The 230,686-nt window shown below is 35.7% G+C and carries 203 protein-coding genes, 3 tRNA genes, 2 pseudogenes and 1 riboswitch (2 of these 209 cut by a window edge); of the genes and pseudogenes, 110 read left to right on the top strand and 98 right to left on the bottom strand.

Going from position 1 to position 230,686, the window contains the following annotated elements; translation table 11 throughout:
- Positions 1 to 1,060, bottom strand: partial view of a TonB-dependent receptor gene (locus CHSO_RS19695; RefSeq protein ID WP_045499882.1) — the beginning only. Its footprint begins 1,730 nt before the window's first position; the window shows 1,060 of its 2,790 coding nt (coding positions 1-1,060); the start codon lies at positions 1,058 to 1,060; the stop codon falls past the left edge of the window.
- Positions 1,061 to 1,385: 325 nt separating this feature from the next.
- Here CHSO_RS19695 and CHSO_RS19690 point away from each other — a divergent pair, with 325 nt between their 5' ends.
- The 13 genes from CHSO_RS19690 to CHSO_RS19630 all read left to right on the top strand — a co-directional run bounded on the left by CHSO_RS19690 (position 1,386) and on the right by CHSO_RS19630 (position 18,916).
- The gene (locus CHSO_RS19690) at positions 1,386 to 2,060 is read left to right on the top strand and encodes a response regulator (protein WP_045499879.1); all 675 of its coding nucleotides are present in this window, start codon (positions 1,386 to 1,388) and stop codon (positions 2,058 to 2,060) included.
- Positions 2,061 to 2,108: 48 nt separating this feature from the next.
- Positions 2,109 to 3,140 carry a sensor histidine kinase gene (locus tag CHSO_RS19685; protein ID WP_045499876.1) on the top strand — a complete coding sequence of 344 codons (1,032 nt, stop codon included), beginning with the start codon at positions 2,109 to 2,111 and terminating at the stop codon, positions 3,138 to 3,140.
- Between the two features lie 134 nt (positions 3,141 to 3,274).
- The gene (locus CHSO_RS19680) at positions 3,275 to 3,871 is read left to right on the top strand and encodes an IS1096 element passenger TnpR family protein (protein ID WP_045499872.1); all 597 of its coding nucleotides are present in this window, start codon (positions 3,275 to 3,277) and stop codon (positions 3,869 to 3,871) included.
- Positions 3,872 to 4,219: 348 nt separating this feature from the next.
- Complete coding sequence (locus tag CHSO_RS19675) at positions 4,220 to 5,569, top strand: alpha-amylase family glycosyl hydrolase (RefSeq protein ID WP_045499869.1); 1,350 nt, start codon at positions 4,220 to 4,222, stop codon at positions 5,567 to 5,569.
- A 142-nt stretch (positions 5,570 to 5,711) separates the two neighbouring features.
- Entirely contained in the window at positions 5,712 to 6,152 is a 441-nt protein-coding gene (locus CHSO_RS19670; protein ID WP_045499866.1) for a hypothetical protein, read from the top strand.
- Between the two features lie 16 nt (positions 6,153 to 6,168).
- Positions 6,169 to 6,819, top strand: a complete 651-nt coding sequence (locus tag CHSO_RS19665; RefSeq protein ID WP_045499863.1) for a hypothetical protein — start codon at positions 6,169 to 6,171, stop codon at positions 6,817 to 6,819.
- Between the two features lie 136 nt (positions 6,820 to 6,955).
- On the top strand, positions 6,956 to 7,750 hold the full coding sequence (locus CHSO_RS19660; RefSeq protein ID WP_045499860.1) for a thymidylate synthase: 795 nt from the start codon (positions 6,956 to 6,958) through the stop codon (positions 7,748 to 7,750).
- 101 nt (positions 7,751 to 7,851) lie between these two features.
- Positions 7,852 to 9,291 carry a hypothetical protein gene (locus CHSO_RS19655; RefSeq protein WP_045499857.1) on the top strand — a complete coding sequence of 480 codons (1,440 nt, stop codon included), beginning with the start codon at positions 7,852 to 7,854 and terminating at the stop codon, positions 9,289 to 9,291.
- 340 nt (positions 9,292 to 9,631) lie between these two features.
- Positions 9,632 to 9,850 carry a hypothetical protein gene (locus tag CHSO_RS19650; protein WP_045503006.1) on the top strand — a complete coding sequence of 73 codons (219 nt, stop codon included), beginning with the start codon at positions 9,632 to 9,634 and terminating at the stop codon, positions 9,848 to 9,850.
- A 23-nt stretch (positions 9,851 to 9,873) separates the two neighbouring features.
- Positions 9,874 to 12,384 (top strand): M1 family metallopeptidase, encoded by a 2,511-nt coding sequence (locus CHSO_RS19645; protein WP_045499855.1) that lies wholly within the window; start codon positions 9,874 to 9,876, stop codon positions 12,382 to 12,384.
- A gap of 223 nt (positions 12,385 to 12,607) precedes the next feature.
- Entirely contained in the window at positions 12,608 to 13,936 is a 1,329-nt protein-coding gene (locus tag CHSO_RS19640; protein ID WP_045499854.1) for a hydroxymethylglutaryl-CoA synthase family protein, read from the top strand.
- Between the two features lie 697 nt (positions 13,937 to 14,633).
- Positions 14,634 to 17,435: a SusC/RagA family TonB-linked outer membrane protein gene (locus CHSO_RS19635; RefSeq protein WP_045499853.1), complete on the top strand. Its 2,802-nt coding sequence runs from the start codon at positions 14,634 to 14,636 to the stop codon at positions 17,433 to 17,435.
- Between the two features lie 14 nt (positions 17,436 to 17,449).
- On the top strand, positions 17,450 to 18,916 hold the full coding sequence (locus CHSO_RS19630) for a RagB/SusD family nutrient uptake outer membrane protein (protein WP_045499851.1): 1,467 nt from the start codon (positions 17,450 to 17,452) through the stop codon (positions 18,914 to 18,916).
- A gap of 138 nt (positions 18,917 to 19,054) precedes the next feature.
- Here the strand turns inward: CHSO_RS19630 and CHSO_RS19625 are convergent, their stop codons facing one another.
- Positions 19,055 to 19,981, bottom strand: a complete 927-nt coding sequence (locus CHSO_RS19625) for an AraC family transcriptional regulator (protein ID WP_045499848.1) — start codon at positions 19,979 to 19,981, stop codon at positions 19,055 to 19,057.
- Positions 19,982 to 20,160: 179 nt separating this feature from the next.
- On the opposite strand from CHSO_RS19625, the gene CHSO_RS19620 reads away from it, so the two are divergent.
- From CHSO_RS19620 to CHSO_RS19610, 3 genes are all read left to right on the top strand, one after another.
- Entirely contained in the window at positions 20,161 to 21,690 is a 1,530-nt protein-coding gene (locus tag CHSO_RS19620) for an aldehyde dehydrogenase family protein (protein WP_045499845.1), read from the top strand.
- A gap of 255 nt (positions 21,691 to 21,945) precedes the next feature.
- The gene (adhP, locus tag CHSO_RS19615) at positions 21,946 to 22,980 is read left to right on the top strand and encodes an alcohol dehydrogenase AdhP (RefSeq protein ID WP_045499843.1); all 1,035 of its coding nucleotides are present in this window, start codon (positions 21,946 to 21,948) and stop codon (positions 22,978 to 22,980) included.
- 86 nt (positions 22,981 to 23,066) lie between these two features.
- Positions 23,067 to 23,450 (top strand): DUF779 domain-containing protein, encoded by a 384-nt coding sequence (locus tag CHSO_RS19610; protein ID WP_045499841.1) that lies wholly within the window; start codon positions 23,067 to 23,069, stop codon positions 23,448 to 23,450.
- 12 nt (positions 23,451 to 23,462) lie between these two features.
- On the opposite strand, the gene CHSO_RS19605 is transcribed toward CHSO_RS19610, so the two are convergent.
- Positions 23,463 to 23,975: a hypothetical protein gene (locus CHSO_RS19605; protein ID WP_144428991.1), complete on the bottom strand. Its 513-nt coding sequence runs from the start codon at positions 23,973 to 23,975 to the stop codon at positions 23,463 to 23,465.
- Positions 23,976 to 24,004: 29 nt separating this feature from the next.
- Complete coding sequence (locus tag CHSO_RS19600; protein WP_045499837.1) at positions 24,005 to 25,204, bottom strand: dicarboxylate/amino acid:cation symporter; 1,200 nt, start codon at positions 25,202 to 25,204, stop codon at positions 24,005 to 24,007.
- Between the two features lie 93 nt (positions 25,205 to 25,297).
- Between CHSO_RS19600 and CHSO_RS19595 the strand changes: the two genes are divergently transcribed.
- From CHSO_RS19595 to CHSO_RS19585, 3 genes are read left to right on the top strand one after another with little or no spacing between them, the layout of a single operon-like run.
- Positions 25,298 to 26,212, top strand: coding sequence for a DnaJ C-terminal domain-containing protein (locus tag CHSO_RS19595; protein ID WP_045499835.1), 915 nt, complete (start codon positions 25,298 to 25,300; stop codon positions 26,210 to 26,212).
- A 3-nt stretch (positions 26,213 to 26,215) separates the two neighbouring features.
- Entirely contained in the window at positions 26,216 to 26,518 is a 303-nt protein-coding gene (locus CHSO_RS19590) for a chaperone modulator CbpM (protein ID WP_045499833.1), read from the top strand.
- Between the two features lie 35 nt (positions 26,519 to 26,553).
- Entirely contained in the window at positions 26,554 to 27,081 is a 528-nt protein-coding gene (locus CHSO_RS19585; protein ID WP_045499831.1) for a hypothetical protein, read from the top strand.
- Between the two features lie 53 nt (positions 27,082 to 27,134).
- Here the strand turns inward: CHSO_RS19585 and CHSO_RS19580 are convergent, their stop codons facing one another.
- Together CHSO_RS19580 and CHSO_RS19575 are read right to left on the bottom strand one after the other, a co-directional pair.
- The gene (locus tag CHSO_RS19580; RefSeq protein WP_045499829.1) at positions 27,135 to 28,118 is read right to left on the bottom strand and encodes a PLP-dependent cysteine synthase family protein; all 984 of its coding nucleotides are present in this window, start codon (positions 28,116 to 28,118) and stop codon (positions 27,135 to 27,137) included.
- Positions 28,119 to 28,236: 118 nt separating this feature from the next.
- Positions 28,237 to 29,466: an ABC transporter permease gene (locus tag CHSO_RS19575; RefSeq protein ID WP_045499827.1), complete on the bottom strand. Its 1,230-nt coding sequence runs from the start codon at positions 29,464 to 29,466 to the stop codon at positions 28,237 to 28,239.
- Positions 29,467 to 29,470: 4 nt separating this feature from the next.
- On the opposite strand from CHSO_RS19575, the gene CHSO_RS19570 reads away from it, so the two are divergent.
- Positions 29,471 to 30,667, top strand: coding sequence for an exo-beta-N-acetylmuramidase NamZ domain-containing protein (locus tag CHSO_RS19570; RefSeq protein WP_045503003.1), 1,197 nt, complete (start codon positions 29,471 to 29,473; stop codon positions 30,665 to 30,667).
- Positions 30,668 to 30,822: 155 nt separating this feature from the next.
- Here CHSO_RS19570 and CHSO_RS19565 read toward each other — a convergent pair whose 3' ends face one another.
- The 4 genes and pseudogenes from CHSO_RS19565 to CHSO_RS19550 all read right to left on the bottom strand — a co-directional run bounded on the left by CHSO_RS19565 (position 30,823) and on the right by CHSO_RS19550 (position 33,324).
- Positions 30,823 to 31,029 carry a hypothetical protein gene (locus tag CHSO_RS19565; protein WP_045499825.1) on the bottom strand — a complete coding sequence of 69 codons (207 nt, stop codon included), beginning with the start codon at positions 31,027 to 31,029 and terminating at the stop codon, positions 30,823 to 30,825.
- 4 nt (positions 31,030 to 31,033) lie between these two features.
- On the bottom strand, positions 31,034 to 31,660 hold the full coding sequence (locus CHSO_RS19560; RefSeq protein ID WP_045499823.1) for a DUF3575 domain-containing protein: 627 nt from the start codon (positions 31,658 to 31,660) through the stop codon (positions 31,034 to 31,036).
- A 7-nt stretch (positions 31,661 to 31,667) separates the two neighbouring features.
- Positions 31,668 to 32,843 (bottom strand): thioredoxin family protein, encoded by a 1,176-nt coding sequence (locus CHSO_RS19555; protein WP_045499821.1) that lies wholly within the window; start codon positions 32,841 to 32,843, stop codon positions 31,668 to 31,670.
- A gap of 152 nt (positions 32,844 to 32,995) precedes the next feature.
- Positions 32,996 to 33,324, bottom strand: a pseudogene (locus CHSO_RS19550) (winged helix-turn-helix transcriptional regulator).
- A gap of 209 nt (positions 33,325 to 33,533) precedes the next feature.
- On the opposite strand from CHSO_RS19550, the gene CHSO_RS19545 reads away from it, so the two are divergent.
- The 11 genes from CHSO_RS19545 to CHSO_RS19495 all read left to right on the top strand — a co-directional run bounded on the left by CHSO_RS19545 (position 33,534) and on the right by CHSO_RS19495 (position 46,450).
- Complete coding sequence (locus tag CHSO_RS19545) at positions 33,534 to 35,129, top strand: histidine kinase (RefSeq protein WP_045499819.1); 1,596 nt, start codon at positions 33,534 to 33,536, stop codon at positions 35,127 to 35,129.
- Between the two features lie 113 nt (positions 35,130 to 35,242).
- Entirely contained in the window at positions 35,243 to 37,828 is a 2,586-nt protein-coding gene (locus CHSO_RS19540) for a zinc-dependent metalloprotease (protein ID WP_045499817.1), read from the top strand.
- 6 nt (positions 37,829 to 37,834) lie between these two features.
- Positions 37,835 to 41,164, top strand: coding sequence for a SusC/RagA family TonB-linked outer membrane protein (locus CHSO_RS19535; RefSeq protein WP_045499815.1), 3,330 nt, complete (start codon positions 37,835 to 37,837; stop codon positions 41,162 to 41,164).
- A gap of 12 nt (positions 41,165 to 41,176) precedes the next feature.
- On the top strand, positions 41,177 to 42,499 hold the full coding sequence (locus CHSO_RS19530) for a RagB/SusD family nutrient uptake outer membrane protein (protein WP_045499813.1): 1,323 nt from the start codon (positions 41,177 to 41,179) through the stop codon (positions 42,497 to 42,499).
- A gap of 74 nt (positions 42,500 to 42,573) precedes the next feature.
- Positions 42,574 to 43,338 (top strand): LytR/AlgR family response regulator transcription factor, encoded by a 765-nt coding sequence (locus tag CHSO_RS19525; protein WP_045499811.1) that lies wholly within the window; start codon positions 42,574 to 42,576, stop codon positions 43,336 to 43,338.
- Between the two features lie 259 nt (positions 43,339 to 43,597).
- On the top strand, positions 43,598 to 43,804 hold the full coding sequence (locus tag CHSO_RS19520) for a hypothetical protein (protein WP_045499808.1): 207 nt from the start codon (positions 43,598 to 43,600) through the stop codon (positions 43,802 to 43,804).
- Positions 43,805 to 43,922: 118 nt separating this feature from the next.
- On the top strand, positions 43,923 to 44,324 hold the full coding sequence (locus tag CHSO_RS19515) for a hypothetical protein (protein WP_045499805.1): 402 nt from the start codon (positions 43,923 to 43,925) through the stop codon (positions 44,322 to 44,324).
- A gap of 85 nt (positions 44,325 to 44,409) precedes the next feature.
- The gene (locus CHSO_RS19510; protein WP_045499803.1) at positions 44,410 to 44,775 is read left to right on the top strand and encodes a hypothetical protein; all 366 of its coding nucleotides are present in this window, start codon (positions 44,410 to 44,412) and stop codon (positions 44,773 to 44,775) included.
- Positions 44,776 to 44,845: 70 nt separating this feature from the next.
- Positions 44,846 to 45,505 (top strand): hypothetical protein, encoded by a 660-nt coding sequence (locus CHSO_RS19505; protein ID WP_045499800.1) that lies wholly within the window; start codon positions 44,846 to 44,848, stop codon positions 45,503 to 45,505.
- A 129-nt stretch (positions 45,506 to 45,634) separates the two neighbouring features.
- Positions 45,635 to 46,111: a hypothetical protein gene (locus CHSO_RS19500; RefSeq protein ID WP_045499797.1), complete on the top strand. Its 477-nt coding sequence runs from the start codon at positions 45,635 to 45,637 to the stop codon at positions 46,109 to 46,111.
- Between the two features lie 27 nt (positions 46,112 to 46,138).
- The gene (locus CHSO_RS19495; RefSeq protein WP_045499794.1) at positions 46,139 to 46,450 is read left to right on the top strand and encodes a hypothetical protein; all 312 of its coding nucleotides are present in this window, start codon (positions 46,139 to 46,141) and stop codon (positions 46,448 to 46,450) included.
- 512 nt (positions 46,451 to 46,962) lie between these two features.
- Here the strand turns inward: CHSO_RS19495 and CHSO_RS19490 are convergent.
- The 3 genes from CHSO_RS19490 to CHSO_RS19480 all read right to left on the bottom strand — a co-directional run bounded on the left by CHSO_RS19490 (position 46,963) and on the right by CHSO_RS19480 (position 48,029).
- A tRNA-Phe gene (locus tag CHSO_RS19490) sits at positions 46,963 to 47,035 on the bottom strand.
- 210 nt (positions 47,036 to 47,245) lie between these two features.
- Entirely contained in the window at positions 47,246 to 47,716 is a 471-nt protein-coding gene (locus CHSO_RS19485) for a hypothetical protein (RefSeq protein WP_144428990.1), read from the bottom strand.
- A 240-nt stretch (positions 47,717 to 47,956) separates the two neighbouring features.
- Positions 47,957 to 48,029: transfer RNA gene (locus CHSO_RS19480), tRNA-Phe, on the bottom strand.
- Between the two features lie 345 nt (positions 48,030 to 48,374).
- On the opposite strand from CHSO_RS19480, the gene CHSO_RS19475 reads away from it, so the two are divergent.
- The 3 genes from CHSO_RS19475 (at position 48,375) to CHSO_RS19465 (ending at position 50,860) form a co-directional block, all read left to right on the top strand.
- On the top strand, positions 48,375 to 49,388 hold the full coding sequence (locus tag CHSO_RS19475) for a terpene synthase family protein (protein WP_045499788.1): 1,014 nt from the start codon (positions 48,375 to 48,377) through the stop codon (positions 49,386 to 49,388).
- 57 nt (positions 49,389 to 49,445) lie between these two features.
- A complete protein-coding gene (locus tag CHSO_RS19470) occupies positions 49,446 to 50,438 on the top strand; it encodes a terpene synthase family protein (protein ID WP_045499785.1) in 993 nt (330 codons plus the stop codon).
- A 209-nt stretch (positions 50,439 to 50,647) separates the two neighbouring features.
- The gene (locus tag CHSO_RS19465; RefSeq protein ID WP_144428989.1) at positions 50,648 to 50,860 is read left to right on the top strand and encodes a hypothetical protein; all 213 of its coding nucleotides are present in this window, start codon (positions 50,648 to 50,650) and stop codon (positions 50,858 to 50,860) included.
- A gap of 465 nt (positions 50,861 to 51,325) precedes the next feature.
- Here CHSO_RS19465 and CHSO_RS19460 read toward each other — a convergent pair.
- From CHSO_RS19460 to CHSO_RS19450, 3 genes are all read right to left on the bottom strand, one after another.
- Positions 51,326 to 51,398: transfer RNA gene (locus CHSO_RS19460), tRNA-Phe, on the bottom strand.
- A gap of 109 nt (positions 51,399 to 51,507) precedes the next feature.
- A complete protein-coding gene (locus tag CHSO_RS19455) occupies positions 51,508 to 53,349 on the bottom strand; it encodes a lysophospholipid acyltransferase family protein (RefSeq protein WP_045499778.1) in 1,842 nt (613 codons plus the stop codon).
- Between the two features lie 22 nt (positions 53,350 to 53,371).
- Positions 53,372 to 54,610 (bottom strand): aspartate kinase, encoded by a 1,239-nt coding sequence (locus CHSO_RS19450; RefSeq protein WP_045499775.1) that lies wholly within the window; start codon positions 54,608 to 54,610, stop codon positions 53,372 to 53,374.
- A gap of 698 nt (positions 54,611 to 55,308) precedes the next feature.
- Here CHSO_RS19450 and fbp point away from each other — a divergent pair.
- Both fbp and CHSO_RS19440 read left to right on the top strand, forming a co-directional pair.
- Positions 55,309 to 56,325 (top strand): class 1 fructose-bisphosphatase, encoded by a 1,017-nt coding sequence (gene fbp / locus CHSO_RS19445; protein WP_045499772.1) that lies wholly within the window; start codon positions 55,309 to 55,311, stop codon positions 56,323 to 56,325.
- A complete protein-coding gene (locus CHSO_RS19440) occupies positions 56,325 to 57,341 on the top strand; it encodes an o-succinylbenzoate synthase (RefSeq protein WP_045499769.1) in 1,017 nt (338 codons plus the stop codon). The genes fbp and CHSO_RS19440 overlap by 1 nt, the downstream gene beginning before the upstream one ends.
- Positions 57,342 to 57,878: 537 nt before the next feature.
- On the opposite strand, the gene CHSO_RS26675 is transcribed toward CHSO_RS19440, so the two are convergent.
- The gene (locus CHSO_RS26675) at positions 57,879 to 58,046 is read right to left on the bottom strand and encodes a bacteriocin-like protein (RefSeq protein ID WP_410493363.1); all 168 of its coding nucleotides are present in this window, start codon (positions 58,044 to 58,046) and stop codon (positions 57,879 to 57,881) included.
- Between the two features lie 502 nt (positions 58,047 to 58,548).
- Entirely contained in the window at positions 58,549 to 59,679 is a 1,131-nt protein-coding gene (locus CHSO_RS19435; RefSeq protein ID WP_045499766.1) for an alpha/beta hydrolase, read from the bottom strand.
- A gap of 154 nt (positions 59,680 to 59,833) precedes the next feature.
- Here CHSO_RS19435 and CHSO_RS19430 point away from each other — a divergent pair, with 154 nt between their 5' ends.
- Positions 59,834 to 61,504, top strand: a complete 1,671-nt coding sequence (locus CHSO_RS19430; protein ID WP_045503000.1) for a glutamine--tRNA ligase/YqeY domain fusion protein — start codon at positions 59,834 to 59,836, stop codon at positions 61,502 to 61,504.
- Positions 61,505 to 61,840: 336 nt separating this feature from the next.
- Here the strand turns inward: CHSO_RS19430 and CHSO_RS19425 are convergent, their stop codons facing one another.
- Positions 61,841 to 63,781, bottom strand: coding sequence for an oleate hydratase (locus tag CHSO_RS19425; protein ID WP_045499763.1), 1,941 nt, complete (start codon positions 63,779 to 63,781; stop codon positions 61,841 to 61,843).
- Between the two features lie 89 nt (positions 63,782 to 63,870).
- Positions 63,871 to 64,749: an AraC family transcriptional regulator gene (locus tag CHSO_RS19420; protein WP_045499759.1), complete on the bottom strand. Its 879-nt coding sequence runs from the start codon at positions 64,747 to 64,749 to the stop codon at positions 63,871 to 63,873.
- Between the two features lie 302 nt (positions 64,750 to 65,051).
- Here CHSO_RS19420 and CHSO_RS19415 point away from each other — a divergent pair, with 302 nt between their 5' ends.
- Complete coding sequence (locus CHSO_RS19415; protein WP_084221034.1) at positions 65,052 to 66,233, top strand: MFS transporter; 1,182 nt, start codon at positions 65,052 to 65,054, stop codon at positions 66,231 to 66,233.
- Positions 66,234 to 66,320: 87 nt separating this feature from the next.
- On the opposite strand, the gene CHSO_RS19410 is transcribed toward CHSO_RS19415, so the two are convergent.
- From CHSO_RS19410 to CHSO_RS19380, 6 genes are all read right to left on the bottom strand, one after another.
- Positions 66,321 to 69,110, bottom strand: coding sequence for a reprolysin-like metallopeptidase (locus tag CHSO_RS19410; protein WP_045499753.1), 2,790 nt, complete (start codon positions 69,108 to 69,110; stop codon positions 66,321 to 66,323).
- 342 nt (positions 69,111 to 69,452) lie between these two features.
- Positions 69,453 to 69,971, bottom strand: coding sequence for a hypothetical protein (locus CHSO_RS19405; protein ID WP_045499750.1), 519 nt, complete (start codon positions 69,969 to 69,971; stop codon positions 69,453 to 69,455).
- Between the two features lie 43 nt (positions 69,972 to 70,014).
- Positions 70,015 to 70,731: a hypothetical protein gene (locus tag CHSO_RS19400; RefSeq protein ID WP_045499747.1), complete on the bottom strand. Its 717-nt coding sequence runs from the start codon at positions 70,729 to 70,731 to the stop codon at positions 70,015 to 70,017.
- 21 nt (positions 70,732 to 70,752) lie between these two features.
- Positions 70,753 to 71,040: a hypothetical protein gene (locus CHSO_RS19395; protein ID WP_045499744.1), complete on the bottom strand. Its 288-nt coding sequence runs from the start codon at positions 71,038 to 71,040 to the stop codon at positions 70,753 to 70,755.
- Positions 71,041 to 71,043: 3 nt separating this feature from the next.
- On the bottom strand, positions 71,044 to 71,991 hold the full coding sequence (locus tag CHSO_RS19390; protein WP_144428988.1) for a hypothetical protein: 948 nt from the start codon (positions 71,989 to 71,991) through the stop codon (positions 71,044 to 71,046).
- 83 nt (positions 71,992 to 72,074) lie between these two features.
- Positions 72,075 to 73,055 carry a YpdA family putative bacillithiol disulfide reductase gene (locus CHSO_RS19380; protein ID WP_045499734.1) on the bottom strand — a complete coding sequence of 327 codons (981 nt, stop codon included), beginning with the start codon at positions 73,053 to 73,055 and terminating at the stop codon, positions 72,075 to 72,077.
- Positions 73,056 to 73,277: 222 nt separating this feature from the next.
- Between CHSO_RS19380 and CHSO_RS19375 the strand changes: the two genes are divergently transcribed.
- Complete coding sequence (locus CHSO_RS19375) at positions 73,278 to 73,922, top strand: hypothetical protein (RefSeq protein ID WP_045499730.1); 645 nt, start codon at positions 73,278 to 73,280, stop codon at positions 73,920 to 73,922.
- Between the two features lie 125 nt (positions 73,923 to 74,047).
- On the opposite strand, the gene CHSO_RS19370 is transcribed toward CHSO_RS19375, so the two are convergent.
- The 8 genes and pseudogenes from CHSO_RS19370 to CHSO_RS19335 form a co-directional block, all read right to left on the bottom strand.
- A complete protein-coding gene (locus CHSO_RS19370) occupies positions 74,048 to 75,340 on the bottom strand; it encodes a glycosyl transferase family 1 (RefSeq protein WP_045499727.1) in 1,293 nt (430 codons plus the stop codon).
- A gap of 62 nt (positions 75,341 to 75,402) precedes the next feature.
- Positions 75,403 to 75,711 (bottom strand): GIY-YIG nuclease family protein, encoded by a 309-nt coding sequence (locus CHSO_RS19365; RefSeq protein ID WP_045499724.1) that lies wholly within the window; start codon positions 75,709 to 75,711, stop codon positions 75,403 to 75,405.
- 63 nt (positions 75,712 to 75,774) lie between these two features.
- Positions 75,775 to 78,315, bottom strand: coding sequence for a YfhO family protein (locus tag CHSO_RS19360; protein ID WP_045499722.1), 2,541 nt, complete (start codon positions 78,313 to 78,315; stop codon positions 75,775 to 75,777).
- Between the two features lie 31 nt (positions 78,316 to 78,346).
- Entirely contained in the window at positions 78,347 to 78,577 is a 231-nt protein-coding gene (locus CHSO_RS19355) for a hypothetical protein (RefSeq protein WP_045499720.1), read from the bottom strand.
- A 108-nt stretch (positions 78,578 to 78,685) separates the two neighbouring features.
- Positions 78,686 to 79,735, bottom strand: coding sequence for a DUF6263 family protein (locus tag CHSO_RS19350; RefSeq protein WP_045499717.1), 1,050 nt, complete (start codon positions 79,733 to 79,735; stop codon positions 78,686 to 78,688).
- A 33-nt stretch (positions 79,736 to 79,768) separates the two neighbouring features.
- Entirely contained in the window at positions 79,769 to 80,512 is a 744-nt protein-coding gene (gene rlmB / locus CHSO_RS19345) for a 23S rRNA (guanosine(2251)-2'-O)-methyltransferase RlmB (protein ID WP_045499714.1), read from the bottom strand.
- 105 nt (positions 80,513 to 80,617) lie between these two features.
- A pseudogene (locus CHSO_RS19340) lies at positions 80,618 to 81,089 on the bottom strand (DinB family protein).
- 334 nt (positions 81,090 to 81,423) lie between these two features.
- On the bottom strand, positions 81,424 to 82,761 hold the full coding sequence (locus CHSO_RS19335; protein ID WP_052480665.1) for a peptide-N-glycosidase F-related protein: 1,338 nt from the start codon (positions 82,759 to 82,761) through the stop codon (positions 81,424 to 81,426).
- Between the two features lie 239 nt (positions 82,762 to 83,000).
- Between CHSO_RS19335 and CHSO_RS25180 the strand changes: the two genes are divergently transcribed.
- The 11 genes from CHSO_RS25180 to CHSO_RS19280 all read left to right on the top strand — a co-directional run bounded on the left by CHSO_RS25180 (position 83,001) and on the right by CHSO_RS19280 (position 93,379).
- Complete coding sequence (locus CHSO_RS25180) at positions 83,001 to 84,302, top strand: hypothetical protein (protein WP_052480664.1); 1,302 nt, start codon at positions 83,001 to 83,003, stop codon at positions 84,300 to 84,302.
- Between the two features lie 270 nt (positions 84,303 to 84,572).
- Entirely contained in the window at positions 84,573 to 85,577 is a 1,005-nt protein-coding gene (locus CHSO_RS19325; protein WP_045502990.1) for an AAA family ATPase, read from the top strand.
- Positions 85,577 to 86,032, top strand: a complete 456-nt coding sequence (locus CHSO_RS19320) for a GNAT family N-acetyltransferase (protein WP_045499708.1) — start codon at positions 85,577 to 85,579, stop codon at positions 86,030 to 86,032. Before CHSO_RS19325 ends, CHSO_RS19320 begins: the two co-directional genes overlap by 1 nt.
- A 102-nt stretch (positions 86,033 to 86,134) precedes the next feature.
- Entirely contained in the window at positions 86,135 to 86,998 is an 864-nt protein-coding gene (locus CHSO_RS19315) for a DUF58 domain-containing protein (protein ID WP_045499705.1), read from the top strand.
- A 57-nt stretch (positions 86,999 to 87,055) separates the two neighbouring features.
- Positions 87,056 to 87,952, top strand: a complete 897-nt coding sequence (locus tag CHSO_RS19310; RefSeq protein ID WP_045502988.1) for a BatD family protein — start codon at positions 87,056 to 87,058, stop codon at positions 87,950 to 87,952.
- The gene (locus CHSO_RS19305) at positions 87,945 to 88,937 is read left to right on the top strand and encodes a VWA domain-containing protein (RefSeq protein ID WP_045499702.1); all 993 of its coding nucleotides are present in this window, start codon (positions 87,945 to 87,947) and stop codon (positions 88,935 to 88,937) included. Before CHSO_RS19310 ends, CHSO_RS19305 begins: the two co-directional genes overlap by 8 nt.
- Positions 88,937 to 89,944: a VWA domain-containing protein gene (locus tag CHSO_RS19300; protein ID WP_045499700.1), complete on the top strand. Its 1,008-nt coding sequence runs from the start codon at positions 88,937 to 88,939 to the stop codon at positions 89,942 to 89,944. Before CHSO_RS19305 ends, CHSO_RS19300 begins: the two co-directional genes overlap by 1 nt.
- Before the next feature lie 99 nt (positions 89,945 to 90,043).
- Positions 90,044 to 90,790 carry a tetratricopeptide repeat protein gene (locus CHSO_RS19295; RefSeq protein ID WP_052480663.1) on the top strand — a complete coding sequence of 249 codons (747 nt, stop codon included), beginning with the start codon at positions 90,044 to 90,046 and terminating at the stop codon, positions 90,788 to 90,790.
- Positions 90,790 to 92,529, top strand: a complete 1,740-nt coding sequence (locus CHSO_RS19290; RefSeq protein WP_045499697.1) for a BatD family protein — start codon at positions 90,790 to 90,792, stop codon at positions 92,527 to 92,529. Before CHSO_RS19295 ends, CHSO_RS19290 begins: the two co-directional genes overlap by 1 nt.
- A gap of 44 nt (positions 92,530 to 92,573) precedes the next feature.
- Positions 92,574 to 93,176, top strand: a complete 603-nt coding sequence (locus tag CHSO_RS19285) for a MarC family protein (protein WP_045499694.1) — start codon at positions 92,574 to 92,576, stop codon at positions 93,174 to 93,176.
- 5 nt (positions 93,177 to 93,181) lie between these two features.
- Positions 93,182 to 93,379, top strand: coding sequence for a hypothetical protein (locus CHSO_RS19280; RefSeq protein WP_045499691.1), 198 nt, complete (start codon positions 93,182 to 93,184; stop codon positions 93,377 to 93,379).
- 429 nt (positions 93,380 to 93,808) lie between these two features.
- Here CHSO_RS19280 and CHSO_RS19275 read toward each other — a convergent pair whose 3' ends face one another.
- The 6 genes from CHSO_RS19275 to CHSO_RS19250 form a co-directional block, all read right to left on the bottom strand.
- Positions 93,809 to 94,777: a chorismate-binding protein gene (locus CHSO_RS19275; RefSeq protein ID WP_045499688.1), complete on the bottom strand. Its 969-nt coding sequence runs from the start codon at positions 94,775 to 94,777 to the stop codon at positions 93,809 to 93,811.
- Between the two features lie 223 nt (positions 94,778 to 95,000).
- Positions 95,001 to 95,429: a PaaI family thioesterase gene (locus CHSO_RS19270; protein WP_045499685.1), complete on the bottom strand. Its 429-nt coding sequence runs from the start codon at positions 95,427 to 95,429 to the stop codon at positions 95,001 to 95,003.
- A 55-nt stretch (positions 95,430 to 95,484) separates the two neighbouring features.
- Positions 95,485 to 96,069, bottom strand: a complete 585-nt coding sequence (locus CHSO_RS19265; RefSeq protein WP_045499682.1) for a 1-acyl-sn-glycerol-3-phosphate acyltransferase — start codon at positions 96,067 to 96,069, stop codon at positions 95,485 to 95,487.
- Positions 96,070 to 96,384: 315 nt separating this feature from the next.
- Positions 96,385 to 98,103 carry a PspC domain-containing protein gene (locus tag CHSO_RS19260; protein ID WP_045499680.1) on the bottom strand — a complete coding sequence of 573 codons (1,719 nt, stop codon included), beginning with the start codon at positions 98,101 to 98,103 and terminating at the stop codon, positions 96,385 to 96,387.
- A gap of 11 nt (positions 98,104 to 98,114) precedes the next feature.
- Entirely contained in the window at positions 98,115 to 98,444 is a 330-nt protein-coding gene (locus tag CHSO_RS19255) for a PadR family transcriptional regulator (RefSeq protein WP_045499677.1), read from the bottom strand.
- Positions 98,445 to 98,807: 363 nt separating this feature from the next.
- Positions 98,808 to 99,725: an IS982 family transposase gene (locus CHSO_RS19250; RefSeq protein ID WP_045492434.1), complete on the bottom strand. Its 918-nt coding sequence runs from the start codon at positions 99,723 to 99,725 to the stop codon at positions 98,808 to 98,810.
- Between the two features lie 345 nt (positions 99,726 to 100,070).
- On the opposite strand from CHSO_RS19250, the gene CHSO_RS19245 reads away from it, so the two are divergent.
- Positions 100,071 to 100,763: an XAC2610-related protein gene (locus tag CHSO_RS19245; RefSeq protein ID WP_171817670.1), complete on the top strand. Its 693-nt coding sequence runs from the start codon at positions 100,071 to 100,073 to the stop codon at positions 100,761 to 100,763.
- A gap of 7 nt (positions 100,764 to 100,770) precedes the next feature.
- Positions 100,771 to 101,361: an HD domain-containing protein gene (locus tag CHSO_RS19240; RefSeq protein ID WP_045499674.1), complete on the top strand. Its 591-nt coding sequence runs from the start codon at positions 100,771 to 100,773 to the stop codon at positions 101,359 to 101,361.
- Positions 101,362 to 101,410: 49 nt separating this feature from the next.
- On the opposite strand, the gene CHSO_RS19235 is transcribed toward CHSO_RS19240, so the two are convergent.
- The 5 genes from CHSO_RS19235 to CHSO_RS19215 all read right to left on the bottom strand — a co-directional run bounded on the left by CHSO_RS19235 (position 101,411) and on the right by CHSO_RS19215 (position 107,062).
- Positions 101,411 to 101,794, bottom strand: a complete 384-nt coding sequence (locus CHSO_RS19235) for an acyl-CoA thioesterase (RefSeq protein ID WP_045499671.1) — start codon at positions 101,792 to 101,794, stop codon at positions 101,411 to 101,413.
- Between the two features lie 115 nt (positions 101,795 to 101,909).
- Positions 101,910 to 102,091: riboswitch (cobalamin riboswitch) on the bottom strand.
- A gap of 32 nt (positions 102,092 to 102,123) precedes the next feature.
- Positions 102,124 to 102,921: a hypothetical protein gene (locus CHSO_RS19230; RefSeq protein ID WP_045499668.1), complete on the bottom strand. Its 798-nt coding sequence runs from the start codon at positions 102,919 to 102,921 to the stop codon at positions 102,124 to 102,126.
- Between the two features lie 58 nt (positions 102,922 to 102,979).
- The gene (locus CHSO_RS19225; protein WP_045499665.1) at positions 102,980 to 103,999 is read right to left on the bottom strand and encodes a hypothetical protein; all 1,020 of its coding nucleotides are present in this window, start codon (positions 103,997 to 103,999) and stop codon (positions 102,980 to 102,982) included.
- A 117-nt stretch (positions 104,000 to 104,116) separates the two neighbouring features.
- Positions 104,117 to 104,779 carry a hypothetical protein gene (locus tag CHSO_RS19220; RefSeq protein WP_045499662.1) on the bottom strand — a complete coding sequence of 221 codons (663 nt, stop codon included), beginning with the start codon at positions 104,777 to 104,779 and terminating at the stop codon, positions 104,117 to 104,119.
- Between the two features lie 135 nt (positions 104,780 to 104,914).
- Positions 104,915 to 107,062, bottom strand: a complete 2,148-nt coding sequence (locus CHSO_RS19215; protein ID WP_045499659.1) for an endonuclease MutS2 — start codon at positions 107,060 to 107,062, stop codon at positions 104,915 to 104,917.
- 127 nt (positions 107,063 to 107,189) lie between these two features.
- On the opposite strand from CHSO_RS19215, the gene CHSO_RS19210 reads away from it, so the two are divergent.
- The 3 genes from CHSO_RS19210 to CHSO_RS19200 are packed head-to-tail and all read left to right on the top strand — an operon-like array spanning position 107,190 to position 109,438.
- Positions 107,190 to 107,702 carry a GNAT family N-acetyltransferase gene (locus tag CHSO_RS19210; protein ID WP_045502971.1) on the top strand — a complete coding sequence of 171 codons (513 nt, stop codon included), beginning with the start codon at positions 107,190 to 107,192 and terminating at the stop codon, positions 107,700 to 107,702.
- A gap of 55 nt (positions 107,703 to 107,757) precedes the next feature.
- On the top strand, positions 107,758 to 108,759 hold the full coding sequence (locus CHSO_RS19205) for an acyltransferase family protein (RefSeq protein WP_045499656.1): 1,002 nt from the start codon (positions 107,758 to 107,760) through the stop codon (positions 108,757 to 108,759).
- 37 nt (positions 108,760 to 108,796) lie between these two features.
- The gene (locus CHSO_RS19200; protein WP_045499653.1) at positions 108,797 to 109,438 is read left to right on the top strand and encodes a uracil-DNA glycosylase; all 642 of its coding nucleotides are present in this window, start codon (positions 108,797 to 108,799) and stop codon (positions 109,436 to 109,438) included.
- Here the strand turns inward: CHSO_RS19200 and CHSO_RS19195 are convergent.
- Positions 109,404 to 109,922, bottom strand: coding sequence for a hypothetical protein (locus tag CHSO_RS19195; RefSeq protein ID WP_045499650.1), 519 nt, complete (start codon positions 109,920 to 109,922; stop codon positions 109,404 to 109,406). The two genes, CHSO_RS19200 and CHSO_RS19195, sit on opposite strands and share 35 nt — an antisense overlap.
- A gap of 18 nt (positions 109,923 to 109,940) precedes the next feature.
- Positions 109,941 to 110,432 carry a DUF456 domain-containing protein gene (locus tag CHSO_RS19190; RefSeq protein WP_045499647.1) on the bottom strand — a complete coding sequence of 164 codons (492 nt, stop codon included), beginning with the start codon at positions 110,430 to 110,432 and terminating at the stop codon, positions 109,941 to 109,943.
- 177 nt (positions 110,433 to 110,609) lie between these two features.
- On the opposite strand from CHSO_RS19190, the gene CHSO_RS19185 reads away from it, so the two are divergent.
- The 11 genes from CHSO_RS19185 to CHSO_RS19135 all read left to right on the top strand — a co-directional run bounded on the left by CHSO_RS19185 (position 110,610) and on the right by CHSO_RS19135 (position 121,585).
- Complete coding sequence (locus tag CHSO_RS19185) at positions 110,610 to 111,872, top strand: mechanosensitive ion channel family protein (protein WP_045499644.1); 1,263 nt, start codon at positions 110,610 to 110,612, stop codon at positions 111,870 to 111,872.
- A gap of 144 nt (positions 111,873 to 112,016) precedes the next feature.
- Complete coding sequence (locus tag CHSO_RS19180) at positions 112,017 to 112,736, top strand: pyridoxine 5'-phosphate synthase (RefSeq protein ID WP_045499641.1); 720 nt, start codon at positions 112,017 to 112,019, stop codon at positions 112,734 to 112,736.
- A gap of 91 nt (positions 112,737 to 112,827) precedes the next feature.
- Positions 112,828 to 113,607: an alpha/beta fold hydrolase gene (locus CHSO_RS19175; protein WP_045499638.1), complete on the top strand. Its 780-nt coding sequence runs from the start codon at positions 112,828 to 112,830 to the stop codon at positions 113,605 to 113,607.
- Positions 113,608 to 113,721: 114 nt separating this feature from the next.
- Entirely contained in the window at positions 113,722 to 113,940 is a 219-nt protein-coding gene (locus CHSO_RS19170) for a microviridin/marinostatin family tricyclic proteinase inhibitor (protein WP_045499636.1), read from the top strand.
- Between the two features lie 90 nt (positions 113,941 to 114,030).
- Positions 114,031 to 114,987: an MvdC/MvdD family ATP grasp protein gene (locus CHSO_RS19165; RefSeq protein WP_045499633.1), complete on the top strand. Its 957-nt coding sequence runs from the start codon at positions 114,031 to 114,033 to the stop codon at positions 114,985 to 114,987.
- Positions 114,980 to 115,984, top strand: a complete 1,005-nt coding sequence (locus CHSO_RS19160; RefSeq protein WP_045499630.1) for an MvdD family ATP-grasp ribosomal peptide maturase — start codon at positions 114,980 to 114,982, stop codon at positions 115,982 to 115,984. Before CHSO_RS19165 ends, CHSO_RS19160 begins: the two co-directional genes overlap by 8 nt.
- Positions 115,985 to 116,446: 462 nt before the next feature.
- Complete coding sequence (locus CHSO_RS19155) at positions 116,447 to 117,460, top strand: NAD-dependent epimerase/dehydratase family protein (RefSeq protein WP_045499626.1); 1,014 nt, start codon at positions 116,447 to 116,449, stop codon at positions 117,458 to 117,460.
- A complete protein-coding gene (locus tag CHSO_RS19150) occupies positions 117,457 to 119,226 on the top strand; it encodes an AMP-dependent synthetase/ligase (RefSeq protein ID WP_045499623.1) in 1,770 nt (589 codons plus the stop codon). The genes CHSO_RS19155 and CHSO_RS19150 overlap by 4 nt, the downstream gene beginning before the upstream one ends.
- Before the next feature lie 206 nt (positions 119,227 to 119,432).
- The gene (locus tag CHSO_RS19145; protein WP_045499620.1) at positions 119,433 to 120,488 is read left to right on the top strand and encodes a diphosphomevalonate/mevalonate 3,5-bisphosphate decarboxylase family protein; all 1,056 of its coding nucleotides are present in this window, start codon (positions 119,433 to 119,435) and stop codon (positions 120,486 to 120,488) included.
- Positions 120,489 to 120,746: 258 nt separating this feature from the next.
- Positions 120,747 to 121,187: a nuclear transport factor 2 family protein gene (locus CHSO_RS19140; protein WP_045499608.1), complete on the top strand. Its 441-nt coding sequence runs from the start codon at positions 120,747 to 120,749 to the stop codon at positions 121,185 to 121,187.
- A gap of 20 nt (positions 121,188 to 121,207) precedes the next feature.
- A complete protein-coding gene (locus tag CHSO_RS19135; RefSeq protein ID WP_045499605.1) occupies positions 121,208 to 121,585 on the top strand; it encodes a VOC family protein in 378 nt (125 codons plus the stop codon).
- On the opposite strand, the gene CHSO_RS19130 is transcribed toward CHSO_RS19135, so the two are convergent.
- On the bottom strand, positions 121,586 to 121,969 hold the full coding sequence (locus CHSO_RS19130) for a DUF1634 domain-containing protein (RefSeq protein WP_045499602.1): 384 nt from the start codon (positions 121,967 to 121,969) through the stop codon (positions 121,586 to 121,588).
- Positions 121,969 to 122,799, bottom strand: a complete 831-nt coding sequence (locus tag CHSO_RS19125; protein WP_045499599.1) for a sulfite exporter TauE/SafE family protein — start codon at positions 122,797 to 122,799, stop codon at positions 121,969 to 121,971. The genes CHSO_RS19130 and CHSO_RS19125 overlap by 1 nt, the downstream gene beginning before the upstream one ends.
- 97 nt (positions 122,800 to 122,896) lie before the next feature.
- On the opposite strand from CHSO_RS19125, the gene CHSO_RS19120 reads away from it, so the two are divergent.
- Complete coding sequence (locus CHSO_RS19120; protein WP_045502968.1) at positions 122,897 to 123,448, top strand: DUF1543 domain-containing protein; 552 nt, start codon at positions 122,897 to 122,899, stop codon at positions 123,446 to 123,448.
- Positions 123,449 to 123,472: 24 nt separating this feature from the next.
- Positions 123,473 to 124,585 carry a 5-(carboxyamino)imidazole ribonucleotide synthase gene (locus CHSO_RS19115; protein ID WP_045499596.1) on the top strand — a complete coding sequence of 371 codons (1,113 nt, stop codon included), beginning with the start codon at positions 123,473 to 123,475 and terminating at the stop codon, positions 124,583 to 124,585.
- 120 nt (positions 124,586 to 124,705) lie between these two features.
- Here CHSO_RS19115 and CHSO_RS19110 read toward each other — a convergent pair whose 3' ends face one another.
- From CHSO_RS19110 to CHSO_RS19095, 4 genes are all read right to left on the bottom strand, one after another.
- Positions 124,706 to 125,377, bottom strand: coding sequence for an SH3 domain-containing protein (locus CHSO_RS19110; RefSeq protein ID WP_045499593.1), 672 nt, complete (start codon positions 125,375 to 125,377; stop codon positions 124,706 to 124,708).
- 192 nt (positions 125,378 to 125,569) lie between these two features.
- Positions 125,570 to 127,693 carry a cation:proton antiporter gene (locus CHSO_RS19105; protein WP_045499590.1) on the bottom strand — a complete coding sequence of 708 codons (2,124 nt, stop codon included), beginning with the start codon at positions 127,691 to 127,693 and terminating at the stop codon, positions 125,570 to 125,572.
- Between the two features lie 6 nt (positions 127,694 to 127,699).
- A complete protein-coding gene (locus tag CHSO_RS19100; RefSeq protein WP_045499587.1) occupies positions 127,700 to 128,272 on the bottom strand; it encodes a hypothetical protein in 573 nt (190 codons plus the stop codon).
- Positions 128,273 to 128,549: 277 nt separating this feature from the next.
- Positions 128,550 to 129,455, bottom strand: coding sequence for a DMT family transporter (locus CHSO_RS19095; protein ID WP_045499584.1), 906 nt, complete (start codon positions 129,453 to 129,455; stop codon positions 128,550 to 128,552).
- 256 nt (positions 129,456 to 129,711) lie between these two features.
- Between CHSO_RS19095 and purE the strand changes: the two genes are divergently transcribed.
- Entirely contained in the window at positions 129,712 to 130,215 is a 504-nt protein-coding gene (gene purE / locus CHSO_RS19090; RefSeq protein WP_045499582.1) for a 5-(carboxyamino)imidazole ribonucleotide mutase, read from the top strand.
- 153 nt (positions 130,216 to 130,368) lie between these two features.
- Here purE and yiaA read toward each other — a convergent pair whose 3' ends face one another.
- The 3 genes from yiaA to ahcY all read right to left on the bottom strand — a co-directional run bounded on the left by yiaA (position 130,369) and on the right by ahcY (position 133,488).
- A complete protein-coding gene (gene yiaA / locus CHSO_RS19085) occupies positions 130,369 to 130,761 on the bottom strand; it encodes an inner membrane protein YiaA (protein ID WP_045499579.1) in 393 nt (130 codons plus the stop codon).
- A 175-nt stretch (positions 130,762 to 130,936) separates the two neighbouring features.
- Complete coding sequence (locus tag CHSO_RS19080) at positions 130,937 to 132,091, bottom strand: acyltransferase family protein (protein WP_045499577.1); 1,155 nt, start codon at positions 132,089 to 132,091, stop codon at positions 130,937 to 130,939.
- Between the two features lie 83 nt (positions 132,092 to 132,174).
- The gene (ahcY, locus tag CHSO_RS19075) at positions 132,175 to 133,488 is read right to left on the bottom strand and encodes an adenosylhomocysteinase (protein WP_045499574.1); all 1,314 of its coding nucleotides are present in this window, start codon (positions 133,486 to 133,488) and stop codon (positions 132,175 to 132,177) included.
- A gap of 165 nt (positions 133,489 to 133,653) precedes the next feature.
- On the opposite strand from ahcY, the gene CHSO_RS19070 reads away from it, so the two are divergent.
- Positions 133,654 to 134,172, top strand: coding sequence for a pyridoxamine 5'-phosphate oxidase family protein (locus CHSO_RS19070; RefSeq protein WP_045499572.1), 519 nt, complete (start codon positions 133,654 to 133,656; stop codon positions 134,170 to 134,172).
- A gap of 308 nt (positions 134,173 to 134,480) precedes the next feature.
- Positions 134,481 to 135,095, top strand: coding sequence for a 4'-phosphopantetheinyl transferase family protein (locus tag CHSO_RS19065; protein WP_045499570.1), 615 nt, complete (start codon positions 134,481 to 134,483; stop codon positions 135,093 to 135,095).
- Here the strand turns inward: CHSO_RS19065 and CHSO_RS19060 are convergent.
- The 3 genes from CHSO_RS19060 to porU all read right to left on the bottom strand — a co-directional run bounded on the left by CHSO_RS19060 (position 135,076) and on the right by porU (position 142,704).
- Entirely contained in the window at positions 135,076 to 137,346 is a 2,271-nt protein-coding gene (locus tag CHSO_RS19060) for an FUSC family membrane protein (RefSeq protein ID WP_045499566.1), read from the bottom strand. The two genes, CHSO_RS19065 and CHSO_RS19060, sit on opposite strands and share 20 nt — an antisense overlap.
- A 253-nt stretch (positions 137,347 to 137,599) precedes the next feature.
- Entirely contained in the window at positions 137,600 to 138,748 is a 1,149-nt protein-coding gene (porV, locus tag CHSO_RS19055) for a type IX secretion system outer membrane channel protein PorV (RefSeq protein WP_045499563.1), read from the bottom strand.
- 59 nt (positions 138,749 to 138,807) lie between these two features.
- Positions 138,808 to 142,704 carry a type IX secretion system sortase PorU gene (porU, locus tag CHSO_RS19050; RefSeq protein ID WP_045499561.1) on the bottom strand — a complete coding sequence of 1,299 codons (3,897 nt, stop codon included), beginning with the start codon at positions 142,702 to 142,704 and terminating at the stop codon, positions 138,808 to 138,810.
- Positions 142,705 to 142,869: 165 nt separating this feature from the next.
- Between porU and gldJ the strand changes: the two genes are divergently transcribed.
- Together gldJ and CHSO_RS19040 are read left to right on the top strand one after the other, a co-directional pair.
- The gene (gldJ, locus tag CHSO_RS19045) at positions 142,870 to 144,471 is read left to right on the top strand and encodes a gliding motility lipoprotein GldJ (RefSeq protein ID WP_045499559.1); all 1,602 of its coding nucleotides are present in this window, start codon (positions 142,870 to 142,872) and stop codon (positions 144,469 to 144,471) included.
- 142 nt (positions 144,472 to 144,613) lie between these two features.
- Complete coding sequence (locus CHSO_RS19040) at positions 144,614 to 145,885, top strand: UDP-N-acetylmuramoyl-tripeptide--D-alanyl-D-alanine ligase (RefSeq protein WP_045499556.1); 1,272 nt, start codon at positions 144,614 to 144,616, stop codon at positions 145,883 to 145,885.
- Here the strand turns inward: CHSO_RS19040 and CHSO_RS19035 are convergent.
- Positions 145,878 to 146,489, bottom strand: a complete 612-nt coding sequence (locus CHSO_RS19035) for an NUDIX hydrolase (protein ID WP_045499553.1) — start codon at positions 146,487 to 146,489, stop codon at positions 145,878 to 145,880. The genes CHSO_RS19040 and CHSO_RS19035 overlap by 8 nt on opposite strands.
- 453 nt (positions 146,490 to 146,942) lie before the next feature.
- Between CHSO_RS19035 and CHSO_RS19030 the strand changes: the two genes are divergently transcribed.
- Positions 146,943 to 147,332, top strand: a complete 390-nt coding sequence (locus CHSO_RS19030) for a hypothetical protein (protein ID WP_045499550.1) — start codon at positions 146,943 to 146,945, stop codon at positions 147,330 to 147,332.
- Between the two features lie 41 nt (positions 147,333 to 147,373).
- On the opposite strand, the gene CHSO_RS19025 is transcribed toward CHSO_RS19030, so the two are convergent.
- The 5 genes from CHSO_RS19025 to CHSO_RS19005 all read right to left on the bottom strand — a co-directional run bounded on the left by CHSO_RS19025 (position 147,374) and on the right by CHSO_RS19005 (position 152,439).
- Positions 147,374 to 148,429 (bottom strand): hypothetical protein, encoded by a 1,056-nt coding sequence (locus CHSO_RS19025; protein ID WP_045499547.1) that lies wholly within the window; start codon positions 148,427 to 148,429, stop codon positions 147,374 to 147,376.
- A gap of 70 nt (positions 148,430 to 148,499) precedes the next feature.
- Positions 148,500 to 149,366 carry an AraC family transcriptional regulator gene (locus tag CHSO_RS19020; RefSeq protein WP_045499545.1) on the bottom strand — a complete coding sequence of 289 codons (867 nt, stop codon included), beginning with the start codon at positions 149,364 to 149,366 and terminating at the stop codon, positions 148,500 to 148,502.
- Between the two features lie 145 nt (positions 149,367 to 149,511).
- On the bottom strand, positions 149,512 to 150,555 hold the full coding sequence (locus CHSO_RS19015) for an anhydro-N-acetylmuramic acid kinase (RefSeq protein WP_045499543.1): 1,044 nt from the start codon (positions 150,553 to 150,555) through the stop codon (positions 149,512 to 149,514).
- 11 nt (positions 150,556 to 150,566) lie between these two features.
- A complete protein-coding gene (lptC, locus tag CHSO_RS19010) occupies positions 150,567 to 151,157 on the bottom strand; it encodes an LPS export ABC transporter periplasmic protein LptC (protein ID WP_045499541.1) in 591 nt (196 codons plus the stop codon).
- 1 nt (position 151,158) lies between these two features.
- Positions 151,159 to 152,439 (bottom strand): hypothetical protein, encoded by a 1,281-nt coding sequence (locus CHSO_RS19005; protein WP_045499539.1) that lies wholly within the window; start codon positions 152,437 to 152,439, stop codon positions 151,159 to 151,161.
- A gap of 433 nt (positions 152,440 to 152,872) precedes the next feature.
- Here CHSO_RS19005 and CHSO_RS19000 point away from each other — a divergent pair, with 433 nt between their 5' ends.
- Positions 152,873 to 153,991, top strand: a complete 1,119-nt coding sequence (locus tag CHSO_RS19000) for an ATP-binding protein (RefSeq protein ID WP_045499536.1) — start codon at positions 152,873 to 152,875, stop codon at positions 153,989 to 153,991.
- 52 nt (positions 153,992 to 154,043) lie between these two features.
- On the opposite strand, the gene CHSO_RS18995 is transcribed toward CHSO_RS19000, so the two are convergent.
- Both CHSO_RS18995 and CHSO_RS18990 read right to left on the bottom strand, forming a co-directional pair.
- Entirely contained in the window at positions 154,044 to 154,271 is a 228-nt protein-coding gene (locus tag CHSO_RS18995) for a hypothetical protein (RefSeq protein WP_045499532.1), read from the bottom strand.
- A 45-nt stretch (positions 154,272 to 154,316) separates the two neighbouring features.
- Positions 154,317 to 155,426, bottom strand: coding sequence for a hypothetical protein (locus CHSO_RS18990; protein ID WP_045499529.1), 1,110 nt, complete (start codon positions 155,424 to 155,426; stop codon positions 154,317 to 154,319).
- Positions 155,427 to 155,535: 109 nt separating this feature from the next.
- Between CHSO_RS18990 and CHSO_RS18985 the strand changes: the two genes are divergently transcribed.
- From CHSO_RS18985 to CHSO_RS18965, 5 genes are all read left to right on the top strand, one after another.
- Positions 155,536 to 156,162, top strand: a complete 627-nt coding sequence (locus CHSO_RS18985) for a TetR/AcrR family transcriptional regulator (RefSeq protein ID WP_045499526.1) — start codon at positions 155,536 to 155,538, stop codon at positions 156,160 to 156,162.
- Positions 156,146 to 157,462, top strand: coding sequence for a TolC family protein (locus tag CHSO_RS18980; RefSeq protein WP_045499523.1), 1,317 nt, complete (start codon positions 156,146 to 156,148; stop codon positions 157,460 to 157,462). Before CHSO_RS18985 ends, CHSO_RS18980 begins: the two co-directional genes overlap by 17 nt.
- Positions 157,463 to 157,478: 16 nt before the next feature.
- On the top strand, positions 157,479 to 158,582 hold the full coding sequence (locus CHSO_RS18975; RefSeq protein WP_045499520.1) for an HlyD family secretion protein: 1,104 nt from the start codon (positions 157,479 to 157,481) through the stop codon (positions 158,580 to 158,582).
- A gap of 143 nt (positions 158,583 to 158,725) precedes the next feature.
- Complete coding sequence (locus CHSO_RS18970) at positions 158,726 to 160,303, top strand: DHA2 family efflux MFS transporter permease subunit (RefSeq protein WP_045499516.1); 1,578 nt, start codon at positions 158,726 to 158,728, stop codon at positions 160,301 to 160,303.
- A 465-nt stretch (positions 160,304 to 160,768) separates the two neighbouring features.
- Positions 160,769 to 161,365, top strand: coding sequence for a hypothetical protein (locus CHSO_RS18965; protein ID WP_144428987.1), 597 nt, complete (start codon positions 160,769 to 160,771; stop codon positions 161,363 to 161,365).
- A 240-nt stretch (positions 161,366 to 161,605) separates the two neighbouring features.
- On the opposite strand, the gene CHSO_RS18960 is transcribed toward CHSO_RS18965, so the two are convergent.
- The 3 genes from CHSO_RS18960 to CHSO_RS18950 are packed head-to-tail and all read right to left on the bottom strand — an operon-like array spanning position 161,606 to position 163,971.
- On the bottom strand, positions 161,606 to 162,619 hold the full coding sequence (locus CHSO_RS18960; RefSeq protein WP_045499510.1) for a TQO small subunit DoxD: 1,014 nt from the start codon (positions 162,617 to 162,619) through the stop codon (positions 161,606 to 161,608).
- 51 nt (positions 162,620 to 162,670) lie between these two features.
- Positions 162,671 to 163,048, bottom strand: coding sequence for a hypothetical protein (locus CHSO_RS18955; protein ID WP_045499507.1), 378 nt, complete (start codon positions 163,046 to 163,048; stop codon positions 162,671 to 162,673).
- A 17-nt stretch (positions 163,049 to 163,065) separates the two neighbouring features.
- Positions 163,066 to 163,971 carry an alpha/beta hydrolase gene (locus CHSO_RS18950; RefSeq protein ID WP_045499504.1) on the bottom strand — a complete coding sequence of 302 codons (906 nt, stop codon included), beginning with the start codon at positions 163,969 to 163,971 and terminating at the stop codon, positions 163,066 to 163,068.
- 329 nt (positions 163,972 to 164,300) lie between these two features.
- Here CHSO_RS18950 and CHSO_RS18945 point away from each other — a divergent pair, with 329 nt between their 5' ends.
- Positions 164,301 to 164,861, top strand: a complete 561-nt coding sequence (locus CHSO_RS18945; RefSeq protein WP_045499501.1) for a DNA-3-methyladenine glycosylase I — start codon at positions 164,301 to 164,303, stop codon at positions 164,859 to 164,861.
- 84 nt (positions 164,862 to 164,945) lie between these two features.
- Here the strand turns inward: CHSO_RS18945 and CHSO_RS18940 are convergent, their stop codons facing one another.
- Positions 164,946 to 165,326, bottom strand: a complete 381-nt coding sequence (locus CHSO_RS18940) for a winged helix-turn-helix transcriptional regulator (protein WP_045499498.1) — start codon at positions 165,324 to 165,326, stop codon at positions 164,946 to 164,948.
- A gap of 91 nt (positions 165,327 to 165,417) precedes the next feature.
- On the opposite strand from CHSO_RS18940, the gene CHSO_RS18935 reads away from it, so the two are divergent.
- On the top strand, positions 165,418 to 165,948 hold the full coding sequence (locus tag CHSO_RS18935) for an NAD(P)H-dependent oxidoreductase (RefSeq protein WP_045499495.1): 531 nt from the start codon (positions 165,418 to 165,420) through the stop codon (positions 165,946 to 165,948).
- Positions 165,949 to 166,030: 82 nt separating this feature from the next.
- On the opposite strand, the gene CHSO_RS18930 is transcribed toward CHSO_RS18935, so the two are convergent.
- From CHSO_RS18930 to CHSO_RS18915, 4 genes are all read right to left on the bottom strand, one after another.
- A complete protein-coding gene (locus CHSO_RS18930; RefSeq protein ID WP_045499492.1) occupies positions 166,031 to 166,504 on the bottom strand; it encodes a hypothetical protein in 474 nt (157 codons plus the stop codon).
- 1 nt (position 166,505) lies between these two features.
- Positions 166,506 to 167,006 carry a DUF2199 domain-containing protein gene (locus CHSO_RS18925; protein WP_045499489.1) on the bottom strand — a complete coding sequence of 167 codons (501 nt, stop codon included), beginning with the start codon at positions 167,004 to 167,006 and terminating at the stop codon, positions 166,506 to 166,508.
- Between the two features lie 38 nt (positions 167,007 to 167,044).
- Positions 167,045 to 168,631, bottom strand: a complete 1,587-nt coding sequence (locus CHSO_RS18920; RefSeq protein WP_045499486.1) for a patatin-like phospholipase family protein — start codon at positions 168,629 to 168,631, stop codon at positions 167,045 to 167,047.
- A 265-nt stretch (positions 168,632 to 168,896) separates the two neighbouring features.
- Positions 168,897 to 169,796 (bottom strand): CorA family divalent cation transporter, encoded by a 900-nt coding sequence (locus CHSO_RS18915; protein WP_045499483.1) that lies wholly within the window; start codon positions 169,794 to 169,796, stop codon positions 168,897 to 168,899.
- A 72-nt stretch (positions 169,797 to 169,868) separates the two neighbouring features.
- Here CHSO_RS18915 and CHSO_RS18910 point away from each other — a divergent pair, with 72 nt between their 5' ends.
- Together CHSO_RS18910 and CHSO_RS25175 are read left to right on the top strand one after the other, a co-directional pair.
- Positions 169,869 to 170,891, top strand: a complete 1,023-nt coding sequence (locus CHSO_RS18910) for a 3-oxoacyl-ACP synthase III family protein (RefSeq protein ID WP_045499480.1) — start codon at positions 169,869 to 169,871, stop codon at positions 170,889 to 170,891.
- Between the two features lie 160 nt (positions 170,892 to 171,051).
- A complete protein-coding gene (locus CHSO_RS25175; protein ID WP_052480661.1) occupies positions 171,052 to 172,335 on the top strand; it encodes a hypothetical protein in 1,284 nt (427 codons plus the stop codon).
- A 71-nt stretch (positions 172,336 to 172,406) separates the two neighbouring features.
- On the opposite strand, the gene CHSO_RS18900 is transcribed toward CHSO_RS25175, so the two are convergent.
- A complete protein-coding gene (locus CHSO_RS18900) occupies positions 172,407 to 173,567 on the bottom strand; it encodes a thioredoxin family protein (RefSeq protein ID WP_045499477.1) in 1,161 nt (386 codons plus the stop codon).
- Positions 173,568 to 173,860: 293 nt separating this feature from the next.
- On the opposite strand from CHSO_RS18900, the gene CHSO_RS18895 reads away from it, so the two are divergent.
- A complete protein-coding gene (locus CHSO_RS18895) occupies positions 173,861 to 175,486 on the top strand; it encodes a tetratricopeptide repeat protein (RefSeq protein WP_171817669.1) in 1,626 nt (541 codons plus the stop codon).
- A gap of 391 nt (positions 175,487 to 175,877) precedes the next feature.
- Here the strand turns inward: CHSO_RS18895 and CHSO_RS18890 are convergent, their stop codons facing one another.
- The 3 genes from CHSO_RS18890 to pruA all read right to left on the bottom strand — a co-directional run bounded on the left by CHSO_RS18890 (position 175,878) and on the right by pruA (position 178,542).
- Positions 175,878 to 176,087, bottom strand: coding sequence for a hypothetical protein (locus CHSO_RS18890; RefSeq protein WP_045499471.1), 210 nt, complete (start codon positions 176,085 to 176,087; stop codon positions 175,878 to 175,880).
- A gap of 297 nt (positions 176,088 to 176,384) precedes the next feature.
- Positions 176,385 to 176,594, bottom strand: coding sequence for a hypothetical protein (locus tag CHSO_RS18885; protein ID WP_045499467.1), 210 nt, complete (start codon positions 176,592 to 176,594; stop codon positions 176,385 to 176,387).
- A 322-nt stretch (positions 176,595 to 176,916) separates the two neighbouring features.
- Positions 176,917 to 178,542, bottom strand: a complete 1,626-nt coding sequence (gene pruA / locus CHSO_RS18880; protein ID WP_045499464.1) for an L-glutamate gamma-semialdehyde dehydrogenase — start codon at positions 178,540 to 178,542, stop codon at positions 176,917 to 176,919.
- A gap of 410 nt (positions 178,543 to 178,952) precedes the next feature.
- On the opposite strand from pruA, the gene CHSO_RS18875 reads away from it, so the two are divergent.
- The 13 genes from CHSO_RS18875 (at position 178,953) to CHSO_RS18815 (ending at position 191,008) form a co-directional block, all read left to right on the top strand.
- On the top strand, positions 178,953 to 179,318 hold the full coding sequence (locus CHSO_RS18875; protein WP_045499461.1) for a hypothetical protein: 366 nt from the start codon (positions 178,953 to 178,955) through the stop codon (positions 179,316 to 179,318).
- Between the two features lie 160 nt (positions 179,319 to 179,478).
- Positions 179,479 to 179,781, top strand: coding sequence for an urease subunit gamma (gene ureA, locus CHSO_RS18870; RefSeq protein WP_045499458.1), 303 nt, complete (start codon positions 179,479 to 179,481; stop codon positions 179,779 to 179,781).
- Between the two features lie 13 nt (positions 179,782 to 179,794).
- Entirely contained in the window at positions 179,795 to 180,163 is a 369-nt protein-coding gene (ureB, locus tag CHSO_RS18865; protein WP_045499445.1) for an urease subunit beta, read from the top strand.
- A 1-nt stretch (position 180,164) separates the two neighbouring features.
- Positions 180,165 to 181,886, top strand: coding sequence for an urease subunit alpha (gene ureC, locus CHSO_RS18860; protein WP_045499442.1), 1,722 nt, complete (start codon positions 180,165 to 180,167; stop codon positions 181,884 to 181,886).
- Between the two features lie 220 nt (positions 181,887 to 182,106).
- Positions 182,107 to 182,757: a hypothetical protein gene (locus CHSO_RS18855; protein WP_045499439.1), complete on the top strand. Its 651-nt coding sequence runs from the start codon at positions 182,107 to 182,109 to the stop codon at positions 182,755 to 182,757.
- Complete coding sequence (ureE, locus tag CHSO_RS18850; protein WP_045499436.1) at positions 182,747 to 183,256, top strand: urease accessory protein UreE; 510 nt, start codon at positions 182,747 to 182,749, stop codon at positions 183,254 to 183,256. Before CHSO_RS18855 ends, ureE begins: the two co-directional genes overlap by 11 nt.
- A gap of 4 nt (positions 183,257 to 183,260) precedes the next feature.
- Positions 183,261 to 183,950, top strand: coding sequence for an urease accessory protein UreF (locus CHSO_RS18845; RefSeq protein ID WP_045502962.1), 690 nt, complete (start codon positions 183,261 to 183,263; stop codon positions 183,948 to 183,950).
- A 150-nt stretch (positions 183,951 to 184,100) separates the two neighbouring features.
- On the top strand, positions 184,101 to 184,739 hold the full coding sequence (ureG, locus tag CHSO_RS18840) for an urease accessory protein UreG (RefSeq protein ID WP_045499433.1): 639 nt from the start codon (positions 184,101 to 184,103) through the stop codon (positions 184,737 to 184,739).
- The gene (locus tag CHSO_RS18835; RefSeq protein WP_045499430.1) at positions 184,740 to 185,528 is read left to right on the top strand and encodes an urease accessory protein UreD; all 789 of its coding nucleotides are present in this window, start codon (positions 184,740 to 184,742) and stop codon (positions 185,526 to 185,528) included.
- A gap of 245 nt (positions 185,529 to 185,773) precedes the next feature.
- Complete coding sequence (locus CHSO_RS18830) at positions 185,774 to 186,475, top strand: membrane protein (protein ID WP_045499427.1); 702 nt, start codon at positions 185,774 to 185,776, stop codon at positions 186,473 to 186,475.
- Between the two features lie 170 nt (positions 186,476 to 186,645).
- Positions 186,646 to 187,533, top strand: coding sequence for an urea transporter (locus CHSO_RS18825; protein WP_045499424.1), 888 nt, complete (start codon positions 186,646 to 186,648; stop codon positions 187,531 to 187,533).
- 196 nt (positions 187,534 to 187,729) lie between these two features.
- Positions 187,730 to 189,973, top strand: coding sequence for a TonB-dependent receptor (locus CHSO_RS18820; protein WP_045499422.1), 2,244 nt, complete (start codon positions 187,730 to 187,732; stop codon positions 189,971 to 189,973).
- Positions 189,974 to 190,120: 147 nt separating this feature from the next.
- The gene (locus CHSO_RS18815; protein ID WP_045499419.1) at positions 190,121 to 191,008 is read left to right on the top strand and encodes a helix-turn-helix domain-containing protein; all 888 of its coding nucleotides are present in this window, start codon (positions 190,121 to 190,123) and stop codon (positions 191,006 to 191,008) included.
- A gap of 417 nt (positions 191,009 to 191,425) precedes the next feature.
- Here CHSO_RS18815 and CHSO_RS25710 read toward each other — a convergent pair whose 3' ends face one another.
- Together CHSO_RS25710 and CHSO_RS18810 are read right to left on the bottom strand one after the other, a co-directional pair.
- Entirely contained in the window at positions 191,426 to 191,578 is a 153-nt protein-coding gene (locus CHSO_RS25710; protein ID WP_185114273.1) for a hypothetical protein, read from the bottom strand.
- 200 nt (positions 191,579 to 191,778) lie between these two features.
- The gene (locus tag CHSO_RS18810; RefSeq protein ID WP_045499416.1) at positions 191,779 to 192,216 is read right to left on the bottom strand and encodes a DUF6526 family protein; all 438 of its coding nucleotides are present in this window, start codon (positions 192,214 to 192,216) and stop codon (positions 191,779 to 191,781) included.
- A 522-nt stretch (positions 192,217 to 192,738) separates the two neighbouring features.
- On the opposite strand from CHSO_RS18810, the gene CHSO_RS18805 reads away from it, so the two are divergent.
- From CHSO_RS18805 to CHSO_RS18790, 4 genes are all read left to right on the top strand, one after another.
- A complete protein-coding gene (locus CHSO_RS18805; protein ID WP_045502959.1) occupies positions 192,739 to 194,508 on the top strand; it encodes an aminopeptidase P family protein in 1,770 nt (589 codons plus the stop codon).
- Positions 194,509 to 195,034: 526 nt separating this feature from the next.
- The gene (locus CHSO_RS18800; RefSeq protein WP_045499414.1) at positions 195,035 to 195,601 is read left to right on the top strand and encodes a Crp/Fnr family transcriptional regulator; all 567 of its coding nucleotides are present in this window, start codon (positions 195,035 to 195,037) and stop codon (positions 195,599 to 195,601) included.
- Positions 195,602 to 195,654: 53 nt separating this feature from the next.
- Positions 195,655 to 196,680 (top strand): saccharopine dehydrogenase, encoded by a 1,026-nt coding sequence (locus tag CHSO_RS18795; RefSeq protein ID WP_045499412.1) that lies wholly within the window; start codon positions 195,655 to 195,657, stop codon positions 196,678 to 196,680.
- A complete protein-coding gene (locus tag CHSO_RS18790; protein WP_045499409.1) occupies positions 196,677 to 197,255 on the top strand; it encodes an NAD(P)H-dependent oxidoreductase in 579 nt (192 codons plus the stop codon). The genes CHSO_RS18795 and CHSO_RS18790 overlap by 4 nt, the downstream gene beginning before the upstream one ends.
- 62 nt (positions 197,256 to 197,317) lie before the next feature.
- Here CHSO_RS18790 and CHSO_RS18785 read toward each other — a convergent pair whose 3' ends face one another.
- The 4 genes from CHSO_RS18785 to CHSO_RS18770 all read right to left on the bottom strand — a co-directional run bounded on the left by CHSO_RS18785 (position 197,318) and on the right by CHSO_RS18770 (position 200,825).
- Positions 197,318 to 198,040: a siderophore-interacting protein gene (locus CHSO_RS18785; protein WP_045499406.1), complete on the bottom strand. Its 723-nt coding sequence runs from the start codon at positions 198,038 to 198,040 to the stop codon at positions 197,318 to 197,320.
- A gap of 144 nt (positions 198,041 to 198,184) precedes the next feature.
- Complete coding sequence (locus CHSO_RS18780; RefSeq protein ID WP_045499403.1) at positions 198,185 to 199,048, bottom strand: helix-turn-helix domain-containing protein; 864 nt, start codon at positions 199,046 to 199,048, stop codon at positions 198,185 to 198,187.
- A gap of 137 nt (positions 199,049 to 199,185) precedes the next feature.
- Complete coding sequence (locus CHSO_RS18775; RefSeq protein ID WP_045499400.1) at positions 199,186 to 199,821, bottom strand: LysE family translocator; 636 nt, start codon at positions 199,819 to 199,821, stop codon at positions 199,186 to 199,188.
- A gap of 128 nt (positions 199,822 to 199,949) precedes the next feature.
- Positions 199,950 to 200,825: a type II CAAX endopeptidase family protein gene (locus CHSO_RS18770; protein WP_045499397.1), complete on the bottom strand. Its 876-nt coding sequence runs from the start codon at positions 200,823 to 200,825 to the stop codon at positions 199,950 to 199,952.
- Between the two features lie 299 nt (positions 200,826 to 201,124).
- On the opposite strand from CHSO_RS18770, the gene CHSO_RS18760 reads away from it, so the two are divergent.
- Both CHSO_RS18760 and CHSO_RS18755 read left to right on the top strand, forming a co-directional pair.
- Positions 201,125 to 201,709 (top strand): helix-turn-helix domain-containing protein, encoded by a 585-nt coding sequence (locus CHSO_RS18760; RefSeq protein WP_045499392.1) that lies wholly within the window; start codon positions 201,125 to 201,127, stop codon positions 201,707 to 201,709.
- Between the two features lie 88 nt (positions 201,710 to 201,797).
- Positions 201,798 to 203,282: a serine hydrolase gene (locus CHSO_RS18755; RefSeq protein WP_045499390.1), complete on the top strand. Its 1,485-nt coding sequence runs from the start codon at positions 201,798 to 201,800 to the stop codon at positions 203,280 to 203,282.
- A 269-nt stretch (positions 203,283 to 203,551) separates the two neighbouring features.
- On the opposite strand, the gene CHSO_RS18750 is transcribed toward CHSO_RS18755, so the two are convergent.
- A complete protein-coding gene (locus CHSO_RS18750; protein ID WP_045499388.1) occupies positions 203,552 to 204,097 on the bottom strand; it encodes a hypothetical protein in 546 nt (181 codons plus the stop codon).
- Between the two features lie 38 nt (positions 204,098 to 204,135).
- On the opposite strand from CHSO_RS18750, the gene CHSO_RS26455 reads away from it, so the two are divergent.
- Entirely contained in the window at positions 204,136 to 204,258 is a 123-nt protein-coding gene (locus CHSO_RS26455; RefSeq protein WP_262483756.1) for a hypothetical protein, read from the top strand.
- Between the two features lie 40 nt (positions 204,259 to 204,298).
- Positions 204,299 to 204,586 carry a hypothetical protein gene (locus tag CHSO_RS18745; RefSeq protein WP_144428986.1) on the top strand — a complete coding sequence of 96 codons (288 nt, stop codon included), beginning with the start codon at positions 204,299 to 204,301 and terminating at the stop codon, positions 204,584 to 204,586.
- 7 nt (positions 204,587 to 204,593) lie between these two features.
- Here CHSO_RS18745 and CHSO_RS18740 read toward each other — a convergent pair whose 3' ends face one another.
- From CHSO_RS18740 to CHSO_RS18730, 3 genes are read right to left on the bottom strand one after another with little or no spacing between them, the layout of a single operon-like run.
- The gene (locus CHSO_RS18740) at positions 204,594 to 205,328 is read right to left on the bottom strand and encodes a hypothetical protein (RefSeq protein ID WP_144428985.1); all 735 of its coding nucleotides are present in this window, start codon (positions 205,326 to 205,328) and stop codon (positions 204,594 to 204,596) included.
- 21 nt (positions 205,329 to 205,349) lie between these two features.
- A complete protein-coding gene (locus tag CHSO_RS18735; RefSeq protein WP_045499382.1) occupies positions 205,350 to 205,781 on the bottom strand; it encodes a hypothetical protein in 432 nt (143 codons plus the stop codon).
- A 9-nt stretch (positions 205,782 to 205,790) separates the two neighbouring features.
- The gene (locus CHSO_RS18730; protein ID WP_198408390.1) at positions 205,791 to 206,660 is read right to left on the bottom strand and encodes a WG repeat-containing protein; all 870 of its coding nucleotides are present in this window, start codon (positions 206,658 to 206,660) and stop codon (positions 205,791 to 205,793) included.
- A gap of 91 nt (positions 206,661 to 206,751) precedes the next feature.
- On the opposite strand from CHSO_RS18730, the gene CHSO_RS18725 reads away from it, so the two are divergent.
- The 4 genes from CHSO_RS18725 to CHSO_RS18710 all read left to right on the top strand — a co-directional run bounded on the left by CHSO_RS18725 (position 206,752) and on the right by CHSO_RS18710 (position 216,548).
- Positions 206,752 to 208,011: a hypothetical protein gene (locus tag CHSO_RS18725; protein WP_144428984.1), complete on the top strand. Its 1,260-nt coding sequence runs from the start codon at positions 206,752 to 206,754 to the stop codon at positions 208,009 to 208,011.
- 46 nt (positions 208,012 to 208,057) lie between these two features.
- A complete protein-coding gene (locus CHSO_RS18720; RefSeq protein ID WP_144428983.1) occupies positions 208,058 to 209,389 on the top strand; it encodes a hypothetical protein in 1,332 nt (443 codons plus the stop codon).
- A gap of 25 nt (positions 209,390 to 209,414) precedes the next feature.
- Positions 209,415 to 215,540 (top strand): alpha-2-macroglobulin family protein, encoded by a 6,126-nt coding sequence (locus CHSO_RS18715; protein WP_045499373.1) that lies wholly within the window; start codon positions 209,415 to 209,417, stop codon positions 215,538 to 215,540.
- A 138-nt stretch (positions 215,541 to 215,678) separates the two neighbouring features.
- Positions 215,679 to 216,548 carry a hypothetical protein gene (locus CHSO_RS18710; RefSeq protein WP_144428982.1) on the top strand — a complete coding sequence of 290 codons (870 nt, stop codon included), beginning with the start codon at positions 215,679 to 215,681 and terminating at the stop codon, positions 216,546 to 216,548.
- Positions 216,549 to 216,632: 84 nt separating this feature from the next.
- Here the strand turns inward: CHSO_RS18710 and CHSO_RS18705 are convergent, their stop codons facing one another.
- The 9 genes from CHSO_RS18705 to CHSO_RS18665 all read right to left on the bottom strand — a co-directional run.
- Complete coding sequence (locus CHSO_RS18705; RefSeq protein WP_045499366.1) at positions 216,633 to 217,868, bottom strand: hypothetical protein; 1,236 nt, start codon at positions 217,866 to 217,868, stop codon at positions 216,633 to 216,635.
- Positions 217,868 to 218,794, bottom strand: coding sequence for a hypothetical protein (locus tag CHSO_RS18700; RefSeq protein ID WP_045499363.1), 927 nt, complete (start codon positions 218,792 to 218,794; stop codon positions 217,868 to 217,870). The genes CHSO_RS18705 and CHSO_RS18700 overlap by 1 nt, the downstream gene beginning before the upstream one ends.
- 3 nt (positions 218,795 to 218,797) lie before the next feature.
- Entirely contained in the window at positions 218,798 to 219,826 is a 1,029-nt protein-coding gene (locus CHSO_RS18695) for a hypothetical protein (RefSeq protein WP_045499360.1), read from the bottom strand.
- Positions 219,827 to 220,068: 242 nt separating this feature from the next.
- Positions 220,069 to 222,276: a peptidase domain-containing ABC transporter gene (locus CHSO_RS18690; RefSeq protein WP_045499357.1), complete on the bottom strand. Its 2,208-nt coding sequence runs from the start codon at positions 222,274 to 222,276 to the stop codon at positions 220,069 to 220,071.
- 3 nt (positions 222,277 to 222,279) lie between these two features.
- Positions 222,280 to 223,506: a lanthionine synthetase LanC family protein gene (locus CHSO_RS18685; protein ID WP_045499354.1), complete on the bottom strand. Its 1,227-nt coding sequence runs from the start codon at positions 223,504 to 223,506 to the stop codon at positions 222,280 to 222,282.
- A complete protein-coding gene (locus CHSO_RS18680) occupies positions 223,493 to 226,552 on the bottom strand; it encodes a lantibiotic dehydratase (protein ID WP_144428981.1) in 3,060 nt (1,019 codons plus the stop codon). Before CHSO_RS18680 ends, CHSO_RS18685 begins: the two co-directional genes overlap by 14 nt.
- 178 nt (positions 226,553 to 226,730) lie before the next feature.
- Positions 226,731 to 226,916 (bottom strand): class I lanthipeptide, encoded by a 186-nt coding sequence (locus CHSO_RS18675; protein WP_045499348.1) that lies wholly within the window; start codon positions 226,914 to 226,916, stop codon positions 226,731 to 226,733.
- Positions 226,917 to 226,996: 80 nt separating this feature from the next.
- Entirely contained in the window at positions 226,997 to 229,375 is a 2,379-nt protein-coding gene (locus CHSO_RS18670; protein WP_045499345.1) for an outer membrane beta-barrel family protein, read from the bottom strand.
- Positions 229,376 to 230,313: 938 nt separating this feature from the next.
- Positions 230,314 to 230,686 carry the 3' portion of a 1-acyl-sn-glycerol-3-phosphate acyltransferase gene (locus tag CHSO_RS18665; protein ID WP_045499342.1) on the bottom strand. The gene runs 761 nt beyond the window's last position, so 373 of the gene's 1,134 nt are visible here — the last part of the coding sequence; the start codon falls outside the window, past its right edge — the gene reads right to left on this strand; its stop codon occupies positions 230,314 to 230,316.

The following is a 230,686-nucleotide window of genomic DNA, read 5'->3' as shown; positions in this document are numbered from 1 at the left end:
TTTTGTTGTTGCTATAATTTAAAACAGCAATAACTCCCAAATCTTTTCCGAAAACCTTTGTGTTGAAGCCTCCGTCTAACTGTAAGCTTACGTTTTCGGGATAACCAATTGTATTGTAACCCAGATTTTTAGTAAATCCTTTACCAATATCTGTTTTTTGAGCCTCATTCAAAATACTAAAGGCATTCTTTGCAGGCATATTGGTTGGTAATTTTCTATAACCATCATCAATTCCTAAGAAATCCCAGTTTCCTCCTTTCTGCATAAAGAATTGATGGTTCATGGTGATATTATTACCTCCTACACCTACCTGTACATTGAAAAAGTCTTTATTAGGAATATCTTTGGTATTCACCTGGATCAAACCACCTCCCCATTCACCAGTATACTCAGGAATAAAAGTTTTATTGATAACAAGCGTTTCGATAACGTTGGCAGGGAAAAGGTCAAAAGAGAAAGTCTTTCTGTCCGGTTCTGTACTGGAGAGCTGAATGCCGTTTAGCATTGCCTGATTGTAACGGTCAGATAATCCTCTTACTACAATATATTTTCCATCAAATAAACTTACTCCGGAAACTCTTTTCAGAACTTCACCAGTGTTTCTATCCGGGCTTTTTTTAATCGCTTCAATACCAATAACCTGAGAAACTACACCTGAATTTTTTTGCAATCCAATAGTAGAGGCTATGGTTTCTTTTCTTGCATTAGATTTAATGACAACTCCCTCAATTTCTTTTTCTTTGGTAGTTGGTTTTTCCAGCACAATATCCAGGTGAGTGTTACCATCATTTTTTACAATAACTTCACTGATCTCCTTTTTGTTATATCCGTTAGAACTTACCGTTATTATATAATTAGTACCAGGCGAAAGATTGATAGAGTAGTATCCGGAAAGGTCTGTGACTACTTCCTTGTCATTTACCTTTACTTTTACCCCCTCTATAGGAGTGTTATCTTTCTCGTCCAATACCCTACCTTCAAGAATTTGGCTTTGTGCAAAAGCATAGCCAGCAGAAAACAAGGCAAGTAGCACAATGCTCTTGTGGAGTTGTTTTTTCATTATTACTTCTTTTACTTCTTTTTCAAGGGCAAAATAAGGGCTAAGTTTTTAAGAAAACTTTAGGAGAATTTTAATTAATTATGAAGTTTATATGAATAAACAAAGGAGCTTTTAAGTTATTGATCTTTGTTTTTTTTATCAAATTATTTTGTTTGTTTATTAGAAAATGTTTCGTATATTTGATTTAAATGTATTTATTTATTCTTTTTATTGTTGATTATTTAATTTCAATAAACGAAATGACTTTTTAATAATTAGTTAACATTGGGGAGATAGATGAAATCAATGAAAATAGTTACTTTTGTGGGAATTCTTAAACTAGAAGATGAGCAAAAAAATTCTTTTAATAGACGACGAACTGGACATTTTAGAGATTCTATCTTATAACTTAGAAAAGGAAGGATATGAGATCTATACTGCAACCAATGGTAATGAAGGAATAGAAAAAGCAAAGGAAATAATTCCTGATCTTATTCTACTGGATGTAATGATGCCTGAAAAAGATGGTATTGAAACTTGTCAGGAACTTCGTAAAGTGAAAGAACTCCAAAAGACACTTATTGTTTTTCTTTCCGCAAGAAGCGAAGAATTCTCTCAGTTGGCAGGATTCCAGGCAGGAGCTAACGACTATGTTGTAAAGCTGATTAAACCGAAAATTCTGATCTCTAAAGTAAATGCACTATTACAATTAACCTCTCAGGTTTCAGATAATGCTAAATTAATCGAAATTGGTGATCTTATCATTGATAAAGATAACTTCAGAGTTTCCAAGAGCGGACAGCAGTTTCTTCTTCCTAAAAAAGAATTTGATTTATTGTATCTTTTGGCTTCCAATACTGAAAAAGTTTTCAAAAGAGAAGAAATTCTTGAGAAAGTTTGGGGTAATGATGTCATCGTAGGAGAAAGAACTATTGATGTTCACATCAGAAGATTAAGAGAAAAATTAGGAATTAATACAATTCAGACTTTAAAAGGGATTGGGTATAAACTTATCGTTTAACTCTTTAAGTACCTTGTTTTTACGTACAATTATTAAAACTTTGTAAAATTGAAATTTTACAGGCTTACGCTTGTCGCCTCTTGTCTGTTGACATTGGTGATGCTGTTTCTGGTGGTCGTTTTCGATTCACTTAAAGATATCTATTATGAGACCCCTTTATTCAAGACGGGTCTTTTAATCTGTATTGTTCTTATCTTTATTATCAATTGTGTAGTATTGGAACTTCTCTTCAATTACTATGGAAGAAAGCAGGTGAAGGGACTTTCCGGGATTCTACCTCAGGAAATGGTTCATGATAATGATGAGAATATAACCATTAAAGAACTGGGAGAAAGATTTTCGGACCTTAATCAGCAGAGAGCTACCGAAATTGATATGATGAAGGAAATGGAAAGTTATCGTAAAGAATACATCGGTAACGTTTCTCATGAGCTCAAAACACCATTGTTTTCTATTCAGGGCTATGTAGAAACCTTAAGAGACGGAGGGGTGGATAATCTTACCATTCGTGATAAATACCTTGAAAGAATTGATAAATCTGTAGAAAGGCTTATTGCCATTGTTACAGATCTTGATATGATTAACAGGCTAGAAGCAGGAGAAATTAACCTTACCGTTTCCAAATTTGATGTCAATCTTCTGATCAAGGAAATTTTTGACCTTCTTGAATTTGAAGCTGAAAAGCATAATACCACATTACAGATCCAGACTTTACATCCACAAATTTTTGTAGAGGCTGATAAGCAAAAAATTTCCCAGGTTTTTATTAATCTTATTTCCAATGCCATTCACTATGCCAACAGACAGGAAGCAAAAGTGATTGTTAAGACCAGTATTTTAAGGAATAAAGTATTGATTGAAGTTATTGATAACGGAATGGGAATAAAATCTGAAATTCTTCCAAGAATCTTCGAACGTTTTTACCGTGTAGAAACCAGCAGAAGCAGAAGAGAAGGAGGTTCAGGATTAGGATTGGCCATCGTAAAGCATATCCTTGAGGCTCACAACGAAAACATTACCGTAGAAAGTGTCTATCTTGAAGGAACGAAGTTCAGTTTTATGCTCGAAAAAAGTAAATAACTTCGGCAAAATGTAAGAAAAAAAAATATTTTAAAAAATCCTGAAATATTTTTTTGTCACATGTCATTTATTATATATTTGCACCAGAGATTTATCATAATTATAAAGGCAAAAAAGTAATTTAAGAAACTGATATGGTTTACAAAATCCGCGTAATATTAGATGCGAAAGAGGATATTTTCCGTGATATTGAAGTTAAGGGAAAACAAACGTTATGGAACTTACATTTAGGAATTAAAAGTGCATTCAGTCTGCAGGGAGAGGAACTTTCTACTTTTAATCTGTTAGAAGAAGACGGAACAATCGTAAAAAGTGTCCCATTGGAAGATATGAGCGATGATGGTGATGGTGAGATTATGTCAGACGTATACATTGATGAAGCTTTCGAAAACAAAGGAGACAAGGCACAATTCCAGTATGGACTTCTTGACCTTTGGGAATTTTTCTGTGAGCTTATAGAAATCATTGATGAAACAAAAGGAGTGAATTATCCGATTACTGTGTACAGATTTGGAAACGTTCCATTAAAAGCGCCTAGCAAAAACGGAAGCGGAGGATCTAAAAAGAAATCAGCAATGCCTTTGGCAGATGACGAGTTTGGGTTCGATGATGATTTTGGTGCAGGCGGAAACTTTTCCGATGAAGATGATGACAGCTTCGATGATGACGAAGAAGAAGACTACAACGACGATGTCTTTGATGATGAAGAAGACAACGATGACGAAAGATAAGATGTAGATACATAAAAAATACAGCCCCGGATTTTTAGTCCGGGGCTTTTTTATTGAAAACTAAAGCAGTTTGAATGAAACCAGCCATATCAAGATATACAGTTACACATCTGCTTAGAAAGAATCAATGAAATTGATTCCACTCTTTGCTTCGTAAAAATAGAACAGGAAGTTATTAAAAACTTTGCGTTAAATTAAAATAGCGTGTTTTCTATTTCTTTAAATCACTTTAATCCATTATTCACAAAGTATTTTATGATTTGTATTATTTCAAAAAGAGCACCCGTAATTTTCCATTTCTGCCCTTTTCCCTGAAAAACAATCCTTACTTTTGTTAAAAATAGATTAATGAAGAAATTAATTTTATTAGCTGTAATTGGTCTGGGAATTGTTTCCTGTACCACTCAAAAAAATACAAAGAGGATGACAGAACTGCCAAAAGACTGGAAACACAACACGAATATCTACGAAGTAAATATCAGACAATATACTCAGGAAGGAACTTTCAAAGCATTTGCAAAAGAAATGCCCCGACTGAAAGCTATGGGAGTAAGAACACTTTGGTTCATGCCTATAACTCCAATTGCCCAGCAAAATAAAAAAGGAAGTCTAGGGAGTCCTTATGCTGCCTCAGACTATACTTCCATTAATCCGGAATTTGGGACGATGGAGGATTTTAAAGCGATGGTGAATGAAGCACACAGATTGGGTTTCAAAGTAATTATCGATTGGGTAGCCAATCATACCGGTTGGGATCATGTCTGGACCAAAACTCATCCTGAATTTTATCTGAAAGATCCGGATGGAAAATTCCACATTGCTTCCGGAATGGATGATATTATTGAACTGGATTACAAAAACCCGGAAATGCGTCAGGCCATGATTGACGCGATGAAATTCTGGATAACGGAAACTGATATTGATGGTTTCAGATGCGATTTAGCATCATGGGTAGAAGTCGATTTCTGGGAACAGGCACGCCCGGAAGTGGAAAAAATAAAACCACTTTTCTGGTTAGGAGAATTTGATGAGTTGGAAAGTCCGGAATACGGAAAAGTTTTCGATGCCAGTTACTCTTGGAAATGGATGCATAAATCTGCAGATTATTATAAAAAGAATGAACCGCTTCAGGAGTTGAAGGACTTATTGGTGAAATATTCCAATATCGGAGACCAGTCAATGAGAGCCTGGTTTACGGCTAATCATGATGAAAATTCATGGAACGGCACAGAATATGAAAAATATGCAGTTATTACCAAACCAATGGCTGTATTCTCTGCTACATGGAATGGTGTTCCGTTATTGTACTCAGGTCAGGAACTTCCCAATATGAAGAGACTTGAGTTTTTCGAAAAAGATCCGATTAAATGGACCAAAACTTATCAGGTGGCCGATTTCTATAAAACATTATTAGAGCTCAAAGCTTTCAATCCTGCTTTGAGGGGAGGAGATTCAAATGTGACCACTTATTTATTGAATACAACTGCTAATGACAAAATCCTAGCGTACATAAGAAAAAATGGAAAAGATGAAGTACTGGTTGTTTTAAACATGTCAAAAGAGCCTGTGAATTTTAGTATTGAAGACGGAAATCTATCAGGAACTTTCAGAAATGTATTCGAAAAATCAAAAAGAAACTTCGATGAAGGGAAAGATTTTAATTTCAAAGTTTCAGACTACGCCGTATTTGAAAAATAAAAATAATTTGGATAGGAAATTATAAAACCTCAATCACCAGTTATTAAATAGTACTACATTCCCCTCCGCTGGAGGGGTGTCAAAATCATCGATTTTGACGGGGTGGTTTTCTCCATCCACAATAAAATATTCCGGCATTACAATGAACAAACAAGAAATAATAGACATAGTTAAAGCTAAGTTAGCAGACAAAATTCAGTATTTCGAAAATCTGATCGCAGAAACCCGTGCTTCCAATAATGACACCAAAAGCTCAATGGGAGATAAGTATGAAACTGGCAGAGAAATGCTTCAGCAGGAAATCAATAATCTGCAGCGACAGCTTAATGAGGTATTGAACCAACAGGGAATTTTACAAAAAATAACTTCTGATCCTTCCGAGAAAGTTCAGACTGGGGCTTTGGTGAAAACCAATAAGGGAGTATTCTATGTTTCAGCTTCTATGGGAGAAATTATTTTTGAAAATCAGAAGATTATGACCGTTTCTGCAGAATCTCCTTTAGTAAAGGCAATGTTTGGCAAGAAAATGGGAGAGACATTTACCATCAACAATGTCAATCAGGATATTGAACATATTTGGTAAATCAATCTTTAAGAGTATGAAATTTAAAAATTTACTTCTCCTAGTTTTTTTACTAGGCAGTTTGGCTATCAATGCACAGGTTCGTGCCACAGTTTCCTCACGAACATATGATCTTGAAACGGTAAAACTTACGGTAGACGGCTTTGTTGTTACCCTTAATGCGGATGGGTCAATTTCTGATTTTAATGCTCCTGACCTGAATGGTAAACTTGAATATTACGATAATCAAATTTTTGATAAAATTAAATATGGAAAGCTTAAAAGCATAGGAAATGTTAAAATAGATTATTGGGATGATTCTGCATTTACTAGCGAGAAAGCAGGTAAGCTGAAAAGTATAGGGAATATTTCTGTAGACTATTGGGAAGATTCTGCCTTTACCAGAGAGAAAGCTGGTAAGGTAAAGAAAATTGGAAATCTTACCATAGATTACTGGCCAAATGATGTTATTGATAACAGCAGATTAGGAAAACTAAAAACGATAGGTGATATTTCTATAGATTATGGAACAAAAGATATTATTGATGAAAGTAAATTTCAAAAACTTACCAAATTTGGCCCGGTGAGACTGGAATATTCAAATGATAAATTCATGGATAAAAACAGATATGGGCAACTAAAATCAATCAGCGGTAACAGTGAAAAAATTAGTGTCTCCGTATTATAGTCCCTCTGTTGTCTTAATAGCTTGAAGATGTTGGATATACACCTGTTTAATAGAAAAGAGATATACATCTTATAAAAAGCATCCATAGGCTGGGTGTTTTTTTTTACTAAATTTGACCCATAAATTCCTTTTCAAAATGCAAAACTATCTGGATCTTTTACAACATATTTTAGACAACGGAACTGATAAAACCGATAGAACTGGAACCGGAACCAGAAGTGTGTTCGGGTATCAGTTAAGATATGATCTGTCAAAAGGTTTTCCATTGGTAACCACCAAAAAAGTACATTTAAAATCCATTATCTATGAATTGCTTTGGTTTCTGAAAGGAGATACCAATATCCAATACCTTAAAGATAACGGAGTAAGTATCTGGGATGAATGGGCGAATGAAAACGGAGATTTAGGACCTGTTTACGGAGCGCAGTGGAGAAGCTGGAACGGAGCAGACGGAAAAATTGTAGATCAGATCACAGAAGTAATAGATCAGATCAAAAAAAATCCGGATTCCAGAAGGCTGATCGTTTCTGCATGGAATGTTGCTGAGATCCCCAATATGGCTTTGGCACCTTGTCATGCATTATTCCAGTTTTATGTAGCAGATGGGAAATTATCATTGCAGCTGTATCAGAGAAGTGCGGATGTCTTCCTAGGTGTTCCTTTCAATATTGCAAGTTATGCATTGTTATTGATGATGGTAGCACAGGTTTGTGATCTTGAAGTGGGAGATTATGTGCATAGTTTTGGAGATGTTCACATTTACAATAACCACTTTGAACAGGTGAACAGACAGCTTTCAAGAGAAACAAGGGCGCTTCCTACCATGAAACTGAATCCTGATGTTAAAAATATCTTCGATTTCGATTTTGGAGATTTTGCATTGGAAAACTATGATCCACATCCGGGAATTAAGGCGCCCGTAGCAATTTAATATCATACATACTTTTTTATTACCTTTTGTAATTGACAGATTTCTATTATTTTTGAAGTTTGTGAGAATTTAATTTTCACCACAAATTTTGAAAAAATAATATGGGAAAAAAAATAAACAATACGTATCTGATATTTTTGAATATACTGATCGTTGTTTACAACCTTTATATATGGCTGTCTGTTTTCACGGAAAAGGTCATTGTAACAGATGATTTAAAAGAAGCTTATAACGCCAGGCATATTTCTAAATCTTATTTCAGTTATATTGGTTCCTATCTGGATTCTTCCAATATGGCAGCAAGACCGGTATCTGGATTTATCACAGGAACTTTGGTTTTTCTTTCAAAGTATAACGAATCCATTTATCTTTTAGGAATACTCTTTTTCCCACTTTCGCTGTTTGCTATTTATTGGGTGGCACAAAAAGTTCTGTCAAAAGAATTGGCCAGTTTGATCACTTTGCTGTATTCATGCTCTTTAATCGGTACAAGTATTCAGTTTTCTCCAATCATGCTGAATTCAAACCTGGCAACGATATTTTTTAGTCTGAGCATTTATTATGTTTATGTTCGTAAAAACATTCTGTTCAGTGCTTTGTTTTTTATACTTTCAATATTAAGCTATGAGATTTTTCTGCCATTGATTCTGCTAAATCTTTATTTAATCAAGGAAAATAAAAAAAGAATCGTTTTTCTGTTGCTAACTATTGGATCAGTTGTTCTTTTCAGAAAAGTCATTCAGCCGGCAATATTTGCTCATTCTTACCAAAGAGATGAAGTCGGGAAAATTTTCGAATTGAAAAGAGTAGTACAGGTGACCATTTTAACAGCAAAATTATTTTTCAAAGATATTTTTGTAGGAATATATAAAGGATTAATAAATCTTAAAAATCTTCATATTGTAGAAATACTTTTGGCTTTAATCATATCTTCTGTTGTCTATAAGGTATTTATTGGCTACGATTTTAAAAGCAGATTAAAAGCCATTAAAAATGTAGGATTAATTTCTTTGGTCTCAATAATTCTTGCTATAAGCGTTTTCTATGTTTCTGCTTATATTCCTACTCTTTTTGGCTTTGATAACCGAAGCCTCGGAGCCATCAGGCTTTTTTATACACTCTTTCTCGTTTCAGGAATCATTTATTTGTCCTTTAAGCTGAAGTTGGGAAATAAAACAATCAGTTCTCTTTTTGCAGGATTTGCTTTCCTTTTACTTGCCACCAATATGAGTGTGAAAAATGCATGGATCTATGCCAGTCAGTTTAATTATAAAATGTTTCACGAATTGAGTAAAACATTAAAAGCTGAAAATATTGAAAGTGGAGTGGTTTGTTTAGGATATGACATGTTCACTGAATTGAAGACTAATCCACACTTTATTCTGAGAGAACCTATTTTTTATAACAACTGGGAATGCCGTAGGCTGTCTGAAATGAATGGTATTGATCCTGAAAAAGTATTTATTTTTAATGTGGACAGACAGACGAAATGTGAATTGATATTTCTGTATAAAAACGGAAAGATTGTTAGAGAGAAATAGTAAATAAGGCTGGAAGTCAGAAGCTCGGAGCGGGAAGTACTCTCAGCCCGCCAATAACTGATATTTTATTATTGGATTTTCCTTTGCTATAATCAAAACAAGATTACTCATCCTTTTTCCATAAATATAATTTTTTTAGGATAATTTAAATTTCATATTTCGTCCGATAGTAACTTTCAACCTCCTGCTTCCAGCCTCTAACCTCTTCATTCTTCCCATAAAAATCTCCTTTAAAAAAACACTAACAGACCCATTGTTTCTAAAATAAGTTTTAAATTTGAAAGAACTTGATTCTGACCCTTTAACAAAAGGGATTATTATAAATCCAATCACAAAAATTATGAAGTATTTAAAGATAAATATTGAAGAGAATGCCAACCCTGAAGTACTGAAAAATATTGTTCTTCAGTTAAAAGGGGTTGCTTCAGCAGAAATTGTTGACGATGAAAACCCGCAAAGTGAACTGAAAAAAGCTTTTGCCAAAACAAAAGAACAGTTGAAAACCGGTGACTATGAAACTTTAGTCAATGATATTTTCGATATCATAATAAAAAAATAACTCTAAAATTATAAAGTAGACAGATGAGAAAGGCCATTTTATCGATTGCGATATTAGGAATTTTATTTTCCGCCAATGTATCAGCACAAACTGAAACTTCAGGAAGAGAAAAAGTGTACAGAGCTACCCATACTAAGGTAACAGAACTGAAACACACCAAGCTGAAGGTAAACTTCGATTATCAGAAAGAACAGATGAATGGGGAAGAATGGTTAACGGCTTCACCGTATTTCTATCCTGCCAATGAGTTGATTCTTGACGCAAAAGCAATGCTGATTCATGAAGTAGCTCTTGATAACAATGGTAAAAAATCTCCTTTAAAATACGAATACAAAGATGATATCCTGAAAATTACACTGGATAAAACCTATCAGAAAAATCAGGATTATACAGTCTATATCAAATATACATCCCGTCCGAACGAAGTGAAACAACAGGGAAGTATGGCCATCAATGATGCCAAAGGACTTTATTTCATTAATGCTCAGGGAACAGATCCGGAACTTCCGACGCAAATCTGGACTCAAGGAGAAACAGAAGCCTCTTCTGCGTGGTTTCCAACCATTGATAAACCCAATCAGAAAACAACTCAGGAAATCTATATGACAGTTCCTGATAAATATGTTACTCTATCAAATGGTATCCTGAAAGACTCTCAAAAAGAATCTAGCGGATTAAGAACCGATCATTGGGTAATGGATAAAAGACATTCTACTTACCTTTTCTTCATGGGAGTAGGAGAGTATGCTATTGTAAAAGATAAATGGAAGAATATTCCTGTTGATTACTATATCGAAAAAGAATATGAGCCTTACGCTAAACAGATCTATGGAAATACTCCGGAAATGATCGATTTTTTCTCTAAAAGAATGAATTACGATTATCCATGGGCTAAATATGCACAAATTTCCGGTAGAAACTATGTGAGTGGTGCTATGGAAAATACAACAGCAACGCTTCATGGAAGTGATATTCTTCAAAAACCGGGACAGCTCATCGATGAAAATACATGGGAAGATACCATTGCTCACGAACTATTTCATCATTGGTTTGGAGATCTGGTAACCGCAGAAAGCTGGAGTAACCTTACAGTGAACGAATCCTTCGCTAATTATTCTGAATACCTTTGGAATGAACATAAATATGGAAAAGATCAGGCCGATTATCACCTGATGACTGATGTGAACAGATACATCCATAATCCATCTGATTTTAATAAAAACTTGGTAAGATTCAATTATGCATCCCGTGAAGATGTATTTGATCTGGTAACCTATCAGAAAGGAGGGGGAATTCTCAATATGTTAAGAAACTATTTAGGAGATGATGCTTTTTTTGCTGGGATGAATGACTACCTGAAAACAAATGAATATCAGAATGCAGAAGCACATCAGTTGAGACTTTCCTTTGAAAAAGTTTCAGGAAAAGACCTGAACTGGTTCTTTAATCAATGGTATTTCGGAAACGGAAACCCGAAGGTCAACTATTCATTTACATTTGAACCTGTGAAAAAACAAGTAGCTGTTACGATTAATCAGACTCAGGATCAGATGTTTGAATTTCCTTTAGCAATTGATGTGTATGACAATGGAAAACCAAAAAGATATAATGTTTGGGTAAACGCTGATGCGAAGAATACATTTAATTTTGATGTTTCCAAAGCTCCGGATTTAGTGAATATTAATGCAGATGGTGTTCTATTGGCAGATATTACTGATACAAAAACTCCGGAACAGAATCTTTTACAGTTTACAAATTCTAAAGAATTTAAAAACAGATATAATGCTTTAGCAGGAATAAAAGATCAGGTAGGTAAAAACCCTGCAGCAACCAAATTATTGGCAGCAGCGTTAAAAGATCCTTTTTTCAGAGTAAGAATTCAGGCGTTGGAATTGGTAGACCTTAGCAACCCTGAACAAATGAAAGCATTAGGAGTTGAAGTTGAAAAACTGGCTTCCAATGATCCTAAAACATTAACACAGGCTGCAGCAATTACTGCCTTGGCTAAAACAAAAGATAAAAAATACCTTCCTCTTTTTGAAAAAGGAATGAGCGCCATTTCGAATGCTGTAAAAGGAAGTTCGTTAGGAGCTATTCTTGCTATTGATCCGTCAAAGGCTAATTCACTAGCTGATAAAATTAATTTGGATGGCGCTTCAGATGAGTTACAGGCCCAATTACTTCCAATTATTGTAAAAAATAAAGTAGTTTCTCAAATGCCTAAAATTGCTTCGTTGGCAGCATTTTACCCGTTTATCAAATTTCAGAATCCGGAATTAGGGAAATCTGCAGAAGAAGGATATAACTGGATCATGTCATCTGATAATTTAAAAGCTACGGAAAGTGTGACTAAGATTTTAGGGTACGCTAAAAACCAGATAGGGGATAATCCACAAGCTAAAATGATGGTGGTACAAATGCTGAAGGATGGGTTAGGTAAAAAAATGGAATTACTGAAACAGAATCCACAGAATGCAGCAAGCATTAATAAACAGATTGATGTTATTAATAAAACCATTGAAAATTATAAGTAAGATATAAAGCCGGCAAATTTGCTGGCTTTCTTTTTATAGATGAATAATTTGGATAGCTTACCTATATTGATAGGGGGCTATATTCAGAAATTAAAGTGTAGAAAAGGTCTTTAATGATATCTGTTTCTACTTTATTAATTTTTAATAATATTACAAAAATCAGTAATTTTTACTGCTGTTTTTTGCATTATCTTTCATAAATTAGTTTAAAATTTTAAAAAATATGAGTTTTGGAATTGAAGCGGCAAGCTATTATGTGCCTTCTTTATATTTGGAAATTAAAGATTTAGCAGAAAAAAGAGGTATAGAACCTGCGAAATTGGAGAAGGGACTAGGGCTTCATAAAATGGGATTGCCTGATGTGCATGAAGATGCGGCAACCTTTGCAGCAGAAGCATTACTAAGGTTAATTCAGGATTATCAGATCAATCCTAAAGAGATTTCAAGAATTTATCTGGGGACTGAAAGTGCTTTGGATGCTGCAAAACCAACCGCTTCTTATGCCATGCAGATGGTTGAAAAGGTATTGGAAGGAAAATTTGGAGAAAGAGCTTTTAAAAACTGTGATGTTGTAGATATGACTTTTGCCTGTGTAGGTGGAGTTGATGCTTTGCATAATGCCTTAGATTTTGTAAGAGTAAATCCTGAAAAAAAAGCGGTAGTTATTGCCAGTGACTATGCAAAATATGAATTGGCTTCTTCAGGAGAATATACACAAGGGGGTGGAGCTGTTGCGCTATTGATCTCTGCAAAACCTGATCTTCTTGAAATTGAAAATAATTGGGGAATAGCTACAGAAAGTGTTTTTGATTTCTTCAAGCCAAGAAGACAATATCAAAAAGAAGATCTGAACGGAGCACCTGAAATGTATCCTGACAAGATCGAGATCTTTACAGATGAACCGGTTTTTGATGGGCAGTATTCCAATCAGTGCTACCAGGATAGGATCAGAGAAGCTTACCAGCATTATAAAGAGATTGCGGGAAAAGAAAAGCCTTATGAAGCCTGGAGGTATATTATTTTCCATTTACCTTATGCTTTTCATGGAAAAAGAGTCTTTACAGAAATCTATAGCCTGGAAAATGGAATTTCCTATGAAACTCCTGAGGATCAGAAAGCCGTTGCTAAATCTGAAAATTATATACAGCTAATTAATGATGCTATTGAAAAGACCCAAAGAGCTTCTTCAGAAATAGGGAATATGTATACTGCCTCTATTTTTATGGCATTCCTTTCTGGTTTACAGACTTCTTTTAATGAAAACGAAGATCTATCCGGAAAAGAAATCGGATTCGTTGGATATGGTAGTGGTTCCAAGTCAAAGGTGTTTGCCGGCAAGGTATCTGCTAATTGGAAAACTGTGGTAGAGAAGTGGAATTTATTCGAAAATCTGAATCATCGAAAATCTATTGATTTTGAAACCTATGAAAAGCTTCACAGAAAGCAATTGAGCCAATCTGTGAACCCAGATTATAAAGGATTTGGTCTTGTTTCCATAGAAACTGAAAGTCCTGTTTTAGCTGGGGCTAGATATTATGGTTATCAAAAATAGTTTTAAAATTAAAACATATGAAAAGCATTCCAATTTTTGGAATGCTTTTTTTGTTCCAGTTAAATATTGTTGTCAAAAAGATAGTAACAGCAGTAGGTAATGTGATATCTGCTTATTCATATTATAGCTTTTGAAAAGATAAATTATTAAGTTTTAGTAATAAAACAGTTTAATTTATTTTGTGAAAAATGGAATATAAATGTCAAAAATAAAGTCAGGAAATATTCTCAAAAATATACTGATTTATACTGATTTTTAGAGATCATATATTAACAGATTTTTAATTTTATTTTTATGGAGACTATCTTTTTAGGTGGTATTCCTGACTTTTATCAGGTTGTTTTTTATGTTTTTCCGCTAAAAAGTATTCCTTTTTTAGCTCGTTTTGGATGAAAAACGGGGTGGACTTGTTTTATTTTTTTCGTTGATATAATTATTTGTTGTTAATTTTTTTCACTTTATTTTTTTTATTGATGTACATTAATTTTTATTTCACTTTTAGTTAAAATTCTTTTAATATTTGAAATACTTCTGTATTCTTTAAAATTTCAAATATAATTGAAGTTTTTTTTTATCATTTTTTAGAGTTAAGTAAATATAATCCTTTTTTGGAGGGCTGTTTTAAGGTTTTAATAAATTGATGGTGTTAATATTTATTAACATATTTGTCCCCTTGAATATATTAAAATCTGTTAATATGAATGTGAAGTTACATGTATTAAGTGCTGGAGCTTTGTTTTTTTTAGGACAAGCTGCCTATGCGCAAAAATCTAAGAATGATTCTATTCTGAAGGAGAATAAGATCGATGAGGTAATCGTTACTGGATATCAGAAGAAAAAAGCAGATGAAATTACCCAGGCTCAAGCCGTTGTAAGTGGAGATGCTATCAGAAGAAACTCTCCTACAACATCTATCGGAAACTCTTTACAGGGTAGAGCTTCAGGGGTATATGTACAAAGTGCTACTGGCCAGCCAGGTTCTACCGCTACCATTATGGTAAGAGGAGTTGCCGGTGTTGGTGGTTCTTCTGAGCCTACTTATGTTGTAAATGGTATGTATATGTCTGCTAGACAGTTCAGTGCAATTAACCCTGCAGACGTAGAATCAATTTCCGTTCTTAAAGATGCTGCAGCTACGGCTCAGTATGGTGCGAGAGGAGCAAACGGGGTAGTTGTAGTAACAACTAAAGCCGGAAAAGTAGGAAAAACTAACTATTCATTTGAAAGTAAGTTTGGTTTCAGCGAAAAGCTGAAGGACAAGAACTTCACGATGATGAATTCCAGAGAGTTAATGAACTACCAGAATGAGTTAGGTTACTTAGGTGTAACGCCAAGAACTCAGGATGAAATTAATGCACTTGCTGTTTACGATCACAACTGGCAAAAAGACCTGTTGAGACCTTCAAGCATTCAGTCTTATTTGTTCAGTGCACAGGGAGGGTCTAGAGAAAGCACATTCTACTATTCATTAGGATATGATGCTGATAATGGTATTCTTAAAGATGTAGACGGACTTAAGAGATATACAGGTAACTTCGGATTTACTAACAAATTGAGCGAAAAGTTAAACGTTGGAGTTAACTTAGGAGTTCAGTATCAGGTTACGCAGAACTTTAGAGACAGAAATAATACACAGAACCCATTCGCTGCAATGTATAAATATGCTCCTTACGAGCCGATTTATAACCCAGACGGAAGCTACAATCAGAAAATGAGAGCAGGGTCCAATACTGTAGAGCAGATCCGTAATAACAGAGCAGAAGACCAGAGATTAAGAATTCCGGTAACTTTATTCGGAGAATATAAAATCATGGACGGATTGAAATTTAAAACTAATTTCAACGGACTTTACGACTGGTACATGAATACCACTTGGATGAAAAAGGGATCTAACCTGGATTTAACTACCAACAAAATTCCTACAGGTTCATTAGCAAAAAACTCATTCTATGCATTTAACTACACATGGAATAACTCATTAAATTATAAGAAATCATTCGGAAAACACAATTTCGATTTCTTAGGATTTATTGAATATAACGATAACTACACTGAAACAGTGAATGCAAGTGCTTATGGATTAAAATCTACTACACTTAGTGTTCCATCTATCACAACTCCTTCTGACAGAAATACATTTACCGGAACTAAAGTTAGAAATACTCTTTTCAGTTTAGCGGGTATGGTAAACTATGATTATGAAGGTAAATATTTAGCAACAGGATCATTAAGAAGAGATGCTTCTTCAAGATTTGGAGCTAATAACAAGAGCGGGATCTTCTGGTCTGCAAGTGCTGCTTGGAACATTGCGAAGGAAGACTTCATGAAAGGTGGTTTCATCAACGACTTGAAACTTAGAGCTTCTTACGGTACAACCGGAAATGACGGTTCATTATCTGACTATTACAACGTAGCGAATGTTGGTTTCGATTTATACGGAAATAACGCCGCTTTATTTCCTGGAACTTATAACAGTACCGAAAAAGTTTACATCATTGGTAACACGAATCTGAAATGGGAAGCTAATGCGGTAACTAACGCAGGGGTTGACTTTACAATGTGGAAGAGAAGAATCCGTGGATCTGTAGAAGTTTATCAAAATAAGAGAAAAGATTTCGTACAGTTAGTACCATTAGATAAGCAGGAAGGTTCATATTACCAATATATCAATGCTGGTGATATGACTCAGAAAGGTCTTGAAGCTGAATTAAGCGTAGACGTTATGAGAAAGAAAGATTTCCAATGGACGGTACGTGCTAACATCTCTTTCCAGAAATCAACGCTTGATAAACTAGCAGATGGACAAACTGAAAGAAACCTTGGATATACTTACCTTAAAGTAGGTGAATCTCCATATGCATTCTATAGTGTTAGATTTGCAGGAGTAAACCCAGATAATGGAAATGCTCAATATTACGATAAAGCAGGAAACATTACAGAAAAATACAGTGCTTCTGATGCTGTTCCACTTACAGACAAATCTCCTTTCCCAACAAGTTTTGGTGGTTTCGGAACTACACTTCAATATAAAGGATTCGACTTCAGTGCAGACTTTACATTCAAGTTAGGAGGTTATACATATAACAACATGTATTTATTGGCTAATGATCCAACTCAGGCTAAAGCAGGAAGAAACATGGCGCAGTCAGCGGCTAACATGTGGAGAAAACCAGGTGATACAGATGTATTCCAAAGAGTAGACTCTAATGGTATGCGTGATTCTGATCAGTGGATTGAGAAATCAGACTACTTAAGATTAAGATCCCTTACATTAGGATATACATTTGATAAAAAAATCCTTGGAGAGGATTCTCCAATTAATAAACTGAGAATGTTTGTACAGGGGCAGAACTTATTTACAGTAACAAGTTTCCACGGAGAACCTGAAATTTCTGTAGGATCTGCTGAATCTACATCATTATTCGTTCCAGGATCATATAACCTTTATACTTATCCTGCTGTAAGAACGATCATGGTAGGAATGCAATTAGAATTTTAATATTGAATAGCTTTATGAAAAAGAATATAATAAAAATAAGTTTAGCTGCGTTGACTGTTTTTGTATCGTTAACGTCTTGTGAAAGAAATTTAGATCAGATTTCATCAGTGAATGAAGCAGAGGAGCAGGCAATGACCAGACCTGAATCATTCAGACAGGCTTTAGATGGAGCTTATACTGCATTTAAAGGAGGAGGTTATTACACTAGTGATGCCGGTAATCAGCTTATTATGGGTGATCTTACTACAGATAACCTTATTATTTCAGAGTCAGGAAGAAACTCTAACATTGCAGCTTCAAACTTTGAATTCTCTTCAGATAATTCACAGACTACAGGCTTGTTCAGTGCTGCATATGCTGTAGTAAGCAGAGCTAACTTCGTTCTTTCTTATTTAGAGAATGGAGTGTTAACAGGTACTCAGAAAGATAATGTTGAAGCAGAAGCAAGAGCGATCAGAGCAGCAGCTCATTTCGATATCTTAAGAGCCTACTCTGTAATCCCAACACAAAAATCATCAGCAAAGAACCAATACGGTATTTATTATTCTGAATCTTACAGACCATTGAATAGTGATTCTTCCAGAAGTTTATCAGTAGATGAGTCATATAAAAAAGTAATTAATGACCTGTTAATTGCCGCTGATAAAATTACTCAAAATGACGCTGATAAAGGAAGATTCAGCAAAGCTGCTGTATACGGATTATTATCAAGAGTATATCTTTATCAGGGAGACAATGCTAATACTGTAAAATATGGTCAGTTAGCATTAGGACTTTCCCCAAGTGTTACAACATTGGCTAACTTTAATAGTATCTGGAAAGAAAATGAAGGATTGGCTAAAATTACGGATGGAGTTTTATTCCAGATCTCTAACTCAGCACCTGAGCGTAATACAGTAGGGGTTGCTTATAACCAGTTAATTGACGGTCAATACAGATCAGAATTTGTTGCAGATTATGCTTTCTTCAACACTTTTGCTGCTAATGACGTAAGAAAAACTGCCTACTTCACTACTGCTGCATACAACAAAAAAATATACAACCACATTACAAAATACGCAGGTAATGGTGGACCGGTGAACATTGTTCCGATTAAGTATCTGAGAACAGCTGAAGTATTATTGAACGTAGCAGAAGCATCTTACAACTTAGGAAATCAGGGGACAGCTCTTGCTTTGTTAAACCAGTTGAGAAAAGAAAGATATACTTCATTCACTCCTGGAACAGAAGCTGGACAAGCTCTTATGGATGCTATCCTGAAAGAAAGAAGATTAGAGCTGGCTTTTGAAAATGACAGATGGTATACACTGAAAAGACTAGGTCTTTCTATTCAAAGATCAGGTAAAGGAGACATTGCTGACGGTAGCGGATCAAAAGCTGCTGCTCAGACTCTAGCTGTAGATAGTTATTTATGGCAATGGCCAATTCCAATTAATGCTATTCAGGCTAATCCTAACATTAAGCAGAATGACGGTTATTAAGAAATAACATTTTTAATATATATAAGAAGAGTCCCATGGAAATGGGGCTCTTTTTTATTTGAGTTTGGAAGTAATTATATGTTTCCGGAACACGAATCCCGTAGCTCGCGTATAATAATTTAAATTCTTTACTCAGATTTACTCCCGCACAATCATCCTGTTCTGATAGCTCTTTGGTGTGATACCTTCCAGTTGTTTAAAAACCCGGGTAAAATAATTAGTATCCGAAAATCCGGTCTGGTATGCTGTTTCTTTAATGCTGTTTTGGGTAGCCAGTAATTCTTTAGCCTTATTGATTCTTTCCTGTAAAATAAAATCATTAGGGGAAGTTCCCAATTCATCTTTAAACATCTTAAAGAAATTTGATTTACTCACATAGGCAAGTTTTGCAATACTTTCTATCGATAGTTTCTGATGCAGGTTCCTTTTAATGTAATCTACCGCAAAACCAATTCTTGATTTATTTTTTACCATATTTCTTTCTACCATACTTCTGGCCTGTGTCTGCATAAGCCGTATCAAAAGTTCCTTCAGAGCAAAATCAGCCATAATATCCTTTTGGCAATTATCATCCATAGCTATTCTCATAATATTATTGGTTGCAGAAGCCAGCGCTTGATTGTTAAAGAGAAAATATTCATCCAGCTGAATATTCCATTGGGATGCCTCATCTACTTTTGGGAGATGGTAATTTAAATAATTAAGAGAATTCTCTATAAAATCAGGGTTTAAACTTAAAGAAATGCATTGCGTAGGAGTTTTATCGGCCTCAGGAAAATCAATTACCATGGTTTCACCGGGTGCTACCAGAATGCTTTCTCCCGGGAAATAATCAAAATAATTAGTTTTGTTATCCAGTTTCATGTGTTTTTTACCTCTCAGCATGGCTGTAAATGCAATATTTTCAAAATGAAGTTTCACTCCGAAAGCGGCTTTATGCGTTTCGTAGATACTGAATTCACAATTGTTTAGATTGAACTTGGTCTGATTTTCAACAAGGCTCAATAGCTGATTTTCCTTGCGTAATTCAGGAGTATTTAATAAAATATTACTATTGTTATTCATTTCTAAATATTTTTATAAAACTGGTAACTCAAATATAGAAAATTTGACTCAACGTTGCTGTTAATAAAATACTAAAATTAGACTTCTGTACTATTCTGCACTTTTTTTATACGATTGTGCTATAGGTTTTTTACACATCCGTGTAATTTGGCTGTATCGAAAAATTAAAACATACTAATATGAGCACTCTTACAGAACCAAAATCAACTACGCTTTTACAGCGTCCCGAGTTCAAAAGCAGATATGATAATTATATTGACGGAAAATTTACTCCCCCCGTTAAAGGACAGTATTTTGATGTAGTATCACCCGTTGACGGTAAGAATTTTACCCAGGTGGCTCATTCATCCAAAGAAGATCTGGAACTGGCCGTAGATGCTGCAGATAAAGCATTCCAGACCTGGAAAAATACCTCAGCTACAGAAAGAAGTATTATTCTTAATAAAATTGCAGACAGAATAGAGCAGAATTTAGAATACCTGGCTACTGTAGAAACCATTGATAACGGTAAAGCAGTCAGAGAAACATTAGCTGCAGATCTTCCGCTGGCTATTGATCATTTCAGGTATTTTGCATCCGTGATCCGTGCAGAAGAAGGATCACACAATGAACTGGATAAAGATACCGTTTCCTTGATCGTTCATGAACCTTTGGGAGTAATAGCACAGATCATTCCGTGGAACTTCCCAATTCTTATGGCAACCTGGAAGCTTGCTCCGGCAATAGCTGCCGGAAACTGTGTTGTTTTAAAACCTGCGGAAAGCACTCCCGTTTCTATCATGATCTTAATGGAGTTAATTGGTGACTTACTACCTGCAGGGGTAGTGAATATAGTGAATGGTTTTGGAGCAGAATTGGGAAGAGCTCTGGTAACTAATCCTAAAGTATCTAAGGCAGCTTTCACAGGATCTACAGCTACAGGACGTATGGTAATGCAGTATGCTACCGAAAATATTATCCCTGTAACGTTGGAGTTAGGTGGAAAATCACCTAATGTTTTTTTCAACTCCGTGATGGATGCTGATGATGAATTCTTGGATAAAGCCATTGAAGGTGCTGTTCTTTTTGCACTAAATCAGGGAGAGATTTGCACGTGTCCCTCAAGACTATTGGTTCAGGAAGGAATAGCAGATGCTTTCATCGAAAGAGTAATTGAAAGGGTAAAAGCAATCAAAGTAGGAAATCCGCTGGATAAAACTGTTATGATGGGAGCACAGGCTTCAAAAATTCAAAAAGAAAAGATACTTTCCTATATCCAACTTGGGGTAGATGAAGGTGCTGAAGTATTGGTAGGAGGAGATGTGAACCATCTTGGAGAAGATCTGGAAGATGGATTCTATATTCAGCCTACGATCTTCAAAGGAAATAATAAAATGAGAATTTTTCAGGAGGAAATCTTCGGTCCTGTATTGGCTTTCACTACCTTTAAGGATGAAGAAGAGGCCGTAAAAATTGCCAATGATACTATTTATGGCCTTGGAGCAGGAGTATGGACAAGAGATGCCCATCAATTGTACAATATCCCGCGTCAGATTGAAGCAGGAAGAATTTGGGTGAACCAATATCATTCATATCCTGCAGGAGCTCCTTTTGGAGGATATAAACAATCCGGGATAGGAAGAGAGAATCATAAAATGATGCTGGACCATTATCGCCAGACCAAAAATATGCTGATCTCCTATAATAAAAATAAGTTAGGTTTCTTTTAATATTATGTAGGACGTGCCCGATTTGCCTTGGCTTTTTCCAAGGCAAACGGTCGGGCTATGCAGGGCTTCACTTCGTTTCGGTGCTTCATTGCATTCCGCACCGGCTCGTGCCTCGCCGCCCTTACTATCCCTCACGCAGGAGGTATATTGTCTTTGCATACTCATCTTTTACACTAAAAAATATAAATTTCTTTAAAAGGCAATTGGATAATAACTCAAAATAACCCTGATAAAAACTCATTCAAAAAATAAAATATGATCCCAAAAACAATGAAAGCTGCAGTAGTTCAAGGCTACGGACAGCCCCTAAAAATAGAAGAAGTTCCTGTAAGAGAACCCGGAAGATATGAAGTGCTTGTAAAGGTAATTGCCTGTGGTGTTTGCCACACAGATTTACATGCTGTAGATGGAGATTGGCCTGTAAAACCCAAAATGCCGCTTATTCCGGGGCATGAAGGGGTGGGTATTGTAGTCGCTTGCGGACCTGAAGCTTTCGTAAAAGAAGGAGATGCAGTAGGAGTTCCATGGCTTTACAGCGCCTGTGGTTGTTGCGATTACTGTATTACAGGATGGGAAACACTTTGTGAAGCTCAAAAGAATGGAGGATATAGCGTAGACGGTGGATTTGCAGAATATGTAATAGCGGATTCTAGATATGTAGGGCATCTAAAATCAAATGTGAATTTTCTTGAAATTGCTCCTATATTGTGTGCCGGAGTAACAGTGTATAAAGGACTAAAAGAAACTGAAACCAAGCCCGGAGAATGGGTTGCTATTTCAGGGATAGGAGGCCTGGGCCACGTAGCAGTTCAATATGCTAAAGCAATGGGCATGCATGTTGCTGCCATTGATGTTGCGGATGATAAGCTTGATTTGGCAAAAAAATTAGGTGCAGACCTGGTCGTTAATGCAAAAAATACAGATCCAGGTGAATATCTGCATAAAGAAGTAGGAGGAATGCATGGTGCGTTAATTACTGCTGTCTCACCCATAGCTTTTAAGCAGGGAATAGATGTTTTAAGAAGAAAAGGGACAATTGCTCTTAACGGACTGCCTCCCGGATCATTTGAACTTCCAATTTTTGAAACCGTTTTAAAACGAATTACGGTAAGAGGATCTATCGTAGGAACCAGAAAAGATTTGCAGGAAGCATTGGATTTTGCTAATGAAGGTCTTGTAAAAGCTACAGTAACTTCTGCGAAATTAGAAGATATTAATGACGTTTTCGATAAGATGAAAAAAGGCCAGATTGATGGCAGAATAGTATTGGATATTGCAGGTTCAAATTAAATAATGATGTTATTGATCCCGGTTAAAAAATATTTTACCGGGATCTTTTATAAAAAGATAGGTTTTATGAGGCTAAAATAATAGAGATGAAAACAAAAACAGCAAGACTTTCCGCAACAGAAAAAGCCCTTGAAGTCATCCGTGAGCTTGAAGAAAAATATGGTGCACTGATGTTTTATCAGGCAGGGGGCTGCTGCGAAGGGACACAACCACAATGCTTCGAAAAAGGAGGCTTTTTTCCAAGAATGAATGATGCCATGATCGGAACCATTAACGGACATGAATTCTGGATAGATCGTGACCTTTTTGAATACTGGAAATACTCCCATTTTACCCTGGATGTAACTGACGGTTTCGGCCCGGGAGGCTTCTCATTGGAAACTCCTCTAGGAAAGACATTCAAAGTGCTGTACAGACTTTTTACCCCCAAAGAATATGAAAACCTGGAGCCGGTACAACGAAGTGAATGAATTAAAAGAGCTTTAAGATTTCTGTGCGAGATAAATAAGCTCTCTTTCAAATTCATATTTACCTTTTGAAATTCCTCTTCTCAAACCAAAGTATTGAGTAATAGATATTACTGAAACTATGGCTAAGAACATCAAATCCTGTTGATTGTCTCTTATATTAACAAAGATCGCTATAAGGAAAAAACAAAGAATGACAATACAATTAAAAAATTGAAATACTGATGGAAAAAGGTTTATTGAGACAGATAATTGATTATTCTCATTTGAAATAGTTCCATGAAGTACAGGACTATTAATATTGAAATCAAAGAAATGTCTTCTTCTTTTAATGATGAAACTGTTCTCTTTGATTATTCCTCTGTACTCAAATCTTTTGGGAATTGTAGAATCTTTTTCCAATGATATAAAAGATCTATTCGTTTTATAAGTAATTTTCCCTAATCTATGGATCAATTCTGATGTACTGATATTAACTTTCACTTTAAAGCCATCATAAAGCCCAATATTTTTCAGAAACGAGTTCATTTTTAATAGAATATAGCTGGAAATTATCATCAATCCTTCACAAACCGGTTAACAAACATCGCAGCAACAATATCTCCCACAGAATTAAGAACCGTAGCCAAAGGATCTACCAATGTTCCGATAATCATCACTGCCGGAATAGCTTCCTGAGGTAATTTGTATACCGAGATCATCAGCATTTCCCCAATATATCCACCATTAGGAATTCCACCTGCTACAATACTTACAAATACGGTAATTCCTAAGGCTAGAAGTAAATTGGCAGGATCAAAAAAGTCTTTTCCAATGATTAAAAAAGCCACATAAATTTTGATAATTGAAGACATTGAAGACCCATTCTTATGCAGGGTTGTCCCAATAGGAATTACCAAATTGGCAATGGAATTTGGGATTCCGATCTTAGAAGCGGCCTGTAAATTAGCAGGCATAGTTGCAAAACTGCTGCAGGTACTTATAGCAGTAAGAGTAGGATAGATGGCATTGGTCCAAAAACTTTTAACACCCTTCCGGCCGCTTGCCATAAAGGCATAAATGGAAAAGAAAACAAGAAAATAAATAATTCCGGCAATATAATACAACCCTAAAGGTTTCGCATAAAAACCAAAAAGTTGTGGTCCTAATGTCGCAACCTGATAGGCGAAATAAGCTCCCAAACCAATAGGTGCCAGCTTCATTACTAATAGAAGAAGTTCCTTCATCACTTCATATCCTGAGGCTATAAAAATCCTGAAAGGCTTTCCAACTTCGCCTGTTTTTCTGGCTGCAAATCCGGTCATGAAAGCAAAAATAAGAAGTGCCAACATATTCTGTCTGGAAAACAAAGCGGTGAATTCTCCCACGGTAAAGAAGCTTACAATTCTATTTCCCCAGCTGTCTTCATTTGCAGCTTCTGTAATCATATCGGAACTTCCGGAAACCCCGGAAACCGGAAACAGGTAAACTGCACAGATGGTGAAAATAGCAGCGGTAAGAATAAAAAACAGAAAGGTAAGCGCCATAATAAGAATAATCTTTCCGAATTTAGATTGCTGTTCCAGAGAAGAAATAGAATTGGATACTGCAAAGAATACCAGAGGTACAACACTTACAAAAAGAAGATTTAGGAAAATATCTCCCAAAGGTTTAATGTATTCTACAAAACCAGGAGCAACAATTCCTATAATGCTTCCAATAGTAATTCCCAGAAGTAGAAATAGGATTCCGGAGTAGTTTTTAAGTACCTCTTTCATGCAGTAGTTTTTATCAAAGATAGGTTTATTTTTAACACTTTGTTATGCAATTTTCAGACCTAAAATTCATAAATTTGAGTAAATATCGTTTCTATGGCTTATATAGATTACTATAAAATTTTAGGCGTAGATAAAAGCGCAACCCAGGATGATATCAAAAAGGCTTACCGGAAATTGGCCAGAAAGCTGCATCCGGACCTTAATCCTGATGATAAAGAATCAGAAAGAAAATTCAAAGAGCTAAACGAAGCCAATGAAGTTCTCAGTAATCCTGAAAACCGTACAAAGTACGATAAGTATGGAGAAAACTGGAAGCATGGTGAGGAATATGAAAAAGCTCAACAGCAGCAAAGACAGTATCAACAACAGAATTACAATGGTGGTTACTCCGGTGCAGACTTTGGTGAAGGCGAAGACTTTTCAGATTTCTTCCAAAATATGTTTGGTGGAGCAGGAGCAGGTGGCTTTGGCAAAAGCTCACGAGGAAGAGCTTCCGGAAAGTTTAAAGGGCAGGATGTACAAGCAGAACTAACCCTGAATCTGAGAGATGCTGCGGTAACTCATCCGCAAACTTTTGAAATCAATGGCAAAAAAGTAAGAATTACCATTCCTGCCGGAGTGTATGATGGACAGAAAATAAAATTAAAAGGTCATGGAAATCCGGGAGTGAATGGCGGTCCAAACGGGGATCTCTACATCATGTTCAATATTCCTGTAGATCCTGATTTTGAAAGAGTGGGGGATGATCTTAAATCCAAGGTTACTATTGATTTGTATACCGCAGTTTTAGGAGGTGACGTAAAGGTAAATACTCTGGATGGAAGTGTTAACCTTAAAGTAAAGCCGGAAACCCAAAGCGGAATGACTGTAAGACTGAAAGGAAAAGGTTTTCCTGTCTATAAGAAAGAAGGCGAGCGTGGCGATCTTTTTGTAACCTACGAAGTGAAGCTGCCTACCAACCTTACCGATAAGCAGAAAGAGCTTTTTGAACAACTTAAAAATTCCTAGGCGATGAGTGAAAGAATATCACGAGAAGAACTCGTAAGAATATACAATATAGAAATCACCTTTTTTGATGAGCTTGTAGACTATGGTCTGCTAACTATTCATGTTGAAGATGATACTCATTATCTGATGTATGAAGACCTGCCGGATCTGGAAAAATTTGCCAATTGGCATTATGACCTCGAAATCAATCTTCCGGGCCTGGAAGTTATTCATAATATGCTGAAAAAACTGGAGGCTTTAAAACGAAGAAACAGAGATCTTATGAACAAACTTTCAGCAATCAATGACCAATATGAAGATATTTAGCTTAGTTTTGTAGCTTTTTAAAGCAACCATGTATTATGAGCGAGGAAAAAGTGATTACATTAAAACCTGAGAGAAAGATTTTTGAAGATATTTATTTTAGCGGAAATCAGGGCAGTCTGCTTTTTTCTCCTACTACAAAAAGCAAAACCATAACAACTATTGCTGCAGCGGTTATTTTATTGATTGCATTTCTGTTAAAAGGCAGTTTGAGTAAAGAAAGCCAGGGAATTTTATATTTTTTGAGTTTTATACTTTTACTTTGTGCTGTTTTCTTATCTGTAAGTGTCAATAAAGTTTCAAGATGGAAAAAACAGGTTAATTATTACCTGAACACGTTGGAAAAATGTAAGATCTACGAAATCAGAATTGAACAGAATTTTTTTACAGTCAATATTGATGGTGAAAAAGAAACCAGCGAATGGAAAGACTTTGAGTCTTTTGACAGCAATCATGATTTCATTTCTCTTGAAGGAAAATACAGCTATATATTTCCCAGAAAATCAATGAACGAAAGAGATTATTCTTTGCTGAAGACCATTTTGAAAGATAAAATTCAATCATAAAAAAATCAGAGCATTTGCTCTGATTTTTTATTTTTATAATGTTGTGTTCTCGCTTAGTCCAGCCAGCCCATTTCCTTCATCCATTCGTCATTGTAGATTTTTCCTACATATCTTGAACCATGATCGTGAAGTAATACTACGATAACATCATCTTTAGTGAACTGATCTTTCATCTGAATCAATGATGCTATAGCGCTTCCGGCAGAATATCCGCAGAAAATACCTTCTTCTTTAGCCAGTTTTCTTGCATAGATTGCTCCGTCTTTATCCGTTACTTTTTCAAAGTGATCGATAACAGACATATCATAGTTTTCAGGAATGATGTCTTCACCAATTCCTTCAGTGATATAAGTATAAGCGTGATCGTAATGTAATTCTCCGGTTTCATGGAATTCTTTAAGAATAGAACCGTATGTATCAACCCCAATTACTTTAATATCTTTATTTTTTTCCTTGAAGAATGTTCCACATCCTGTAACGGTACCTCCTGTTCCGGCTCCTGCTACAAAGTGAGTCAGTTTCCCTTCTGTCTGTTCCCAGATCTCAGGGGCTGTAGACTCATAGTGAGCTGTTCTGTTAGATAAGTTGTCATATTGGTTTACATACCATCCATTTTCTGTTTCTTTAGCCAGCCTTTTAGATACTGAATAATATGAACGTGGATCCGTAGGTTTTACATCAGTAGGGCAAACAATTACTTCAGCACCTACAGCGCGAAGAATGTCACACTTTTCTTTAGATTGCTTGGAGTTGGTAACAAAGATACATTTGTAACCTTTGATGATAGCAGCTAATGCCAATCCCATTCCTGTATTTCCGGAAGTCCCTTCAATGATAGTTCCTCCAGGTTTTAGTCTGCCGTCTTTTTCGGCATCTTCGATCATTTTAAGAGCCATTCTGTCCTTTACAGAATTCCCAGGGTTGAATGTCTCAACTTTTGCTAAAACTAATGCTGGAAAATCTTCACCCAATACATTGTTAAGTTTTACCAATGGTGTGTTTCCTATAGTTTCAAGGATATTTTTTGCGTATTTCATAAATGTTTTATATGCGGTGCAAAGATAATGCTTTTAAAATTATCCGTATTGAGATCAGGTGTGATTGCAGTTCAAAACAAATGATTAAAAGCTTAATTTTTTAAATCCAATAATAAGGTTAATTGTATTTAATAGCTTTCACCGGAGAAATCTTACTGATTAGATAACTCGGAATAATTAAGGCAAGAGCAGATATGGCCAAAATTCCTAATGAAATGGAAACAATGGCGATAGGGTTAAGATCTACCGGAACAGTACTTACGTAGTAATTTTCCGGATTAAGTTTAATAACCCCAAAGAATTTCTGAATAAGAATTAATCCCAAACCGATGGCATTACCATATAAAAGCCCCGGAATCATAATGATAAGGGTATAATTGATAAAAGTAGCCCTGATCTGTGCGTTACTTGCTCCTAAAGTTTTAAGCAAACCGATGGAATTGGTTCTTTCAATAATCAGGATAAGAAGAACCATAATAATATTGATAACCACTACAATCAGCATAATGATGATGATCAGAGCGATATTGGTATCGAAAATGCTGATCCAGTCCGTAATTTGTGGGAACTTTTCAGTAGCTTTTTCAGCATAGTTTTTATAACCGATTAGCTTTTCAATGTCAGGGAAATCCTTGTCAATATCATTAACGTTTTTCAGGAAAATATCAATGCCCCCGATCTCATCAGGTTTCATATCCTGAATCTTTCTTGCATGGTTAATTCCACCAATCACAAATTGTTCATCAATAAGTTTAATATCCGTTCTATAAATTCCGATAATTTTAAACTTACGGTAAAGAGGTTTCTGATCGGCTTTTAAAAATACCGTAACAATACTGTCATTAACTTTAAGGTGAAGATCGTTGGCTATTTTTTGTGAAACTGCCACATCACTATTAAAGCCTACTTCTGTTACCTTGGGAGTAGTTCCGGCAATAAGGAATTTCTTAAACCTTAAACTATCAAAATCCTTTCCGATTCCTTTAAATATAATGCCTGCAAAATTATGCTCATTACGCATAATCCCGGTAACGGTTACATATTTTTGAGTGGTTTCTACATCCGGAAGTTCCTTGATCTTGGCAATATTCAATCCCTGATTATCTAAAACCGAGGTGTTATAAGAAGAATTGGATCGGGTAGATCGTACTGTAATATGTCCGCTGAAATCTGCGAGTCTCTCTTTAATAGCTTTTTTGGAACCGAATCCGGTGGCTACGGTAATCAGAGAAACAATGATTCCCAGTGCTACAGAAAGCCTGCCAATGAAGATGATAACCCGAGAAAGGTTATTTTTGTTATCTTTGGAAAATGCTATTTTTCTAGAGAAATATAAAGGAAACTTCAAGCTTATGAATTTAGATTTCAAAATTAAAAATTTACTTCTGATTTGCCTAATTTTTTTAGGAGTATTCAACCAATATTATTCTCAAACTCAAGTTCAACCGGATTTTAAAACCGGCGCAGATCAACCTGAACTTTATTTACCTTTATTGAAGGGAAAAACCATTGGAGTGGTGACGAACCAAACGGGTTTGATGAGGGATAGAACTCATTTGGTCGATTTTTTAGTGAAAAACGGAGTAAAGATTAAAGCTATTTTTGCACCTGAACATGGTTTCAGAGGTGATGCAGATGCAGGAGCTAAAGTAAAAAACGGAGTAGATGTGAAGACCGGAATTCCAATTGTTTCCCTGTATGCGAGTAATAAAAAACCGAAACCCGAACAATTGGCAGGAATAGATCTTGTGGTTTTTGATATTCAGGATGTAGGGGTGAGATTCTATACTTATATTTCTACTTTGACTTATCTTATGGAAGCGGGTGCTGAAAATAATGTTGAAGTAATGGTTTTAGATCGTCCTAACCCACATGATGGCTATACTGACGGCCCTGTTTTGAAAAAGAAATGGACAAGTTTCGTGGGAATGCACGAAGTTCCGGTAGTATATGGGCTTACTATTGGGGAATATGGAAAAATGGTGAATGGAGAGAAGTGGCTGAAAAATGGAGTTCAGGCGAAATATACTTTGGTCCAGATGAAGAACTATCACAAAAAACAGAGATATCCGATATTGGATAAGCCATCTCCGAATTTGCCGAATGATAAAGCAATTAATTTATATCCAAGTTTATGCTTCTTTGAAGGAACTCAGGTTTCCGTGGGAAGAGGTACAGATCAGCCTTTCCAGATCTATGGTTCACCATGGACTGAGAATCTTCCCTATAAGTTTACTCCAAAACCAAGTTATGGGGCTAAAGATCCATTTTTGAATGGGAAACTGTGTTATGGTGAAGATCTTTCCAACTATCCTAAGGATTTAAGAGAACTGAATCTTGAATGGGTTATTAAAGCATACCAAAACTATAAAAACCCTCAGTTGGATTTCTTTTTGAAAAATCTTTGGTTTGACACTCTTTCCGGAACTGATGAATTCAGAAAACAGATTATTGCCGGGAAATCAATTCCGGAAATTAAAGCTTCATGGAAAAAGGATCTGGAGGATTTTGAAAAGATAAGAACCCGATATGTGGTATACGAAGATTAATGAATACTAGCCCAGAATAAGAAATATTGATTTATAAAATTGAAAGCTGGAAGTTATGATGGTCATAAAAAACACTTTTTCCTTTTTTAAAGGACTATTTAGTAATTATATGACTAAAAATAACTTCCAGCTTCCGTCTTCCAACTTCCAGCCTTTTAATCAAAATTTTGGGGCGGAGTTTTATCGTTCTTACCCTTATTTAATATAAAGAGTCCAATCGTTAAACCTACAACTCCTGCGAAAGCAGTTAGTAAGGCTCTTTGATCTTTGTCGGGGAGATCATTTCCAAGATAATTCATTAAAAAAAGGATCACAAAAGTAATCACTGAAATGATAATATGATTTTTTCCGAATAGCTTCATTGTATTATTTAAATTTGTAAGAGATCATCACACCTCCTCTGTAGGGGATAATTTCCCCGCTTTTGTTAAATTTCTCTGCATCATCATAGCGTCTTCCGGTGGTTCTGTCATACCCTTTATAAAAGCTTTGTGAAGTTCCTATAGTTGCATAAAGGTCAAGGTTCCAACGCTCAGACAATTGAAACTGATATCCGCCGGTAACCCCTAGCATAACAGAGTAGCCTTTTTGATAAAGATTAGAATTCACAATATATTCTCCGTCTGCTTTTTGGCTTACATTATCATTCCAATAGTTCCATTTTGCAGCTCTGTAGGCAGCAACTGAGATGTTGGCTCCTATATACCAATGCTTGAAAGCTTCTTTGAAATAATATCTTCCTTCAGCAGAAACAGAATAAAATTGCAGTTCGTGTCCTGCAAAAGATTTCCATGGTGAGATAAAAACATCTCCCTGAAGGGTATATTTAGGACTGATCTGTTTTTCTATTCCCAGATTGACAATTCCTATTGGTAAAAAAAGAGCATTCCCTTTTACATATAAACTTTTCTCTTCGCTTTGTTCCTGCTCTTGAGCCTTTAGTGAACCTATGCTTAGGAATGCCAAAGTTCCCATTAATACTCTGTATTTCATCAAGTGTTTATTTTATTTGTTTTAATAATTCCTCCGCTAATTTCGAATCTCTGTTAGCTTGAACTGCCATATTTCTAGACATTTCAGCGTAATTTTTTGCCATATCTTTATTTCCTGTTAAGAAATAAAGTTTAGCTAAGATATAGGTGTTTTCTGAAGTTTCTCCTCTCATTACGGACTTTTCAGCCCATTCAGTAGCCTTCTTTAAAGAGGACTGTGTTTGTATATGATCTACAAATACCCATGCAGCTCTTAAAAGCTCATCAGGATTGAAGGTATCTGGATTTTTATAGTACTCCAAAGCTGCTTTTTCATATTCCGGGAAATTGGCATTTTGTTCGTAATAGTTAAGCTTTGTTTGGTTGAGCTTAGTTGTAGCAGCTTGTTTTCCTACCAATGGTTCAGCCATTTTCATGAAGTACTCATCATTCACCTTTTTGTTTTTATCATCAATGGACTGTTCTACAATTTTTGATAGCTTTATTTGGCCATCAAATTCATTATATGTCTCTTCAGGAAGGTATTTGATGATCTCAGCTTTTCTGGAGATAAAAGGTTTATAATTGGTATCTTCTGCTGATTTCAGAAAAAATAGCATGTAACCTATTTCTTCTTTTGAAAGAGGATCAGAAGCTTTTTTATTTTCAAAATATCTTTCAGAAGCTTTTTTTGCAAACTCATAATCTGTATCAGAGTTAAGCTTCATAATATTGATCAGGAATTCCGGATCTTTTTCTCCACTGGCAAATCTTTCTTTAAGAGAACCTTTTTTATTCCCTTGTGAATTGATGTCCTGAGCCATGGCTACAAACATGCTTTCTTCCATATAACCAGTGTTTCTGGAAACAAGCTCACCTTCACCGTTCAGGAAAAGATAAGTGGGGTAAGATCGAACACCAAATTTGGCAGCGAGATCTCTTCCTTCTCCTTTTTCCATGTCGAATCTTGCATTAATGAAGTTGGTATTGAAATATTCTCTCACGGATTTCTGTGGAAAAACATTTTTTTCCATCATTTTGCATGGCCCACACCAGGAAGCATACGCATCAATAAAAACCAATTTCTTTTCTTTTTTGGCTTTTGCTATAATTTCTTTAAAAGGTAGTTCCTGAAACTGTATAGTCTCTTGAGCAGAGATGATGATAGAACAAACAATAGATATCCCGGAGATGATCTTCTTCATTTTCAAATAAGATTTGAAGCGAAGATAAATAATTTTCAAAATATAAAGGATGGAATTCGGGAGTTGAATAGTTATATTAACTAATTTTAAGACTTAGGTCTTTATATGCTGATTCTTTAAAGCCGGATAAGATTACTCTGTTTTCTTTTCTATCATAATAAAATGACTATTTTTTTCTTGGATTCTTTATGTTCCTTACCCCAAATCTCCGGCTGGTTAAGCACCGGGAGTAATTTTTTTCCTATTTCGGATAATTCGTATTCCACTCTGGCTGGAACTTCCGCGTATACTGTTTTATCACCAGATTTTTCTGTTCCATTTTTTTTAGCTGCAGCGTAAGCATTCTCTCGGAAATATTAGGAATTCTGTTTTTCAGTTCAAAAAATCTCAACCTCTCCTGTTTGAGTTGGTAACAGATGGAAAGAATCCACCGTTCACTAATCAGGTTAACAGCATATATTTCGGAACAACAGGATTCCATTGTTTTTTAGAAAGAAAATAATTTTATTCTGAATTTTTGATCAGAAAAAAGTTATACTCAGTGTAAATTTTAAGATAATTTTAATTCACTCAATGGTCCTCAGATCTTTGTTATATCTTTGCAAACGAATAATTTATCTACAGAGGTGATCTTAAAAAAATATAGGCTTTACTCCAGCATTGTTAAGATTTTCTGTGTAAGAAAATAGAATGCAGAAGAAATTGAATATTAATTTTAAACACGCCTTATCCCAAAAATCTATTTACGTTGCCGCTTTATCCACCTGTCTGATTGCAGTAGTGGCCTTTGCTATTTTAAGTCATTTAATTGCTGAAGATAACCGTAAAAATAATGAAGACTTTGCGAAAAAAACGTTCTTCAGGAAATATGAATCGGTGGAAAGCGAATTCAGAAATATTGAAGACTATCAGTATCTGCTTCGTGAACTGATTCAAAAAGACGGATTGAAGAACTATAGAGATTATTCTCTGGTTTTGAATGATTTAAATAAAAAAAGAAACCTGTTAACCTACAGCTGGTATTATTTTGATAACAGTAAAACGGGAAAGTATGAAAGTAATAATCCGTTATCAGGCATTTTCAAGGAGAGAAATAAGGAAGAAGGATCTATTGCTATAAAAAATAGAGGTTCCGGTCACTTCAAAGATCTTTTAATAAGCCGTAAAGACAGTATGTTCTGGGTAAGTTATGATTCTCTCATATTGCCGCAGAAAAATGTTCTGTATTATGGTTCTACTGTAAGTTTAGATGATCTTCATCAATATTTTACCAATGTAGATAAAAGTTCAAATACCTATGCTTATGTTTTTACCAAGGAAGGAATCTGCATTACCCATCCCGAAAAAAAGTACATCGGGAAGAATGTTTTCAATTTCACAGATATTAAAGCAAAAGACACTTTATGCAGTAAGATAAAATCAGGATATACGGAAGGTCTTGCCAACTCAGAATATTTGGGAATGGAAGTTACGCGTTTTATAAAACCTTTGAAAACTGACAATTTTGATGGATATGCAGTGATTAATTATGTCAACTTTATTACAGATGAAAATATCAATAAAGTAAAAGCTTATACAATTTATATATTTCTGGCGGCTTTATTTATGATTGTCACTGTTTTTATTTTATTCCAGCGGGCTACCAGTATTGCTTACAAAGAAAAAGGAAAAATACAGTCCGAGAAAAATCTCTTGCTGATAGAGAATGAAAAAATGCATAAAGCAGAAGTCATTAACCAGCTGCAGCAGCTTAAGAATAATATCAACCCGCATTTTCTGTTCAATTCCCTGAACTCTTTATATATGTTGATTGGAATTAATAAGGAGAATGCCCAGAAGTTTACAATGAATCTTTCGAAGATCTACAGGTATCTGATTGTGCCCCCAAAGGAAAATATAGTACCTGTTTCCAAAGAAATTGATTTTATCCAGAAATATATGGAGCTTTTGAAAAGCAGGTTTGATGAAGAACTGAATTTTCAGCTTATCATAAAAGACCCTGAAAGTTTAAAGAAACGGATTCCTTATTTATCTCTTCAGATTGTAACGGAAAATGCTATAAAACATAATGTTGCAACGATAGATCAGCCCTTGGAAATTACGATAGAAGTAGAAGAAAAAGGAATCACGGTAAAGAATACTTATCAACCCAAAACCGAAGGAGTGCAGGGAGAAAAATTCGGAATTGATTATTTGAATCAGGTTTATGAGTATTTTAGAGAAAATCCTCTTCATATTTCTGTAGATGGTGAAAACTTTATATGTTTTTTGCCATTAATGAAATAAAATGAAAAAATCCATTCACTCCCGAATTATCACCTTTCACTCCCTAATACACACTATGTAATTCACTATACCTATAGCTTTGCCAGCTGAAACTAAGATATTTACTATTTGGAATGAATCGGACTATTTTAATGAAGAATTACAGGCTTGCACTGTATCTTGGACTAGCAATGGCATCGCCGGCAGTTCTGGCACAGAAAAAAGATACTGTAAAAACAACCAAGGACAAAACCGAAAAAGCAGATGTTTCATCATCAAAGAAAACAAAAAAGATTGACGAGCTGATTAAGAAAGGAACTTATAAAAAAGGACTTTTCAATACCATTCAGGTAAAAACAGATCTTTATTTTGAAATTCCTGATAGTTTGATGGAACGTCAGTTTTTGGTAGTGAACAAGCTATCTCAGGTGCCATTGCAGGTAAATGAAGCTGGTCTGAACAAAGGAATGAACTATGAAAATAAGATTATTTCTTTTCACAGAGACAGAGTGGCTAAAAAGGTATGGGTAAGAACTTCTGAAGCGAAAGTATCTTCTCCTAAAAATGATGCCATTACAAAATCTGTTAAAGATAACTTTTCAGGATCTGTCATTGAAGTTTTTGATATTGAAGCTCAGAACAATGATTCTACTTCGGTAGCTATTAAAGTGAATAAGGTTTTTGACGGAAATCAGAAAAGCTTTAATGATGTGTTGGCTAATGTAGGTCTTGGTGGCTCAGTAAAATCAAGTCTTTCCTTTATTGAAGGAGTAAAAACATTCCCGGAAAACCTTGTGGTGAAATCTCAGCTGAGCACTTCTGTGAATGAAGGTGGAGTAGATTTACCGGTAACACTTGGAGTAACCAGCAACTTGGTATTGCTTCCTAAAGTGCCTATGAAACCAAGAATTGCAGATGCAAGAGTAGGATTCTTTAGTGAAAAGCATTGGTCCTTTAACGACCAGCAGCAGAAAATGGATGAGAAGTTTTTCATCACTCGTTGGAACCTGGAGCCTAAAGATGAAGACAGAGAAAAATATCTGAGAGGTGAGTTGGTAGAGCCTAAAAAGCAGATTGTTTATTATATAGATCCTTCAACACCTAAACAGTGGCGTGAAAAGATCATTGCAGGAGTTCATGACTGGCAGGTTGCTTTTGAGCAGGCAGGTTTCAAGAATGCGGTGATTGCTAAGATGCCGGATGAAAAGGATGAAGATTTCGATATTGATGATGTAAGATATTCCGTGATTACCTATGCGGCTTCTCCTAAGTCTAACGCGATGGGGCCATCCGTAGTAGACCCTAGAAGTGGTGAGATCATTGAAGCCGATATCATCTGGTGGCATAATGTAATGACTTCTCTTCAGGAATGGATGAGAATTCAAATAGGACCTATCGATCCGAAGGCAAGAGCCAATAAATTCAGTGATGAATATATGGGAGAAGCCATTCGTTTTGTATCCTCTCACGAAGTGGGACATACTTTCGGACTGAAGCACAATATGGGATCTTCTTTTGCATTCCCTGTAGAATCGCTTCGTTCCAAAGAATTTACAGATAAAATGGGTGGAACTGCTCCATCTATCATGGATTATGCGCGTTACAACTACGTAGCTCAGCCGGAAGATGGTGTTACAGCCATCACTCCAAAAATCGGAATCTATGATAAGTATGCTATTGAATGGGGTTACCGTTGGTATCCGGATGAATTTGCTGAGAAAAGAGCATTAAAAAATCTGATTGATAAGCATGAAGATGACCCGTTGTATTTCTATGGTGAACAGCAAAGCTACCTTGAAACCATAGATCCACGTTCACAGTCGGAAGACTTGGGTGATGATGCCATGAAAGCCAGCGAATACGGAATGAAAAACCTGAAAGTTGTAGCCAATAATCTTTTAAAATGGACCTATGAAGATGGTAAAGATTATACGGATGCAGGTAAATTATACATGGGAGTGATTGGACAATGGGATCTGTATACAGGGCATGTAATGGCAAACGTAGGTGGTATTTACCTGAACAATACAGTTTTCGGAAACAAGAAAAAAGCCTATGAAGCAGTTCCTGCTGAAACCCAGAGAAGAGCGGTTGATTACCTGGTTAAAAACTCAATCCACCTTCCGGAATGGTTATTCTTTAATCCGATTACTGAGAAAACATATTCGGTGAAAAATTCACCAATGGGGCCGTTTGAGCAGACGCCATATACCCTGGCAAGAGGAATGCAGTATGCCAATATCTATTCCCTGTTTATGGATGACCGATTACTTAGACTCCTTGAGAACGAGTTGAAGCATGAAGTTTCAGGTTCTAAAGATAAGATCTACACTGTAGAAAACTTATTTGAACAGGTGAGAACAGCCATTTTTAATAAGAAAGGAAGCCTCACAATGCTTGAAAAAATGGCTCAGAAAAACTACGTGGATGCACTGATTGTTTCGGTGAACAAATTATTCGAAAAAACAGCCGTAAAAACATTGAAGACAGATCAGACGTTGAATATGCCAATGATCTGCAACTATCATGAAGAAGGTAAAAACCTTAGAAACATCAATTATTCATCCATGAAGAGAGTATCTGAAGTTACAACGTACAAGAGAGCAGAGCTGCAAAAAGTTCTGAATATACTGAATAACACCAGATACAGAGGTGATGACGCTTCAAGAGCGCATTACACAGACTTAATCATTCGTATTGAAGAGGCTTTAAACAAATAAACAGCAATGAAAAAAACTCTAATCCTTTTACCTCTTTTAGCGGCCCAGGTAGCGTTGGCTCAGGAAAAGAAGACCATTACAGGAAAGATAGAAGACGGTAACACTTCCAGCGTAATTGCAGGAGCATCTATAAAAATAGAAACCCAGTCAGTTTCTACAAAAACCGATCTGGACGGTATCATCGAAAGTGTATCCGTAGGTACAGTAGCCGATAAAGACGGGAAATTTATACTGGAAATTCCGATAGATACGAAATCTATTCTGGTAAGCTTTCCAGGGTACGAATCACGTATCATCCAGATCAATGAAGATAAAACCAATTATACGGTAAGACTGGTTCCTGAAGTTTCAGATAAAAATAAAATTCAGGAAGTTATTATTACCGGATATCAGAAGATTGAAAAACGTAAGCAAACCTCAGCAGTTGCTACGGTAAAAATGGATAATATCAATCAGGCTGGGGTTGCGAGTGTAGACCAGATGCTATCCGGGCAGATTGCCGGGGTAGTGGTGACTCCGGAAACAGGATCTCCGGGAGGACCTGCAAAAATCAGAATCCGTGGAACAGCATCTTTGTCTGGTCCACAGGATCCGCTATGGGTAATTGATGGACTTCCGTTAGAAGGAAATGATGTCCCTAACTTCAGTGATAAAGATAATATCGATCAGCTTCAGAACTTCTCTATTGCAGGACTGAACCCAAACGATATTGAAGATATTACGATTCTTAAAGATGCTGCAGCAACGGCAATTTATGGAGCAAGAGCGGCCAACGGGGTAATTTCCATTACTACGAAAAAAGGAAAGAAAGGAAGCATGAGAATCAATTTCTCTGCCGATACTTTCGTAACAGCCCGTCCTGATTTTGATAAACTAAACCTGATGAATGCATCAGAGAAAGTAGATCTTGAATTAATGCTTGCCAAGCGTTCAGATCTTACTTACCGCTCAGATAGAGGAGAAGTGATGAGGATTTTAGCTCAAAATAACCAGCTAAATGATTTTAGAAGTGGTGGTCTTGATGCTTTAACTCCATTCACACGTAATCAAATCAACGCGTTAAGAAACAATAGTACAGATTGGGGAAAACTGTTGTACAGAAATGCAATCAATAGGCAATATGGAGTAAGTGTTTCCGGAGGTGGAGAACATGCAGATTACTATTTCTCTTTAGGATATTTTGATGAACAGGGAACCACTATTGGTACGGGATTCAAACGTTATAATCTTACTTTAAAGAACAATTATAGGTTAAGCGATAAGTTAACGGCTGGGATCTCTGTTTTTGGTACTGCGAGTGAGAAAGAATCATTCATGACGGATGCAGATGCTTCTGCAAGCCCGGTTAATTATTCAAGAAATGCCAATCCTTATCTGTCTCCTTATAATGCTGATGGAAGTTACAGATATGATAAAGATATAGATGGTTTTAAAGATGTATATGTTCCGTTCAACTTCCTGGAGGAAAGAGAGAATACAGATTATACACTGAAAAATCACTCTCTGAAAGCGATATTGGATTTAGAGTATAAAGTTTCAAAAAGCCTGAAATTTACTTCTCAGTTGGGTATTCAATATGATACCAATAAAACGGAAAAGTATGCTACTGAAAACACTTATTTTACAAGAAAGTTCAGAGAAGGAACGCGTTATTATAAGGATGGACAATACCGTTATTATTTACCCGTAGGAGGAATAAAACAAAACTGGGACAATGACTATTTCCAATACAACTGGAAATTACAGGGAACATACAGTACCAAAATCAATTCCGTACATGAAATTGATTTGATGGCTGGTACCGAAATTCGTAAAACAGACGATAATACAACGCTTACCAGAGCATTTGGTTATAATGCTTCTACAAAAACCGGAACACCAATTGTTTTCCCAAGCTCCAACGATGCTGCCGAAAAGAAATATGAAACTTACCGTGAAATGCCTCGTGTAGAAAATGCCTATGCTTCAATGTTTGCTACAGCTTCTTATACTTACGATCAGAAGTATACATTTTTCGGAAGTGTGAGATATGATGGTACCAATTTGTTTGGGGTTAATAAAAAGTATAGATATTTACCAATATGGGCAGTTTCAGGATCATGGCTGGTAACGAAGGAGAATTTCATGCAGAATATCACTCCTGTTTCCAATCTTAGACTGAGAGCGTCTTATGGTCTTCAGGGAAATATTGACCGTAACACTTCACCGTTCTTCATTGGTGAATACAATTATGCTAATATTCTTCCGGGAATGAGAGAAGATGTGATTAATGTAATCAGCCCGCCAAATGATAAACTTCGTTGGGAAAAAACTACCAACGTGAACTTTGGTCTTGACTTGGGATTGCTCAAGAACCGTATCAACCTTACCGCGGATGTTTACAGCAGAAAAGGTACGGATATGATCAGCATGAGAGAAACTCCGCTTGAATCAGGATTCGAATATACAATGGCAAACTGGGGAAGTCTTACCAATAAAGGTTTTGAATTGGCAATTTCTACCAGAAATATCAATAAAGAAAACTTCAAATGGTCAACTACGATCAACTTTGCACATAACAAAAGTAATGTAGTAAGTGAACAGCCTCGTGATAATGCCCGTCTTCCTACAAGAGAAGGTCTTCCGGTAAATGCTGTTTTTGCATTGAAAACTGCAGGAATAGATGAAAACGGAAACCCAATGTTCTGGAAAGGGAACGAAAAAGTGAAAATTGAAGATTTCTTCGGATTATATGATCCATATGTAGACTTCTTGCCTGGCTACTTCGCACAGTCAAAGCTTTCCAATGAAGAAATGAGAAATCTGTTTACCTATGTAGGAGATAGAGATCCGAAATTTACAGGAGGTATTATTAATACCTTTAAAGTACATGATTTCGACTTAACGATATCTGCAACATTCAACTTTAAACAGACGGTGATGAAAACACCATCATATAAAGGAATGGAACTGGATAGGGGAAGAAATTATACACGAGATATCTATGAGGCAGGAACTTCACTTCCGGGTATTACAAGTCCTGAGATGGATAGCAATCCCGGATGGATGGGAAATAAATGGCTTACAGATAACAATTATAATATTTACAATTTGTTAGATATCTGGGCTAAGGAGATCAGCTATGTAAGAATCAGCAGTATCCGTTTAGGGTATACACTTCCTAAACAATTTACAGCCCCTATGGGAATCAGCAGTCTTAGGCTGAGTGTAGAAGGACGTAACCTTTTTGTATTCAGTAACGGATATAAAGGATATTTTGATCCGGAAACGTATGGAAATATTTATGCACAACCTATTACCCGTTCAGTTACACTTGGATTTAATGTTTCTTTTTAAAACTTGAAAAAAATGAGAAAAATAACAACATTTATCGCGTTAGCAGCTCTTAGTTTTACCAGCATAGGATGTGATAGATTTTTAGATATACAGCCGGAAGGTAAAGTAGTTCCTGTAAATACAGAAGATTACAGAAAGGTGCTTACCTCTGCTTATTCAAAATATCCGGAACACAGATCTTTATTGGCGTTGCGTACAGATGAACTTAGTTTGGATGAAAATGCCAGTGGCTTTGCTTATAATCGTGAACTTGCCATGTGGAAAGATACCGGTTATGATTCCAATACTGGGGAATACCCTTGGGTAAGATTCTATTCCGTGATCTTTTACCTGAACCAGATCATCAATGAAGGGAGTAAGACCATGAATGATTCTCCTGAGAAACAACAAATATTGGGTGAAGCATATGCATTGCGTGCCTATTCATATTTTGATCTTGTTAATTTATATGGTAAGCAATATAACCCTGCTACGGCATCTTCAGACAAAGGAGTGTCAATCAGTTTAGAAATTGATGTGGAGGCGGTATTGAAGCCTTCTACCGTACAGCAGGTGTATGATCAGATCCATTCTGATATTGCAAAAGCAGAAGGAATGATGCAGGAACAGCAGCAGCCAACAGGAAGTAATTACAGGTTTTCCAAAATTTCTTTAAAAGCTTTACAGGCAAGAATGGCATTGTATCAGGGAGATTGGAATAAAGCTTTGGATTATTCACAGCAGGTGCTTGCTATCAAGGATGGTTTAAGTAATTTAAATACAACCAATGTGGCTCCTCACCACTATGCTTCAGTAGAATCAATCATGGCTTTGGATAATGCATTCAATGGTTCTGTGAAGAATAATCTATCCTTTGCTGCTCCAGAGCTGATTTCATCTTATAATAAAACAACAGATAAGAGATTCGGACTTTATTTTGAAAAAGCTCCTGATCGTTATAATGTGATTAAAAAAGGAGATTCTGACTTTAGAGTAACCTTCAGAACAGCAGAAATGTATTTTATCAAATCTGAAGCATTACTGAAACTGAACAGACTTGATGAAGCTAAAGAAATTCTATTGAAAGTTTTAAAAAACAGATATACTCCGGAAGGATACACGTCTGTTCAAAACGCCGTTGCTCCAATGAATACCTCAGATTTCATGAATTTTATTCTGGAGGAAAGGTTCAGAGAATTCGCTGTAGAAGGCCACAGATGGTTTGATTTGAGAAGAGCAAATCAGAAGAAGATCGTTCATACAGTTGGTGGAAAAGAATATATTCTTGAACAAAATGATCCAAGATATACAATCGCATATCCACAAAGTGCAAGAAAGAATAATCCTAATTTATAGAACACTTCATATTAACAACCCCTGAAACCGCTGGAATTTAACCGTTCTAGCGGTTTTTTTGTACTTTTGTATTTATGAAAATTGCCATTATAGAAGATGAGCTGCTGGCTGTTAATTATCTGAAAGATCTTTTAGATAAACAAAACATCATTCCTGTTACGGAAATAGTAGTTCTTCGTTCCAAAAAAAAGGCAATAGAATTCTTTGAAAATAACGCTGCTGATCTTATTTTTATGGATATTCATCTTGGTGATGGGATGAGCCTTGAAATTTTTGAGCAGGTAGAACTTTTTACTCCTATCATTTTTATTACAGCTTTTGATGAGTATGCAATGCGTGTTTTCAAGCATTTCACCATAGATTATGTCCTGAAACCTTTTGAGGAAGAAGATCTTCATCAAGCATTACAGAAATTTGTTTCTATCAGAAATAATTTTGATCCCGAACCTTTATTGAAATCCATTTCTACCTTACGTCAGGGAGAAAATACGGAGGTGATGAAACGTTTCATGGTAAGAGAAGGCAATAAACTGAAATCTGTAGACGAGCAGAATACAGCCTACTTCTTTGCTTCCGGAAAATACCTTTTCCTTACTACAATGGATAACCAGACTTATATTTATGATGATACCATCAAAGATATTATTCAAAAACTGAATCCGCAGGTTTTCTTTAAAGTGAACCGAAAGTTTATCATCAATAAAGAAGCGATCACAGAGATCATCAAACATTCAAGCCAAAAAGTAGAATTAAAACTGTCTCCCAAACCTGAGGTAAGCGATGAGGTGTTTATCAGCAAAATGCAGATTGCCGAGTGTCTGAACTGGTTGAAGAATTAGGTGAGCACGAAGCTTGATGCTGGGAGAGGGAAGTACTTGTATGAGAAGTACATCATTAAGTCTTTTTTGAATTTCCGGACACTGCCATTCCGGCGAAGGAGGAATCTCAATGTAATAATTGAAAGTCAGTACAGAAAAATACACAATCAAATACTTCATTTTTAGATTTCTTCCATCAAACAACAAATAAGAGTTCACCGTATAACAATAATTTTCAGCCTTTCTCTTCCTGCACTAACCTTTTCAATATTGATTTTTTTTGTATTTTCCTGCTGAAAACCACTATAAAGATGAAACCTCAGCATACGTTTTTGAATATGATCAATTTGGTCATTGTTTTATGATCCATAATGAAGCAGACGGAAAGGAAGATATTTTTGGATGGGAAATTGGAAGTGAACAATGTTCTTTTACCTGGAAAAGGTTTGAATATTATCAAAACTCAGAACCTTTACTTCCGGAATGATTGGATGAACTATTTATTAAATCTATAGAAATAGTCTTCTGAATATTATAATTGAAGGAGCAAAAATTTTAAAAAAAATTAACAGAGTGGTTTAAAAATATTAATATCAATAACCAGAATGAATCAGAATATAGCAGATCAATACAACCTTACTTTTGAAGATAGAGTTCATGAGTGGAAGGGGTTTCGTAAAACAGTAAGTAAAATAGTTATTACTAATAATCAATATTTAACCACTTTTTTAAACAGCTGGAATTGCGCTGAGCAGATCAATGCATCATTATTACCAGATATTAATGATGCACTGAGCAATCCGGATGAAGAAATTGATAGTGATGCTGCAACAGTAGATATTATTATGCATAAGAATGAAGTGGATTTTTATGATGATGCAAAAGGATATGTAAGCAGTATTCCGTTGCAGGATTTTAAAGAAATTGTAAAAGCATGGAGAAATTTCTTAAAGACAGTTCCGGAAAGTGAATCAAAGATCCGCCGAATTTTTTCTGATTTTTTTTGAAAAAATAATACGGAATAGGTGCTGCTTTAACCTTTATAACGATTGGGATTTTTAGCAAGTTGAAAAGGATTAAAAAAATAATATAATGAGTATTCTGACAGATTATCAGATTAGTTTCGGAATTCAAAAAATACATGGTAGAGATTATAAGTTCATGAAATCTAATGAGTTTATTTTGAGTAATTTAATTAGTGAATTTAGTACTATGAGAAAAAGTGATGAGCTTGTAGAAGGAATCAAGTATGCTCAGGACCATCCACAAGAAGGAAGTATAAGATGTACTACAGATGGATTACAGTTTATAGAAATATTTCCATTAGTTACAAAAATTTATACTGATATAGATGATTATCATGATCAGAATTCAATACCTAATTTAACTTTACCAACAAATGACTTTAAAGAGATCGCATTGGCTTGGAAAAATTTTGTTAATAATGGAAATACATGAAACTAACTTAAACTTTCAAAATTTATAGGAATAATAATCCTCTGATTATAACGAATAAAAAACTAATGAAATGAGTGCAAAAATGTTTTTTTTTACAACTGATGATGGCCAATTTCTTACTGAAGATGAAGCACTGGAACAAGGAAACTATCAAAAGCATATATGGATCAACAATGCTTTAAAGAAAGAAGAAATCTACAGAGAACATCAGCTTTGGGGCGGAGTTTATTATCTATTACCAGAGGAGAATCTTACAGATATCCTTTTAGCATTGGATACCAATCTGAATTGGACTATTAAAGATAATAAGCAGCTGGTCAATGGTTACACAATTTGGGACTGTAAGAGCTATGATCGTCTCGAACAGGCATCTACCTATTCAAAAATTGTTTTGGATGCTGATGATAATGAAATAGCTATAATCACTTATGATAGTATCACTCACCAGGTAAAAAGAGGATTGAAGATTTATAAAATTGGAAATAAGCCTATTCCGTGGGGAGATCCTGAAGCTGTATTTGATGAAGACACTGATATTGTATTTATATTTGGTGAAGATGGTGAAGTAGATACTGTGCACGTAAGTGATGTTCTTTTTAGTAATGACTTCAGTTATACTGCCTCTCAATTCTTTCGGGCTGCGGGTAATTTCTTTGAAGAAATGGGGCTTTCTGATAATGAAATATACTATTATACCCATATAGAACCTATTGTTCCTAATTTTAAATGAAAAATAAGAACAATATATTTTGAACTTAATGATTCGAAGGTGAAAATCACATTGGGAACCTTATGTTGATGATGCATTACGATGCACTTATTAATTCTGAGCATGAAATAGAACCTGATTTTATAAATAATGGAAATTGAAATTTTAACCTATTTAAGAGACAATCCGGCACGATATCCAGGAAATACAGAATATGAAGGAAGGATAGAACCTATGTCTTTTTCCGAAATTCAAAACCATGAAGTGATCTATAATAACGGAAAACCATTTCCTAAAGCATTAAGAGAGCTTTTGTTTCTCGCTGGGAAAAGCTGTTATGTGTTGGAACATAATATTCTTGAAATTGATGAACTTCAGGAAGATCCCAGAGAATGGATGGGAGAGAATAATAAGGCAATTAATCACCCGTTTTATGTGATTGAAATCTGTGATTTTGCAGAATCTTTCTTGTTTGTTCATCTTGATGAAGGTGATGATCCTATAGTTCGGCATGCTGAATTGTATTGCCAAGAATATAGTGTTCCCTTTATTTCATGCCTGTGTAGATTATCAGCTTTTATAAACCATAGGATTGATATGAAGAAGGAGCATTATAATCCATTTTAATAAATTTTCAACACAATATAAATCATCATGAAACTAAAAGAACCGGGCAAAAGAAGAGTAGATTTTGAGGATATTGAATGGGGCGATTATGACCACGATGGGAGTAATCTTGTTTTGTATAATGGACGTTTGTATACGGGATATGTAATATTGGATAAATTTCCGAATGGAAATATTGACGCAGAAATGGAATATAATACAGGAAGCCATATTGGATGGAAAAATGAGTATAATGAAGCCGGAATCCTGATTTATTCCTGCTATTCAGTAGGCCCAACTACTAAAGAGGTTTATATATATGATGATGAGGGAAATCTCATCGATTTTTATGAACTTTAAATAAATACAATAACTCAAGAGTTGATTGAGTTGTTAAGCCTATATATCCTAAAAACTATATGTAGATGAACTTAAACGATTTTACTAATCCATACTATACCAATTTGGAAAACTTATTAAATAACGATTTTAAAACCATACCAGCTGTAAATCAGTTTTTAAAGGAACTGGGTCTATCTGAATGAACATTGGGGGGATATAACTATTAGAGAGGCGTTTATAGAAAAAGAAGGGGGTATTGGGATTGGAAATCGCTCAGTGAATTTAATGTAATAGGAAATTGGTTTACTTTTATCTTATTTGAAGATCTTGCGGTTATATTAATATTGATACCAAAACTTTTTATCTGGAAAATGCTCTACTTCCCAATGAAGCTGTTATTGATATGCCATTTGATGAGTTTATAGATATTTTACAGCAATGGAAAATAACATTGCTGACATTGTAAGGAAAGATAAAATACAGAAATTCAAAAAAATAAAAAAACCTCTGAAAAATCAGAGGTTTTAAAGTGGTTTCTCCAGGAATCGAACCAGGGACACATGGATTTTCAATCCATTGCTCTACCAACTGAGCTAAGAAACCATTTTTTGTTTATTACTTCGTTGTTTTAAAGTGTTGCAAAAGTATAACATTTTGTGATACTGTGCAAGTTTTGATCAGTGTTTTTTGAAAAAATATATTGTTGAGTCCTTTGTTATGGAGCAATGGTTTATCTGTCAATGATTTGCATGATGGGAAGGACTTGTGAGGTTTTTTGAATTTTTAAGAATCCTGTTGATGATTGTTTTATATTTAGTTGTTTGAGGAAATATCTTTTCTGTAAAAAGTAATGTTGTGAGATTTTTCAGTGCTTCCGGGAAATTGTACTTCACAAAGCTTGATAAAATATTCTTTTGACTGATAAGAAGAACAGGAATCTCTGTCACTTGAAGTAGAATCTATCAGATTAAACCCTGTTTTATTGATTTCATTCTGTATATTTTCAAAATTATTTTGGTCTTCAGGGACATAAGATATAACAACGCTTAAGTTATTTAATATTCGCATGACAACCATTGTTCTGCTTAGCTTTCCTTTTTCATAGTAAACTTGTTTTGTACCATCTCCTGTGGTTTTTTCTTGTCTGAAAACATAGCCTTTGTGTTTGATATATTCAATATTTTTATCAATTTTATTATTGGCCAAAAAAGTAAGATCCTTATAGTTTAATTGTGCCATGCAGACCAATGGAAATAATAAAAAAAGGAGGATTGAATTTTTCATAAAATTTAGGATGTAAAAGATGTAGTGACTCTTTTGTTTTTTCCAAATGTAAAAAAGTTTTTAAATAAAAAGTTCACAAAAACATATAATTATTCAAAGATAGAAAAGTAAAAAATGGTACAGGATATTTTCATTATGAAAGATAGCTTATCCAATAGAAGGAGACAATATGGTAATGGGTATTCAGGTAACGATTATTATAAAAAACAAAAAACCTCTGACTAATCAGAGGTTTTAAAGTGGTTTCTCCAGGAATCGAACCAGGGACACATGGATTTTCAATCCATTGCTCTACCAACTGAGCTAAGAAACCATTGTATTATTGATTTACTTTGTAATTTTTAAAGTGGTGCAAAAGTATACTATTTTATAATATGAAGCAAGCTTTTGTTTAAGTTTTTGGATAAAATAAATTTATTGTCATTTTTTAATGAGTTTCAAATAAGCTGTTTTGACACCAAAATTTTAAAAATATCAATCATTTTAGCATTTAGTGTATTTTTATTTTTTGACGTATTAATGCGTATTTTACTATGTTTAATTATGAAAATGCGATAAAATTTAATATTAAATATCAATATTTTGTGAAATAAATTAAGTTTGTATTTAGATTATTTTTATATTAGTAGTCAGTTAGTTAACGCTAAAAACCATAATCATGAATATAGAAAATTTTAGTACACTTGAACTTCTGTACAAGGAGTTTAGGTACCCGTTCCCAACGTTAAAAAATCCCTATGCTGAACAATTGCAAGAGATTACCGAGAATCAATGGATTGATGGTGAATACCTTTGGCTTTATGAGCAAAACCCTGATCTTCGTAAAAAATACAAGAAAACTAAAACAGCACATATTGCTGCCCAATGGTTTCCTACGGCAACCCCTGAAAGATTCAAACCTATTTGTAGATTAATGCTTTGGACACTTTATAATGATGATCTTTATGAAGAAAGTGAGCTTGAAGATATTGGATATGTACATGAACAGTCAGTAGCTGTATTAAAAGGTGAGATAAGCGGTGAAGACTCAGGAATCCCTTTAGGAAAGATGCTGGCTTCACTAAGAATGGAATTGCTGCAGTTTATTCCAGAAGAATCAATTTCCCGTTTCACACAAATGATAAGTAAATATTTTCTAGGGCTAGAAACCGAGTTGAAGTATAAGAAAAATAAAACCTATCCCAGTGTATCAGAGTGTATTGCTCTGCGTGAAAACTCAATATGTTTATACCCTTTTCTTCAGCTTACGGAAGTGGAAACAGGTATTATTCTCCCTCCGGAAATTCATGCCCATCCGGTGATTCAACGTTTGCAGGCACTAGCATGTCATTTGGTAACTTTTTTTAATGAAGTACAATCAGTAATAAAGGATGAAGCAACAGATAGTATTTATTATAACATTGTAAAAGTGATTCAGAACGAATACCAAATGTCCTTGAAAGAAGCATGTCTTGAAGATTTGCGTCTACATAATAAAGACCTGAAAGAATTTTTAGAATTACAAGCTTCCCTTCCTGATTTTGGAATCTGGCAGGAAGCAGTAGTCAATTGGGTGCATTATATGAGTATGGTACTTAGCGGATGGAAAAATATTTCTACCAAACTAGATCGATATAATATGATGGAATTTCCCAACGCCGCTGAGCTTCGGGAAAAGCTGAATAAAATATAAAGAAATAGTAAAGAAAAATAAACTTCTAATCAATATAATACAAGAACTAAAAATAGTATGAAACCTGAAGAATATAATTCAAAAGATTATTTGCCACGTGGTCATTACCCTTGGCCCGATCTTATTAATCCACATGCCGAACAAATGGGAAAAGATATGGATGGATGGATTGATAACGACTACACTTTCCTGACAGAAAAACAACGTGAGATATATAAGAAAATGAGGCTATATATGTGTACTGCACGAATGTGGCCCGACCTAACTTATGAACAGACTATTCCATGTAATAGGTTTATGCTTCAGTATGTTGCTCTTGATGATCAGGTGGAGAACTCATCGCTGGAGGAAATCCAACAATTACGGATTCGGTGTGTAGACATTCTTAGAGGTGACCAGCCAAAACCGGAGGAGAATGCACTTTATCAACATATGGCATTAATAAGAGATGAGTTTCGTGCTTTTATGCCGGATATCTGGGTGGAGCGTTTTATTTATTATTTCTATCAATCCTTCAGATATGGAATTGAATTGGAGTACCCTTATAAAATAGCGCAGCGCCCACCATCTTTTACACTTTTTAAAACAATTCGTGAGTATTCTGTTTTAATGCGTCCGTATCTGATCTTGGGTGAAATTGAATCAGGTCTTATTTTGCCAGAACATATTTTTGAACATATTGTTGTTCAGAAAATGATATCTCATATGACCTTGGTTGTTGCATGGCAAAATGATATTCACTCCCTGCCAAAAGAAATGGCAAAAGGAACAGAAGTTTTTAACTTGGTTTTTGTTTTGCAGCAAGAATTTAATCTTTCACTAAAAGAGGCCTGTGAGCAAGCATTTCGTATACATAATGAAGAATTAACAAAACTACTTGCCTTACACGCTGAGTATCGTGAGTTTGGAGAGTATCAAGAACATGTTGATAAATTTGTTTATTATGCTGGAGTTGGGCTTCAGGGAGTAAATTCTTTTTATCTGGAAACTGAAAGATATCAACATGGAGGAGTAGGGTTTGCATGGCCGGAAATTAGTGAATCACAATAGAATTATTAATCGGTTGATTTTTATAAATATTTACCCCTTAAAATTTCAATTTTGAGGGTTTTTTTGTTTAAAAAAGGTATTAATCCGAGAGGAAGAGATGAGCTATAAGCACTTTAAGAAACTGTTATTTATCTTTCCTCTTAGATAGTAAGAAAATAGGATAAACACTTCTGTATTTAAGGATCTCTATCAATTCAAAAATGAATAAGATGAAAAAAATACAGCACCTTTTGTTAACCAGCCTAATAAGTGTCATTTATTTCTGTAAAAAAGAATCTAAAGAGAATAAAGCCATTAACAATGATAACCGCATTGTTGTAATTGATAGCAGAGCTGTTAAAAGATTAACAAAAGAAGAAAACGATAAAACATATACGGAGATTAAAAATACGAAGACATCGCGAATCCATGCAGCGTTTTAATTTGGGTTTTAAAGACTATTTTATGGGATCAGATATATTGAGGAGCGATCTTATATCTAATATAATCTGAGTTCGGGATAAGACATTTCTGTTTTTAGTAAGTAAGGAAGCCTGAAGCTGGGAGAGGGAAGTGAGTTGAGGTTAAAAAAAACACTTACAATCCTGTAATGTATTATTCCTTTAAAGACTGACTGAGGGATATACGAGTTACTTTGTATATGAGTTGAACAGCAATAAACTTCAATAAGTAAAGGATGTTACTCTGAATAAGAACCTTTCAGAAGATTTTTGGGTACATTCGCATAAGTTTAGGGCAGTTCGGTAGAATAATCAACTTCACATCAGTCTTTTTGATAAAGATGGAAAAGATCCTATTCTGTTAAATAATACAGTAAAGTAATATTGATAGTTCGAGCGTTCGTGGTTGGAAACAAAAAAACCTCTGATCAATCAGAGGTTTTAAAGTGGTTTCTCCAGGAATCGAACCAGGGACACATGGATTTTCAATCCATTGCTCTACCAACTGAGCTAAGAAACCATTATATTTTTGTTTGACTTACTTCGTTGTTTTAAAGTGATGCAAAAGTAGTAAGTTTTGGTATACAAAGCAAGTATCCATCGTACTTTTTTTGATTGAAACTAAAAACCTATTGATTATCAGTTGTATTATTTTCCTGCTCTTTTCTGATCTGCTCACTCATCTCTTCCAATACCGGTTTGATCGTACTCTCAGGAAGATCACTGATTCTGATATACATTAATCCGTCAATCGCATCATTAAAGTTTGGATCAACATTGAAAGCAATGACTTTAGCATTTTGTTTGATGTATTTTTTTATCAGAACAGGAAGTCTCAGTTCTGGCTCAAGATCATCAATGATCTTGTCCAGTTTATTAAGGTCAGACTCCATTTCCTCAAAGAAAAGACTTTTATCTCGGTCACGAAGTTTTACCTTATACTCATTTCTCGGAGTGATATACTGAGCTACAGCGGAATCAAAATAATTGGAACGCATAAACTCGATCATCAGAGATTTGGAGAACTCAGAGAACTTATTGGAGATACTTACTCCTCCCATCAGGAACTTATGATCAGGATTTCTAAGACATACATGCACAATACCTCTCCATAAAAGGAAAAGTGGAAGTGGTTTCTGTTGATATTCCTGGCAAATGTAAGCACGTCCCATTTCGATCACCTTTTTAAAGAAAGGGTGTATGTCCTGTTCAAACTCAAATAAAGAGCTCGTATAAAAGCCTTTGATGCCATATTTTTTCATTACTTCTCTACCCAATGCCATTCTATAGGCTCCGGCCAGTTTTTTCTCACCATTATCCCAAAGGAACAGGTGGTGGTAATGCTTGTCATATTCATCAAGGTCAAACGGAAGATTACTTCCTTCTCCAACCGCACGGAAAGTTAACTCTCGCTGACGTCCGATTTCCCTCATAATGGAAGGGATTTCCTCGTAAGTCGTAAAGTAGATCTCATAATTTCCGTTGCTGAACAACATTTTGTCAGTTCCTCTAAGTTTGTCAACATCTTTCGTAATGTCTTCAACTGGAGTTTCATCAATGATGTTCTGAACAATATTTTCCTCTTTCAACAAAGGGAATTTTACATATAGATTCTGAAGATTAATGCTTTGGGCAAGAGATTTTCTTTTTTCATAGTAAGATTTCATCATATAAACCTTACGTTTCAGAAATTCTCCCAGCTCCTCAATGGTTTCCATTTCATCCATCGCCTTTACAGAGATTGGTTTTCCAATCCTGATTCTGATAGGTTTTTCTCTATCATTCATCATTTCTGCAGGAAGCATCAACGTTTGTAAGCTTGGATGAAGTTTAGCTACCTGATAAAAAAGGCGGCTGTTCTTTGCATGGAAATACATAGGAACAACGGGCACTTTAGCCATTCTGATAAGCTTAAGTGCCGTTTTTTCCCATTCTTTATCTAAAATTTCTCCATAAGGATTGTTCTTGTTAGAAACTTCTCCCGCCGGAAAAATACCTACACAGCCTCCATCCTGTAAATGCTTGAGTGTTTCCCGCATTCCTGAAGAGCTGCTATAAGCTTCTTTTCTGTTCTCAAAAGGATTTACAGCGATTACATACGGTTCCATAGGTTTGATCTTTTCCAAAAGAAAATTTCCCATTACCTTAAAATCCGGACGAACCTCTGATAAGATCTTGCACATTAAAATTCCGTCAATAGCACCTAGTGGATGATTGGAAACCAGAACAAACGGTCCTGTCTTCGGAATTTTTGCCAGATCCTCTTCAAAAGCTACATAGCTTAGGTTTCTTTCTCTTACAAATGAGTCGAAAAAGTCTTTACCTTCCTTATCTTTTAATTTGTCGTATAATTTATTTACTTCATTTATTTTAGCAATGCTCATCACAGCAGATGCTACCGGGTTCTTTAGAAACCCAATTTTACTTAAGCCGGAAGCTTTGATCAGATCGTTTTTCGAAATTAAACTCATGTGTGTTTAGTCGCAATTAATATTATTGTGTTACCATTTGAAGAGTATTTTTGGAAATTTGTTCCAATAATACATTTTTTTCATGGTAAAATCTATCAATGTGATCCATCTTCGCATTTCTTACTGTGAATAAAGATACATTTTTAATTGCTTCGGTTTTAAAAATTTTTTGAAGCTCTTCGTTAAGCTCTTCAAGGTGATTAAATTTATCTTCCAGACATAAAGCCAATGAAATGGCAGAATTCTGCATCAGAGAAACTTTGATCTTATACTTGGATAAATATCCGAATATCAGACTCATATGATCTTCTGCAATGAAAGAGAAGTCTCTTGTAGAGATCTTTAAAAGATCCTGGTTTTCTTTAAGAATATAAGATTCCTCTTGCTGGTTCTTGTCTGAAGCTCCTACTTTGGTTCCTGCTTTGGTAGGATCTACAAAGGATTTTACATAAAAAGGAATGTTTTTTTGCTGCAGCGGTTGTAACGTCTTTGGGTGAATTACGCTTGCCCCGTAATAAGCCATTTCAATAGCCTCTTCATAAGAGATATTGGAAAGCAGAGATACATCTTTGAATTTTCTAGGATCCCCAGTCATTACACCTGGTACGTCCTTCCAGATCGTCATGGCTTCAGCGTTTAAACAGTAAGCAAAAATTGCAGCAGAATAGTCAGAACCTTCTCTTCCTAATGTTACGGTAAAGTTATTGTCATCAGAACCAAGGAAACCTTGTGTTACATAGCAGATTTCAGGATTTAAATTGGAAATAAACTCCTCAGTTTTTACCCAATCTACAGTACCTTCTCTATAGGAATTATCAGTTTTGATATAATCTCTGGCATCCAGCCACTGATTAGTAAATTGGATCTCATTCAGATATTCACTTAGAATTTTGGTAGAAATCATTTCTCCGCAGCTTACCACCTGGTCATACACGAAGTTGTAATTAGGAGACTTATTTCTTCTTAAGAAAGAATCAATATCGTCAAAAAAAAGATTGATTTCAGCAAAAACCGCATGATTTTCAGGAAAAAGACCCTCCGCAATCTCAATGTGTTTTCGTTTTATCTTTTCAATCTCAGTTTGATAGTTCTCCTTCTTGAAATAAAGTTCTACAACTTTTTCCAACTCATTGGTCGTCTTGCCCATTGCTGAAATTACCAGCAAACACTTGGCAAATCCCTGGCTTTTTAGAACCATGGATACATTTTTTACACTGTCGGCGTCTTTCACAGACGCGCCACCAAACTTGAAAATTTTCATTAAATTGTTAAAAATAAAATTGTTAGATAAAAATTACATGAGTTTTTTACGGACGTCAAAATTATAAATTTACAACGAGATATGAAATAGGCCGATGAAACCAGGGAATTAAGATTTCTTTAAAATGCTCTTGAATAAAATATATGACAACGGTTGAATGCAGGAATAGAGGGAATTAGGATATACAGGGAGTCTTATTTATCCCATACTTTTATTTGATAATTATTTTTTAATATAGGAGGGAGAAGTGGTAACCGGTAGTATTGAGAATTTAATAGACATGCCTGTCTCAAAAATCAAAAAAATGGGATTTGTCATTCCGAGAGAAACGAAGAATCTCTAAAATCAAACGATTAAGATTCTTCACTACATTACTGAACTACGTTCGCAGACTTGTATGTCTGTGTTCAGAATAACACTTTGAAGCAGTCAAAAAACTAAAGATCAGATTAGGAATAAGGACAATATAATAGGTTCCTTTTTTCATTTTCCATTTTTGCTTTCCACTAAAATAAAAAATCTGAATTTTTCATTGGTCTGGGATAACGAAATGGGAAGGATCATCATAGGCTGATATCTAATATTATGTTTTGTTTAATGTGTATCGTGCTGATATACAGATTGTAATCTCTTTTGTAATTAAATTTTCTTAATGCAATAAATTTTCCGAAATTTGGGGAAAACGTAAAAAGAAAAATATGTCAAATCAACCATTACAGACTTTAGGAGAATTTCTTATCGATAAGCAGGACGATTTTCAGTATTCAACAGGTGAATTTTCTCGTCTTCTAAGTGCAATAAGATTGGCTTCGAAAGTGGTTAACAGAGAAGTAAATAAAGCCGGAATTGTAGATATTACAGGAGCTGCAGGAAACCAGAACGTTCAAGGTGAAGAACAGCAGAAATTAGATGTAATTGCAAATGAGATTTTTATTACGGCTCTATCTCAAAGAGAGGTTGTTTGTGGTATTGCTTCTGAGGAAAATGATGATTTCATTGATATCAAATGTGGAGAAAATGGTCATTTAAGTAAATATGTAGTGTTGATTGATCCTTTGGATGGATCTTCAAACATTGATGTAAATGTTTCTGTAGGAACCATTTTCTCAATTTACAGAAGAGTGACAGAACCTGGAACCCCGGTACAGCTGGAAGACTTCTTACAAAAAGGAGTGAATCAAATTGCAGCGGGATATGTAATTTATGGCTCTTCTACCATGATTGTTTATACAACAGGAAACGGAGTGAACGGATTTACTTTAGACCCATCTTTGGGAACCTATTATCTTTCTCATCCTAATATGACTTTCCCAAAAACAGGGAAAATCTATTCCATCAACGAAGGAAACTATATCAAGTTCCCTCAGGGAGTAAAAAATTATCTTAAATATTGTCAGATGGAAGAAGGAGATCGTCCTTATACTTCCAGATATATCGGTTCTCTGGTAGCGGATTTCCATAGAAATATGCTGAAAGGTGGTATTTATATTTACCCATCTTATTCCCAGGCTCCTAATGGTAAATTAAGATTATTATACGAATGTAATCCAATGGCTTTCCTTGCCGAGCAGGCAGGTGGAAAAGCTACGGATGGTTTCAGAAGAATTCTGGAAGTAGAACCTACAGAACTTCACCAGAGAATTCCATTTTTCTGCGGAAGCATCGATATGGTGGAGAAAGCAGAAGAATTTATGCGTATTGACAGCGTAAAATAATGAAAGCATCCTATTTTAAATATTTATTAGAATTCAAACGCCCGAGTGGAACATCTCGCGGCGTTTTGCTTGATAAGGAAACCTTTATTCTTGAAATTTCAGAAAATGGGAAGAAAGGAATAGGGGAGTGTGCCATCTTCAGAGGGTTGAGCTTTGATGACAGACCGGATTATGAAGAGAAGTTAAAATGGCTTTGTAAAAATATTGACCAAAATCCGGATTTCCTGAAAAAAGAATTAAAAGATTTCCCATCCCTATGGTTTGGATATGAACAGGCTGTTCGGAACTTAAAATTTGGAGGGAATCTTTATTTTCCAAGTGAGTTTACGGAAGGAAAATCTGCCATTACCATCAACGGATTGATCTGGATGGGCAATGTTGGGTTTATGGAAGAACAGATTCAGGATAAACTTGAAAAAGGATTTCATTGTATCAAATTAAAAATCGGAGTTGATTGGAAATCGGAACACGTTATTCTTCAAAAATTAAGAGAAAAATTCTCAAAAGATCAACTGGAGCTTCGGGTAGATGCCAATGGCGGATTCAGTAAGGAAGAAGCCGGAACAGTTCTTCAGCAGTTGGCTGATTTACACATTCATTCCATTGAGCAGCCTATTAAAGCTGGTAACTGGACTGATATGGCAGAATTGTGTGCTCAGACACCTACACCTATTGCTCTGGATGAAGAATTGATCGGAATTACAGATGCTGAAGAGAAGAAAAAGCTTTTAGAAACGATAAAGCCACAGTATATTATTTTGAAACCAGCTTTGGTAGGTGGTTTTGCCGGTTCTGATGAGTGGATCTCTATGGCAGAATCACAGAATATTGAGTGGTGGATAACTTCGGCACTGGAAAGCAATATCGGCTTAAATGCCATTGCTCAATATACCTTCACAAAAAAAAATCCAATGCCACAAGGTTTAGGCACTGGAGCTTTATTTGTAAATAATTTTGAATCCAGTTTAGATCTCAGAAATGAGCTGTTGTGGTTTAATACTATAGAATTGAATTAGCAAGTTGGATTATTTGAATATTCCCAATCCCATTGTTTACAACATCTGGCTCTTGAGTCCCATATATTGCAGCCTATGGGTACTACTGGGATATTTCCTCCATTCATAGTCTTTAATTCTCTTTTTTCTAGTTTTCTTAGATTTCTCATGATTGATATTTTCAGCAATTAGATTTAAATTTGAATATAATACAAAGCCCAATGCCACAAATTTTAGGCATTGGAGCTTTATTTGTAAATAATTCTGAATGTTGTTTAGATTTCAGAAATGAGATGATTCAGTGAAGAATATTAAATAACCTGAGTTCGGGATAAGACATTTCTGTTTTTAGTAAGGAAGGAAGCCTAGAGCTGGGAGAGGGAAGTGAGTTGAGGTTAAAAAAACACTTACAACCCTGTAATGTATTATTCCTTTAAAGACTGCTTCATCAAATTTTACGGCAACGTCATAAATTGTAGTTCCGATAGTAACTTCCAGCCTCACCCTTCCAGCTTCCAATCTATTATCCTTAATTTTATGATCCTGAACTCGGGTTAATTAGCAATATGGAGGTGGTGAATTGGGGCAGGTTTTCCCACCACTGTATCCTTCGGCCCACGATCTGCAGCATGCGGCTTCAGGATCCCAGTTGTTGCACCCAAGAGGAGGTCTTCCTCCATTAATCTTTTTTAGCTCTCCTTTGTTTAATTTTCTAAGGTTTTTCATTGTAAATATTTTAATTTGATTGATAAGTAAATATCTAAAATCATTTTAAATTATACAATATATGGTGAATTATTTTATTAATTTTTAACAAAATGATAGAATTTTTATATCAATATGTCAAAAATGAAAGTTGAAATGTATCACATACCAGACATCATTTATTCAGTATCATTCATAGTCATAAATCATGAAAAAAAATTCCTGCAAAAAGTAGATGTAGGAATTATATAAGGGGAGTCCGGAGGTATTTAAAGAATAAAGTAATTGTAGGATCGGATAATTAATCGATTTTTTTTAGGTTTATTATTAATTTAAATCACATCTTTTATGAAAATAGCTTTCTTTATATAAGTTAAAATATAAGAAAACCTTTTTTTAATCTTTTTCATGATAAAAAAATTGTAATTCTCTATTATTTGAATTGGCAATCATTATGCCATTTGTCAGGTCTGTGGTAACTTTAACATAGTACTGATTTTTATAGTATTTTTTTAATTAATTATTAAGAAATAATTGTGAAAATATTTTCGTTTTCTTTAATTCGGTTATTGATAAGGTTTCTATCTATACCATATAAATTTTGGAAGATATCACTCTGTACTTGTGAGCTGGAAAGGTATCCCCAATGATTTCCAACTTCAAATTTGAAACTACTTAATACATCATCTTTTACAAAAGTACAATCGATGATAGAAACAATATCTTTATAAGGAGTGATATCACTTGGCCCGTTTTTGCCCAGCCGTGGAGTAAGAATATTCTTAGTAAATTGTGAGATTCCCAGAATCAGGTCCTGCCTGTTCAGATAAATAGAAATCCGGTTGGAAAGCAACGGTAGTTTATTGAATGAATCTTCAGAGTCTTCAAATACTTTATAGGAAACGTCAGCATTAAGCAGAATGACCTGGTCAATCACTCTGAGAATATTTTCCCTTTTAAGGCTGTATAACATACTTTGAAGAACCCTGTTTCCCATAGAATGAGCCACGATATGAATTCTCTGGTTGCAAGGAACCAGATTGCGGTTGGAAAAAATATCCTTTAAAAATTGGGTATAAAAATAAAACAGTCTCAGTAATGATGTTCCGGAATTGATACTGGATGCCTTATCATCAAAATATGTCAGTGGCACAATGCTGCTGGAGGCAGGCCAACTCACAAATAAAATATGTTCAACAGGAGAGGCCGGATTATCAATGAAAAGCTTTTTAAGATCAATCATAGCTTTTAATTCATCATCAAAATCATAAGCATAACCATGGATGAATATCAATACATCACTTCTTTCCTTGGTGGCAGACATATTTTTATACAGTTCATAAAATAACCGTTGGGTTCCGCCAAGATTATTGGCTGTAAGAGGGGACTCTTTGATTCCTTTTTCACGTAACAGAACTTCCAAAACCTCTTCATAGCCTTGCTTTTCAGGTTCAGAGAATAGTGTATAATTCAGGATATTCCGGTTGGTGTAGTCTTTTTTCTTTCTGGCTGCAACAGTAGGTTCCTTATAGTTATCAAAATCACATTTTGCAATTCTGAAATTAGGAATTGAATATTCGTCATTGGAAAAAGAATCTACTTTTTCGCCTGTATGGCGAACGATTTTCCGATTGCTTAAGATATAAACAGCCATGGGCAATAATTTGGTACGATGGTTTTAGCTTTTTCTAAATTAGTGAAAAATAATGAATTACAATGCTGGTGGCTTTAAAATTATCATTTTCAAAAACGCTTATTTTTCCGTAACTTTGTGCCACTTTTTTTGCTATAAAATAAAAGCTAATTTAATGGAAGAAGAAAAAAAATCACTCAATTTTATTGAGCAAATTATTGAAGATGATCTGGCAAACGGTTTGAATAAGGATCAGATCCGTTTCCGTTTTCCCCCTGAACCAAACGGGTACCTGCATGTAGGGCATACAAAAGCCATCTGCATCAACTTCGGTTTGGGTGAAAAATACAACGCTCCCGTAAACCTTCGCTTCGACGATACAAACCCTGAAAAAGAAGAGCAGGAATTCGTAGATTCTATCAAGAAAGATGTTGAATGGTTAGGTTTCAAATGGGATAAAGAATTGTATGCCTCAGATTACTTCCAGCAGCTTTACGAATGGGCAGTACAATTAATTAAAGAAGGAAAAGCTTATGTAGATGAGCAGCCATCTGAAGTAATTACCGAGCAGAGAAAGAATCCTACAGAACCTGGAGTGGAATCACCATACAGAAACCGTCCGGTAGAGGAGTCATTAAATCTGTTTGAAAAAATGAAGGACGGAGAATTTGAGGAAGGGACAATGTCACTTCGTGCAAAAATCGATATGGTTTCTCCTAATATGAATATGCGTGATCCTGTGATGTACAGAATTCTGAAAAGACCTCACCACAGAACCGGAACAGCTTGGAAAATCTATCCAATGTATGACTGGGCACATGGTGAATCTGATTATCTGGAGCAGGTATCTCACTCATTATGTTCATTAGAGTTTGAAAATCACAGACCTCTTTATAACTGGTACCTGGAGCAGGTATATGATGAAACGAAAGTAGCTCCTAAGCAGAGAGAATTTGCAAGAATGAACGTTTCTTATATGATTACTTCTAAGAGAAAGCTGCAAAGATTGGTGGCGGAAGGAGTAGTAACAGGATGGGATGATCCACGAATGCCTACCATTTCAGGAATGAGACGAAAAGGTTTCACGCCAACTTCTATCAGAAACTTTATTGATAAAGTAGGAGTGGCAAAAAGAGAAAATCTGATCGAGATTCAGTTACTTGATTTCTGCGTACGTGAAGACCTGAATAAGGTGGCTAAACGTGTGATGGCAGTAGTAGATCCTGTAAAATTAGTGATAGAAAACTATCCTGAAGATAAAGAAGAATGGGTAGAAACTGAAAACAATCCTGAACAGGAAAATGCTGGAACCAGAGAGATCCCTTTCTCAAGAGAATTGTATATTGAGCGTGAAGACTTCAAAGAAGAAGCTAATAATAAATTCTTCAGACTGAAATTAGGCGGTGAAGTTCGTTTAAAATCAGCATACATCATCAAAGCTGAAAGAGTAGAGAAAGATGAAAATGGAGAAATCACAACCATCTATGCTACTTACGATGAGAAGAGCAAGTCCGGAAGCGGAACAGAAGAAAGTTTAAGAAAAGTAAAAGGAACACTTCACTGGGTATCTGCTAAACATGCGATCCCTGTAGAAGTAAGAATTTACAATCAATTGTTTACGGTAGAGCAGCCGGATGCTGAGAAGGATGTAGACTTCTTAAATTTCATCAATCCTGAATCTGTAGCTACAATTCAAGGTTTTGCTGAACCAAGCCTGAAGGATGTAGCTGTTGGAGAGCCTCTTCAGTTCCAAAGAATCGGATACTTTACAAAAGATCAGGATTCTACGGATACAGCATTGGTATTTAACCGTACAGTAACATTAAAAGATTCTTATAAGGCTTAATAATTTAGGAATCGATAAAGATAAAAGCAGGACTTATTTCTAAGTCCTGCTTTTTTATTCTTATTGTTGGACCGTTAAGATGGGGGTAGAAATGAAGAAAAGTTAAGATTGGATCAAAGATATGTTTAAATTAGCTACTTAGGGTAAAGCTCTATTTAATTCCCTTAAAATCACATTTTTTCTTAATGGCTTAAAAATTATCTATAAAAAGCTATGTATCCATATGGTTCAAAAAATAATTTAATTTTTAGTTTACCACATAGAAATAAGATTATAAAATAATTTGAAAACACTTTCTTACACCTTCGCGTTTTCCAAAATTAATTGCCCAAAGTTTTAGCTTTTCACTCCTTTGATCCAATCCTGAAATTTACCAACCTGCTCCATAAAGAAAGATTCATGTTCCTCTTTTTCTTCAGGTCGGTCAACCAATATATGCTCAAAGTAAGTATTTTTCAGGATTTTTCTTAGAATTCCTTCTCCTAGGAAAGGTTTATAGTCATTTAATGCCTGAGTAGCTTTTAGTAAATGTCGGATGTCATACTGTAACGGATTAATATCCGGTACCTGTTTGTTGAGGTTAAGAAGATTATATACCGCTATTCTGGCTGTTCTTACAGAGCTTTCCATCGTAAATACCACATCATTATTGGTTTCTACGAATTGTCCTACCAGTCCTAAATTGGTACACCCTTCAGGAACCACTCTCGGACGGTCTCCTTGGGCTCTAGGCATAAACATGGAGGTGATATAAGGCATAAATGCTGTACGAACGATTGTATTTTCAATAACATGATCCAATTGATCCGTCATTCCAAGATGATGGCATAGTTCAGCAAGGATTTCGTTCCCGGTACATTCCGGCATTGTTTTTTTGATATGATTTCCTTCTTTATCCATTAGTAATGCATATACCCATACTACAAGGATATCATCCGGCTGGGTAGGGAAGTGCGGCTGTCTGTTGCAGGTAAAACTCATCACCCAATTAGAATCTGTAATCGTGATAATACCTCCTGTAGCTGTTTTTCCAGAATAAGGATCGTTCACACATAATTCTTTTAACTTTTCAGTAAATGCTGAAGGACGACACGTTAATGTTGCAGATTCCCATGATGACTTTTCAATATGGCTACAGAATTTTTCAGGTTTCCCGAAAACTTCAGACTTGGCTGCCAGGTTTTTCCATAATTTCCATCCGGCACTTTGTCCTGCACTGCTGTTGTCTATGGTCACTTCAGGAACGGTATTGTTATCACCGTAGAAAGTGCTTTCGGTCATAGATCCGGTGGTCACAATCACATAATCATCCTTGCTGATCGGTATTCTCACTTCTTCTCCATTTTGTTCAGTAATAATCCCTTCTACCGTTTTTCCTTCTGTGTTGATATGAACGTCAAGATCTTTGACCAGAGTATCAAACTGAATCTGTACTCCTTTTTCTACTAAAAAGTTTTTTAAAGGGGTAACAAAGGTGTCATACTGATTATATTTAGGGAATACGAGGCATGAAAAGTCTTTCATTCCATCAATAGCGTGAAGGAATCTATGCATGTACAGTTTTAGTTCCAATAAACTATGCCAGTTTTCAAAAGCAAACATAGAACGCCAGAAGAACCAGAAATTACTGTTTAGGAATGATTCTGAGAAATAATCTTCAATGCTAAGGTCGTCAAGTTCCTCTTTTTTCTTTAATAAAAGTTTCACAATAGCCAGCTGGTCTTTTTTTTCCAACCCGAATTTGCTGAAATCCTGAATCTGACCTTGGTTATGAATTAATCTTGCTTTAGAATAGTTTGGATCATTATCATTGATGAGGCGGTATTCATCCAAAACGCTGTAAGGGGCAGGCAATTCCAGCGCGGGAATATCCTGGAATATATCCCATAGATTTTCATAAGTCATATCCATTTCACGTCCACCACGGATGATATATCCATCTTTTGCATTTCCGGCTCCGTCTAGTGAGCCGCCTTCAATCGCAAGCTGATCGAGGAAAATGATGTTTTTTCCTGGAACATGGCCGTCACGGATGAAATAGTAGGCTGCAGACATCCCTGCAATTCCGCTTCCGACAATGTAGATTTTACTATTTTCGTAGGATTGTAAAGGGATTCCTTTATTTCTTTGATAGTTTCCGATTTGATCTGAAAAAGGCATTGTTTTTTCAGGGGTGTTAATCTGAACTTCCTTGCTTGAATCCGGTTCGTGGTTTACTTTTCCAAACTGATCAGAGGTATTTAAAACTTTGTCGAATTTTGAATTGATTGTACTCATTTTATCTTGTTTTTAATGAACATTATAAAGGTACCTCTATTCGAAATGTAATGTATATCCTTAATGTCAGAATTAGTATCCCGAAATTCCTACGACTGAATATTTTCCGTTATTCTATACTCAGAAGGCGATACGGAAGTATGTTTTTTGAAAAAACGTCCGAATGCTGAGGTGGAATTGAACTGAAGCTCAAAAGCTATTTCAGAAATGGTAATGTCGGGATTTCCCAGCATAGCATAAGCTTCTTTCAATAGAGCTTCATCAATGACCTCGTGAGGAGTCTTTCCGCTGGCTTTTTTAATGATTTCGATAAGGTATTTGTTGGAGACACAAAGTTGATCGGCATAAAACTGAACTGTTCTATGTTGTCTGATGTTTTCCCGGATCAGCCGACTGAATTTAAGGTAGAGATCTTTTTTACCTTCTTCCTTATCAGAATTTGCAGAATGTTTCGCTTCTATAATTTCTGCAGTTTCCAGCAGAAGATTGAAAATAATGGTACGAACAATTTCCTCAGTGAATTTACCCTGTTTTCTGGATTTCTTTTTGAGATAGTTCAGTAGGTTTTGAAGCACCAAAGAGTTTTTGGGTGTAGTTTTTACAATGCTGTAGGAACCTTTTGAGAAGAGGTTCATTTTTTCGATGATAAAAGGATTAGAGATATTTTTGATCAGAAAATTTTTGTCGAAGAATAATAGTTTCATCATAAAATCATGACTCGTTTTCATGAATTTTATAATAGTAGACGGAGCAGCAACCAGAATGCTGTGGGTATCTGCCTTATATTGATGATGGTCAATTTCAACACTTACTTCTCCAGCAGTACAGATGCACAAGGCATAGTAATCCATTCTGAAGGGAGCCTCAGGAAATTCAAAAATGGGTTTTCCGGAGGAGATATAGTAGGATTGGCAGCAGTCAATACTGTAAAAAGAAAGAGTATCGTGCAAGTTCTCGTAGGTTACCATTCTTACGTATTGATTGATTTTTTATAGGTGTTTTTTTAAAAATTAGATTAAAAAACCTGTTGTTACTGCAATTTACGAATTTTATAAATGTTTTTAGGTCTTATGTATCAAAAATATTCGTTTTTATTAAGATACAGCCAATTGTTTGTTTTTATGAATGTTATTTATAAAAAAGGCTTAAAATAAAGGTGTTTGAGGCTATTTTTACCTAACTTTGCACTTTCAAATTTCCCCCAAATATTATTGTGAAACTAATAAACGTATACACGAGTTCTTTCAAAGGACTCTCGCAGGAGAGTTGGATGCTGGCGTTGGTAATGCTCATCAACAGGGCAGGTTCTATGGTACTTCCTTTTTTGGGAGTTTATATGACAGATCATTTACATTTTAGCATTGAGAATTCAGGAATTGTCCTGAGCTTTTTTGGAATCGGGTCGGTTATTGGTTCATGGTTTGGCGGAATGATCACCGATAAGATTGGTGAATATAGAGTACAGAGTTTGAGTTTATTGCTCAGTGTGCCTTTGTTTTGTATGATTCCTTTATTTGAAACCGAAGTTGGTTTAGCGGGAATTATCCTCGCTCAGAGTATTGTAAGTGAAACATTCCGTCCCGCAAACTCGGTGGCAATTACAAAGTATGCGAAGCCCGAAAATATAACCAGAGCTTTTTCACTGAACCGTATGGCCGTTAACTTAGGTTTTTCCATAGGTCCTGCATTGGGAGGAATCCTGTCTGCTATTTCCTATGAATTTTTGTTCTATAGTAATGCATTGGCTGCTTTATTGGCTGGCTTAATGTATATCTGGTTCTTTAAAGGCCGCGCAAAACTGGCTAAACAAGAAGCGAAAAAAGTAAAAGAGGCTATAGCGGTTAAAAAAGAAAATTCACCTTATAAAGATGGTAAGTTTTTGATTTACTGTATATTATGTATGCTGTTTTCTGTTTGTTTCTTTCAGTTATTCAGCACATTAACAATTTTTTATAAAGATACAGCACATTTAAGTCAGCAGAATATCGGTTATATTCTTGGCTATAGCGGATTCCTGATTGTTCTGTTGGAAATGGGGCTGGTACAGGTTGCGGAAAAGTATTTTAGTCTTGCGTTTACCATGCTGATAGGAACACTTATCTGTGGATTTTCTTATGCAATGATGGCTTTTGATTATAGTATGATTACTTTATTGGTTTCTATGACATTGCTTTGTATCGGGGAAATCTGGACACTGCCTTTTATGTCAACCATTACGGCACTGCGTTCTGGAGCCCATAATAAAGGAGCTTATATGGGACTGAACGGGATATCTTTTTCCATAGCATTTATCATTACACCTTATATAGGAACCCTGATTGCAGAGAAATTAGGGTTTAATACTTTGTGGATTGGAACCGGAGTACTGGCGACAGGGATTGCGGTTGCTCTTTATTTTGTCATTCCATGGATGCTTAAAGATAAAAAGAATGTGGAAGAAGATTGGGTTTAAAATGATAAGCCTTTTCTTACCCAACATACAAAACCCAACCAAATCATCTTTCGGTTGGGTTTTTCATTGAATATAACTATTTGAAGTTTATTTGATAATTACCTTTTTTGCTACTTTTTTGCCATCTACATTGAAGACCATAATATAGTTTCCTTTTGCAAAGCTGGTAAGATCTATACGAGTTTCATTGGTAATACCAGTCTGGCTGTGTACCAATCTTCCGGCAATATCAAAGATGTGTACCTCTGTAGCAGTATTCTTCTTCATCAGAACATTGAACTTGCCATTGGATGGGTTAGGATAGATTTGGAATCCATCTTTTTCTAATACCCTATCATTTACTGCGAGGGTAGAGATTGGTTGTCTGGTACAAAGTTCAATGGCAGCAGCATTTACTGTTCCGGAACTACTGTTTGCTGTAACATTGTTAAGAACATCAGAAGTATGTAATGCTTTTATAAGCCAGTTTCCATTTGGACTTTGGCCATAATATTTGCTTAGATCCAATCTTATAGGTTCTATATGTGGATTGGTTCCCAGATTATTGCAGTTCATGACCGGAGATTCTCCCTCCTGGTCAAATGTGGCTTTCAGTACATTGGTTCCTGAGCAGTTTCCAAGCCAGAATATCTGATTACCTTGATCTGTGGGACTTTTAAGTATTAAGGCTGATTCTTTAATATCAGTGTAGGTAAGATCCATGATGATATTAATATCCTCAATCAAAGTTGTATTGGCAACATTGATATTAATATTGGCGGGAGAACCCGGGCTGAATGCAAATGTCCCATCAGCCGGATATTGAGTACAGTTCATGGTGATATTGTAATCAATAGCGAAGGCAGGACTTGCCGCATAATAGATGTTTCCTACAGATTCTACAATGATGAATGCTTTTTTTGAAGGGGTAGAAGGAATGGTAATCATTTCCTCTCCATCGTTAGCCGTATTAGAAATAAGCGGAGTGAAAGTAGTTCCCTCATCCGTTGAAATTAAAATATTAACAGACTGAGTATTGATGGGAGCTGCGTTGGTGCCGGCCACATTCCATTTTAAAAGATGCGTGGATCCGGATGAGTAATTCTGATTTAATGATAGGGATGTAATTTTAAATGGACCGGTGCTTGCATCTACATTTACGATGGCTTCATCTGTTGCCGTCTGTCCACCACCAGTAGCATTATCTCGTACCAAACTTATGAATTTCATACTTCGGGCCACGTCAGAAGTCATATTCCAGGTACTGTATAAGCTGCCTTCAAGAACTTCGTTAAGCGGTGGGAGGTATCTTGTAGGAATTGAAGTAGGTGGGTATACCCTGAAATTAGGGGTTGTAGCAGACATGCGGTCCGGATAAGAATAAACACCATTTGTTCCTGAGCCTGCAGGATTGGGAGGTGAGATATCAGCTTCCTCCCATGAATAGGTTAGGGTGTTATTATCGGGATCACTTGCTATAGCTGTTAGTTTGAATGCCGTTCCCTTAGGTATCGTATAGTCAGGACCTGCATTAACGATAGGAGGATTATTAGAAATATCCGTTGTAGCCGCACAACTTGTTGTTTTGATATAATTATTGATTTGACTGATGCTGTAATGTAAAAACTGATCACTATGCTTATTTGCAACATCATGAGTTCCTGTTACCCCTGGATATCCCATGATGGTAGTTCCACTTCCTGGCTCTCTGTTGGCCCCGGTTTCAGGTGCAGTGGCACTACCATCACCTTCAGGGCGTGAAAAAGTATGATTGGCTCCATATTGATGTCCCATTTCATGCCCAATGACCATGGCATACACAAAACCTTGTGGCCCTGTTCCATTTACGGGGCCTGCATAGGCAGCTCCTTTGCCAAGAACGATCTTGTAACCAAAAATTGGAGCCGGAGTTATCGTTGCTCCTCCATCCACACATACTGCTTGAATTTTTCCAGCATTTCCACCACCTGTTTGATTGGTGAATAAGACACCAATATCATAATTGGCCTCTCCTATGGTTTGTGTAAGAGTTTTTTGAAGCTGAGAATTTAAGTCATCACCTGTAAGAATCCCCAGAATTGGGATTATGGGAACTGTATAAGGGTCTGTGGCCTTATTCAGGAAAATGATTTGGTCATTATTGTTGATAAGGTTCATATGAATGGACAAATCTCTTTCATATACAGGATTGATATAGCTCATCAAATCATTGACTGCCGCCAAAGAATTGACGATGGAACCTCCATGAAATTCACTGAACTCTCCATCTACAGATACTGCCAAACGATAAGTCCTGAATTTCTTATCATTAGTGTTGTCAGTAGGGAAATTTTCCTTTTTATGGCTTGAACTGCCTTTACCTTCTTCCATTGAACAGCCAGGATTAATGGGATTAGGTAGCTGTTCGGGCACTGCTGGGCTTACCAAATATACAGAAGCATCCTTTGTTGCAGGCTCTATTACCACTGGTTTTTGATTGGAGAATAGAATCATCTTTATTCCCTTAGGTGATATGGAAAAGCTTATTCTTTTTTCGGAGTCTTTTACTGATACCCCTCGATAAGATTTTATCTCCGGAAATTTAGCAGCCAATTCTGGAGACATATTGGGAGTCTCATAGATGGTGTATTTTTCAAACTTTCCATCTAGTCCGGGAATGTCTATGATTACAGAAGACGGGGTAACTATTCCTGTTTTAGATACAGGTGCTGTTTGTAATACTGATTTCAATTGATTGATATCCAGTGTGTAGGTGTTAGAGTAATCAGCTCCGATGTTCCTTTTGGATTCAATTAAATTTCTTTCATTGACTTTTGTTTTTTTCCAGAAGCTCTGTGCGTACAGACTTTGGCCTCCTATGGCAGCAATAGCCAAAAGTAGGTAGATTTTTTTTTTCATGTTTTTATTTTTGGGTTCTTTTCGTTATTAAAATGATAATAACTTTGCTAAAAGTATAAATTTATCTCATATGTTTGAAATATTTTATTTTATGTTAAATAACTGATTGTCATTATTTTATGATTATTTTTTCGTTGAAAATCATATTGTATTAAAAAAATAGAATATTTATTTTTTATGAATAATAATTTTTTTTGAATAAAATCATAATTATATAAAATTATAAAGCAGCCCGTTTTTGAGCTGCTTTATAATTTATTTTGTAAAAGTTGGAAATAAATGGATGTATACTATTATAGGATTCTCTGTAGTAGAGTATTCAACAAATTTTTTGGATTTATTTTATATTCCTTTATCTCTATTGTAAATATCCTCAACGCTTCTGTGATACCGGTCATATACCATTTTCCATGGAAGCGTTGTGGTTCTTTCCGGTTTCCATCTTTCTATGATTACAGAACTGTTGCTTTTTTTTATTTCGTTTCTGCTGATAAGAACTCCTTTCCTTTTATCTTCTTTAAAATCAATCTCCTGAACATCCGGAAGATATTTTTGTACATTATTAATAAAACCTGAAAAATCCCTGTTCCATTCATCGGAGATTCTGATCTTTTTATTTTTCCTGTTTTTGATCCAAAAGGTAAGCCTGTTCAACCACCATGCATTTTCCTTTAGCTTAATGACCGGCGGCCGATTCAGATAGATAATAAATTCTGAATGATCATGGTATAGTATTTCAGAACCATAAAGAATCGTATCAATGGAATCCCAGGCAAAGAAATGAATTTCATCCAATATGGGAATATTGAGAATAAAACCTTCCCGGTTGAAGACCATTGTTCTTAATGTTTCAGTACTCATGAGTTTAAATTCAATTTTTTTGTTATCCCAGGTGGTTAAAAAGTTATATTTCGGTTGCCTGTTCTCTGTAATCTTTTAAACTACCGCTATCAGCAGAAGTTCCTTTGTCAAATATTTTGTAAAAGCCTGTTGTCTTAAGTTGTTTATTGTAAGGAACACCAATAGTTTTATTCTCTTTTTGGGTATACTTCACCTCATTTGCAAATTTGCCGTTTAGGAAATCAGATGATATTTTTTCGGTAAGTAAGAACTTTTCAAGGGATGGATAAAATGTATTAAAATCAATATGGTAATAATCATCAATTTTAATCATTGGAAATTCTTCCTGTTTAGGCTCAGGTAGGATTTTGTCATACCATTTAAGGGGCTGCTTTCTTATTACTTCGGGTTTTTTATTTAAAAAAATCCGATATTCCATCGTATGATATTCCCCGTCAAGAGGAGGGGAATTGATAAAGAAAATAGCTTCTATATCCCTCCAGTGAATGATGAGATCCTGAGTGTAGGTAACAATTGTAAAGCAGTCCTGATGATATAATAGTTTGGCTTTATACTTACTGATTTCCTCTGTATTGTTGGAAGTGGGAATTCCTTTGTTGATAGTATACAAAATAAAAAGCAGAAGGAAATTTACCATGAAAGCAGCTGAAATATAATACAAATTCATCTCATTTTTTACCATCAAAACAATAACCATAACTGCAATGATTAGAAAAATAGTGATGGATATATTTAAAATGATAATAGGATTAATTTTCATGGTTTTTGTGCTTGGTATGCTTTATTTGTATTTATCAATTCCCATCAATATATAAGAAATCATCAATACGATAATGATGAGAAATGAAATACTGATAGGCAAGAACCATAGCCCTGTTTTTTTTCCGGGATTAAAATATTTACATCTGAAAAGCACTAATATACCCATACTGAATAGAGCTAAAATATTAAACTCTATGAATGATTTAGGAATTTGCCCGTCTTCATATAAATAAGTATACCACACACGGCTGATTCCGGCCAGCTGTAGTATTGTAATGATAATAGGAATAATATTTATTGTACCCATGTTCTATTTTGTGAAAACTTTATACAGTTGTCTGTTATTTACAAAATACAATTGGTTGTTGATTGCATTAGGTATTGTATTCAATTTCGGATCGCTGCTTGACATTATTTTGAATTTCCCCTTCTGCCGATTCATAGATATATTGGTATAATAATACCCAGCTTCTACCATATGAGGGATAGCAAGAACATAATGATTTCCGCCGCCGCCCCATACCCAGAATTTACTCATCATGGCATAGTCGTATCCTTCAAAAATATTATTTTGGGGTGAACCATCTTCAAAAGGAGTGAAATGCCTTTTAAATTTTGGGCGTATTTTTTTGGCAGTGGGCTGTAATAGAGGATTTAAAAATTTATCCAATGATTCAGGAACATTCATTACTATCAATTGGTCCTGTCCTGTATGTACATAAAGGTCTCCTTTTTTCAGATTGTATGTAAATGGAATTTTATCTTTCGGGATATTATATGTAGTAGAAAAATAATTGATAAATAAAGAATCATTGGTCTGATTGATTTCATAGTCGGATTTTTGAGTGTTGATGTTTCTTAAACTATCTTCTCCTCTTTTATATCTGGCAGATTCGTCAATGGTTTTTATTTCCTGTTTTTCTAAAGTAATATCATTAAGTAATTCATATTTTCCTTCTTTATTTTCTACAATAAAAAAGCCATCACCATATACAAAAACATGACTTTTCATACGATGACTCATACCAGTGCGAGCAGAATAAAAACTTATACTGTCTCCATAATGGGTATAAATCAAGGTAGAATCATTATAGAAAATTTTATCGACCTCGCTTGCTATTGGTTGTACTACGATATTGGGATTAGAAGTGACTGGGAAAAGGGGAATATCCGGATGTTTATCCTTCCCATGTTCTTCTTTGCAACTCACTAACAGAAGAAGAAAAAAGAATCCCAAAAATAAACGGTTATTAGTCATATATTTTGTTTTTATACCTGCCTCTTCATCTGTATCCTCTGTTTTTTATAATGAGTCTGTATTTTTTTATTAAATAATTAAAATTATGAATGTTTTTCAGGATACTTAGACAGAATGGAGTTAACAATCATACTGGCATGAATCCTGGAATTTTCAATAAACCACAGGTGAGTATCTTTTCCTCCACAGACTACTCCTGCAAGATAGACATTGGGAACATTTGTTTCCATGGTTTCAAGGTTATAATATGGATTCAGACAATGACCATTCAATTCAATGCCTGCATTTTTCAGAAATTCAAAATCAGGAAGGTAGCCTGTCATGGCCAGAACAAAATCATTTTCAATCTCATGAATATGGTTGTTTTCATCTTTAAAGATTACAGAATTTTCTTTTACCTCTACCATTTCTGCATTAAAATGAGCTTTAATACTTCCTTCTGTGATCCGGTTTTCAATATCCGGTTTTACCCAATATTTTACACTTTTTGAAATTTCGGAATGACGGACAATCATGGTAACTTCAGCTCCTTTTCTATAGGTTTCAAGAGCAGCATCCACTGCTGAATTGCTGGATCCTACCACGACTACTTTCTGTCTTGCATACGGATAAGGTTCAGTATAATAATGTTTCACTTTAGGAAGTTCCTCACCTGGAATATTCATCAGGTTGGGAATATCATAAAACCCGGTGGCAATCACTACGTTTTTAGCCTTGTAAATTCCTTTTGTGGTTTCAATATCAAATATGTCAAGTGTTTTGGATAGGTTCAGCACTTTTTCGTAAAGGTGAATATTCAGATCCTTTTGTCGGGCAATTCCCTGGTAATATTCCAAAGCATCCTGCCTTCCAGGTTTGGGAGCCGTGGAAATAAAAGGAGTTCCATCAATTTCCAGTTTTTCAGCTGTTGAAAAGAACCTCATATACAAAGGATAATGGTATAGTGAATTAACAATGGTTCCTTTTTCTATGATTAAATAATTCAAGTTGTTTTTCTGGGCTTCAATAGCACAGTTGATGCCGATAGGGCCTGCTCCTATAATGAGAATATCCAAAATTTCCATATTCCAAAGGTACGATGTAATTGGGAAAAAGTATTCATTGGGGAGGAGATAATAGACATTTATATAATAGACGGATAGATGAGAGACGGGATGGTCTGAAAAGGAAAGCCGGAAACTCATACTTTTAGATTTGAAATGATTATAACCCTGTGTGCCTCACATCTCGCATCCCGCATTGGCATCAGTTTTGGTGCTTTTCTAGCTATTACAAAACTAAAAGATATGAAAAAACTATTCGTTTCAATCCTTATGCTGAGCCTGGTGGTTGCCTGTAAGAAAGAAGCAGGAAAGCCTGTTCCCAGCGAAATTGATACGGTTACGCGTGTAAAACCACTGGACAGTGCTGCAATGGCTAAGGAGAAAGTGAAGAAAGAAAGTGATATTAAAATGACTAATGATGAAGTTTTGAAGGCTTTAAAAGCTAAGGATTACAAAACATTAGCATCACTGATTCATCCTGAGAAAGGTATTACTTTCTCTATGTATGCTTTTGTAGACCCTAAAGCGGATAAACATTTTTCCAAAGAAGATTTTGAAAAATACCAACCCACAAAAACATTATTTACATGGGGAGCAAAGGATGGTTCCGGAGATCCCTATAAAGCCACCATCAACGATTATTTTGGAAAATGGGTCTTTGCTGCTGATTTTACTACTTCCCAATATTCGTTGAACAAATTTATTGGGGGTGGAAATTCATTGAATAATCTTGAAAAAATCTATCCTAAAAAAGATTTTACAGAAAACTATATTAAAGGAACTGAAAAGAATGGTGAAATGGATTGGAAAACAATCCGTTTGGTATTTGAAGAATTTCAGGGGAAATACTATCTGATTGCTGTGGTGAATGACCAATGGACAATATAAGAAGAGGGAAGCTGGAAGAAGCTTTAGTTATAAAAAATACTCGTGGTTTTCAATCATATTTTGAAAATGATAATTGTTTTTCCCTATTTCATAACTTCCTTCTTCCAGCTTCTAACTTCCTTTCCTTATAAAATATCAACCAGTTGCTTTGTTAGGTTTTTTCTTGAAAACTGTTCGATATGCTGAGTGTTTTTAGAGAAATTTCCGTTTTTCCAAAGCTCAAATTTTTCAAGGATAAATCTTTTTACCGTTTCGGAATCGTTATAGCTGAAATGTTTGCCGGCGTGGGTTTCTTCCAGTATTTTAGCAACATCAGCCTGATTAGGTCCAAATGAAAGAATCTGTTTTCCGGATGCCAGATATTCAAATATCTTTCCGGGGATAATTCCTTTTGAAGATTCATTAGGGAAATTGGTAATCAGCAGCATTTCTGACGTCTGCATTTCTTCAACCGCTTTGCCATGAGAGAGATATCCAAGATTCAGGATGTGATTTTTCAGACTGGAATTTTCAATAGTATAGAGGATCCTGTCATCAATTCTTCCTACAAACTTTAAGCTGAAATGCTTTGCAAATTCTGCATTTTCCTTTATCAGTTCATCCAGAGCTTTCCAAAGATTCTCAGGATTTCTAAGCTGCTCCAGTACTCCGATATAGCTTAACACAAAAGATGTATTGGTCTCTTTTTGTTTTGCAGCTTTCTCATTGGAATCACTCTCATCAAAACCATTGGTGATACAAATGGCGTTGGCTCCAGCTTTTCTGAAATGATCAGCATCTGTATAACTTGTGGCCAAAGTAATATCAGCATTTTTGAAGACAGCGCTTTCCAGTTGGCGATGCTTTTTGTCTGAACTTTTGGTAAGTTTCAGATGTTTATAATAGGAAATCTCTGTCCATGGATCACGGAAATCTGCAATCCATTTTAAATTTGGTAATTTATCTTTTAAGCCTAATCCAATCAGGTGAAGAGAGTGGGGTGGGCCTGAGGTTACGATGGTGTCAATCTTATTTTCCTGTAAATATTTTTCCAGAAATTTAATAGATGGTTTTACCCAGAAAACTCTGGCATCAGGAATGAAAAAATTGCCTCTTACCCATATCGAGAGTTTGGATTTCCAGCTTTGGTTTTTTCCTACATCAAATTGCCCGGCCTTGAATTTTTTGTTGCTTTTATTAAGCTTTTCAGCCAGTTGATAAGGCTCCCATATTTTTGTTCTTACGATTTCAATGTTTTCAGGAACATCCTTCATCAAGGTTTCATCCATCAATGGATAACTTGGATTTTCCGGGGTATAGATCACCGGTTTCCAGCCAAAATCCGGTAGATATTTGGCGAACTTCAGCCATCTTTGAACACCAGGACCTCCCGCAGGAGGCCAGTAATAGGTGATAATCAATATTTTATTTTGTTCCATTTTTTATGAATCGTCTATTATTCATTTGTCATTCTGAACGAAGCGAAGCGTAGTGAAGAATCTCATTCTATCTCTTCATTCAGAAATTTCCAATCGGAATTAAATTCTGTAATTAAGGTTTCTTTTTTTTCTCTGGTCCAGCCCTTTATTTGCTTTTCTCTTCTTATTGCGGTCTCAATGTCATCAAAATGTTCAAAATAAATTAAATAAAAGTATTTAAATTTTGATGTGAAACTTCTATCAATAGCTTCTGGATGTTGATGCCAATATAATCTGCTTTTCAAATCATTGGTAACTCCTGTGTATAGTACTGTTTTTATTTTGTTGGTCATTATATAAACATAGTAATTATGAGTTCCTAATGTTTTCATTTTAATTTGAGATTCTTCATTGCGCTATGCTTCATTTAGAATGACAAAGCGCAATGTTTAAGATTAGGCTTTCTGTTCAACTAAAGTTTCTTTTTTCTTATTCTTATTCATCCAGAACATTCCAAAGGCTGCCAGGGCAATAAATAATCCGAAGCTTAACAAAGAGATCCATTTTCCTTTTTCAATCACTTCCGGCTCAAATACCATTCTGATGTGATGATTTCCGGCAGGAACATGTACGGCACGAAGTAAATAATCTGCTTTAATGTAAGGAACCTCTTTTTCATCGATAAGAACTTTCCAGCCGTGAGGATAATATACTTCAGAGAAAACAGCCAATTGAGGGGTCTTCGACTGAGATTTAAATTCTAACTCGTTAGGTTGGTATTTTGTTAAATTGATAAACGCAGTTGAATCTGCCTGAACTGGTTTATTGCTGAAATAAGCCTTATCAGAAGAGGCAATCACCGCTGTTTTTTTGTTGTCGATTTCCCCGATGTATTTAATTTCCTCGTTAGGAGTATCTACAAACTTAAGATCGCTTACGAACCATGCATTTCCGTTCGCTTTAGGATTCGGAACAACCTGAGGCTGATCCGGGCCTCCGAAAACCATGTATTTTGCATTCAGTAAGTTTAATATTCTTGGCGTTTTTACAGTGTCGGTATTGTTGATATACTCATTGAGTACATCATCATATCTTCTCAGTTTTACAGCGTGGTAACCACCAATAGAGGCTTTAAAATAAGAGGTATTTGTTTCACTGGTAACACCAAGGGTTTGGTTGTAAATTCTGTAGTGAGCTTTATCTTTATCTGCAATGGTCTCTAAGGTTTTATTGATATTTACATTAGATAAAATGGATTCAAGATTTGGATTCCCCTGTACTTTTTCAGCTAATAAATCTGAACTTTCTGTCTGGAAAGGATTTTCTGCAAAGATCTTGTCTACATAATTTTCGTCATTTAAATAACGTTTGTTCACTGTCCACAGATCAAATAAACTTACCAAACCAATCACTACCAAAGCAATGTTAGGATTAAGTTTTTTCTTTAAGCTCAAGAATAGGGCAGCAGCAGCAATAGCTACATACATAAACGCCTTTAAAGCATCTGCTTTGAACAGTTTATATCTCTCATCTACTAAATAATCCAACAGGAAAGGTGGGAAATAGGTCTTCTCACCTGCTGTAGAAAATCCTAGTAATGATTTACCGAAGATTAAAAGAATTAATAGTAAGCCTAATGTTCCGCCACTTACATACATCAGGATTTTCTGTTTGTATTCTTCAGTCAGTTTTTCATCTGTGAAGAATCTGTATAATCCTATAATAGCGATGAGAGGGAATAATAACTCTACTACCACAAGGATAGAAGATGGTGCTCTGAACTTATTGTAAAACGGAACGTAATCAATAAAGAAATCAGATAACGGCATAAAGTTACTTCCCCACGCCAGTAAGATAGTCAGAATAGAAGCTCCTAAGATCCAGTAACGGTATTTTTTCGATGCAAAAAAGAATCCTAACAGGGCAAGGAAACATACAATAGCTCCCTGATAAGCGGGGCCTGAGGTTCCCGGCTGGTCTCCCCAATACGTCATTCCGCTGAACCCTTTTGAAATTCTGTCCATTTCAGCCTGTGAACCTACATTTTCCTGAACAAGCTCCTGTACCTTGTTCATCATTTCCTTAGCTTCTGGTTCCTGGCTTCCGCCACCCATTAATCTTGGAATGAAAAGGTTTAGTGTTTCCAGTTGCCCGTAGCTCCACATCAACATACTTTCCTTATCCATTCCGGATTTTCCTGAAGTATGGCTGTCATTGGTTAAGATCTGTTTTCCACGAACGGTTTCTTTTACATATTCAGAATTGGCCATGATTCTTTGGGAATTCATTCCAACCCCAATAATACAAGAAGCTGCGATGATTCCTGAAGAAATAAGGAAGTGTTTCATCGGAGTTTTTTTCTGGATCGCTCTGATTAATTCAGAAAGGAATAAAAATCCTAGAGCTAAAAACAGATAATAGGTCATCTGTGGGTGGTTCGCTGCAATTTGAAGTCCCATAAACAGAGTAGTGACAATGAATCCCCAGATGTATTGTTTTCTGATATAAACCAGTAAAATCCCTGCTAAAAGCGGAGCGAAATATTCAATAGTATTTACTTTACCATTATGTCCCGCAGCAATAATGATATAGAAATAAGTGGAAAGCCCAAAGAAAGTGGCGCCCAATAAGGCATACTTCCAGTTTCTGACCACTACCATTCCCAAAAGGAAAAAACCTGCAAAAAGCAGGAAGAGATAATTGACCGGTCTTGGCAGGAAATTCAGGTTGCTGTCGATTTTCTTAATGATGTCCCCTTTAAACTGGCTACCCATCTGATAAGTCGGCATTCCCCCGAACATAGAGTCACTCCAATAGGTTTCATTTCCTGTGTTAGCTCTATAGTCTAGAAGTTCTTTTGCTCCTCCTCTGTATTGCACAATATCATGCTGGAAAAGCTGTTTTCCTGAAAATACAGGAGTTGAATATAAAAATGCTAAAACTATAAATACTACTAATGAAACTGCAATATAAATTAAGTTTTTATTTTTTGCCATGCTGGTTATTATCTTTTATTTCTTGGATTTTTTACCTTTTACCATTACTCTCTTTTACCTCTTCATAATCTACGGTTTCCGCATCCCATTTAAGGTTCTTATTGTTATTCTTATTCGAGTTGTTGATATCTTGCTTTGAATTATTTTGCTGTTGGTTATTGAACCTGTAGCTGTAAAATGTCTTAAAAAAAATTCTTTTCAGAATATTCCAGACAAAGAAAATAATAATAGCGGACAGTACTAACTCAAGAATGTACTTCATAATAAATTATATTTAAGATCTAAAAAAGTTAAAAGTTGTTTGTTGATAGTGCTTTATCGGTTACAATAAAGCACTCAAATTCTAAAACTCTCAAACCCTCAAACTTATTTACTTTGCAGAAGGGTTTACCATTACAGAAGAATTGGAAACACTCTTCATAGATTGAGATTGTTTTCCGTCTGAAATAGTTTCTATCTGCGTCGTTTTTACGTTGATGTTTTGGTTGGTAATCCATCCTGTACTTTCGTCAAATTTGATGGTTCCGTTTTGAGCAAGTTCACTGCTCATGCTATGGGTGATAGGTCCCTGAGCTTTCTTTTCAGTTTTCTTAGGAATTCCTCCGCTTACAGCAATTTCAGCAGTTCCGTTCCCAAGGCTTTTTAAAACATAGTTTGAAGTTACCTTGATGGTTCCGCTTGGGTCTGCATTTTCAGAAGTTGTCCATTTTTCACCTACTTTCACCCCTTTTTTAGGAATGATGGAAAGGTTTTTACTGAACTGGTCTTTCAATACTTTCTCATTAAAAGACTGCTTAAGACTTGCTACAACGCTTGCTCTTTCATTGGCATCCTTAATTAAGGGTGTAAGAGCTGTTGTTACTTTGGTATAAACAGCATCAAAACCTGTAATAGAAATCACATTTCCTTTTGTATCCATTTTCATATCAAGCTTATTGCTGGTAAGCGCTTTGTTGATATTCCAGATCATTTTAAGATCATCTTCTTTCGGAAGAGCTTGTTTAGTATCTACCACAACTGTTTTACCCTGTGCAGACTGAGAGCTTCTTTTAGAAACCAGGTTAAGCGTCATTTCATAAACGTTTCCTTTGATATCATTTACAGTGAAGTTCATTTCATCTGTAGATTCTGCAGTTGCTGTGATGGATTTCCCCTGAGGATCCGTCATTGTTTTTACGTCTCTCTGGTAAGTAGTAAGAGGATATGTTTTCCCTTTTTCAAGTTTGAAAGTCTGAGTAACGATTCCAGCAGAGTCTCTGATAGCAGGATTTTCTGCCACCTTTGCAACAGAATCAGCAGGAACTTCTACGGTTACTGTTTTTCCTGTTTTAGGATCTACTTTTGTGATTTTTGCCGTTTCTTTTTTACAAGATACCAGAGCTATAGATGATAATAGCGCTATTGCTGCTATGTTTTTCATTTTTAATTTTTTTAAGTGTTGTGTGTTATCGAATTAATTTATTTTCAAACTCTTCTGTCTCACCGCTTCATAAAGGATGGCTCCACATGCTACGGAAACATTCAGAGATTGAGTTTTTCCTTCAATAGGAAGTTTTATTTTTTCGTCAGAATGATGCAATACTTCTTTAGAAATACCTGTTTCCTCATTTCCCATAACAATAGCACATGGTTCTGTGAAGTTTACATCATAGATAAGTTTCTGAGCTTTTTCAGATGCTGAAAATACAGTAATTCCGCTCTGTTGAAGGAAGTCTACTGCATGAGCAAGGTTGTTTTCCTTACAGATCTTAATATTATAAATAGCACCTGCAGACGTTTTAATGGCGTCAGAATTGATAGGAGCTGCTCCTTTTTCAGGAATAATAACAGCATCTATCCCTACACATTCTGCCGTTCTGCAGATCGCTCCAAAGTTTCTTACATCTGTAAGTCTGTCCAGAATCAACAGGAAAGGAGTTTTACCTTCCTCAAATAATTGTGGAATAAGATCCTCCACTTTATGAAACGGAACATCCGAAATAAAAGCAACCACACCCTGGTGGTTTTTTCTTGTAAAACGGTTCAGTTTTTCAATCGGAACATAATTGGGACGGATTTTATTTTTCGCTAAAATCGCTTTTAGTTCAGCATAAATAGGACCTTGAAGTGCATTTTGCACAAAGATCTTGTCAATCGTTTTTCCCGCTTCAATTGCTTCAATCACGGGACGCAGCCCGAAAATAAAATCGTCTTTCATTGATTTGTATAAAATTTTATGTTTAAGGTTATCCGGTTCCAGGGTTGGAGATCCGTGGAGATTGTACCACTTCTAGCTTCCAGCTCCCTTTCTTCCAGCTTCCTACTAATATTTTTCTCCTAGAATTGCTCTTTTTTGAGACATTACATACCCGTAATGTAGGCTTTCATGCATATTGTTAAAGATAATAGCATCCTGAATGCTCTTCAGATCCATCCCGAAACTTGTGGTATAAGGAGTGTAGTCTGAAAAGAAGTCGCTGTCATAATCCTTCATTAAGATTTTAGAGGTTTCTGTCAGTAAAAACTCCAGATCTTCTACCTCAGATTTTTGAACATTTAAGTTGGGTAATGTTCCTTTTTTGTACGTTTCAACCCAATATTTATCAATACGGAAAGGGTTTCCGCTTAAATAATAATGCAAAAGCTGCTGAGTAGCAACGGTGTGGGCGATATTCCAGTAAATATTGTTGTTGAAGCCATCCGGAATCAGCAGAAGATCCTCATGAGAAGTGTTCTGCAGGATATCTAAAAAGGTTTCTTCTTACCTGTCTGTGTGCTTGAAAATGATAATTCATTTTGCAGAAATTTTAATCACCAAAAATAGTTTAATAAACTGAAAATGACAATTTTTTGGGGAATGGATTAAAGTAAAAGTTCTATAATGCCGGAAAAACGCATTATTTATTATTTTCTTTTTACGGGAAAATTTGATGGGATCATAATGGGTTTTAGAAAATTTAACTTCTCCTTTTTAGATATTTATCAATTTTTATGAAGCTAAAAACCCTCCGATGATTTTTGTCAAGGGAAGGCTTTTTATTATTTTATTAACTGTTTTTTATGAATTATTTTATCCTTTTTAAAGAGATTTTTAAGGAAGATTTACTTTCCTGTTCTTATTGAAATTGATTATTTTTTGATGACTTTATGCTTAAAAGTGGTTCCATCCTTCAAAACAATATTTAAAAAATAAATTCCAGTACTGTATGATGAAAGATTGATTCTGTTTTCTCTATAAACTTCAGCCAGTTTTCTTCCATCCATACTGAAAAGGGTCATGGATGTGACATCTTCTTTCGATTTTATATTGACAAAATCAGTAGTAGGATTAGGATAGATATTTACATCTATTGTTTTTACCTCCTCTACATGTAAAGAGGCATTGCTTTTCCCCTGCATATAAACAGATAAAAATACATCACCATCCTGTCCATTAAAAACAGCAGTAGGGATTGTATGTTTTAAAGTGTGATTTCCGGCAGTCATAGAGGGTAAAGTAAAACCTCTGATAGGAACCGAGTTGCCCGGGCACCAGTTGTTCCATGAAGTCCATTGTGCAAAAGTTGCAGGAGTAGTTTGATAGATTCCGTTACCTTGTGTATTATATGCTCTGAAAGGTTCACAGGAAATTCCACCTGGAGTATAGGTCAATACCTGTACATCATCTATATAGGTGTAGTTTTGTCTTCTAACATATTCTTCACCACCTGCACCAGCTCCATGCGGAGTGGAGATTACAAAAAAGCGAGCATTGGTGACAGCGGTAGGAAGATTGAATGTGACAAGTCTTACTGTTTCTCCTGGAGTATCAGTACTGTTGTAGTTGTTGAGTTTATTATAACTTAATATAGGAACCAATGTATTGTAATCTGTAGGAGTGGCTCCTACGTCAGTTGAGAAGAAAGTCAGGTTTCCTGAAAAAACATCAATTCTATTTGCACAGCCTGCAACTTGTGTCTGTGCAGCATAAGGTACTCCAAAAACATCAAGTTCCATATACATATCATAAGCATTTCGCAGTTCTGTATTATGAAATACGCTGTACAGATTGCTGATGTCATAAGTGAATGGGACTTCTATTGGAGCTCGGTTTTTATTCATGAAGGGAGTGATGTAACGGGCTGCTTCAATTCTTTTCACATTAGCGTCATTCATAGTATAAGTAGGTTGGTTTTTAGGAACCAGAGCCAAAAATACCTCTCCCAGACGATCGTAGTTATCACATAGTGCACCTATGGTTACTCTCATGGCAATTTTTGCCTTAAAAGAGTTCAATTCTGCATCTGTAAGTTTTCTTGCATATTTTGTATTGCCCAGCCTGATCAGGCCAGAAGGAACGGGTTCAGTGGTGGTATTAGCATAACCATCATAGTATACAGCATCTGAAATCAAATTCGTCACAGTGGTTGTCTGTGATTTGAAGAGGCCTGTAATGAATAGACTTGCAAAAAATAGTCTTTTATACATATCGTTGATATTTAATGTAAATATATTAAAATATGTATTAAAAATAACGGTTATTTGTTTTTGTTTTTAAGTTAATGGTTATTTTGTTATTGAATGTTTAAATGTTTTATTTAAATGATGGGATTTGTACTAAAAGCATTCATCTTAATTAATAGATATGATTGAATAATTTTTTTTATTACAATAATCAATATTTTATTGTTAAATTAGCATTGTATTCAATAGTAATATTATTAATAATGAAAAGAATTTTACTTTTAGCTCTGTTCTTTGTAGTGTTTGCAGTTAATGCTCAGATCAATATCAATATAGGTAGTGGAAGTGTGGGCTCTGCACCAGTGAGCAGTTTTTTTTCTTACTCTTATGTTCAGCAAATCTTTCCTAAACAGGAAATAAATGCCAGTACTGCTGGAAATATAACAGGTTTAACTTTTTATCTTGATCCATCAGCAACCATTAATGATTCCTCTAATTGGACGGTTTATCTCGGTCACACCCCAAAAGTATTTTTTGCATCCAATACAGATTGGGTTCCTGCCGCTCAACTGACTCAGGTATTTGCAGGTACAGTCAATAAGAATGGTAACAAGGTTGAAATAGTTTTTACAACTCCATTCGCTTATAATAATACAGATAACTTAGTGATTGCGGCAAAAGAAAATTCACCAAGTATCGACATTAATAATTTTGATGAGGTTTTTCGAGTTTATCCCTATTTACAAAATTCCACTCTTGTTTATAAAGGTGATCGGAATGTTGTTGATCCTGCATCTCCACCAGGTGGGATAAGAGTAGATTATAAATCTGCAGTAACTATTTCTGGCTTAGCGGCTAACCTTACTCCAGGCTGTCCATTTGTAATTTCACCTGCCAATAATGCGCAATTTGTTCCTTTGTCACCTAGTATTAGCTGGCAGTCTGTGATGGGAGCAAATTCTTATAGGATATCTTTAGGAACAACTCCTGGCGGAACGGAAGTTATCAACCATCAAACTGTAAATGGTGTAGGTTATAATCTCTCTCCATCTATTGTTCTTAATAATGATACTAATTATTATTTAAAAGTAACTGCTGTATCAGCTAATGGAGAATCTTCCGGCTGTGCAGATTATACTTTTAAAACAATTCCTCCAATACCTGTAAATGATGCATGTTCCGGAGCTTTGCAGGTTTCTGCATTTCCTTATGCTTATACCCAGGCTGATGGAATGTCTTCCACTAATAATAGCGGATTTATTTTAGCATGTGCTAATGATGGGATGAATGATGGTTTATGGTTTAAATTTACAGGAGATGGCAGTCAGTATACCATTAAGGTTGCTCCTGCAGCAACTTCTTTTGATCCTAAAATAGGAATCTATACTGGAAATTGTAATAGTTTGGTTTGTGTAGGAACACAAGATAATGGTGGCGGAGGCTCTGCTGAAACAAAGACTATTACAACCACTGCAGGAACAGAATATTATATCAATGTAGGATCTTATGAAGATTCAGTAGATATGCCGGAAGGTGCATTTACAATAAACATTACAAAACTCTAATCGCTTTATATAAGTTTCCATTGTAAGGAAGCACTAATTAATAAAAAATGTTGTGATAATTATTTGTCACAACATTTTTTTATAATGAATTGAATGATAATATAAAAGATTGAAATATTACAATAGAATTATCACAGTAGAATGCATTTTGAATTCAAAAATGTTTGTTAAACCTGGAATATTTAACAAACTTTAACTCAAATATGGCATTCATTATGTTGATTAATGCAAGTATTTATCAGAAATTTACCACTTATTTTAAATCAAGCTATGTCAGATACATATCAAGCCGAGGATCTCCGTCAGTTGACGGAAAAAGTAAAAGAAAAAAACTACTTATTTTCTCTTCTGAGACAGGAAATCAACAAGGTGATTATTGGGCAGGAATACATGGTAGACCGTCTATTGGTTGGGCTTTTAGGGAATGGCCACGTGCTTCTTGAAGGAGTACCGGGACTGGCAAAAACCCTGGCGATAAAAACCCTGGCAGATGCAGTTCATGGAGACTTTTCAAGAATTCAGTTTACCCCGGATTTACTTCCTGCAGATGTAGTGGGAACCATGATTTTCAATATTAAAGACAATGATTTTTCTATAAAAAAAGGTCCGGTATTTGCGAATTTCGTTCTTGCGGATGAGATTAACCGTGCTCCTGCAAAAGTACAGTCTGCGCTTTTAGAAGTGATGCAGGAAAAGCAGGTAACGATTGGTGACGAAACCATGAAACTTCCAAAACCATTTTTGGTACTGGCTACCCAGAACCCGATCGACCAGGAAGGAACGTATCTGTTGCCGGAAGCACAAAGTGATCGTTTTATGCTGAAGTGTACCATTGATTATCCTGCTTTTGAAGATGAAAGACAGGTGATGAGAATGGTTTCCACTTCCCATCAACCCACAGTGAAACCGGTGATTGCACTTCAGGATATTGTTGATGCAAAAGAGTTGATTAATCAGATCTATTTAGATGAAAAAATAGAAAAATATATTCTGGATATGGTTTTTGCAACCCGCTATCCTGAAAACTACGGATTATCTGAACTTAAAAACTATATCAGTTTTGGAGCTTCTCCAAGAGCATCCATTAACCTTGCTATTGCTTCAAGAGCCTATGCGTTTTTAAAAGGAAGAGCTTTTGTAATTCCTGAAGATGTAAAAGCATTGGCCAAAGATGTACTGAGACATAGAATGGGCTTAACCTTTGAAGCAGAAGCAGAAGAAATCACAACAGAAGAAATCATTAACAGAATTTTAGCAAAAATCCAGGCGCCATAATGAGTGATGTTATAATCAGAAAAGCAGTTCAGGAAGACTGTGCTTCCATGTTGGAATTAATTAAAGAGCTGGCAGAATATGAAAAAGCATTACATGAAGTAACGGTAACTCTGGATGAGTTTACGGAAGATGGATTTGGGAACTCTCCGGTTTGGGGCGCTTTTGTTGCAGAATTGGATGGTGAAATTGTAGGGATCTCATTATATTATGATCGATATTCAACATGGAAAGGGAGAAGACTTTATCTTGAAGACCTGGTAGTCACAGAAAAAATGAGAGGAAAACAGATTGGGAAACTTCTGTTTGATGCCACAGTGGAATATGGAAAATCAAATGCATACAGCGGAATGGTTTTTCAGGTGTTAAACTGGAACGAACCAGCCATCAGTTTTTATAAAAAATACAGTCCAAAGTTTGATGACGAATGGTTGAATGTGTCTATTGAGTTTAAGTAGGAATTAAAGCATGAGGAAGTAGGATATGAATCCCGAAACTCGTACCCCGATTCCGAAAAAACTTAAACCCAAAACTTTCAACTTTAAACATAACAATCCTCTATGCAGATAAAAGATATTGTAAAAAAAGTAAAGCAGATAGAAATCCGTACCAGAAAGAAGACGGAGGCTGCTTTAATGGGGCAATATCACAGTGCCTTTAAAGGGCAGGGGATGACTTTCTCGGAAGTCCGCCCATACCAGTTTGGTGATGAGATAAGGAGAATCGACTGGAATAAAACAGCACGTTTCCGTGAGCCATTTGTAAAGGTAATGGAAGAAGAAAGGGAATTGACCATGATGCTCATAGTAGATATTTCCGCCTCTATGAATTATGGAACAAAAGCTCAGCTGAAGAGAGAATATGTTGCAGAAATTGCGGCCAGCTTAGGATTTTCAGCAGCTGGAAATAATGATAAGGTAGGATTGATTCTGTTTGCTGATAAAGTATATAAAGTAATTCCTCCTCAAAAAGGAAGAAAACATATTCTTTCCATCATCAGCAATATTCTTACGGCAGACTATGTTCCGGCAGAATCTAAAATAGATAAGGCGATGGAATATATGATGGGGATTTTTAAAAGAAAATCTTTGGTATTCCTGCTTTCAGACTTTCAGGATGAATATGACTCTAAAATGCTGAGAGTGGCATCCAAGAAACATCAGCTGTTAGGAATGAGGATTTATGATGAAAAAGACAATGAAATTCCTGATGTAGGGTACACCTTGCTGTATGATGTGGAAACAGGAAAAGAAATATGGGCCAATACTTCCAGTGCAAGATGGAGATATACCTTTGCAGAAGCTCAGAAACAGAAATTAAGAGCGTTGGAAGAAGATTTTGCCAATAGTTCGGCAAGTTTTATGAATGTAAATACCGGTTCGGATTATTCAAAATTGTTGTATAATTATTTTCAGAAAAAATAACGGTGGGTTTTGCCCGTCAATAAAACATCAGGCATTAGCCTTTATTATTATTTAACATTGAAAAAAATACTTTTAATACTATCTTTTCTAGTCTGTGCAAATGCTTTTTCACAGATATTATCCTCCAATGTAGAGAAGAAAACCATTGCTCTGGGAGAAACCAATCATCTTGTTATAAAGATTGATAATATCCATGATGAGCAGGTAAACTCTGCAGCCAAAAATGAATTGCTGCCTTTTCACTTTGAAGAAACCAAAGACAGCATTGGACAAAATGCTAATTCCTACGAAAGAAAAATAGAATTTGCCGTTTTTGAAGAAGGGAAATTTACCATTCCTGAACTGGAGTTTAAAGTAGGAGATAAACTACTAAAAACCATTCCTTACGAAATAGAAGTCATTAATACAGCGCAGAAAGCCGACCAGATTAATGATATCATGAAAAACAAGGAGGTGAAGCTTGATGCCAAAGATTATTGGGAACTGTACAAGTTTTATATTTTGGCAGCATTGGCAGCCATTGCTCTGATTATTGCTATCATTATGATTGTAAAATGGGGCAGAAAAGCGAAAAGCTCTCCAGTGGTAGCCACCAACCAAACCTTGAAGGAATTGGATTCCCTTAAAAAGAAAAAATATATTGAAGACGGTAATTTCCGTTCGTTCTATGTGGAACTGATCGAAATATCTAGAAACTTTATTGCAAAACAATATCATCTTCCTGCAGATGTTCTTTTAACAGATGACCTTATTGATGTAATGAAGAAGAACAATACCATTTCTCAGGATAATGAGAAAATTATAGAAGAAGTATTCCTGAGAGGCGATTTGGTGAAATTTGCCAAAACATTTCCGGATCAGGCAGTGATGGAGAAAGACTTTGCAGACATCAGAGACTTTGTGAAAAGATCATCCAAAGATTTAGAATTCGAAAACTTAAGAAAGGATGTTTAGTTTTGAATTTTACAGTCCGTGGTTTTTACTGCTTTTTCTGCTGTTTATTCCTCTTATCATAAAAGATGCGGGTAAAAAGAAAAGAAAAGGTATAAAAGTTCCTACCATAAAAAATATGGGAACGGGTGGCAGTATACAAGGTATTCTTTTCTTATTGAAGATATCAAAGTATATCATTCTTTCGGCACTTATTATTGCCATGGCAAGACCCAGAACCTTTACGGTTTCACAGGACAGAGATGATACCAAAGGAGTAGATATTATGCTGTCTATTGATGTTTCACTCAGTATGCTGGCAAAAGATTTAAATCCGGATCGTATTACTGCCCTGAAGGATATTGCTGTTAAATTTGTTCAGAAACGTCCGAATGACAGGATAGGAGTAGTTGCCTATGCGGCTGAAGCATTTACCAAAGTTCCTGTTACATCAGACCATCAGGTGGTGATTGATGAGATCAAAAATCTTAATTCTACAGGTCTTGAACCGGGAACAGCCATTGGAGAAGGGCTTTCTGTTGCTGTGAATCATTTGATTAAAAGTAAGGCCAAAAGCAAGGTTATCATTCTGATGACGGACGGGGTAAGTAATATTGAAAATGCAATCCCGCCACAACTTGCGGCAGAACTGGCAAAAAATAATAATATAAAGGTATACACCATTGGTATTGGGACAAATGGTTATGCGCTGATGCCAACAGCCGTAGATTTTTTCGGAGATCTTATTTTTACTGAAGCTGAGGTAACTATCGATGAAAATACCTTGAGAGAAATTGCTCAGACTACAGGTGGAAAATATTTCAGAGCTACTTCCAACAGCAGCCTTGAAGAAGTATATGATGAGATCAATCAGTTGGAAAAATCTGATGTAAAAGTATCAAAGCTGTATAACTATGAAGAGTATTTCAAGATCTTTCTTTGGATAGCTTTGGCGGTGCTGGTACTGGATGCATTAATGAGATGGGTGTTTTATAAAATTTTAAGCTGATGAGTTGGTCTTTAGGAAATTACTGGTATTTATTTTTACTGTTGCTATTGCCGCTGTTAGCTTTCTTTTTGGTTCGTTTTTTTAAATGGAGAAAGAAAAAGAGAGATATCTTTGCTGCCGGCCAGTTTCATGATCATTTGTTTGAAAAGAATTCAGGATTTACAAGGTTTTTTCCTGCGTTATACCTGTTGGGTACGTTATTTCTGATATTTTCAATCATCGATCTTTTGAATGGATCCGAAGAGGTGAAAAGTAATCAGAGGTTGAATAATGTGATCTTTATGTTGGATGTTTCCAACTCCATGAATGCAGAAGATATTGAACCGAGTCGCCTTACAGAGGCCAAAAACCTGATGATGCAGACTATGTCGAAAATGAAGAACGATAAGATCGGAATTGTTATTTTTGCAGGTCAGGCTATATCAATAATGCCTTTAACAACAGATTATAATTCTGCGGAAACTTATATTGGGGCTATTGAAACCAACTCCATGAAGATCCAGGGAACAGATTTTCTGAAAGGAATGCAGGCAGCCACTGAGAAATTTAAAAATGTAAGCAAAGGGTCCCGAAAAGTTATATTGCTGAGTGACGGTGAAGATAATGAAGGGAATGACAATGCAGCCATAAGGCTTGCCAATAAAGAAGGAATTACTATTACCTCTGTAGGAATAGGAACGGATGAAGGAGCTCCGGTTCCTGTATACAACGATGGACAATTGATGGGCTATAAAACGGATGTCAATGGAAGTACGGTTATTTCCAAAAGACAAACTGAAGCCTTGAGTAAAATGGCAGGTTCTACAGGAGGAGCATATATTGACGGAAATAATATCAATGAGGCTCCGGACAGGATCATTGATGCTATTAATAAGAAGTCTTCAGGATCAGAAACACTGGTAAAATCACAGAATGCAAACCATTATTATCAATATTTTTTAGCGGTATCTATCTTGTTTTTCTTTTTAATTTATATTTTTAATCCCAAAAATGATTTCAATCTATAGTTTTCCTTTATTTATAGAAGAAAATCTATAGGTACTTTAACCCAATTTTAACAAATAAAACTCTGTTTCTTAACATATAAAGGAATAATTTTGCAAGTAATGAATACTAAAATCATATTTTTATCGTTTATAGTTGCTTTCTCATTCTCAGGCTTTTTGTTTGGGCAGGAAAACTACAGAACTTTGGTTCATGAAGGCAATCAGAAATTTGACGGTAAAGACTATGACGGAGCCTCTTCTAAATATGTAGAAGCTGTAAAATCCAATGACAAAGATTTTACGGCTCATTACAATATGGGAAATGCTTTGTATAAAAGTAAAAAGTATGAAGAAGCAAAAGCGGAATTTGAAAAAGCACAACAACTTTCACAAACGCTTCCGGACAAGGCGGCTGCCCTTCATAATTTAGGAAATACCTATATGCAGATGAATCAGCCGGAAAAAGCGGCAGATTATTATAAAAAATCGCTTAAACAAAATCCTTACAGTGAAGCTACCCGTAAAAATTATGAGATTGCTAAACTAAAGGAAAAAGAAAAGCAACAAAACAAAAACGAGCAGAATAAGTCCGGACAAGGCGGCGGTAGTGGTAATGATCAGAACAAAGGTGAAGATCAGAAAGGTGATAAAAAGGATCAAAGACAGGATCAGGGAAATGGCCAGCAAAACGAAGGTAAAAGTGACCAGGGCAATCCTCAGAAAAATCAGAATAATGAGGGCAGAATGCCGAAAAATCTTGAAAATCAGCTCTTAGATAAAATAAACGAAAAAGAAAAAGAAACCGCCAGAAGAATTTTAAACAAGAATTCTTATTCGATGCCCGAAAGCAACGAGAAAGATTGGTGATGAAAAACAAATTGATTTACATATTGCTTACTTTAGCATCCGTAATTACTTACGGACAGGTAAATCTTTCTCTTGATGCTGATAAGAACGATTACGGAGGTAAGGATATCGTAAACCTTACAATAATTCTTGAACTGAATGGGAGTGATCTTGTTCAGCAGACGGGTTTCCAGCTTCCGGATCTTTCAAAATTCAATATTATCGGCAGCGGATCCGTAACCAATACCGTGATTGATCCTGCAACCAATACACTTATTACTCAGAAAGTATCCAGAATTGCTCTTGAGCCTAAGAAAAAAGGGAAAATTAAAATTGGATCAGTACTGGTTACCGTCAATAATAAAATCTATAAAACCGAACCTTTCGACGTTAATATCCGAGATATTGTTGAAAAGAAATCCTTAGCCAGTAATACTTCCAATGAAGTATATCTGAATATGGAGATTGAAGACAGGAATGTATATCAGGATCAGCCTACCATTGCTGTTCTGAAAGTATATTCCAGAAATATAGATAATCTTAGGAAAGTAAAGAATATCCGTCTTCCACAACAGGAAAACATCAACGTACACCCAATTAATTTCAATAAATCTGAAATTGATCCGTCTGATAACGGAAATATGGCATCCCAGATCCTGGCGATGTTTATGGTTTTCCCGAATGAAGCCGGATATGTTGAAGTGCCTGGAGTATCGGCATCCGTAAGTTCCTATTCAAATAAAAATAAAATTGTTTCCAATAAAGTAAAAATTAATGTAAGAAAACTTCCGGAAGGTGCCCCTGATGGTTTTAAAAATGCAGTTGGAAATTTTAACGTAAGCGTTTATAATACTACGAAAGAAAAACCTGAAGCTAAAAAGCCATTGAATGTTGTTGTAAAGGTTGCCGGAGAAGGAAACTTACCGGATCTGGTACTTCCGAAAATTGCAGCATCTCCCGATTATGAAGTTTTTGCTCCAAAGGTCATCTCAAAGGTTTATCCGGGCAGCACGGGGATGAAAGGAGAAGTTTTTGCCAATTATGTAGTAATTCCTAACAAATCAGGAGCTATTTCTATTAGGACAGAACCGTTTGCTTTCTTTGATCCTGAGAGCAAAGAATATATGGATTTGGGGCAGAAAATTTTGGATGTAAATGCACTTTCCCACGATCAGGTAATGGAATCCCGCTCTACAGTGGAAAAGGTGAATGAATATACCAATAACCTTTTGGAGACGGTAGATACTCCGGTTCTTAAAACCACTTCATTTAAAGTAAAAGAAAAGAGTAAATTCCACTGGAATATTCTTTTAACCAATATTGCCATTCTTTTAGGTTTATTTATTCTGTACCTGCTATTTAAAACTTGGCAAAAAAAACGTACATTAGTTAGGGAAACCGTACCTCAAAAACCTTTAGGTTCTGTGGCTGAAACGGAAAAAGAGATTAGAGAGTTGCTGAAAACGGATATCAACGATTATTTTGGTTATCTTGAAAACCTCAAAGATAATGGCGATTATGAAAAGTTTTTTGTTACACTGGAAGAATTGGATCAGGAAGTGAGAAACCAGTATTTTCAAGGCTCTACTGCAGAGTTTAAGACTTTTCTTGAAAAACACAAAGGCTCTTCAGTGGCTGAACAATATGCAAGATTGCAGCAGAAAATTCAGATGGAGAAATATGCTCCTGTGAAATCTCATGATGGTATAGAAGAACTTTTGAAAACAATTGTTAATTTATATTCACAAATTAGCAAATAATTAATTTATTTTCATATTTTTGCGAAATTTTTAATTACAAAGAGATGGAAATTTTTGATGGTTTCTCTTTTAAAGAGATCGTTACCAGCTTTATGGTTCTTTTTGCCGTTATCGATATTATCGGCTCAGTTCCCATTATAGTAAGTCTTCAGCAGAAGTTCGGAAAGATTGAAGCTGGTAAGGCTGCAATTACTGCAGGAGTAATTATGATTGTTTTCCTATTTGTAGGAAATAAAATTCTAAAGCTCATTGGAGTAGATGTCAATTCATTTGCGATTGCCGGAGCTTTTGTGATTTTTGTCATAGCGCTGGAAATGATTTTAGGAATTGAAATCAATAAAACAACCGAGGCAAAGGCTGCATCTATCGTACCCATCGCATTTCCACTGGTTGCAGGTGCCGGAACTCTAACAACAGCGCTATCCCTCAGAGCTGAATTTCATGATATTAATATTATTTTCGGAATTATTCTTAATACAATTTTCGTATATTTGGTGCTGAAATCAGCGAAATGGTTGGAGCAGAAAATAGGAGATGCTACTTTGATGATTCTTCAGAAAGTTTTCGGTATTATCCTTTTAGCGATTTCAATTAAATTATTCACTGCAAATTTTGCCCAATTGGTGCTGAATTATGTTAATTTTTAAAAATTATGAAGAAGTTTTATAAAGTATTTTTAGTACTGTTCATCATTTTCATCGCTATTAATTTGTATGCTATCAACTGGCAGAATGACCTTATTGCTGATGAAGACAACATTAAGTTTGTATTTTCTGCATCCGCTGCTGCAATAGGTCTTATCCTGCTTTTTGTAATGGATACCTGGAGCCGAATCGGTGTAAAGAAGTAATTTAAATATTTATATAGATATAGCCTCTTTCTTTTTTGAAGGAGGTTTTTTTATGGGGAAAAGATAAAAGATAAAAGATAAAAGATAAAAGATAAAAGATAAAAGATAAAAGATAAAAGATAAAAGATAAAAGATAAAAGATAAAAGATAAAAGATAAAAGATATTGTCGTTAAACAACTACTTTTCTCCTTGTATATCGGTACGGATATCAACATCAATAGAGGTGGGCTTTAGCCCGCCTAAATAAACCCAATAAAATTCATCTGGCTTTAGCCGAAACTTACTACTGAAACACAAATAGTTTCACAAATTCCACAATGATTTAAAACAGATTAAACCATACACTTTGTCATTCAGAAAGAATCTAAACATATTTTATCCTTTCTTTGTAAATAAATTATCAGAAAGAAATCTGTGGTTTAAAAAAATTAAGAAACCACCAGGTTTTTCAAAATAGCTTCAGATTTCAACTCTGTTTCAATCCATTCTTTTTCGGGGTTGCTTTGGGCAGTAATACCACCGCCTACAAAAACATGTACGGTATCTTTGTACAATCTTGCACATCGAAGATTTACAAAATAAAGAATACTCTCTTCTGTTTCTACTTTGATATAGCCGGCATAGAATTCACGGGGGAATTTCTCATACTTCCGGATGTTTTCATTACAGAAATCTTTAGGGATACCACAAACTGCCGGAGTAGGGTGAAGATCCTGAATTAAGCGATCAAGATCACTGGGTTTTACAGTTGTTTTAAAATCTGTACGAAGATGTTTAATATTTCCGGAAACATGATCATAAGTTTCAGATTGTTGTACCTGATCCGAATAGTTTTTAAGAATATTCTGAATGTAAGTGCTAACCGGTTTCTGTTCTTCAATCTCTTTTTCCGTCCATTCTTCAGAGGTGGGAAGGGTTCCAGCCAGTGCCATGGTCTCAAACTCATGCGTAGCTTTATTAAACTTACCTAATACTTCAGAAAAAGCTCCCATCCACGCATTTTGTCCATCATTAAACAGATATCTGAAAGCATTGGGATAAGTTTTACATAGATTATCAAAACTGGCCTTATAATCAATTGTATGAAAGTCTGTAAAGATCTTTCTCCTTGAATAAACCAATTTGGGAAGATCATTTTCTTTAATCACTTCAATTACCTGTTCTAAAGTACTGCAATATTCTTCCTTAGTTTCTGCTGTAAAACCTGTAGTATCATTTGCCAGGGACTTATTAGTAATCGAAACTTCTTTCCAATTTGCAAACTCAACCTTGAGGATGTTTCCATTAAAGTTGATCTGATTCAGGCTGTTATAGGAATGAAAATTGACTGCATTTTTATCAGTTGTTTCTTCTACAGCATATAATCCTTCGTTGAAGGGAAGTTTGAAATAAATCATGAGCTATGAACGGATTTTGAAAATCACTAACCGGAAATAATATAGGAAATTCCGAAGTTGATTTTCCTTTCTGCAAAGGTATTATTAGTCTTAAAGATGTCAAAATTATATGAGCTGTTTTTTAAGGAAACATGTTTTTTTTAGATGAAAAAACAAAAGGTTGCAGTAAGGATATAAAAAAAGCTCAATTTTTTTGAGCTTTTAATTTTTATGGATATTCAACCTATCTATTGATGATATTATTCGTCATGGTAGTATGGTTGATGAGCGTTCCTTTTTCATCCCTGATTTCAATTTCAGAAACGTGCATTGTTTTTCCTTTTCTGATAAAACGTGCAGTAGCCGTTACAATTCCGTCCTTTTTACTTTTTAGGTGGTTGGAGTTGATATTGGTTCCTACACCATAGTATTTATCGCCGTCAATGAAGATATTAGACAGGCTAGAACCTAGAGTTTCAGCCAGTACACAGCTTGCTCCACCATGCATGATTCCGAAAGGCTGATGTGTTCTTGGAAGGACCGGCATGGTAGCGGTAAGGGTTTCATTTTCGAGATCAATATCAATGAATTTGATTTCCATTGCTTTTGCCAGGGTTTCGCCTCCCCAGTTATTGATGAATGCTAGTATTTCTTCTTTTGTCTGACCTTTCATTTTTATAATAGATAAGAGATGATTGATAAATGATGATGACGAGAAATGATCTTTATTATTCTCCTGTTCCCATAATATTTGGATTCCAGTTGGCCGGAACCTTAGGGACAATATCGTTTTTCACATAATAATCCTGAATTTCCTGCATGATCTCAGAAAACGGAACAGATGCAATTCTTTCGTAAGGAATGGTGTAGCCAAGGTATACTATATTTCTTTTGAAATCTCCTGCTGCCAATACAATAGGTACTTTTGCTGCCATAGCCATATGATAAAATCCTTTTCTCCATTTTGGAACCCAGCTTCTTGTTCCTTCTGGGGTAATTACAAGGCTGAAGTCTTCCTTGGCAAATTGGCTGGCTACAAAATTCACAAGGTCATTTTTCTGGCTTCTGTCTATACCTATCCCTCCAAGCCCTTTTACAATCCCTCCATACCAAGCCTTGGTGTGTGCATCCTTAATAATGATTTTTAAAGGTTTATTCAGAGACCAATAGGCAAAGTTTCCTAAAATGTATTCCATATTATGGGTATGCGGTGCTACCACCAGGATACATCGGTTCAGGACGTTTACATCGCCTTGTAGAACAACTTTCCATCCTAATAATTTTAACATCAGTTTGCCTAACAGCTTTTTCATAGATTCTTGGATTAAAAACAAAAAAAGTATAACCAATTTGGTTATACTTTTACAAATATATTGAAATATTATTGCTCTTAAAACAAACCGTTGATTAAATCTACGATTTTCATTACGAATTCCATTGCAAATTGTATCATAATAAGAGTGTTTTTTAGTGTTGGTTGGTTATTAAATTTTAACTGAACGAAGTTATAACAATTTTTCCATATGGAGAACTAAATGTTAACTTTTTTTCACTTTTATGAGAGAAGAATGGTGTGAATTTCAAACGGTTGCTTTCCATTCACACCTTCTACCACTCTCTGTAGTTAATTATTTAGTTTTTATGGATATTTCGTTTTTTCCGTCTTTTATTTTGATGTCCACATCTTTGTTGATTTTCTTAATATCAGATGCTACGGAATCAATTACTTTCTTAGCTTGGTTGTTCGGAACTTTTTTACCGTTGATGATAACGCTGTCTTTATCATCAGAGTTATATTCTATGCTGGAACCGTTTACCGTGATCTTATTTTTCTCGATTCTGATTCCGTTGTGATTTTCATCTCTGTCTTGGTCATCATCATCCATACCATCTCCGTTCAGGTCTCCGTCAAAGTCAATTCTGTCTTTCTTAACAGGAATTACTATTGTGCTTTGAGGAACTACAAGCTCATAATTTACTCTGTAATCTCTGAATCTGTGGTCATACGGATATTTAATGTAGTTAGGAAGCATTACTTTATTATTAACAACCTCTACAGGAACATTTACTTGAATTGGGAAATTATAACCGTTTCCTTCTTTTTTGATGATTAGGTATGGGGTCTTTACTTCCGGTTTTCTTGTCACTTCTACAGAGATATAATCTTCTTCATACACTGATCTTTTATCAGAATAAATGTCATCATCATAGGCTTTGTAATTCTGTGGAATGCTTACCTGTTTTACATCTACATACACTGTGTCAGAAGTAGTGTTGATGGCTACATTTTCAATATCTTCCTTGCTGCCTTTGTAGATCAGGTTTTTCTTTGCCATGCTGATTCCGAAATAAGTTCCAAGCCCGATCAGAAGAAGAAATAATCCACCAACTACCCATCCAAGATTTCTCAGTTTTGTTTTTGGAGAGAATATCTTAATACTTAGTAAGCTGAAAAGGATAGCGGGAATTAAACTTCCTATAATCATGATCGCTGCCAGTACTTTATCCATACCGTTATCATCCATATAGAATCTGATCTGATTAGCACCAGGGAAATCTGTATCCATTCCGAAAAGTGCAAATAATACAAATACTCCGATAATACTTCCTAGAGCAACCAATACTGAGAATGCCCCGATGATATATTTGAATATATTCCAGATTCCGCTTCCGGCATTGTTGATGTATGGCTTGTTTTCGTTGTAGATTTCTCCGACCCTCTGAGTAGATTCATTGGCAAACTGTACCAATTTATTAGACTCATTCTTAAGATTGTCGAAGTTCATAGGCTTTCCCTGCATCTTCAGGAAATCTGAAGCGGTTTGTGCTTTTGGAAGAACCAGCCAAAGGATCAGATAAAGCAGCAGAATTACTAAAGCACTTCCTGCCGCAGGAATCATTACTAAGAAAACAACTACCCAGATAATTCTCATCGCTGTAATGTCCATTCCTACATAATGAGCTAAACCTGCACAAACACCCGCGATTTTCTGCTTTTCAGGGTCACGGAATAATTGTTTTTTGTCTGTATAATGAGCGCCGGTATTGGTCTCTTTCGTTGTATTTTTTTCAGAAAAATAAGCCTCTTCCTGTTCTTCAATTTTCTCAGGAGTTCCGATCTGTGCGATTACTTTTTCTACATCAGTATCGTTAACTACTTCACGTTTTCCCAGAGAATCTCTGAAGATTTCCACCATTCTTATTTCTATGTCATGCATTACCTCATCTGCTTCAGAAGCGTCCAGTGAGCTTCTTAGAGCGTTCAGGTAATCGCTGAGCTTTATATATGCGTGTTCTTCTATTGTAAAAGAAAAACCTGCGAGTCCTATTGAGAGTGTCTTGTTCATAGCTTTGTTTTTTAATGTTGTTGAGTGATTTGGTTTACTGAAGCTGTAAGCTCATTCCACGTATTTTGAAGTTCATCCAGGAAAAGTTTTCCTTTTTCTGTGATCTGATAATATTTTCTGGGCGGTCCGCCTGTAGATTCTTCCCATCTGTAGGAGAGAAACTCTCCGTTTTTAAGTCTTGTGAGAAGAGGGTAGAGGGTACCTTCCACTACATCTAGTTTTCCTTTTTTCAGTTCATCAATAAGATCAGAAACGTACATTTCGCGATTATTAATGAGACTTAGAATACAGAATTCCAGAATCCCTTTTCGCATTTGCGCTTTGGTATTTTCAGTATTCATCTTTGATAATTTTTGTTAATTAAGGTTATATTTTTAGAAAGATGCTCCTAGCTAGTTGAGCCTATTCTAATTTTACATTACAAAGATATGTAAATAAAATGGTATTATGCAATACAAAGTAGTGTAATTTTTAAAACAATTCATTTAAATTATTGATAATCAGCTTTATAATTTTCAATATAAATTTTGGATGACTTTGGTTTGAAAGAAAAAAATAAAAAAAATGATAAGTTTTGGAAAATCTGGAAGTATAGATGGGTTAAAGATTAAGATTTTTATTGATGGTAAAAATGTTTTTAGAATGTTTAGATCCTTCCGGATGACAAAACGGGTTAAAACTTTATTAAGTAACCTGAGTTCGGTTTAAGCAAAATTTAAAAATAGTTGACCGTCATTTACTTTTTTTAAGTTAAGTGACGGTTTTTTTGGAAAGAAACAATATGCTGTTAGCCCTCCCAAGATATTCATTATAAAATTGTTCACACTTCGGTGTCTGGTGTGTTCAACCTGACAGTGATTCTTTAGTTCGTCATTTATGGTTTCAATGATAGCTCTTTTTCTAAGCAAAATCTTGTCTTCCATTGTCATTATGTGATTTTTCATATTCTTTCTAAGTTTGGTAAAGAGTTGAATACCATCTGCAAAAAGCATCTCCCACAAGGCTTTTGAGAGATACCCTTTATCGGCAAACAACTTCCCAAACAATTGCTTGGTCATTTTCTTAATATGTTTCGGATTTCGGTCATCCACATTTCCTTTTGTCAAATAAAAGGATAAAAGTTCTCCTTTTTCATTGCATACCAAATGTAGTTTGAAGCCGTAAAACCAGCCCATTGAGGACTTTCCGCGTTCTGCGAAACCTTTGAAAACTTTATGATTATGTATCCTTTGGTTTCTACAGACTTTCAAAGTTGTACTGTCCATAAAGCTGATTCCTGTGCATTTTCCAAGACATTTTTCTTTCAAAAACAAGACAAAAACAACAAAACATCTTTGTTGGAGCTCGATAAACCTGTTGTAGGAAAGCCTATTTGGAAATAAATCTTTCCAATATCCACAAACTACTTCCTGATAGTAATGTTTAAATGTTTTGTGAGCTCCCAAATGAAAGCCTATCATGATTGTGATAATTTCAGAATCAAACATTTTTGAAGTTCTGTTTCTTCTTTTCTTGCTGTCTCCTAATGCTTCTAGCTTTAATTTTTTAATTTGCGCATCAAACTCTTTACAAAAATCATCAATTTGTACAAAAATATTTGTAATTTGGTCTTTCAAATTCATAGCAATAAATCGTTTAAATATTTGAATGTCAGAAACTTAAATATACGAATTATTGCTATTTTTTACAAAGTTTATCTCAATTATTATCCCGAACTCAGGTTAAGTAATATTGTATAGGATTTTATGCCTTAAGATTATTGTGTTATTTGTGAAAGGTATAGGTGTAATAGTGTTTAAATCAAAAATAGATGGCCATGACTTCAGTTTCTATCTTTCATCAAACATCATTTATCGATCATCATTTATTATTTCTCTAATACATTTAAGTTTTGAAATCGGAACTATGATTCGTATTTTTGTTTGAAAGTTTTTATAAAAACATTTGAATCCAATATGACTATGAACATGAATATTTCGAATTATTACAGGAGTTTATCCGCATTTATCCTATTAGGCCCATTGTGTTTTGGGCAATATCAGTTTGAGGTTAAAGATGCCTCAAAAAACTATGATGCCATCATTCATATAGACAATTGTTTCAGTGACCAGTGTATGGATAAAGGGACCGTTGAATTATTTAATAACAATAACACCAAAGTGCAGACTTTCACATCCGATAATTTGGTACTGCATCTTGGAGAAGGGCAGAGGCTGGAGCGTGGGAAAGTGATCCCATTAAAGAAAGAACAAAGTCCATTGATTTTTGGTGACTTTAATTTTGACGGAACGGAAGACCTTGCCATAAGAAATGGTAATATGGGAAATTACAGTTCAGCATCTTATGATGTGTATGTATTTAATAGTACCAGAATGGCTTTTGTAAAAAGTAAAGAACTTACCGACCTGGGATCAAATTATTTTGATTTCTTTGAAACAGATCCGGTTCGTAAACGTATCATTACTTTTGGAAAGGATGGGTGCTGCCGATTTTTCACCACAGAATTTGAAGTAATTCCTCAAAAAGGACTTGATAAGGTGCTTGAAAAAGAAGAGGACAGCAGCGAAGATGGTTATGTGAAAGTTATTATAAAAGAAAAGAAAAACAATAAATGGACTACCAGAACCAAGGTATATCCATCAGATCAATACAATAGATAAAAGTAAGATGAAGATTCAAAAAGAGATTGATTTTATCCTGGCAGTAGATGCCCTGAAAAATGTACAGCGAAGAAATTATAATGCAGATGATTCCAGAAGAGAGAATACAGCAGAGCACTCGTGGCAGATCATTATTTTAGCACAAATCCTTTATCCTTATGCGAAAAATAGAACGGATATAGATTTGTTGAGAGTGATTAGAATGCTTTCCATTCATGACCTTGTGGAGATTGAAGCAGGAGATACTTTCCTTTTCGATGAAGCCGCTATGGTAGGGAAGTTTGAAAGAGAAAAGATTTCTGCACAGAAGATCTTCGGAATTCTGGATGAACCTTTACGTTCGGAATTCTTTAACCTATGGCTTGAATTTGAAGAAGAAGCTACTCCGGATGCAATTTTTGCTTGTTCCATCGATAGAATTATGCCATTCATTCTGAATTCCCATACTTCAGGAAAAAGCTGGACGGAAGCTGGAGTTACCGAAAAGCAAATCAGAAATATGCTTGAAAATGCTATTAACAGAGCATCAGATGAAATGGGAGAGGCTTTTGAACTGCTGCTGAACAGAAGTCTGGAAACAGAAAAAGTTTTAAAGTAAAAAGGATATAAAGTTTCGGGCGGCCAAAGGCCGCCCGAAACTTTTGTATTTATAGTATCTGGATTGGTTTCTTGAATTCATCAATCGCTACAAAAGTAAAATCACCTACAATTGCTTTTTCTCTTTCGTAAGAGTACATTTGTTCTGTGTAGATTTCAACGTTTACCTTCATACTGGTTTTTCCAACGTATGAAACTTTTCCGATAAGCTCTACGATTGTTCCTGCAGGAATTGGCTTTTTAAAATCGATTTTGTCACTGCTTACTGTTACCACTCTTTTTCTTGCGAAACGGGTTGCTGCAATAAAGGCTACTTCATCCATCAGCTGCATGGCAGTACCTCCGAAAAGGGTATCGTAATGATTGGTTGTGTTAGGGAAAACCGCTTTGAAGATTCTGGTTTCGGCAGCTTCAATTCTTTCTTCTGTAGTCATATTTCATTATTAATTAAGGCGAAATGAAATCGTATCAAAACAACAGAATAATGACAGGAACTTTGGAAATCCCTGAAACAATCCATCAGATCAATAAAACTTCAAATCGCGAAAGTTTCTTGTTTAAGAAATCGGCAGGTCTCCTGACTTGTAACATCATTTATCTCCTTCCCATGCCTCGCACAGTGGATCTTTTGATAAAGACTTCAGTTACTTACAGTTGCGCGACAGTCCGTGATTTTCACACGGTTCCCTTTTAATCTGCGGTTATGCAGAACCAGTTTCTGTGATGAATAAGCGTAAACTTTTTCGGTGCAAAAATAATGAATTTATTCCGGATTATGATAAATAATCTGGCTGATTACTCTTCCCTTCTTGATGGTCCAAAGAGTAGTATATCTGTATTCTCCTGTGCCATTAGTCATATAAAGGAAGATATTGTCATTGTCTAAAGAAGTTACTCCTACGTTATTAAAGTCCATGGTAGGCTGGAACATATTTTTAATAGCTTCTCTTACAAAAACAGAACCTCTTCCAGGCTGTTGAAGCCTGATCGACTTGATCTCAGTCATTCCTTCAGGAAGATCATTTCCAATTCCCCATGGCTTTACTTTATCAATGGTAAGAAGTTTTCCTTCTGCGTCTTTTTCCTTCTTGCGGTAACCGGCATTGGATGGATACACATCAATAACAACCTTGCTTCTTTGGGCGGTAGGAATCTTAGGATCGGAATTATCTGTGAAGATGAGTGATCTTCCGTTTTTAGATTTAGAAGGAGTATAGGCTGGAAGCTGATCCACAAAGGCGATACGTTCTTTATTTACCATTCCCTCTTTGTCAAGCGTTTCATAGCGTACAAACGGTTTGTCTTCGTCTTGTTTTTCAGGATATTTAATCCAGATCCATTCCGTTTCTCCCGGAGCAGGTTTTACATAAACAAAAACATCCCCTTTACGCATACGGATCTTGTCTACAATTTTTCTGTAGTTATCCTTATGTACGCGTACATTGGCATATCCTTCTTCAGCTTTTACAACCCCAAAAGGAACTTTGTTCTGACCTTTAACGAAGGCTAAAGAAAAAATACTGAATGCAGATAGATAAAACGCTTTGTTTACTGAAATCATCTTAATAAATTTTAGATTTCCAAATATATAAATTAAATGCTTTTCAGCAGTATACAGACTATTTTTTAATTTGATTAATATCCATTGTATAAATTTCGTTCGCGAGAATTTTGTCGAAAACAAACTGAGGTTGAGTATAAATATCAACTTTATCAATTGTTTGTACAGAAAACTGACCTGTTCCAATCATTTTCTCGGTTTGCTTTTTCTTGCTTTCATCAGACATCATAAAGAAGAGTGATTTAAGTCTTTTTCCTTCATTACGCTTGTAGTAAAGGTTTTCTTCGCGTTCAAAATTTTTATCTTCAGAATATTTCGCATTGTCGATGAGGCTTTTTCTATCTTTCCCTCTCATATCGTCTATTAATAAAAGGTCTTTATGTTTATTTACAAAAGCTCTTGGAAACAGAAAGCTTAATACCGGGCTTGAAATCAGTTTACTGAATGCCATACTTCCTATGAATCTGGGCTCAGTTTCAGGATAGAACATAAATGCTTTTACAACGGATAAACTCATCCAGTTAAAAGCTTTTGCTCCCAATAAACCTGAACATCCGTTTGTTACAATACGTACTTCTTCAATATGCTGCCTTTCCTGCTTCAAAATCTCACTGGGAATGATAGAAGTTACGTAATCTGCCTTTTCTCCAAACTCCTCTTTTTCCATTGGAAAAATTTCATTGCCATTGCTTTCTCTTTTGGGAAGATGGGTTCCGCCAAATCCAATTCGGTCTACAGCTATAACATGAAATATTGTATTGATATCCTTATTCTTGAAATAATCTAAAAAATAACCGGAATTTTTTCCACTGTCATGAACTAAGAAAAGATAAGGCTTTTTACGTCCGGTTTCCGGATTGGGAGCTACATTTTCATTCCCTCGATTCGTAAGATAGCGAATGCTGTATCCTCTTAAATTAATAGAATCATAAACAGGGGCTTTCAGATTTTCTTTTTTGAAAATGTTGTTGATGTCTTCCTGTGAATAATCCGGATATGAAAAATGGTACTTGGTCCATATAAAAGCAATCCAGATTAAAATGAAGGCAAGAATTCCTAATGTAATTTTTTTCAACATTTTCTTTGAAAGATACAAAAAGCTATAGACTTGAAGGATTTTACAATAGATGTAATTCTAAATAAAAAAGAGTGTCTGAACCCAACACTCTTTCTTTATCTGTAAATATTTTTTCTTTTAAGATTCTGTATCTTGATTTGGAGAACCATAAATAGCTTCTCGATCATTTTTAAGGTAATAAGAAAACACTCCAAAGAATAGCAGTACAATCAGAAATAATGTTCCACATACATAAAAAGCAGTTCCAAAACCATAACTGATAGTCACTCCGCCTCCTAATCCCATTCCTATTTTATTGTTTCCAAGCCCTTCCATCTTGGATTGGAAAGTCAAATAGAAAGTAAGCAAAGAAATAAGTCCTGCTAAGGAAACTGCAATATGGTAGATATATTTTTTCTTAATACTTTTTACCAGCTGAATGATAATCCCGGCAATAGCTGCCAGAAAAGCGATGATAATAATCGGGCTTGGTGGAATATTTTCTTTCTCTTTTTTATTGTTGGATTCGTTCAGTGGTGAGTATTCAGAATCGGAATTTGAAGATTTATCACCTGAATTATTTCCGAAAGCAGAACCAAACGGAGAATTATTTTTCAGATTTTCTTTCATACGTTCATTCATTGTTTGCTGGGAAATTCCAGTTACCAGATCTGTTCCTTTGATAGACATTAAGGTGGTATCACCACATTTTATCAGGAAAAAAGGAAAGAAAAAACAGAGAATGATAACAGTATAACTCGGTATTGGAATAAGGTCCGAAAGTGCTTTTAATGGTTTCATAAATTATTGTTTTTGTTAAAAGTAGGGAAATTTTACGATAATGTATAAAAGAAAAAAGAGCATCCTAAGACGCTCTCTTCCATTATTGTATTCGGTTAATTTTCAAATTCTCAGATTAATCCATTTTCAAATTGATTAGATTCTCTCTAATTCATCTGCATCAATCGTCGTTTTGAAAGTTCCGTAATTCACAATCACCTTGTTTCTGGAAATTTTCTCAATCGTTCCTACGCTGGTACTTCCGGTAATTCGGACACGTTGGCCTTCCTTCATCCAGACTGCGCGGTCACTTTTACGTTTTTCCTCCAGTTTTTCATTGGTTTCAGCAATTTTTTCAATCACATCTTCCTTTTTAAGCTGTTGCGTAATCTTTCTCTTCACCACCTGCAGACGCTTGGATTCATCCTTGTCAGCACCTATCTTTCTGAACTTTTCCTGTTCAAGAAGCTTCACAAAATCCTTTACAACATCTTTTCTGGACTTTCCTTTCGTATAACTGTCGATGAAAGTTTCAATCTTATTTCCAAATTGAAGTTTACGATGTTCCTCTTCATACAGTTTCTGGAAATTGAACAATTTCTGCTGAAGCTGTTCATTCAGTTTCTGAAGGTTATCACGTTTGTCCTCTACAGATTCTTTTCTTTCTGCAAGATCAGTTTTCAGTTTTTCAACCTCAAATTTTTCCTGTTGCAGTTTTACAATCGTTTTATCAAGATTCACAATATCATGTTCTACCTTTTTCTTAGCAGAATGAATGATAAACCTTGGGATTTTATTCTTTTCAGCCACTTCAAAAGTAAATGAACTTCCTGCCTGCCCAACTTCCAGTTTGTACATTGGTTCCAGCGTTTCTTCGTTGAAAAGCATGGCTGCATTCTGAGCATTCGGAAGCTGTTCTATAACCAGTTTGATATTGGTGTAATGCGTTGTAATGATCGCAAAACTCTTCTTATCATAGAAAAACTCCATGAAGCTTTCAGCCAAAGCACCACCTAATTCAGGATCAGAACCCGTTCCGAACTCATCAATCAGTAAAAGCGTATCCGAATCAGCCTCACGGATGATTCCTGACATTTTCTTTAACCTTGATGAATACGTGGATAGATGATTTTCAATGGATTGATTGTCACCAATATCAGTCATGATCTTCTCAAAGAAAAACATTTCAGACTTTGGATGAACAGGAACCAAAATACCACTCTGAATCATCAGTTGCAGCAACCCGACAGTTTTCAGGGTAATGGATTTTCCACCGGCATTAGGCCCGGAAATACAGATAATTCTGTTATGTTCCGTTAAAGCCAGAGTCTGTGGATGAATAATTTTGTTCTCTACCTTATTTCTTAGCCATAATAAAGGATGAAAGGCATCTTTTAACCTCAATGTTTTATGGCGGTTGATTTTAGGAAGAACCCCATTGATAAGTTCTGCAAACTTAGCTTTAGCCCTTACCAGATCAAGATCAAAAATATACATCTGATACCTCCAAAGCTGAGGCTGGAATTCTGCAAGTTCTGTGGTGAGCTGTCTTAAGACTTTATCAATTTCTTTTTTCTCTTCCTCTTCACTTTCACGAAGTTTGAAATAATGTTTTACAACACTGTCCGGCTGAATATAGGTGATAGAACCGGTTTTTGAAATTCCCAGGGTCCTTCCCGGAACTCTTTTCTTAAATCCTGATTTTACTGCTAAAACCCTTTGGTCGTCAATAATTGTTTCCCGTATATCATCCAAAAAGTCACTCTGTCCATAGGTAGTCAGAGCACGGTTGAAGTTTTCCTGAATAGCTTTTTTAGCAAGCTGGATTTCAGTTCTTATCCCTTTCAGCCCTGGAGAAGCCTCATTTTTCACTTCGCCAAATCGGTTGAATACCTTATCCACCTTATCGATGATCTCTTTTCTGAATTCCAGTACAGAAACCTCTTCCAGTAAAGTAGGAAATGTTTCCGGCATGGTAGGGAAGAACTTCTGCAGTTTTCCGATCTGTTCCGTGATGGTTTTTATTTTGATGAAAGCACTGTTTTCCAGACGGTAATTCTCAATCAGCATCAATTTCAGCTCACTTTCAATATCTTCATATTCATCAAACGGAATCGCATTTGAACTTTCAAAACTAGACAGATATTCTGAAGTTTTTTTCAGTGAAAGTTCCGCCTCGTCAATTTCCATGGGACGAAGTTGAAGAATTTTTTCTCTTGTTTTCGGAGAATACGCAAATGGGGAGATTTCCGCGAGCAATTGCGGAAACTCTAATTCGTCTAAATCTTCTTTATCTATATACACAATGCAAATTTAGTGAGAATTTTGATTATTACGTATATTTGAGTGATTTACAAAATAGATTAATGAAAGAATTATTCCCTATTCAGTATTTCTTTTCAAAGATTTGATGATAATTTTTAATGAAAATATGAAACTTGAAACCGAAAGACTGGTCTTAAAAGAAATCAATGAAGCACATATAGAGGATATTCTTCGAATCAGAAGTAGTGAGGTTATTAATCAATATGTGAAAAGGAATTCTCCTAAGACTAATTATGATGCGTTGGAATTTATTCTGCACATTAAAAGAAAAACTCAGCATAAAGAAATTATTTTCTGGGGAATTTCATATAAAGACCGTTTAAATCTTATCGGAACAATATGTCTCTGGAATTTTTCAGAAGATAGAAACACTGCAGAAATTGGGTATGAGCTGTTACCGGATTATCATCGAAAAGGGCTCATGTCTGAAACGCTCCGTGCCGTTTTAGAGTATGGGTTTAATCAATTGCAGTTACAGAAGATTGTAGCCATTACAAGCAGATTCAATGAAAATTCTAAAATGCTTCTTTTAAAGCAAAATTTTGTTCTTGAAGCGGGTAAAAAAGATGAGCATAATCCGGACAATATTATTTTTAGGTTAAAAAACACAAAATATTGAATCCATGATTTTTTTCTACCTTTGGCCCCCAATATATGGATAATAAACACAATATATGAAAAATGAAATTAAATCCTTAACTGGATTAAGGGGAATTGTAGCATTATGGGTCGCTTTTTTTCATTTAAGTCATTTTGAGGCCGATATTATTCAGACTGTTGTGGGGAAAGGCTATGTTGCGGTAGATATTTTTTTTGTATTAAGTGCGTTCTTATTGGCAGTTTCTTATTCGGGTAAGTTTATGGTGTTGAATTTTAATGAATTACTGGTGTTTTATAAGAAAAGAGTGAACAGGATTTATCCGGTTTATATTCTCTCTGTTATTTTTATCGTCATATTCTTAACAAATGCTTCAATAGCTAAATTTCTATTTAATGCTGCTTTATTGCAGTGTTTTTTTCATCCTAATTACTCATTAGGCGCAGTGTATTGGTCATTAAGTACAGAGTGGGTCTGTTATCTGATATTTCCTTTCCTGCTTTTCTTTACTGTTCGGTATAAAATACGCAGTGAAATATTGATTATTGCAGGCTTAGCTTTAAGAGTAATTCTTCCATATCTTCCGGATAATTTATATTTAGGCCCGGAAATGCCAATGCAAATGATTAAATCTCCAGATTATCTTGATATTACTTATGGTTTAAATTCTCTGGTCCGAACGCTATCATCTTACCTGTTGGGAATTGGAATAGCTTTTTTATCAGGCTCTCAACTACGAAGACGTTTGGTTGTTTATATTGCGATGATTTTGTTTTTATTATTGTTATATACAGAAAAGGGACTCTTCTTTATCCCATTATTGTCAGCAATAATAATAAAGCAGTTATATGATGGTGAAGACAGTATAATCAAAAGATTTTTAGAAAGTGATGCAGTTTATTTTCTGGGAAATATTTCTTATTCATTATACATTATTCACTATATCGTGCTAAAAGAAAGATTAGTATTCCTGCCTTCAGAACTTTTGAATAGCTTTGTGTTGTTGGCCTTATCTATTGTTTTATCTTATTTCTCTTATATTTTAATAGAAAGAAAAATGAAGATATTTAAAGTATAATTTGTAGTCTTATTTTAATATTAATTACTTTTGCAGTATGACCTGGACAGAAATTTTAGCCCCGATAAAAAGTACAGAATATTTTACAACCCTTTGGGAAAAAGTAAAAAATGAATATGCAACCACTAAGGTTTTTCCTCCGAAAAATCAAATTTTCAGAGCCTTGGAAATTACAGCATTTGAAGATGTTGAGGTCGTGATTATTGGTCAGGATCCTTATCATAACGATTATCAGGCGAATGGTTTGTGTTTTTCCGTGTCTGAGCAGGTTACAGCACCACCATCCCTTAAAAATATTTTTATCGAATTAAAAGATGATCTTGGAGTTGTAAGAACATCCAAAGAATTAGATGATTGGGGGAAGCAAGGCGTTCTTTTATTGAATGCAACCCTTACGGTTCGTGCCCATTCACCAAATTCTCATAAAGATCTTGGTTGGGAAACATTTACCAACTACATTATTAAGGAAATTTCAGATAAAAAAGAGAATGTGGTTTTCGTATTGTGGGGTGCTTTTGCACAGAAAAAAGCCGAACTTATAGATCCGGCTAAGCATTTTATATTGAAATCGGCACACCCTTCACCGTTTTCCGTTTATAGAGGATTCTTCGGAAGTAAGCCTTTCTCAAAAATTAATGAATATCTTATTTCCAAAGGGAAGGAGGCGATTTCTTGGTAGTGCCTGATGATGGTTTGTCTTTTTTAATGCTGACTGCTATTTTGTATTTCCCTTTTAGCTCTTCAGTTCCTCCTGCTTTAGGATATGGAGTGACTTCCTTCAGGGTGATGGTGTAACCGTTGAACTCGGCAGCCTGGAGATAGTTTCGTGCAGGAAAATCTATACTGGCAAGATTCAAAAGTACAGGTCGGGTAGAAGTTCCCATAACTTCAATTTGAGCAAGAGCAGCTCCGGCCCAGATACAGTTTACCCCTTCAGGGCATCGGCTGTCTTCGGAAATCCCTTTGAAAGTAATATTCATTTTATAATCCAGAAGAAATTTGTTTTCTCCTTCATTCAGGTAGATGAGATCATTCTTTTGCTCATCAGGCTTTATATTGGTTGTCATTTCAGGAGCTTTTGAGTCTGCTTTAGTTTTCTTTTGGGCATCGCATCCCGTTAACGCGAAAACTCCGAGGCTGAATAGGATGGCTTTATGAAGCATGATTTTTCTTTTTTTGAGTTAAATAATATCAAACATATTAAGGAATACTACCAAAAACATTGCCATACCCACAACGAAACTGAATCCCGTACCATAAATAAACCCAATAAGAGCACCTTTAGTAGATTGTAAGGCTTTGTTCATGTCTTTGCTGTCGTGAAGCATTTCACCAATAAACACGCCTGCGAACATTCCGATAAGGAAGCCTAACGGGATCGGAATAAAAATCCCGACAATAGTTCCTATTACAGAACCAATACTTCCCCAGCGGGTTCCGCCGTACTTTCTGTTAGTTCTTGCAGGAATCACATAGCTTAAAACAACAGAAGCTGCCGTAAGAATTCCAAAAGCCCAGATATAGATCATCGGAAGATCAGCATCTGTCCCGAATTTATAGAGTAATAATCCGCAGATGCTTAATAAAAGTCCGGGTAAAACAGGAAGGAATGTGCCCAGTACCCCAACAAACAATAAAATAAGACAGACAATATTAATAACAGTTGTATCCATTCTTTAAAATATAAACGAATATATGAAACCTTAGTGATTCAACAAATAGACCTAAATGTGAAAATGTAGTAGATTTTTAAAAGATTTAAGGGAAATTTATAACCGGCTTTAAATTTTGGGATGAAAATTGATTGTGAATAGTAACATCATCATCCTTAATTTTATAAATTTGCTGTAATGAAAGATGAAATACAAGATACCAGAGATTTTCTGCAAAATATCAGTGATAAGATCCATTATTTTGTAAGAGATCATGTATATCCTGATCTGGCACTTCCTATTCAGATTATGCTGAAATTTATATTTCTGGCAGGGATGATCTATATCCTGGATTTTGTTTTTAAATTTATTGTCAATACTATTTTCAAATTCTTTTTTGATAAAGAAAAATTTCCTATTTTAAAGTCAATTTATGATTCAAGAATTACTAATTCTGTAGTTCACTTAGGGGCATTGAACTTTGCAGGATATGCACTGTTTTCCGTTTTTTACAGACATCCAAAAAGCTTTGCATTACTGGAAATGATTGTAGGGGTGGCCACTATTTTTGTAATAGCAGGGTTATTATTTAGAGCATTAACCGCTTTTAGAAATTACTTTGTAATTAAGCAGGATTATTATAAAATCATGACGCTTAATGCTATTTCGGAAAGTGTAAAAATCTTTGGGATCTTTGTACTTTCGGTCATAGGAATCTGTCTGATTTTTGGAATTAAGGGGGGGACAATTTTAGGAAGCCTTGGGGCAATAACGGCAGTTTTAGTACTTGTTTTCAGGGACACTATTCTGGGATTTGTTACCGGGATTCACGTGGCTACTTCCAAGAATTTAAAAGTAGGCGACTGGATCAGTATTCCCAAATACAGTATAGAAGGAAATATTACAGAAATAAGTCTTCTGACTACAAAAATCACCAATTTTGATAAAACGGTTTCTACCATTCCTACCTATGATTTCCTGACGACAGAGATCAAAAATATGCAGGTGATGTCCGAATCTAATAACAGAAGGATTAAGAAATCTATTTATTTTAATATCAATTCTTTTAAGTTTTTGACAGATGAAGATATTGAACGTTTAAAAGAAATTAATCTTATTGCGGATTATCTTGAACAGAAAAGAGTGGAAATCAGAAGTGAAAAGGAAAGTTTAAGTAATAACGATAAAACCATTAACGGAAGGCAGCTAACCAATATCGGAGTTTTCAGATATTATGCACAGAGATATATAGAAAATGATCCTGATGTGGAGAAAAATGCAACAAGAATGGTTCGTCAGCTGGAAATTACCCCACAGGGACTTCCACTTGAGATTTATTGTTTCGCCAATGATTCCAAATGGGAGCATTTTGAGCAGATTCAGGCTGATATTTTCGATCATTTGCTGGTTGCGTCCAAAGAGTTTGAACTTCAGGTAATGCAGGTAAGTGTTAAAGTATAAAAAGATGAGGTAAGATCTCAAAAAATAAATACAACTTAAGTGATAACGAAATTAGAACGTCAAATAGAAGTAGTAAGTCTGGATAAACCTCCAGCTTCTGCCTTCCATCTTCTAGCTTCTGTTATCTAACATCTAAATAAAAAAATGACAAAACTAAGCGTAAACATCAATAAGATTGCGACATTAAGAAATGCGAGAGGAGGTGAAACACCAAGTGTGACAGAAGCTGCTATAAAGATTCAGGAATTCGGAGGCCAGGGAATTACAATTCACCCAAGACCGGATGAGAGACATATTACAAGAAAAGATGTCTATGATCTGAAGCCATTGGTGACGACTGAGTTTAATATTGAAGGAAATCCACATCAGTCTTTTATTGATATGGTATTGGATGTGAAGCCTGAACAGGTAACTCTGGTTCCGGATGCAGATGATGCCATTACTTCCAATGCAGGTTGGGATACTAAAAAACACCTGGATTATCTTACTGAAATCATTAGTGAATTTAAAAATGCAGGGATCCGTACCTCTATTTTTCTTGATCCTTTACCCGAGTTGGTAGAATATGCAGCAAAAACAGGAGCAGACAGAATTGAGCTGTATACGGAAGCTTATGCAAAAAATTATTTGTCCAGTAAAGAACAGGCGATCAAACCTTATTATGATACTGCTGTTGTAGCCAATGAATTCGGATTGGGAATTAATGCAGGACATGATCTGAGTCTTGAAAATCTGAAATATTTCGCTGATACTATTCCTAATCTGTTGGAGGTGTCCATCGGACATGCTTTGGTTTCTGAGGCGTTATATATGGGCTTGGAAAATACGGTTCAATCTTATTTGAAGAGATTGGCAAAATGGTAAAATAGATGCCAGATGTGTGATTTAGACCTTGTTGTAAAAGTCTTGTCAATATCTTCTGGAATCTGTGCTTCAAATCTGTTATTTTAAAAATATGGAAATCTTAAATTCAAAAATATTTGGCGAAGGTTCAACCGCTACGCCGCTTTTAGTATTTCACGGATTATTTGGAATGCTCGATAACTGGGGGAGCTTTGGGAAAGATCTTGGAGAATATCTTCCGGTGCATCTTATTGACCTGAGAAATCACGGAAGAAGTTTTCATTCCGATGATATGTCTCACGATGATCTTGCTGATGACATTGCCCGTTATATGGAGCATTATGGCATTCGAAAAGCTCATGTTTTAGGGCATTCTTTAGGTGGAAAAGCTGTGATGCAGTTTGCTTTAAAATATCCTGAAAAAGTAGAAAAACTGATTGTAGTAGATATTTCGCCAAAAGCATATCCGCCACACCATCAGGGAATCATCAAGGCTCTTGAAACAGTAGATTTTAATACAGTAGGCTCAAGAAATGAGGTGGAGGCTGTCTTGAATCAATATATTCCTGAAAAATCAACAATACAGTTTTTAACAAAGAACCTGTATTGGGATGATAATAAAAAACTGAATTGGAGATTCAACCTTAGAACCCTATCCGAAAAGTATAATGAATTTGTATCCAATGCTGTGAAATTTGGTGTTTTTGAAGGAGAAACCTTATTCATTGCAGGAGAGAAATCCAATTATATTTTACCACAGGATGAATATGGGATCAAACAGCAATTTCCAAAAGCGAAGATAGTAACCGTAAAAAATGCAGGACACTGGGTTCAGGCTGAAAATCCTGTTGATTTTGCTGTTGTTGTTAAGCAATTTCTTGGTTTGAATTAATAATATGCTTTATATTTTGATAATATGTTAAAATTATCTTAAAGTGTGATTTTATTTCTCCATAAGTTGAAATTTTTGTACATTAGATTATCAAATAACCAAAAATATTAATTTATGGAAAACAAAAATTCAAAAAAGAAGCCGTTTTTTGCGTCATTCCTTGAAAAACAACTTAAAGATCCGGAAACAGTAAAAGGAGGAACAGATATTACAATTCCTGAGAGGGATACGATCACAAAACCTACTTTGGATGGTGTAACATCTAAGTTAACTGATATGGATCATACTATGAAATATCCTTCTGATGGGGATGATGATACTGCTGAACTATAAAATAATTATTTTACAGTAACATATTAACAAAATTGTAACAAAAGGGGGGAACTTAACATGTTAAGTTTCCCTTTTTAATAAAGCAGGCAAATGATTCTCTGTATTACCCATTCACAGGATTTTTACACTATTGATCGTTTCTTTCAACACCTTTCTTCTAGAAATATTCCCTACTTCAGACTGAATTCTGACCAGCTGAATCATCTTCAGAAAATCAGCATCAGTGAGGACTCTTTTGAGATTACTGATTGGGATGGAAATAGCATCCATTCCAATGATATTACAGGAGTATGGCATAGAAAAGGATGGCAGATCAGTGTTCCTGAAGAGCTGGATCAGGAGTACGAAAAAATCTTTCGAAATGAATATGCCCATCTGCGCTACAATCTGTTTACCCAACTGCAACATCTCCCATGGATCAATCCTTATGAGACTGAAAAGAAAATTGATGGGAATAAAATGCTTCAGCTGAAGATAGCCCAACAAAATCATCTGATGGTTCCCCCAACGATTTTTACCAATGATGAAGAGAAAGTAAAAGCTTTTTTTGAACAGTATTGCTCAGGAAAAGCCATTGCCAAGCTTCACGGGGTAACCCGGAAAACAATGAGTGGTGAGAATCTGATTTCCACGATGGTAATTGAGCAGGAAACATTGGAAGACTTTTCTGATATTATTTATTGTCCTATGATTTTTCAGCCTTATATCGATAAAGAATATGAGCTGAGGATTATGTATGTAGATGGAGAATTTTTTACAGGAAAGATTAACAACAGTGAAAATGCTGATTGGAGAATTAGTCATGAAGACTATTTCTGGACGGTGTATGAACTGCCTGATGAGGTCAAAATTAATCTGATTTCCATGATGAAGGAAATGGGATTGTATACCGGAGCTATTGATATGATCCGGGGAAAAGATGGGAAATATTATTTTCTTGAAGTTAATCCGCAGGGAGAATGGGGAATGCTTCAAAAAGAACTGGGATTTCCCATTGCAGAAAGAATTGCCGATAATCTTATTAAAAGAATCAATATCCATGAATAAAATTTTAATTATAACACATACTGCAGATAATTTTTCCATTGAAAAAGTAACAGAATACATTCAGGATAACCATTGTGAGGTTATTCGCTTTGATGTTGATTTATATCCTTTACAGAATAAATTATCAACTGTTTTTCAAGAAGGAGAATGGGTGACAGTGCTTGAAACGTCCGAAAAAAAATACCGATTGGATGATATTTCAGCAGTCTGGTATCGCCGGGCTTACAATATTGGAAAAGGGCTGAAGGAGGAAATGGATGCTAAGTTTCTTAGTGCAGCGATGGGAGAGATTCGTAATACATTATTCGGGTTCTTTGAATCTATTGATGTGTATTCATTAGGGAAGCCAAGTGTTTACAGAAGGCTTGACAGTAAAGAGGAACAGCTGAAACTCGCTCAAAAAATAGGACTCTCTATTCCTGAAACTTGTTTGACTAATAATCCTGAAGAGGCCAGACAATTCATTTTAAAACATCAAAATGTTGTGGCCAAAATGCAAACCGGATTTGCTATCTACGAAGATGGTGTGGAAAGTGTGGTCTTTACCAATGTGGTGAGTGAAGATAAGCTGGAAGAACTGGATTCACTGCTGTATTGCCCGATGCAGTTTCAGAAAATGATTCAAAAGAAAAAAGAATTGCGGGTGACTATCGTGGGGAGAGATATTTATGCCTTTGAGGTAGATTCTCAACAGTTTGAAGATGCTAAAGTAGATTGGAGAAAAGATGGGGTTAATCTGCTGGATAAATGGATACAGACAGAATTGCCGGCAGATGTTGAAGAAAAGCTTCTGGAGCTTCTTGATATTTATAACGTAGACTATGGAGCAATAGATATTATCGTTTCTCCTGAGGATGAATATTACTTCATCGAAATTAATGCCGCTGGAGAATTCTTCTGGCTGGATAAGCTAACGGAAGGAAACCTTATCTCTAAAAGTATTGCAGATGTCTTGTGTGATAAAGCTCCGAGAAGAGATAATGTTGTGATGGTATAAATGATTAACTTTTTATATAGTGGCCTTGGAAGTTTTAATACTTTCAGGGTTTTTGTATTTAATGGAGAATTGTTTAAACCACCCCGTCAAAAATTCTTTGAATTTTCGCCACCTCCAAAAGAGGGGAATGATTACATCTCCAACTGAATATTTGATTGTAGTATCATATCAATGAAAATCGGAGATTTTCACAAGCTTAAATGTTCTTATTATTCACAAAGCAGATAACTTAAAAAAAATTAAGTGTTCAAAAGCTTTTGTGTCTAAAATAAAAGGATTCTCCATTTAAGTTTAAAGTTTTGTGATTCTCAGAATGATAATATTGGTTAAATAAAGTTGAATTTTGCTTTAAAAATTGCAAATTTGCAAAAGCATTTTTTTAGGTAACTTTTGCAGGAACCTGAAGAATTGCCGGATAGAAAATATTGTCATATTTTAGTCAGCAATCAAGTAACATAATTAATGGTTTTTGTAACGGGTGCAACCGGAATTCTGGGAAGAATAATCGTGCTGGAACTTCTTAAAAGAGGTAAAAGTGTACGAGCTTCTAAAAGACTGGGCAGCAATTTAAACGAAGTAAGGCATTCATACAGCTTTTATACGGAAAATCCTGATGATTTTTTTAATAAGATAGAATGGATGAATGTGGATTTTGATGATATTGATTCCTTAAAGGATGCACTGAAAGGAGTAGATGAGGTCTACCACTGTGCCGCAAAAGTAAGTTTTCATCCCAAAGATGAGAAAGAAATGTACCATACCAATATTAAAGGTACAGAAAACTTATTGTATGCCTGTGAAGGATCTGATGTTAAAAAATTTCTGCATGTAAGCTCTGTAGCCGTTTTAGATAATTATAATGAAAAAGGAGAGCTGGACGAAGAATCTGATTTTAACCCGAAATTAGAACATTCTGCTTATGCTATTTCCAAGCATTTATCAGAAATGGAAGCCTGGAGAGCCTCTGCTGAAGGAATGAATGTGGTTATTATTAACCCGGGAATGATTGTAGGAAGCGGAAACTGGACGCAAAGCAGTGGTGAACTTTTTTCAACCTTTGAAGATAACAGCTTTACCTTTGCCGGTGGATCTGCCTATGTAGATGTAAGAGATGTTGCTAAAACTGCCATTGAACTCATGGAAAACAATATTTTTGGAGAGCGCTTTATCATCGTTTCTGAAAATAACAGATATGCAGATCTGGCAAAACAGATCAGAACCCGATTAGGTCTTAAAGAGGCAAGAATACTTTCAAGATCTCTATTAAATATAGGAAAATGGGCTAACATTCTTTTCGGATGGTTGATTCCAAAGCTGAAAATGGCTACAGAATCCAATATTGAGGCGATCTCTTCATTCAATACCATTTCCAATTACAAAGTCACGGAAAAACTGAACTATCAGTTTATTCCCATCCAAGAAAGCATAGACTTTCACCTGAACAATTATATTAACGACAAAAAGCTGAAGAAATGAATCTTGCAGAGGCAATAATCCTTAAAAATGTAGAAAAACATCCTATAAAAGCGGCTATCGGCTTTAAAAAGAAAGAAGAGGCCTGGAAAGAGCTGAGCTGGAAGAAATTCAGTGAAATTATTTTTAAAACAGCCAATGCGCTAAAAGAAACAGGAGTTCAGGAAAATGATAAAGTGGCTATTTATTCAGACAATTCATCGGAGTGGATGATTGTAGATTTAGCTGCAATGGGCATGGGAGCTATTACTGTTCCTATTTACTCTACCAATAATGCTGAACAGGCAGAATATATTATTAAAGATTCCGGAGCTAAAGCGATTTTGGTAGGAAACCAAATGCAATATGATGCTTGTTTGGAACTTTTACATAAAGAAGATAACCTTCTTGAAACCATCATTGTTTCTAAAAAAGCAGTGTGGATCAAGAAAGAATTCAACAGCTTTTATCTTGAAGACTTTATTTCAAAAACGTCCTCAGAGCTGGAGATCTGTAAAAAAGAAGATGATGATACCGCCACGCTGATCTATACTTCCGGAACTACAGGAACGCCTAAAGGAGTTATGCTTACCCATGGGAATTTCATCAAAGCATTTGATTCTCATTTTGAATTTTTTAAATTTAAAAACTTCGAAGAAGAGCTTTCTCTTGCATTTTTACCCTTAAGCCACGTTTTTGAAAGAAGCTGGAGCTTATTATGTTTGTATGGCGGAGCAAGAGTTTATTTCCTTGAAGATCCGAAAAACGTAGCCAAAGCATTGGAAGAAGTAAAACCTACTGCCATGTGCGCAGTACCGAGATTCTTCCAAAAAGTATATGCAGGAGTTTTGGAAAAGGCAGAAGAAGGATCACCATTGAAGAAAAAGATCTTTAACTGGGCCTTGAAAACAGGATGGGAAACCGCAGAATTAAGACGAAATGAAAGACCTGTTCCTTTTGGCTTAAAATTAAAAGAATCTGTTGCAGATATGCTGGTCTTCAGTAAGATCAAGAATAAAATGGGTGGAAGATTGTGGTTTTTACCTTGTGGTGGAGCATCTTTATCACCTGAAGTAACCAGATTCTTTGAATCAGTGGGAATTCACGTTACGGTTGGATATGGTTTAACAGAAACTACGGCTACCTTAACTCTTTTCCCTTTAACTCATTTTGAACATGCTACGAGCGGAAAACCGCTACCGGGAGTAGAAATCCGTATCGGAGAAAGCGATGAGATTCAGGCCAGAGGAAACGGAATCATGAAGGGATATTATAACAGACCTGAAGAAACCCAAAAAGTATTTACAGAAGATGGCTGGTTTAAAACCGGAGATGCAGGAAAATTAGATGATAAAGGCAACCTGATTATTACAGACAGACTTAAGGATCTGATGAAAACTTCCAATGGAAAGTATATTGCACCACAACAGATTGAAAACCTTCTGACCAATAATAATTTCATTCAGCAGATTATGCTGGTAGCGGAAGGTAGACAATTTGTATCTGCCTTAATCGTTCCCAATTTTGAGTTTCTACAGGACTATATTAAAAAGAATCATATTCCATTCACCCATTGGGAGGAAATGGTGAAAAATGAAAAGGTAATCAACCTTTATAAAGAGAAAATTAAAGAACTGCAAAGTCACCTTGCTGATTATGAAAAAGTAAAGAAATTTACATTAATGCCGGCAGAATTCGACATCAATACCGGAGAAATCACTCCAACTTTGAAAGTAAAAAGAAATGTAGTTCTTAAAAAATATGCAGATATTATAGAGAAGATGTATTAACCGACTTATAAACCACAAAAGTCACAAAAGTTTTAACCACTTAAGCTACATTTTTATGTAGAAAAAAGTACACTAAAGTTTTGTGAAAATCTTCAATTTTCACGAATATTTCATTTGAAGACGTGAAAATTCCTCTCTTTTGGAGGGGTGGCAAAAATCCAAAGAATTTATGACGGGTGGTCAAGTCTCAAGCATTTAAATAAACTATGACAACACAATTTATAGGAAAAGAAAATTTTACTCTTCATACCCACACAGTTTCAGAGAGCTGTCCGTCTAATATTGCCTTAATCAAATATTGGGGGAAATATGAGAATCAGATTCCGGCCAATCCAAGTATCAGTTATACTTTGAATCATTGTAAAACCAATACTATAATGGAGTTTTTGGCTGATGAGCCTTTTTCTGTACAAACCTTTTTGTCAGGAAATGAAGAGGTGAAGTTTGCTGAAAAGATTGAAAAATACTTCAAAAATATCGAGCAGTATCTTCCATGGATCTTAAAAGGGAAATATATCATCAGAACAGAAAATACATTCCCACACAGTTCAGGAATTGCGAGTTCTGCATCAGGATTCGGAGCTATTGCTAAATGTCTGATGGCATTGGATGAAACGTTTACAGGAAAAACTTCAGAAGAAGAATCCTTAAGAAAAGCTTCATTTTTAGCCAGATTAGGAAGCGGAAGTGCATGCAGAAGTTTGTACAATGGATTGATCGTCTGGGGAGAAACAGAAGAGGTTGAGGGAAGTTCGGATCTATTTGCAGTAGCATATCCTGAGACTGAAATACATGAAGTATTCAAAAACTTCAATGATTGGGTTCTGCTGATTCATGAAGGACAGAAAAGTGTTTCTTCAACAGTAGGACACGGCTTAATGAATACCAATCCGTATGCAGAAAGAAGATTCCAGGAAGCAAGGGAAAACTTTGTTCCGATGAAGGAAATTCTGAAAAACGGAGATATGGAACGCTTCATCAAATTGGTAGAACATGAAGCGCTTACCCTTCACGCGATGATGATGATGAGTGATCCGGCTTTTATCCTGATGAAGACAGGAACATTAGAGGTTATCAATAAAATATGGGATTTCAGAAAAGAGACAGGACTTCCGTTATTCTTTACCCTGGATGCTGGTGCCAATGTACACCTTTTATTCCCAAATAATGCTTCTGAAGGACAAATCCAAACATTTATAGAAACTGAATTATTACAACACACACAGAAGAATGGTGTAGTGAAGGATGTGATGAGGTTTTAAAATATGAAAAAGAAGAAGGTCTATATTCTTATAATTGCCATTTTCTTATTATAATTTTTACAATGAAATATGAAAAAGGAATTACAATAGGAAGTTGGGGAATAAATAGAACCATTAATTGGGGATGGTGGAACTTTGGATTTTGATAGAAAAATATTCAATAGAGGTGGGCTTTAGCCCACTTTTTTATTAAAGAATTCATTCCAAAGGCTTTAGCCAAAACATATTTTCCTTATTTTTATTCTATAAATCAACCGTATGAATAAAATAGCAGCAATCCTTCTCATATTCAGTGGTTTCTGTTTTGGACAGCAGAATCAGGACATTCAAAAACCTATCCGAAACCTGTTTCTTGGAATGAAAAACGCTGATCCTGAACTTGTAAAAACAGCCTTTGCTAAAAATGCCGTTCTGCAGACGATTACAAAAGACGGTACAGTAAAAAGTGATAATATCCAGGAGTTTATAGGAACTGTTTCTACGTTTACAAAAGGTGATCTGGATGAAAGAATTGTGGTTGAAGCTATTCATACAGATGGAAACCTGGCAAGCGTATTTACTCCCTATAGTTTTTACCTGAAAGGGAAATTATCCCATTGTGGAGCAAATAGCTTTCAACTGGTGAAACAGGATAATGAATGGAAGATTCAGTATATTATTGATACCCGAAGAAAGGAAAACTGTAAGGAAATAAAATAATAAAAATATTTAAGAAGAAAATGAAAATTCATCATATAGCTATCATTGGGTCAGATTACGAAGTATCAAAGAAATTCTATACAGAGATTTTAGGTTTACAGGTTGTTCGTGAAGTATATCGTGAAGAAAGGCAGTCCTACAAACTTGATCTGGCTATAGGAGATCATTATGTGATTGAATTATTCTCCTTTCCAAATCCACCTGCGCGCCCCTCTCGTCCTGAAGCCTGCGGTTTAAGACATCTTGCTTTTTCGGTGGAAAATGTAACGGAAAAACGAGATGAGTTAATTGGGAAGGGATTGGATTGTGAAGAGATCCGTATCGACGAATTTACAGGAAAAGAATTTTTCTTTACCCAGGATCCGGATCAGTTGCCGTTGGAGTTTTATGAAATGTAATTAGTGCGCATAACCAGCAAAGAAACTCACTGCCATAATTGCTAAAACTACTGAAGAAATGAATACATATATGTAATCTTTTTCTTTTAAATAGCCTATTAAAGCGAAGACAATTCTCATCAGGGGAGTGACGATCAGTATAAGAATTCCAAGCTGAATAATAGCCATTCCTTCTCCTTTACAGAGAGAATCCCAAAAGTGACTCCATACCTTCTCAGAAGAGTTTCCTACAACAAGACTCGTGTACTTTTTAGGCATTTCAAAACCTTCAGTAAACAATTTAATGAAACCGATCAGTGAAGTAGCCACAGACAGAATGACGCCCAGTCTCAGAAGATTTCCTACGGAGCGGTTCAGATCTACATCTGTAAAATTCTTTTTCATTATCTGAAGCTTTTGTTGATACCGTTATACATCATATATACAGACAGGATTGTAATCACAATGGCAAAAAATACTTTTAGCTTTTTGGTTTTAGATACCATTAATGTTTTAGAACCGATAAAACTTCCAATCACCACTCCAATCAGTACAGGAGCTGCAATGACCGGAATAATTTCACCTCTCTGGAAATAGATCAATGCACTGGCTACAGCCGTTACTCCAATCATGAAATTACTGGTGGTTGTAGAAACTTTAAAAGGAAGTTTCATCATATTGTCCATAGCTAATACCTTTAATGCTCCGGAACCAATTCCTAAAAGTCCGGACATTGCCCCGGCAAACATCATCATTAAGAATCCAGGAACTGTATTTCTTGCAGAATAGTTTTTTAATACTCCTTTATCAGGAAAAGTTCCGTAAAGTTTCAGTTTCTCTTCCAGGCTTCCATGAATTAAAGGTTCCTGATGGTCAGGCTTTCCTTTTAAATTTAAAGCAACTGTCAAAAGGAGAATACTTGCGAAGATAATTCCAATGGTGTTCGGATTAAGCATCCCTGAAACCAAAGCCCCTACAATTGCTCCAGCAGTGGTGGCTATTTCAAGGAACATTCCAATTCTCATATTGGTAAACCCTTCTTTTACAAAAGCTACTGCAGCACCGGAAGAAGTTCCGATTACCGAAATAAGAGAAGCGCCGATAGCGTAATGCATTGGAACGCCGAATCCCAACGTTAATAAAGGAATGATGATAACTCCTCCTCCAAGCCCTGTAAGTGAGCCTAAAAGGCCCGCAGAAATAGCGCCAAAGAAGAGTATGATGATTTCTGACATACTACAATTAATATTACAAATATAAAATTATTGTAGTAGTCTGCCAAACATTTGAAAAAGATAAATTTAACGTATTTTTGCATGCATGAAAAGTGAAATGAAATTATTTTATGTGATCCTCGGGGCAACTCCCAAAGGAAGAAACATTGAGCAGCATGACGTTTTTTTTGGGATTGCTGAGAGCCTGAAGGATCTTGTCCCTGATATGAAAGCCTTTTGGAAAGAAGCAGAAGGAAAGATTCATCTTGATTGCTATCAGGAAGTAAGATTTGCTGATGGTTATGAAGTAAAGATCGTTGAGAAAGATGGAAATACATCTGAAAACCAATTGTTCTTCCTTAATTTAGGAGGTTACAAGCCCGGTTTTTTTGAAGAATTCCATGAGCAGCATCTGATGGTAGGGCAATCTATGGGTGAGATCGTAAAGAGAGCAAAAGTTACAGAATTCTATAAAACAATGGGATTTGAAGGAGCAGTAAGCCATATTGATGACAAACATGGAGTAGATATTGATGATATTTTTAATGTGAATGATATTCTGCCAGTATCTATGAAAGAAAAATATTCTATTGTTCTTACAAAATCTGATGTAGAAAATCAGGAAAACCCAATGGGGCTGGGATATTTAAAAATTGATAAAATTCAATAAGCATAAATCTAATAAAAATAAAAAATGAAAATAGGAATTCTGGGAGGCGGACAGCTGGGAAGAATGTTGATACAAAGTGCTTTGAAGTACGATGATGAGTTTTATACTCTGGATCCGGCTTCTGATGCACCATGCCATAATATCTCGTATTTTACAGAAGGAAATTTCAATGATTACGAAACCGTTCTGAATTTTGGAAAAGATAAAGATGTGGTGACCATTGAAATAGAACACGTAAATGCTGATGCATTGGCTGAACTTGAAAAACAGGGAATCAGAGTAGTTCCTAATGCCAGTATCATCAAAACCATTCAGCAAAAGATCCTTCAGAAGGAATTTTATAAAACTCATGATATCCCAAGTCCTGAATTTCAGATCGTATGGAACAGTGATGAAAAGATCATGATGCCATTGCCATTTGTTCAGAAAATGAATACCGGTGGTTATGATGGGAAAGGCGTGCAGGTTATTAAAACAGAAGAGGATTACCAACATTTATGGAAAGAAGCTTCAGTGATTGAAAGTCTTGTTGATATTGATAAAGAGCTTTCCGTTATTGTGGCCAGAAATGAAAAAGGAGAAACCAACACTTTTCCGGTGACAGAAATGGTGGCTGATCCTAAACTTAATCTTTTAGACTTTAATGTATGTCCGGTTTTATTAACTGAAGATGTTCAGCAGCAGATTGATGCCATTACAGAGAAGTTTTTGAATGCAGTGAATTCCCCGGGGCTTTTTGCTATCGAATTATTCTTAGATAAAGAAGGAAAGGTATGGGTAAATGAAACAGCACCAAGATTGCATAATTCAGGACATCAGAGCCAGGAAGGAAATACCAATTCTCAGTTTGAGCAGATGTACCGTGTAGTAAAAAATCTTCCTTTGGCAGATACAGATGCTATTACCTACAGCGGAATGCTGAATCTGGTAGGAGCAGAAGGCTACTCTGGAAAGGTAGTATATGAAGGAATGGAGGACGTTATGAAGTTACCGGAAACCTACATTCACTTATACGGAAAAACAGAAACCAAACCGGGAAGAAAAATGGGGCACATTAATGTGTTGGCAGATTCAAGAGAAGAGCTTATGGAAAAGCTTGTGATGGTGAAAGGAATGGTGAGAGTAATTTCAGAATAATCAAGTTTTAAAATATAAAAAAGGCAGTTGTATTTATTTACAGCTGCCTTTTTTACTTTTATATTTCTTGCAGATTTTTATTGATCTGTCGGATTTGCTCAATGGGTAAGAGATAACTTTTTAAAAGGGTATTTCCAGAGTTCTCCCTTTATATTCGCCTTTTTCAATAGTAAAAAGAGCAACATAGGTACCTGCACCATCAGAATTTAACATGGAGATGTATAAAGTATCATTAATACGGTCATAATAACAGCTTGTAGATTTATTATTAACTTCGAACAGGTTTTCAATCTCCTTTTCAGGGATCTGAATGGTTTTGTCTCCAATTTGTGCAGTAATGGAAAGATAGTGCGTTTTAGGAATTGTTCCGTCTATTCCCCAAACCTGCTGTTCCTTATAGTAATCTCCAGATAAGGTTGAGGTAAAATCTTTTTCATTTTCCTTAAAATTAAATTTTCCGGAAAGAATGTTTACCTTAATATTTCCGGATTTAAAGATCGCTTTATTGGCATCCCGTACAGTGGGCGGAACAGGCTGATAAGATTTTATATATTTTAGTCTTGAATTGTGAACGTAACCATTGCTTACATTAGCCCAGGTCTTATTCGTAGGATCAGACTCAAATACATAGACGATCTCATTCGAATTGACCTTGCCAACAACTAAACTGTTTGCATCTGCATTTTCCCTTATATTCACATAGCCATCTTTATCTACAACTTTTGCAAACTGAGCAAATGATAATTGTACACTTAAAGCTGCTGTTAAAAGGAATATCTTCTTTGTTTTCAATGAATTTTAATTTTAGGCAAAAATAGGTAAAAAGGCTGGAAATAGGAAGCTGGAAATAGGAAGAAGGAGGCTGGAAGTTACTTATAGGCGGTGAATAACTTCCCGGTCTTCTTATGAAAAAAGATAAACGGAATGATAGTCCTTCATTATTTATCATACTCAATAACTTCCAGCCTCCAGCTTCAGGCTTCCTTACTTAAATATTTTTTGAATCACATTTCCAATTTCCATAAAATCTCCGTGATTACCTACAGAGCGTATTTCCGGACTGTTTTTGTCATACTCGGAGAAAGGGAAAATTAAGAGATAATTATTGTCATTCAGATATCTGTTCAATAACTCAGGAATAAGTCTCATACGGGGAATATAGGACTGCATTCCGCGTTTAGCCATTAAAATAATCAGAGCTTCATCCTCTTTCAGCTGAGCGGCTGTTTTTTCACCATCCTGCCATGTGTTCATAATGATGAATTCTGCTTCTATATTCGCTTTTTTAATGATCTTCTGAAGAATATCAATGATGTTTTCAGGTGCATAAAAAGTAACAGTAGCTCCGGAATTTCTGGCAATATTCCAAACCCTTAAAAGGGCATGGAAAAATCCTGCTTCCTTATGAGCGTTTTCTGGAATCATGACAGCATATTTCTTAATGGTAGAAAGCGGTTGGGCAGCATGATACACCAATACGTTCACATCGTCATTCTGAAGGTAACCGTTGTAAAGGTTGTAGACAAATGACGGTGAAAAACCTTTCTCATCTTCTAAACCAATAATCAGATCTGTAATCTTCTGTTCCTTGATAACATTGTTGACTCCATTAATAACATCATTGTCATACCTTTTAAGAGCCTGTAATTTGACATCAGCCGCTGCAGCCGTATCAGCTGCCTGGTGAAGAAGCTTTTCGGCGTTTTTTACAGACGATTCATTTTTATCTTCATTGATGACATTTAGAGCGAATAAATCTTCCTTATTGGAATGTGCTTTAATCAGTATTCCCAGATTCACCATTCTCTCTACGGTTTCTTCGTGATTAATGGCCAATAGAATACTTTCCTCTTCATGGCTGGTTCCGGAAACCGTATCTTCATTATCGCTTTCTGCAATCTTTTGGGCACTTGCCATGGAAATAAAGGATGAAATGGTACAGGAAATAAGGATCAATAAAATACTTCCGTTAAGAACGTGTTCATTTAATAATCTTACAGGTTCTCCTGTTTCAGTTTCAGAAAGAATAATGTTATAACCTACCATTACAGAGGCCAGCGTTGCAGCCGCAGAAGCAGAGCTCAATCCAAAGATCAGTTTTCCCTCTTCTTTTGTGAGTCTGAATGTCTTTTGGGTGGCTACTGCAGAAAGATATTTTCCGCCAATGGATGCTACAAGCATAATTCCTGCCACCTCAAGCGTTTCCCAGCTTTTGAAAAATACTTTAAAATCGATCAGCATTCCTACACTGATCAGGAAGAAGGGAATAAAGATGGCGTTTCCTACAAATTCAACTCTATTCATTAAGGAGGAAGTATGAGGAATAAGCCTGTTTAATGCCAGCCCGGCAAAGAATGCTCCGATGATGGCTTCCACTCCGGCAAGTTCGGCAAGCATCGCTGCCAGATAAATCATCACCAATACAAAAATATATTGTGAAATCTTATCATCCACTCTTTTGAAGAACCAGCGCCCTATGATAGGGAATACAATAAGTACAATTAATGCAAAAAGAATGAATGAAACGGATAATTTCACCCAGAATTCCGTTCCCACATCTCCCTGAGACATTCCAACAATAATGGCAAGAACCAATAACGCAAGGATATCCGTAATCATGGTTCCGCCAACCGTAATGTTGACCGCTTTATTTTTGGCCATTCCCAGTTTACTTACCAATGGATAGGCAATAAGCGTATGGGATGAAAAAAGACTCGCAAACAAGATGGAAGTAAGCATTGAGAAATGAAGAATGTAATATCCGCCCAAGTATCCCAATACAAAAGGAACAATAAAGGTATAAAGCCCAAAGGTGAGACTTTTCCATTTGTTTTTCTTAAAATCTCCCATGTCTATCTCAAGTCCTGCGAGGAACATAATGTAAAGAAGTCCGGTGGTTCCGGTTACTACAATACTGCTGTCTCTGGATAATACATTGAATCCATTGGGACCGATAATAGCTCCCGCAATGATAAGGCCCAGAAGATGGGGAACTTTAATTTTATTTAATAATAATGGAGCCGCAAGGATGATGACCAGTACCAATAGGAACTTCAGCACCGGATCCTCTATGGGAAGGCTCAGGTTGTGTATACTCAGTAAAATCATAAGTGTTTATTTGGTGGAACGTACTAATTCAACAGAGAACTTAGCGGTGCAGCCATCAGAAGTAATGGTTCTTGTTCCCTTGATTTTGTTGTCAGAAATGTCGTTAAGCAAAACATTCATTTCTACATTCTTTTTAGCTGTAGAATCTGTTTTGAAGGTAAGTCTGATCTCGTTATTTTCAAATTTGCCGGAATATAGCCTTACCAGATTGTTGTTGTTGATGATTTTGGTAATAGGCTGGGTAGAATCATTGTCAAATTCCCAGATATCTGTACGCTGATCTCCTATCGCATAATCGCTGCAATTGGATTCTGTACAGATCACTTTCCCGTTCCATGGGCCGGAAATCTCTGCTGGCCATGTGGCAATCACCATTGAGTCTTTTGAATCCTTTTTAGCAAAAATACTGTCTCTCATTTTTAAAAGTGACTGGTACTCAGATTCTTTTTTAGCGAATGTTTTTTCTTTTTCTAATAATTGTTTTTCTCTGTCCGTAAGGTTCTTTTCCTTTTCCTTGTAATCACAGCTTACCAGGATAAAAGAGGCCGCAAGAAGTACGAAAAATGTGTTTTTAAGCATGTTGTATAGGTTGAGTATACAATATAGGGAAAAAATGAAAACGAGGCAAATTACCATTGTGCGAACCTTGCAGAATGACTGATTTTTTTAGCTACGAATACATGACTATTTTTACTATGTTCTGATGCAGTAAAAATAAATCATATAGAAACATAGATTTTATACGTAATAAAAAATATTCGTGCATTAGTGGCAATCACAAAAGCATATTTTGCAGTGTACAATTTTATCGCAGATAAAATCCTTGCGTCTTTGCTCTATCCAACATTAAAATAAATTATACAACTTTCTGCCTCCTGAACATTTCCGGTTTATAATTAATGATAAACACTCCACAAATAATTAATGCGGCAGCAAGAATAAATTTCATGGAAATTTGTTCATCCATAATCAGCCAGCCCAAAAATATAGCAATAATGGTATTGATATAAGCCAATATGGAAACCTGCACCGGAGAAATTTTGGTTAAAGCATAATGGAATGCAAAAAAGGCCGCTACAGACCCAAAAACAGATAGGTATAACATCGCAGAAATACTTTTGAAAGTCCAGTTTCCGAAGCTATAGTTCTCAGAAAACAGGAAAGCAAGAATAATCTGAACAATACCTGCAAAAAGGAATTGATAGAATAAATTCAGGGTTATGTTTCCGCTCTGAATATTCAGTTTTTTCGTGAAAATTGTTCCGGAGGCCCATCCTGTAATAGCACAAAACATAAAGATCATTCCCGTTCTGTAATCCGGATTGGCAAGGTCCTGCAGACCGTCCCAGAAAATAAACAGAATTCCGCTGAAACACATCAGAACCCCAAAAAAAGCCCGGATGCTGAACTTTTGTAAGCCTACAGCTAGGCTTCCCAAAAATACCAGAATAGGGGAGCAGGCACTAATGAGTGATGCCAAGCTGCTTGATACGGTTTCTTCAGCAACAGTAGTCATGCCGTTGGCTATAACCAACATTAAGATGGCAAAAACAATCTGATACCCTAAACTTTTCCAGCCAATCCATTTAAATTCTTTTCTTGAAAGAAGGATGATGAGCATAATGATGGATGCCAGAAACTGACGGATTCCAGCCACAAACCAAGCTGGAATAGTTTCCACAGCCACACGGATGGCTAAAAATGTAGTTCCCCAGACAAAAGCAACAGTAAGAACAGCGAAAATAAGTTTATAATCTTTCAAAGTAAATGGAGTGTAACAAGCAAATGTAGCTGTTTTTCTATGACTATGATGGGTACAGTTGAAGTAATTTTCTGTGATACAGATGAGGAGGGAAGCTGTAGGCTGGAAGAGGGAAGGTATGGTCGTCTTTATATAGATTGCAGCATGAAATGAATAGGTATTATGTTGTTCGGAAATAAACTTCCAGCCTCCAGTCTCCCAACTTCCAGCTTTAAATTTTAATTTTTTATCTTTGGAGATCTAATAAAAATTGAAGATGGTAGGTATTATTATGGGCAGTCAGAGTGATCTGCCGATCATGGAACAGGCTGCAAATTTCCTTAAAAGTCTGGATATTCCTTATGAATTGACGGTAGTGTCAGCTCACAGAACACCGGAAAGAATGTTTGAGTATGCTAAGACAGCTCAAGGGAGAGGTCTTAAAGTGATTGTTGCCGGAGCAGGAGGAGCAGCGCATCTTCCGGGAATGGTGGCAAGTTGTACAACACTTCCTGTAATCGGAGTTCCGATTTTGTCTAGTAATTCTATTGACGGGTGGGATTCTGTACTTTCAATTCTTCAGATGCCGGGTGGAATTCCAGTGGCAACAGTAGCATTAAATGGTGCATTGAATGCGGGAATTTTAGCCGCTAAAATCATTGGAAGCGGTAATGAAGAAATTGCAGCGAAACTTCAGAAGTATCAGGATTCTTTGAAAGATAAAGTATTGGGAACTGTGGAAGATATTAAAGCACAGCATCCTAATCATTTTGACAAATAGTTTACATCTAAACTCACAATATATAAAAGCCTCACTTTTCAGCGAGGCTTTTGTTTTTACTTTAATGAATTTTAAATTCTGAGTACTCTAAAGTATTACAGAGTGTAAAAAGATATAAAATAAGAAACTCTCCGGTATTGGGGAATTTCTGTATTATTCCTGAAGCATATTGTCTCTGGTATTCTTCTGAACGGCAATAGCACCAAACAATGCCAAAAGAAAGGCAAAGGCGTAAAATCCTTTTTCGCTAGGAAGTATGGTGGCATTCCATAATCCGATAGCTAATAAAACGATTGATGATAAGGTTGCAAACCAGCAGATACCATAGTAAATATCAGTTACTTTAATATTTTCTAATCTATCACGAACGGCTTTCTGTAAAGAAACAACGGCAAATAAACCATATAATAAGATCGTAAAATAGTAACCTTTCTCATTCAGCAGCATTTCTGCTCTTGCAAGACCTACAATATAACCAACCATACCTGCTCCTAAAGCAACCCAAGATGCCGCTACAAAAGCACCTGAAACATTTTGTTTTTTCATGTTTAATGTTTTTTATTAATGATCCCAAAAATATAGTTTTTTTTTAAGTATCAAAATTATTTACAAAAAATCCCTTTATACTTATTAGTAAAGGGATAGATTTTTTGTTTTTCTAATCCTTAAAGGCTTGTATATTCGTTATTATATTTTAAATAAAAGCTGTTTTTTTGAGATATTATACTTGCTTTTTACTTATTATTTTATAGTATAGGTTTATAAATGGCTTCTCAATTAAATAAAATGTAAATGAGCAAATTATATTTAGAAAAATTGCAATTATAAACATCAAAAACATATAGGTGTTTCCATTCATATTTTTTATAGTATCAAAATCAATAAAGTAAAAAGTTGTGAATAATAAAACCCCATGAACTAGGTAAGTGCTATATGAAATCTCTCCTAAAAATTTTAAAAAATTGATTTTTAAAAAGCCAAATAAATTATTGCCTAAAGCAATAATAGTAAATGCTAGGATGAGAAAAGTTTTAGAAAAATAATTACGGCTACTCGAATCAAAAGACAGACCTATAATTAAACACAAAATGGCTAAAAGTGAATAGAGTTTATTGCTTAATTTTATATGAGGATGAAAATAATGAATTATTGCTGGAATCATACCTCCTAAGAATGAAATAATATGTGTTAGTCTAATCGTATTATAATTTATATATACTAAAATAAATAGTATCGATACAATGATAGATATAACATTTTTGTTCTTTAACATTAAAGTTCCAATAATTGGAAGGGTAAAATAGAATAACCATTCATAGGGTAATGACCAAACCACACCAGCTAACATAAAATCAATACTGTAAGTGTGGCCAATAATTACTTTCCCTTTAATGTTGAACATGTACCATTTTAGGCACTGTGCTAAAAAAACATATAGAGTTGAATTTAAAATAAAATGATCTATAACTAATGCGAAAAATATACAAATAGTGACAACAAAAAAATATAAAGGGAACAGTCTGAAAATCCTTGAATATAATAAGTTTCTCCAAAAAATCAGATTCTGATTTCCTGATTTTAAAAGCTTATTAGTGAATAGAAAGCTGGTAATCATGAAGAAAAATGCTACAGAACTTTCACCAAGATGTATAGCAAGATGATTTTTAGGTAATTCCCATATATTAGTGTTGAGGTAATTTTTCCAAATTATAGAATGGTGAATAAAAACCCCGGTTGCCAGAAGTCCCCTAAAACCATCAATACTTTCAAAACGATTGGTAGCAGTCTTAAAATTGACAATCCTAGAAATAAAAAATCCAGAAATAAATATTGATGAGTAACAAATTAATATAAAGAGGTAGCTATCTATGCTCATTAATTAAATTTTCGATAAATATGGTGAATAAAAAATTCCTTTACAATAACATGCAAAGGAATTTTTTATAAAAATTAAAAGTCTTAATATCTGTAATACTCAGGCTTGAATGGCCCTTTTACATCTACTCCGATATATTCAGCCTGCTCAGGAGAAAGCGTTTCAAGCTCTACGCTTAATTTCTTAAGGTGTAAAGCAGCTACTTTTTCATCTAAGTGTTTAGGCAACATATATACTTCGTTTTTGTATGCTGCAGAGTTGTTCCATAGCTCGATCTGTGCCAAAGTCTGGTTAGAGAAAGAGTTAGACATTACAAAACTTGGGTGTCCTGTTGCACATCCTAAGTTTACCAATCTACCTTCTGCAAGGATGATGATTTCTTTTCCTTCTACCGTATAGATGTCTACCTGAGGCTTCACTTCAGATTTAGTAGAACCATAGTTTTCATTTAACCAAGCCATATCGATTTCGTTATCGAAGTGACCGATGTTACAAACGATAGCTTTATCTTTCATTTTAAGGAAGTGCTCTCCTCTTACGATGTTGAAGTTACCTGTTGTAGTGATGATGATATCTGCATTATCTACTACAGTATCTAGTCTTTTCACTTCATAACCGTCCATTGCAGCCTGAAGCGCACAGATTGGGTCAATTTCAGTAACGGTTACAATAGAACCAGCTCCTCTGAAAGAAGCAGCAGTACCTTTACCTACGTCTCCGTATCCGCAAACTACCACTCTTTTTCCAGCTAACATTACGTCTGTCGCTCTTCTTACAGCATCTACTGCAGATTCTTTACATCCGTATTTGTTGTCGAATTTAGATTTAGTTACAGAGTCGTTTACGTTGATAGCTGGCATTACCAAAGTTCCGTTCTTCATTCTTTCATACAGTCTGTGAACTCCGGTAGTTGTTTCTTCAGAAAGACCTTTGATGTCTTTTGTGAATTCAGGGTATTTATCAAAAACCATGTTTGTTAAATCTCCACCATCATCCAGGATCATGTTTAATGGCTTTCTATCTTCACCAAAGAATAAAGTTTGTTCAATACACCAGTCGAAGTCTTCAGCATTTAAACCTTTCCAAGCATAAACCGGAATTCCTGCAGCAGCAATTGCAGCAGCTGCATGGTCCTGTGTAGAGAAAATATTACAAGATGACCAGGTTACTTCAGCTCCTAAAGCTACCAAAGTCTCGATAAGCACAGCCGTTTGGATTGTCATGTGAAGACATCCAGCGATTCTTGCTCCTTTAAGCGGTTGAGATGGTCCGTACTCTTCACGGATAGACATCAAACCTGGCATTTCTGCTTCTGCAAGGGTGATTTCTTTTCTTCCCCATTCTGCAAGGGAGATATCCTTAACTTTATAAGGAACGTATTGTGTTGTTGTACTCATATGTAATGAATAAATTTAAATTCAGTTGATAACGAAAGGCAAAATTACAATTTATAATTAAGATAAAAAAACGGCAGATCAATTTCAGTTTCATGAGATTAAACATAGCTTAAAATTATTTAGTCTTAATATAAATAATTATTTTTATCTGACAAATACTATATTATGAATACTACCCATACAGAAAAAAAAGTAAAACCTGTTGCTCCCAAAGTAAAGGAACTGGTTGAAAGGTCTAAAAGTGTAATCCTGGCTACTGTAGATGCTGAAGAGAACCCCAATTCCAGCTATGCGCCGTTTGTACAGGTTGGTAATACCTTTTATATTTTGGTTTCCTTTATGGCAAGACATACCAAAAATCTTTCGGAAGGAAGAAAGGCTTCAATCATGTTTATTGAGGATGAGTCTGCTACCAAACAGATTTATGCAAGAGAACGTTTGACCATAGAAGCTACAACCTCTCAGATTGAAAGAGACTCTGAAACATGGAATAACGTAGTTACAAAATTGAAAGAAGCTCACGGAAAAGTTGTAGATGTTATTTCTGAAATGGGTGACTTTATTTTGATTGCTTTACAACCTGTAAAAGGTTCTTATGTAAACGGATTCGGAAGCGCTTACTTTGTGGATGCCAATCTGGAAATTATTGAGCACAGAAATGATGTGAACCATCAGTCTAAATAAAATAGGAAAGGGAGATGGAAGTTAGACGTTAAAGTTATTAACCCAAATAGTGAGCCTGCTTTTGCATGGATTTTTTTAATAAGTTTGCAGTCTTTGTTTTTATGCAAATAGAAATTTCCCTCCTCCAACCTTTCCTCACTTTGTCTATTTCTTCCATAAAGCTGACTGTTATTGAAACTCTATTTTCTAAATAAGTTTACCTTTGTTTTTATCAACAAAAAGAAACTTCCATCTTCCTGTTCCTATCTTCTGAGCTTCTTAGTCTTCATCTTCCAACTTTTTCCTTATTTTTACCCAATAAAAAAAGAATGCCCCTTTACAGAGATTTTTCAGATGATAATGCCACTATTCTGGTTTGGAAATATGATGAAAGTGAAACACTTGATATCAACGAATTGCTGGAACCTGAAAATGCTGAAAAAGTAAAGGACTACCATCCTAAAAAATTATTGGAAGTACTGATGGTACGTAAACTGCTGAAAAGTTTAAAACCAGACTCCAAGATTCTATACAAGGAAAGAGAACCTTTTCTTTCTCCTCAGGATGCGGAAATTTCCATCACTCATTCTTATCCTTTTGCAGCTATTGCTATTTCTAAAAATAAAATAGGAATAGATGTTGAAAAATTCAATCCCAAGATTTTAAGAGTGATTGATAAATTCACCTATGAAAATGAAAGAGGGTTTATTCCTGAAGATAAAGCCGATACTTTTTACACTATTATCTGGAGTGTAAAGGAAAGTATGTATAAGATTCACCATTCCAAATATTGGTCCTTAAAGAAAAATTATGAAGTAAAGCCGTTTGAGCTGAAGCATCTTCATAAGATCAGCTGTCGTGTGTATGATGAGCAGTTTTCAGATGAATTTAAAGCCAGAGTGGAGTTTTTTGATGACTACTGCTTTACGATTGTGGAGGAGTAGAAGGAACATGTTTCTCGCTTCTGTATTTTTCGATTACTTTTCTTTGTTCTTTAGCAACATCATAGATCAGTTCCAGAATATCATGAATGTTTTTTAGCTCTGTTAAATGTGAAATTTTATCAGGGTCTCTTCGGTCAACAATTTCATTTTCCTCTATCTCGGTTTTTCTCTTCATAAGCATGTCTTCAATAGAAGAGTCTTCCGGCTCCAGGCGGCTTTCCATTCTAAGCGCTTCAGTGATATCATCTCCATTTAATAAAGTTGAAGTTTGCTGCATTTCTGCTTCAATTTTCCTGCTCCAGCTTTCAGCATCTATTTCAGGGTATTGCTCATTGTTTTTAGAATATTGAGAAAGAGAAGCTGTATATGCTGTAATAAGATGTGAAGTGGCTACAAACTGATGAACTACTTCCAGTTTTTTCTGTTGATTTTTAGGATCTGAGATCATTCTCTGGAAATTATCGGAGAGATTGGCCAATGAAATGATGGCATTTTTTCGCTTTACCTTATAATCTTCAATATCAAAATTTCCCTGCAGGAATTTAGACATCACACTCTGGAAATAGATAAGATTATCTGCTGCCGATTTTTTCATCAGATCCAGATTTTGAGTATGTTCCCAGACAGGTAATACGATATAGGAGACTGCAAATGCTATAATCCCGGCAATAGCAGTATCTACAATTCTGTCTTTAAAAATAACATCTACTTTTCCAGGATTTAAAAAATTAAAACTCAGGAAAATATAGATCGTCATAAACAGGACTGCCCAAAAATATTTTCCTTTCAGAAAACTGAAGCACATAATCATACTGATCAACAGAATAGCAAGTAAGACACTATTGATATGTATAAAATGCAATATGACATAGGCAATTGTTGCTCCAGTAACAGTGCCATAGAGACGCAGGAGGTTTCGTTGCTTGGTAATGGAGTAGGCCGGTTTCAGAATGGCTGTAATGGTAATTAATATCCAATAGGTATGTCCCAATCCCAGAAAATCAAACATGGAAAAAATATACCCCAGTAATAATGCTGTTGTAATTCTTATTGCATGACGGAAATGAGAAGAAGATAGTGAAATATTATTTCTTAAAACCTTTGAGTTTAGCTTGGGCTCATTGGGCATAAACTTTTTTAAGTCAAGCCCGGTGGATAAACTTTTTGCCAGTTTTACATCTTGTGAAAATACTTTGTAAATTTCATTGATTTCCTTGGTAATTTCGTTGATACGCATTAGGATCTGACGAAGAACCATAAAGTTTTCTAAACTATCAGGAGTCAGTTGTTTATTTCTAAGTTCGAAATAATGATAGTTAAGGTTTTTTAATTCCAGTTCAAGGTTAACCATCGGCTTTGCCCTTGTTCCGCTTTGGAGGGCAATTCCGATATTGGTGATCTCTTCAGCCAGCAGATTAAGATAATCATGAATGTTAACAAGAATCATACTGTCTTCAAAACTTTGCTGAAGTTTCTGATAGTCACTTTCAGAAGTCATCAGCTTTTCATGAAGGTCCATGGAATTCAGGAACATCAGCATCAATAAACGGCTGGTCGTTGTAGATTCATTAACAATAGTCCTGGTTTTAAAGACTGTTTCTCTGGTGTCTTCCTGCAGGTTTTTTATTTCAATCTGTTTAGCAATAACCTGAGTGGTAAGTTTATCGAAATCAGGATTCTTCTGATAATAATTAGCTTTAATTTTTAAAAACTCCGCCAATTGAAGATAATTTTCACCAATCATCTGACCCGCCAATTTATAAGGACGGATGGTAGTAACTACAAGGAATATCAGTAAAAACCAGATACATCCACAGGTGAATATCAGTAAGCTTTTAAAAATATTAGCCCCGGTAAGATGGCCGTCAATAAATATGGCGAGTACCACCAGTGATAATGAGCCTACTGCAGCCAATCGCTGGCCATACACTCCAATTAAGGAGAAGAACATTCCAAAAACAATAATCTCAAGGAGTACCAGTATTTTAAAATTCATCACCAGGCTTGCAATCAATGCCACAAACACAAAACAGCAAATGGCAAATGCCAGTGCATTTCTTCTTCTGATAAAAGGTCCGGGCTGATCGGTAAGAGCTACAAAGCTGGTTCCAAGAGGGAAGAGGAAGTATTCTTTTAAAATTCCAAAGTGGGCAAGAACTAAACAAGGGAGAACAGTAGCTAATGTAATTCTGATTGCAGAATACAGATACTGACTGGTCACAAATTTTTTTAGCTCCGCCGAATAGTTCATATTACAAAAATAGCTATTGAATTTAACAAAACCGCCATAAAGGATAGACTTTTGTAAACTTAAATATTATATTTTTTTAATAGTGGTAGCAAGCTGTATAATCAAAGATAAATTTTTACTTGGCAAAATGGAAGGTGAGTTTTCAGATAATAAAAAATGACAAACGTAACGAATAGATAACTGAGATAATGGTATTGAACAAAAAAAGCCTCATTCAAAATAGAAGAGGCTTTTTGTATAATTGTGGAATGTATTAACGGTCGTTATTGGATGTCTCTTCACCAATGTTCCAGGTAAGACCGAAACGAAGAGTATTATCCAATGCTGTATTCACTTTAGACATATTGATTAGATAAGAAAGATCAAGTCCGAAAGAACGGTATTTCAATCCGATACCAGCTGTTGCGAATTGTCTTGCTCCCTGTTCTTCACTTTCATGGAAATAACCTCCTCTTACTGAGAAAGCATTGTCATATGAATATTCCAAAGCACCACTATACATGATACTGTTTGGGTTTTTGAATGACTTTCCGATACCTGCTATTGGACCTACATTTGGAATTTCATATTTAGGTCTTCTGTAAGCATCTACTCCTGCATATTCAGATCCTGGTACTAAAAGTTTTGACCCTTCTACAGAAAGTCCGATTCTGTTCAAATCATCCAGATACATATCATATCCAATCCCTAGTCTCGCCATGGTAGGAAGATAAGATCTTGATTCCTCATTTCCGGTATAATCCAGCTTTGGACCCAGGTTTTGTATTGCCAAACCTGCATTTAATTTACTGTCATATCCTCCGAAACTTGAAAATCTTTCAGAAGTATAGTATGCTGAAATATCTACAGCAAAAGAGTTTGCTGCTTTAAGTGTATTATCTGTGTTGAATCCTCCGGCTAAGTCTGAACGGATAAATCTACCGGTTACAGCCATGGAGTAGGAGTCAGAAAGTTTCAGACCATAAGCTACGTCAATGGAAAATTCATTAGGTTTTGATACCCCGTTTGAAGTAACATCATTACCTACTAATTGAGTAAGCTCTACTTCTCCCATATTGAAATAATAGATACTCGCGGAAATAGTAGACCTTTCATCCTGTCCAAGGAATTTATGAAATGCTCCGTATAATAAGAATACATCATTGGTAAGTTTTCCCATATAGGGTGTATAGGTAAGACCTACGGAAGAACTTGTTCTGCTAAAAGGATATTTAGCTGCATTCCAGAATTGTGAAAATGCATCAGGAGAAGTTACTACCCCTTGATCTCCCATACCTCCCGATCTTGCGTCTGGCGCAATTCTCAGGAAGGGAGCTCCGGTAAGTACAGGGTTTGTTTGTGAATAGCCCAGAAAACCAGCACTTAACCCAAGTCCTAAAAGCAGTTTAGTAGTTAAATTCATATGTTGTCTTTTATATATTATCAGTTTTTTATAAATTTTATTGTCTATGTGTTATTTAATTATTTCAAAAGTACCATTTTTTCTACAGCTGTGGCACTTCCTTTGCATTTTTCTTGGTTTTGGCTTTTTGCAAATATCTTAAAAATATATGTACCTTTTGCAACAGTAGCCCCAAAATCATCTCTTCCGTCCCATTCTATAGCCTGGCGAGGGGTTCTAAAGCCCTGAAGGAACGGTTCTGCAACTACCGGCTGAGATAAAGTTTTTACCAATCTTCCGGTAATGGTATAAATCTGTACATTCACATCCAGAATATCATCACAATTGTGTTCAAACTGAATATATGTTTTATTGGTGAATGGATTTGGCCAGTTCAACGGACGGTTGATCGTCAGATGTTGGTCAGCTTCATCTTTAACCTCAAAATTTAACGTTGTAGTTGTCGAATTATTGTTTATATCCCAAACTTTAAATGTTAATTGGTGTTGGCCAACCGGCAGATTTCTGAAAGGATAGCTTACATTTCCTTTTTGATACTCGGCAAGACTTGGATTTAAGCATCCGTTTCCTTCTCCCGGAGAGTAGAAATCATTCAGAATAACTGTATTGATAACCTGACCATCTAAATAGACCGTAATATCGTGGCCTACCCCTGATCCGGTAGAATTAATTCCTGTGTCATCAGTAAGACAAGCCAGAAGCATTGGATTCTGATTGGTAATTCCACCATCTGCAAAGTTGGTGTTGTTCATGTATAGTTTTACTTTTGGTGGCTGGTTATCATTAATTCCGTTAGGATTGATGTCTCCCACCTGAACAGACTGATTATTGAATACATCGGTTACCTTATTATCAGCATATCCTAATATTCTTCCTTCACCTACAGCATAATTGATATCTTTAGGAACATAGAATTCTGCAGTAAATACACCGTTTACAGCCAATCCGGAAGCTTTTACAATAGCGCTTCCTTCCTCAGTATAATTTAATATAGCATGTGCCCAGTTATTGTTGTTCAGTGTTTTTTTATTCAGTCTTTTATCAAAAATATTAATGGCCACTCTTCCGTTGAAGGTAGTGTTCACAGTTCCGTTAGGGTTGTTGATATGGCCTTTTATTTTAACAAAGTCAAGTCCTCTTATCAATCCCGGAACCGGAGTTTCAATATCATCAATGACCAATAATCTTTGAGGTCGGCTCAGTTTCATAGCAGGATCACCCAATAGATTTACTCTAAGGTGATTAGGGTTGCCTCCTGTTTCTTTTTTTGCATTTAAATGAGCGTATCCTAAAGTATTAAAATCATCATTTGTTAATTTGAAAATATGTTTGGTGAAAGTATCTGTGAAGCTTCGTCCATAATCAATGGCTATAGCACGGCTGGAGGTAATCATTGTAGCAGGTCCTCCTTGCTTTAATTTCATAAACTGCTCACCGGCAGAATTGGTAGAGGGTTCATCCCATAATGTAAATTCACAGGTTATGGTAGACACTAACGGAAATCTGCTATATACACTGGAAAAATTATTAGAATTCTGTATCTCGGTACTGGTTAATACTCTTTCCTGAGCCCAGCCATTGATTCCTCCGTGGCCAAAGTAGAACAAATACAAACTGTTTCCTATACTGTTAGAGATAGCCTGGTTTACCTGTGGATATCTTGGTCCTCCCGCCGTACTTTGCATTGTAAAGGCATCCTGATATAGTTTTTTTACATTGTATTCTTTTAAGGCCTGCACTCCCGGTTGTTCAAATATATTTACCAGTGCATTGTTCATCACATTATGGAAAGGACTTCCGCCTTCCTCATTATCATCCACAACAAAATCAAGTTTCATTCTCCAATCTCCAAAAGGGCTGGATTGCCCTGGAAGTGCATTGTAATAAGCCAGGGTCTTATCAATCATATTGGCTGCCTCTGTATTATTGGCAGCGGGAATTCTTCCTACAGGAAGGTTGGGAAGATTGTATAGTATGTTAGATCCCGTCTGAGGCTGAGTCATTACAATATAATCGTCTGTAACAAAAGACTGTACATAATCTGAAGAATGTTCACTTTGATAAGCAGAAACAATATTGTTATTATTGGAAATTCTGTTCTTATAATCATAAGAAGCATCCCCAAGAATAAATACGTATTTAAGTCTTCCTTCCGGTGTATTTAATTTTGTAACGAAATCCCTTACTGCTGTAAGATCTTTACTTCCGTTTCCAAATTCTTCATAGACCTTATTAACATCTACAATTTCTACCTTATAATTATTCTTTGTCTGATGATAATTGGCGAGTCTTTGTGCCTGCCCCATCAGTTCAGGTACAGTAAGAATTAAATAATCTATATTGCTGATTGCTGAAAGATTCTGATTGGCAATTCTTCCTACAAATTGGGGCGTGAAAGCGGCATCGGCACGGAAAGCCACAAATTCATTGTTAAAATTCTGATCAGAAGCTGTGTAAGCAAAATTGAAAGAGCCGGCTCCTGCCTTATTCACTCTTCTGTTGGCATTCGTAATATCAGTAACATCCCATACCTGTTCCACACCAGCTGCATTGGAAATACTGAATCCATAATTGGTATTACTTCCACTTACAATAGAATAATCCCTGAAATTCATCTGCGAACCATTAAATGCCAGATTTTCCTTATACTGTACTTCAAGATAGTCAAAGTAAAAAGTTCCGTTAGGGTTGGTAGAAATATCCGGGTTGTATTTCAAGGTGATCTGATTTCCTGTCTGGTTGGTAATACTTCCATTGTACCTCATAGGATAGAACATATATGAATAAGTAGGATCATCAATAGGAACCTTATCGTGAAACGGATTAAGATCATTGATTTTAATATCAATAAAATTCTGTTGTGATCTGTATCCTACCACTTGTGATCTGTACTTTATAATATCCGTAGGCTGTATAGGAGAGTTTGTGGTAAGAGTGATGACCTTTTCAGTGCTGAAAGGAGTATCTTCTAGCCATATTCTTCCTACTTTCAATAAATTGGTCTGATCATTATTGATGACCTGGTAACTATCATACCGGGTTATCATTTGAGCAGGTAGATTTCCGTCTATAGTAGCGACTCTTTTCCCTGTACCTTTATCAAAATTGATATAATAATAGGAAAAGTCATCATATATATTTTTTACGTTATTACTGGCATCTGATCTTGTTTCTTTTCTTTTAAATCCTTGTCCGTTATTGGTATCATAAAGATTGTATCCATTGGGCCCTTGTGCATAGAATAAGGCATAATCATTATCATTCCAGACTCCGTCCTCTTCACCCACTACCTGAATGGCGTTTTCCTGTAAAGAATTATATCGGGGATCCTGGTTAAATTCAGGGAGCATAATTCCTCCGTTTCCATAAATTCTCATATTCTTTGGATTTACAGAAGAAGGATTAATTCCATTATCTCTTAAAAATTGGGATGTGATTTTAAATATTCCGGACTTGTCAACCTTTATTTTGTAAAAGTTTCCACTGGCAAGAGGGTTGTCGTTAGTTCCTATTTTATTAACACCTCCAAAAGTATTAATTGGAGTAGAGGTTTCAGAAACATTAAACGAGGATAATCTGAGTACACCTCCTTTTGTTTTTTTGAATAAACCTACACTAATACTGGCATATCGTTCTCCATCTAATGTATAATAGGTAACTTCTGCAATATCACGATCAGGCAGTCCGCCTTTGTCTAATTCAAATAAATCCTGGTTCGAAATTCCATCCCAGGCAAGATCAGAAATTTTCAGCTCCTTTTCTCCGATTTTTTGCTTTGTTACTATAAAAACGTTATTTTGGCTAAAAGAAAAACCTCCATTTTTAAAATTTGGAAGATTTAATTTTGAGTCACCAAAGTTCTGAATTTTAGAACCATCCCATTCTATGGTGTTTTTTTGAGCGTAAAGTGTTGATGCAAAAGCGATTAAAGATAAAAGCGTGATTTTTCGTCTCATGTTTATTATTGAAATTGCTAAATTACAAAATAAATGAAAATTTTAGAATTAAATTGTAATACAATAAAATTAATTTGTTATCGTTGTTCAAAAAAATCAAATCTTTATTTGATTTATTGAATAATTTATTTTTTCTTTGTACTCTTGAAAATATTTATATCGACTATGAAAAAACTAAAGTTGTTTTCATTAATAGCATTAAGTTCTACACTTGCATTAACCAGCTGTGGCGGATCAGGAACCAGCAAAGGTGGCGGTACCAAAAAATTTGTCAGTAAAACGGGTTGGAAACCAAACGAAAAACAGGGTTGGTTTTTTGCAGGAAAGCAACAGAAGCAGAAGGGTTGGCCGGGAATGGTATATGTAGAAGGTGGAACTTTTACAATGGGATTAGTGAAAGATGATGTTATGCACGATTGGAATAACACACCACGCAGGATGCAGGTGAGTTCATTCTTCATCGGAGAAACAGAAATTACTAACTACGAATACCGCGAATACCTTACATGGTTGAAGTATGTATTCCCTCCAAGTGACCCAAGTTTTAAGGAAATCTATAACGGTGCTTTACCGGATACCTTATTATGGGACAACAAATTATCTAGAAACGATTATAATGAAACCTATCTGCGTTCTCCGGAATTCGATTACTATCCAGTGGTAGGTGTTTCCTGGACCCAAGCAAACAGATACTGTGAATGGTTGACAGACAGAGCAAATGAAAAAGCTTTGATGCAGGCAGGTGTTATTGCTAAAGATTTGTATATCAATGAATCTAACAACCAGGGAGGGACAGCATTTAACATGGATAAATTCAAAGCGAATGATCCTGAAATGCAAGGATATATCAACGAAAAAAGAATGCAGCAGAAATCTGGTATGAAAACGACTAACCAGAGATTATTGTCTGCAAACAGAGCTCCTAATGGTGCAATGGTTCAGAAATTCAGACTTCCTACTGAAGTTGAATGGGAATATGCAGCTCTAGGTATGGCGAAAAACAGAGAATATAACCAATACCTTGGTAAGAAACCTGAAATCGAAAGATTAAGAGGTACCAAAGGAAAAGAAAGAGGAATGTTCCTTGAAAACTTTAAAATGGGTAAAGGAGATTACTCTGGTATTGCTGGATGGAAAAATGATGGATCTGCACAAACTTCAGATGTAAGACAATATCCGTCTAACGACCTTGGGATCTATGGTATGTATGGTAACGTTTCAGAATGGACTGCTGATGTTTACAGACCTATCATTGATGAAGATTACAATGACTTCAACTACTACAGAGGAAATATGCCTCAGGCTATCGTAAGAAACGGTGACGGAACTTACAAAATGATAGACGAAGGTACCATTAAGTATGATACCTTAGCAGATGGTAGATTAGTATATAAAGGTTTGCCTGGACAATTCGAAAGACAAACGATTGCTGATTACAGAAACTACAGAGATGGTGACAGACAATCTTCTTTAGAATACAGAAGAGAATCAGACTCAGCTGCAGGATTCGATATGTACAATGCACCTAGAAAGAGTTTTGTTGTAGACGCAAGCGGCAGAGTTAAAATGCTGAAAGATACCAAAGACAGAACATCTGGAATTTCTAATGATGTTAGAGTGGTAAAAGGAGGTTCTTGGCAAGATACAGCATACTGGCTTGATCCGGGACAAAGAAGATATAAAAATCAAGGTAGAGCTTATGGTTGGATTGGTTTCCGTGTTGCACAGGATGCCAGAACTAATGATAAGAACAGAACTAGAAGATAATATTTATCAAAAAATACTTTTAAAAAACCTTCCGGATTTTCGGAAGGTTTTTTATTTTTGAACAGCGAAACCGCTTAGCCGAATAACTCAAAAATATAGACGTAAATTTAGCGGTTACTATTAGAAAAAAATATATTTCAATATGAATATAGAACAGTTTTATCCTTTGTTTTTACAGGCCGACAAAGTAACGATCGATAGCCGGAAAATAGCCAGGAATGATATCTTTTTTGCCTTTTCCGGTGATAATTTTAATGCAGCAACACTGGCAGAAAAAGCCATAGAAGACGGAGCTTTAGCTGTTATTGTTGAGCAGCCTGAATTTGAAAATAAGGATAAGAATATTTTCTATGTTTCCTCTACTCTTGAATTCCTGCAGCAATTGGCAGTATACCATAGAAGCCAGCTTAACATTCCTTTTATTGGCCTTACAGGGAGTAACGGAAAAACAACAACAAAGGAGCTGATTCATGCAGTACTTTCAGAAAAATTTAATGTTCAGTATACTTATGGAAATCTTAATAATCACATCGGAGTTCCTTTGACCATTCTTTCCATTAAACCTGAACATGAAATGGCTGTGATTGAAATGGGAGCCAATCATCAGAAAGAAATAGAACATCTTTGTACCATTGCACAACCGGATTTCGGATATATTACCAATTTTGGAAAAGCACACCTGGAAGGTTTCGGTGGCTTTGAAGGAGTGATTAAAGGGAAGTCTGAACTTTATGATTATCTTAAAGAAAATCAACAGACCATTATTGTTAATGAAAATGATCCTATTCAAGTTGAAAAGACGAAAAACTATTCCCCTAAAATTACTTTTGGAACAGTAGAGTCAGATTACAATTTTGAACCTTTCTCAGAAGATCATTTTGTAGGACTTATTTATCAGGGAGAAAAAACAGTGTCTAAACTGACTGGAGCCTACAATTTTACCAATCTTTGTGCTGCAGCAAGCCTTGGACTTCATTTTGGAATCAGCTTTGAAAAAATAAAGCATGCAGTAGAGCAGTATACTCCTACAAATATGCGTTCACAAGTGGTAAAAAAAGAAAACAGAACATTGGTGCTGGATACTTATAATGCTAACCCGAGTTCGATGACCGCTTCCTTAAATAACTTTATCACGTTTGAAGGCAGTAAAACCATTATTATCGGTGATATGTTGGAATTGGGTGCTGAGAGTAAGAAAGAGCATCAAAACATCATAGAATTGGCTAAAATACTTGGGTTTGATACCATTATCACTGTTGGGAAACACTTTAAAGAAGTGAATGTATCAGATCTTGCTTTTGAAAATACAGTGGAACTTACTGAATATTTACAGCAGCATAAAATTCAGTCAGAAAATATACTATTGAAAGGATCAAGAGGAATAGCGCTGGAAAAGGTTATTGATTTTATTTAGCCTTTAAAGCCCAGAATTCTTTTACAATAAGTTTAATATTCTTGAATGTGCTTGGGAAAACTTCATCTTCAATCTGAGTGGTGTTTTTCCAGGCAACTTCAGTAATTCCTTCCTCTATCTGTGGCTTTGAAGTATCTTCACCATTGAAGCTCATTTCAAACCAGTGGGTGCATTTCAGTATTTTTTCACCGTTCCTTTCGATATAGATATGATAAGTAGTATTAATGAACTGCACAAGTTCTACATCCCTTAAACCCGTTTCCTCTTCAATTTCCCTTACTGCAGACTCTTCTCTGGATTCTCCTTTTTCCATTTTCCCTTTTGGAAGATCCCATTTGCCTAATCTTCTGATGAAAAGCATTTCTCCTTCAGGTTTAATGACCAGCCCTCCGGCAGCTTCAATAATTCTGAACAGCTTTTGGAACTCCTGCCAGATCTCATCAATATTCTCACCATACACATTAAGTTCGTTTACAGAGGTGTTCTCTAAAAGATCCAATGCGATTTCTAAAGTCGTGAAACTTTCATACCCCAGTTTTTTTTCAAGTCCTTCGGGATGTTTAGATATCAATAATTTTTTTTCGTTCACAAAAACTTTATACATCTCAGATATTTATAGTTAGTATTGATCCTTAGAGGGTAATGATTTTAAAAGACAAGAAAACAGATTGTTTTTATTCCGCTTTTTATTACAATTTATACGCAAATATATCAAATTATAGCAATAAAATAAGTCAATTAATGAGCTTTATTTTTCTTAATGAGAACAATTGTTTGGTTTACTTCGGATAATATTCTTTCCATTAAATTAAGTATAATAGCTGTATGCTGTTTTATTTCTGATTTCAAAACTTGTACTATTGAATGTTTTAATGGATTTAATCATAAAATTTATCCTATTATAAAATTGATTCACCATGAATTCTCATCAGTAAGAAGGTTCAACCTTTAAAAGTATGCTTCGGATAACGTCTTTGTAGTTTTTTTTTATAATTTTGTTGTTATCGTAAATATAAAGAACCTTATCTTTATAAGAATTTAAATACAAAATAAAAAAATGAATTTAGAAGGACGAAAAATTATTGTCAATAAATCATCCAAGGAGCTAAGCGAATTATTGAAAACTCCTGAAAATTACAAAGATTTCATGCCGGACGGTCTTCAGAAATTTGAAACGAGAGATAACGGGTTCAAATTCGGATTACAGGGAATGCCGGAAATTGCATTAAAAATAGATGAGGTAGACGATCAGAAAGCAGTATTAAAATCTGCAAGCTCAAGTTTAGATTTCTCTTTAACGGCTACTTTAAATCCGATCAATGAGAATCAGACAGAAGTTCAGATGTTATTTGAAGGAAAATTCAATCCGTTCATCAAAATGATGGTTGAAAAGCCATTACAGAACTTTATCAATACATTGACAGATAAGATCGAAGCCTATAAATAATATATAAAAAAACCTTCAGAAATGAAGGTTTTTTTACGTTATTACTGATTCTTTTTAAAAAGCCCAGCTTTTAAATTCGAACCTGCCGAACCTTCTGCTAATTGCAGATAATTACGTTTACCCTGATCTTTTTCAATGGTTATGGTTCCGGTAGTCTGTACATTGTTCATTTCCAAAAAATCGGTTGAAGTTGCATCACTGTCGCTTAGCGGGCCATTTCCATATCCAGCCAGCTTGGTATATCCGGCAAAAATACTATCGGAAGCTTTGTATCTGCGTTTACTGCCTTTTTCTCTAATCCATACAGTATTTGTATTAGCTATAATGTTATGATGAAAATCGAATTCGTCTCCATGAGTTCCTTGTGTTGTCCAAACGCCACAGAAATAACCGCCATAGACCAGCGAATAGCGCATAGCACTACGGCTGCCGCTTCCTCCATCGTTTTTCCAAAAAACAACAGGAATTTTACAGTTGAAGAAAACACAATGATCGATAACGAGTCCATAACCATTGGCAATAACTCCCACGTGCAGCGGTAATACATCTGCATTTCCGGCAAACAGGCATTGGCTTATCAACAGATCATCCAGACTTTTTCCATCACGCCAAATAGGATAGGAGCGACGCAGATTAGTACCATCCATATAAGAGTAATCAGGACTGCCTGCAAAACGAAGACCTTCAATTGTTACATGATTAATCTCTGGTTGGATGCCTTTTGCTTCTTGTCCACCTATCCCAGGTTCTAGAGGAACTACCGTTACTACAACTGGCATTTTTTGAGGCGTCCAGTCTGCATCATCAGGCATGACATCGGCACGAATGGCAAGTCGGTTTTTAAGAGTATACTTATCATTAGTGAATATAACAGTTTGAGTGAGCAGGTGGACACCTTCCGAAAGAATGATAGTGGTTGCTTCCGGTTCTTTGTTTACATTCACCCGTTTTGCCGCCTCCAGAAGTGTCTTTAACGGGTGTGTTTTTGTCCCGGAATAGGTATCGTTACCTGTCTGAGGATTAACATATAATTGTTCTGCCTGTACTAAAGATATTCCTAGCATTAACAATAGAAAACTAAATGCGTGTTTTGTCATTTCCCTTTTTTTGTAAAATTAAGAACAGTTTTATATTGTAAAAAGGTCATTTTATTTTTAAAAAGGTCATTTATAGATTCTTCCGGTATTGCTGAGGAGTAATGCCTGTAAGCTTTTTGAAAAAACGGTTGAAATTAGATGGATCTGAAAAGCCGAATTCGTAGCAAATCTCTTTTGCAGATTTATTTTGATAAAGCTGTTTCTTTATTTCTGAAATCAACTTATAATGGATCATTTGCTGAGCTGATAATCCACTAAATTGTCTGCAGATTTTATTAAGAAACCCCGGGCTGATAGTAAGCATTTTTGAATAGGCTTCAACGCTTCTGTCATTCACAAATTTCTTTTCCAGTAAAGATCGGAATCTATAGAAATCTGAGTGCACATGGGTATCTCTTTGTACATCATAAACATTGGCATAAAATCGGTTGAGAATGACAAGCAATTGATATAAAAATGATCGGATTAAATGATTACTGTCATTCTGAAGCTGTGTGAATTCCTGTTCTATTCCACGTAAAAGATCCCAACATTTTCCAAATGATTCCTCTGATATCTTCATCCCAGTGGGGCGTGAATATTGATGAAAGTACTGAAAGCGATGCAGGAATAATTCATCCGAGAAAAAAAGATGCAGAAAGTCTTTGTCAAAGAATAGCGTGTAGCCTTTTACTTTCTCCTCAATTTCCCAGCAACGAATTTGTCCGGGACTTGTGAAAATAACTGTTTGAGAACTTATTGGGATTTTATTTTCATCCAATGTAAAAGTTCCCGTTCCTTCTTCGATAAAAATAATTTCATAGAAGCTGAGCTGATGCAGTGTCTTGTCTAATACATAATGATTCAGCGTTTCGATACGTCCGATATCCAATAGCAGTTCTAAGCCATATTTATGTGGGAGAAAATGATACGTTTTAATTTTTGTGACTGATGCCATTTCTTCTCATTCTAAAGACGAGTTAAAAATACAAAATTTTGGGTAGCTATAGTATTGAGAATATAAAGCGATCCACTTACAATGAGAATTATGAATGCTGTATTAAAGAATAAGCTGTTAAAGTAAAAGATTAATGAAGTTTTATCTAAGCGATTACCCCAGAACAATGGTCGGAAATACTTCCAGTAGCGGAAGACAGAACATTAATTTCATTGTTCATTCTTAAAACACCCATGAATGCAAAGATTAAAGCTTCCTTATATTCGATGATGTTCTTTTCAGGGATAATTACCTTAGCTTCAGTTTTTTCTTTTATTTTCTCTATTAAAAAGGTGTTATAAGTACCTCCTCCGGTGATCAAAATATCCTTTATGCTATTCTCATTAATAACTTTAGAAATTTGCTGGGCAATATGTTCTGAAATGGTAGCCAGAGCCTCCAATGGATTTATATCTTGAAGCTTTGGAAATATATGTTGATGACACCATTCTACTCCCAATGATTTAGGATGAGGTTGTTGATAAAACTCTAAAGAATTAAGTTGATTCAGTAATGTTTCATTTACTTCTCCTTTTCTGGCTAAATCACCATTTTCATCAAAGCTTTTATTCAGCTGTTGAGACAGATAATTTAGGACAATATTCACAGGAGCAATATCAAAGGCAATTCTTTTACCTTCTGAAATAAGAGATATATTTGAGAATCCGCCCAGATTAAGACAGGCATCATATTGTGAAAAAAGAAGTTCATCACCTATAGGAACCAGAGGAGCTCCATTTCCTTTCATCAATACATCCTGACTTCTGAAATCATAGAGAACCGGTATTTTTGTTGCCATTTTAATGGCTCTGCCATCTCCAATCTGAAGGGTGAATTTTCTTTGAGGCTGGTGGAAAACTGTATGGCCATGAGAGGCAATCAGGTCAATATTTTCAATCTGATGCTTTTCTATAAATTCTTTAACTTTTTGTCCCAGATAAAACCCGTAATCGGCATGCAGCTCTAAAAGATCCGTTGCTGAAAGATGAATAGAATTTCTTAGTTTATTTTCCCAATCGGTAGAATAGGGCAGGGTTTCTGCTTTCAGGATCTGAAAATGCCATTTGTCCTTTTTTTCAAATTCAGCAAGACAGATATCCAACCCGTCTAAACTTGTTCCGGACATAAGTCCAATGGCAAGCATTTTCATGGTAACAAAAGCTATTTTTTATTTTCAGAAAGTCTTTTGGAATTAAAGTCTCCTGAGTTGTTATAGAAAGTATATTCCGAAAAATCATCCTTGGCAGTCATTCCATTGGCACCCACCAATGTAGAGCCGTCTTCCATGGTTACATACACGGTATCCTTGGTATAGATTCTTTTTTTTATCTGATCCCAATACACACTCTGCATGGCAAATTTTTGCCCTTCGTTGGTAGTAATTCTTACATTACCTTTTGCTTCGTAAAACTTTTTGTAATCAAAAAACTTGGCATATTTAGCCTTAATTGTTCCTGGTGTTTTTGGTTTTTTCTTATCAAAAAATTCAATATCAATACCTTTTCTGGCTACCGTATAAGGGCTGTCAATCAGCTCATATTTTTCGATAATAGCAGCTTTGGCCTTAAGGATTATAAATCCGGAATCACGTTGTATGATATTCGCGTTATTAATGATCTGTGAAGGAAAGTTTTTGCTGTTATTTCCATTTTTTTTGGTAAGATCCTCTTCACAGGATGTCAATATAAAAAATATAGCACAACTAAGAAGATATGCTATATTTTTATATACTATTTTTTTTGAAAAATTCATTCTAGTTATAAAGAGCCTTTCTGAACCATTTATCAGCAAAATTGAAGCCGACTTTCAGGTTGATAAAGTTCTGGTTGATGAGGTTGTTCTGAAGAGTACCTCTTTTACCTACTTCTACACCAATCTCTAAACCACTCATTCTTGTTATACTACTGTTTTTGAATGGAAGCATAACTCCGGCAGAAATACCGAACTTATTGATGCTGTTACCTTCAAGTTTAAGGTTTCCTCTTTCATAGAAAGCCCCATATCTGTAGATTACCCTTGAGAAGTAGCTTCTGAAGTTGTTATAGTTAGGTAAGTACCATCCACCCGCAGAAATTCTGTAAGTGTCCTGTAAGCTGAAAGTATTTCCGAAATAAGAAATATCTTCTCCTTTTTTATAATCAAGCTGCCCGGAAAGGAACCAATGGTTCTCACTTCCATATCCAACCCCTACGGATGCCTGTAATGGAAGAAGGTTTTTAGATTTGCTTTCTTTATAATCAATCTGATTGATATCTGCTTTTGTACCGGCTGCGTCAGCATATCTGTAAGTGCTGTTGGTATATTCAGTAGTCATATTACCAATATTACCGAAAGTTGCTGTAGCTCCGATCGTTAATTTTTTATCAGTACGGGGATTCAGTTTCTGATAGCTAGTACCTAAGGTAAAGTTGAAGTTTCTGATTCTGTTTTTAGTTTCATATCCTGCAATATACTCTGATCCTGCAGAACTGAACTCAGTAAGATCAGACAGGTCTCCAAAATATAAGTTAGCTCTTGCTCCCACAGAGAATTCCTGGTTAATCTTATAAGATAAAGCCACAGCTGCTGTGTTTAAAGTACCATTCCCTTTAAATTGGTTTTGGTCAACAATAGTACCATCTACCTTACGCTGACTAAGAATATCATAGCTTTTAGAGCTATATGGCTGATAGCTAATTCCCATTTTCACTTTTGAGGAAATAGGAAATGCCAATGAAATATTAGAAAGATACGTAGAATGCTTTGTAGATTTCATATCGTTAAAATTCGATTTGAAATAGTTGTTTTCGTTAGTAGCTTCCAGTTTGATACTAGTAAGTTCGAAATTAGCATTGTTTGCAGGGTTGGCAAAGTTGAAATTACTGGTGAAATCACTTATAAAAGCAGTAGAGATACCTCCCATAGAAGCCGTTTCGATCGTATTATCATATTTTACATCCCCAATTCCATATTTTGCATACGGAGAGTTACCTAGACTCTGTGCATTCAGAAAATATCCAACTGATATGAATGATACTACAAAGATTTTTTTCATTCTTTATTTTTAAAATAATGCGCAAATATCTTAAATATTAATGAATTGTAAAAATTATATGTGGTTAAAGTTTGTTAAGGGCTGTATAATGGGGAATTTTTAATCTTTATATATTATTGGTGTCAATTGTGAATCATGAGTTTACTTTGTTTTCCATTTGTATAATTTAATGTTATAATTCACTATTTGTATGGATAGAAATTATGATGAGTCAATCAACTTTGTTCATGAATTTCCTTTATCATGTATTCATCATTCATTTTGTGAAGCAAGAATTGACCATCCACGAAACTTAAGTTAAAGTGAAACTGTCAGTTTGCTTCATTGCTAATTTATTTTATTCCCCCATTCTTTTTCCAGTTTGTTGAGGCAAGAATTCACCATTCTATAAATTTAACTCTGAATTCTTCTCCAGTTTTTTTATCTTTGAAACATGAATTGGGAGAACATCGCCGGACAGGAAAATCTGAAAAAACTTCTTAGAGAAAGCATTGCCGAAAACAGAGTGAGCCATGCCCAGCTTTTCGTAGGAAAGGAAGGTTACGGAACATTACCCATGGTGTTGGCGTATGCTAAGGAGATTTTAAGCCAGGAAAATGAACATGCTGCTTCAAAAGTAGAACACCTTAATCACTTAGACCTGCACTTCAGTTTTCCCGTATTTACAGATAATAGAAACTCTTTAAGTAAAAATAAATTTGAAGAATTCAGGGAAATGATTCAGGCTTCTCCGTATGCAAGCTATGATGATTGGACTGCTTTTTTAGAATCAGAAAACAAACAGCTTTTTATTTCTGCAGATGAAGTTGATGATCAGAACCAGAAGTTTTCTTTAAAAAGTTTTGAAGGGGGAACCAAAATTCTGATTGTTTGGAGAGCTGATAAAATGAATATAGCCGCTTCCAACAAATTTTTGAAATTTCTAGAAGAACCACCGGCAAAAACCATTATTCTCCTTACAGCAGAAAGTACCAATGATATTTTACCAACAATACTTTCCCGTACTCAGGTCGTAGAAATTCCAAGAGTTCATGATGAAGATATTGCAGCATATTTAAAGAAGAATTTCTCTGTTACTGATGAAAAAGTAAGAGAAATTGTTCATGAGGCGCAAGGAAATCTTAATGAAGCAATAAAATTGCTGAACTCAGGAGACAAAAGCAACGAATTTGAAAAATTTTTTGTACAATGGGTTCGCGATGCCTTTATGGTAAAGAAGAAACCGGAATATCTGAGAAGCATTATTTCCTGGGCAAGAGAAATTGCTGGCTGGAACAGAGAAAAACAGAAGAACTTTTTAAATTACTGTTCTGAGATTTTCAGGTTGGCGCTTCTTCAGAATTATCAGTCGGAAAATCTGGTGTATAAAAAGATTGATGCCAATGGTTTCAACTGGGCAGGCTTTTCAAAATTTATCAGTGGAGCCAATATTGAAAGTATTCTGGAAGAGATTAGCACAGCAGATCTGCATCTTACCAGAAACGGAAATCCTAAAATCGTCTGGACAGACCTTGGGATAAAATTATCAAGATATATTCATAAAAGTAAATAAAATAAAACTCCGGGAAATTTCCGGAGTTTTTATTGTTTAGCTGTATTGTGATTTAAGCTGCCTTCTTTTCTGTGGTAGTCTTTTTATCTTTTGGAGCGTTTTCTGCTGTTTTCACTTTTGCATCACACCCTTTGTGATGAGCATCTGAGCATGCTTTTTTATCCTTTACAGAACATTCTTTTTTATCTTTCCCAGCACAGCAGCCAGCTTCTTTAGGTTTTTCCTGAGCATAGCTGAAAGTAAATAAACCGATGGCAAGAATTGAGATGAGTTTTTTCATGATCTAAAATTTTTAAGGACTAAATGTAATACTTTTTCGCTTATCTTATAAATTTTTTAATGATATCTGGAATTCCTGGAGTTCCCGTTCCATAAATTCAGGATTGTTGAGCTGTTTTCGCATCGATTTAATATTACCGATGGTACTTTCAAGAGCAATTCTGAACCATGGGAATTCCTGACTTAAAGAAGTAAGCTTTGCCAAAGCTCTCATAGGATTTTCAGTTTGTGATAACTGCACAGCATGTTCGTATCTGAAAACAGGGCAGTAGTAATATTCTTCAGCAATATAGTCCCAGGTATCATTATCAGCTTCCGTATTCATTAAATAGAGCATAGCGAAAATAGAAGAGTCTGTATAGCCTTCAGAGAATTTGAAACAATCAAAAACAGATTTTGTATCATTTCTTAGAATCTTTTTATCTAATACTTCATGAAACAACTGATGAGAAAGCTCTTTTTCAGAATGATTTCCTATGATATGGAGAACTGTTGCATATTCTACTTTTACAGCATCATCTTCAGGGTGATTGTGATAAGCCGTTTCAATATATTCTTTTGCGGTAGGATTATCCAGCAATACGCGGTGAAGTTTTGAAAGCGAAACCAGTTCTTCCTTAGTGAAATGCCTTTTGTCTGACATGTTTTTTTCAAAATATTGAAGGGCCTTTTTAGGATAGCGGTCTTTTACAAACCTTTCAATCACTTGCCAGTCTTCAAGCTTTTTAAGCTGAGACTGATCCCAGAAACGATAGAATAAAGACATGCGATCCCATTTCGACTGAATGTCTGTCCATTCTCTGAAAAGATCTCTATGAGTCTTGTGGGCGTTTTGGATAATATCTTTGATTTCAATGTTAGTATCAAGTTCTGGATCAGAATGAAATCTTCTGAAGGCTTCAACAATTTCAAGATCGAAACGATTACCGTCTTCATTGATGGACGGGGAAGTGGTTTCTTCTACAGCAGCAGGAATCTCTTCCTCTAATGTAATATTGGTTTCTTCAGTAATCCGGGTGATAGTCTCTTCTAATGGAACGGATATCTCTTCATTAATTGGAGTGTTGGTTTCTTCAAACGGAGACTCCCTTTTAATAGTTACTTCATTTGTCTGTTTTTTTTTCTTTCTCTTAAAAAGGAAATCAAATAGGCCCATACATTTAGTTTTTTGTAAATATAAATTAAATCTGTATTAAAAAATCAATCAATCGTTTGATTTTATGAAAAACTTATGTAAATTTGCCCCTTGAAAAAATGGAAGTGATATGATTTCAAAAGAAGAAAATATATTATTTGCTGCTGAAAAGCTCTTTGCTGAAAAGGGTTTCGATGGAACTTCAACCCGTGAAATCTCCAAAGCAGCAAATGTGAATATCTCTATGATCTCCTACTATTTTGGATCGAAAGAAAAGCTTTATGAGAAATTGGTTGAATACAGAATGAATGAAGGACAGTTTTTCTCAAGGGATATTGTAGAAAGAACAGACCTGAATGATTGGGAGAAGATTGAAAAAATAATAGATCAGTTTTCTAACAGAATAAGAACTCAGAAATGCTTTTATAGGATTATGCAGCGGGAACAGCTTCATACCAGCAATCCGCAGATCATCGAGTTTTTGAAAGAAACCAAAATGGCATTCCTCACCATGTACTCCCGAATACTGGAAAGCGGGCTGAAGAGTGGCATTTTTACAAAGAATCCTCCTATTTATTTGTTTCATTCCACCATAAGCGGAACTTTATTTTATGCATTCAATGCCAAGGAAATGTATAAGGAATTCCTGAATGATACAGATGATGAGGATGTTTTTGATAAAAAATTTTATACAGAACTTAATAAACACATAAAACATTTACTAAAAGACCTTTTAGGTTATGAAGAGAATAAATAACTCAGTGATTGCATTATCACTATTCGTAGGAATAGCAAATGCAAATGCTCAGGAGAAAAAGACCCTTTCTCTTGACGAAGCTGTGCAGCTGGGAATCCAGAACAGCAAGAATCTCAAGATCGACGCAGCCAAGATCGAGGAGGCTACCGCTGATCTTTTGGAAGCTAAAAACAGACAGCTTCCGGAATTAAAGATTTCAGGAAGCTATATGTATCTTCCGATGAAACCCAACGTTGATATTAAACTTGGTGGCGCTTCAGGGGCAGCAGGAGGTCCGGAAATTCATCAGGTAGTATATGGTTCCGCTAACCTTAGTGTACCTATTTACAGTGGTGGAAGAATTAAATACGGAATTCAGTCGGCAAAATATCTGGTTGAAGCATCAAAATTAAGTACTGAAAATGACAAAACTGCCATTGCTTATAATGTTGCCCAAGCTTATAATAACCTGTTTAAAGCCAATCAGTCTATCAAGGTTTTTGAAGAAAATCTTGTTGCTTCTCAAAAGAGAGACGAAACTTTCCTTAAAATGGAAAACAATGGATTAATTGCCAGAAATGATAGATTAAAGGCCAATCTTCAGACTTCTAATATCGAACTTCAACTGCTTGAAGCTAAAAACAATTATAATATTGCCAACATCAATATGGACTTGTTATTAGGGCTTCCTGAAACTACAGAATTAGAAGTAGACCAGAACTATATTGAAGAAGGTTCAGAGGTAAAACCGGTTGATTTTTATGTAAATGAAGCCAGAGAAAACCGTAAAGATCTTCAGGCTTTAGTTCAGCAGAGAAAAGCAGCGGAATTGGGAACAAAGGCTGCTAAAGCGGAAAACCTTCCGTCAATAGCATTCACAGGAGGATATGTAGCAGCAGATATTCCTAAGTTTCTTACCGTATATAATGCGATTAATGTAGGAGTTGGAATTTCTTATAATCTATCCAATATCTGGAAAGAAAATTCATCATTAAGACAGTCTCAAGCGAGAGAAAAGCAGTTGGCCGCTACGGATGAATTACTGAATGATAATATTAAGCTTGATGTGAACAGAGAATATCAGAATACCGACTTTTCTAAAAAGAGAATTGTTGTTTTCGAAAAATCTGCTGAACAGGCTAATGAAAACTACAGAATTACAAAAAATAAATATGACAACGGTCTTGCAACCATGACGGAATTATTGGATGCAGACGCTGCTCAGATTGCCGCTAACGTTGGCGTAATCAATGCAAAGGCAGACGCGGCTTTAGCATACAGAAAATTATTACAAACAACAGGAACTTTAACAATTAAATAATCAGATCGAAACCAAAATGGAAAATAATAATACACAGGCAGTTGAAACTAAAAAGAAAAAAAGTTTAGTTTTTCCTATCATTTTAGCAGCCGTAGTAATCGGAGGTGGTATTTACGGTTACAGAGCATATAGCTACGGACAGTACCATGAAGAGACAGACGATGCTCAGATTGCTTCCAATATGGCACCGGTAATTTCTAAAATCTCAGGATATGTTGCTGAGGTAAAAGTAAAGGATAACCAGTTCGTTAAGAAAGGGGATACTCTTGTGATTTTAGATAACAGAGATCAGAAGATGGCGCTGGATCAGTCACAAGCAGCTTTAATGACAGCTAAAAGTAATATTTCTACTGCAGAAGCTACAACTACCGCTACTTCTAAAAACATCAATAGCTCTGAAGCAGCTGTAGCAACGGCTAATGCACAGATTGAAGCAGCAAAAGTAAACGTTTGGAAGACTTCTCAGGACTTAAAGAGATACGCGAATCTTGTAAAAGATCACTCTATTACAGAGCAGCAATATGAGCAGGCTTTAGCAGCAAAACAATCTGCAGATAAACAATTGCAGGTATTGGTAGAGCAGAGAAACCAAATTGCTCAGCAGACTACAATTGCTTCTTCTCAGACGGCGGCAAGCTCTCAGCAGATCAGTGTTGCGAGTTCAGTAGCAAAACAAAGAGAAGTAGATGTAGAAAATGCTAAATTAAATTTATCATATACGGTAATTCTGGCTCCGGAAGACGGATATGTTGGAAAAGTATCTACACAGGCGGGTCAGTACCTTCAGGCAGGAGCTCAGCTATTTGCCTTGGTTAAAAATGACCAGAAATGGGTAGTGGCTAACTTTAAAGAAACGCAGGTAGATAAAATGGTAGAAGGGCAGAAAGTGAAAATTGAGATTGATGCTTTCCCTGATAAGGAATTTGATGGAGTAGTAAGCTCATTCTCTCCTGCTACTGGTGCTACTTTCTCTATTCTCCCTCCAGATAACGCAAGTGGAAACTTCGTTAAAGTAGTTCAGAGACTTCCTATAAAAATCGACTTTGTAAATCTTGATAAGAATATTGCAAAAAGATTAAGAACGGGGATGAATGTGAAGGCTGAGGTTTCATTGAAATAACACTTAAAATTGTTAAAAGTCAATAAAAATTACAGGTAATTGTGAATTCACTCAGTGGCCAATACAAAAAAGGCTGCTTTACAATTCATGATTCACTTTCGAAACAAAAGTGATCATTGATTTTTTAACATCATAAAAAACTTATGCAAGATTCATTAGTAGAATATGGAGCCCGAAGAGTGATTATTACAATCACAGCAATTCTTTGTGCTCTGCTTGAGATTGTGGACTCCACGATTGTGAATGTTGCCCTTAATGAAATGAAGGGGAACCTGGGAGCTACACTTTCAGAAGTGGGCTGGGTGATTACTGCCTATGCAATCGGAAACGTAATTATCGTACCGATGACCAGCTGGCTTTCTCAGCAGTTCGGGCGTAGAAATTACTTTGCAGCTTCCATTATCATATTTACCATATTTTCATTCCTCTGCGGAAATGCAACGAATATCTGGGAACTGGTATTTTTCAGACTGATGCAGGGAATTGGTGGCGGAGCCCTTCTGGTAACATCACAGACAATCATCACGGAATCTTACCCTATTGAAAAAAGAAGTATGGCCCAGGCTATCTACGGATTAGGGGTAATTATTGGTCCTACGTTAGGCCCGCCATTAGGAGGATATATTGTTGATAATTTCAGCTGGCCCTATATTTTCTATATTAATATTCCCATCGGGATTGCAGCGACTTTAATGACCCTTCAGTTTGTTAAAAGTCCAAAATATGCCGAAAAACGTAAAGTTTCAGATGTAGACTGGATAGGAATTGCATTGCTAGCTGTCACCGTAGGTTCTCTGCAGTTTATTCTGGAGAGAGGACATGAAGAAGACTGGTTTGCAAGCGGAATGATTGTAGCATTTACTGTAGCGGCCGTTTTAGGATTTATCCTATTCCTTTGGAGGGAGCTTACCTTTAAATATCCAATCGTAGAGCTTAGGGTTTTAAAAAATGGAAACTTAAGGATAGGAACGGCAATGTCTTTTGTACTTGGATTCGGACTCTATGGGTCTACATTTATAGTTCCCCTTTATACACAGAGTATTTTGGGATGGACGGCTCTTCAGTCTGGAGCTTTGATGATTCCGGCAGCATTAACAACAGCATTTATGATGCCTATTATCGGTAGATTATTAGCAAAAGGAGCAAAACAACAGATATTGGTATCTCTGGGACTATTTATCTTCTTTATTTATAGCTTCTGGGGCTATAAAATCTTGACTCCGGATACAAGTAAAGAAGCCTTTTTCTGGATGCTGATTGTAAGAGGAGCCGGATTAGGATTATTGTTTATTCCAATCACGTCTCTTTCTTTAAGTACTCTTAAAGGTCAGGAAATTGGTCAGGGAGCAGCCTTTACAGGGATGATGAGACAATTGGGTGGATCCTTTGGGATTGCTGCCATTACCACTTTCATCGCCAATGCAGGCCAGACTTACAGGAATAATCTGATTTCCCATTTAGATGTAAACAGTTTTGATGTTCAGCAAAGACTGGCAGCTTTGAAGACTAGTTTCATTGCAAAAGGAATGACTCCCGATGCCGCCATGAATGCTGCTTATAAAATGCTTGACCTATCTGTCACCAAACAGGCAACAGTATTGTCCTATATGGATGTATTTCTTTATCTCGGTGTAATATTTTTAATATGTATTCCGTTTATCTTATTTATAAAAGAAAGAAAGAGTAAAGAAAAAATAGATTTGAGTGAAGCCATGCACTAAATTTTAATTAAAACCTTCGGATTTTCCGGAGGTTTTTTTATGTAGAGGAAGACTTTAATTTTCGGTTTCAAAAGCTTCCATCTTCCAGTCTCCCGCGTCCCACCTTTTAAAATATCATTTCTTTTGTTAAAATAAAATCACTTATTGGAGAATTTATTTATTTTTTTTAGCTTTACAGTACCAAATGAAAAAATATGAATACATTCCCTCACCTCAAGAATTCCTCTTCAGGAGGTAAAATCCGGAGCACTATCTCCTGATGTATACTAACCTGTTTTCTCACATCCTTATGAAGTTTTGATGTCTTTTGCAATAGAGACCATGTTTTTTGCTTTTGAGAAGTTGAAGATGTGACGGATTAGATATGATATACTTTTAATACGATGGATTTATACTCACAAAATCTTTTTTACTATAATGTATCCCATATTCACTGACTAATAACCTTAAAAACTTAATGTATATATGAACCAGATACAATTGCCAGAAACTTTTATGGCATTATCAGATTTCAGGAAAAATGATGTTTACCATTCTGAAATGGATCAGGACCAGATCATCTCAGATTTTTTTCCTGCAACTTTTACAGAATTAACCCAACGCCTTTCAGACATTACAGGAGCCTTTTATGGCGGATTATTGAAACAGGCAGGTAAACTTTATGGAGAAGAAGCAGTGAATGAACTTTCCACGTCCTTTATGTATGATCTTGGATCCCGAATGACTTTAAGAAATTTTGAAACCAAATCTAATTTGCAGCCAGGAATTCCGGCAGCAGCAAAAATCTTGATAGGTGCAATCTTTACATCCAGTCCCGAATATAATTTTGATTTCAAAGAATTAAATGACCACAGAGTTGAACTACTGGTTAAAGGAGTAGACCGTTACCACAAAATCGCACAAAGTCTCCATATCGCAGGACTGCTGAAGTGGCCGGTTATAGAACCTTTTATACAGGGAGTATGCGATACTATGGGACTGGATGTTTTATTTGAAATGAAAATTCTGAAACTTGATCCGGACAGCTCTTGTACGTATGAGGTGATTGTAGAGAAGAAATAGTTTTAGATATCAGATCAGAGATCATATTGCTAAACAGCTATTATTCTTGCGAATATCAATATCAAAAGGAGCGGGCTTTAGCCCGCTCTCATTATAAAATCTATTCATCTGGCTTTAGCCAAAATCTAAAAACATTCAAAATATCCTGTTTGAAAGACTAAAAAACAGATTTGAAGCTCCATAAACTAATAACACGATCCCCGTATCACGTTCCCCCGAATCATTTCTAATCTTATGCACCTACTTTATGCTTCCCGTCCATTCAATCCCGCTGATGTCAATCAGTTTTAAAGTATGAACCGCGTCTTTTTGAAGAATATCATCAATCTTAATATTAAGATCTGCTTTAGCTCCCAATGGAATAACAAGACTGTGTTTTCCAGGTTTCACTTTGGCTACATAATGATTTTGAATATGGTCTTTGGAAAATTTTGAAAGCTCCTTATGATCGATTTCTTTTAAAATATTTCCGTTTTTATCCAGAATATGAATCCCTATGAGGAAAGAACCATATACATCAGCTCCTTCTGTTCTGTAAACCTCAAATTTTAAATCCAAATTATTAAGGGAAATATTGGAAATTTCAAGCTTAGGTTTTACAGACTTGTTATGCAGCGTTCCCCAAACACCACCATGGAAATATTGATTGGTATAAAGAGTAAGCCCAAAAATTAAGAGAGAACCTGCGAGTACAAAAACCTTTGGCCGGGAAATAGGCAGCATTCCGGAACCCAGCCACTGAAACCATTTTGATCGGGTAAAAGCTTTATCTTTCTTTATCAAATAACTATCCAGAGAATAGGAGCCACTTCCTGAAAGAAACAAGACGAAACCTCCTGCAACTCCCAGAACACCAATTTGCCATTCATCTAAACAGGTTGTTCCCAACCAGCCTGAACCTAGAAGAATACCCAGAGCAAGACTAAAAATTCCTATGCTCATTAGACGGGTAAAGAGCCCAAGAATGATAAATAATCCTACGATGGCTTCAATAATCGTAAAAATCATCATGGACCTCTGCAAAGCATCCGGATGTGTAACCAGATATTCTATAATGGGTTTAATGCCTAAAGCATTGGGTAAAAAATGGTTGAATTTTTCACCGATGTATCCTTTTTCATCAGGAATAAGCTTGTTTTCAAGGATAAGTCTGCGCCAGAAGGCTGAAAAGTAAGTCCATCCGATCACCATTCGAAGGGATAAAGTATATAATCCGGCCAGATCATAAGACTGGCTGTTTGTAGTATGTTTCATTGAAGTTATATTGTGTATTGTAAAAAACTGATTGTTCTGGATTAAAAAGTTTTAAACCAGATTTAATTTCAGTCTTTTAAATAAAATATACTTCGGCGGGCTGTTTCCTGTAGTACGGCCTGAGTATGTATTGAAATTAAGATTTTCTTCCCCTGTATTTTTTGAACTTACATTAAAATTCAGAAAAGATCCTTTTTGCTTAATCCTAGCATAGGTTTTGGAAATGGGAATCTTAGAGGAAGTAGAAGATATATCACAGTTTAAAGAAAGTCCGGATGTTGTTTTTACTTTATTTAAACCGCTGATGTATTGAATGTCAAAAATATCAAGAACATCTCTCTTCACAGAGCATGGCGATAATGAAAACACCAGTATAAGCATCGTAATGATTGCTTTATATGTCCTGATATGGATTCTGGTGTCTGACATTCCTACAAAACTACACTTTATTTTAATTTTAGCTCAATAAATTTTAAAAATTCATCCTGCTGATCTAAAAATAAATAGTGGGAACAATTATCAATAAGATTAAAATTTTTCTCTCCGACAATATTTTTGAGACTGTTAAGCTGTCTTCCTGAGAATATTCCATCATTTTTTCCATACACCGCAAAAATAGGAATGCCCTTTCTTTTGATCTCTTTTAAAATGGATGTATTGTCAAGGTTATTCAAAGGTTCATTCTGGTAGAACTTAATAGGAGAGTTATGGTTTCTGATATTATTTCTATAGAATTCACTAGCTTCATATTTCGTTTTCAGGTTTTTACTTTCCGGAGTAGGATGAGGCATGTTAAAGAAATTAAGTTTACTGGCAATTTCGTAGCATCTTTTTCGGTAAGCAGCAGAATTTTTATCCAGATTTTCTATTTTGGAAATCTCTTGTAGCTGAGCAACATCATTTTTAAAATGTTCTTTGGCTTGTTTTAAAATATGATTGTAGGTTTCCTGTTGGGTGAATAATGCCCCTGCAAGGGTAAGGGTCTGCACCTTTTCCGGAAACTGATTAGTAAACAAAGTACCTATCACTCCTCCAAAACTATGGGCAAGAATATGTGCTTTTTTAATATGATAAGTGTTGTAAAGCTGATTCAGGTCTTCAAAACTTTCTTTGAAGGTCATGGTAGCATTTTCATCTTTGGAACGTCCTTCACCACGTCTGTCATATACAACTACATAAAACCCTTTATCTGCCAGTTTCTGAGCTGTAGTTCCTTCAAATAAAGTAGCATTCCCGCTGGGACCACCATGAACAAAAACAACAGCAGGATTCTGCTGGCTTCCATACGCTTTCGAGTAAATGTCCTGAGCAATTAAGTATGAGGAAAGTAAAAGGAATAAAAGTGATTTCATGGCTAATATTTGGAGCTGCTAATCTAGTTAATATTTTTGAGGTATTGGAAAGAGCTTTTTATGGGGAATGTTGTAAACCACCCCGTCAAAAATTCTTTGAATTTTCGCCACCTCCGGAGAAGGGAAATTTTCACATCTTCAATTGTGATTTTACGGGTAATTTGGAAAACAGTTTATTAATTAAATAGATTTTTAGAGGTAATTTCAAATTTGTTTAACTTCCATCTTCCAGCCTCCATCTTCCTTTCTCAAAAAAATAAATCCTACTGACTAACAGTTGTCATAATCCTGTCTTATCTTTACCCCATTAAACCAAAACAGATACTTTAATGAGTTATTGCTTAGCCATAGACGGAATGCAGCCTGAGAGCAGAAAAGAATTGCATAAAAACTATCATGATCACTATTATGGGTTTCCGATTCATGATGATAATGAACTGTTTGGAAGGCTTATTCTGGAGATCAATCAGGCCGGTTTAAGTTGGGAAACCGTTTTAAAGAAAGAAGAAAGTTTCAGAAAAGCTTATGATAACTTTGACATTAAAAAAATAGCAGCTTACACAGAAGAAGACCGTGAAAGACTTTTAAGTGACAGTGGGATTATCCGAAATAAACTCAAGGTGAATGCAGCTATTGAAAATGCAAAAACAATCATTGAGCTGCAAAAAGATTTCGGTTCTTTTGAAAAATGGATAGAGCATCATCATCCTAAACCATTAGCGGAATGGATGAAATTGTTCAAAAAAACCTTCAAATTTACAGGTGGTGAGATTGTGAATGAGTTTTTGATGAGCACCGGTTATCTGAAGGGAGCCCATCATGAAACCTGCCCGATTCATGCAAAAGTATTGGATCAAAAACCTTTGTGGAGAGAAATAGAAAAGAATTAAAACCTTCTTTATTCAGATATAAAACCGTGAAAGTCACAAAAGAATTTAGAATATACTTTTGTGACTTTTTGCAGTTTAAAAATATTATTCTTTGCTGTTGTTTTCTTTTTGAACAAGTGATTGATGCTCTATTCCCCATTTCTCAAACTCAAGAATAATCGTTTTCAGTTTATAACCTATTTCCGTTAATTCATATTCAACCCGTGGCGGGACTTCAGCATATACTGTTCTGGTAATAATCTTGTCTTCCTCCAGCCTGCGAAGCTGAAGGGTAAGCATACGCTCTGTAATGTTCTGAAGCCGTTTCTTTAGTTCACTAAATCTCATTTTCCCATTGATAAGATAGCAACAGATGGCGAGTGCCCATTGCCCACCGATGATATTGGATGTATAGACTTCCGGACATTCGTCTGAAAGCGCTTTTTTATTAGCGAAATTAGTTGAGGTTTCCTTTATTTTAGTCATTACTTACATTTTTTATAGTACCCTACAATTGGTTGCTAATGTACGAAATGTATGTTGCTTATCGTAATTTTGCGATAGAAATTTAAATAGAATGAAGACCTTAATTATTGTTACACATCCTGAAATTGAAAAATCTGTCATCAATAAAAGATGGATTGAAGAATTGGAAAAATATCCTGAAAAATATACAGTTCATCAATTATACAAAGCGTATCCCGATGGTAAAATTAATGTAGCCAAAGAACAGGAACTGATGGAATCTTATGATAAAATTGTATTCCAGTTTCCCTTTTATTGGTTCAGCAGCCCACCACTTTTGAAACAATGGCTGGATGAGGTGGTTTTATATGGTTGGGCCTATGGAAGCAACAGCGGCTATAAGCTGTCAGGAAAGAAAATGTCATTAGCGGTTACTGCGGGAATTGATGAAGACGGATATAGCGCAACCGGAGAATACAAATACACTATGAAGGAACTGTTCCGTCCTTATGAACTAACCTTTGATTATATTAAAGCACAATATGAAGAACCCTTCGTTTATTATGGAATAGAAAGAGATTCTTCTGATGAATGGATTGAGAAAAGTGTTCCAACGTATCTTGATTTTTTGGATAATTTATAAAAATAATGGGAATCTATTTGGAGTTTTTTTCAGATAGATTCCTATTCTGGCTAAAAAATGTATTTCTAAATTGATTTCATTCTCAATTTATATACTTTTCATTGAATTTTTGTAGTTCTATTGCCTGTTCCTGAAAATAGTCTTTAAATTTATCTGAAAGATCTTGATCCTTAAATTTTACAATCGTATATCCACTATCAAAAGCAGTAATTTCTAACATGCTTTCCCGAACGAAGATATGATTAGGTTCCCAAACTCTGGAATCATCAGCATATAAAGTAGAAATTAATGTAACATCAGGTTCTGTATTACCTGGTATGGCAGCCATTATACCCCAAATAATTTGGGTTCTGCTATTATAAATCTGTTCAAACTGCTGATGATCTAAAATAAAAAAATCTTGCTCAAAGCTAATAGGGATATCAGAATCGGATAAAAAATAAAGATCAGATATATTCCAGTTGTAACTTGTGAGGTCATTCCAAATTGGTTTTAATATCTCATGAAGATTTGTATGGAATTTCACTGTTTTTGTACTTCTGATAACCCAGTTCATTCTATTTACTATTTAAAACCCTATTGATTCTCTTTTCAGCCTCTTCTTTTGTAATTCCATTGTAAAAATCACTTACAAAAGGATGTTCATAACTTTGATGTGGAAAAACAAATGGACGTCCAATAGAATTGTCAACAACCACTGTGGTAGGAACACTTTCCTGATAATCATAATCAGGTAAGTAAGTGGAAAGCCATCCGAAATACTCTGCTTTAAATTCTTTATTGTCGTAATTTTCTACATATTCATTGAAGTTCTTTTCACTTAAAGAAACCCAGATTCCATATTCTACATCTCTGCAGTCATCAGTAACCTCTTGTACTAAAACAGTCCGGATAAATCTATGAGTGTCTTCAGGAGTTTTAACTACACAAAGATCCGAGGTAAGTTCAGCGTCTTTTAGCTCTTCCTCAGATAAGCAGGAATAAAAATATGGGAAATTATAGGCTAATGCAGGCCAGTCTTCTTTTTCTTCACCGCAGCATTCACAGATGTATTTCATGATTGATTTTGCTTTTCAGCTAAAATACTCAAAAATCCTTATCCCACCGTAGGCGTATCTTTTTCTTTCAGTATTTTTTTCTCCTTCATGGTAAGCATCATACGTTCATACTTATATTTCTCCCAATCAAATTGGTTCAGAAAGTCAAGGGCAGCCTGAAAGCCTCTGTTGAAAAGGTCTTCTTTCTCTTCTTTTTTCATAAAGAAATTGAGCCAGCTGCTGGCCCCACAGTTAACGGTTTGTATGCTGTACAGGCGATAGAAACTATGTTTGGTAAGAAAAACTTTGTCATTAAATCCCTGTAGAGTACTGATGATATTTCCTGCATAACTGAAAGGAGTATTAAGGATTTCCTCACTGGTTTTTCCTTTTTCAGAAAGAAGATCAGAGTCATTGGTCAGCTGCACCCCAAAAAGAGGCATTCTCGGGTAAAAAACGTCATCCGCATGAAACAGATCAATTGGGAAATTGGAAATACTGCCACCATCAATGAAAACTCCGACAGGATTAATGTCTTCCTTTTTGGTATTCATCCAGAATTTCCAGGCATATTTAACAGAATCTTCATCCTTATTAATTCTCTTCTGAAAAGGTTCAAAGAAAAAAGGAACAGACATAGAGGCTCTTACAAACTCTGCCGGGCTGATGTGCTTCAGTTCCTCTTCAGACCAGTATAAATTGGCCATAGTAGGTAATTCTACCTTTATTTTAGCATTGATGTCTGTAGTAATCACAACATATTCAGACCGGAGAAGGTAAAATGGGTTGTTTTTATAATAATCGTTATTAACGGCGCTGTCATAATAGATTTTATACCTTGTCAGGTCGATATGTTCCAGATTTTTAGTCCTTATTTTTTCAATACCTGCTAAAGTGATGTTATAATATTCCTGCCCGTTTCCATAGCGGTAGTTGAGGTTCAGATCCCACTCCTTTTGTACAAATTTATCATTAAGATGGGCTACTGTTTTGATTCCAAAATTATCGAGGGCAGTTTTCATGGTATTCAGGAAAACATTTCCGGGATTAAGCCCGCTGTTTTCTTTTCTGAAGTTGTTGTATAATTTTTTGATACAGAGAAAAAGGATAATCGCTGGAATCAAAGGAATTAAAAACATCAGTTTAGCGCTCAGAATGCTTTCTGAAGGAACTGCAAAAGGAATACTGACAAGAATGATGAATAAAATGGCTGCAATAATAGCATTGATTCTAAAGAAATTCTTATTGTTCAGCATTCCGTGCAGGGTTGTTTTTACATATGTTTTCCCATCCATAAAATCAGCAAAATCCCAGCTGAACAGAATATCTTTGATAAGTTCACTTTTAGGTTCTTCTTTGGTTTTACAGGCTGCGATAAGCATGGTATTAATGGCTCCGGCGCTGGTTCCTGCCACTTTCAAAAAACGGATTCCAAAGATTTCCAATCCATAAAGATAGCCCACCAAGGCGCTTCCCCAGACTCCGCCGCCCTCCTGTACAAATTCTATATACTGATTACCTTCCGCATCCAAAAGATCAGAAAATTCTTTGGCAGAAATGTTCCCGTGTACAGCAACAAGCTTATCCTTAGATGCCTGCGAAAGAGAATTATCTTCCAGAATTTTGTTGAGGTTTTCAGTTTTCATAGTCTCGGGTTTTCTGGTCACAACATTTCGTCATTGCGAACCGAAAGTAAAACAATCTCTAAATTACTATTTATTTGGAAACCATAAGATTGTTTTATAATAAAGATTAATAATGTTCTGGATTTACATCAAGGGCAGAAATCAAAGTCTTTCATAAAGATCGTACCAGATTGGATTCTTGCAGAATACACAGAGTAAGCAGATTTTCACAATCATCCGTGTAATCCGCAAAATCTGTGGGAAATAGAATTCAGCAGTATCCTGTTTACCATTGTCTGCGCCTCACATAGATAAACGTACTCACAACAACCAATGCCATACCTCCTAATGTAAAGTAATAGCCATATTTATGATGAAGCTCAGGCATATTATCAAAATTCATCCCATAAACTCCGGCAATAAAAGTAATCGGTAAGAAGTATACCGAATAGATGGCCAAAACTTTCATCACCTGATTGGCTTTTTGGTCCGAAAGAGCCAGAAACATCGAAATCAGGTTGGTAATCTGAATATTCAGATGATCAAAATCGGCCACTACATCCTTATGTTTATCCTTTAAATCTACAATTTCAGAATCCTGTAGGTTTAATAGTTTAAACTTGTCGATGGCATCCGTAGAAATAACTAAAACCCTTGAATTAAGCCCGGATTTTCTTTTTAGTTTGTACAGTCTTCGGATCTGACTGGTATGATTGGTATTCTTAAGGAAGATCTCATTTTCAATATTATCCATGGTTTCCAGTAAGCTTATGGACTCATCATCAAAGCTTTTCATAATCAATATTGCGATCATTAAGGCTACTTTCTGAGGAGTTACTTCTGCCTGGGTGAGCGTTAGCTTTTTCTTCGTTTCAGAAATACTTCTGGTTTTCATTCTGTGAATGGTGATAATGGTTTTATCCAGAATAAAAATCGCAATTTTTGTACTGATATCACTAATGGTGTTCAGGTTTTTTCTTTCCAGTTCAGTACTTTCACGGAGAAGAAAGAATTTTACATTCCCATCTTCTTCATATTTGGGAAGATGATTGGGATCTATGGTATCTTCCAGAAGAAGATTGTTGATTTCGTATCGTTCATGAAGAAATTTCAGGTCTTCTGCAGTAGGAGCCTCTACATCTACCCATTCGCAGTGGGTGCTTCTGTATATCGTATCAATTGGCATAAAGTAAAAATACTAATATTTTGAAATACTATGTTTTAAATAAGTTTATCTTTGCCAAAATTATAAAACTATATGATTAAAAGTACAATAAAAGGTGTGGGATTTTATGTTCCAGATAACGTTGTTACAAATGATGATTTAGCCAAACTAATGACAACCAATGATGAATGGATTACGGAAAGAACAGGCATCAAGGAAAGAAGACATAGAAAAAACAGAAATGATTCTCAGGAAACTGCAGCTTACTTAGGGTTCAAAGCATCAGAAAAAGCGATTGAGAAAGCAGGTTTAACCGCTAAAGATATTGACTATATTGTGTTTGCCACCCTTTCTCCGGATTATTATTTTCCAGGGTGTGGAGTGTTACTTCAGGATATGCTTGGGTGTGATACCATCGGAGCATTGGATGTGAGAAACCAATGTTCAGGATTTGTATATTCTGTGAGTGTTGCCAACGCTTTTATTAAGTCAGGAATGTATAAGAATATCCTTGTTGTAGGGGCAGAGGTTCATTCTTTCGGATTAGATTTTTCTGATGAAGGAAGAGGGGTTTCTGTTATCTTCGGAGATGGGGCAGGAGCTATTGTACTTTCAGCAACAGAAGATGAAAATGCAGGAGATATATTAGCCGTAAACATGCATTCTGAAGGGAAATATGCAGATGAATTGTGTACACAGTTCCCAGGTTCTAAGTTCGGATGGAGTGACAGAATGAGAAAAGAACCTGAAAATGTAACGAATAAAGAAGTGTATCCTATCATGAACGGAAACTTCGTATTCAAACATGCGGTAACAAGATTCCCGGAAACCATGATGGAAGCTTTAAACAAAGCAGGAAAAACAGTAGAAGATCTTGATATGTTCATTCCACATCAGGCCAATCTGAGAATTGCTCAGTTTGTTCAGCAGAAATTCGGATTGCCGGATGATAAGATCTTTAATAACATTCAGAAATACGGAAATACTACAGCTGCTTCTATTCCCATTGCTTTAAGTGAAGCTATTGAACAGGGAAAAATTAAAAGAGGAGATTTAGTTCTTCTTTCAGCTTTCGGAAGTGGATTTACATGGGGAAGTGTATTGTTTGAATATTAATGTTTTTCAATTATAAGTAAATAAAAGCAGGTGGTTTTCCATCTGCTTTTTTATTTTTAATAATATTATTTTGATTTTATTGAAAAAACAAGAAAAAAAAGACAACTTGTTTTCTTTAATTCGCTAACTTTGAGAAGCTTAATTTATAAAACAAAAGAAAATGAGAAAAGATTTATTACTCGGGACTTTACTGTTCCCCTTATTAGTGTATGCACAAGTAGGTATGAATATTCCGATGCCTGCTGCAACATTAGATGTGACAGCTAAAAACGCTACAGGAACTACCTCTAATGTTGATGGGCTGCTTATTCCGAGAGTTGATCGTGAGAGAGCCCAAAGTATGACCTCGGTTCCGACTTCCACACTAATTTATGTAAACAGTATTGCTACCGGAACACAAACCGGAACTGCTGCCAGCATAGATGCCATAGGATATTATTATTTTGATGGTACAGCGTGGGCGAAACTCAATATGCCTGTTAATATCTATACTTCTAATGGTACCCTTGCAGGAAACAGGATAGTGACAACTGCAGGAAATACGCTTCGTTTTGTGAATGGTGCAAATGATGTTATCATAGGGACTTCAGGTGTTCAGGGAATCGTTTTGGCAACAGGTTCTACAAGAGGAGCATTTCAGGCGACTGGAGGAACAGGTGTTTTAAATATGTTTGTGGATAATGCATCAACTGCTCAGATTACCACATCTGGAAGCAGTACAGGCATGAGTCTAAATACGATTTCTGCAAATCCTATAAACCTGCTTACCAATAATACAAATAGAATGACTGTAACCGGGGCTGGTGATGTAGGGATAAGAACGACAACACCACAAAAAAATCTTCATGTTAATGGTACACTGCAGGTTACCAATGAGATTAATGTGGGAGGTAACGCTACTACGGCGGGAAGTGCGGGTACTTTAGGCCAGATTTTAACCTCGGGCGGAGCCGGCGCTGCCCCATCATGGCAGACGTTAAATACGATAAGCGGAACCATCAACTCTGCTGTTTATGTACAGGGAACCACGGAAGCTAGTGCAACGCAGGGAACTACAATAGACGTGCCAGGAGTTACTTATACCGTTACAGTACCTGCAGGAAGAACGCAGACTCTTTTATTTACAATTTTAGGGTATGCCACTAACTTTCCCAGTGGAGGAGTCAGCTCGCAAGGGGTATTCAGTTTGATACAGGATGGAGTTAAAGTATCTTCAGCCTATACTACTAAAATAGGAGCTGGGGGAGGATTAAATGATCTTCCAACTCCTGTAACTTTTTTAAAATCAATAACCCTTACCTCTGGAACTTATGTTTTTAAGGTACAATATTCGGCATGGTCTGGTTTGGCAAAAGTAAATGTTAATCCAACTACTTATTCCGGATATAATCTTGATCCAGAGTGTATGCTCACCAAAATGCAGATTTTAGTATATAATAACTAAGCATTTATATGAAATAAATAAAAAAACCGCAGAACATTCTGCGGTTTAATTTTATACTTCTGCCTATTATATTAAAGGCTTTTTAACAGTTTCTCAGTATCAGAAGAATCTTGTCCTTCAGCTTTTGCCAGTTCAATGGATTTTTCAGCCCACATTTTTGCATTTTTCTTATCTCCGATCTTATTGTAAAGATTAGCCAGCGTATCTGCATTGGCAAAGCTTTCTTTCTTTTTTACAGATTCCTGCGCCCATGCTACAGCTTTTTCCAAAGAGGTTTTATTACTTATGTTCTCAAAAAAGTTCCAAGCTGCTGAGTTTAATTCATTAGAACCTGCCTTAGAGTAATCTTGATATACTTCTAAAGTCAGTTTTTCAAAAAGCGCAATATCTTTGTTTTTTAAAGCTTTGCTTGCTTTTAGTTTTTTTAATAATTTTTCAGCATTTTCCTTGCTTACCAATTTCTGAGCTTCCGTAATAAAGTATTGATCATTCCAGGTTTTAGTATCAGGATTATAAGCCTTTTTAGTAATTGTACTCATTTGGAAGTTCTGATTAAATTTTTCATACCTGTCATCAGGGAAAAGCTTTACAATCTCTGCTTTTTTATCCTGAAAGATCTTGTATAAAGGACTTTCTGTAGTTTGTATACCAGAAATAAGTAATTGAGCATCCTCTTCGTCCATTGTAGGTTTTACCTGAAAATAACGATTCAGTACTTTTTCAGCAAATTCTGCATCATTATAAATGGTAAGTTCTGCAAGATTTTTTAAAAATGAAGGATCCTTTTCTCCTTTTTCAAATTGTTGCTTTAAAGAAGTAAGTCTTTTGCTTGGGTCGTTGGCATCCATTGCAAACTGAATGAAGTCTTTTTCTTCAACATATCCCAAGGTTCTGTGTATGGCTTCCCCATTTCCGTCAATAAATAAATAGGTCGGGAAAGCTTTTACGTTGTATTTTTTAGCAAGCTCAATACCTTCACCCTTTTCCATGTCAATTTTAGCATTGATGAAATGAGAGTTATAATAATCACCTACATTTTTCAGAGGGAAAATATTTTTCACCATCAGTTTACATGGTCCACACCATGCTGCATAAGCATCTACAAAGATCAGTTTGTTTTCTTTTTTAGCTTTGGCAAGGATAGAGGCAAAGTTACCATCCTCAAATTTGATGCCCTGCGCCCATGCCAATGCACTTATAAATAGAGTAGAAAATATTGCTATCTTTTTCATAAAAAACGTTTTGTTTCCTGCAAATGTAATAAATATGATGACATTTAAGTTATTCACATTGAAAATAATTATTGAAGAACTTTATTTTTAATACAGGTATAGGTGTATATGAAAGAAAACCATCTATTGTTTTAGACTTATTATTAAAATTAATGTAAATGGATATTTTAGTTAAATGATTAAATTTCAGTAGAATATTTTAATTAAAAGTAAAATATTACTAATTTTGTAGAAAACAAAAAGACACCCGTGAGAAAATGATGAATTATTATAAGAATAATAATTTGTTTTTTATGTCTAATAATCTATTGAAACTTTTGTTCTTGCTGGTAACAGCAATCTCCATATCTGCCCAGAAAAAAAACGATTTCGATCAAGCATGCGAAAGGATTTCCTCTATCACAGCTTATAAAGATCTACCCAAAGCAATTAAAACTGCTGATTCTCTTTATTTGTCAGCTCATAAACCACTGGATAAAGTGAAAAGCCTTATGCTTTCCTCTGAACTTTATCATCACGGAGGAGATCTTAAAAAAGCAATTTGTTATAGTGAAAATGCCCATTCTTTAGCTGAGCTGGCTGATGATAAAGAATGGATAGCCCGTGTGTGCAAGTTACTGGCGAAACAATATAGACAGGTAGGGTTATACAAGAGAGCTAAAAAATATATTGCTAAAGGGCTGGAAGCTTCTAGGCAAATTTCTGATTTTCAGGAAAGTAATGAAGCGGAAGGAATGCTGAATCAGGAAATGGCTTTTTATGAAATGGAGCTTGGAAACTATGTAAACGCAATACAATACATTGAATTTTCCCTGAGAAACTTTGAAAAAATAAACAGTCAGAGTGAGGATAGAACCCAGGCGGTTTCTTATCAATTGTTGGGAGATGTTTATTTTAAGCTTAATGATTACAGTGTTTCTGAAGATTATTATAGAAAAGCAGAGAGTTTGTTAAAAACCGGAAGCTGTACTCTTGGATTAATTTATAACGGACTGGGAGGAATTCGTGTAAAACAAAAGAACTGGAAAGATGCTGAAGTATACCTGAAAAAGGCTGAAAATATTGCTGATACTTCCCGAAGTCTGAAATTGAAGAAAGCTGTTTATTCCAATATCAATGACTATTATGAAGGGATAGGAGACAATTTTAAAGCATCTTTATATGCCGTAAAATATATGAGGGCCTATGACAGTATTGCAGCCCGTAATCAAGGGTTTTCCGGAAAAACTAAGGACATAGTAACTAAAACGCACAAAGGAAACGGCCAAATGAATGTAGCAAAAAATGCTGCTATTGTTATTTTGTTTGTTTCACTGGTAGGTTTAATCATCTTTTTCAAAACAAGACAGAAAAGACAGTTTACAAAACTGAGAAATATAATAAGAACTCAAATGAATGTGGCTAACGGCTACAAAGGATCTTTGGTAAGACAACCTGTTAATTCTGAATTTTCAAATATATCTGTAGAAGAAATAGATGAGAAAGATTCTGAAGAAGACCGAAAGAGAACTGATTCTTTAATGACTTCCGAAACTGAAACTAAACTGCTTGAACTTCTTGACGAGTTTGAAAAAGGTGATCTTTATAACAATAAGGGAATGTCTCTTTCATTTTTAGCAGGTGAGCTGAATACCAATACCAAGTATCTTTCTTATGTTATCAATCAGCATAAAAGTTCAGACTTTAAAACTTATGTCAACCGGCTAAGAATCAATTATATTGTAGATAAACTTATTAATGATGAGAAGTACAGACAATATAAGATCAGTATTTTGGCTGATGAATGTGGGTTCTCTTCACACAGTAAATTTGCAGCAGTATTCAAAGCGGTTACAGATTTCTCCCCATCAGCCTATATTAAACATCTTGATGCTGAAAATCAGTTGGATAAAAATGTTCATTTTCATGAAAACGGTTAAAGAGATATAGCTTTTCACATTCTGTCTTGCTATTTTCATGAAAATGGATAACCTATTGTTTTTTGTAAGACCGCTCGTGACATATCTTTGCGACTGTGTTACGGGAATGACTACAATTATATTACATCTTATCTATTTTATTTTCGAAGGAATTATCCTTTTTCTGAAATAAAATAGGACTCCCCACAACAAGCCAAACCATGAAACTTTAGATATGGAACGCGTGTATATTTTGTTTTTCATGAAATAATCACGGTTCCTCTTTTCGTCTATGAAAGAGAATATTCTGATTAGAATATAATTATACAATATAATCGGGGTTGATTGCCCGGTTTTTTTCAGTCAAGTTTTTTTAAGTGCAAATCCACAGAATATCTGTGGATTTGCGATTTTATTTAGTCTTGGTACTATCGGTTTTTACTTTTGAAGTAGTCGGAGTTACTGGCGCCGGCTCAGAATTAGCCACGGCAGAATCACCCATTCTGTTTCTTAAGGAATCTTTGTTGTGTGCATCCTTAAATTCTTCTCTTTTTTCTTTATTTTGGGCACAGCTTCCAAGGAAAAGAAGTCCAAGAATTGCTCCTAGCCATAATTTTCTCATAATACTTTGTTTGATGTTAATCAAATATAATGATTTTATGAAAGATAAAAGATAAAAGATAAAAGATAAAAGATAAAAGATAAAAGATAAAAGATAAAAGATAAAAGATCTTGTCGTTAAACAACTATTATTTATATAAATATTCACACGGATATCAACATCAATAGGGGCGGGCTTTAGCTAAAACCTAAAATTTTCCATTCAATAACTAAATGACTTTAGGTTTTAACTCTAATCAAAAAAATCTGCAGTGCTTTCAACTGCAGATTTTCCATTTTAAATTAAACGTATATAATATTATTTGGCAGGAGATGTTGCCATAGAATCCTTTTTCACCTTAATGGTATCCGGATTCATCATTTTTGTAGTCATTGTATCTTTGGTAATGGGGGATGCAGCCTTTGCATTAGCTGAATCACTATTACTTGTAGACATAGATGACTCCTTGGTTCCACAGCTCACTGCAAAAAATCCTATGCCGATGGCTGTTAGCAATAACTTTTTCATACAATTTTATTTTGGGGTGTACAGATGAAAAAACAACTATTATTCCTAACAAGGGTAGGGAAGTCGTAAAATATAGGTAAAGTTTGTTAAAAGATGTTAGGTAAGGTAGAGTGGGAGGGTTTGAGAGTATTAGAGTATTAGAGTATTAGAGTATTAGAGTGGGCGCAAACTAAAGTTCTTTTTATGACTATAATTAACCTTAAACCTTATCATTTATCATCAATCACTTATCATTCATAAAAAAGCCCCGAAACCGAAATTCCGAGGCTATATTGAAAGAAAAGGCAACCATTACTGATTACCTATTACTCATTATTGATGATTATCCTAAGTATGGATATTTGTAGTCTTTTGGAGAAACAAAAGTTTCTTTCACACTTCTTACGGACGTCCATCTAAGAAGATTCATTTTAGAACCAGCTTTATCGTTAGTTCCTGAAGCTCTACCACCACCAAAAGGCTGTTGTCCTACCACGGCACCTGTTGGCTTGTCGTTGATATAGAAGTTACCCGATGCATTTTCTAAAGCTTTATAAGCCTCAGCGATTGCATAACGATCTTGAGAGAATACAGAACCTGTTAATGAATAAGGAGAAGAAGAATCAACTATTTTAAGAGTTTCTTTCCAGTCCTGATCTTCATAAACAAATACAGATAAGATTGGTCCGAAGATCTCTTCTACCATACTTTCGTATTGAGGGTTTGTAGTTTCAATTACAGTTGGGTGTACGAACCATCCTTTAGAATCATCACAAGTACCACCAATTGCTACAGTAGCTTCAGAAGATTCGTTGGCTCTTGTAATGTATCCTTTACATTTTTCGAAAGAATTTTTGTCGATTACAGCATTTACGAAGTTAGAGGTATCCTCTGGAGAACCAATCTTGATGGTAGCCATCTGAGCTTCCATTACTTTTTTCACATCAGCCCAAAGAGATTTAGGAACATACGCTCTTGAAGCCGCAGAACATTTTTGTCCTTGGTATTCGAAAGCACCTCTTACTAAAGCAGTAGCTACTGCTTCTACATTCGCAGAAGGGTGAGCAATAACAAAATCCTTACCTCCCGTTTCTCCAACGATTCTTGGATAGGTTCTATAGTTGTGGATGTTATCACCGATCATTTTCCACATTCCCTGGAATACTTTTGTAGAACCAGTAAAGTGAAGACCTGCAAAATCTTTGTGAGCCAATACCTTCTCAGCAGTTTCTTTACCATCTGTAAAGATCATGTTGATAACCCCAGCAGGAAGACCAGCCTCAATTAATACATCCATGATTACTTTTGCAGAATAAACCTGCTTATCAGAAGGCTTCCATACTACAACGTTTCCTAGCATTGCCATACAAGTAGGAAGGTTTCCTGAAATTGCTGTAAAGTTGAATGGAGTTACTGCAAAGCAGAATCCTTCTAATGGTCTGTACTCTACACGGTTCCAGATTCCGTTGTCAGAAATCGGTTGCTCAGAATACATTTCTGTCATGAACTCTACGTTGAATCTTAAGAAGTCAATGAACTCACAAGCAGAGTCAATTTCAGCTTGGTGTACGTTTTTAGACTGTCCGATCATTGTAGCCGCATTAATTACATCTCTGTAAGGACCTGCCAATAGATCAGCTGCCTTTAAGAAAATCGCTGCACGTTGTTCCCAACCTAGTTCATTCCATGCTTGTTTAGCTGCCAATGCCGCGTTGATAGCGTCATCCACATGCTGCATACCACCTTGGTAATAAAATCCGAAGTCGTGAGCATGATCCTGAGGAGACTGAAGCTGAACTTTCGTATCGGTTTTTACTTCCTTTCCATTGATAATCATTGGAATTTCTATCTTCTCAGCCCACATTTTTTTATAAGTGTCGATAAGGCTTTTAACTTCCGGAGATCCCGGTTCATAAGAATTTACCGGTTCATTTACCGCTAATGGTACTTGCGAAATTGCTTTTGACATATTACGTTTTATTATTTTTATTAAATTAAATAAGTATGTGTATACAAATTTACGATAATTATAAGGAAAGAAAAAAATCTCATCTGTTTTTATGAAATAAACCTAATTACCCGATAATTGTTAATATATACCATTTTTTAAGCGTTATTTTTAAAAAATATTTAATGTATTTATTCAATCCTTTATATAGAAGGAAAATAGGTAATGATTTGTTGTAATTATAAGAATGGGGACAATAAAATGTTTGTCATAGTTTGTTGTCTATGTTTAAGTGTTGTAAATGAGAGATTTATAGATGAATGTTAAATTTGTATAAAATTGTGTTTGTTGCGATTTTGAACATTTTAAATAATCTTTTTGATAGCCTGTTTTTTAATATTGCTCTAATTTTACACCATTATTAATCAGGTATGAAAAAAAGAGTCATATTTTTCTCTTTTGTATTGTTTTTCTCAGCTTTATGTGCAGGTCTTTTAGCACATAAAGGGAAGACTCAACCGTACTCTGATCTTTTATCGAAAATTCATCTTCTTCAACAGAAATCGGATCAGCAGACCCAGCCTGAAATCTATAGTTTTTCAGATGCGCAGGATATACAGGATTCCAATGACTGGGAGAAAGTAAAATTTGATTATTCAGTACTTGCGCAGCAGTGGTTACATTATTTCTTTGCAGGGTATACGTATAATACCCGGGTTGCGGCTGTTCAAAACCGAATTTATATTATAGCACCAAGGTACATTCTGTATCATGCCCTGCAGATAGCGGGTTGCTAATCTTGTTTTTACAATTTGAATGATTCAGTATGGTTTGTGTTTTTATAATACAGATCCGTAAGTATCATTTCCCCTTTTTACATTTTTTTGAACATTTCTATTTGCCTTTTTCAGAAAGGTGAACAGGATATTGTTTGTCCAATTTTAAATAAAAAATATTATGCACTTAACACCGAGAGAAACGGAGAAGCTTATGCTATTTCTGGCAGGCGAACTCGCTCTAAAAAGAAAGGCTAGAGGCCTTAAATTAAACTATCCAGAATCTATAGCATTAATCAGTCATTTTTTGCTTGAAGGAGCAAGAGACGGGAAAAAAGTAGCTGAACTGATGCAGGAAGGCGCTAATCTTTTGACCAAAGATGATGTGATGCCCGGCGTGGCAGAAATGATCCACGATGTTCAGATTGAAGCTACATTCCCTGATGGAACCAAGCTGGTAACCGTACACAATCCAATCCGTTAATCCCTATTTTATCATGATACCAGGAGAAATTTTTGTAAAAGAAGGCACTATTATCTGTAACGAAGGCAGAGAAACTGTCAAAATAAAAGTGACCAACACAGGAGACCGTCCTATTCAGGTAGGTTCACACTTCCACTTTTTCGAAGTTAATAAGGCAATGAGTTTTGACCGTGAAAAAGCTTTCGGAAAGAGACTGAATATTGTAGCAAGTACTGCAGTGCGCTTCGAACCGGGAGAAGAAAAAGAAGTAGAGTTGGTAGAAATAGGAGGAACCAAAAAAGCAATGGGCTTCAATAACCTTGTTGATGGACAGGTAGATTCTGAAGATCAGAAAAAAGCAAGCCTTGCAAAAGTTGAAGAATTAAACTTTAAAAATTACTAAAATGAGCTTACCCATAGACAGAAAGCAATACGCCAATATATTAGGACCTACAGCCGGAGATAAAATCAGACTGGGAGACACTGAAATTATTATTGAAATCGAAAAAGATTTCACCTATTACGGAGACGAAGCTGTTTTCGGAGGTGGAAAAACCGTACGTGACGGGATGGGTCAGAACGTAACTGCCAAAAGAGACGAAGGCGTTCTTGACCTTTGTATCACTGGAGCCGTAATCATCGATCACTGGGGAATTGTAAAAGGAGATATCGGGATTAAAGACGGTAAAATCGTAGGAATCGGAAAAGCAGGTAACCCAGACACAATGGATGGTGTAAGTCCTAACATGATTATTGGTGCTTCTACTGAAGTTCACGGTGGAAAAGGATACATCGTAACTGCCGGAGGGATTGATACCCATATTCACTACATCTGTCCACAGCAGATTGAAACCTCATTATACAGTGGAATTACTACTATGATTGGAGGCGGTACAGGTCCTAATGACGGAACAAATGCTACAACGGTAACTCCAGGGAAATTCAATATGCAGAAGATGCTTGAAGCAGCAGAAGAATATCCAATGAACTTAGGGTTCTTCGGAAAAGGAAACTGTTCAGCAGAAGAGCCTATCGAAGAGCAGGTAGAAGCCGGTGCGTTAGGAGTGAAAATTCATGAAGACTGGGGAGCAACGCCTGCAACCATTGATGCCGCTTTAAAAGTAGCAGATAAATATGATGTTCAGGTGGCTATCCATACCGATACCCTAAATGAAGGAGGTTTCTTAGAAGACACCATGAGAGCGATCAATGGAAGAGTGATTCACACATTCCACACGGAAGGAGCAGGTGGAGGCCACGCACCGGATATCATCAAAGCAGCAATGTATCCCAATGTATTGCCGGCTTCTACCAACCCAACACGTCCTTACACCATCAATACAATCGATGAGCATTTAGATATGTTGATGGTGTGTCACCATTTAAGCAAAAACATCCCTGAAGACGTTGCATTCGCAGATTCGCGTATCCGCCCAGAAACCATTGCGGCAGAAGATATCCTTCATGATATGGGCGTTTTCAGTATCATGAGTTCGGACTCTCAGGCCATGGGTAGACCGGGAGAAGTGATCACAAGAACCTGGCAGACAGCAAGTAAAATGAAGGAGCAAAGAGGGGATTTAGCGGAAGATAAGGATAGCGGAAACGATAACTACCGTGCCAAAAGATATGTAGCTAAATACACCATTAACCCGGCCATTGCCCACGGTATTTCAGAATACGTTGGATCTCTTGAAGAAGGGAAATTGGCGGATTTGGTGATCTGGAAACCAGCATTATTCGGAGTGAAGCCTGAAATGATCGTAAAAGGAGGATTCGTTATCGCAGCTAAAATGGGAGACCCGAATGCTTCTATTCCAACACCACAGCCCATTATCTACAGAAATATGTTTGGAGCTCACGGAAAAGCTAAGTATGGTATTTGTGCAAATTTTGTTTCTCAAATTTCTATTGATAATGGAACAATAGCTTCTTACGGCTTAGAAAAAATGATTCTTCCGGTGAAAAACTGTAGAAATATTTCTAAAAAAGACCTTATCCATAATGATAAGATCCCTTTAATTGAAGTGAATCCTGAAAACTATAAGGTAACGGTAGATGGTGAATACATCACTTGTGAACCGGCAGAAAAACTTCCTTTAACACAGTTGTATTACTTGTTCTAAGGTAAATCTTAAAGGAGAGTGTCTGGAAACTAAAACTATTTGGCTTTTGTCATTCTGAACACAGACTGAAGGTCTGCGAACGAAGTTCTGAAATGTAGTGAAGAATCTCAATGGGATTATCAAGGAGATCCTTCCTTCGTCAGAATGACATTTTCAGACACTCTCTTTATTTAAAGCTTATCCCAATAGAATGTAAAACAATTATAGAACAAAGTTTAGAATGAAATATTTAAATAAAACAGTTTTTTCTCTTGCTGTAGCCGGAATCTCTTTGTTTTCAGGCAATGTAAGTGCTCAGTTTTTAGGAGGGCACAGGCTGAAGAGCGATGAAGACGGACCGAAAGGGCAATTTATGGTGTATGGTTCATTGGATTACTCAAAGGTTACTACACCAACAAACAGTAGCAGTACCATTTCCAGTGCACCATTAGGAGTAGGATATTTTATCAATAATAATGATCTTATTGGAGTTAATTATGCTTACTCTCAAAACTCTGTGAATCATAATGTTGTATACAAGCAGAATGAGGCCGGAATTTGGTATAGCCCATCATTAATGCTTGGAAAGTACTTTGTCCTGATCGGGCAGATCGATGCTCATTATGTTTGGGGGCAGCAGCAGGCAACAACGGCTGATGCCATGCAGAATTTTAATGGGTTCCGTCTTCGTGCTTATCCTTTGATCGGAATTTTATTAGGAGGAGGCTGGGCTCTGAAATTCAAGTTTGCAGAACTTTCAATGCTTCAGACTAAAACAAAAGAAGAAGGCTGGACAAAAAGCTATGTAGCAGGAATCAGTGGTTCAACATTCGGGGTTGGTATTTCTAAAAACTTTGACTTCAGAAAAAAATCGGCTAAAAATGATCATTAATAAAACCATAGGCAATCTCAACGAAAATCCTACAGAAAAGAATATTGATTATCTGGATCTGGAATGGTTTGAAACTACGAAAAGAATCCAACGTAAAAGAACCAGAAACGGGGTAGATGTTGCCATCAAATTTCTAAAAGAAGGCCAACGTTTGCGCGAAGGAGATATTCTTTTTGAGGATGCAGAAAAAGTAATAGTAATCAATGTTCTGGAAACAGATGCGATTGTAATGGTTCCCGGATCTTTATTGGAAATGGGAACAGTATGCTACGAAATCGGAAATAAACATATTCCGCTTTTTATTCAGGATAATAAAGTACTGCTTCCTTTTGAAATGCCCATGTTCAGATGGCTGGAAGCAAGTGGCTTTAAACCGGAAAAACAATCCGTAAAACTGCTTAATCTCCTAAAATCCAATGTAGAACCTCACGGACATGGAAGTCTTGGTTCCACAATTTTTACCAAAATCTTAAAAATGGCTGCTCCAAAAGATGAATAATACTATGAACATCAATTTTTTATCAGGGCTTCTTCACCTTGCAGATCCCACTCTTCCCATCGGTGGTTATACCCACTCCAATGGGCTTGAAACTTATGTACAGGAAAGGATTGTTCATAATGCAGAGACAGCCAAAGAGTTTGTGCAAAACATGCTTCAGTACAACCTTAAATTCAATGACGGAGCATTTGCGAAACTGGCTTATGAAGCAGCTGAAAAAGGAGATTTAAAGACTCTTTTGAATCTTGACAATGAATGTAATGCCATAAAATGTCCTAAGGAAATCCGTCAGGCCAGCCAGAAATTAGGATTAAGGCTGATTAAAATCTTCAAAAGAAGAGAAAATTTTCCGTTGATGGAAGCATTTGAAAAAGCCATTCAAAACAAGGAGGCAAATTCTCATTACTGTATTGTATTTGGAGTCTATGCTTATTTAATGAGCATTCCTTTATACGAAGCATTATTGGGATTTTATTATACCTCAGTTGCCGGAATGATTACCAATGCTGTAAAGCTGGTACCACTGGGGCAACTGGATGGACAAGACATTCTATTTGCCTTGTATCCGGTTATGGAAAAAACAGTTGGGGAAACCATAGAACTGGACCGAGATATGGTAGGACTTTGTAATACAGCCTTTGACATCCGATGTATGCAGCATGAAAGATTGTATTCAAGACTTTATATGTCATAAAAGGCTAAAGAGATAAAAGGGTAAATAATCAGAATGCAAATATCCTTTGCTGAGTGAAATGCCCTTGCGATCTTAAAAAATCCTCAATCAATCAAAAATCTTAGCGCTCTTGGCGTTAAAACAACAACAAACAAAGTGAAATTTAACAAAATGGAAAACAGAAAATATATAAAAGTAGGAGTAGCAGGCCCTGTAGGATCAGGTAAAACCGCATTATTAGAACGTTTAAGCAGAAAGTTATTCGGGAAATATGATCTTGGAGTTATTACCAATGATATTTATACGAAAGAAGATGCTGAGTTTATGGCTAAAAACAGTCTTCTTCCTCACGACAGAATTATCGGAGTAGAAACAGGAGGCTGTCCTCACACAGCCATTCGTGAAGATGCCAGTATGAACTTGGAAGCTGTAGATGAACTGGCAGCACGTTTCCCTGAAATTGAATTAGTTCTTATTGAAAGTGGAGGTGATAACCTTTCTGCAACCTTCAGCCCGGACCTAGCCGATGTTACCATCTTCATTATTGACGTTGCAGAAGGAGAAAAAATTCCTAGAAAAGGTGGGCCTGGTATTACAAGATCAGATTTACTAATCATCAACAAAATTGACCTTGCCCCTTATGTAGGAGCCAGCCTTGAAGTAATGGAGAATGATGCCAGAAGAATGAGAAAAGGAAATCCTTTTGTTTTCACCAATCTTAAAACAGATGAAGGACTGGATAAAGTGATCGGATGGATTAAAAAATACGCTCTTTTAGAAGAAATTGAAGAACCGAACCTAGTAAGATAAATGGACAGTCGTTTAAAAATTATCGCAGGATTTAAAGGCGGAGAATCATATGTGAAGGATCTTTACGTTTCACTGCCTTTCAGAGTGGTTTCTGTAGGGCAGAGAAAAAGTGATAAGAAACTGTATCAGATGGTGATGAGCTCCTCTCCGGGAATCTTGGATGGAGACCATTATCATTTGGATGTAGCCCTAGAAAAAGGATCTTCTCTTCAACTGCAATCACAGTCATATCAGAGGCTTTTCAATATGAAAGATAAGGCTGTTCAGGAACTGAATGTAACCATGGAGGATGAAACCTCTTTTGCCTACGTTCCTCACCCAATTGTTCCGCATGAAGATTCTAACTTTAAAAGTAAAGCGAATGTTCATATCGGAAAAAACAGCCAGATCATCATCAGTGAAATTATTACCTGCGGAAGAAAGCATTATGGAGAGGTTTTCAAGCTGAGACGTTTCCAGAATCTTATGGAAATCTATCACAATAATAAGTTGGTAGTAAAAGACAATGTGGTGATCCAGCCTGACCTGATCCCGATTAGCAGTATCGGTAATCTGGAACAGTATACCCACCAGGGAACGCTGATCTTTTACAGTACAAAAGAAAATGTAGATAAAAATAGCTTAGTTGAAGAGATTGTTGAAGCTGCAGCTCAGCATATTGAAGAGATGGAAGTAGGGGTGTCTGCTATGGAAGATAATGGTTTTGTAGTAAGAGCTTTAGGACATGGTGGAGAATTGATGTACAATTTCTTTCTTCATGTTCAGGAGATTCTTTGGTCACTAAAGTAAAAAAGGAAAAGCTAAAGCCTTGTCAAGGTTTAAAACCTTGACAAGGCTGGGACGAACACTTTCAGTCGTTTGCTGATTGAGCCGATTAAGCAGGTTCTCTTGCCGAATTTATACTCAATCATCAGCGTAATCTACAAAATCTGCGAGAATAATATTCAATAGAAGCGGGCTTTAGCCCGCGCAAATAAAAAGAAACCTTCCACTGGCTTTAGCCAAAACTTAAAAAAAGGAATTAAAAATAGAAAATGGATAGTACAGTTTGGGCATTACTCTTAAGTGCCGTTTCAATAAGTTTTATACATACCGCCTCAGGGCCGGATCATTATCTGCCCTTCATTGTGATTTCAAAATCTAAAAAATGGAGCGGAATGAAAACCGCAATATTAACAGTCGTTTGCGGTCTTGGGCATGTTCTGAGTTCTCTCATCCTTGGTTTTATTGGTGTGTTTCTAGGCTGGCAGCTGAATAAAATTTCTTGGTTTCAGGATATCAGAGGTAATTTCTCTGGATGGGCATTACTGATCTTTGGTGGAGTTTATCTGGTTTATGGTCTTATTCAGGCGATCAGAAATAAGCCTCACAAACATTTTGATGTGATGGGCGATGATGTTTATGTATATGAACACAATCACAGTGAAGTGGTAATGCCTCAAACAAGAATAAAAGTAACCCCACTCGTCCTTTTTATGATCTTTGTAATGGGACCGAGTGAACCATTAATTCCTTTATTATTCTATTCAGGAGTAAAACATTCTATGTCTGAAATTGCTGTTCTGGTAACGTCATTCACTGTTACTACTGTTTTAACAATGCTGGGAATGGTTCTTTTGGGACGTTACGGCTATTCAACTTTATTCAATACTGAAAAACTGGAAAGATACATGGGGGTAGTGAGCGGTGCTGTCGTGACAGTATGCGGAGTTGGAATGGTCTTCCTGGGATGGTAAACAAGGTACGGGTTGCGGGTTTTGGGGGTTGCGAGTGGAACTATTTAAGGTTATCATCGTTTCACTGATGATTGGTATTTCATTATTCAATAGCGAAACAAAATTGAACATTGACATTCAAAAATCTGCATCTCCAACCTAACTACAATCATTAATATAATAAAAAAACTATGAACGAATTTTTCAAAAAACTACCTTTTTTAGATAATATTTTAAAAGGAATAGGGCAGATTATGCTGCAGGAAAACAGATGGACCGGGCTTTTGTTTTTGATAGGAATCTTTATGGGAAGTTGGCAGTGCGGTGTAGCAGTTTTGCTTTCAACGGCAGCCGGAACCTTTACAGCCATGAAGCTTAAATATGATCAATCTGAAATCAATGCCGGATTATATGGCTTTAGTGCCGCATTGGTAGGGGTAGCATTAGCTTTTCTGTTTGATACAACCTTATTGATTTGGACCCTTATCATTTTAGGCGGAGCATTGGCCGCTGTTATTCAGCATTTCTTTATTCAAAAGAAAATTCCGGTGTTTACCTTTCCTTTCATTATCATTACATGGATATTGGTGTTTGCATTACACCATTTTACCCATATTCCACCATCTGTAATGCTGAGTGCTGAGGTGGTTCCTTCAAAATATGATGATTTCCTTACCTGTACCAATGGTTTTGGTGAAGTTATATTTCAGGGTGGAGTAATTTCAGGGATGATTTTCTTCGTTGCTGTTTTTATCAGTTCACCAATAGCAGCTTTATATGGATTGGTCGCCTCTATTCTTGGTGCCGGATTATCGCAGTTCAATGGAGAACCAATCAAAGAAATTCATATGGGATTATTTGGATTCAATGCTGTTCTTTCAGCTATTGTATTTTCAGGAGTTAAAAAAACAGATGGTTTATGGGTGCTGATCGCGGTTCTTTTAACAATAGCTATTGATGATCTTTTAATCGATAACCACTGTCTGGATGCAGTAGGTGGAGTCTTCACTTTCCCGTTTGTAGCCGGAACGTGGATCACTCTTTTAATTCAAAAGATATTTCTTAAAGCTAAAGAATAGGCTTGGGTTTGAGAATTCTAGAGTTTTTGGGGGGAGAGTAGAGAGAGCAAATGTTTAATGTTTAAAGTTCAAGGTTGTTATTTATTCACTGACAATTCACCAATGACTTGCGAAGCGAAATTGACTATTCATTTTCAAGACTAAAAACTTCCTGTCTCTTATCTCTCATCTAATTTCTAATATAACAAAACAAAAAATGAAAATAACTAAAATAGCAGCTGCTTTTCTTGTCATGGCATTTAGTGGAAAAATGATGGCGCAGGAAACGGAAAAACAGATGTTAATCAAAGATGCCGATGATCAATTTCCAATTGCAGATGTATTGGTAAAATATGGCCACGGAAATAGCCATACTCACACAGGAACAGACGGTACTTTTGCAATTCCTGTCTCATCACTCCCAGATACATTGGTTATCAGTCGTCAGGGCTATGATGAGGCAAAATGGGTTGTTACCAATGAGGGCGATAAAAATAAAGTTGTTTTTTTACAGCATAAACCTTTCCAGATATCAGAAGTCGCCATTAATCACAGTTCTTTTTTATCAGCCATTACTAAAGTGGATCTGAATAAATTCCCTGTTAATTCAGCACAGGATTTATTGAGAAAAGTACCGGGACTGTTTATTGCACAACACGCCGGAGGCGGAAAGGCTGAACAATTATTTTTAAGAGGGTTTGATGCCGATCATGGAACAGATGTAAGCGTGAATGTAGACGGAATGCCTGTGAATATTGTATCTCATGCTCATGGACAGGGATATTCCGATCTTCACTTCGTAATTCCTGAAACGGTAAACAATATCGATTTTGGAAAAGGAGCCTATTATATGGACCGTGGAGACTTCAATACTGCTGGATATGTTGATTTTCAAACCTATAATGGATTGAAAAATAGTATGATTAAACTTGAAGGCGGATCATTCAACTCCAAAAGAATATTGGGAATGTTCAATATTCTGCATGATGATCTGGGAAGAAAAAATGCTTATATCGCTGCTGAATACAATTATACCGACGGACCTTTTGATGTAAAACAGAACTTCAACAGGGTCAATATTTTCGGGAAATACAACCAATGGCTTACCGATAATGACTACTTCAATATTCAGTTCTCAACATTCAATTCCTCGTGGAATGCTTCGGGACAGATTCCGGAACGTGCGGTTGATGAAGGAATCATCGGCAGATGGGGAAGTGTAGATCCTACGGAAGGCGGTAAAACTTCCAGAACTAATTTACAGATGAATTTTAAGCATATTATTTCACCGTCTGAACAAATTGATGCGATGGCTTTTTATTCAAAATATAACTTCAATCTGTATTCTGATTTTACATTTTATTTAAAAGACAAAGATAAAGGAGATGAAATTCAGCAGACTGACGGAAGAAATATCTATGGTGCAGAAGTAAAATATACTAAAAGTTTTTCTTTGCCTAACAGTTCATTAAACTGGGTTTCAGGAATCGGTCTAAGAAATGATGATATCAATACTTTACAATTGAACCATGTTTATCATAGAGATATGTTGCTTGACAAACTTTCTGATGTAAATGGAACAGAAACGAATCTTCATGCCTATTCAGGTTTGGTATGGAAAACCGGAAAGTGGACCATCAACCCGGCAGTAAGAGTAGATCACTTTATCTTTAATATGCATAATCTGCTGGATCCTGAATTACCTGCCGGACAATCAAAAGAAGCAACCAGAGTGAGTCCTAAACTGAATTTCTCCTATGCTCAGAGCGATAATGTAATGTGGTTTCTGAAAACGGGAATGGGGTTTCATTCCAATGATATGAGGGTAGTGGTTACCAATAAAAACGAAAATACTCTTCCTTATTCCATTGGGGCAGATTTCGGAGTAAGATTACATCCATTCAAATCATTGATTATTACACCAACTGTATGGTATATGGATCTTCAGCAGGAATTTGTATATGTAGGAGATGATGCTGTAGTAGAGCCATCCGGAAAATCAAGACGTTTTGGAGCTGATCTGGGAATCCGTTTTCAGCCATTGGAAAACTTCTATCTGAATGCAGATATCAATTATTCTCATGCCAGATTTATAGAAGAAGAAAAAGGACAGGATTATATCCCATTAGCACCGGTAGTTACCAGTACAGGATCTGTAAATTGGGACTTTCTAAATGGCTTTTCTTTAGGACTACAATACCGTTATCTTGGAGAAAGGCCAGCAGTTGAAAACAACAGTATCAAGACGAAGGCTTACTTCGTTAATGATCTGGTATTGTCTTACAACCGTCAGAAATGGGGCGCTAATATTCAGATCAACAACCTGTTCAATGTAAAATGGAATGAAGCCCAGTTTGCCACAGAAACCCAGTTGAAAGGAGAAGCAGAGCCTATTACAGATCTCACCTACACACCGGGAAGTCCGTTTGGAGTAAGAGTGGGAGTGTACTATAAGTTTTAGAGTGAGAAGGCTTTAGAGTCGGAGAATTTGAGAGTTTTAGAGTTGGAGCATAAAGTCATTTTCAAATGAACTCATTCTCAAATTTTCAAATTCTTTGATTTCTTCCTTACAAATTTTGTCTAATTTTAATTAATCATAATATCGGATATGGAAGTATTATCCAATTTTCAGTACAAAAAACTTTTTCTGCCGAATATCACGGAGAAAATATTAGCCAATAATGCGGATATACAGCTTTACCGGATAGAGAATTACCTCAAAGGTATTTTGATGCCGGTGATTCCATACCGCACTACGTTTAACTTTATCATTTTCGTTACTAACGGACACATCAAGCAGTATCTTGAAAATAAAGAATATCATGCTGAAAAAGGTGGCGTCATCTTTATCAAACAGGGAACTATTACCGCTACAGTAGAACTTTCCGATGATGTTGAAGGCTTTTTCCTGGCTTATGAGAATAACATCCTTTCCGAACAGGAATTGCCCAAACATAAGAGCAGTATTTTCTTTATGACGCCTTTCCTGAATCTGGATAGCCTGACTTACGGAACCATTACCCAACTTCTTCCCATTATGGAACAGGAATTATGGCTGAATAATCTGAATATAAATGATGTTGTAGTCACTATGCTTCACCTTATCCTCATCAAAATATTGAGTACAGATTCAGATACCCATCATAAATCTGCTACACGCCCCATGGAACTATCCCTTCAGTTCCGGGATCTATTATTTAAATATCATGTAGTAGAAAAGCGGGTGGCATTCTTTGCCGATAAATTATCTGTAACAGAAAGTTATCTGAATAAATGTGTGAAAAGTGTCACTCAAAAATCTCCAAAACAATGGATCAATGAGATCGATATCAATTACAGTAAAGCGCTATTGCATTCAAGTAAAGATATTGCGGAGATCGCTTATGAATTGAATTTTCATACTGCATCCCATTTTACCCAACTTTTCAAAAAAATTGCCGGAGTTACTCCTAAAGAATACAGAACGCAGTTTTTGAGCAATAGAGTGACCGGGTAGGACTGAAGCTGGAAGTTGGAAGTTCTTGAAGCCTCAAAAATCAATTGTTGGTTCTTTAATCGATTTATATTTTTGAATAATATACATATATCCAATCTTATTGGGTGTCTATTATTTACTCATTTTCTTCCGTCATTGACTACGTCGAATCTTCGATTTCTGATGAAGGAAGAATCTCATATATATTTAACCTGAGTTCGGGATAAGAAATTTCTGTTTTTAGTAAGTAAGGAAGCCTGGAGCCGGGAGAGGGAAGTGAGTTGAGGTCAAAAAAAACACTTACAATCCTGTAATGTATTATTCCTTTAAAGACTGCTTCATCAGATTTTACGGCAACGTCAGAAATTGTAGCTCCGATAGTAACTTCCTGCCTCTCTCTTCCAGCTTCCCTCTTCTATCCTTATATAGCAATACTTTTTACCTTTTTCTGTGCGTGATTCCGTCGGTTTCTGCATCGGTGGTATAAATAAGATGTACCGCCTTTGCAGAAGCTTCCGGATCCTTCATGATTTTAACAATCTTTGATGGCTTAAGGTGAGAAATAATATCCAAGTCTGTATTCTTCTCCATAGGAAATGGTTAGGAGTTTTTACCCTTCGAAAAAATCAGGAAAAGAATCACTACGATTACACATACCAAAATGATTCCCCACCACATTCCGGCCTTAAAGATTGTTTCTACTGCGCTACAATTTGTGAGTGTCAATACACTTAAAATCATTATACTGTAAAAGCTCAATTTTTTCATAAGTGTAGATTTTTCGGTGTCTGTTAAATTCGGAGCTTGTCAGCCTTCCAGTTTTTGATGGATCTTTTGATCTCATCTCCTGAAATATTCTCATGAAGTGCTTTGTACAAAAGCTCCTTAAATTCTTCGTCATATGTAAATCTCAGAGCTGCAATCTGGTCAAACCTTAATTTTTCAACGGTTTCATCAGATCTTCTGTTAAAAATCTCAAAATACCGCTGTCTAAATTCAAGGACGACCATACGGTTCTGAAGTCCCAATGCATAATGCTGTCTGGTCATAAACGCCAGATAAAAAAGCAGAAAAATCACAATTGAAAATAAGATCCAGACCAGCTGGTTCCCGGGATCATCCCAGATTTTATAGATTCCTAAAATCTCCAGTACAATTAATAAAGGGAGATAAATAAAATGATGCGGTGGATAAAATTTTCTGTGGTTATTATAGTTCTGCTGTTTCATAGGTGTAATGTAGCAATAATCTTTCCAAAAGATTATTATTTTAATACAAAAATATATTTTATGATGTGAATTTTACTTTTTTGAATGAAAAAAACAAATGAAACGCAGTAATCTCTACATCAGCTATATGGAAATTTGGAAAAACACAAAGACTCAAGGATTTTATCTGTGATAAAATTTATAAGTTCATAGATCAAGTGAAAATATCCATTTCTTTTTGTCATTCAGAGTAAACCACAGTGTAGCATGGAATCTATATTTACTCCCACAGATTACACAGGTTTACACAGATGTTTCTGCTTAATCTATAAAGTTATTTAAACCTTTAAAAGAAAGAACCGTATACTATGAGCCACTACTTTATTCATAAAATCATTCGTGCATTCGGGGCCATCAAAAGATGTTCTTTGTGCTCTTAATCAAAATTCACAAAAAAATAACATATTATAGGGAAAATAGGGGCTTTATTTGATCCTCTGACTTTAAATTTTTCGTAACTTTCGGTGTTTAAAAATGAAAAGAATGACTTCAAAGGAAAAAGTTGCTGCGCTTCGTGAAGAAATGCAGAAAAATAATGTTGATGCATTTATAGTATATTCTGCAGATCCGCACATGAGTGAGTACCTTCCTGAAGAATGGCAGGAAAGAGCATGGCTGTCAGGATTTTTAGGTTCTGCCGGTTTTGTGGTAGTAACTCAAGACAAAGCAGGTCTTTGGACAGACGGAAGATACTTTACACAAGCTGCTATTGAATTGGACGGTTCAGGAATCGACCTTTTCAAAGACGGAATAGAAGGAACTCCTAATTATATTGATTGGATTGTTTCTGAAATTCCAGCTGGAGGTAAAGTGGCTGTAAATGCTTTAGCCGCTTCTAATGCCAATTGGGAACTACTTTCTCAAAAATTGAATTCAAAAAATATTACCCTTGCTGATATTCCTCTTTTAAAGGAGGTTTGGAAAGAAAGAGGAACGCCATCTGCTCATCCCATCTTTGTACATCCTGTAGAAAGAGCTGGGAAATCTGTAGCAGATAAACTTTCTGCGATCCGTCAGAAAATGGAAGAGCAGGAAGCTACTGTTCATATTATTTCAAGTCTTGATGATGTAGCATGGACTTCCAATCTTAGAGGAAGCGATGTACAGAGCAATCCGGTATTTTTAGGATACATTGTTATCACTAAAAATGATGCAGTGCTATTCACCGGATTAGAAAAACTTGAAGTAGAAGCAAGAAAACAAATGGACGATTCTTTTGTAAAGATGATGCCTTACGAAGAATTTTATAACTACCTGAAAGCATTCAAAAATGAAAAAATATTGGTTTCTCCAAACAGCAACCAGCAGATTTTTGAAACGTTAAAGGCAGACAATCAATTTATCAAAGCTCCGGTACCGGGTAACCTTATGAAAGCTCAGAAAAATGAAACTGAGTTAGAAGGTTTCAGAACCGTAATGGTAAGAGACGGTGTGGCTATGGTAAAATTCCTTTACTGGCTAACCCATAACGCAGGAAAAGAAGCGATGAATGAATATTCCATCGGTGAAAAACTGAGAGGCTTCCGTGCTGAAGGGGAGAATTTTGTGGGAGAAAGTTTTGGTTCCATCGTAGGATATAAGGACAACGGAGCGATCATGCACTATTCTGCGAAGAAAGAAGGAAGTAAAGAAGTTACCAATGAAGAGACAATCCTTGTAGATTCAGGAGGTCAGTATCTTGAAGGAACTACAGACATTACAAGAACTTTTGCATTAGGAATCCCTTCTGAAGAGTTCAAAAGAAATTCTACATTGGTATTGCAGGGACTGATCCGTTTATCAATGGTAAAATTCCCTAAAGGAACAAAAGGAGTACACCTGGATGCCATTGCAAGACTTCCCTTATGGATGGAAGGCAAAGACTTCAACCATGGAACAGGACATGGAGTAGGAAGCTTTATGAACGTTCACGAAGGTCCGCAGAATATCAGAAAAGACTTAAACCCTCAGGATCTTCTTCCTGGAATGGTCTTGTCCAACGAGCCTGGTTACTATCTTGAAGGACATTACGGAATTCGTCATGAGAACCTTATTGCTGTAAAAGAAGCAGAGAAAACAATTCATGGAACATTCTATGAATTTGAAACATTAACGTTCTGCCCGTTCTTTAAAGATACCGTGGTAAAGGAAATTCTTTCAGAAAGTGAAATTGCATGGCTGAATGATTACCATAAAACATGTGAAGAAAAAATAGCTCCTTATTTGGAAGGAGAAGTGAAAGAATGGTTCTTACAACTGGTAAGCCCATTGTAATAAAAACTAAAGTAGATGTTGAAGAATCTTAAACATTGAACTTTAAAATTTATACTACTAAACAAAATAATTGTTAGATCAGCAAAAGTCCTGTAAGTTGTCGCTTGCAGGGCTTTTTATTTATACAACCGTATTTTCACGGATAAAATTCTAGGGATTCTCCTGATGATGGGAATTACTCCTCTATCTATCTTTGTACCAACAAAACATCATTCATATCTTCATATAATAACTTAGTAATTCAAAACGGTAGATCATCCCATCCTGGGATGATTTTTTTTATTGAGTTCGGAATAGGAATGTTTTTTTATGAGGATTTGAAGCTATGAAGTTCATACATAATAAGATATCGTTTTTTTATCATTTTATAAATTGTTTTGTAGTAACCACTAGTAATTATATCCCTAAAAGTAACCTCCAGCTTCATGCTTTCCTCTTCCAGCCATCCAATCTCAACTTCCTAACCCCAAACCTGGTTTTTCAATAAGTTTTATTTATTTTCGCCATATTAAGAAAACCCAGATTAATGGTACATAATTTTTTTCGGAGTTTTGAACTGTTTTCAGAAAATGAGATTGAAGAGTTTTTAAAACTTTTTGAAATCAGGAAAGTCAGTAAGAATGAGTATTTCATACAAGAAGGTGAGAAATGCAGGGAAGTGGCATTTATAAAATCGGGAATCTTTCGTTCCTTTTATCTTGCCGATGACGGAAAAGATATGACCTATTGTTTCAGATTTCCCAATACCATGATGGCTGCCTATTCATCATTTATTTCCGGATGTCTTAGTAAAGAAAATATGCAGGCAATTACGGATTCAGAATTGTTGATCTTGAAAAAGGAAAAAATGGATGTCTTGATCCAGGATGATCACAACTGGACGAAGTTTTTAAAGATGATTGCTGAACAGGAATATCTTGAATTGGAAAATCGGTTTTTTCAGCTTCAGAGAGATAATGCTACCCAGCGTTATGCCACGCTTCTTAAAAACTATCCGGATTATATTCAGAAAATTCCGCTACAGTATCTGGCTTCTTACCTCGGTATTACCCAACGTCATTTAAGCCGTATAAGGAAAGAGATTTCTTTTTAGACATTTGTCCTGTTTATTGGTCTTCCAGCTCTATAATTTTGTCAAAAAAATAGATGGAGTACAATATTCTAATTATCGGCGGAAACGGATTAGTAGGCAAGACAATTGCCCGTATTTTACAGACGAGAAATCCTCATTTCAATATTTTTGTTGGGGGACGTAAAGGTGAAAATGTAAATAAAAGTCTAAAGATTGATGTTACAGATCCCAGTACCTTTCAGGTGATTAATGATAAAAAAATAAATTTTATTATTCTTTCTGTGAATGATAAATCTGATCAAGTACTCAGATTTGCCATTGCCAATCAGATAGACTATCTGGATATCACAAAACCTACTCCGGATCTGGTAAAAGCTTACGATATTGCCAGAAGATCAGACATTAAAAGTCGAATTGTTTTCAGTTCCGGATGGATGGGTGGAATAGTGCCCGGATTGGTGAATGTTCTTTCAAAAGATACTAATGACACAGAGGTAGTAAAACTCTTTGTGTATTATTCTGTTAAAGATTTGGCTGGAGAAAGTTCTGCACATTTTATGGCAGAAAATGTAGCCGTCCCCTTTCATGATTATAAAAACGATCAACCTAATCTTATCCGACATTTTTTAAATACAGAGACCTATGATTTTTCCTTCGGAATCGGAAAGAGAAATGCTTATAATTTTGATGTTCCCGATCTGTATATCCTGAATAAGGTTGAAAGAATTCCCAATGTGAGCGTAAAAATGACTTATAATTCTAAGTTCATTACCTGGCTGCTGGGGAGCTTTCAATACCTCAAAATTTTTAATATTTTGTCTTTGAAAGAAAGGAAAATGATTTTCGGATCAAGTGGAAATGGAGATCAGGCGGTCTTTGAAGTAGTAGTACAGGATAAAAACGGCGATAAGAAACTGAGTCTGCAGAGTACAAAAGGACAGGCAGAATTAACGGCTTTATCAGCTGTTTTACACACCGAAGAACTGTTGAGAAATCCTCATGAAAGCAATATTTATTTCAGCCATCAGTTGCATGAGCCTTTATCATTATTGGCTCAGCTTAATGCCTATGAAACAATTAATATCAATATACCGCAATGAAAAAAATAGCCATTATCAATGGGCATCCGAATAAAGAATCTTTTAATTTCGGGGTTGCAGAAGCCTATAAAAACGGAGCCAAAGAAGCAGGAGCAGAAATAAAGGAAATTACGATAGCAGACTTGAACTTTAATCCCAATTTACAGTTCGGATATCAAAAAAGAATGGAGTTGGAGCCGGATTTGTTGAATGCCTGGGAGATCATTCTGTGGGCAGATCATCTGGTTTGGATACATCCTGTCTGGTGGGGAGGTTTACCAGCTTTGATGAAAGGTTTTATAGACCGGCTTTTTCTTCCTGGATTCGCCTATAAATACAGAGAGAATTCTTTGTGGTGGGATAAGCTTTTAAAAGGAAAAACAGCTCATATTATCACCACAATAGATCAACCGGGTTGGTATTACCGCCTGATGTACGGAAGACCAAGCGTTAATCAGCTTAAGATATCAACACTGGAGTTTTGTGGAGTAAAACCGGTGAAGGTAACCTACCTGGGCATTATCCGTACTTCTAATGAAGAACAGCGGAAAAAGTGGTTGGAGAAAGTGAAATCATTAGGAGGAAAACTAAAATAAAATTGAATAAAAAACGGAAGTTGGAAAATAAAATAGTTAATCATTTCCAACTTCCTGTTTTTTTACAACCCTCTCTTTCCTTCTATCCAGTACGCTTGTGATCTGATGCATTTCGAAGAAACTCCTTTAGCCTTAAGATATTTCTTTATCAATGACATTCGGGTTCCATTCCCTGTAAGGTAAAAAACAGCATTATCATTGTAAATGGCTTCCTTTTCTTCCCTTAGAAAGTCCGTTAAGGCTTCTATGATCCTCATTGTACTGTTTTTGGGACTGTGATAACCATATAAATTGAGACTTTCCAGAGCCTGGGATTCTTCCAGTTCATGAAGGCATATAAATAAAGACCCTGTTTCTTCCACTGCTTCTTTAATGGAAAGTGAACTTCCCAATGAGGTTTCATCTCCTATAGAGAAATGAATTTTTGCATCCGGCTCAAAAAATCGCTTTCCTCTGGGTATTAATATCTTTATGGAATCTCCAACAGATAAATGGGTTGCAAAACGACTTCCCGCTGCTAAATGATCATGAATATGAAATAAAACTTCAAAGGTTCCCGCTTCTCTCTTAAAATTGAAGGGCGAATAATTGCGGAAATCTCTGTCGTTGATTCTTATTCCAATAGCATAAGCAGGTTCATACTGAATATCCTGTAAATTGGTTTCAAAACGTACAAGACGAAGATTCCCTGGAATAGTTTCTATATGAATAACTTTACAATCTTTGAATTTTGAGGACCACACATTTTCTACCGTATCGTTGATCCATTTTGGTAAACTTGGCATGAGTAATTTTTTATGGCAAAGGAAGCCGTAAAATGTAAATGGTACGATAGCTGTTCCAAGGGAATAATTGGACAATTCGTGGTTGAGAATATGAGAGAAGAAGATGGAGAAGTGTATTACAGGAATTTTAGCTCCACTTTTAAACTACCTGTTTGAATTCCTGAACGCTGAAGGGGATTGGTCTTCCAGTTTTGAAAATAAACGGCTGAAATACATGTGGTCATTGTATCCTAATTCATAGGCAATTTCCTTTACTGTAAGGTGAGTGAATGCTAATAACCGCTTGGCTTCAATTAGAATTTCCTGATGAATCCAATGTTGAGCAGGTTTACCAGTCACTTCACGGATGACTTCTGTGAGATATCCTCTTGAGATATTTAGCTTTTCAGCATATTCAGATGGACTTTTCATGGTTTTATAGCCTTGTCGCACCAAAATTTTAAACTCCCGTGTCAGTTGTAAAGAACGATTTTCACCAATAGCCTGAGAATAGTTTTCTTTTGAATAGATAAAAGCAAACATCCCTATAAAAGTATGAAGAAGAGATTGAACCACTAAAAAACCTTCCTTGGAAGCCAACATTTCCTCCGTATAAAAAGAATGAAGGATAGCTGCTGCATTATTAAATTTTTCTACCCATATTTTCTCCACTGCTAAAGGTTGTATTCCTTCCATAGACTCCTCGAACACAGATCGTACAGAATCCGGAACCAGATCAGATTTTATCGCTATAAACCATCCGTTCACCTTATGCATTAAAAGTCCTTGATGTACCTGTCCAGGTAACACACAGAAAATAGTAGAATCTTTAGCTTCAATGATGTTGAAGTCAACCATCATTTTTACATGTCCGCTTTCCATAAAGGTGAATATATAATGGCTGTCGCGATGTATTCCTTTATCCATAAGAATACTCTCTGTATGATAGGTATGCTGATCCATCCTTTTTATATGGAAGCGATGCTTGGAGATATCACTTAGATCGTAGATAGGAATGGTATGCTTCATCTTTTTGAAACTGATTTACAAAGCTACAATAATATAGAATAGCTGTTTTAATTCGAAACATAAAAAAATCTCCTGTGGTAACAGAAGATTTCAAATTGTTATTTCTTAACTCAGGAAATTAATCAATATTTCGTTCATCATTTGGCTTTAGAAAAAGCCATTTTTATTGCCAGATAAGTCAATACACTTGCCATGAACCACTTTTGTACTTTAATCCAGGCAGGGTTATTATTGAAAAACAGGGCAACCCTGGCAGCGGTTAATACAATTAAGAAATTAACGCTAAAACTTACCAATACCTGAATAGCTCCAAGTTCCAGACTCTGGGTTAAAACAGAGCCATATTCCGGTTTGATGAACTGCGGGAAAAATGAGAGATAAAAAACGGCCACCTTCGGATTGAGAACATTCGTTAAAAAACCAATGGTGAAAAGCTTTTTAGGGCCATCATGAGTGCCGTCTTGATTGATTTCAAAAATGTTTTTTGACTTTGGTTTAATGGCCTGATAGGCAAGATAAAGAAGATAAACTGTTCCGATGGTTTTCAGAACCGTATACGCTAACGGAACTGCCAATAATACGGCAGTTAGGCCAAACGAAACCATAATGATGTGAAACATAAATCCACATACAACTCCCATCAAAGAAATAAACCCGGACTTTTTTCCCTGCGTTATCGATTTTGAAATCAGATAAATCATATTGGGTCCAGGGCTAATTACTAAGATCAGGGCTGCCAGGATAAAGAATGAAAGATCTTGAAGTGGGATCATAGCTCTTATTTTTATGCAAATCTCTTACTAATGAAAATAACTGGCAATAGGTACAGGAAAATTTATAGGAGTTTTTTATTTTTACATTCGGATTATAAACTTAACCTTTTAATGAAACGATTGTATGTTTATATCTTCTGTTCCGGGAGTTCCTTTCTTTTTCGCCAGAAGAAATAAGCAACAATTACTGTAGCAATAGGCAGAGCAATACCAAATTCATCAATATAGTAATTGGTAGTTCCCGTGTCAGCGGTAAGAGGTGTAAAAATAGACTGAATAAACAGATTATGGCTGGCGTGAAAAATGGCTGCAGTCCATAAACTCCCGGATTTTAACCGGATCCAGGTAAAGATGAAACAACTGGCCATTATCATGACTGTAAAGCAGGTTAATGCCAACCATTTGGGGCCGCCAGTATTATAATTTGAAAACAACAGAAGAGGATAATGATAGAGGGACCATATCACTCCCATCCAAAGTGAGGTAGCTGTATAGGAATTGATTTTTGCCAACTGTGGAGTAAGCAAACCCCGCCAGCCGATCTCTTCTCCCAAAGCAGAACCTACAGAACGAACCATTCCAAAGCTGCTCATCAACAAAATATATAATGGAATTGCCCATACGTCCGGCAGATTCCATCCCATCCCTTTAGCCATATCTGTTACAAATTCCTGATGGTAAAAATGACCGGCTCCACTGATCCAAATGATAAGATAAGGAACAAGAGAATAGAGGAGAGGTATGCCATAAGCTAGCAGTTGGTATTTTGTCTCTCCCCATTTCCATCCTAAAGAAGATATAGGAATATTTCTTAGCCTACAGGTAAGCAGGGCTGCTATTGCAGGACACCACATCACGATGGTAGCATAAGAGATAATCCCGCCGCCTAGTTTTCCAGTACGGATACACATATAATAAACCGGTAGGCAAAAAAGGAGAGTGAGAACCAGGTAGGTTGCTATATTCTTCCTGATCTCCACTTTGGAGGTTGAGGTGTTTTTCATACGTAATTTGTTTTAGAAATTTAATGTTTTGAGGCTTAATACCAAATGAAATTTTCTTACGCTTTGGTAAATAAAATTACATTTATTTCTTCTTAGTCTTTTATATATAACAATTGTTGAAGGGATGACATTACATAATTTTCTCAGGCTAATAGAAGAATTATTCTTTATTGAAAACCAAAAGCTGGTAAAAGTTCCTTTCTGCAGAGTATTATCTGTAGAAAACCACTTTTTGTTATCCCTGTAAAAAATATGTAAATTAGCCCATATAATCAAAGCAAATTCTTTCAAAGCAACCTATGTCTAAATTAAAAGATGTAAGAGAACAGAAAAATCTGACCCAGGAAGAACTTTCAGAAAAGTCAAAAATTTCTGTGAGAACCATCCAAAGGATCGAAGCGGGTACGGAACCCAAAGGACATACTTTAAGAGCATTGGCAAAAGCATTGGAAATAGAGGAAGCTTCATTGCAGGATACTATTATAACTCCTGATACGGATGACGAGGTAATTCCCGAGATTATTCCGGAAGTGAAAGAAGAACAGCAGCCTGAGATTAATTATTCTCTTATTAAAATCATCAACCTTTCTTCGCTGTTATTTACTCTCTTGCCACCATTAAATATTCTTGTTCCACTCCTTCTGATGTTTACCATGAAGCAGAGAAACAGTCTGGCCAGACAGATTATTTCAGTCCAGATGATCTGGACAGTGATGGCACCTATTGTATTTATGTTGGGGATCTTTTTAAAGCCTGGACCGAAGCTTACCTTGATCATTATGATCGTCATTGTACTCTCTAATGTCTTCATTATTCTTCGTAATGCTGCAGAGATTGATAGAAATAAAAAATTATATTATCGTCTGAAATTCAGTATGGTGTAAATGTTGTCAGGGCTTTGTCGGGTTTTTGTCGGGTTCATTTTTAATGGAATAACCCATGAAAATCTAATCTTTGTCAAAAATAATAACAATGACAAAGTATACTCGTTTTATACTCCTATTTTTTATCGCTTTCTTTAGCAATGTTCATGCACAAATAGAAAAGACTGACGCTTTATACAAAACAATTATGTCCAGAGACAGCTTGCTTTTTTCGGTAGGCTTCAATACTTGCAATGTTGGTCAAATGGAAAATATACTCAGTGGCCAGCTTGAATTTTATCACGATAAAGATGGCTTTTCTGATAAAACGAAATTTATGATTGATTTTAAAAACGGATTATGCAGACCATCGAAAACGTATAAGGTAAGGAGAGCTTTGGTTGAAAAAAGTACCGAAATCTACCCAATGTATAAAGAAGGAGAAGTATATGCCGTTATTCAGAATGGAACACATCTGTTTTATGAAAAAGAAACCAATCAGCCAGAGAACCTAACAGGTTCTGCTAAATTTACGCATGTATGGGCTAAAGAAAATGGCGAATGGAAGCTGAAAAGATCGCTCAGTTTCGACCATCAGGCAAAAAAAGGCAGTGATGAGAACGCTTTTGAAGATGACCAAGCTATTGAAAACTGGCTGAAAGCAAATAAAATTCCAACTTTAGGATTAGGAATCATTGAAGGTGGAGAATTGAAGCAGGTAAAAGTTTTAGGAGAAATAAAAAAAGGAATTTCGGCTCCCTATAATACCTATTTCAATGTAGCTTCCCTTACCAAGCCTGTGACAGCCATGGTGGTATTACGCCTGATAAGTCTTGGAAAATGGAAACTGGATGAACCTTTGGATGTTTATTGGACAGATCCGGATATTGCCAGCGATTCAAGACATAAAAAGTTAACGACCCGACTTATCCTTTCCCATCAAACCGGATTCCCCAACTGGAGATGGATGAGTACTGACAAAAAACTCAATTTTCAGTTTGAGCCAGGAACTCAATATCAATACTCAGGAGAAGGGTTTGAATACCTGCGAAAAGCCCTGGAAAAGAAATTCAAAAAAACATTGGAGCAGCTTGCCCGGGAATTGATTTTCTTACCGCTTCAAATGAAGGATACCAATTACATCTGGGATCAGAATACCGATGAATCCAGATTTGCCATCGGATATAATGAAGAAGGAAAACCATATCCGACAGAAAAAAATAGCACTTCTAATGCTGCGGATGATCTGCATACAACGATCGGGGATTACGGAAATTTTATGGTAAGTGTAATGAAAGGAAAAGGCTTGAATCCTAATGTTTTTCAGGAAATGATAAAAAAGCAGGTAAAAATAAAAGAGAATATATACTTCGGATTGGGATTATCCGTGTATGATCTTGGAAATGGGGACTATGCGCTGTCTCATAGTGGTGCTGACCCCGGTACAAGATGTATTGCTTTTGTATTGCCAAAATCAGGAAAAGGACTTCTTATTTTTACCAATGTAGATAACGGCTATAAGGTATATGAAAAGCTGGTTCTTCATTATCTGGGCGAGGAAGGAAGGAAAATTACTGAAATAGAGCACAAATAAGTTTTCTCGTAAATTTTTAGACCTGCTTCATTGGCGAAATCAGCGTGAGATAAAATTAAAATGCAAAGTTTTATTTTCTAAATGTTGTATAATCATACAGCTTCATCAGGATCGATTTTTAATCGATGCCCTCTTAGCATCCTTCAAACTATAAAGCATCAGATTTAATCCTTTGCATTTTAAAAGCATAAGAATTTTAAACAAAAACTAATAAACTTACCATCAATAAAAAGCCTGTCTTCAAGAACGAGAAGCAGGCTTTATGATTTTTATTTTACCTTTTCCAAAAGATACAATTTGGCACCGGAAAATGCCAGCTTAGGCATCAGATTACCTTCCAGGACCATTGTTTTGCTATTCACATCAATCACTGAAATATAGTTATTGGAATTATATTCAATATAGTTTTCCTTTTCCTTAGTGATAGGATTTTTCCCGAACTCCAAAGAATATTTTACCCAATCTTCTTTATCAGTACTGCAATGCACGGGTTTGAATTTAGATTTATTAGCTTTAAAAATCATTTGGTCAAAACCTTCTGTACATTCTGAAGAAAATGTGCTTTCCGGATTCTGATCTTTGGTAAAATCTTCGAAAGAACCTTTATAAACCCCTACTACTTTCCAGGTTCCATCCAAACGGTCTTCATCTATTTTCCCCTTAGCTTTGCTTACTGCCCAGCTAATTCCATTAACAGTTCCTTTTACTGCCTTGTAGCCTATATTTACAGCTCCTGATACCACTTTAGTGGCAGTTCTTACCACACATGAATTTAATAGCAGAACAGCCGAAGCCAGAAATATCATTTTTTTCATATTGTCAAATTTTTTACGAAGATAAGGCTTTATGTTTAATGGGGGAGAAGAGGCTGGGAGCTGGAAGAGGGAAGCTGGAGGTTATTGAAGTGCCATTAATGAGTGGTTTTGTTTTTCTTTATGATTTCATTGCTGAAAAGAAAGATACTGCAAAGCTATAAAAGTGTAATATTAAGCCTGAACCAGGCAGATTTTGAAACCATGATTGATACTCACCAGTCTATGAATCTGGTGGATAGATTTACAATGTCACCTCCTTTTATCGTCAGCCGGTCCGGATTGTATGTATTTAAATTAGGAAGGGTTTTGACTTTATTATGGGCGGATATCACAGAGCTTACAATTAACAGTGCTCCACGTAATGGCTACTTTATAAAAATGAAAGTAAAAGGCAAAATATACTTTTTTACAATATCAGACCGTCCTATGGTAAATATTTTTGTAGCCGAATGTGTGAAACATGGGATAGCCAGACCATCACAGTGGTAACGGGCATTTACTTTACCCAGCTCCGTGCTGTTTCAAAGAAAAAATCATACAGTTTTTTATCAATATTATTTTGGTCCTGAATCACCATATCATATTCTTTGATGGCCAAAGAAAAGGTAATACTGTATTTTTCGGAGGTTGCTGCTGCCTGAAACAGTCTGCTTTGTGAAAGGGTTTCAATGTATTGTTGAAATTGTTCCTGAGTGAGCTTTTTATGCCTGGAAATATCAACAGGATTCCTGTTTTTATCTTGTGAATGTCGGATATAATGAACAGTCCCATCTTTCTTGATGGTAATGCTTTCCTGATCCCAGCAGGTATGACTATAGCGATGGATATATAGAGAATCTGCTTGTTTAAAATCAATTTTATAGAACTTCTGGGACTCAATGCCTTGTTTGATGAGAAAATTCGCATGTTCATCCGAAGCAGGTACCTTATATTTTATGTTTGAATAATCATAATGCTGATTCAAAGAGTCCGGTTTAAAAGAGATCATATCCTGTTTCAGATCATAACTTCCCGATGCAACATCCTTAGTGAGATAATCGCCCTGGTCATTTTGATGATAAGCATTAAATGTATGATCATTATTTAAGTGCAGCACTTCAGTAGCAGTACAACAACCATTGTACATCGGAAGCATAACAGACTGGGCTACATAGGTTCCGGAAACCCGATTGCCTTTACAGCTATTTAAAACGATTACTGATAGGAGAATAATGATTGTTGTTAATTTCATCTGCATGATATTCAGTTATGGTTATTTCGTTACAGGAGGAACTTTAAACTTATCAAAAGTATAAATAAGCTGGTAATATATTTTGTTTTCCTGATAGGTTTTTCCCATTGGAGTAACCTCTTCACCTTGTAACAGCGGCTTCTTTTCAACCTGATTGTTTTTATATTTTTTTAATGTAGGCAGAAGATAGTAAACACTGGTGGTTTGTCCCTGTTCGTTATCATGAATGAATAGCCATTCATCAAATTTTTTATTGAAATAACACGCGAGGTTTCCGCCAAGTTTCTTCGGTCCTGAATATTTCATTTTAAATCCTTTCTTTGTTAAAAGGCTGTCTGTATTCATCTTGTTTGGTATAAGATTATACCAGATTTCAGAGGATGTTAAAGTCTGTGCCGATGACAGAAATATTCCTGAAATTAAGGCAATAAAGAGTAATAAAGAGTGTTTCATTAATTTTAATCAGTCTTTTAATGCGTTTTCTTTTCCCGATTCTGCTTTTTCCTTTCTTAGCAATTTTCCCGTCGGGCTGAAGTAATAATTGACATTGTCTTTCTGGAAAAATAATTCCTGACCATAAAGATAGGCATCATTATATTCAAATGGGATAATGGTTTTCATCTGGAAATCCGATAAACCAAATAAACCGCTTTTCCGAATAATAACCGTAGTATCTGTTAGGGATACCAGCTCGACATCACTTAGTTTAATGACATATTTTCCGTTTTTATCAACCACTCCGTACTGGTCTCCAATCCTTACGATAGAATAAAACTGGTTTTTATCATTCATAAAATGAAACCCATAAATCGTATCATATAGAAACGGAACAAGAGTCTTATTCTGAATATCTATGATTCCTTCTTTGCCATTCTTTTTTGCAGAAATAAGTGTACTGTCCATCGGATCCAGCTCCTCATATTCTAGGGGAATTAATATTTCATTTTTATCATTAACAATACCGCTGAGGTCATTTTTAGTCACCTTTATAAATCCATTAGATATGCCTATTGAGCTGTAAGTATTGTCTAAACCTATAATCCATTCCCCTTTGCTGTTGAGAATACCATACTTTTCTGTACCGGGAATATGTTCTTCCTTTCTTCTTCCGGCTTCATTATATTCATGTTCCGCTTTTGAAACCAGATAATAGCCGTCTGTATTATAAGTTGCTGAGCAAAACTGAGGCGGGATAACATTGGTTCCATCCGAAAGGTAATAGCCGATATATCCATTGGCTTTCTTCAGAGGATAAAGCTCATTGTATTTTTGAGCATTGACCCAAAGGCAGGAGGCTGATAAAAGTATTGAAATTATTGTTTTTTTCATCATGGTTTTTACTTTTTTCCACTTCTTAAAAGTACCTATTATCGGGGATATTCCATTCATCCTATTTTTTGTATTTTTAAAAATAAGATTAATAATGATGAAAATATTCCCTTTTATCCTTCTGTTTCTGTTGGTGTGTTCATGTTCACCCAGGATGACGAGGCTGGCCACTCCGGAAGATAAAGCAGATTTTGGAATCTCAAATCCAACCAGAGCATTGTTTTTTGTGGAAAATGAGAATATTACAGCATCAGAAAGCCATATCAGTAATCATAAAGAAGTGGCAGACAATCTCTACAGACAGTTTGGAGGAGCTACAGAAAGGGTAATGGTGGCCAGAACCAACGCTCAAACTTTTAAATTTTCTAATGGAACTACAACATGGTTTGTAAACGTTCAGAACTTCCCGAAACGTACAGCAATGATTTTATTTGATGGTAAAAATGAACCTATCATTGAATACAGCACCAAAAACTATGAACGTCTGGTAAAAAAATACTTATCCGAAGACCTTAATAAAAGACAGCAAACTGAAAAAGAAAATAAGGTAGCTGAAAAAGGAGCCTCAAATGTCTGGAACTCCATAGATGCCGTTTCTTTCACTCCGGATCAGAAATATGCAGACCGGATTATTAATCACAGCAATACAACCTACTATCCTCTGATCGCTTTTGAAGATGGCGGGAATTGTAACGGACGCTTTCGGAATGTAATTTATTCAGATGAAAAGCAGAAAAAAGTAAGTTATACCTCCCATGTTACCTACAGAAACGGAAGAATGCTGGAGTATATCTATTCACGGGAAGGAATTGAAAGTATACAAAAGTATTATCTTAATAAAGTAGGACTATTGGATTCTATCGTGAACTCTCAGCATGGTAAAAGGGAAATGAAGCTTAGCTTCAAATATCTGCCGGACAAATTTATCATTCATTCCAGTTTTGGCTTCAGAGAAGAATTTCATTTGAATGACAGGGGACAGGTAGAGGTAAAATACGACTTCAATCAAAAAGATAAGCTTACAAAAGAAACCTATTACCAATATGATAATCTCGGAAGAGTACTGGTAGAAGACTGTATTTATGACGGAGAAAATCCGGTTACCAATACCTATGAATATGATTCTGATAAAAGAAGAATGTACTCAAAGCTTACAGTGAAAGGAAAAGCTGGGAAAATAATTTCAGAAAACAGAACTGAATTTATTGACGGAAAGCAAATATTTACTGTTATTGCTGACGGGAAAATACAAAACAAATCCGTTTCAACGCTGAACAGCCATTGTGAAGGAAAAGTGACTACCTATGACAACCAGGGGAAAGTAGTATCTGTAAGTGTTCAGAAAAGAGAATGATAGAAGAACCTGAATGATAATAACAACCAATGCTCAATACCCACTTATGATAAAAAAACATTATTTGCTTTTCTGTATACTCTATATTCCAGGTTTACTTTTTGCCCAGACAAAGACCATTTATTTTGATTCCGGTTGGAAGGAAACCACAAAATCAAGAGCCGTATTTTATCGTCCGCTTCCACTGCTGAAATCCGGAACTTTAGAATTACTACGCGATTATTATGTGAAAGGAGATGTAATGCAGATGCAGGGGTATTTTGCAGGTGGTAATAAAAAAAACTGGGTGGGGACGCGCTTTAGCTATGAATATAATGGAGGAGACCGGTATGAAACTTTATATATCAATACCACCAAACAGAAAAAGCTGACGTATTACTTTGATGATGGGGCAATCTGGAAAACCATTGAATATGGAGACAGTTTAAAATCTGGAAAAACCATTGAATATAAACCAGACGGAAGCATCCTGGGCGAAGCCATTTATAAAGACGGCTACCTTGATTCCGGAATAGTGGGGTATCATAATAACAATGGTGATTATCAGAGGTATAATACCAAAACAGAATCTGATGAATTTGTAACCACACCCGTAAGAAAAACAAGTAGAGCCTATAAAAAGATATACTACTGGAAAAAGACTCTTAAAACAGCAGTGGAATATTTATACCGGAATGATAGGCTGATTCTGGAAAAACATTTCGATGAGAATGGTAATTTCATTCAACAAACAGACAGTACCTCTTACTTTTACCCTGAAAAGGAGCTTAAAAACGGGAAATATTTTTATTATAGTACCCAAAAAAGTGGTGTTTCCAAAGCTCCGGAATATATAGAGTACAAAAGCTTTCCCTTTTCAGAAGTGAATATGGAAAATGTATGTTATATCGTTCTGTACCGCGGAACAATCAATTTTTTAGAAAAACATCCAACAGATGATTTGTACAGAGAGATAAGGTATCATTTCTTTAATGATAACGGAACCGACTTTGTCAGACTGCAAAGAGACTACACTTTTGGAGGCTGGAAACCTATAGAAAAATTCAAGGATGATGAGATGCGGTTTATTCCGGTTTCGGATCTGGAAGCTTTATCTAAAGAGAAGGTGTTTCAAAAGTTTTCCAAAAGAAAATGGACCAATGTATACCTTAAAAACAAGCCTGTTTCCGAACAACTGTACTTTTCATCTCCCGATTTTATGGGCAAAACAAAACGGTATTCTTCATCCGGCAAAATAGAAACTAGTGAACAGGAATCCAAACTCATCTATCTGAATCTGACACCTGGAAAATATATAATTCTCCGACAAAACGGAGGGTATTTCATTCCTAAAAGCTCCGGTGATATCATTGAAATTCCAAACTATGTTCAGGAATAATTTTCCATTTTAAAATTTAATGACCATGACATTTTCATTCAGAATATATTCCGTTTTATCACTATTGATCTCAGTTTTCCTGTTTTCTCAGGTCCGGCCCCGCAAACCCGTTGTCAAGCCTTTAAAGCCAGGAATATCAATACCGGAGCCTCTCTCATATCCTACATCTAAAATGTCTTCAAGAGATTCTATCCAATATGAAGTGAGTACATTGCTGAGCCGGTATTATGATTGGAGTGATGAGAATACAGACCCTGAAACCGATCAGATTTTGGTTCTCAGAAAAAAAATAAAAGAATCCAAAGGGCTGCGTAAAACCCTTTATCAGTATTATCTGGCTAATATTTACACCTCTTATATCAGTGAATACAGATCAAGGATGAAGAAAAAAGAGATAATATCGCTCAACGAACTTCCTGAAGACTATAAAACCTGGGCTTTAAATGATTTTTACAGAGCAGCAGAGCAGCTTTACAGCCAGGCATTTTCCGATAAACAAAAACTACAGGACGAGAAGACAGAACTTTGGAAACAGCTTATAGAAGATGTAGAATTCACAAAGTATAAACCGACTCTTTATGATCTTGTAGAAACAGATTATTTGAAATTTTTACAAGAACTGCCTTTTGATTACGATCATATTGCAAAGAAAAAAATAGCGGAAATTAAAGCTGACCTGCTGCAGTTTCACACCAACGATTCGGATAAAACAGCCTTGCTCTATCTTAAAAGCACCGAAATTCAAGGAAATGTAAAGGAACAATCACAGCAGTTGATAGCACTGGCAGATGCTTTTCCCAAAGAACCTTTTTCAGCCTATCTTCTTTTTCAGGCAGCGGATCTTTCAAAGCAGGATACTTCAGAAAACAATTTTCTGAATGCCCATCAGATCTGTCAGAAGGCTATTGATTATATTCCGGCTTCTGACTGGAGTAATCACTGTAAAAGCCTGATTAATGAGCTTGAACGTACAGAAGTGACTATGGAGTTTCCGGAAAGGATTCTTCCCGGTGAATATATTCCTATGACGGTCTCGCACAGAAATACTGACGAGGTAAAAATAGGGCTGAGCAAAAGATCCGGTACCATCGAGTTTGATAAAGAACCTGTCTGGAAAGGGTATTCGGTGAAGGAAAAGCAGATTTCCTTTATCAATTATGAATACGAAGCTCTGAATTTTCGTACCGAAACATTTCCTCTGAAAAAATTCGGAGATTATAGGCTTCATGAGACCATTCTTGCTATTCCGCCTTTGGAAGAGGGATTGTATGCATTTAACAGTACCTCCGGAAGAGAGAGAGACTCCAGAATATTTGCTGTTTCAGATCTTTTTTATGTAAAAAGATTTGAAGATAATACGAAGGTGACATTTCAGGCAGTGAACACCAAAACCGGAAAAAGCATTGACAATGCTGAGTATATTATGTATCAGAATATCAATGGATATGAACAGAAATATTCAGAAAAAAGAGACAATAAGCTGATAAAAACCGGAGATGGAGTCACGGGTGCATCAGGAATGTTTTCCTTACCCAAATCTCAAGGCCGTGAATATGATAACAGCATTATTTATTTTCCACAAACGAAGAAATATTTTGTGATTGATAAAAGTTATAGAGGAATAAATGGGAGTGAAAAAGAGGAAAAGGAAATCCGGGAGCCTGTTAAGAAGGATTTTATCATTTTTACAGACCGCGCAATCTACCGTCCCGGGCAGAAAATATTCTACAAAGGAATTCTGGCGCAGGAATATTATGAAAAAACCAAGATCCTTCCTAAGCAGAAAGTAGAGGTGAGGCTGGTAGACGCTAACTATAAAGAAATTAGCAAAACAGAAGCGGTTACCAATGAATTTGGTAGTGTTAACGGGATGTTTACGCTTCCATCCGGAGGTGTTACAGGAAGTTATTATGTTGAGATGACTGCAGATCTGGGAAAGATTCCCGGAGAAAAAGAAGACCATTTTGTTCAGGAAAATAAGTATATCAGGGTTGAAGAATACAAAAGACCGAAATTCCGTGTCAATATTAATCCTGTGAAGGAAGCCTATACATTAGGAGATCAGGTAAAAGTAAGTGGAAAAGCAGATGCGTTTTCAGGAGCAGAAATCTCAGGAGCTGTTGTAAAATATGAAGTGAAAAGGAAGAATATTTATTTTTCAAGAGGGTGTTTTGAAGATTATTATCCGGTGTATAACGAAAGAGAAACCGAAATTGCCCATGGAGAAATACCTGCAGACAATAATGGAAATTTCAGTATTTCATTCAAAGCGGAAGCTGATGAATCAGATCGTAAAAGCAAAAAAAGGAACTATCAGTATTCTGTTTCTTTTTATGTAACCGATGTCAATGGAGAATCTCAAAGCCGTCAAACTGTTATCAATATTGGAGATGTAAAAGCTAAGATCAGTATTGGAGGCTTAGATAAAATGCTTCAGAAAGAATGGGAATCTATACAAGTATCTGTGACTAATCTCAACGATCAGAAGGTAAATGCTAAAGGAAAATTAACCGTTACCCCATTGAAAGGAGAACATAAAATATTGCTCCCTAAATTCATCAAAAAGCCTGTCTCCAATAATAGATATGATTCAAAAAATATTGAAGATAAAGCACTGGCATATCCCAGTTATGATAAGGAACTTTTCGATACTTATTTTCCATACATGAATTATCCGTCGAATGGGAAAGTTCAAGATAAAAAAGGGGAACCTGTATTTTCAAAAGCATTCAATACCTCAGAATCGGAGAATATCAGCCTCAATAAGAATCCTGAACCTGGAAAATATCTTGTAGAAGCAGAATCTGTAATAGATAATGATACCCTAAAGACATTCAAGGTTATTGAAGTGTTTGATAATACAACCTTCAGAAACGGAAAACCTGCATTTTTCGGAGTTCGTACAGATAAAGAATCTTATACAGTGGGCGACAAAGCCACAATAACCTTTTATTCAGACTTTGATGAAGGTTTTGTGAATTACCGTTTTGTTCAGGATAAAAAAGGAGCTGAGTATCAGCAGATCGCTATGAAGAATGGATCTGTAAATATTCCCTTCACCATTACTGATGCTGATCTGAAAGGAAATCTACATATTGAATATGATTTCATTCATGATAATGATTTCGCTAAAGGAATTCTGAAGTTAGATATTAAAGAAAATATGAATCGGAAACTTGACATTACCTCTCAGGTTTTCCGTGATAAAATTCAGCCCGGCGTACCTGAAAAATGGATATTGACGATCAAAGGAAAAGATAAAGAGAAAATTAATGCTGAGGTATTGGCTTCCATGTATGATGCCTCTCTGGATCAGTTTGTGAAAAATGAATATCGCTTTACCCATTATAATCCCAATTCTGATAACGAATATACCGGTTACGACTTATATCGCAGGTCTCTTGATGACTTTTTCAGTGAACTGACTTCCTCAGAATCAATGGGTTTTAAAAGAAGCCGTGACAAGTATCCGATGGAGTCCGTTCAACTCTATCCTTTTCCGAAAGAGCCTTATTTCCAATATAGATCTATCAGACTTCCGGAATCATCATATTCTACATCTAATGCCATGATGGTAAGAGATGCCTATGTGGAAGAAGTTGTTGTAACAGGATATGGTGGGAAAAAGGCGGAAAATACAAATCCTGTTTATATCGTTGACGGAAAGCAGACTGATAAAAATATTCCTGAAGATGATATTGCAGAAATTAAAAGACTCAGCCCAACAGAAGCCGTGGCTTTATACGGAAACAGCGCTGCAGGGGGAGCTCTTGTAGTAACCTCTAAAAAAGCAATGAAAGAAGAATTGCTGAAGAATGTAAAAGCAAGAACCAATCTGGATGAAACAGCATTTTTCCTTCCTGATCTCTATACCGATGCAGATGGAACTATAAAACTCGAATTTACCTCTCCGGAAGCCCTTACCCAATGGAAACTCCTTCTGTTTGCACACACCAAAGATCTGAAAACAGGTTCCGCAGAGTTTTTTACCCAAACACAAAAGGAACTGATGGTTACGCCCAATCCGCCAAGATTTTTAAGGCAGGGAGACAAAATGCAGCTTTCAGCAAAGGTTGATAACCTATCTGATAAAGAAACAACGGCAGATATCATGCTTTATCTCTTTGATCCGGAAACATCCCAACCATTAGATTCAGCCTTTGTAAATACCAATTCCCTGAAGAAGATTAATGTTTCTGCTAAAGGTTCTGCCCAGGCAAACTGGGATATTAAAATTCCGTATGCACTGGATCATGTAGGTTATAAAATTGTAGCAAAAACAAAGAATTATTCAGATGGGGAAGAGAATGTTCTGCCTATCCTTTCCGACAGGATGCTGGTAACAGAAACGGTTCCGGTTTCTATCAAAGAAGGGCAGACCAAGACCTATACCATGAACAGATTACTGAATAATACATCTACGTCGGCTGTCAATTTCAATCTGAGTGTGGAACTTACTTCCAACCCATTATGGTTTGCGGTAATGTCAATTCCTTATCTGAGAACTTTTCCACATGAATGTTCAGAACAATTGTTCAGCAGGCTGTACGGAAATATGCTTTCCACCTATATTATGAATTCTTCCCCAAAGATTAAGAAGGTTTTTGATGAATGGAATGCCAAAGAAACCCCATCCAATCCTTTAGAAGCCAATGAGAAGCTGAAAACAATTCTTATTGAGGAAACTCCATGGCTCAGCAGGATCAAAGATCAGAAAGAACAGATGGAGCAGCTTGCCGTTTTCTTTCATCTGAATACAATGCAGCGAGATCTCAAAAAAGCACAGCGCGACCTTGTTGACCGTCAAAATCCTGATGGAAGTTTTTCCTGGTTTCCAGGTGGCGGAAAAGATAAAACCATTTCCGGACACATCCTCGGTGGATTCGGAAAGCTGAATAAAATGCTGAAAGGAAAATCTGATGAGTATTTTACCAATGAAATCAACCGTGTTATCAAAAACAGTATCAATTATCTGGATAAAGAATATGATGACAAACTTATCAATGACCGGAAGGTTACTGATAAGCTGGATGTAGGCGATTATGCCTCCTATTTCTATTACAGAAGCTATTGGACGGAAACAGAAATTCCATCCGAACTGAAAAAAGTACTTACTACACTAGCCAATACCTATGTGAAGACTTTTGATGAATACAGCCTTTATCATCAGGCGATGATTGTTACCCTTTTACAGCGTTACGGATATCGTGATCTGGCTAAAAAATGCGTTGCCGATCTGAAAAAAGAAGCCAAAACTTCTGATGAGAATGGGATGTACTGGGACAATAATACCTCAGGCTGGTATTGGCATCAGGCACCTATAGAAACACAGGCGATGCTGATTGAAGCTTTTTCTGAAGTGACTCCTGAAGATGTGAAAAGTGTTGAAGAAATGAAGGTGTGGCTATTAAAAAACAGGCAGACCGAAGGCTGGGGAACAACAAAATCTACTACTGAGGCAGTATATGCGTTGTTAAACTATGGAAAATCATGGCTGGATGCAGAAAAAGGAATCACCATGAAACTTGGAAACGAAACCCTTTTTCCTGCCAACGATCTTTCCAAAACTTCAGAAGCCGGATTCTTTAAAAAATCTTATTCATGGAAAGACGTTACGCCTGAAAAGGCAAAGCTTGAAATTCAGAAAAACAGTCCGGGAGTAGCCTGGGGTGGAATGTATTACCTGTATTATGAAGATATGGATAAGGTGATCGCTCACAATTCATCCGATGTATCTGTGGAGAAGAAACTTTTCTTGAAAATATATGACGGAAATGAAAGCAAGCTTAAAGAAGTAACTGCAGAAAATCCAATTAAGTTGGGTGATCTGGTCACGTTAAGATTGGTCATTCGTACGAATAGAGATATGGAATATATTCACCTGAAAGATATGCGGGCAAGCGGTTTTGAGCCTGTTAATGTACTTTCTTCTTATAAATGGCAAAACGGAGCCGGATATTATGAAAGTACCAAGGATGCAGCTACCCATTTCTTTTTTGATTCCCTGCCAAAAGGAACTTACGTGTTTGAATATGAGTTGAAAGCCAATAATGTCGGAGATTTCTCCAACGGAATTACTTCCTTCCAGAACATGTATGCTCCGGCAATGAGTGCCCATTCTGAAGGGATGAGAGTGAAGATCGTGAAATAGAAGGAGGCTGGAAGTTATTTTTAGTCATATATTACTTCTTTTTCAGCTTCAAAATCTAAATAAAATGGTTAAATATTGTATTTCGGCTTCAGGTTGTATTATATTTATGGATTCAAATAAAAACGATTGAGGAACTCTATGTCAAGATTATTATTGCTGTTGACTATTCTGCCTTTTATGATAGCCTGTAAAAAAGATGAAACTAAAAAGCTTACGGATATTGAACAGATACAATTTGAGAACTTTTCCCCGGAAGAATTCTATCAAAGTCACAATATACTCAATTCAGCAAAGGTAAATGTAGATTCTTTGAATGTCTATAACAAAGAGGTCCTCACAGGGGCCTTTCAAATAGATGCTTTTGATATTGATCCTAAAAATTATGTTTTTTATCCGGATTACACCTATTATAGCCAAAGAGGAGAAACGTTCGATCATCTCACAGAAAAAGAGACCAAGGAAGAAAGGGCATTTGGGGGTATTCCTGTTCCGGAAATTGCTTTTTTCAGAAATATTAAGTTCAATTATGGCCATTTTATTCAGGATAAAAAAACGAAGAAGATCGTGGGAACTATTTTCAGTACTATACTGCATTCAGAGCCCAATTATTATCAAAAAACTATGGATTTGGTCCGTAAAGAATTAGGAAAACCTCAGTATACTTACAACGGTTTTAGCGATGACGAAGGTGGGGCAGTTCATTACCCTCTGGTATATGATGTCTGGATAAGGGATGGGGAAATGCTTCAGTTTAATAAGGATATCAGGGATGAAGGTGATAAAAAATATGAATGCATCACGCTTCTGATCCTCAATGAAAACTTGATTGATACTTTTGATAGTAGTCAAAATCTACGTTTTACCATCTTTAAAGACTTTTTTGATCCGGATCGGTCAAGAAGGCATATGCTGGAAGGAACTCTTATGAAACGTTTCGGAAAAAGCGATTTGGAAAAAGCTGCTGAAATGATGAGAAAACATCTCGATTCAACTAAAAAAAGCAGATAAGTTGATCACATACATCAAAGAGGTGTCTCAAAAGTCAAAAAAAAGACTTTTAAGACACTTTCTTTTTTCAATATACATAGAGATCTATAGAGATAATTTTTCCAAATATTTTCCCGGCATCCACATAAAGCATACAACTAAAGTTCCAATCAGTAACAACGATAAAATCAGAGTAGCAACCTTAAAACCATCCAGTTTGAATTCTTTTTCCTGATTTCTACCTGAACTATGAAAACCTGAAAGTCCATGGGGATAGGGCTGATTATCTTTTGTCGGCTGCATTCTTCCATTGGATGAAGAGGATAGCGGAGACAAGGATTCTATATTTTTATTTTGATGAAGAATCTCAGTAAATAATCTTTTGTTTTCCGAATGTCTTTTTTTTGCCGTTTCTATCTTTCCGTCTGCTGTAAGATTTCGGATGACTTCTTCAATTTTTTCCGAGTATTGGTCGTATTCTTTATTGATGATGGCAATTCCGTTTTTGGATTCCTTTATTTTGAGATCATTTTCCTGATGTTGTTTTTCATTTTGGGAGATCAGTCTGTTGAGGTCTTCAAGCAGTTTTGTTTTCTCATCTTTTAAATCCTCTTTTTCCTTTTTAAGATTAATGATCGCATTTTGCAGAATTCTGATTCTTTCTTCTTCAAGATGATCAAGTTCCTTTTTAAAACCATCAGCATCTACAATTTTAAAGATTCCTTTTTGCTTTACAAACTCACCAATCTCATGGCTTTGAGTAAAATAAATAGTATCATAAACATTCAAAAGGTCAATAGCTTTTTTGAAGAAGATCTGAAGTTGAGCAGCGTTGGTCTCACAGTAAACGACAAGGTAGCTATTGTTAGATCTTGTAAAATCTAACTCGTCTACTTCCCGGACATTAAATCCTATCTTGTCAAAATCTTTAGGTTTCTGGATAGAAAACTGATCAGAATGATTTACTGTAATAATACCATCTGACAAGTTATTTCTTTCAAGGATGTTCTGAAAATCATTTAACGCCCCGATGATAAGCCCTTCAGAAGCAACTTTATTAACGAAAAGTAAGCTTGAACCAATAAAAGTCCCGCCCCTATCTGAATTTTGTTCTTTTGCAAACGTATAAACAGAGTAGGAGATAAGGTTACATCCTCCGGCATAATCTTTTCGTATAGAATAGATGCTGCTTTGAGGAAATAATTGGATAGCATCCGTTTTTAAATCAAATGTCCGAATCTCCTGAGCTATCGCTTTCGTTCCACCTAGAAAAAAGGTCTGTCTGAAGCCATTCGGATTACCAAAAGTTCCGAATGCCGAGAAAAAATATGCACTGTCCATTAATTTGTAAAACTAAATTTTATACGTTCCCAAAATGTTCCTTCATAGTCCAGATCATAACCTATAATGCTTCTGTACAGCCATTTCGCAAGTACTTCAGCAGTAGAAAGATTCAAAAGATCAATTTTTTCACTTCCTGTGGTATTCTGAATGCTTCCAATGGTATAATAGGTTTTGCTTAATCCGTAAGTATCGATACGCTGTGAGGTCATGGGAAGGTGTTCAGAAATAAAAGCATCAAGAGCTTCAGCACTTTCCACATCCATTCTTCCGGATTTATCCCATTTGGAAATAATCAGAATAGCATTCACCGATTTTAAATTTTTACCCTTTCTTTCCAGCTCATCCAGAAATTCATTGATTAAAGAATCATCTTTATACGCTGTTTCATAGCTGGTAACAATGATAAAAGTAAGCGGAATATTGGCATTCAGAAAGGTCTCTATGCTGCTGTGATAGCTTCCGCCCCTTCGGATATCATTATGATTTTCTCCGGACGTTTCCAGAAAAGTAAGATCTATGGGAACCACTCTTTTAGATCGGTTATTCGGTTCGAAAACAAGGTCCAGACGGGTTACCTGATCCCTTGTTGTTCTGTTGGGAAGTACACCTTGTCTGATATTTTCAAAAAAATCTGAGAGAAGAACATTGGCTTCCTTAGAGTTGGGAGTTCCCAGTTTAGGCCTCAAAACTCCGGCATACGATCGAAGATAATAAAGCATAGAAGAAAGAATCACAGATTTTCCGGATTCTGCAGTTCCGAAGAAAAAGACAAAATTACTTTCCTTATTTCGGATGTCATTGGAAATGGTTTTGGCGATAGGAACAAAATCTGTTTTTGTATCGTTTTGAAAATCAAATGATAGTGGTTTTAAGGTTTCCTCCGTTTCAAAAGATAACGGTTTTAGGTTATCGTTAGTTTCCATGGTTTAGTTATTAGGGATGATGGTTTTACCGCTTCTTTTATTGGTAAACACGCTTTGGCCATTGTTTCCGTTATAGTTTCCTGAATCTGTTACCAGTAAAATGATAATCACAATCACAAAATCAAGTAAGATACAGCCTGCCAGTACTACAAACTGGTACATTCCGAAGTTTTTGATGGCATGTTCAAAGGCAAAACCTATTTTTCCGACTTGTTGAGTTTTTGAGACAACAGGTTCAAAGTGAATTTTATCATTTCCAAGAACAGTTTGCGCTCTGCTGCCTAGTTTATTATAATCCGAGAGAGATTCGTCAATTAATCCCTGAGATAATGCGTCCTTATCCTTTTTAGACAAAAGCAGAAGATCCTGAATATTTTTATTCCATTTAAAAGCCGCATTATTGATGTCGGTTTTCAGGGTTCTTTCTTCAGGAGACAGGTCGGAAATGATATTATCGATCTGTTTTCCCATTCTTTCTGCAAGATCTTCATAATCATCTCCCACGGGAGTCAGCAGATCTACTTTTTGTCCGGTTAACCTTTCTATATCCTTAATTAACAGCTGGGCACGGGTTCCGATTCCTTTATTTCCGGGATCTTTGATCTGCTCCATCAGCTGTTTCTTCTTGATCTCAATATTTTGAGTGGTGGCTTTATTGTATTTATAGCTTAACTTAGATTCCACATCGTTTTCAAGAGCTGTGAAATTTTTATTGATATCACGGAGTTCATCCGTATAAATATCCGTTTTCATAAACCTCGTATACAAAGCATTAAAATTGGCAATAAAGCAAAATGAGGCAATAAAAATATAAATACCAACCAAACTTCCGGTAGGTTTACCTGCCAGCTTGGCATTTCTCAGCATCCAGCACAGAAATAGAAGCAGTAATGATAAAACCAAAGCAATAACAAATGATGCCGGTCCAAAGATTTGCTGCAAACCAAGCCATGTCTGGTAAAAACTTACGCTGATTAGCAATAATGCAAGAATTCCCAAAAAGAGATCTGCAGGAGTCATTTTTTTATTCATAGTATACTCGTTATTTTTGAATGAGGTTATAAAAAACACTTTGTTTTATAATGCTCGAAACTACAAACAACGACCTGAAAAAAATTACGGAAACCCGTAAAGGAAAGTACTCTTGATTGAGTCTAAATGATGATTTTATGAATTTTCATTAAGTAGATTGGGCAGATCGAACAGATCTTAGAATAATCTGCAGAAATAAGTTGAACGGAGAGAATGTAAACCTTAGCTCCTTAAAGCAAGGTTTAATTTCCCAATTCCAATTGGTTTTTAACCAGATTGTAATATTCTTTTTGGGTATCCACCAATTGTTTATGATTTCCTTGCTCTACAATATGACCATCTTTAAGAACAATGATCTGATCTGCATTTTTAACGGTAGAAAGTCGATGAGCAATAATAACAACCGTTTTTCCCATAAAAAACGACTGAAGGTTATTATGAATAATTCTTTCATTATCTGCATCAAGAGCTGATGTAGCTTCATCAAAAAAGATGTAGTGCGGGTTTTTGTATACGGCTCTTGCAATTAAAATACGCTGTTTCTGCCCTCCGGAGATTCCATTACCAGCTGCCCCGATTTTTGTACGAAGACCTAACGGAAGGCCATCTATAAAGCTTTTGATATTTGCTATATGAATAGCATGCTGCATTCGGTGATCATCAATTATTTCATCGCCGGTTGCAATATTACGCTCAATGGTATCTGAAAAAATATAGCCATCCTGCATTACTGTTCCGCTGTTTTCTCTTATACTTTTAGGAGACAAATGCTGTACATCTTGATCATTGTAGAATATTTTTCCGGCAGTGGGATCATAGAATTTTAAAAGCAGCTTCATCAATGTTGTTTTACCACTTCCGCTAGCTCCTACAATAGCCGTTATTTTGCCCTGAGGAATAAAAAGATCAATGTTTTCCAGTACAAACGGAGATTTAGGACCTTCATACTGGAATGATACTTTATCAAAATGAATTCCATATGGAGTTCCGTTTGCTGTAAAAACGGAATGATGAATAAGCAAAGGTTGTAATTCCGTCTGTTCTTCTTGGGGATGGTTCTGAACTTCGTTAAGTCTGGTAAGACTCAATTTTGCTTCCTGTAAAGAACGGAAAAAATTGACCAGCTGATTAACAGGGCTATTCATCTGTCCTATAATGTAAGAAATACTTAATAAGGTTCCCAAGGACATTGAATCAATAACCACCAAATAAGCGGCGAGAAAAGTAACCAGGATATTTTTAGACTGATTAAGAATTTCAAAACCCGATAGCTGAATTTGGTTGATTTTCAGTATTCTTAAATTGGTCTTAAAGAGTTTCTGTTGTATATTTTCCCATTCTTTTCTTTTCAGATCCTCATATTTATTCAATTTCATTTCAGAAACGCCATTGATGATTTCATAAATAGCTTCCTGATTTTCACCCCGCTGATGAAATTTGAAATAATCTATAATCTCTCTTTTCTTAAGCCAGAAAAGTGACCATACTACAGAGATAGCAGTTAGGGCAATATATACGAGCATAATCCTGTAATCGTAGTAACATAATACTCCGAAGAAGACCGAGAAAGTTATTAAAGAAAATAGAGTTAGAATACTTTGTGAAGTTAAAAACTGTTCTATTCTTTCATGATCCTGAATACGCTGGCTAAAGTCTCCTAAAAGACGGGTATCAAAGAATTTTATGGGAAGATGCAAAAGCCTTTTAAGGAAATCTGAGATAATTTGTATACTGATTTTAGTCCCAATTTTTAGTGTGATCCAGTTTCTTATAATTTCGAATATGACGTTTCCTGAAAAAAAAGCTAATTGAGCTAAAAGGATTATTCCAATCAGGTTGATATTCTTTTTATTAACACCATTATCTATAAGTTTTTGTGTCAGAATAGGAAAAATAAGGGTAGTGGAAGCTCCCAGTATCAATAAAAAGAACAATAAAAGCAGCTGCTTTTTATAGGGTAGGAGATAAGACGCCAGTTCTTTATAGGAAATATGATCCTGAGTATTCTGATTGGTATTTTTATAAAACTTTTCCTCAGGTTCCAGAAGTAATGCTATGCCGGATTCTGAATCCGTTAGCCAGCTTTTTGTAAACTTATCTTCATTAAAAGAAATAAAACCATGTCCGGGATCAACAATTTTGTACCTTTTTTTTTTACTGAATATTCCTTTTTTTATTTCGCGTAAAACAACAAAATGATTTTGATTCCAATGGATGATGCAAGGAAGGGGAAGGGTTTCCAAATCCTCTACCTGTAACTGAACTCCCATGGCTTCAAAGCCTAATTCAGTAGCAGCTTCATGTAATCCAAGCAGAGATACGCCTTCCCGGGTAAGGAAAGATTTGTCTCTGATATACTGAAGGCTGATGTCTCGCCCATAATGTGAGGCAATCATAGAAAGACAAGCAGGCCCACAATCCATTTGATCATGTTGAGGAATAAATTTCATAAGCTATATTCCGGTTAATAATAGTTCGTTAGGATAAGGGAGCTTTTTATCGCTGCCTTGCATCAGAGTAATTCCAATTCCGGCTATCCCCCAAAAAAAAGAATATTTTGCTGAAGGGTGAATTTGCTGATCATCTTCATAATCAAACTGAAAACCAGCCAATGTTTCTTTGTCAGCACTCCAGTAAGAAGTAATCTGATCATACCAATATTGAGAGCTTTCAACATAGATCTTTTCAGAGGTTCTATTATAAAGATCAGCAAACATATAATAAAGTCCGGAACAACCATAAAGAATGCTTGAATCCTGAGTATGGCTGTGTTTTAGCTTCCGCCTAGAGCTTTCAGACAACATGTGTATGATCTCATCTTCAAATTCTTTTATCTGGAATTTTTTTGCAGCATTATACAGTGCGTAAAGTATCCCAAGATCTCCATAACACATAGATAACTGAGTTTCATTGACTATTTCAGAGTTCGGATATCTATAAGGGAAAAAACCATTGATTTGATTTCTTTTTTGTTTCATTAAAAAAGAAACAGCCTTATAGACGATGTCTTTGAATCTCTGTTCCTCCGTTTCCAGAATTCCATATTCGTATATCTTAGTCAGGAAATTAATAATCATTGCTGAACCATGTGAAAGCCCCAGATAGACTTGATTGCTATAGCTTGATGAAGGCCAATATACTTCTTCCTGATTAAGAACAACAGCATTGTCAAGGATAGATGCTGTAATTTCACTTAAAACTTGTTTGGAATAAGGATCTTTATCATGAATATATCGATTAAGAAAATAATAGCCACTGGCAAGACTTCCACTGAAGTAATCATAATCTTTTCTGTCCAGGTCTTGCTTTACCGTTTCGTACAGGGTATCATTGAGGTATTCATAATATTCTGAGAAGTCATATTCAAGATCAAAATTATTTTGAATAAACATCAGCCCTTTACCAAAACTGGCCAGCGTTTGAGCAACAGAATCCCCTTTGTATTTGGGAATGTATTCATTATCCGTAGAGATTTTAGAAAGAAGATGAATAGACTCTTCAATCATAAGTTCTCCTTTATCCAGAAATTCTTTATTATCAAAATGTTTATAACAGTAGTAATACAATAAAGCAGCTCCCATTTTTCCATATTCTATTGAAGCATCAGAAAAAATAGAGATGTTTTGATCAATTTGTGCTATGATATTGTTGATAATATTTTGAATTTCAAGCTTCTGCATTATGCTTTCTGTGTTTTATGGAATTGTAGGTTTTAAACATGAAAAAGTAAATAACAAATTCATGCATTCTTGCTTTTGTTAAAAAAATACGGTTCATATTCATGTGTACATAATCCTGCAATAAAGTAATATATGAAGTACCAGATTTTGTATTTTTTATTAAAGAGGTTAGTTCTCTTATATTTTCTGATCGTGTTATAAACGGGTGAATGAAATCTTCTATTTCGCTGTAATCATGCTGACGGAGAACAGATTCAAGATAATCTCTGTTTTCTCTGTATTTTTTATCTATTGATTTTTTAAATTTTTGTACATATTCCGGATTGGAATGATCCACATGCTCAGGAAGAAATGTTTGATAGAGCTGTTCAAATAAGCGAATTCTATCATCCAGAGAAACCTCAAAATCATCCATAAGCCGATTCAGTGAAAAAACACCTGTTTTCCATCTTATTTCTTCAGTAAGATTTTCAATGGTAAGAAAGTTCATGACTGCTAAGCTGTCATAATAGAACAATTTCTCTGAAAGCTCTATATTTTCAGCGCCGTATCTTTCAATTTCCTGTTTGTAGGTATCAATTTCAAAAGAGCTGATCATTTCATTTTCAAGAAGTACAGAAAGTTTGTTATTCAGATACTGAAGGCTTGCTTCATTAATTTTTTTCTTGATCCGGAAACGTACATGATACTCAGGGTCCTGAAATCTCAGAAAGAACCATGGACATTCAGGATCATCCTGTTCGAAATGTTCTACATAATCTGCAAGAACTTCTGTAATGATGGTATCCGCATATTTATGACTTGTATAGATCTTATAAAAACTCCACTCATCACCCGGAATATATTTTCTTTTCTTTGTCTCGGTATGCTCTGTAAAATTATGGGCAGATGATGTTTTCTCTTCTTTTACTGTAAATGGGAAGATAAATTCGGACGCAAATGATTTTCCATTTTCGTTAGGTAATTGCAAAGGCTCAAAGTATTCATACAAGAAGATGTTTTCTTTTGTAATCTGTCTTGCCAGAATATGGAGACAGGTTTCATTAGTAGTGTCCAAAACCAGAACATTATCTCTCTCTTTAATGGTGCAGAACTGAGGAATACATTTGTTGATGACCAGCTTTTTCAGTTTTTCAGCGGTCATATCTTTATCCATGTCAATTCGCCAGCAGGCTTCCGACAGAATAAATTCTTTGTATTCCACTCGGGGAAGGAAACTGTTTTTTTCAAGAAATCCCCAATTCCAAAGAAACCCTAAGTCAATCCCATTGAATTGATAATCGCCTAAAAACTTGATAACCGGGAGCTGATTGTCCCCATAATTATAGGCATTAGTGTACTTTGGTCTTATTTCTTTGTTGAGTTTTTTTGATCTTAGCTTTAATCTTCCGTTTTCAAAACGGATATAAATATCATTAATTAATATAACAGAATCTCCATTATTTTTACTTTCTGAAACATAAGGTAATTCATAGGTATGAAAGTTGGGCCGTTGTAAAACATTGCCCAGCCTGTCCTCTCTATGATGAAGTAATTCTGCATAAATACAATCTTCCGAATCTTTTTCAGAAATTGTTTTTAAGTTTTCGGCCAATGCAGGATCATGATATGCAAATCTTGACAATACAATATTAGCCAATGGAGTAGGAATAGGAGAAACGGTAAGAAATTTAAAATTTCCATTATCAATATCCTCCTGAGATTTACATATAAATGAACCAAATATATGATTGTTATAGCCAAAAGAAAGAGGTGGATCCTGTTTTTTACCTACTTCTTTTACATCTTGCTCCGTTAAGACGACAGGGGTAAAAGTTTCAGGAGAAAAACAATGAATATATTTGTCAAGAACCAATTTGACAATAGGGGGAACGCTTTCATGGTTCTCTGAATCTTCAAAAGTAAAATAGAGCTCATCCAGTAAGGGAGTTTCTTCAAGATTGCCACTGATGTGATAATCATATCCTACCCCAAAGTCCGGATCAAGAGCTTTAACCAATGGTACCTCCATGGTTTCGAATTTCCTAATAAACCGCTTAGTGAAGTTTGATAGCCTGTGATTAGGCTTAGCTTTCACCAATGGAATTAATTCTTCGGTTCTTTTGGATAGTAAAGAAGTTACCTTTTGGTTAACGGACTGGTGTGCTAGTGGAATGATAGAATCAATTTGAACGATTTGTCTGTTTTCATCTATGATATCTGAAAATTCCTGAGCTTTGTTTTCAATTTCTTCTACGATAGAGTTTGATGTAAAAACATCATATGTTTTATCTTGTATTTTTGCAATCGATTGTAATGAATCTGTTTTATATCCATATTGCGTAAGATATTTTTGGAGTTCTGATAATGGATCTTCCAGACTCGTCATATACGGTGGAAGTTTATCAACCAATATTTTACTTTCTATCAGGGAGTTGATGTATTCTATAATTTCATGGTCATCAATATCCGGTATTTGTCGTGAAATAAGGTTTTGTATTTCAGAAATGGTGGTCCCGCTTTGAGCCTGATCAATAATAGAACTCAGGATAGGATTTATAGGAACTTCATTTATTTCATAATCATAACGTTCACTCCAGCTGATGTATCTCCAGTTATCTCCACTGGTATAAAGAGTGTTATTGAGAAAATAAGGAATTTTTTCATTATTCTCTGCGATGATAATGTCTTTTAATTTTCTGAGGAAAAGTACATCTGTTCGTACTTTTAAAATAAGATCATTATTTTTTAACAGAATATTTGTTTCACCTTGGTATGTTTTTCCTGAATTAAAACCCGCAAACAACCCATACGGTGTGCATCTGGTGCACATTCTGGAATAATATTTGTATAAACTTTGAAGAACTCGGTCTGAAGGATCAAAGATGGTTTCTTTGTCATTTAGCCAATCCAATGCTATATTGTAGAAAGTTCTTGTGGCAAGATATAAAGCATTGAGGAAAATTGTTTCCGCAAAATATCTTTTAACCACATGAATGTCTTTTGCCATCATGGCATCATTCAACTGCTTCATGTTGGTAAATGGAAGGGTCGAAATTCTGACCACAAAAAAATTTGTAGGAATAAGGAAGTTTGGTTTCAATTTTTTTGTATTATAAATGAGACTTCTTAGGATAAAAGATAATGGGATGGATGCTATTAATCACCAGTATAAGCTGGATTTATAGCTGAGAAAATAAAAGAAACCTTCCCAGTTTCTTCAAAAGGGAAGGTTTCAGAATAATTTATAAGTTAGTTGCTCCAGTTGTTGATGTAGTGGTGCAATTGTTTGTAACAGAAGTAGTTGTGCAATCACCTTCTCTTACCGGTGTAATAGCTTTGTTACCTCCTTTTACTGTGCTTAGTTGTCTTTCGTTTAATTTAGCAATTGTTTTTTTGTTTAATTGCAGTTGGCTGAATTTGTTGTTCATGATATTAAAATTTTATAAATTTAGTCTCTACTCTTTTAAAGGATTTTCGAGTTTCTCCTGCACGCGCGTGTATTTTTATGTTAATTAGCTCTTGATTTTTCTTCGAACCTTATACTTTTTCCTGCTCCTTTTACTTTCTTATTTCCAAAAGAATAATTGACACTCAGGTTCAGTCTTCTTTGGTCAAAGTAATTGTAAAACTCATTACGGTAACCTGCGTTGTAAGAATATCCTTCACTGGTTAATGTTCTGAACAGGTCATTTAATACGGCACTAATATTTAGCTTTTTATCAAAAAATGATGCTTTAATCCCCGGAGAAAAGTTCATTTGGGTTTTGATCTTTATATTAGAATATACATAAGGCAGGTCATGCCAGAAATTCACTAATAAAGACCATGTTTTAGCTTTATTAAGGCTTATTGTATTATATATGGTGTATGAAAATGAAGACAATTCAATTTTTTCTGCTTCAGGGATAATCGGTTTTGTGGATGCATAGGTTCCCGTTGCACTTAATGATGTTTCCCAGATGTTGAAGAAAGTCTCATTATAGGCTAATTGTAACCCTATTTTATTTTCGTTATATGCATTTTCAAAAACATTAGTATAGATCCCATTCACAAGGCGGGCTATATTTGATAATCCGTTTTTATTATACTGATTATATAGTGTTGCGCTGAACTTATTTTTAAGCGTATAGGTGAGCTCAACATTATCATTATAGGAAGGAGACAAAGTAGGAGTCCCTGTAAAATACATATAAGGATTGGTATACCATCTGAAAGGATTAAGCGTCTGAAAGCTTGGCCTTTCTATTCTTTTGGAATAGCTAAGAGAAAATACATGGTCATCACTAGGCTTATATCGTACATAGGCAGTAGGAAATAACCTGCCATATTTACCTTCAGCTATATTTCCCTGTACTTCTGAATTGGTACCATTAAATTGAGTATACTCATATCTTAAACCTGCTTTTGCAGACCATTTTTCACTGAAATCTTTTTGATAGCTTAAATAAGCAGCATAATTATGCTCTTTATAATGAAAATTATTACTATTAGCAGGGTTTATAACATAGTCCGGACCTATAAGATTGTAATATTCAACATTGGATTTATTATCAAATGATGTATATTTTACCCCTGTTTCAATATTTCCCCATTGGGAAGGAAGGGTAAGATCTGCCTGTCCCGAATAGATGTTATAATTCATATAACTGCTATTCCGAATTGTAGTTTCCAGCGCTGAGAAATTATTTAATGTATTAAAATCATTTATTTTATCAGGCGCATTGTTGAGGTAGTTGGCTGTTATGCTCAATTTTTTTCCTAAAGTATCTAATTTAAGATCATAATATGCATTTAAAGTATGTGTAGGTGTTTTCCAAACTTGCTTCTGGACGGTGCTTAATGTGGAATCCACAATCCCAAGGCGCTCGTATCTGCTTGCTCCATCAGCATTCATAGTGCTGCGCTGCCTGTTAAAGTCGTAAATGACTCCTATATTTTGTTTAGCATTAATCTTATAATCTAGGCTGTAGTTAAAACCTAGTATTTTTACTTCATCTTTTCTTACTTCATTAGTGTAGATGCTATTGTCTGACCCTATAAGACTTCTTGTTCCTTTAGGTTTTGCTGAATTATTATACTGACGAAGTTTCAGTGAGGTACTGATTTTCTTTGACTGATAATTCAATGTTAAACCTGATCCAAACCCATAATAACTGGTTTTCTGATAAGAGGCACTGGCATTTCCGCTCCAGCCCAGATTTGGATTTTTTTTCATGATGATATTAATCATTCCGCTGTTACCTTGCGCTTCATATTTTGAAGGCGGAGTGGTAATCACTTCAATTTTAGAAATATCATCAGACCTCAGAGACTGTAAATAACCCGCTAATTCATTTTGTGAAAGATTGATTAATCGATCATTAATCATAACCACTACATTCCCTTTTCCTACGATAGAAACATTTTCATTCTGAATTCTAATGAGCGGAGTGTTTCGTAAAGCATCTAATCCCGTCATCCCCTGAGAAGCAATAGAATTTTCAACGTTATATACTAAACGATCAACTTTTCTTTCAATAAGTTTTTTTGATGATTTGATGTTTACGGCCTCTATTTTTATAGATTGATCTTCCGTAATTTGAATTTGGCCTAAATCTACACTAGACTGAAGGCTAATCTTCTTTTCAAGATATTTTTTACCGAGATATTCAGCAATCAGAATATAATCACCTTTTTCGCCTTTAAGGGAAAAGTTACCTGAACTGTCAGTTAATCCATTTACTACTAATGTTTTATCAGTGTTTTGTAATTTGATTTGAACAAATTGAAGCGGCTGCTTATTAGAGTCTGTGATCTTACCTGTAACAGAGAATTCCTGAGCAAATACAACGCCACTACTTAAAAGTGTAAGTACAGTTAAAGGAGAAGTAAATTTACTTAGTATCATGTTATTAGTTTGGTTTGGAGTGATTATTATTCCCCTCCAAAGGAAATAAATTTTTATTAACTAGCCAAATTCTAAAATGAATAAAGCAATTGTTTTTTAGTTTTTCATTTAATAATTAAAACTTAACAACTTGTTATTCATAATTTTACAATATTTTATTTTTTTTTGAAAAAAAAGCATTTTTAATGTTTTAAGAGTGAAAAAAATCTAATTATATCCCATATTTGTGATATTATGTTAAATAAATATGGATTAATTATGCAAAATTATTACTTAATTATAGCGATTGTGTGAAAACATGATGAAGGAGCTCTTGTAATTTTTAGATAATTTGTAATTTATTTTAGAAAGCTAAGAGTGGCTACTTTATCGCTGAAGAAGCTATATGTTATGCATCCGCTTAGTAAGAATCAATTTCATTGATTCCCCTCTTTGCTCCCTTACCATTTTACGGTATGAAGATAAAATCTTTACGTTTATAAAACCCTTCAATATTTAGCCACTAATTCACGAATGAATAAAAAAATCGTGCATTAGTGGCCAAAAATATCTGTGTAGATCTGTGGTTATAAAATAACAGAACCTGTTAGATCAATGGCCCTCTACATTTATCTTTGATGAATTTTAATCTACCTTAAAACCTTCACATTTCTTAATGGTTTATTTTTTTTTGACGCAAAGAATTAATGATTCAAATGTTTTATTTTAGGAGGCTAAGAATAGCGACTTTGTCGCTGAAGAAGCTTTATGTTATGCATCCGCTTAGTAAGAATCAATTTCATTGATTCCCCTCTTTGCTCCCTTACCATTTTACGGTATGAAGATAAAATCTTTGCGTTTATAAAACTCTTCAATATTTGGCCACGAATGCACAATTTTTTTATTCATTCGTACATTAGTAGCCAAAAAATATCTGTGCAGATCTGTGGTTAAAGAAACTACTTTTCTTCCGCTTTTAATTTATTCACCAAAGGATTGGCATACATTGCCAGGAAATATTCTTTAGAAACAGGATCAGAAGGATCTATACGCATCTCCAGCCTTCGGATAAACAATTGTTTTTCCTGTTCTGTATATTGAGAAGCATAGGTGTCTGTATCATTGATCAGATCGTAAGCTATATATTTTGTAGGCCAAAGCTTGTAATTTTGAATGATGGAATTATCAATCAACTGTGCAATAGCCTGCAATTGCTTGTTTTTATTTTCAATCGTAGCGGCAATTTCATCCAATTCTGTATCAATAACGTCACCGGCATGCAGATGAATTCTTTTCTTTTGTCCTAAAATTCCGCTGAGTATCGTTGTAAAA

This window comes from Chryseobacterium sp. StRB126, assembly GCF_000829375.1.
Lineage (GTDB): Bacteria > Bacteroidota > Bacteroidia > Flavobacteriales > Weeksellaceae > Chryseobacterium.
The sequence above is the reverse complement of the archived record's forward strand: the minus strand, read 5'-3'. Positions and strand labels throughout refer to the sequence as shown.

Coding starts and splice junctions, on each gene's coding strand:
- CHSO_RS18920 (WP_045499486.1), bottom strand. CDS start 168,631: ATGAAAACTGAAAACCTCAACAAAATTCTGGAAGATAATTCTCTTTCG.
- ureC (WP_045499442.1), top strand. CDS start 180,165: ATGAGCTTACCCATAGACAGAAAGCAATACGCCAATATATTAGGACCT.
- CHSO_RS19365 (WP_045499724.1), bottom strand. CDS start 75,711: ATGAAAACATTAGGAACTCATAATTACTATGTTTATATAATGACCAAC.
- CHSO_RS19235 (WP_045499671.1), bottom strand. CDS start 101,794: ATGACTACAGAAGAAAGAATTGAAGCTGCCGAAACCAGAATCTTCAAA.
- CHSO_RS19350 (WP_045499717.1), bottom strand. CDS start 79,735: ATGAAAAACATAGCAGCAATAGCGCTATTATCATCTATAGCTCTGGTA.
- CHSO_RS19020 (WP_045499545.1), bottom strand. CDS start 149,366: ATGGCATCAGTCACAAAAATTAAAACGTATCATTTTCTCCCACATAAA.
- CHSO_RS18980 (WP_045499523.1), top strand. CDS start 156,146: ATGAAGAGAATAAATAACTCAGTGATTGCATTATCACTATTCGTAGGA.
- CHSO_RS18690 (WP_045499357.1), bottom strand. CDS start 222,276: ATGAAATTTATTCCTCAACATGATCAAATGGATTGTGGGCCTGCTTGT.
- CHSO_RS19140 (WP_045499608.1), top strand. CDS start 120,747: ATGAATAAAATAGCAGCAATCCTTCTCATATTCAGTGGTTTCTGTTTT.
- CHSO_RS18965 (WP_144428987.1), top strand. CDS start 160,769: ATGAACCAGATACAATTGCCAGAAACTTTTATGGCATTATCAGATTTC.
- ureE (WP_045499436.1), top strand. CDS start 182,747: ATGATCATTAATAAAACCATAGGCAATCTCAACGAAAATCCTACAGAA.
- CHSO_RS19680 (WP_045499872.1), top strand. CDS start 3,275: ATGGTTTACAAAATCCGCGTAATATTAGATGCGAAAGAGGATATTTTC.
- CHSO_RS18900 (WP_045499477.1), bottom strand. CDS start 173,567: ATGAAAAAGATAGCAATATTTTCTACTCTATTTATAAGTGCATTGGCA.
- ureG (WP_045499433.1), top strand. CDS start 184,101: ATGGAAAACAGAAAATATATAAAAGTAGGAGTAGCAGGCCCTGTAGGA.
- CHSO_RS19205 (WP_045499656.1), top strand. CDS start 107,758: ATGAAAAATGAAATTAAATCCTTAACTGGATTAAGGGGAATTGTAGCA.
- CHSO_RS19280 (WP_045499691.1), top strand. CDS start 93,182: ATGAAGAAGTTTTATAAAGTATTTTTAGTACTGTTCATCATTTTCATC.
- CHSO_RS19495 (WP_045499794.1), top strand. CDS start 46,139: ATGAAACTAAAAGAACCGGGCAAAAGAAGAGTAGATTTTGAGGATATT.
- CHSO_RS18985 (WP_045499526.1), top strand. CDS start 155,536: ATGATTTCAAAAGAAGAAAATATATTATTTGCTGCTGAAAAGCTCTTT.
- CHSO_RS19415 (WP_084221034.1), top strand. CDS start 65,052: ATGCTGGCGTTGGTAATGCTCATCAACAGGGCAGGTTCTATGGTACTT.
- CHSO_RS19500 (WP_045499797.1), top strand. CDS start 45,635: ATGGAAATTGAAATTTTAACCTATTTAAGAGACAATCCGGCACGATAT.
- CHSO_RS18995 (WP_045499532.1), bottom strand. CDS start 154,271: ATGAAAAAACTCATCTCAATTCTTGCCATCGGTTTATTTACTTTCAGC.
- CHSO_RS19510 (WP_045499803.1), top strand. CDS start 44,410: ATGAGTATTCTGACAGATTATCAGATTAGTTTCGGAATTCAAAAAATA.
- CHSO_RS18805 (WP_045502959.1), top strand. CDS start 192,739: ATGACTTCAAAGGAAAAAGTTGCTGCGCTTCGTGAAGAAATGCAGAAA.
- CHSO_RS18725 (WP_144428984.1), top strand. CDS start 206,752: ATGATGAAAATATTCCCTTTTATCCTTCTGTTTCTGTTGGTGTGTTCA.
- CHSO_RS18710 (WP_144428982.1), top strand. CDS start 215,679: ATGTCAAGATTATTATTGCTGTTGACTATTCTGCCTTTTATGATAGCC.
- CHSO_RS18750 (WP_045499388.1), bottom strand. CDS start 204,097: ATGAAAAAAATGATATTTCTGGCTTCGGCTGTTCTGCTATTAAATTCA.
- CHSO_RS19535 (WP_045499815.1), top strand. CDS start 37,835: ATGAAAAAAACTCTAATCCTTTTACCTCTTTTAGCGGCCCAGGTAGCG.
- CHSO_RS18700 (WP_045499363.1), bottom strand. CDS start 218,794: ATGGAAACTAACGATAACCTAAAACCGTTATCTTTTGAAACGGAGGAA.
- CHSO_RS19290 (WP_045499697.1), top strand. CDS start 90,790: ATGAAAAACAAATTGATTTACATATTGCTTACTTTAGCATCCGTAATT.
- CHSO_RS19305 (WP_045499702.1), top strand. CDS start 87,945: ATGTTTAGTTTTGAATTTTACAGTCCGTGGTTTTTACTGCTTTTTCTG.
- CHSO_RS18745 (WP_144428986.1), top strand. CDS start 204,299: ATGATTGATACTCACCAGTCTATGAATCTGGTGGATAGATTTACAATG.
- CHSO_RS19170 (WP_045499636.1), top strand. CDS start 113,722: ATGGAAAACAAAAATTCAAAAAAGAAGCCGTTTTTTGCGTCATTCCTT.
- CHSO_RS19525 (WP_045499811.1), top strand. CDS start 42,574: ATGAAAATTGCCATTATAGAAGATGAGCTGCTGGCTGTTAATTATCTG.
- porU (WP_045499561.1), bottom strand. CDS start 142,704: ATGAGACGAAAAATCACGCTTTTATCTTTAATCGCTTTTGCATCAACA.
- CHSO_RS19150 (WP_045499623.1), top strand. CDS start 117,457: ATGAATCTTGCAGAGGCAATAATCCTTAAAAATGTAGAAAAACATCCT.
- lptC (WP_045499541.1), bottom strand. CDS start 151,157: ATGAATTTTTCAAAAAAAATAGTATATAAAAATATAGCATATCTTCTT.
- CHSO_RS18720 (WP_144428983.1), top strand. CDS start 208,058: ATGATAAAAAAACATTATTTGCTTTTCTGTATACTCTATATTCCAGGT.
- CHSO_RS19240 (WP_045499674.1), top strand. CDS start 100,771: ATGAAGATTCAAAAAGAGATTGATTTTATCCTGGCAGTAGATGCCCTG.
- CHSO_RS19145 (WP_045499620.1), top strand. CDS start 119,433: ATGACAACACAATTTATAGGAAAAGAAAATTTTACTCTTCATACCCAC.
- CHSO_RS19125 (WP_045499599.1), bottom strand. CDS start 122,799: ATGTCAGAAATCATCATACTCTTCTTTGGCGCTATTTCTGCGGGCCTT.
- CHSO_RS19230 (WP_045499668.1), bottom strand. CDS start 102,921: ATGATTTCAGTAAACAAAGCGTTTTATCTATCTGCATTCAGTATTTTT.
- CHSO_RS18910 (WP_045499480.1), top strand. CDS start 169,869: ATGATTAAAAGTACAATAAAAGGTGTGGGATTTTATGTTCCAGATAAC.
- CHSO_RS19450 (WP_045499775.1), bottom strand. CDS start 54,610: ATGAAAATTTTCAAGTTTGGTGGCGCGTCTGTGAAAGACGCCGACAGT.
- CHSO_RS18800 (WP_045499414.1), top strand. CDS start 195,035: ATGGTACATAATTTTTTTCGGAGTTTTGAACTGTTTTCAGAAAATGAG.
- CHSO_RS19425 (WP_045499763.1), bottom strand. CDS start 63,781: ATGAGTACAATCAATTCAAAATTCGACAAAGTTTTAAATACCTCTGAT.
- CHSO_RS18950 (WP_045499504.1), bottom strand. CDS start 163,971: ATGAAATCACTTTTATTCCTTTTACTTTCCTCATACTTAATTGCTCAG.
- CHSO_RS18930 (WP_045499492.1), bottom strand. CDS start 166,504: ATGAACTGGGTTATCAGAAGTACAAAAACAGTGAAATTCCATACAAAT.
- CHSO_RS18695 (WP_045499360.1), bottom strand. CDS start 219,826: ATGAATAAAAAAATGACTCCTGCAGATCTCTTTTTGGGAATTCTTGCA.
- CHSO_RS18885 (WP_045499467.1), bottom strand. CDS start 176,594: ATGAAAAAGTTATTGCTAACAGCCATCGGCATAGGATTTTTTGCAGTG.
- CHSO_RS19555 (WP_045499821.1), bottom strand. CDS start 32,843: ATGAAGAAGATCATCTCCGGGATATCTATTGTTTGTTCTATCATCATC.
- CHSO_RS19530 (WP_045499813.1), top strand. CDS start 41,177: ATGAGAAAAATAACAACATTTATCGCGTTAGCAGCTCTTAGTTTTACC.
- CHSO_RS19430 (WP_045503000.1), top strand. CDS start 59,834: ATGGAAGAAGAAAAAAAATCACTCAATTTTATTGAGCAAATTATTGAA.
- adhP (WP_045499843.1), top strand. CDS start 21,946: ATGATCCCAAAAACAATGAAAGCTGCAGTAGTTCAAGGCTACGGACAG.
- CHSO_RS19435 (WP_045499766.1), bottom strand. CDS start 59,679: ATGGCTGTTTATATCTTAAGCAATCGGAAAATCGTTCGCCATACAGGC.
- CHSO_RS26675 (WP_410493363.1), bottom strand. CDS start 58,046: ATGAAAAACCTTAGAAAATTAAACAAAGGAGAGCTAAAAAAGATTAAT.
- CHSO_RS19585 (WP_045499831.1), top strand. CDS start 26,554: ATGAGCGAGGAAAAAGTGATTACATTAAAACCTGAGAGAAAGATTTTT.
- CHSO_RS19165 (WP_045499633.1), top strand. CDS start 114,031: ATGATTCTCTGTATTACCCATTCACAGGATTTTTACACTATTGATCGT.
- CHSO_RS19690 (WP_045499879.1), top strand. CDS start 1,386: ATGAGCAAAAAAATTCTTTTAATAGACGACGAACTGGACATTTTAGAG.
- ureA (WP_045499458.1), top strand. CDS start 179,479: ATGCACTTAACACCGAGAGAAACGGAGAAGCTTATGCTATTTCTGGCA.
- CHSO_RS19590 (WP_045499833.1), top strand. CDS start 26,216: ATGAGTGAAAGAATATCACGAGAAGAACTCGTAAGAATATACAATATA.
- CHSO_RS18990 (WP_045499529.1), bottom strand. CDS start 155,426: ATGGGCCTATTTGATTTCCTTTTTAAGAGAAAGAAAAAAAAACAGACA.
- CHSO_RS19610 (WP_045499841.1), top strand. CDS start 23,067: ATGAAAACAAAAACAGCAAGACTTTCCGCAACAGAAAAAGCCCTTGAA.
- CHSO_RS19080 (WP_045499577.1), bottom strand. CDS start 132,091: ATGAGCATAGATAGCTACCTCTTTATATTAATTTGTTACTCATCAATA.
- CHSO_RS19465 (WP_144428989.1), top strand. CDS start 50,648: ATGAAAAAAATACAGCACCTTTTGTTAACCAGCCTAATAAGTGTCATT.
- CHSO_RS19325 (WP_045502990.1), top strand. CDS start 84,573: ATGTCAGATACATATCAAGCCGAGGATCTCCGTCAGTTGACGGAAAAA.
- CHSO_RS18740 (WP_144428985.1), bottom strand. CDS start 205,328: ATGAAATTAACAACAATCATTATTCTCCTATCAGTAATCGTTTTAAAT.
- CHSO_RS19275 (WP_045499688.1), bottom strand. CDS start 94,777: ATGATTTATTTCAAACTTCCCTTCAACGAAGGATTATATGCTGTAGAA.
- CHSO_RS19565 (WP_045499825.1), bottom strand. CDS start 31,029: ATGAAGCTATTCGGAAAAAATCATATTATCATTTCAGTGATTACTTTT.
- CHSO_RS19175 (WP_045499638.1), top strand. CDS start 112,828: ATGGAAATCTTAAATTCAAAAATATTTGGCGAAGGTTCAACCGCTACG.
- CHSO_RS18815 (WP_045499419.1), top strand. CDS start 190,121: ATGGAAGTATTATCCAATTTTCAGTACAAAAAACTTTTTCTGCCGAAT.
- CHSO_RS18685 (WP_045499354.1), bottom strand. CDS start 223,506: ATGCAGAAGCTTGAAATTCAAAATATTATCAACAATATCATAGCACAA.
- CHSO_RS18835 (WP_045499430.1), top strand. CDS start 184,740: ATGGACAGTCGTTTAAAAATTATCGCAGGATTTAAAGGCGGAGAATCA.
- CHSO_RS18845 (WP_045502962.1), top strand. CDS start 183,261: ATGAACATCAATTTTTTATCAGGGCTTCTTCACCTTGCAGATCCCACT.
- CHSO_RS19370 (WP_045499727.1), bottom strand. CDS start 75,340: ATGGAACAAAATAAAATATTGATTATCACCTATTACTGGCCTCCTGCG.
- CHSO_RS18975 (WP_045499520.1), top strand. CDS start 157,479: ATGGAAAATAATAATACACAGGCAGTTGAAACTAAAAAGAAAAAAAGT.
- fbp (WP_045499772.1), top strand. CDS start 55,309: ATGTCAAATCAACCATTACAGACTTTAGGAGAATTTCTTATCGATAAG.
- CHSO_RS19025 (WP_045499547.1), bottom strand. CDS start 148,429: ATGACAAAACACGCATTTAGTTTTCTATTGTTAATGCTAGGAATATCT.
- CHSO_RS19105 (WP_045499590.1), bottom strand. CDS start 127,693: ATGATTTTACTGAGTATACACAACCTGAGCCTTCCCATAGAGGATCCG.
- CHSO_RS18875 (WP_045499461.1), top strand. CDS start 178,953: ATGAAAAAAAGAGTCATATTTTTCTCTTTTGTATTGTTTTTCTCAGCT.
- CHSO_RS18705 (WP_045499366.1), bottom strand. CDS start 217,868: ATGGACAGTGCATATTTTTTCTCGGCATTCGGAACTTTTGGTAATCCG.
- CHSO_RS19065 (WP_045499570.1), top strand. CDS start 134,481: ATGCCCCTTTACAGAGATTTTTCAGATGATAATGCCACTATTCTGGTT.
- CHSO_RS18825 (WP_045499424.1), top strand. CDS start 186,646: ATGAACGAATTTTTCAAAAAACTACCTTTTTTAGATAATATTTTAAAA.
- CHSO_RS19390 (WP_144428988.1), bottom strand. CDS start 71,991: ATGACTAATAACCGTTTATTTTTGGGATTCTTTTTTCTTCTTCTGTTA.
- CHSO_RS19320 (WP_045499708.1), top strand. CDS start 85,577: ATGAGTGATGTTATAATCAGAAAAGCAGTTCAGGAAGACTGTGCTTCC.
- ahcY (WP_045499574.1), bottom strand. CDS start 133,488: ATGAGTACAACAACACAATACGTTCCTTATAAAGTTAAGGATATCTCC.
- CHSO_RS19000 (WP_045499536.1), top strand. CDS start 152,873: ATGAATTGGGAGAACATCGCCGGACAGGAAAATCTGAAAAAACTTCTT.
- pruA (WP_045499464.1), bottom strand. CDS start 178,542: ATGTCAAAAGCAATTTCGCAAGTACCATTAGCGGTAAATGAACCGGTA.
- CHSO_RS25180 (WP_052480664.1), top strand. CDS start 83,001: ATGAAAAGAATTTTACTTTTAGCTCTGTTCTTTGTAGTGTTTGCAGTT.
- rlmB (WP_045499714.1), bottom strand. CDS start 80,512: ATGAAAGACGATTTTATTTTCGGGCTGCGTCCCGTGATTGAAGCAATT.
- CHSO_RS19210 (WP_045502971.1), top strand. CDS start 107,190: ATGAAACTTGAAACCGAAAGACTGGTCTTAAAAGAAATCAATGAAGCA.
- CHSO_RS19195 (WP_045499650.1), bottom strand. CDS start 109,922: ATGCTTCATAAAGCCATCCTATTCAGCCTCGGAGTTTTCGCGTTAACG.
- CHSO_RS19040 (WP_045499556.1), top strand. CDS start 144,614: ATGAATATAGAACAGTTTTATCCTTTGTTTTTACAGGCCGACAAAGTA.
- CHSO_RS19295 (WP_052480663.1), top strand. CDS start 90,044: ATGAATACTAAAATCATATTTTTATCGTTTATAGTTGCTTTCTCATTC.
- CHSO_RS19135 (WP_045499605.1), top strand. CDS start 121,208: ATGAAAATTCATCATATAGCTATCATTGGGTCAGATTACGAAGTATCA.
- CHSO_RS19475 (WP_045499788.1), top strand. CDS start 48,375: ATGAATATAGAAAATTTTAGTACACTTGAACTTCTGTACAAGGAGTTT.
- CHSO_RS18770 (WP_045499397.1), bottom strand. CDS start 200,825: ATGAAAAACACCTCAACCTCCAAAGTGGAGATCAGGAAGAATATAGCA.
- CHSO_RS19580 (WP_045499829.1), bottom strand. CDS start 28,118: ATGAAATACGCAAAAAATATCCTTGAAACTATAGGAAACACACCATTG.
- CHSO_RS19645 (WP_045499855.1), top strand. CDS start 9,874: ATGAGAAAGGCCATTTTATCGATTGCGATATTAGGAATTTTATTTTCC.
- CHSO_RS19620 (WP_045499845.1), top strand. CDS start 20,161: ATGAGCACTCTTACAGAACCAAAATCAACTACGCTTTTACAGCGTCCC.
- CHSO_RS19570 (WP_045503003.1), top strand. CDS start 29,471: ATGAATTTAGATTTCAAAATTAAAAATTTACTTCTGATTTGCCTAATT.
- CHSO_RS19660 (WP_045499860.1), top strand. CDS start 6,956: ATGCAAAACTATCTGGATCTTTTACAACATATTTTAGACAACGGAACT.
- CHSO_RS19560 (WP_045499823.1), bottom strand. CDS start 31,660: ATGAAATACAGAGTATTAATGGGAACTTTGGCATTCCTAAGCATAGGT.
- CHSO_RS18775 (WP_045499400.1), bottom strand. CDS start 199,821: ATGATCCCACTTCAAGATCTTTCATTCTTTATCCTGGCAGCCCTGATC.
- CHSO_RS26455 (WP_262483756.1), top strand. CDS start 204,136: ATGGGGGAGAAGAGGCTGGGAGCTGGAAGAGGGAAGCTGGAGGTTATT.
- CHSO_RS19485 (WP_144428990.1), bottom strand. CDS start 47,716: ATGAAAAATTCAATCCTCCTTTTTTTATTATTTCCATTGGTCTGCATG.
- CHSO_RS19130 (WP_045499602.1), bottom strand. CDS start 121,969: ATGAAAAAGAATTTTACAGATGTAGATCTGAACCGCTCCGTAGGAAAT.
- CHSO_RS18795 (WP_045499412.1), top strand. CDS start 195,655: ATGGAGTACAATATTCTAATTATCGGCGGAAACGGATTAGTAGGCAAG.
- CHSO_RS19380 (WP_045499734.1), bottom strand. CDS start 73,055: ATGGAAATTTTGGATATTCTCATTATAGGAGCAGGCCCTATCGGCATC.
- CHSO_RS19470 (WP_045499785.1), top strand. CDS start 49,446: ATGAAACCTGAAGAATATAATTCAAAAGATTATTTGCCACGTGGTCAT.
- CHSO_RS19155 (WP_045499626.1), top strand. CDS start 116,447: ATGGTTTTTGTAACGGGTGCAACCGGAATTCTGGGAAGAATAATCGTG.
- CHSO_RS19420 (WP_045499759.1), bottom strand. CDS start 64,749: ATGGTAACCTACGAGAACTTGCACGATACTCTTTCTTTTTACAGTATT.
- CHSO_RS19265 (WP_045499682.1), bottom strand. CDS start 96,069: ATGAAAAAGCTGTTAGGCAAACTGATGTTAAAATTATTAGGATGGAAA.
- CHSO_RS25175 (WP_052480661.1), top strand. CDS start 171,052: ATGAGAAAAGATTTATTACTCGGGACTTTACTGTTCCCCTTATTAGTG.
- CHSO_RS19190 (WP_045499647.1), bottom strand. CDS start 110,432: ATGGATACAACTGTTATTAATATTGTCTGTCTTATTTTATTGTTTGTT.
- CHSO_RS18785 (WP_045499406.1), bottom strand. CDS start 198,040: ATGCCAAGTTTACCAAAATGGATCAACGATACGGTAGAAAATGTGTGG.
- CHSO_RS19270 (WP_045499685.1), bottom strand. CDS start 95,429: ATGAAAGGTCAGACAAAAGAAGAAATACTAGCATTCATCAATAACTGG.
- purE (WP_045499582.1), top strand. CDS start 129,712: ATGGTAGGTATTATTATGGGCAGTCAGAGTGATCTGCCGATCATGGAA.
- CHSO_RS19255 (WP_045499677.1), bottom strand. CDS start 98,444: ATGAATACTGAAAATACCAAAGCGCAAATGCGAAAAGGGATTCTGGAA.
- CHSO_RS19630 (WP_045499851.1), top strand. CDS start 17,450: ATGAAAAAGAATATAATAAAAATAAGTTTAGCTGCGTTGACTGTTTTT.
- CHSO_RS18935 (WP_045499495.1), top strand. CDS start 165,418: ATGAAGACCTTAATTATTGTTACACATCCTGAAATTGAAAAATCTGTC.
- porV (WP_045499563.1), bottom strand. CDS start 138,748: ATGAATTTAACTACTAAACTGCTTTTAGGACTTGGGTTAAGTGCTGGT.
- CHSO_RS19515 (WP_045499805.1), top strand. CDS start 43,923: ATGAATCAGAATATAGCAGATCAATACAACCTTACTTTTGAAGATAGA.
- yiaA (WP_045499579.1), bottom strand. CDS start 130,761: ATGAAAAAACAAAATGTTTCAGGTGCTTTTGTAGCGGCATCTTGGGTT.
- CHSO_RS19035 (WP_045499553.1), bottom strand. CDS start 146,489: ATGTATAAAGTTTTTGTGAACGAAAAAAAATTATTGATATCTAAACAT.
- CHSO_RS18955 (WP_045499507.1), bottom strand. CDS start 163,048: ATGTCAGACACCAGAATCCATATCAGGACATATAAAGCAATCATTACG.
- CHSO_RS19260 (WP_045499680.1), bottom strand. CDS start 98,103: ATGAACAAGACACTCTCAATAGGACTCGCAGGTTTTTCTTTTACAATA.
- CHSO_RS18715 (WP_045499373.1), top strand. CDS start 209,415: ATGACATTTTCATTCAGAATATATTCCGTTTTATCACTATTGATCTCA.
- CHSO_RS18755 (WP_045499390.1), top strand. CDS start 201,798: ATGACAAAGTATACTCGTTTTATACTCCTATTTTTTATCGCTTTCTTT.
- CHSO_RS19250 (WP_045492434.1), bottom strand. CDS start 99,725: ATGAATTTGAAAGACCAAATTACAAATATTTTTGTACAAATTGATGAT.
- CHSO_RS19440 (WP_045499769.1), top strand. CDS start 56,325: ATGAAAGCATCCTATTTTAAATATTTATTAGAATTCAAACGCCCGAGT.
- CHSO_RS19220 (WP_045499662.1), bottom strand. CDS start 104,779: ATGAAACCATTAAAAGCACTTTCGGACCTTATTCCAATACCGAGTTAT.
- CHSO_RS19100 (WP_045499587.1), bottom strand. CDS start 128,272: ATGCTTAAAAACACATTTTTCGTACTTCTTGCGGCCTCTTTTATCCTG.
- CHSO_RS19405 (WP_045499750.1), bottom strand. CDS start 69,971: ATGAGTACTGAAACATTAAGAACAATGGTCTTCAACCGGGAAGGTTTT.
- CHSO_RS18810 (WP_045499416.1), bottom strand. CDS start 192,216: ATGAAACAGCAGAACTATAATAACCACAGAAAATTTTATCCACCGCAT.
- CHSO_RS19595 (WP_045499835.1), top strand. CDS start 25,298: ATGGCTTATATAGATTACTATAAAATTTTAGGCGTAGATAAAAGCGCA.
- CHSO_RS19005 (WP_045499539.1), bottom strand. CDS start 152,439: ATGAAAAAAATCTTTGTAGTATCATTCATATCAGTTGGATATTTTCTG.
- CHSO_RS19410 (WP_045499753.1), bottom strand. CDS start 69,110: ATGAAAAAAAAAATCTACCTACTTTTGGCTATTGCTGCCATAGGAGGC.
- CHSO_RS18925 (WP_045499489.1), bottom strand. CDS start 167,006: ATGAAATACATCTGTGAATGCTGCGGTGAAGAAAAAGAAGACTGGCCT.
- CHSO_RS19455 (WP_045499778.1), bottom strand. CDS start 53,349: ATGAGTTTAATTTCGAAAAACGATCTGATCAAAGCTTCCGGCTTAAGT.
- CHSO_RS18895 (WP_171817669.1), top strand. CDS start 173,861: ATGTCTAATAATCTATTGAAACTTTTGTTCTTGCTGGTAACAGCAATC.
- CHSO_RS18675 (WP_045499348.1), bottom strand. CDS start 226,916: ATGAACAACAAATTCAGCCAACTGCAATTAAACAAAAAAACAATTGCT.
- gldJ (WP_045499559.1), top strand. CDS start 142,870: ATGAAAAAACTAAAGTTGTTTTCATTAATAGCATTAAGTTCTACACTT.
- CHSO_RS18760 (WP_045499392.1), top strand. CDS start 201,125: ATGTCTAAATTAAAAGATGTAAGAGAACAGAAAAATCTGACCCAGGAA.
- CHSO_RS19605 (WP_144428991.1), bottom strand. CDS start 23,975: ATGAACTCGTTTCTGAAAAATATTGGGCTTTATGATGGCTTTAAAGTG.
- CHSO_RS18830 (WP_045499427.1), top strand. CDS start 185,774: ATGGATAGTACAGTTTGGGCATTACTCTTAAGTGCCGTTTCAATAAGT.
- CHSO_RS19395 (WP_045499744.1), bottom strand. CDS start 71,040: ATGGGTACAATAAATATTATTCCTATTATCATTACAATACTACAGCTG.
- CHSO_RS18670 (WP_045499345.1), bottom strand. CDS start 229,375: ATGATACTAAGTAAATTTACTTCTCCTTTAACTGTACTTACACTTTTA.
- CHSO_RS18790 (WP_045499409.1), top strand. CDS start 196,677: ATGAAAAAAATAGCCATTATCAATGGGCATCCGAATAAAGAATCTTTT.
- CHSO_RS19540 (WP_045499817.1), top strand. CDS start 35,243: ATGAATCGGACTATTTTAATGAAGAATTACAGGCTTGCACTGTATCTT.
- CHSO_RS18970 (WP_045499516.1), top strand. CDS start 158,726: ATGCAAGATTCATTAGTAGAATATGGAGCCCGAAGAGTGATTATTACA.
- CHSO_RS19300 (WP_045499700.1), top strand. CDS start 88,937: ATGAGTTGGTCTTTAGGAAATTACTGGTATTTATTTTTACTGTTGCTA.
- CHSO_RS25710 (WP_185114273.1), bottom strand. CDS start 191,578: ATGGAGAAGAATACAGACTTGGATATTATTTCTCACCTTAAGCCATCA.
- CHSO_RS19355 (WP_045499720.1), bottom strand. CDS start 78,577: ATGAAGTACATTCTTGAGTTAGTACTGTCCGCTATTATTATTTTCTTT.
- CHSO_RS19665 (WP_045499863.1), top strand. CDS start 6,169: ATGAAATTTAAAAATTTACTTCTCCTAGTTTTTTTACTAGGCAGTTTG.
- CHSO_RS19635 (WP_045499853.1), top strand. CDS start 14,634: ATGAATGTGAAGTTACATGTATTAAGTGCTGGAGCTTTGTTTTTTTTA.
- CHSO_RS19670 (WP_045499866.1), top strand. CDS start 5,712: ATGAACAAACAAGAAATAATAGACATAGTTAAAGCTAAGTTAGCAGAC.
- CHSO_RS19180 (WP_045499641.1), top strand. CDS start 112,017: ATGACAAAACTAAGCGTAAACATCAATAAGATTGCGACATTAAGAAAT.
- CHSO_RS19315 (WP_045499705.1), top strand. CDS start 86,135: ATGCAGATAAAAGATATTGTAAAAAAAGTAAAGCAGATAGAAATCCGT.
- CHSO_RS19655 (WP_045499857.1), top strand. CDS start 7,852: ATGGGAAAAAAAATAAACAATACGTATCTGATATTTTTGAATATACTG.
- CHSO_RS18960 (WP_045499510.1), bottom strand. CDS start 162,619: ATGAAACATACTACAAACAGCCAGTCTTATGATCTGGCCGGATTATAT.
- ureB (WP_045499445.1), top strand. CDS start 179,795: ATGATACCAGGAGAAATTTTTGTAAAAGAAGGCACTATTATCTGTAAC.
- CHSO_RS18940 (WP_045499498.1), bottom strand. CDS start 165,326: ATGACTAAAATAAAGGAAACCTCAACTAATTTCGCTAATAAAAAAGCG.
- CHSO_RS19375 (WP_045499730.1), top strand. CDS start 73,278: ATGAAAAAACTATTCGTTTCAATCCTTATGCTGAGCCTGGTGGTTGCC.
- CHSO_RS18735 (WP_045499382.1), bottom strand. CDS start 205,781: ATGAAACACTCTTTATTACTCTTTATTGCCTTAATTTCAGGAATATTT.
- CHSO_RS18890 (WP_045499471.1), bottom strand. CDS start 176,087: ATGAGAAAATTATGGCTAGGAGCAATTCTTGGACTTCTTTTCCTTGGA.
- CHSO_RS18915 (WP_045499483.1), bottom strand. CDS start 169,796: ATGCCAATTGATACGATATACAGAAGCACCCACTGCGAATGGGTAGAT.
- CHSO_RS19120 (WP_045502968.1), top strand. CDS start 122,897: ATGAAATTATTTTATGTGATCCTCGGGGCAACTCCCAAAGGAAGAAAC.
- CHSO_RS19505 (WP_045499800.1), top strand. CDS start 44,846: ATGAGTGCAAAAATGTTTTTTTTTACAACTGATGATGGCCAATTTCTT.
- CHSO_RS19600 (WP_045499837.1), bottom strand. CDS start 25,204: ATGAAAGAGGTACTTAAAAACTACTCCGGAATCCTATTTCTACTTCTG.
- CHSO_RS19400 (WP_045499747.1), bottom strand. CDS start 70,731: ATGAAAATTAATCCTATTATCATTTTAAATATATCCATCACTATTTTT.
- CHSO_RS19650 (WP_045503006.1), top strand. CDS start 9,632: ATGAAGTATTTAAAGATAAATATTGAAGAGAATGCCAACCCTGAAGTA.
- CHSO_RS19015 (WP_045499543.1), bottom strand. CDS start 150,555: ATGAAAATGCTTGCCATTGGACTTATGTCCGGAACAAGTTTAGACGGG.
- CHSO_RS18855 (WP_045499439.1), top strand. CDS start 182,107: ATGAAATATTTAAATAAAACAGTTTTTTCTCTTGCTGTAGCCGGAATC.
- CHSO_RS19545 (WP_045499819.1), top strand. CDS start 33,534: ATGCAGAAGAAATTGAATATTAATTTTAAACACGCCTTATCCCAAAAA.
- CHSO_RS19640 (WP_045499854.1), top strand. CDS start 12,608: ATGAGTTTTGGAATTGAAGCGGCAAGCTATTATGTGCCTTCTTTATAT.
- CHSO_RS19200 (WP_045499653.1), top strand. CDS start 108,797: ATGACCTGGACAGAAATTTTAGCCCCGATAAAAAGTACAGAATATTTT.
- CHSO_RS19675 (WP_045499869.1), top strand. CDS start 4,220: ATGAAGAAATTAATTTTATTAGCTGTAATTGGTCTGGGAATTGTTTCC.
- CHSO_RS18730 (WP_198408390.1), bottom strand. CDS start 206,660: ATGATGAAAAAAACAATAATTTCAATACTTTTATCAGCCTCCTGCCTT.
- CHSO_RS19070 (WP_045499572.1), top strand. CDS start 133,654: ATGAATACTACCCATACAGAAAAAAAAGTAAAACCTGTTGCTCCCAAA.
- CHSO_RS19625 (WP_045499848.1), bottom strand. CDS start 19,981: ATGAATAACAATAGTAATATTTTATTAAATACTCCTGAATTACGCAAG.
- CHSO_RS18945 (WP_045499501.1), top strand. CDS start 164,301: ATGAGTTATTGCTTAGCCATAGACGGAATGCAGCCTGAGAGCAGAAAA.
- CHSO_RS19335 (WP_052480665.1), bottom strand. CDS start 82,761: ATGTATAAAAGACTATTTTTTGCAAGTCTATTCATTACAGGCCTCTTC.
- CHSO_RS19060 (WP_045499566.1), bottom strand. CDS start 137,346: ATGAACTATTCGGCGGAGCTAAAAAAATTTGTGACCAGTCAGTATCTG.
- CHSO_RS19115 (WP_045499596.1), top strand. CDS start 123,473: ATGAAAATAGGAATTCTGGGAGGCGGACAGCTGGGAAGAATGTTGATA.
- CHSO_RS19185 (WP_045499644.1), top strand. CDS start 110,610: ATGAAAGATGAAATACAAGATACCAGAGATTTTCTGCAAAATATCAGT.
- CHSO_RS18820 (WP_045499422.1), top strand. CDS start 187,730: ATGAAAATAACTAAAATAGCAGCTGCTTTTCTTGTCATGGCATTTAGT.
- CHSO_RS19160 (WP_045499630.1), top strand. CDS start 114,980: ATGAATAAAATTTTAATTATAACACATACTGCAGATAATTTTTCCATT.
- CHSO_RS18780 (WP_045499403.1), bottom strand. CDS start 199,048: ATGAAGCATACCATTCCTATCTACGATCTAAGTGATATCTCCAAGCAT.
- CHSO_RS19360 (WP_045499722.1), bottom strand. CDS start 78,315: ATGGCAAAAAATAAAAACTTAATTTATATTGCAGTTTCATTAGTAGTA.
- CHSO_RS19225 (WP_045499665.1), bottom strand. CDS start 103,999: ATGTTGAAAAAAATTACATTAGGAATTCTTGCCTTCATTTTAATCTGG.
- CHSO_RS19285 (WP_045499694.1), top strand. CDS start 92,574: ATGGAAATTTTTGATGGTTTCTCTTTTAAAGAGATCGTTACCAGCTTT.
- CHSO_RS19030 (WP_045499550.1), top strand. CDS start 146,943: ATGAATTTAGAAGGACGAAAAATTATTGTCAATAAATCATCCAAGGAG.
- CHSO_RS19245 (WP_171817670.1), top strand. CDS start 100,071: ATGAATATTTCGAATTATTACAGGAGTTTATCCGCATTTATCCTATTA.